At 45.1% G+C, this 225,980-nt stretch carries 250 protein-coding genes, 2 other RNA genes, 10 pseudogenes and 2 riboswitches (1 of these 264 running past the window's edge); of the genes and pseudogenes, 63 read left to right on the plus strand and 199 right to left on the minus strand.

Going from position 1 to position 225,980, the window contains the following annotated elements; all coding sequences use genetic code 11:
• Nucleotides 1-307: 307 nt before the first annotated feature.
• Nucleotides 308-1,174, minus strand: coding sequence for a LysR family transcriptional regulator (locus AC1DN5_RS10465; protein WP_366969299.1), 867 nt, complete (start codon nt 1,172-1,174; stop codon nt 308-310).
• A 118-nt stretch (nt 1,175-1,292) separates the two neighbouring features.
• Here AC1DN5_RS10465 and AC1DN5_RS10470 point away from each other — a divergent pair, with 118 nt between their 5' ends.
• The gene (locus AC1DN5_RS10470; protein ID WP_366969298.1) at nt 1,293-2,273 is read left to right on the plus strand and encodes a zinc-binding dehydrogenase; all 981 of its coding nucleotides are present in this window, start codon (nt 1,293-1,295) and stop codon (nt 2,271-2,273) included.
• Nucleotides 2,274-2,658: 385 nt separating this feature from the next.
• Here AC1DN5_RS10470 and gltD read toward each other — a convergent pair whose 3' ends face one another.
• Together gltD and gltB are read right to left on the minus strand one after the other, a co-directional pair.
• A complete protein-coding gene (gene gltD, locus AC1DN5_RS10475) occupies nt 2,659-4,140 on the minus strand; it encodes a glutamate synthase small subunit (protein ID WP_045926200.1) in 1,482 nt (493 codons plus the stop codon).
• Between the two features lie 16 nt (nt 4,141-4,156).
• On the minus strand, nt 4,157-8,716 hold the full coding sequence (gene gltB, locus AC1DN5_RS10480; RefSeq protein WP_366969297.1) for a glutamate synthase large subunit: 4,560 nt from the start codon (nt 8,714-8,716) through the stop codon (nt 4,157-4,159).
• Between the two features lie 145 nt (nt 8,717-8,861).
• On the opposite strand from gltB, the gene gltC reads away from it, so the two are divergent.
• Nucleotides 8,862-9,764 (plus strand): glutamate biosynthesis transcriptional regulator GltC, encoded by a 903-nt coding sequence (gltC, locus tag AC1DN5_RS10485; protein WP_016936565.1) that lies wholly within the window; start codon nt 8,862-8,864, stop codon nt 9,762-9,764.
• Between the two features lie 58 nt (nt 9,765-9,822).
• Here gltC and proB read toward each other — a convergent pair whose 3' ends face one another.
• The 4 genes from proB to AC1DN5_RS10505 all read right to left on the minus strand — a co-directional run bounded on the left by proB (nt 9,823) and on the right by AC1DN5_RS10505 (nt 13,353).
• A complete protein-coding gene (proB, locus tag AC1DN5_RS10490) occupies nt 9,823-10,941 on the minus strand; it encodes a glutamate 5-kinase (RefSeq protein WP_366969296.1) in 1,119 nt (372 codons plus the stop codon).
• A 21-nt stretch (nt 10,942-10,962) separates the two neighbouring features.
• Entirely contained in the window at nt 10,963-11,811 is an 849-nt protein-coding gene (gene proC / locus AC1DN5_RS10495; RefSeq protein ID WP_366969295.1) for a pyrroline-5-carboxylate reductase, read from the minus strand.
• A gap of 176 nt (nt 11,812-11,987) precedes the next feature.
• On the minus strand, nt 11,988-12,356 hold the full coding sequence (gene rtp / locus AC1DN5_RS10500) for a replication termination protein (protein WP_016936568.1): 369 nt from the start codon (nt 12,354-12,356) through the stop codon (nt 11,988-11,990).
• Between the two features lie 280 nt (nt 12,357-12,636).
• Entirely contained in the window at nt 12,637-13,353 is a 717-nt protein-coding gene (locus tag AC1DN5_RS10505) for a 3-ketoacyl-ACP reductase (RefSeq protein ID WP_016936569.1), read from the minus strand.
• Nucleotides 13,354-13,482: 129 nt separating this feature from the next.
• Between AC1DN5_RS10505 and AC1DN5_RS10510 the strand changes: the two genes are divergently transcribed.
• Nucleotides 13,483-13,788, plus strand: coding sequence for a DUF948 domain-containing protein (locus AC1DN5_RS10510; protein WP_366969294.1), 306 nt, complete (start codon nt 13,483-13,485; stop codon nt 13,786-13,788).
• Nucleotides 13,789-13,852: 64 nt separating this feature from the next.
• Nucleotides 13,853-14,614, plus strand: a complete 762-nt coding sequence (locus AC1DN5_RS10515) for a hypothetical protein (RefSeq protein WP_366969293.1) — start codon at nt 13,853-13,855, stop codon at nt 14,612-14,614.
• Nucleotides 14,615-14,644: 30 nt separating this feature from the next.
• Here AC1DN5_RS10515 and AC1DN5_RS10520 read toward each other — a convergent pair whose 3' ends face one another.
• From AC1DN5_RS10520 to AC1DN5_RS10530, 3 genes are read right to left on the minus strand one after another with little or no spacing between them, the layout of a single operon-like run.
• Nucleotides 14,645-15,892, minus strand: a complete 1,248-nt coding sequence (locus AC1DN5_RS10520; protein WP_049628599.1) for an RbtT/DalT/CsbX family MFS transporter — start codon at nt 15,890-15,892, stop codon at nt 14,645-14,647.
• A 36-nt stretch (nt 15,893-15,928) separates the two neighbouring features.
• Nucleotides 15,929-17,407 (minus strand): FGGY-family carbohydrate kinase, encoded by a 1,479-nt coding sequence (locus AC1DN5_RS10525; protein WP_366969291.1) that lies wholly within the window; start codon nt 17,405-17,407, stop codon nt 15,929-15,931.
• A gap of 18 nt (nt 17,408-17,425) precedes the next feature.
• A complete protein-coding gene (locus AC1DN5_RS10530) occupies nt 17,426-18,427 on the minus strand; it encodes a 2-hydroxyacid dehydrogenase (RefSeq protein ID WP_414831143.1) in 1,002 nt (333 codons plus the stop codon).
• A gap of 121 nt (nt 18,428-18,548) precedes the next feature.
• Nucleotides 18,549-18,641, minus strand: a riboswitch (SAM riboswitch).
• Nucleotides 18,642-18,787: 146 nt separating this feature from the next.
• On the opposite strand from AC1DN5_RS10530, the gene AC1DN5_RS10535 reads away from it, so the two are divergent.
• Together AC1DN5_RS10535 and AC1DN5_RS10540 are read left to right on the plus strand one after the other, a co-directional pair.
• Nucleotides 18,788-20,842, plus strand: a complete 2,055-nt coding sequence (locus tag AC1DN5_RS10535) for a molybdopterin oxidoreductase family protein (RefSeq protein WP_366969289.1) — start codon at nt 18,788-18,790, stop codon at nt 20,840-20,842.
• Nucleotides 20,843-20,926: 84 nt separating this feature from the next.
• Nucleotides 20,927-21,211 (plus strand): hypothetical protein, encoded by a 285-nt coding sequence (locus AC1DN5_RS10540; protein WP_047474665.1) that lies wholly within the window; start codon nt 20,927-20,929, stop codon nt 21,209-21,211.
• Nucleotides 21,212-21,256: 45 nt separating this feature from the next.
• Here AC1DN5_RS10540 and AC1DN5_RS10545 read toward each other — a convergent pair whose 3' ends face one another.
• Entirely contained in the window at nt 21,257-21,481 is a 225-nt protein-coding gene (locus AC1DN5_RS10545; protein ID WP_045926188.1) for a hypothetical protein, read from the minus strand.
• 198 nt (nt 21,482-21,679) lie between these two features.
• Between AC1DN5_RS10545 and AC1DN5_RS10550 the strand changes: the two genes are divergently transcribed.
• Both AC1DN5_RS10550 and AC1DN5_RS10555 read left to right on the plus strand, forming a co-directional pair.
• A complete protein-coding gene (locus tag AC1DN5_RS10550) occupies nt 21,680-22,258 on the plus strand; it encodes a MarR family winged helix-turn-helix transcriptional regulator (protein WP_366969288.1) in 579 nt (192 codons plus the stop codon).
• Nucleotides 22,251-22,541: a hypothetical protein gene (locus AC1DN5_RS10555; protein ID WP_016936579.1), complete on the plus strand. Its 291-nt coding sequence runs from the start codon at nt 22,251-22,253 to the stop codon at nt 22,539-22,541. Before AC1DN5_RS10550 ends, AC1DN5_RS10555 begins: the two co-directional genes overlap by 8 nt.
• 31 nt (nt 22,542-22,572) lie before the next feature.
• Here AC1DN5_RS10555 and yobK read toward each other — a convergent pair whose 3' ends face one another.
• From yobK to AC1DN5_RS10585, 6 genes are all read right to left on the minus strand, one after another.
• Complete coding sequence (yobK, locus tag AC1DN5_RS10560) at nt 22,573-23,031, minus strand: type VII secretion system immunity protein YobK (protein WP_366969286.1); 459 nt, start codon at nt 23,029-23,031, stop codon at nt 22,573-22,575.
• A 14-nt stretch (nt 23,032-23,045) separates the two neighbouring features.
• The gene (locus AC1DN5_RS10565) at nt 23,046-24,848 is read right to left on the minus strand and encodes a T7SS effector LXG polymorphic toxin (protein WP_366969285.1); all 1,803 of its coding nucleotides are present in this window, start codon (nt 24,846-24,848) and stop codon (nt 23,046-23,048) included.
• 331 nt (nt 24,849-25,179) lie between these two features.
• Nucleotides 25,180-25,512: a chaperone CsaA gene (gene csaA / locus AC1DN5_RS10570; protein ID WP_095241658.1), complete on the minus strand. Its 333-nt coding sequence runs from the start codon at nt 25,510-25,512 to the stop codon at nt 25,180-25,182.
• A gap of 68 nt (nt 25,513-25,580) precedes the next feature.
• Nucleotides 25,581-26,291, minus strand: coding sequence for an AraC family transcriptional regulator (locus AC1DN5_RS10575; RefSeq protein WP_366969284.1), 711 nt, complete (start codon nt 26,289-26,291; stop codon nt 25,581-25,583).
• Between the two features lie 50 nt (nt 26,292-26,341).
• On the minus strand, nt 26,342-26,908 hold the full coding sequence (locus AC1DN5_RS10580) for a TetR/AcrR family transcriptional regulator (RefSeq protein WP_366969283.1): 567 nt from the start codon (nt 26,906-26,908) through the stop codon (nt 26,342-26,344).
• Nucleotides 26,908-27,627, minus strand: coding sequence for an MBL fold metallo-hydrolase (locus tag AC1DN5_RS10585; RefSeq protein WP_366969282.1), 720 nt, complete (start codon nt 27,625-27,627; stop codon nt 26,908-26,910). Before AC1DN5_RS10585 ends, AC1DN5_RS10580 begins: the two co-directional genes overlap by 1 nt.
• 224 nt (nt 27,628-27,851) lie before the next feature.
• Here AC1DN5_RS10585 and AC1DN5_RS10590 point away from each other — a divergent pair, with 224 nt between their 5' ends.
• On the plus strand, nt 27,852-28,373 hold the full coding sequence (locus AC1DN5_RS10590) for a CcdC protein domain-containing protein (RefSeq protein WP_094246852.1): 522 nt from the start codon (nt 27,852-27,854) through the stop codon (nt 28,371-28,373).
• 29 nt (nt 28,374-28,402) lie between these two features.
• On the opposite strand, the gene czrA is transcribed toward AC1DN5_RS10590, so the two are convergent.
• On the minus strand, nt 28,403-28,708 hold the full coding sequence (gene czrA / locus AC1DN5_RS10595) for a Zn(II)-responsive metalloregulatory transcriptional repressor CzrA (RefSeq protein ID WP_173363131.1): 306 nt from the start codon (nt 28,706-28,708) through the stop codon (nt 28,403-28,405).
• Nucleotides 28,709-28,926: 218 nt separating this feature from the next.
• Here czrA and AC1DN5_RS10600 point away from each other — a divergent pair, with 218 nt between their 5' ends.
• Entirely contained in the window at nt 28,927-29,592 is a 666-nt protein-coding gene (locus AC1DN5_RS10600; protein WP_045926180.1) for a lysozyme family protein, read from the plus strand.
• Nucleotides 29,593-29,654: 62 nt separating this feature from the next.
• Here AC1DN5_RS10600 and AC1DN5_RS10605 read toward each other — a convergent pair whose 3' ends face one another.
• Nucleotides 29,655-30,191, minus strand: a complete 537-nt coding sequence (locus AC1DN5_RS10605) for a DUF420 domain-containing protein (RefSeq protein WP_327815754.1) — start codon at nt 30,189-30,191, stop codon at nt 29,655-29,657.
• A gap of 144 nt (nt 30,192-30,335) precedes the next feature.
• Nucleotides 30,336-31,118 (minus strand): VLRF1 family aeRF1-type release factor, encoded by a 783-nt coding sequence (locus tag AC1DN5_RS10610; protein WP_327815752.1) that lies wholly within the window; start codon nt 31,116-31,118, stop codon nt 30,336-30,338.
• 189 nt (nt 31,119-31,307) lie between these two features.
• Between AC1DN5_RS10610 and AC1DN5_RS10615 the strand changes: the two genes are divergently transcribed.
• Both AC1DN5_RS10615 and AC1DN5_RS10620 read left to right on the plus strand, forming a co-directional pair.
• On the plus strand, nt 31,308-31,811 hold the full coding sequence (locus AC1DN5_RS10615; protein ID WP_412676569.1) for a hypothetical protein: 504 nt from the start codon (nt 31,308-31,310) through the stop codon (nt 31,809-31,811).
• Between the two features lie 66 nt (nt 31,812-31,877).
• Complete coding sequence (locus AC1DN5_RS10620) at nt 31,878-32,855, plus strand: S66 family peptidase (RefSeq protein ID WP_327815748.1); 978 nt, start codon at nt 31,878-31,880, stop codon at nt 32,853-32,855.
• A gap of 31 nt (nt 32,856-32,886) precedes the next feature.
• On the opposite strand, the pseudogene AC1DN5_RS10625 reads toward AC1DN5_RS10620, so the two are convergent.
• From AC1DN5_RS10625 to AC1DN5_RS10655, 7 genes and pseudogenes are all read right to left on the minus strand, one after another.
• Nucleotides 32,887-33,279 (minus strand): annotated as a pseudogene (locus AC1DN5_RS10625) (hypothetical protein).
• Nucleotides 33,280-33,441: 162 nt separating this feature from the next.
• Entirely contained in the window at nt 33,442-34,308 is an 867-nt protein-coding gene (locus AC1DN5_RS10630) for a 3D domain-containing protein (protein WP_016936592.1), read from the minus strand.
• Nucleotides 34,309-34,543: 235 nt separating this feature from the next.
• A complete protein-coding gene (gene recQ / locus AC1DN5_RS10635) occupies nt 34,544-36,322 on the minus strand; it encodes a DNA helicase RecQ (RefSeq protein ID WP_366969280.1) in 1,779 nt (592 codons plus the stop codon).
• A gap of 107 nt (nt 36,323-36,429) precedes the next feature.
• Nucleotides 36,430-36,615, minus strand: a non-coding RNA gene (gene ssrS / locus AC1DN5_RS10640) — 6S RNA.
• Nucleotides 36,616-36,839: 224 nt separating this feature from the next.
• On the minus strand, nt 36,840-37,466 hold the full coding sequence (locus AC1DN5_RS10645) for an FMN-dependent NADH-azoreductase (RefSeq protein ID WP_003153791.1): 627 nt from the start codon (nt 37,464-37,466) through the stop codon (nt 36,840-36,842).
• Nucleotides 37,467-37,611: 145 nt separating this feature from the next.
• Nucleotides 37,612-38,103, minus strand: coding sequence for a TraR/DksA family transcriptional regulator (locus AC1DN5_RS10650; RefSeq protein ID WP_366969279.1), 492 nt, complete (start codon nt 38,101-38,103; stop codon nt 37,612-37,614).
• Between the two features lie 83 nt (nt 38,104-38,186).
• The gene (locus AC1DN5_RS10655; protein ID WP_366969277.1) at nt 38,187-38,567 is read right to left on the minus strand and encodes a hypothetical protein; all 381 of its coding nucleotides are present in this window, start codon (nt 38,565-38,567) and stop codon (nt 38,187-38,189) included.
• A gap of 92 nt (nt 38,568-38,659) precedes the next feature.
• On the opposite strand from AC1DN5_RS10655, the gene AC1DN5_RS10660 reads away from it, so the two are divergent.
• On the plus strand, nt 38,660-38,893 hold the full coding sequence (locus tag AC1DN5_RS10660; RefSeq protein WP_016936597.1) for a hypothetical protein: 234 nt from the start codon (nt 38,660-38,662) through the stop codon (nt 38,891-38,893).
• On the opposite strand, the gene AC1DN5_RS10665 is transcribed toward AC1DN5_RS10660, so the two are convergent.
• Nucleotides 38,880-39,362 (minus strand): Hsp20/alpha crystallin family protein, encoded by a 483-nt coding sequence (locus AC1DN5_RS10665; protein ID WP_016936598.1) that lies wholly within the window; start codon nt 39,360-39,362, stop codon nt 38,880-38,882. The two genes, AC1DN5_RS10660 and AC1DN5_RS10665, sit on opposite strands and share 14 nt — an antisense overlap.
• 73 nt (nt 39,363-39,435) lie before the next feature.
• On the opposite strand from AC1DN5_RS10665, the gene AC1DN5_RS10670 reads away from it, so the two are divergent.
• Nucleotides 39,436-39,708: a hypothetical protein gene (locus tag AC1DN5_RS10670; protein ID WP_016936599.1), complete on the plus strand. Its 273-nt coding sequence runs from the start codon at nt 39,436-39,438 to the stop codon at nt 39,706-39,708.
• Nucleotides 39,705-39,938: a hypothetical protein gene (locus tag AC1DN5_RS10675; RefSeq protein ID WP_003153785.1), complete on the plus strand. Its 234-nt coding sequence runs from the start codon at nt 39,705-39,707 to the stop codon at nt 39,936-39,938. The genes AC1DN5_RS10670 and AC1DN5_RS10675 overlap by 4 nt, the downstream gene beginning before the upstream one ends.
• A 44-nt stretch (nt 39,939-39,982) precedes the next feature.
• Here the strand turns inward: AC1DN5_RS10675 and AC1DN5_RS10680 are convergent, their stop codons facing one another.
• Complete coding sequence (locus tag AC1DN5_RS10680) at nt 39,983-40,327, minus strand: PH domain-containing protein (RefSeq protein WP_003153783.1); 345 nt, start codon at nt 40,325-40,327, stop codon at nt 39,983-39,985.
• A 372-nt stretch (nt 40,328-40,699) separates the two neighbouring features.
• Nucleotides 40,700-40,903, minus strand: coding sequence for a DUF6501 family protein (locus tag AC1DN5_RS10685; RefSeq protein WP_007407979.1), 204 nt, complete (start codon nt 40,901-40,903; stop codon nt 40,700-40,702).
• 182 nt (nt 40,904-41,085) lie between these two features.
• Here AC1DN5_RS10685 and AC1DN5_RS10690 point away from each other — a divergent pair, with 182 nt between their 5' ends.
• The 3 genes from AC1DN5_RS10690 (at nt 41,086) to AC1DN5_RS10700 (ending at nt 45,394) form a co-directional block, all read left to right on the plus strand.
• A complete protein-coding gene (locus AC1DN5_RS10690; RefSeq protein ID WP_045926171.1) occupies nt 41,086-42,573 on the plus strand; it encodes an aldehyde dehydrogenase family protein in 1,488 nt (495 codons plus the stop codon).
• 95 nt (nt 42,574-42,668) lie between these two features.
• Nucleotides 42,669-44,552 carry a terpene cyclase/mutase family protein gene (locus AC1DN5_RS10695; RefSeq protein WP_366969275.1) on the plus strand — a complete coding sequence of 628 codons (1,884 nt, stop codon included), beginning with the start codon at nt 42,669-42,671 and terminating at the stop codon, nt 44,550-44,552.
• Nucleotides 44,549-45,394 (plus strand): superoxide dismutase, encoded by an 846-nt coding sequence (locus AC1DN5_RS10700; RefSeq protein ID WP_047474633.1) that lies wholly within the window; start codon nt 44,549-44,551, stop codon nt 45,392-45,394. Before AC1DN5_RS10695 ends, AC1DN5_RS10700 begins: the two co-directional genes overlap by 4 nt.
• Nucleotides 45,395-45,433: 39 nt before the next feature.
• On the opposite strand, the gene AC1DN5_RS10705 is transcribed toward AC1DN5_RS10700, so the two are convergent.
• Entirely contained in the window at nt 45,434-46,771 is a 1,338-nt protein-coding gene (locus AC1DN5_RS10705) for a sodium-dependent transporter (protein ID WP_047474630.1), read from the minus strand.
• A 204-nt stretch (nt 46,772-46,975) separates the two neighbouring features.
• On the opposite strand from AC1DN5_RS10705, the gene AC1DN5_RS10710 reads away from it, so the two are divergent.
• Entirely contained in the window at nt 46,976-47,947 is a 972-nt protein-coding gene (locus AC1DN5_RS10710) for a bile acid:sodium symporter family protein (RefSeq protein ID WP_366969274.1), read from the plus strand.
• Between the two features lie 27 nt (nt 47,948-47,974).
• Here AC1DN5_RS10710 and AC1DN5_RS10715 read toward each other — a convergent pair whose 3' ends face one another.
• The 9 genes from AC1DN5_RS10715 to cdaS all read right to left on the minus strand — a co-directional run bounded on the left by AC1DN5_RS10715 (nt 47,975) and on the right by cdaS (nt 60,206).
• Complete coding sequence (locus AC1DN5_RS10715) at nt 47,975-48,721, minus strand: MBL fold metallo-hydrolase (RefSeq protein ID WP_064778114.1); 747 nt, start codon at nt 48,719-48,721, stop codon at nt 47,975-47,977.
• Nucleotides 48,722-48,794: 73 nt separating this feature from the next.
• Nucleotides 48,795-50,042, minus strand: coding sequence for a 2-oxoglutarate dehydrogenase complex dihydrolipoyllysine-residue succinyltransferase (gene odhB / locus AC1DN5_RS10720; RefSeq protein ID WP_366969273.1), 1,248 nt, complete (start codon nt 50,040-50,042; stop codon nt 48,795-48,797).
• A 15-nt stretch (nt 50,043-50,057) separates the two neighbouring features.
• On the minus strand, nt 50,058-52,892 hold the full coding sequence (gene sucA, locus AC1DN5_RS10725; RefSeq protein ID WP_047474624.1) for a 2-oxoglutarate dehydrogenase E1 component: 2,835 nt from the start codon (nt 52,890-52,892) through the stop codon (nt 50,058-50,060).
• Between the two features lie 227 nt (nt 52,893-53,119).
• On the minus strand, nt 53,120-55,036 hold the full coding sequence (locus AC1DN5_RS10730; RefSeq protein WP_366969272.1) for a vWA domain-containing protein: 1,917 nt from the start codon (nt 55,034-55,036) through the stop codon (nt 53,120-53,122).
• A 10-nt stretch (nt 55,037-55,046) separates the two neighbouring features.
• Complete coding sequence (locus tag AC1DN5_RS10735) at nt 55,047-55,937, minus strand: MoxR family ATPase (protein WP_366969271.1); 891 nt, start codon at nt 55,935-55,937, stop codon at nt 55,047-55,049.
• Between the two features lie 77 nt (nt 55,938-56,014).
• A complete protein-coding gene (locus AC1DN5_RS10740) occupies nt 56,015-56,605 on the minus strand; it encodes a superoxide dismutase family protein (RefSeq protein ID WP_366969269.1) in 591 nt (196 codons plus the stop codon).
• 80 nt (nt 56,606-56,685) lie between these two features.
• Nucleotides 56,686-57,927, minus strand: a complete 1,242-nt coding sequence (locus tag AC1DN5_RS10745) for a C40 family peptidase (protein ID WP_366969268.1) — start codon at nt 57,925-57,927, stop codon at nt 56,686-56,688.
• A gap of 322 nt (nt 57,928-58,249) precedes the next feature.
• Entirely contained in the window at nt 58,250-59,461 is a 1,212-nt protein-coding gene (locus tag AC1DN5_RS10750; RefSeq protein WP_366969267.1) for a macrolide family glycosyltransferase, read from the minus strand.
• A gap of 118 nt (nt 59,462-59,579) precedes the next feature.
• Complete coding sequence (gene cdaS, locus AC1DN5_RS10755) at nt 59,580-60,206, minus strand: sporulation-specific diadenylate cyclase CdaS (protein WP_016936614.1); 627 nt, start codon at nt 60,204-60,206, stop codon at nt 59,580-59,582.
• Between the two features lie 277 nt (nt 60,207-60,483).
• On the opposite strand from cdaS, the gene AC1DN5_RS10760 reads away from it, so the two are divergent.
• Both AC1DN5_RS10760 and AC1DN5_RS10765 read left to right on the plus strand, forming a co-directional pair.
• Nucleotides 60,484-61,845 carry an MATE family efflux transporter gene (locus AC1DN5_RS10760; RefSeq protein WP_366969266.1) on the plus strand — a complete coding sequence of 454 codons (1,362 nt, stop codon included), beginning with the start codon at nt 60,484-60,486 and terminating at the stop codon, nt 61,843-61,845.
• Between the two features lie 13 nt (nt 61,846-61,858).
• Nucleotides 61,859-62,707 (plus strand): STAS domain-containing protein, encoded by an 849-nt coding sequence (locus AC1DN5_RS10765; RefSeq protein ID WP_366969265.1) that lies wholly within the window; start codon nt 61,859-61,861, stop codon nt 62,705-62,707.
• 27 nt (nt 62,708-62,734) lie between these two features.
• On the opposite strand, the gene bshB2 is transcribed toward AC1DN5_RS10765, so the two are convergent.
• From bshB2 to rarD, 4 genes are all read right to left on the minus strand, one after another.
• A complete protein-coding gene (bshB2, locus tag AC1DN5_RS10770) occupies nt 62,735-63,400 on the minus strand; it encodes a bacillithiol biosynthesis deacetylase BshB2 (RefSeq protein ID WP_015417637.1) in 666 nt (221 codons plus the stop codon).
• Nucleotides 63,401-63,417: 17 nt separating this feature from the next.
• The gene (locus AC1DN5_RS10775; protein WP_016936618.1) at nt 63,418-63,768 is read right to left on the minus strand and encodes a YojF family protein; all 351 of its coding nucleotides are present in this window, start codon (nt 63,766-63,768) and stop codon (nt 63,418-63,420) included.
• The gene (locus tag AC1DN5_RS10780) at nt 63,765-64,043 is read right to left on the minus strand and encodes a hypothetical protein (protein WP_045926162.1); all 279 of its coding nucleotides are present in this window, start codon (nt 64,041-64,043) and stop codon (nt 63,765-63,767) included. The genes AC1DN5_RS10775 and AC1DN5_RS10780 overlap by 4 nt, the downstream gene beginning before the upstream one ends.
• 67 nt (nt 64,044-64,110) lie before the next feature.
• Entirely contained in the window at nt 64,111-65,007 is an 897-nt protein-coding gene (rarD, locus tag AC1DN5_RS10785) for an EamA family transporter RarD (RefSeq protein WP_047474612.1), read from the minus strand.
• 97 nt (nt 65,008-65,104) lie between these two features.
• Between rarD and AC1DN5_RS10790 the strand changes: the two genes are divergently transcribed.
• A complete protein-coding gene (locus AC1DN5_RS10790) occupies nt 65,105-65,569 on the plus strand; it encodes a hypothetical protein (RefSeq protein ID WP_016936621.1) in 465 nt (154 codons plus the stop codon).
• A 34-nt stretch (nt 65,570-65,603) separates the two neighbouring features.
• Here AC1DN5_RS10790 and AC1DN5_RS10795 read toward each other — a convergent pair whose 3' ends face one another.
• On the minus strand, nt 65,604-65,840 hold the full coding sequence (locus tag AC1DN5_RS10795) for a hypothetical protein (RefSeq protein ID WP_049628635.1): 237 nt from the start codon (nt 65,838-65,840) through the stop codon (nt 65,604-65,606).
• 102 nt (nt 65,841-65,942) lie between these two features.
• Between AC1DN5_RS10795 and AC1DN5_RS10800 the strand changes: the two are divergent.
• Nucleotides 65,943-66,278 (plus strand): annotated as a pseudogene (locus AC1DN5_RS10800) (hypothetical protein); the annotation flags it as partial.
• Nucleotides 66,279-66,316: 38 nt separating this feature from the next.
• On the opposite strand, the gene yodB reads toward AC1DN5_RS10800, so the two are convergent.
• Nucleotides 66,317-66,661 carry a transcriptional regulator YodB gene (gene yodB / locus AC1DN5_RS10805; protein ID WP_016936623.1) on the minus strand — a complete coding sequence of 115 codons (345 nt, stop codon included), beginning with the start codon at nt 66,659-66,661 and terminating at the stop codon, nt 66,317-66,319.
• 129 nt (nt 66,662-66,790) lie between these two features.
• Between yodB and AC1DN5_RS10810 the strand changes: the two genes are divergently transcribed.
• A complete protein-coding gene (locus tag AC1DN5_RS10810; RefSeq protein WP_045926160.1) occupies nt 66,791-67,399 on the plus strand; it encodes a nitroreductase family protein in 609 nt (202 codons plus the stop codon).
• A 44-nt stretch (nt 67,400-67,443) separates the two neighbouring features.
• On the opposite strand, the gene AC1DN5_RS10815 is transcribed toward AC1DN5_RS10810, so the two are convergent.
• Together AC1DN5_RS10815 and AC1DN5_RS10820 are read right to left on the minus strand one after the other, a co-directional pair.
• Nucleotides 67,444-68,046, minus strand: a complete 603-nt coding sequence (locus tag AC1DN5_RS10815; protein WP_049628636.1) for an alpha/beta hydrolase — start codon at nt 68,044-68,046, stop codon at nt 67,444-67,446.
• Nucleotides 68,047-68,048: 2 nt separating this feature from the next.
• Nucleotides 68,049-68,972, minus strand: a complete 924-nt coding sequence (locus AC1DN5_RS10820) for a ring-cleaving dioxygenase (protein WP_366969263.1) — start codon at nt 68,970-68,972, stop codon at nt 68,049-68,051.
• A gap of 185 nt (nt 68,973-69,157) precedes the next feature.
• Here AC1DN5_RS10820 and AC1DN5_RS10825 point away from each other — a divergent pair, with 185 nt between their 5' ends.
• Complete coding sequence (locus tag AC1DN5_RS10825; RefSeq protein ID WP_016936627.1) at nt 69,158-69,358, plus strand: DUF3311 domain-containing protein; 201 nt, start codon at nt 69,158-69,160, stop codon at nt 69,356-69,358.
• A complete protein-coding gene (locus AC1DN5_RS10830) occupies nt 69,358-70,848 on the plus strand; it encodes a sodium:solute symporter family protein (RefSeq protein ID WP_047474603.1) in 1,491 nt (496 codons plus the stop codon). The genes AC1DN5_RS10825 and AC1DN5_RS10830 overlap by 1 nt, the downstream gene beginning before the upstream one ends.
• 34 nt (nt 70,849-70,882) lie before the next feature.
• On the opposite strand, the gene AC1DN5_RS10835 is transcribed toward AC1DN5_RS10830, so the two are convergent.
• Together AC1DN5_RS10835 and bglA are read right to left on the minus strand one after the other, a co-directional pair.
• A complete protein-coding gene (locus AC1DN5_RS10835) occupies nt 70,883-72,361 on the minus strand; it encodes a glycoside hydrolase family 30 protein (protein WP_366969262.1) in 1,479 nt (492 codons plus the stop codon).
• Nucleotides 72,362-72,461: 100 nt separating this feature from the next.
• Nucleotides 72,462-73,904, minus strand: coding sequence for a 6-phospho-beta-glucosidase BglA (gene bglA / locus AC1DN5_RS10840; protein ID WP_366969667.1), 1,443 nt, complete (start codon nt 73,902-73,904; stop codon nt 72,462-72,464).
• A gap of 241 nt (nt 73,905-74,145) precedes the next feature.
• Between bglA and AC1DN5_RS10845 the strand changes: the two genes are divergently transcribed.
• On the plus strand, nt 74,146-74,871 hold the full coding sequence (locus tag AC1DN5_RS10845; RefSeq protein WP_016936631.1) for a GntR family transcriptional regulator: 726 nt from the start codon (nt 74,146-74,148) through the stop codon (nt 74,869-74,871).
• Between the two features lie 54 nt (nt 74,872-74,925).
• Here AC1DN5_RS10845 and ctpA read toward each other — a convergent pair whose 3' ends face one another.
• The gene (gene ctpA, locus AC1DN5_RS10850) at nt 74,926-76,332 is read right to left on the minus strand and encodes a carboxy-terminal processing protease CtpA (RefSeq protein ID WP_045926156.1); all 1,407 of its coding nucleotides are present in this window, start codon (nt 76,330-76,332) and stop codon (nt 74,926-74,928) included.
• A 146-nt stretch (nt 76,333-76,478) separates the two neighbouring features.
• Between ctpA and AC1DN5_RS10855 the strand changes: the two genes are divergently transcribed.
• Both AC1DN5_RS10855 and AC1DN5_RS10860 read left to right on the plus strand, forming a co-directional pair.
• Nucleotides 76,479-77,180 carry a class I SAM-dependent methyltransferase gene (locus tag AC1DN5_RS10855; RefSeq protein WP_016936633.1) on the plus strand — a complete coding sequence of 234 codons (702 nt, stop codon included), beginning with the start codon at nt 76,479-76,481 and terminating at the stop codon, nt 77,178-77,180.
• Between the two features lie 92 nt (nt 77,181-77,272).
• The gene (locus AC1DN5_RS10860) at nt 77,273-77,527 is read left to right on the plus strand and encodes a hypothetical protein (protein ID WP_016936634.1); all 255 of its coding nucleotides are present in this window, start codon (nt 77,273-77,275) and stop codon (nt 77,525-77,527) included.
• A gap of 47 nt (nt 77,528-77,574) precedes the next feature.
• Here the strand turns inward: AC1DN5_RS10860 and AC1DN5_RS10865 are convergent, their stop codons facing one another.
• Nucleotides 77,575-78,393, minus strand: a complete 819-nt coding sequence (locus AC1DN5_RS10865; RefSeq protein WP_045926154.1) for a M15 family metallopeptidase — start codon at nt 78,391-78,393, stop codon at nt 77,575-77,577.
• A gap of 83 nt (nt 78,394-78,476) precedes the next feature.
• Entirely contained in the window at nt 78,477-79,175 is a 699-nt protein-coding gene (deoD, locus tag AC1DN5_RS10870; RefSeq protein ID WP_047474591.1) for a purine-nucleoside phosphorylase, read from the minus strand.
• 136 nt (nt 79,176-79,311) lie between these two features.
• Between deoD and AC1DN5_RS10875 the strand changes: the two genes are divergently transcribed.
• Complete coding sequence (locus AC1DN5_RS10875; RefSeq protein WP_003153701.1) at nt 79,312-79,437, plus strand: hypothetical protein; 126 nt, start codon at nt 79,312-79,314, stop codon at nt 79,435-79,437.
• 40 nt (nt 79,438-79,477) lie between these two features.
• Here the strand turns inward: AC1DN5_RS10875 and AC1DN5_RS10880 are convergent, their stop codons facing one another.
• The 3 genes from AC1DN5_RS10880 to AC1DN5_RS10890 all read right to left on the minus strand — a co-directional run bounded on the left by AC1DN5_RS10880 (nt 79,478) and on the right by AC1DN5_RS10890 (nt 80,717).
• Complete coding sequence (locus AC1DN5_RS10880; protein ID WP_003153700.1) at nt 79,478-79,798, minus strand: YodL domain-containing protein; 321 nt, start codon at nt 79,796-79,798, stop codon at nt 79,478-79,480.
• 59 nt (nt 79,799-79,857) lie between these two features.
• On the minus strand, nt 79,858-80,469 hold the full coding sequence (locus AC1DN5_RS10885) for a phosphatase PAP2 family protein (RefSeq protein ID WP_016936637.1): 612 nt from the start codon (nt 80,467-80,469) through the stop codon (nt 79,858-79,860).
• Between the two features lie 74 nt (nt 80,470-80,543).
• Nucleotides 80,544-80,717: a YozD family protein gene (locus AC1DN5_RS10890; protein WP_013352563.1), complete on the minus strand. Its 174-nt coding sequence runs from the start codon at nt 80,715-80,717 to the stop codon at nt 80,544-80,546.
• Between the two features lie 119 nt (nt 80,718-80,836).
• Between AC1DN5_RS10890 and AC1DN5_RS10895 the strand changes: the two genes are divergently transcribed.
• A complete protein-coding gene (locus tag AC1DN5_RS10895; protein ID WP_014418137.1) occupies nt 80,837-80,980 on the plus strand; it encodes a hypothetical protein in 144 nt (47 codons plus the stop codon).
• Here AC1DN5_RS10895 and AC1DN5_RS10900 read toward each other — a convergent pair.
• The 14 genes from AC1DN5_RS10900 to cgeC form a co-directional block, all read right to left on the minus strand.
• Complete coding sequence (locus AC1DN5_RS10900; protein ID WP_016936639.1) at nt 80,977-81,657, minus strand: hypothetical protein; 681 nt, start codon at nt 81,655-81,657, stop codon at nt 80,977-80,979. The genes AC1DN5_RS10895 and AC1DN5_RS10900 overlap by 4 nt on opposite strands.
• Nucleotides 81,658-81,804: 147 nt before the next feature.
• On the minus strand, nt 81,805-82,029 hold the full coding sequence (locus tag AC1DN5_RS10905; RefSeq protein WP_016936640.1) for a YozE family protein: 225 nt from the start codon (nt 82,027-82,029) through the stop codon (nt 81,805-81,807).
• 74 nt (nt 82,030-82,103) lie between these two features.
• Nucleotides 82,104-82,382, minus strand: coding sequence for a YokU family protein (locus AC1DN5_RS10910; RefSeq protein WP_016936641.1), 279 nt, complete (start codon nt 82,380-82,382; stop codon nt 82,104-82,106).
• Nucleotides 82,379-83,800 (minus strand): lysine 2,3-aminomutase, encoded by a 1,422-nt coding sequence (gene kamA / locus AC1DN5_RS10915; RefSeq protein WP_045926152.1) that lies wholly within the window; start codon nt 83,798-83,800, stop codon nt 82,379-82,381. Before kamA ends, AC1DN5_RS10910 begins: the two co-directional genes overlap by 4 nt.
• A 12-nt stretch (nt 83,801-83,812) precedes the next feature.
• Entirely contained in the window at nt 83,813-84,670 is an 858-nt protein-coding gene (gene ablB, locus AC1DN5_RS10920; RefSeq protein ID WP_415273114.1) for a putative beta-lysine N-acetyltransferase, read from the minus strand.
• Entirely contained in the window at nt 84,633-85,934 is a 1,302-nt protein-coding gene (locus AC1DN5_RS10925) for a peptidase (RefSeq protein WP_436627793.1), read from the minus strand. The genes ablB and AC1DN5_RS10925 overlap by 38 nt, the downstream gene beginning before the upstream one ends.
• A complete protein-coding gene (locus tag AC1DN5_RS10930) occupies nt 85,906-86,601 on the minus strand; it encodes a 3-oxoacid CoA-transferase subunit B (protein ID WP_366969258.1) in 696 nt (231 codons plus the stop codon). Before AC1DN5_RS10930 ends, AC1DN5_RS10925 begins: the two co-directional genes overlap by 29 nt.
• Nucleotides 86,586-87,275 carry a CoA transferase subunit A gene (locus AC1DN5_RS10935; protein ID WP_016936646.1) on the minus strand — a complete coding sequence of 230 codons (690 nt, stop codon included), beginning with the start codon at nt 87,273-87,275 and terminating at the stop codon, nt 86,586-86,588. Before AC1DN5_RS10935 ends, AC1DN5_RS10930 begins: the two co-directional genes overlap by 16 nt.
• Before the next feature lie 6 nt (nt 87,276-87,281).
• The gene (locus AC1DN5_RS10940; RefSeq protein WP_366969257.1) at nt 87,282-88,613 is read right to left on the minus strand and encodes an aspartate aminotransferase family protein; all 1,332 of its coding nucleotides are present in this window, start codon (nt 88,611-88,613) and stop codon (nt 87,282-87,284) included.
• Nucleotides 88,614-88,844: 231 nt separating this feature from the next.
• The gene (locus tag AC1DN5_RS10945) at nt 88,845-89,255 is read right to left on the minus strand and encodes an AraC family transcriptional regulator (RefSeq protein WP_366969664.1); all 411 of its coding nucleotides are present in this window, start codon (nt 89,253-89,255) and stop codon (nt 88,845-88,847) included.
• Nucleotides 89,256-89,425: 170 nt separating this feature from the next.
• Nucleotides 89,426-89,563, minus strand: coding sequence for a YjcZ family sporulation protein (locus tag AC1DN5_RS10950; RefSeq protein ID WP_016936649.1), 138 nt, complete (start codon nt 89,561-89,563; stop codon nt 89,426-89,428).
• 76 nt (nt 89,564-89,639) lie between these two features.
• On the minus strand, nt 89,640-90,419 hold the full coding sequence (locus tag AC1DN5_RS10955) for a GNAT family N-acetyltransferase (protein WP_366969255.1): 780 nt from the start codon (nt 90,417-90,419) through the stop codon (nt 89,640-89,642).
• Between the two features lie 38 nt (nt 90,420-90,457).
• Nucleotides 90,458-91,729, minus strand: a complete 1,272-nt coding sequence (locus AC1DN5_RS10960) for a glycosyltransferase family A protein (protein ID WP_049628645.1) — start codon at nt 91,727-91,729, stop codon at nt 90,458-90,460.
• A gap of 63 nt (nt 91,730-91,792) precedes the next feature.
• Nucleotides 91,793-92,092 (minus strand): spore maturation protein CgeC, encoded by a 300-nt coding sequence (cgeC, locus tag AC1DN5_RS10965; protein WP_366969253.1) that lies wholly within the window; start codon nt 92,090-92,092, stop codon nt 91,793-91,795.
• Between the two features lie 206 nt (nt 92,093-92,298).
• On the opposite strand from cgeC, the gene AC1DN5_RS10970 reads away from it, so the two are divergent.
• Together AC1DN5_RS10970 and AC1DN5_RS10975 are read left to right on the plus strand one after the other, a co-directional pair.
• Nucleotides 92,299-92,730 carry a hypothetical protein gene (locus AC1DN5_RS10970; protein ID WP_016936653.1) on the plus strand — a complete coding sequence of 144 codons (432 nt, stop codon included), beginning with the start codon at nt 92,299-92,301 and terminating at the stop codon, nt 92,728-92,730.
• Between the two features lie 6 nt (nt 92,731-92,736).
• A complete protein-coding gene (locus AC1DN5_RS10975; protein WP_049628646.1) occupies nt 92,737-93,693 on the plus strand; it encodes a CgeB family protein in 957 nt (318 codons plus the stop codon).
• A gap of 49 nt (nt 93,694-93,742) precedes the next feature.
• Here the strand turns inward: AC1DN5_RS10975 and phyC are convergent, their stop codons facing one another.
• Nucleotides 93,743-94,894 carry a 3-phytase gene (gene phyC / locus AC1DN5_RS10980; protein WP_366969252.1) on the minus strand — a complete coding sequence of 384 codons (1,152 nt, stop codon included), beginning with the start codon at nt 94,892-94,894 and terminating at the stop codon, nt 93,743-93,745.
• A gap of 318 nt (nt 94,895-95,212) precedes the next feature.
• Here phyC and AC1DN5_RS10985 point away from each other — a divergent pair, with 318 nt between their 5' ends.
• Nucleotides 95,213-95,638: an SDR family NAD(P)-dependent oxidoreductase gene (locus AC1DN5_RS10985; protein ID WP_016936656.1), complete on the plus strand. Its 426-nt coding sequence runs from the start codon at nt 95,213-95,215 to the stop codon at nt 95,636-95,638.
• Between the two features lie 33 nt (nt 95,639-95,671).
• On the opposite strand, the gene sprB is transcribed toward AC1DN5_RS10985, so the two are convergent.
• The 3 genes and pseudogenes from sprB to AC1DN5_RS11000 form a co-directional block, all read right to left on the minus strand.
• On the minus strand, nt 95,672-95,848 hold the full coding sequence (gene sprB, locus AC1DN5_RS10990) for a recombination directionality factor SprB (RefSeq protein ID WP_016936657.1): 177 nt from the start codon (nt 95,846-95,848) through the stop codon (nt 95,672-95,674).
• 2 nt (nt 95,849-95,850) lie between these two features.
• A pseudogene (locus tag AC1DN5_RS10995) lies at nt 95,851-96,033 on the minus strand (hypothetical protein); the annotation flags it as partial.
• Nucleotides 96,034-96,336: 303 nt separating this feature from the next.
• Nucleotides 96,337-96,441: pseudogene (locus tag AC1DN5_RS11000) on the minus strand (hypothetical protein); the annotation flags it as partial.
• 72 nt (nt 96,442-96,513) lie between these two features.
• On the opposite strand from AC1DN5_RS11000, the gene AC1DN5_RS11005 reads away from it, so the two are divergent.
• Nucleotides 96,514-96,750, plus strand: coding sequence for a hypothetical protein (locus tag AC1DN5_RS11005; protein WP_064778494.1), 237 nt, complete (start codon nt 96,514-96,516; stop codon nt 96,748-96,750).
• 37 nt (nt 96,751-96,787) lie between these two features.
• Here the strand turns inward: AC1DN5_RS11005 and AC1DN5_RS11010 are convergent, their stop codons facing one another.
• The 6 genes from AC1DN5_RS11010 to AC1DN5_RS11035 form a co-directional block, all read right to left on the minus strand.
• The gene (locus AC1DN5_RS11010) at nt 96,788-97,309 is read right to left on the minus strand and encodes a hypothetical protein (protein ID WP_366969251.1); all 522 of its coding nucleotides are present in this window, start codon (nt 97,307-97,309) and stop codon (nt 96,788-96,790) included.
• 166 nt (nt 97,310-97,475) lie between these two features.
• Complete coding sequence (locus AC1DN5_RS11015; RefSeq protein ID WP_366969250.1) at nt 97,476-97,871, minus strand: hypothetical protein; 396 nt, start codon at nt 97,869-97,871, stop codon at nt 97,476-97,478.
• Between the two features lie 243 nt (nt 97,872-98,114).
• Nucleotides 98,115-98,483 (minus strand): right-handed parallel beta-helix repeat-containing protein, encoded by a 369-nt coding sequence (locus AC1DN5_RS11020; RefSeq protein WP_366969249.1) that lies wholly within the window; start codon nt 98,481-98,483, stop codon nt 98,115-98,117.
• Nucleotides 98,473-98,691 (minus strand): hypothetical protein, encoded by a 219-nt coding sequence (locus AC1DN5_RS11025; RefSeq protein ID WP_366969248.1) that lies wholly within the window; start codon nt 98,689-98,691, stop codon nt 98,473-98,475. Before AC1DN5_RS11025 ends, AC1DN5_RS11020 begins: the two co-directional genes overlap by 11 nt.
• A 339-nt stretch (nt 98,692-99,030) precedes the next feature.
• Nucleotides 99,031-100,431, minus strand: coding sequence for an MFS transporter (locus tag AC1DN5_RS11030; protein ID WP_366969247.1), 1,401 nt, complete (start codon nt 100,429-100,431; stop codon nt 99,031-99,033).
• A 132-nt stretch (nt 100,432-100,563) separates the two neighbouring features.
• Nucleotides 100,564-101,136, minus strand: coding sequence for a cysteine hydrolase family protein (locus AC1DN5_RS11035; protein ID WP_049628849.1), 573 nt, complete (start codon nt 101,134-101,136; stop codon nt 100,564-100,566).
• 114 nt (nt 101,137-101,250) lie between these two features.
• Here AC1DN5_RS11035 and AC1DN5_RS11040 point away from each other — a divergent pair, with 114 nt between their 5' ends.
• Nucleotides 101,251-101,859: a TetR/AcrR family transcriptional regulator gene (locus AC1DN5_RS11040; protein ID WP_327815683.1), complete on the plus strand. Its 609-nt coding sequence runs from the start codon at nt 101,251-101,253 to the stop codon at nt 101,857-101,859.
• Between the two features lie 138 nt (nt 101,860-101,997).
• On the opposite strand, the gene AC1DN5_RS11045 is transcribed toward AC1DN5_RS11040, so the two are convergent.
• Nucleotides 101,998-102,828 (minus strand): SDR family oxidoreductase, encoded by an 831-nt coding sequence (locus tag AC1DN5_RS11045; protein ID WP_366969246.1) that lies wholly within the window; start codon nt 102,826-102,828, stop codon nt 101,998-102,000.
• A 95-nt stretch (nt 102,829-102,923) separates the two neighbouring features.
• Between AC1DN5_RS11045 and AC1DN5_RS11050 the strand changes: the two genes are divergently transcribed.
• Nucleotides 102,924-103,304 carry a MerR family transcriptional regulator gene (locus AC1DN5_RS11050; RefSeq protein ID WP_366969244.1) on the plus strand — a complete coding sequence of 127 codons (381 nt, stop codon included), beginning with the start codon at nt 102,924-102,926 and terminating at the stop codon, nt 103,302-103,304.
• 265 nt (nt 103,305-103,569) lie between these two features.
• Here AC1DN5_RS11050 and AC1DN5_RS11055 read toward each other — a convergent pair whose 3' ends face one another.
• Nucleotides 103,570-103,887, minus strand: coding sequence for a hypothetical protein (locus AC1DN5_RS11055; RefSeq protein WP_366969243.1), 318 nt, complete (start codon nt 103,885-103,887; stop codon nt 103,570-103,572).
• A 232-nt stretch (nt 103,888-104,119) separates the two neighbouring features.
• Here AC1DN5_RS11055 and AC1DN5_RS11060 point away from each other — a divergent pair, with 232 nt between their 5' ends.
• The 3 genes and pseudogenes from AC1DN5_RS11060 to AC1DN5_RS11070 form a co-directional block, all read left to right on the plus strand.
• Nucleotides 104,120-104,494 carry a YoqO family protein gene (locus AC1DN5_RS11060; protein WP_016936662.1) on the plus strand — a complete coding sequence of 125 codons (375 nt, stop codon included), beginning with the start codon at nt 104,120-104,122 and terminating at the stop codon, nt 104,492-104,494.
• Nucleotides 104,495-105,004: 510 nt separating this feature from the next.
• Nucleotides 105,005-106,689: pseudogene (locus AC1DN5_RS11065) on the plus strand (recombinase family protein).
• A pseudogene (locus AC1DN5_RS11070) lies at nt 106,665-107,285 on the plus strand (polysaccharide biosynthesis protein); the annotation flags it as partial. The pseudogenes AC1DN5_RS11065 and AC1DN5_RS11070, both read left to right, overlap by 25 nt.
• Nucleotides 107,286-107,326: 41 nt before the next feature.
• Here the strand turns inward: AC1DN5_RS11070 and msrB are convergent.
• Both msrB and msrA read right to left on the minus strand, forming a co-directional pair.
• Nucleotides 107,327-107,761, minus strand: coding sequence for a peptide-methionine (R)-S-oxide reductase MsrB (gene msrB, locus AC1DN5_RS11075; protein ID WP_366969241.1), 435 nt, complete (start codon nt 107,759-107,761; stop codon nt 107,327-107,329).
• Between the two features lies 1 nt (nt 107,762).
• Nucleotides 107,763-108,296 (minus strand): peptide-methionine (S)-S-oxide reductase MsrA, encoded by a 534-nt coding sequence (msrA, locus tag AC1DN5_RS11080; protein WP_016936675.1) that lies wholly within the window; start codon nt 108,294-108,296, stop codon nt 107,763-107,765.
• A gap of 133 nt (nt 108,297-108,429) precedes the next feature.
• On the opposite strand from msrA, the gene AC1DN5_RS11085 reads away from it, so the two are divergent.
• The gene (locus tag AC1DN5_RS11085; protein WP_013352592.1) at nt 108,430-108,855 is read left to right on the plus strand and encodes a MarR family transcriptional regulator; all 426 of its coding nucleotides are present in this window, start codon (nt 108,430-108,432) and stop codon (nt 108,853-108,855) included.
• A 50-nt stretch (nt 108,856-108,905) separates the two neighbouring features.
• Here the strand turns inward: AC1DN5_RS11085 and AC1DN5_RS11090 are convergent, their stop codons facing one another.
• The 5 genes from AC1DN5_RS11090 to ilvA all read right to left on the minus strand — a co-directional run bounded on the left by AC1DN5_RS11090 (nt 108,906) and on the right by ilvA (nt 112,604).
• Entirely contained in the window at nt 108,906-109,469 is a 564-nt protein-coding gene (locus AC1DN5_RS11090) for a YpmS family protein (RefSeq protein ID WP_016936676.1), read from the minus strand.
• Nucleotides 109,470-109,478: 9 nt separating this feature from the next.
• Nucleotides 109,479-110,234: an SGNH/GDSL hydrolase family protein gene (locus tag AC1DN5_RS11095; RefSeq protein ID WP_366969239.1), complete on the minus strand. Its 756-nt coding sequence runs from the start codon at nt 110,232-110,234 to the stop codon at nt 109,479-109,481.
• A 77-nt stretch (nt 110,235-110,311) separates the two neighbouring features.
• A complete protein-coding gene (locus AC1DN5_RS11100) occupies nt 110,312-110,893 on the minus strand; it encodes an SCO family protein (protein ID WP_029575231.1) in 582 nt (193 codons plus the stop codon).
• 98 nt (nt 110,894-110,991) lie between these two features.
• A complete protein-coding gene (locus AC1DN5_RS11105) occupies nt 110,992-111,243 on the minus strand; it encodes a DUF2535 family protein (RefSeq protein WP_047474519.1) in 252 nt (83 codons plus the stop codon).
• Nucleotides 111,244-111,335: 92 nt separating this feature from the next.
• Nucleotides 111,336-112,604 (minus strand): threonine ammonia-lyase IlvA, encoded by a 1,269-nt coding sequence (gene ilvA / locus AC1DN5_RS11110; RefSeq protein ID WP_016936680.1) that lies wholly within the window; start codon nt 112,602-112,604, stop codon nt 111,336-111,338.
• Nucleotides 112,605-112,788: 184 nt separating this feature from the next.
• Here ilvA and AC1DN5_RS11115 point away from each other — a divergent pair, with 184 nt between their 5' ends.
• Nucleotides 112,789-113,775, plus strand: a complete 987-nt coding sequence (locus tag AC1DN5_RS11115) for a sigma 54-interacting transcriptional regulator (protein WP_099745040.1) — start codon at nt 112,789-112,791, stop codon at nt 113,773-113,775.
• A gap of 15 nt (nt 113,776-113,790) precedes the next feature.
• Entirely contained in the window at nt 113,791-114,429 is a 639-nt protein-coding gene (gene trhA, locus AC1DN5_RS11120) for a PAQR family membrane homeostasis protein TrhA (RefSeq protein WP_016936682.1), read from the plus strand.
• A gap of 41 nt (nt 114,430-114,470) precedes the next feature.
• Here trhA and AC1DN5_RS11125 read toward each other — a convergent pair whose 3' ends face one another.
• From AC1DN5_RS11125 to AC1DN5_RS11170, 10 genes and pseudogenes are all read right to left on the minus strand, one after another.
• Nucleotides 114,471-115,091, minus strand: coding sequence for a lysophospholipid acyltransferase family protein (locus tag AC1DN5_RS11125; RefSeq protein ID WP_188154162.1), 621 nt, complete (start codon nt 115,089-115,091; stop codon nt 114,471-114,473).
• A 21-nt stretch (nt 115,092-115,112) separates the two neighbouring features.
• On the minus strand, nt 115,113-115,598 hold the full coding sequence (locus AC1DN5_RS11130) for a dihydrofolate reductase (RefSeq protein WP_366969238.1): 486 nt from the start codon (nt 115,596-115,598) through the stop codon (nt 115,113-115,115).
• Nucleotides 115,595-116,389 carry a thymidylate synthase gene (locus AC1DN5_RS11135; RefSeq protein WP_016936685.1) on the minus strand — a complete coding sequence of 265 codons (795 nt, stop codon included), beginning with the start codon at nt 116,387-116,389 and terminating at the stop codon, nt 115,595-115,597. Before AC1DN5_RS11135 ends, AC1DN5_RS11130 begins: the two co-directional genes overlap by 4 nt.
• A 99-nt stretch (nt 116,390-116,488) precedes the next feature.
• Complete coding sequence (locus AC1DN5_RS11140) at nt 116,489-117,097, minus strand: YpjP family protein (protein ID WP_366969236.1); 609 nt, start codon at nt 117,095-117,097, stop codon at nt 116,489-116,491.
• Nucleotides 117,098-117,361: 264 nt separating this feature from the next.
• Nucleotides 117,362-118,132: a class I SAM-dependent methyltransferase gene (locus tag AC1DN5_RS11145; protein WP_366969235.1), complete on the minus strand. Its 771-nt coding sequence runs from the start codon at nt 118,130-118,132 to the stop codon at nt 117,362-117,364.
• 39 nt (nt 118,133-118,171) lie between these two features.
• Complete coding sequence (locus tag AC1DN5_RS11150) at nt 118,172-118,606, minus strand: BrxA/BrxB family bacilliredoxin (RefSeq protein WP_003153619.1); 435 nt, start codon at nt 118,604-118,606, stop codon at nt 118,172-118,174.
• Between the two features lie 82 nt (nt 118,607-118,688).
• Nucleotides 118,689-120,365, minus strand: a complete 1,677-nt coding sequence (gene ilvD, locus AC1DN5_RS11155; RefSeq protein WP_016936688.1) for a dihydroxy-acid dehydratase — start codon at nt 120,363-120,365, stop codon at nt 118,689-118,691.
• Between the two features lie 258 nt (nt 120,366-120,623).
• Nucleotides 120,624-121,757 (minus strand): conserved virulence factor C family protein, encoded by a 1,134-nt coding sequence (locus AC1DN5_RS11160; protein WP_016936689.1) that lies wholly within the window; start codon nt 121,755-121,757, stop codon nt 120,624-120,626.
• Between the two features lie 68 nt (nt 121,758-121,825).
• Nucleotides 121,826-122,258, minus strand: a pseudogene (locus AC1DN5_RS11165) (HD domain-containing protein).
• Nucleotides 122,259-122,295: 37 nt separating this feature from the next.
• Nucleotides 122,296-122,778: a glutathione peroxidase gene (locus AC1DN5_RS11170; protein ID WP_016936690.1), complete on the minus strand. Its 483-nt coding sequence runs from the start codon at nt 122,776-122,778 to the stop codon at nt 122,296-122,298.
• A gap of 282 nt (nt 122,779-123,060) precedes the next feature.
• Here AC1DN5_RS11170 and metA point away from each other — a divergent pair, with 282 nt between their 5' ends.
• The 4 genes and pseudogenes from metA to cspD all read left to right on the plus strand — a co-directional run bounded on the left by metA (nt 123,061) and on the right by cspD (nt 125,748).
• The gene (gene metA / locus AC1DN5_RS11175) at nt 123,061-123,966 is read left to right on the plus strand and encodes a homoserine O-acetyltransferase MetA (RefSeq protein ID WP_327815643.1); all 906 of its coding nucleotides are present in this window, start codon (nt 123,061-123,063) and stop codon (nt 123,964-123,966) included.
• 224 nt (nt 123,967-124,190) lie between these two features.
• Nucleotides 124,191-125,333 (plus strand): diglucosyl diacylglycerol synthase, encoded by a 1,143-nt coding sequence (locus tag AC1DN5_RS11180; RefSeq protein ID WP_016936692.1) that lies wholly within the window; start codon nt 124,191-124,193, stop codon nt 125,331-125,333.
• An 87-nt stretch (nt 125,334-125,420) separates the two neighbouring features.
• Nucleotides 125,421-125,532, plus strand: a pseudogene (locus tag AC1DN5_RS11185) (hypothetical protein); the annotation flags it as partial.
• 15 nt (nt 125,533-125,547) lie between these two features.
• Complete coding sequence (cspD, locus tag AC1DN5_RS11190) at nt 125,548-125,748, plus strand: cold-shock protein CspD (RefSeq protein WP_003153604.1); 201 nt, start codon at nt 125,548-125,550, stop codon at nt 125,746-125,748.
• A gap of 51 nt (nt 125,749-125,799) precedes the next feature.
• On the opposite strand, the gene AC1DN5_RS11195 is transcribed toward cspD, so the two are convergent.
• Entirely contained in the window at nt 125,800-125,982 is a 183-nt protein-coding gene (locus AC1DN5_RS11195; RefSeq protein ID WP_012117812.1) for a hypothetical protein, read from the minus strand.
• Nucleotides 125,983-126,141: 159 nt separating this feature from the next.
• On the opposite strand from AC1DN5_RS11195, the gene AC1DN5_RS11200 reads away from it, so the two are divergent.
• Nucleotides 126,142-126,399, plus strand: coding sequence for a DUF2564 family protein (locus tag AC1DN5_RS11200; protein ID WP_099745045.1), 258 nt, complete (start codon nt 126,142-126,144; stop codon nt 126,397-126,399).
• 26 nt (nt 126,400-126,425) lie between these two features.
• On the opposite strand, the gene AC1DN5_RS11205 is transcribed toward AC1DN5_RS11200, so the two are convergent.
• Together AC1DN5_RS11205 and AC1DN5_RS11210 are read right to left on the minus strand one after the other, a co-directional pair.
• The gene (locus tag AC1DN5_RS11205; RefSeq protein ID WP_099745046.1) at nt 126,426-126,608 is read right to left on the minus strand and encodes a zinc-finger domain-containing protein; all 183 of its coding nucleotides are present in this window, start codon (nt 126,606-126,608) and stop codon (nt 126,426-126,428) included.
• A 2-nt stretch (nt 126,609-126,610) separates the two neighbouring features.
• A complete protein-coding gene (locus tag AC1DN5_RS11210; RefSeq protein WP_099745047.1) occupies nt 126,611-127,285 on the minus strand; it encodes a ribonuclease H family protein in 675 nt (224 codons plus the stop codon).
• 81 nt (nt 127,286-127,366) lie between these two features.
• On the opposite strand from AC1DN5_RS11210, the gene AC1DN5_RS11215 reads away from it, so the two are divergent.
• Genes AC1DN5_RS11215 through sspL form a run of 3 tightly spaced genes read left to right on the plus strand, consistent with a single transcriptional unit; the run spans nt 127,367 to nt 128,626 of the window.
• Complete coding sequence (locus AC1DN5_RS11215; protein ID WP_013352616.1) at nt 127,367-128,047, plus strand: queuosine precursor transporter; 681 nt, start codon at nt 127,367-127,369, stop codon at nt 128,045-128,047.
• Between the two features lie 6 nt (nt 128,048-128,053).
• The gene (locus tag AC1DN5_RS11220; RefSeq protein ID WP_029575232.1) at nt 128,054-128,446 is read left to right on the plus strand and encodes a reverse transcriptase-like protein; all 393 of its coding nucleotides are present in this window, start codon (nt 128,054-128,056) and stop codon (nt 128,444-128,446) included.
• Between the two features lie 51 nt (nt 128,447-128,497).
• The gene (gene sspL / locus AC1DN5_RS11225; RefSeq protein ID WP_003153575.1) at nt 128,498-128,626 is read left to right on the plus strand and encodes a small, acid-soluble spore protein L; all 129 of its coding nucleotides are present in this window, start codon (nt 128,498-128,500) and stop codon (nt 128,624-128,626) included.
• A 5-nt stretch (nt 128,627-128,631) separates the two neighbouring features.
• Here sspL and AC1DN5_RS11230 read toward each other — a convergent pair whose 3' ends face one another.
• The 7 genes from AC1DN5_RS11230 to AC1DN5_RS11260 form a co-directional block, all read right to left on the minus strand.
• A complete protein-coding gene (locus tag AC1DN5_RS11230; RefSeq protein WP_016936697.1) occupies nt 128,632-129,519 on the minus strand; it encodes a 5'-3' exonuclease in 888 nt (295 codons plus the stop codon).
• Between the two features lie 95 nt (nt 129,520-129,614).
• Complete coding sequence (locus AC1DN5_RS11235; RefSeq protein ID WP_003153570.1) at nt 129,615-129,758, minus strand: hypothetical protein; 144 nt, start codon at nt 129,756-129,758, stop codon at nt 129,615-129,617.
• 76 nt (nt 129,759-129,834) lie between these two features.
• Nucleotides 129,835-130,092, minus strand: a complete 258-nt coding sequence (locus AC1DN5_RS11240) for a YpbS family protein (RefSeq protein ID WP_016936698.1) — start codon at nt 130,090-130,092, stop codon at nt 129,835-129,837.
• 67 nt (nt 130,093-130,159) lie between these two features.
• Nucleotides 130,160-133,741, minus strand: a complete 3,582-nt coding sequence (gene dynA / locus AC1DN5_RS11245; RefSeq protein WP_099745048.1) for a dynamin GTPase — start codon at nt 133,739-133,741, stop codon at nt 130,160-130,162.
• A 182-nt stretch (nt 133,742-133,923) separates the two neighbouring features.
• Nucleotides 133,924-134,019, minus strand: coding sequence for a Fur-regulated basic protein FbpC (gene fbpC / locus AC1DN5_RS11250; protein ID WP_095241696.1), 96 nt, complete (start codon nt 134,017-134,019; stop codon nt 133,924-133,926).
• Between the two features lie 71 nt (nt 134,020-134,090).
• A complete protein-coding gene (locus AC1DN5_RS11255) occupies nt 134,091-134,597 on the minus strand; it encodes an isoprenylcysteine carboxyl methyltransferase family protein (protein ID WP_099745049.1) in 507 nt (168 codons plus the stop codon).
• Nucleotides 134,597-135,697 carry a type III polyketide synthase gene (locus tag AC1DN5_RS11260; RefSeq protein ID WP_099745050.1) on the minus strand — a complete coding sequence of 367 codons (1,101 nt, stop codon included), beginning with the start codon at nt 135,695-135,697 and terminating at the stop codon, nt 134,597-134,599. The genes AC1DN5_RS11255 and AC1DN5_RS11260 overlap by 1 nt, the downstream gene beginning before the upstream one ends.
• 165 nt (nt 135,698-135,862) lie before the next feature.
• On the opposite strand from AC1DN5_RS11260, the gene AC1DN5_RS11265 reads away from it, so the two are divergent.
• Nucleotides 135,863-136,471 carry a GNAT family N-acetyltransferase gene (locus AC1DN5_RS11265; RefSeq protein WP_099745051.1) on the plus strand — a complete coding sequence of 203 codons (609 nt, stop codon included), beginning with the start codon at nt 135,863-135,865 and terminating at the stop codon, nt 136,469-136,471.
• 27 nt (nt 136,472-136,498) lie between these two features.
• On the opposite strand, the gene AC1DN5_RS11270 is transcribed toward AC1DN5_RS11265, so the two are convergent.
• Nucleotides 136,499-136,807 (minus strand): MGMT family protein, encoded by a 309-nt coding sequence (locus AC1DN5_RS11270; protein WP_016939045.1) that lies wholly within the window; start codon nt 136,805-136,807, stop codon nt 136,499-136,501.
• Nucleotides 136,808-137,037: 230 nt separating this feature from the next.
• Here AC1DN5_RS11270 and AC1DN5_RS11275 point away from each other — a divergent pair, with 230 nt between their 5' ends.
• Nucleotides 137,038-137,307, plus strand: coding sequence for a hypothetical protein (locus AC1DN5_RS11275; RefSeq protein WP_060962487.1), 270 nt, complete (start codon nt 137,038-137,040; stop codon nt 137,305-137,307).
• Nucleotides 137,308-137,822: 515 nt separating this feature from the next.
• Nucleotides 137,823-138,406, plus strand: a pseudogene (locus AC1DN5_RS11280) (DUF421 domain-containing protein).
• 121 nt (nt 138,407-138,527) lie between these two features.
• Here AC1DN5_RS11280 and AC1DN5_RS11285 read toward each other — a convergent pair.
• Entirely contained in the window at nt 138,528-139,094 is a 567-nt protein-coding gene (locus AC1DN5_RS11285) for a cysteine hydrolase family protein (RefSeq protein WP_095241700.1), read from the minus strand.
• 352 nt (nt 139,095-139,446) lie between these two features.
• Between AC1DN5_RS11285 and AC1DN5_RS11290 the strand changes: the two genes are divergently transcribed.
• Nucleotides 139,447-139,722, plus strand: coding sequence for a hypothetical protein (locus AC1DN5_RS11290; protein ID WP_099744523.1), 276 nt, complete (start codon nt 139,447-139,449; stop codon nt 139,720-139,722).
• Nucleotides 139,723-140,116: 394 nt separating this feature from the next.
• Here the strand turns inward: AC1DN5_RS11290 and pbuX are convergent, their stop codons facing one another.
• The 5 genes from pbuX to AC1DN5_RS11315 all read right to left on the minus strand — a co-directional run bounded on the left by pbuX (nt 140,117) and on the right by AC1DN5_RS11315 (nt 146,159).
• The gene (pbuX, locus tag AC1DN5_RS11295; RefSeq protein WP_441397052.1) at nt 140,117-141,421 is read right to left on the minus strand and encodes a xanthine permease PbuX; all 1,305 of its coding nucleotides are present in this window, start codon (nt 141,419-141,421) and stop codon (nt 140,117-140,119) included.
• Nucleotides 141,418-142,002: a xanthine phosphoribosyltransferase gene (gene xpt, locus AC1DN5_RS11300; protein WP_016939048.1), complete on the minus strand. Its 585-nt coding sequence runs from the start codon at nt 142,000-142,002 to the stop codon at nt 141,418-141,420. The genes pbuX and xpt overlap by 4 nt, the downstream gene beginning before the upstream one ends.
• Nucleotides 142,003-142,100: 98 nt before the next feature.
• A riboswitch (purine riboswitch) is annotated at nt 142,101-142,200 on the minus strand.
• 123 nt (nt 142,201-142,323) lie between these two features.
• Complete coding sequence (locus AC1DN5_RS11305; protein WP_045927222.1) at nt 142,324-143,826, minus strand: carboxypeptidase M32; 1,503 nt, start codon at nt 143,824-143,826, stop codon at nt 142,324-142,326.
• A gap of 119 nt (nt 143,827-143,945) precedes the next feature.
• Entirely contained in the window at nt 143,946-145,865 is a 1,920-nt protein-coding gene (locus AC1DN5_RS11310) for an ATP-dependent DNA helicase (protein WP_047475750.1), read from the minus strand.
• Nucleotides 145,866-145,967: 102 nt separating this feature from the next.
• Nucleotides 145,968-146,159: a hypothetical protein gene (locus AC1DN5_RS11315; RefSeq protein ID WP_016939051.1), complete on the minus strand. Its 192-nt coding sequence runs from the start codon at nt 146,157-146,159 to the stop codon at nt 145,968-145,970.
• Between the two features lie 164 nt (nt 146,160-146,323).
• On the opposite strand from AC1DN5_RS11315, the gene AC1DN5_RS11320 reads away from it, so the two are divergent.
• A complete protein-coding gene (locus AC1DN5_RS11320) occupies nt 146,324-146,476 on the plus strand; it encodes a YpzG family protein (RefSeq protein WP_003153548.1) in 153 nt (50 codons plus the stop codon).
• Between the two features lie 39 nt (nt 146,477-146,515).
• Here the strand turns inward: AC1DN5_RS11320 and AC1DN5_RS11325 are convergent, their stop codons facing one another.
• The 9 genes and pseudogenes from AC1DN5_RS11325 to AC1DN5_RS11365 form a co-directional block, all read right to left on the minus strand.
• Entirely contained in the window at nt 146,516-147,682 is a 1,167-nt protein-coding gene (locus AC1DN5_RS11325) for a THUMP domain-containing class I SAM-dependent RNA methyltransferase (RefSeq protein ID WP_264820320.1), read from the minus strand.
• A gap of 97 nt (nt 147,683-147,779) precedes the next feature.
• Nucleotides 147,780-148,161, minus strand: an RNA gene (gene rnpB / locus AC1DN5_RS11330) — RNase P RNA component class B.
• 55 nt (nt 148,162-148,216) lie between these two features.
• Nucleotides 148,217-148,516 (minus strand): cell division regulator GpsB, encoded by a 300-nt coding sequence (gpsB, locus tag AC1DN5_RS11335; RefSeq protein WP_003153541.1) that lies wholly within the window; start codon nt 148,514-148,516, stop codon nt 148,217-148,219.
• A gap of 79 nt (nt 148,517-148,595) precedes the next feature.
• Nucleotides 148,596-149,144 carry an SLOG family protein gene (locus AC1DN5_RS11340; protein ID WP_029575374.1) on the minus strand — a complete coding sequence of 183 codons (549 nt, stop codon included), beginning with the start codon at nt 149,142-149,144 and terminating at the stop codon, nt 148,596-148,598.
• An 88-nt stretch (nt 149,145-149,232) separates the two neighbouring features.
• On the minus strand, nt 149,233-149,475 hold the full coding sequence (cotD, locus tag AC1DN5_RS11345) for a spore coat protein CotD (protein ID WP_076982573.1): 243 nt from the start codon (nt 149,473-149,475) through the stop codon (nt 149,233-149,235).
• A gap of 83 nt (nt 149,476-149,558) precedes the next feature.
• Nucleotides 149,559-149,666: pseudogene (locus AC1DN5_RS11350) on the minus strand (hypothetical protein); the annotation flags it as partial.
• A gap of 121 nt (nt 149,667-149,787) precedes the next feature.
• On the minus strand, nt 149,788-151,026 hold the full coding sequence (locus AC1DN5_RS11355; RefSeq protein WP_016939056.1) for a ribonuclease H-like domain-containing protein: 1,239 nt from the start codon (nt 151,024-151,026) through the stop codon (nt 149,788-149,790).
• Between the two features lie 19 nt (nt 151,027-151,045).
• Nucleotides 151,046-153,292: a DEAD/DEAH box helicase gene (locus AC1DN5_RS11360; RefSeq protein ID WP_099744189.1), complete on the minus strand. Its 2,247-nt coding sequence runs from the start codon at nt 153,290-153,292 to the stop codon at nt 151,046-151,048.
• Between the two features lie 98 nt (nt 153,293-153,390).
• Nucleotides 153,391-153,897 carry a PTS sugar transporter subunit IIA gene (locus tag AC1DN5_RS11365; RefSeq protein ID WP_016939058.1) on the minus strand — a complete coding sequence of 169 codons (507 nt, stop codon included), beginning with the start codon at nt 153,895-153,897 and terminating at the stop codon, nt 153,391-153,393.
• A 137-nt stretch (nt 153,898-154,034) separates the two neighbouring features.
• On the opposite strand from AC1DN5_RS11365, the gene AC1DN5_RS11370 reads away from it, so the two are divergent.
• On the plus strand, nt 154,035-154,448 hold the full coding sequence (locus AC1DN5_RS11370) for an Hsp20/alpha crystallin family protein (RefSeq protein ID WP_047475747.1): 414 nt from the start codon (nt 154,035-154,037) through the stop codon (nt 154,446-154,448).
• 29 nt (nt 154,449-154,477) lie between these two features.
• On the opposite strand, the gene AC1DN5_RS11375 is transcribed toward AC1DN5_RS11370, so the two are convergent.
• The gene (locus AC1DN5_RS11375; RefSeq protein ID WP_016939060.1) at nt 154,478-154,951 is read right to left on the minus strand and encodes a YppG family protein; all 474 of its coding nucleotides are present in this window, start codon (nt 154,949-154,951) and stop codon (nt 154,478-154,480) included.
• Nucleotides 154,952-155,138: 187 nt separating this feature from the next.
• On the opposite strand from AC1DN5_RS11375, the gene AC1DN5_RS11380 reads away from it, so the two are divergent.
• Nucleotides 155,139-155,321, plus strand: a complete 183-nt coding sequence (locus AC1DN5_RS11380) for a YppF family protein (protein ID WP_003153532.1) — start codon at nt 155,139-155,141, stop codon at nt 155,319-155,321.
• A gap of 37 nt (nt 155,322-155,358) precedes the next feature.
• Here AC1DN5_RS11380 and AC1DN5_RS11385 read toward each other — a convergent pair whose 3' ends face one another.
• Nucleotides 155,359-155,727: a YppE family protein gene (locus AC1DN5_RS11385; RefSeq protein WP_264818748.1), complete on the minus strand. Its 369-nt coding sequence runs from the start codon at nt 155,725-155,727 to the stop codon at nt 155,359-155,361.
• A gap of 45 nt (nt 155,728-155,772) precedes the next feature.
• Nucleotides 155,773-156,018, minus strand: coding sequence for a DUF5446 family protein (locus tag AC1DN5_RS11390; RefSeq protein WP_064779090.1), 246 nt, complete (start codon nt 156,016-156,018; stop codon nt 155,773-155,775).
• Between the two features lie 204 nt (nt 156,019-156,222).
• Between AC1DN5_RS11390 and sspM the strand changes: the two genes are divergently transcribed.
• Entirely contained in the window at nt 156,223-156,327 is a 105-nt protein-coding gene (gene sspM / locus AC1DN5_RS11395; protein ID WP_016939063.1) for an acid-soluble spore protein SspM, read from the plus strand.
• Nucleotides 156,328-156,365: 38 nt separating this feature from the next.
• Here the strand turns inward: sspM and AC1DN5_RS11400 are convergent, their stop codons facing one another.
• Nucleotides 156,366-157,328 (minus strand): DUF2515 domain-containing protein, encoded by a 963-nt coding sequence (locus AC1DN5_RS11400; RefSeq protein WP_366969230.1) that lies wholly within the window; start codon nt 157,326-157,328, stop codon nt 156,366-156,368.
• Between the two features lie 41 nt (nt 157,329-157,369).
• Here AC1DN5_RS11400 and recU point away from each other — a divergent pair, with 41 nt between their 5' ends.
• Both recU and AC1DN5_RS11410 read left to right on the plus strand, forming a co-directional pair.
• Nucleotides 157,370-157,978, plus strand: a complete 609-nt coding sequence (recU, locus tag AC1DN5_RS11405; protein ID WP_029575375.1) for a Holliday junction resolvase RecU — start codon at nt 157,370-157,372, stop codon at nt 157,976-157,978.
• Between the two features lie 38 nt (nt 157,979-158,016).
• Complete coding sequence (locus tag AC1DN5_RS11410; RefSeq protein ID WP_366969229.1) at nt 158,017-160,797, plus strand: PBP1A family penicillin-binding protein; 2,781 nt, start codon at nt 158,017-158,019, stop codon at nt 160,795-160,797.
• A gap of 77 nt (nt 160,798-160,874) precedes the next feature.
• Here AC1DN5_RS11410 and AC1DN5_RS11415 read toward each other — a convergent pair whose 3' ends face one another.
• The 18 genes from AC1DN5_RS11415 to AC1DN5_RS11500 all read right to left on the minus strand — a co-directional run bounded on the left by AC1DN5_RS11415 (nt 160,875) and on the right by AC1DN5_RS11500 (nt 177,090).
• The gene (locus tag AC1DN5_RS11415) at nt 160,875-161,366 is read right to left on the minus strand and encodes a YpoC family protein (RefSeq protein ID WP_366969228.1); all 492 of its coding nucleotides are present in this window, start codon (nt 161,364-161,366) and stop codon (nt 160,875-160,877) included.
• A complete protein-coding gene (nth, locus tag AC1DN5_RS11420) occupies nt 161,363-162,022 on the minus strand; it encodes an endonuclease III (protein WP_016939068.1) in 660 nt (219 codons plus the stop codon). The genes AC1DN5_RS11415 and nth overlap by 4 nt, the downstream gene beginning before the upstream one ends.
• Nucleotides 162,023-162,040: 18 nt before the next feature.
• The gene (gene dnaD, locus AC1DN5_RS11425; RefSeq protein WP_016939069.1) at nt 162,041-162,739 is read right to left on the minus strand and encodes a DNA replication protein DnaD; all 699 of its coding nucleotides are present in this window, start codon (nt 162,737-162,739) and stop codon (nt 162,041-162,043) included.
• Nucleotides 162,740-162,833: 94 nt separating this feature from the next.
• Nucleotides 162,834-164,126, minus strand: coding sequence for an asparagine--tRNA ligase (gene asnS, locus AC1DN5_RS11430; RefSeq protein WP_016939070.1), 1,293 nt, complete (start codon nt 164,124-164,126; stop codon nt 162,834-162,836).
• 134 nt (nt 164,127-164,260) lie between these two features.
• Complete coding sequence (locus tag AC1DN5_RS11435) at nt 164,261-165,442, minus strand: pyridoxal phosphate-dependent aminotransferase (protein ID WP_047475738.1); 1,182 nt, start codon at nt 165,440-165,442, stop codon at nt 164,261-164,263.
• Nucleotides 165,443-165,464: 22 nt separating this feature from the next.
• Nucleotides 165,465-165,950 (minus strand): cell wall elongation/penicillin-binding protein regulator TseB, encoded by a 486-nt coding sequence (tseB, locus tag AC1DN5_RS11440; RefSeq protein ID WP_016939072.1) that lies wholly within the window; start codon nt 165,948-165,950, stop codon nt 165,465-165,467.
• Between the two features lie 9 nt (nt 165,951-165,959).
• Nucleotides 165,960-166,130, minus strand: coding sequence for a YpmA family protein (locus tag AC1DN5_RS11445; RefSeq protein ID WP_003153512.1), 171 nt, complete (start codon nt 166,128-166,130; stop codon nt 165,960-165,962).
• Between the two features lie 147 nt (nt 166,131-166,277).
• The gene (gene dinG, locus AC1DN5_RS11450; protein ID WP_099744194.1) at nt 166,278-169,064 is read right to left on the minus strand and encodes an ATP-dependent DNA helicase DinG; all 2,787 of its coding nucleotides are present in this window, start codon (nt 169,062-169,064) and stop codon (nt 166,278-166,280) included.
• 121 nt (nt 169,065-169,185) lie between these two features.
• Nucleotides 169,186-169,569, minus strand: a complete 384-nt coding sequence (gene panD, locus AC1DN5_RS11455; RefSeq protein WP_045927211.1) for an aspartate 1-decarboxylase — start codon at nt 169,567-169,569, stop codon at nt 169,186-169,188.
• 1 nt (nt 169,570) lies between these two features.
• Nucleotides 169,571-170,431, minus strand: a complete 861-nt coding sequence (gene panC, locus AC1DN5_RS11460; RefSeq protein WP_099744195.1) for a pantoate--beta-alanine ligase — start codon at nt 170,429-170,431, stop codon at nt 169,571-169,573.
• Between the two features lie 3 nt (nt 170,432-170,434).
• Nucleotides 170,435-171,268 carry a 3-methyl-2-oxobutanoate hydroxymethyltransferase gene (gene panB, locus AC1DN5_RS11465; RefSeq protein ID WP_016939076.1) on the minus strand — a complete coding sequence of 278 codons (834 nt, stop codon included), beginning with the start codon at nt 171,266-171,268 and terminating at the stop codon, nt 170,435-170,437.
• Between the two features lie 244 nt (nt 171,269-171,512).
• Nucleotides 171,513-172,490, minus strand: coding sequence for a biotin--[acetyl-CoA-carboxylase] ligase (locus AC1DN5_RS11470; RefSeq protein ID WP_099744196.1), 978 nt, complete (start codon nt 172,488-172,490; stop codon nt 171,513-171,515).
• The gene (locus AC1DN5_RS11475) at nt 172,475-173,665 is read right to left on the minus strand and encodes a CCA tRNA nucleotidyltransferase (protein WP_099744197.1); all 1,191 of its coding nucleotides are present in this window, start codon (nt 173,663-173,665) and stop codon (nt 172,475-172,477) included. Before AC1DN5_RS11475 ends, AC1DN5_RS11470 begins: the two co-directional genes overlap by 16 nt.
• 4 nt (nt 173,666-173,669) lie before the next feature.
• A complete protein-coding gene (bshA, locus tag AC1DN5_RS11480) occupies nt 173,670-174,803 on the minus strand; it encodes an N-acetyl-alpha-D-glucosaminyl L-malate synthase BshA (RefSeq protein WP_016939079.1) in 1,134 nt (377 codons plus the stop codon).
• On the minus strand, nt 174,800-175,513 hold the full coding sequence (bshB1, locus tag AC1DN5_RS11485) for a bacillithiol biosynthesis deacetylase BshB1 (protein WP_366969224.1): 714 nt from the start codon (nt 175,511-175,513) through the stop codon (nt 174,800-174,802). The genes bshA and bshB1 overlap by 4 nt, the downstream gene beginning before the upstream one ends.
• A complete protein-coding gene (gene mgsA / locus AC1DN5_RS11490) occupies nt 175,506-175,919 on the minus strand; it encodes a methylglyoxal synthase (RefSeq protein ID WP_016939081.1) in 414 nt (137 codons plus the stop codon). Before mgsA ends, bshB1 begins: the two co-directional genes overlap by 8 nt.
• A gap of 23 nt (nt 175,920-175,942) precedes the next feature.
• Nucleotides 175,943-176,746: a 4-hydroxy-tetrahydrodipicolinate reductase gene (gene dapB / locus AC1DN5_RS11495; RefSeq protein ID WP_099744074.1), complete on the minus strand. Its 804-nt coding sequence runs from the start codon at nt 176,744-176,746 to the stop codon at nt 175,943-175,945.
• An 8-nt stretch (nt 176,747-176,754) separates the two neighbouring features.
• Entirely contained in the window at nt 176,755-177,090 is a 336-nt protein-coding gene (locus AC1DN5_RS11500) for a nucleotide pyrophosphohydrolase (RefSeq protein ID WP_003153495.1), read from the minus strand.
• Nucleotides 177,091-177,232: 142 nt separating this feature from the next.
• Here AC1DN5_RS11500 and AC1DN5_RS11505 point away from each other — a divergent pair, with 142 nt between their 5' ends.
• Nucleotides 177,233-178,105 (plus strand): YitT family protein, encoded by an 873-nt coding sequence (locus AC1DN5_RS11505; RefSeq protein ID WP_016939082.1) that lies wholly within the window; start codon nt 177,233-177,235, stop codon nt 178,103-178,105.
• A gap of 23 nt (nt 178,106-178,128) precedes the next feature.
• On the opposite strand, the gene AC1DN5_RS11510 is transcribed toward AC1DN5_RS11505, so the two are convergent.
• The 35 genes from AC1DN5_RS11510 to AC1DN5_RS11680 all read right to left on the minus strand — a co-directional run bounded on the left by AC1DN5_RS11510 (nt 178,129) and on the right by AC1DN5_RS11680 (nt 210,004).
• On the minus strand, nt 178,129-179,304 hold the full coding sequence (locus tag AC1DN5_RS11510) for an oxalate decarboxylase family bicupin (protein WP_099744075.1): 1,176 nt from the start codon (nt 179,302-179,304) through the stop codon (nt 178,129-178,131).
• Nucleotides 179,305-179,334: 30 nt separating this feature from the next.
• A complete protein-coding gene (gene ypjB / locus AC1DN5_RS11515) occupies nt 179,335-180,117 on the minus strand; it encodes a sporulation protein YpjB (protein WP_016939084.1) in 783 nt (260 codons plus the stop codon).
• A 67-nt stretch (nt 180,118-180,184) separates the two neighbouring features.
• The gene (gene lhaT / locus AC1DN5_RS11520) at nt 180,185-180,784 is read right to left on the minus strand and encodes a lipoprotein heptaprenylglyceryl N-acetyltransferase LhaT (protein ID WP_016939085.1); all 600 of its coding nucleotides are present in this window, start codon (nt 180,782-180,784) and stop codon (nt 180,185-180,187) included.
• Between the two features lie 102 nt (nt 180,785-180,886).
• A complete protein-coding gene (locus tag AC1DN5_RS11525; RefSeq protein WP_045927203.1) occupies nt 180,887-181,654 on the minus strand; it encodes a menaquinol-cytochrome c reductase cytochrome b/c subunit in 768 nt (255 codons plus the stop codon).
• A gap of 31 nt (nt 181,655-181,685) precedes the next feature.
• Nucleotides 181,686-182,360: a menaquinol-cytochrome c reductase cytochrome b subunit gene (gene qcrB, locus AC1DN5_RS11530; protein WP_003153485.1), complete on the minus strand. Its 675-nt coding sequence runs from the start codon at nt 182,358-182,360 to the stop codon at nt 181,686-181,688.
• 1 nt (nt 182,361) lies between these two features.
• A complete protein-coding gene (locus AC1DN5_RS11535; protein ID WP_003153484.1) occupies nt 182,362-182,865 on the minus strand; it encodes a Rieske (2Fe-2S) protein in 504 nt (167 codons plus the stop codon).
• Between the two features lie 138 nt (nt 182,866-183,003).
• On the minus strand, nt 183,004-183,450 hold the full coding sequence (locus AC1DN5_RS11540) for a YpiF family protein (protein ID WP_016939087.1): 447 nt from the start codon (nt 183,448-183,450) through the stop codon (nt 183,004-183,006).
• Nucleotides 183,451-183,504: 54 nt separating this feature from the next.
• Nucleotides 183,505-184,044 carry a ReoY family proteolytic degradation factor gene (locus AC1DN5_RS11545; RefSeq protein WP_045927201.1) on the minus strand — a complete coding sequence of 180 codons (540 nt, stop codon included), beginning with the start codon at nt 184,042-184,044 and terminating at the stop codon, nt 183,505-183,507.
• Nucleotides 184,045-184,117: 73 nt separating this feature from the next.
• The gene (locus AC1DN5_RS11550; protein WP_045927200.1) at nt 184,118-185,389 is read right to left on the minus strand and encodes a tetratricopeptide repeat protein; all 1,272 of its coding nucleotides are present in this window, start codon (nt 185,387-185,389) and stop codon (nt 184,118-184,120) included.
• 316 nt (nt 185,390-185,705) lie between these two features.
• Entirely contained in the window at nt 185,706-186,992 is a 1,287-nt protein-coding gene (gene aroA, locus AC1DN5_RS11555) for a 3-phosphoshikimate 1-carboxyvinyltransferase (protein ID WP_016939090.1), read from the minus strand.
• 11 nt (nt 186,993-187,003) lie between these two features.
• Entirely contained in the window at nt 187,004-188,119 is a 1,116-nt protein-coding gene (locus AC1DN5_RS11560; RefSeq protein ID WP_029575377.1) for a prephenate dehydrogenase, read from the minus strand.
• A gap of 51 nt (nt 188,120-188,170) precedes the next feature.
• Nucleotides 188,171-189,253 (minus strand): histidinol-phosphate transaminase, encoded by a 1,083-nt coding sequence (hisC, locus tag AC1DN5_RS11565; RefSeq protein ID WP_064779074.1) that lies wholly within the window; start codon nt 189,251-189,253, stop codon nt 188,171-188,173.
• A gap of 11 nt (nt 189,254-189,264) precedes the next feature.
• Complete coding sequence (trpA, locus tag AC1DN5_RS11570) at nt 189,265-190,062, minus strand: tryptophan synthase subunit alpha (protein WP_366969222.1); 798 nt, start codon at nt 190,060-190,062, stop codon at nt 189,265-189,267.
• Complete coding sequence (gene trpB, locus AC1DN5_RS11575; protein ID WP_016939094.1) at nt 190,055-191,257, minus strand: tryptophan synthase subunit beta; 1,203 nt, start codon at nt 191,255-191,257, stop codon at nt 190,055-190,057. Before trpB ends, trpA begins: the two co-directional genes overlap by 8 nt.
• Entirely contained in the window at nt 191,238-191,891 is a 654-nt protein-coding gene (locus AC1DN5_RS11580) for a phosphoribosylanthranilate isomerase (RefSeq protein ID WP_366969221.1), read from the minus strand. Before AC1DN5_RS11580 ends, trpB begins: the two co-directional genes overlap by 20 nt.
• 4 nt (nt 191,892-191,895) lie before the next feature.
• Entirely contained in the window at nt 191,896-192,648 is a 753-nt protein-coding gene (gene trpC / locus AC1DN5_RS11585; RefSeq protein WP_366969220.1) for an indole-3-glycerol phosphate synthase TrpC, read from the minus strand.
• Nucleotides 192,641-193,657 (minus strand): anthranilate phosphoribosyltransferase, encoded by a 1,017-nt coding sequence (gene trpD / locus AC1DN5_RS11590; protein WP_366969219.1) that lies wholly within the window; start codon nt 193,655-193,657, stop codon nt 192,641-192,643. Before trpD ends, trpC begins: the two co-directional genes overlap by 8 nt.
• Nucleotides 193,629-195,176 (minus strand): anthranilate synthase component I, encoded by a 1,548-nt coding sequence (trpE, locus tag AC1DN5_RS11595; RefSeq protein WP_366969217.1) that lies wholly within the window; start codon nt 195,174-195,176, stop codon nt 193,629-193,631. Before trpE ends, trpD begins: the two co-directional genes overlap by 29 nt.
• Before the next feature lie 224 nt (nt 195,177-195,400).
• A complete protein-coding gene (gene aroH, locus AC1DN5_RS11600; protein ID WP_045510999.1) occupies nt 195,401-195,784 on the minus strand; it encodes a chorismate mutase in 384 nt (127 codons plus the stop codon).
• Nucleotides 195,781-196,869 (minus strand): 3-dehydroquinate synthase, encoded by a 1,089-nt coding sequence (gene aroB, locus AC1DN5_RS11605; protein ID WP_047475721.1) that lies wholly within the window; start codon nt 196,867-196,869, stop codon nt 195,781-195,783. Before aroB ends, aroH begins: the two co-directional genes overlap by 4 nt.
• Complete coding sequence (aroC, locus tag AC1DN5_RS11610; protein ID WP_327815376.1) at nt 196,869-198,041, minus strand: chorismate synthase; 1,173 nt, start codon at nt 198,039-198,041, stop codon at nt 196,869-196,871. The genes aroB and aroC overlap by 1 nt, the downstream gene beginning before the upstream one ends.
• A 71-nt stretch (nt 198,042-198,112) precedes the next feature.
• On the minus strand, nt 198,113-198,883 hold the full coding sequence (locus AC1DN5_RS11615) for a CheR family methyltransferase (RefSeq protein ID WP_047475719.1): 771 nt from the start codon (nt 198,881-198,883) through the stop codon (nt 198,113-198,115).
• 189 nt (nt 198,884-199,072) lie between these two features.
• A complete protein-coding gene (gene ndk / locus AC1DN5_RS11620) occupies nt 199,073-199,519 on the minus strand; it encodes a nucleoside-diphosphate kinase (RefSeq protein ID WP_003153455.1) in 447 nt (148 codons plus the stop codon).
• A 119-nt stretch (nt 199,520-199,638) separates the two neighbouring features.
• Nucleotides 199,639-200,601 (minus strand): heptaprenyl diphosphate synthase component II, encoded by a 963-nt coding sequence (gene hepT / locus AC1DN5_RS11625; protein ID WP_016939103.1) that lies wholly within the window; start codon nt 200,599-200,601, stop codon nt 199,639-199,641.
• Nucleotides 200,602-200,629: 28 nt separating this feature from the next.
• Complete coding sequence (menG, locus tag AC1DN5_RS11630; RefSeq protein WP_095241728.1) at nt 200,630-201,331, minus strand: demethylmenaquinone methyltransferase; 702 nt, start codon at nt 201,329-201,331, stop codon at nt 200,630-200,632.
• Nucleotides 201,332-201,336: 5 nt separating this feature from the next.
• A complete protein-coding gene (gene hepS, locus AC1DN5_RS11635) occupies nt 201,337-202,092 on the minus strand; it encodes a heptaprenyl diphosphate synthase component 1 (protein ID WP_016939105.1) in 756 nt (251 codons plus the stop codon).
• 156 nt (nt 202,093-202,248) lie between these two features.
• A complete protein-coding gene (gene mtrB / locus AC1DN5_RS11640; protein WP_003153449.1) occupies nt 202,249-202,476 on the minus strand; it encodes a trp RNA-binding attenuation protein MtrB in 228 nt (75 codons plus the stop codon).
• 20 nt (nt 202,477-202,496) lie between these two features.
• Nucleotides 202,497-203,069: a GTP cyclohydrolase I FolE gene (gene folE / locus AC1DN5_RS11645; protein WP_095241729.1), complete on the minus strand. Its 573-nt coding sequence runs from the start codon at nt 203,067-203,069 to the stop codon at nt 202,497-202,499.
• Between the two features lie 186 nt (nt 203,070-203,255).
• On the minus strand, nt 203,256-203,534 hold the full coding sequence (gene hbs, locus AC1DN5_RS11650; RefSeq protein WP_003153447.1) for a non-specific DNA-binding protein Hbs: 279 nt from the start codon (nt 203,532-203,534) through the stop codon (nt 203,256-203,258).
• A gap of 372 nt (nt 203,535-203,906) precedes the next feature.
• Nucleotides 203,907-205,385, minus strand: a complete 1,479-nt coding sequence (gene spoIVA, locus AC1DN5_RS11655; protein WP_003153438.1) for a stage IV sporulation protein A — start codon at nt 205,383-205,385, stop codon at nt 203,907-203,909.
• 185 nt (nt 205,386-205,570) lie between these two features.
• On the minus strand, nt 205,571-206,305 hold the full coding sequence (locus tag AC1DN5_RS11660; protein WP_099744085.1) for a hypothetical protein: 735 nt from the start codon (nt 206,303-206,305) through the stop codon (nt 205,571-205,573).
• 19 nt (nt 206,306-206,324) lie between these two features.
• Nucleotides 206,325-206,528, minus strand: coding sequence for a DUF2768 domain-containing protein (locus tag AC1DN5_RS11665; RefSeq protein WP_003153435.1), 204 nt, complete (start codon nt 206,526-206,528; stop codon nt 206,325-206,327).
• Nucleotides 206,529-206,846: 318 nt separating this feature from the next.
• Nucleotides 206,847-207,884, minus strand: coding sequence for an NAD(P)H-dependent glycerol-3-phosphate dehydrogenase (locus AC1DN5_RS11670; RefSeq protein WP_049628700.1), 1,038 nt, complete (start codon nt 207,882-207,884; stop codon nt 206,847-206,849).
• A gap of 17 nt (nt 207,885-207,901) precedes the next feature.
• Entirely contained in the window at nt 207,902-209,212 is a 1,311-nt protein-coding gene (gene der / locus AC1DN5_RS11675) for a ribosome biogenesis GTPase Der (RefSeq protein ID WP_016939109.1), read from the minus strand.
• A 189-nt stretch (nt 209,213-209,401) separates the two neighbouring features.
• Nucleotides 209,402-210,004 (minus strand): YphA family membrane protein, encoded by a 603-nt coding sequence (locus AC1DN5_RS11680; RefSeq protein ID WP_188154174.1) that lies wholly within the window; start codon nt 210,002-210,004, stop codon nt 209,402-209,404.
• 76 nt (nt 210,005-210,080) lie between these two features.
• Here AC1DN5_RS11680 and AC1DN5_RS11685 point away from each other — a divergent pair, with 76 nt between their 5' ends.
• Nucleotides 210,081-210,212, plus strand: a complete 132-nt coding sequence (locus AC1DN5_RS11685) for a YpzI family protein (protein WP_003153429.1) — start codon at nt 210,081-210,083, stop codon at nt 210,210-210,212.
• 31 nt (nt 210,213-210,243) lie between these two features.
• On the opposite strand, the gene fni is transcribed toward AC1DN5_RS11685, so the two are convergent.
• The 17 genes from fni to AC1DN5_RS11770 all read right to left on the minus strand — a co-directional run.
• On the minus strand, nt 210,244-211,293 hold the full coding sequence (fni, locus tag AC1DN5_RS11690) for a type 2 isopentenyl-diphosphate Delta-isomerase (protein WP_095241733.1): 1,050 nt from the start codon (nt 211,291-211,293) through the stop codon (nt 210,244-210,246).
• 14 nt (nt 211,294-211,307) lie between these two features.
• The gene (rpsA, locus tag AC1DN5_RS11695) at nt 211,308-212,456 is read right to left on the minus strand and encodes a 30S ribosomal protein S1 (RefSeq protein ID WP_045925476.1); all 1,149 of its coding nucleotides are present in this window, start codon (nt 212,454-212,456) and stop codon (nt 211,308-211,310) included.
• A 227-nt stretch (nt 212,457-212,683) separates the two neighbouring features.
• Nucleotides 212,684-213,358: a (d)CMP kinase gene (cmk, locus tag AC1DN5_RS11700; protein WP_016939114.1), complete on the minus strand. Its 675-nt coding sequence runs from the start codon at nt 213,356-213,358 to the stop codon at nt 212,684-212,686.
• A 78-nt stretch (nt 213,359-213,436) separates the two neighbouring features.
• Nucleotides 213,437-213,613 carry a YpfB family protein gene (locus AC1DN5_RS11705; RefSeq protein WP_016939115.1) on the minus strand — a complete coding sequence of 59 codons (177 nt, stop codon included), beginning with the start codon at nt 213,611-213,613 and terminating at the stop codon, nt 213,437-213,439.
• A gap of 46 nt (nt 213,614-213,659) precedes the next feature.
• On the minus strand, nt 213,660-214,316 hold the full coding sequence (locus AC1DN5_RS11710; RefSeq protein WP_049628703.1) for a flagellar brake protein: 657 nt from the start codon (nt 214,314-214,316) through the stop codon (nt 213,660-213,662).
• 87 nt (nt 214,317-214,403) lie between these two features.
• Nucleotides 214,404-215,753 (minus strand): germination protein YpeB, encoded by a 1,350-nt coding sequence (ypeB, locus tag AC1DN5_RS11715; protein WP_016939117.1) that lies wholly within the window; start codon nt 215,751-215,753, stop codon nt 214,404-214,406.
• Between the two features lie 24 nt (nt 215,754-215,777).
• Entirely contained in the window at nt 215,778-216,644 is an 867-nt protein-coding gene (sleB, locus tag AC1DN5_RS11720; RefSeq protein ID WP_366969213.1) for a spore cortex-lytic enzyme, read from the minus strand.
• A 129-nt stretch (nt 216,645-216,773) separates the two neighbouring features.
• Entirely contained in the window at nt 216,774-217,430 is a 657-nt protein-coding gene (prsW, locus tag AC1DN5_RS11725) for a glutamic-type intramembrane protease PrsW (RefSeq protein WP_049628705.1), read from the minus strand.
• A 94-nt stretch (nt 217,431-217,524) separates the two neighbouring features.
• Nucleotides 217,525-218,508 carry a YpdA family putative bacillithiol disulfide reductase gene (locus AC1DN5_RS11730; RefSeq protein ID WP_016939120.1) on the minus strand — a complete coding sequence of 328 codons (984 nt, stop codon included), beginning with the start codon at nt 218,506-218,508 and terminating at the stop codon, nt 217,525-217,527.
• Between the two features lie 106 nt (nt 218,509-218,614).
• The gene (gene gudB / locus AC1DN5_RS11735) at nt 218,615-219,889 is read right to left on the minus strand and encodes an NAD-specific glutamate dehydrogenase (protein ID WP_016939121.1); all 1,275 of its coding nucleotides are present in this window, start codon (nt 219,887-219,889) and stop codon (nt 218,615-218,617) included.
• Between the two features lie 159 nt (nt 219,890-220,048).
• The gene (locus AC1DN5_RS11740; protein ID WP_003153412.1) at nt 220,049-220,633 is read right to left on the minus strand and encodes a genetic competence negative regulator; all 585 of its coding nucleotides are present in this window, start codon (nt 220,631-220,633) and stop codon (nt 220,049-220,051) included.
• Between the two features lie 151 nt (nt 220,634-220,784).
• Nucleotides 220,785-221,573 (minus strand): metallophosphoesterase, encoded by a 789-nt coding sequence (locus AC1DN5_RS11745; RefSeq protein ID WP_049628706.1) that lies wholly within the window; start codon nt 221,571-221,573, stop codon nt 220,785-220,787.
• A gap of 86 nt (nt 221,574-221,659) precedes the next feature.
• On the minus strand, nt 221,660-222,118 hold the full coding sequence (locus AC1DN5_RS11750) for a YpbF family protein (protein ID WP_016939124.1): 459 nt from the start codon (nt 222,116-222,118) through the stop codon (nt 221,660-221,662).
• Nucleotides 222,119-222,181: 63 nt separating this feature from the next.
• Nucleotides 222,182-222,958, minus strand: coding sequence for a LysM peptidoglycan-binding domain-containing protein (locus tag AC1DN5_RS11755; protein ID WP_016939125.1), 777 nt, complete (start codon nt 222,956-222,958; stop codon nt 222,182-222,184).
• Nucleotides 222,936-223,523, minus strand: a complete 588-nt coding sequence (locus tag AC1DN5_RS11760; RefSeq protein ID WP_047475711.1) for a CPBP family intramembrane glutamic endopeptidase — start codon at nt 223,521-223,523, stop codon at nt 222,936-222,938. Before AC1DN5_RS11760 ends, AC1DN5_RS11755 begins: the two co-directional genes overlap by 23 nt.
• 14 nt (nt 223,524-223,537) lie before the next feature.
• Nucleotides 223,538-225,028, minus strand: a complete 1,491-nt coding sequence (locus AC1DN5_RS11765) for a RecQ family ATP-dependent DNA helicase (RefSeq protein ID WP_327815355.1) — start codon at nt 225,026-225,028, stop codon at nt 223,538-223,540.
• Nucleotides 225,021-225,980, minus strand: partial view of a YpbB family protein gene (locus AC1DN5_RS11770; protein WP_366969212.1) — the 3' portion only. Its footprint extends 99 nt past the window's final position; 960 of the gene's 1,059 nt are visible here — the last part of the coding sequence; the start codon falls outside the window, past its right edge; its stop codon occupies nt 225,021-225,023. Before AC1DN5_RS11770 ends, AC1DN5_RS11765 begins: the two co-directional genes overlap by 8 nt.

The raw sequence follows: 225,980 nt of genomic DNA on the forward strand, positions 1-225,980 counted from the left end.
CCCGCGGTTCCACCCAAATTCCCGCCACTTCAAGCGGCGGCTCATTGTTGCCGTAACGCGGCTATACGGTATCGGCTGCTTTCGTTCACCGATACAGCTCAAAAGGCGGTAAGCCCATTCTTCGTGCCGGGAAGGTCTCAGCCTTGCCTCCCCTCTCTGTATGGCCGGTTAAAATGACTCATGTCCTTATCATTGCAGATTCATTATCCGAAAAAACTTTCTTTTATTATACATAAATTTCCGCGAAAAGAAAGTTTTTTTTAAAAAAATCGGTAAAAAATTCGGCATATTCAGCTGTCCTGTTACGTCATCTTCCATTCGGTAACGCTTTTAATCCATTCAATAGTTCTTCAAACGCCGATGTCAAAAATAAATCACGCCGGTAGATGAATGATATATTCATATCCCGAAAACGTTCAGGGAGCTGATGATGAAAAAGATTTTCCCGGTTTTTAAAATAACGGGCGGCTGACGCAGGCAAAAAGGAAACACCCAACCCTGCCTGCACCGCTCCAATAATGGCTTCCAGCGTTCCGAATTCAATGATTTTATGTTCAGGCACTGCTTCCTCTTTCAATATGTTTTTTATTTTACGGCGGTGCGAACAGCCGGCGGCAAAAAACAGAATCGGCTCTCGCAGCAGGTTTTGCAAGCTGCCTTCCCGCACATTTGAGACCACGATCAATTCTTCTTGGAATACGGCGGATTGCTTAAGGTCTTCGTGTTCGACCGGCCCATAAACAAAAGCCCCGTCCAGCTCATACTGCAGGACGCGCTGCACTAAGGTATGTGTATCACCGGTTGACAGTGACAGCTGTACTTTCGGGTATCGTCTGCAATACTCCGTGAAAAATTGAGGGAGATGGACGGCTGCCGCCGTTTCTAAAGAACCGATGCGGAGCGGGCCGTTCGGATGTCCTGCCTCTTGCGCATTTTTTTGCGCCTCATATAGCAGCTGCAGAATTCTGTCTGCATCTTTCAATAAGCTTTCACCTGCTGGCGTCAGCGTCATTCCCCGATTCGTCCGGTAAAACAGCTGTGTTTGCAATTGCCGTTCCAGCTGCTGAATCCGGTTTGTCACATTTGATTGAACATAATGCAGACATTCCGCCGCCTTTGAAATACTGCCTTTTCGGGCGACAGCCTGAAAAATCTTTAAGTCTCCGCTTTCCATGTAAGGACACCTTCTTGCTATGATTTTTATTGATAGCCGGCTATCAATTTTCCTTCATTTACTGCAGCTGTTACAGCCTGTAAAATTTTTCTCATCAACCATAAAGGAGAGAAAAATAATGGATGCCATTATCATACACGAAAATAGCTTTCATTTCAGGCAGATACCTGACAAACATCCGGGGAACGGAGAAGTCAAAATAAAGCTGAAAACAGCCGGATTAAACCATCGCGATTTATTTTTGATGAAAAACCACGAAACCGGAAACCGTGAATTTATTCTCGGTTCAGACGGCGCGGGAATCGTAACTGAAATAGGACACGGCGTCCGTTCTCATTTACTGCATGCGGAAGTCATCATCAACCCGGTGCTGAATTGGAAGACTGTTGAGGATGTACCAGCCGTCCCTGATATTTTAGGCGGTCCAAGCGACGGAACTTTTTCACCTTATGTCATCGTTCCTGCAGAAAATGCCATTGTAAAACCCGATCATCTGACATGGGAGGAAGCGGGCGTGCTGCCGTTATCAGCATTAACCGCTTATCGCGCCTTATTTACAAAAGGACAATTGAAAAAGGGCGAACACCTTATCCTTCCGGGCATCGGGAGCGGCGTGGCAACATACGCCTTACGAATGGCAAAAGCAATCGGAGCGACAGTCAGCGTCACCTCCCGCAGCGAAAACAAAAAACAAACCGCACTGTCATACGGTGCAGACCGGGCAATTGACAGTTACGGCGACTGGAATGAAGCGCTGAATGGCCAAAAAGCAGATATCATACTTGACGGTGTCGGTCCCGCTTTATATCAACACTACCTTGGCATTATGAAACCGAATGGCCGGATCGTAACATTCGGTGCCAGTTCAGGTGATCAGCTCGGATTTCCTATTCGCTCGCTGTTTTTTCCGCAGATTCATATTCTCGGTACATCAATGGGAAGCAATGAGGAATTCGCGCAAATGCTGGAATTGATAAAACGCTGCGGAATCCGCCCCATTATCGACCATATGTACCCTCTTAGAGAAGCAGCCGATGCCATTAAGAGAATGCAGGAAGGACGGCAGTTCGGCAATATCGGCTTTCATATAGATGTCTAAAAAAAGGAGCGGACCCCTCCGCTCTGACATACTCTTGATATATTTCTATCAAAAATATAAAAAAGTGTTTTCCCGGTTTTTAAAACTTTTCGATGATACAGCCACACGACGGGTAAAGTGCCCGTCAATAAAATGCACAGCAAAAGTGTCTTTAAATGGCGCCGCCCGAGCTTGCACAGCGCTTCCAGATAACTTGTGTCAGCACAAGCCTTTAAGTAACGTTATCAAAACAGGCCTTCTTCCGTTCACCGATTTGAAACTGCTGAACGGAAGAACAAATCATACGTCGCTCTGTTTCAGAAAGCAGATCATGTTAACAGTTCAGTTCCATGACATATGAAAAAACCGGCTGAGCCCAGCCGGTTCTATAATTAATCCCCTTTATTTACGGTAAAACAGTGCTCCCCATTAAATAACTGTCGACTTCGCGCGCTGCTTCCCGGCCTTCATTAATCGCCCATACAATCAGGCTTTGGCCTCTTCTCGCATCCCCTGCGGCGAAAACACCGTCAACATTCGTTTTATAATCCCCATATGCCGCCTGAATTTTATGATTTGCCGAATCGACACCAAACTGCTTCAATAATGGCTGTTCAGTTCCTTCAAAACCGATGGCGATAAACACCAGCTGAGCAGGCCATACTTTCTCCGTTCCGGGCAGTTCATGAAATTCATACTTACCGAATTCATTTCTGACTTTTTCCATTTGGATGGTGTGGATCTCTTTTAAGCGGCCTTGTTTATCGGCCACCATTTTTGTCGTCTGAATTGAATATTCTCTCGGATCTTTGCCGAACTTTGCCTGCGCTTCTTCATAGGCGTATTCAAGGGTGAAGACGTGCGGCTGTTCAGGCCACATATTGTCATTCGTGCGCGTCTGAGGAAGTTTAGGATGTTTCCCGAACTGATGCACGCTGCGCGCTTTTTGGCGCAGCGCGGTTGCCACGCAGTCAGCTCCTGTGTCTCCCCCGCCGATCACGATGACGTCTTTTCCTTTAGCGTCTATGAATTGTTTATCTTTGAAGTTGGAATCTAAATAGCTTTTCGTCGCCAGTGTTAAATAATCCATTGCGTAATGGACGCCTTTTGCTTCCCGGCCTTCAATCAGCAGATTGCGCTGCTTTTGGGCGCCTGTGCACAAAATGACGGCATCAAATTGTTCTTTGAGCTCATCAGCCGTTATGTCAACGCCGATTTCGGTATTTGTCACAAAATCTATACCTTCCTGCGTCAAAAGCTTAATACGGCGTTCGACGACATTTTTCTCAAGCTTCATGCTCGGAATGCCGTACATCAGCAGGCCGCCGGCTCTGTCAGCACGCTCATAGACCGTTACGGAATGACCGGCTTGGTTCAGCTGATCAGCGCTTGCCAGACCTGCCGGGCCTGAACCGACGACAGCGACTTTCTTACCTGTGCGTTTCGCTGGAATTCTCGGCTGAATCCATCCGTTCTCAAAACCTTTGTCAATGATCGTCCGCTCGATGTTTTTAATTGAAACAGCCGGATCTGAAATGGCCAGTGTACAAGATCCTTCACAAGGAGCGGGACAGACCCGCCCTGTGAATTCAGGAAAGTTATTCGTTTTCAGAAGGCGCTCCAGTGCTTCTTTCCAGCGCCCCCGATAGACGAGGTCATTCCATTCCGGTATTAAATTATAAATCGGACATCCGGATGTAAAACCGTTAATATCAGCGCCGATTTGGCAAAACGGTGTGCCGCAATCCATACACCGCGCCCCCTGCCGCTTTGACGCTTCATCTGAAAATGGAGCCGAATACTCTTTCCAATCTTTTAAGCGAGTGAGAGGGTCCCGCTCAGCCGGTTTTTCTCGTTTTTCTTCCATGAATCCAGTTGGTTTCCCCATGTTCCTCTCCCCTTTCTTACTGCACTACCGCTTGTTTTTGATCTTTGGCCGGCGTTTTGTGAGCCTTTGTGTTAGCTTCAAAAGCATACATAATGGCGTCTTCTTCTGATAACCCCGCCGCTTTTTGTTCTTCGATGCTGAGGAGCATTTGTTTATAGTTTTTCGGAATGACTTTGATAAAGGTCTCTGCGGCGTCTTCCCAATGATCCAGGAGGTCTGCGGCTTTTTTGCTGTTTGTCAGCGCCGCATGCCGTTTGACCATTTCTTTCACTTCTTTGATCTCCGTTTCATCCGTCAGTTTTTCAAATGAAATCATTTCCATGTTGCATTTGCGTTTAAATGCTTTGGCATCATCGCTCAGGACGTATGCGATACCGCCTGACATCCCCGCTCCGAAGTTTTTGCCGACTTCACCGAGGACGACAACCCGGCCGCCTGTCATGTATTCACAGCCGTGATCTCCGATACCTTCTACAACGACATTGACTCCGCTGTTGCGGACCGCAAAACGTTCACCGGCACGCCCGTTAATGTACGCTTCCCCGCTTGTTGCTCCGTAAAAGGCGACGTTCCCGATAATAACGTTCTCATGCGTTTCGCAATTGAAGGCATCAGGTGCTTTCACGATGATTTTTCCGCCTGACAGCCCTTTTCCTACGTAGTCATTTGAATCCCCGGTCAAATGAAGCGTCATCCCTTTAGGGACAAATGCGCCGAAACTCTGTCCGGCTGATCCGGTGAAATGGAGCCTGATCGTATCATCCGGCAGTCCTTCCGCTCCGTAGCGTTTGGAAATTTCACTTCCCGTCACGGTTCCGGCTACGCGATTTGTATTATTGATCTTGATTTCCGCTTCCGCTTCCTGACCGGCTTCAATTGCAGCCTGCACCGCCGGAAGAATTTCCGTCATATCAAGTGACTGACCGATTTTATGATTTTGCGCAGTCCGGAAAGTGCGCACGCCTTCAGGCTGATACAGCAGCGTAGACAAATCAAGCTGTCCCGCTTTCCAATGCGCTTTTGCACGTTCGCTTACATGAAGAACGTCTGTGCGGCCGATCATTTCATCCAGCGTTTTAAAACCTAACTGCGCCATATATTCACGCACTTCTTCCGCGACAAACAGCATGTAGTTTACGATATGATCAGGATCGCCCATAAACTTTTTGCGAAGCTCCGGATTTTGCGTCGCGACACCTACAGGACATGTATCTAAGTGGCAGGCGCGCATCATGACGCAGCCTAGAACGACGAGCGGCGCTGTGGCAAAGCCGAATTCTTCCGCGCCTAGCAAGGCGGCCATCACGACGTCGCGCCCTGTCATCAGCTTACCGTCCGTTTCCAATACCACGCGATCCCGTAAACCGTTCAGCATCAGCGTTTGGTGAGCTTCTGCAAGACCAAGCTCCCACGGAAGACCTGTATGTTTAATACTCGTTTTCGGTGAAGCACCCGTTCCGCCGTCGTACCCGCTGATGACGATGACATCCGCCGTACCTTTTGCCACACCGGCCGCAATCGTGCCGACGCCGGCTTTTGACACGAGCTTGACGCTGATTCGAGCGTTTCGATTTGCATTTTTCAAATCATGGATCAGCTGAGCCAGATCTTCAATTGAATAAATGTCATGATGAGGAGGCGGTGAAATCAGCCCGACACCTGGTGTAGAACCGCGGACATCCGCGACCCAAGGATATACTTTGTTGCCCGGAAGCTGGCCGCCTTCTCCCGGCTTCGCCCCTTGCGCCATTTTGATCTGCAATTCATCCGCATTGACGAGATAATGGCTTTTTACGCCGAAACGGCCGGATGCGATCTGTTTAATTGCACTTCTTCTGTCGTCGCCATTTTCATCCGGAATAAAACGTTTCGGGTCTTCGCCGCCTTCTCCGCTGTTGCTTTTTCCGCCGAGCCGGTTCATCGCTATTGCCAAAGCTTCATGCGCTTCCTTGCTTAATGAACCGAAAGACATCGCCCCTGTTTTAAAACGTTTCACGATCGACGCAGCTGATTCGACTTCTTCTAATTTTAAAGGTTTGCGGTCTTCTTTGAAGGCGAACAGATTACGTAAAAATCCGATTCTTTCTTCATCCGCTGCATGAGAATATTGCTTAAACAGGCTGTAATCATTCTTGCGGCATGCCCATTGCAGAGTATGGATGGTTTTCGGATTGAAAGCGTGGTGCTCTCCCCCGTTTCGCCATTGGAATTCACTACCCGGCTCAAGAGTTTGGCTGTAATCATCCTTGTACGCCGCTTGATGACGCTGTTTTGCTTCTTGCGCGATCGTTTCGATATCAATTCCGCCAAGCTGGGATGCAGTTCCCGTAAAGTATTTGGAAATGACGTCTTCACCGATGCCGACCGCTTCAAAAATTTGGGCGCCTCTGTAACTTTGCACAGTTGAAATCCCCATTTTTGACATCACTTTCACGACGCCTTCTGTCACGCTCTTACCGTATTTGCTGACAGCTTCTTCATACGGAATATCAAGCCGTCCTTCATCGATTTCCTGCTTATACGTAGCATAAGTCAAATACGGATTGACAGCATCGGCCCCATATCCGATGAGAGCCGAAAAGTGATGAACTTCACGCGCTTCGCCTGATTCAACGATAATGCTTGCTTTAGTACGCAGACCTTGACGGATCAAATGCTGATGCAGCGCACTGACGGCCAAAAGCGGCGGAATCGGCGTCAATTCTTTGCTCATTGCCCTGTCAGATAAAATTAACAGAGATACGCCTTCCTTGATTGCTTTTTCCGCCTGCTGAAACAAATCCTTCAGGCCTTTTTCCAGGTCATCGGAAAACAGCGTGCGGATGTTCTGGCTCTTAATGTCAGGATGCACAAGTGTTTTCAGCGCATAAAACTGTTCGTTAGATAATACAGGAGTATACAGTTTAATGCGGCGGGCATTTCTTTCACTCGGATGCAGCAGATCGCCTTCAGCTCCGAGCCATGTCACCGTGGAGGTCACCAGCTGCTCGCGGATCGCGTCAATCGGCGGGTTTGTGACTTGCGCAAACAGCTGTTTAAAATAATGAAACAGTGATTGGGCACGATCGGATAAAACGGCGAGCGGCGAGTCATTTCCCATGGAGCCGAGCGGGTCTTTGCCTTCTTTAATAACAGGAATTAAATATTTCTGAATATCTTCATACGTATAGCCAAATGCTTTTTGCCGGACGAGAAGATCATCGAATTGTTCCTCTTCCCGGATTTCCGGATCAGGATTCACTTGAACCAATTCCTCTTCAAGCCATTTTTGATACGGGAATTCATTGGCGATTTCCGTTTTTACTTCTTCATCTGAAATAATCCGGCCTTCCTCTAAGTCAATGAGCAGCATTTTTCCGGGTTCCAGGCGTTTTTTTTGAAGAATGTTTTCCTGTTCCACTTCAATAACGCCCACCTCAGATGAGAAAATAATATGGTCATCTTTTGTCACATAGTAACGTGCCGGACGCAGACCGTTACGGTCAAGGATGGCGCCGATTTGTTTACCGTCCGTAAACGAAATGGCGGTCGGTCCGTCCCACGGCTCCATTAAAGAGCTGTGATATTCGTAAAAAGCCCGTTTCGCTTTAGACATGTGAGTGTTTTCGGTCCATGGTTCCGGGATCAGCATCATTGCCGTATGTGCCGGCTTCCGTCCCGCCATCACGAAAAATTCAAACGCATTATCAAGAATGGATGAGTCACTGCCCTCAGCATTTAAAATCGGCAGCACTTTATGAAGATCGTCTCCGAAGCTTTCTGAAACGAACTGCTGCTCTCTCGCCCGCATCCAATTGATATTGCCCCGGAGCGTATTGATTTCTCCGTTATGGATCAGATAGCGGTTCGGATGGGCACGTTCCCAAGTAGGAAAGGTATTTGTGCTGAACCGTGAATGTACGAGTGAAAATGCAGATACGAAGGTTTCATCCTGCAAATCCAAATAAAAAGCGTCAACCTGCTCAGGCGTTAACAAACCTTTATAAACGATAGTCTGGCTTGACAGGCTTGCGAAGTAAAAATCAAGCTGTTTCTGAACGCCCCAATTTTCCGCCTGCTTCCGGATGACATACAGTTTGCGTTCAAAAGCAAGGCTGTCTTTCAAATCGTTTGCGGCACCGATAAATACTTGGCGCACGTACGGGCAAGTACTTTGTGCCACTGTTCCGATTTTTCCGACATTAACGGGGACGGTTCTCCAGCCGAGAACGGTCTGCCCTTCCTGCTCAATGAATGCATTCACCTGTTTTTCGATCTTTTTTCTTTCCTCTTCATTTTGCGAGAAAAAGACCATTCCTACCCCGTAACGGCCTTTTTCAGGCAGCTTCATTTCTCCGCACTCTTTCTTAAAAAAAGCATCAGGGATCTGAACCATCAGGCCGGCGCCGTCTCCCGTATTCGGGTCACTGCCCTGTCCTCCTCTGTGATCCAGCTGGCAAAGCATCTGCAGTCCTTTTTTGACAATGTCATGTGAAGGTTTCCCTTTTAAATGGGCATACAAGCCGATTCCGCATGCATCATGCTCAAATTCCGGACGGTAGAGACCTTGTGCTTTCGGCATTTGATTGTAAGTCATAATTCCTCTCCCCCGATCAGTTTCCGTTAATTATCGGTCATAAAATCTGACAACTTTAAATTAATTGTAAGTTTTCAAAACAATATAAACAATATATAATTTAGATCAAATACATCTCAAAATGAGATAGATAGGTGTGAACGCAATGGAATTACGCCAGCTTCGGTATTTTATGGAGGTAGCAGAACGGGAACATGTGTCAGAAGCGGCTGATCATCTTCATGTCGCTCAATCCGCCATCAGCAGGCAGATTGCAAATCTTGAAGAAGAGTTGAAGGTCACTTTATTTGAACGGGAAGGCAGAAATATTAAGTTAACGCCGATCGGCAAACAATTTTTAGAACATGTTAAAACAGCGATGAAAGCAATTGATTACGCGAAGGAACAAATCGATGAATATCTTGATCCTAATCGCGGAACCGTCAAAATAGGATTCCCGACGAGCCTTGCAAGTCAGCTTTTGCCGACAGTGATTTCAGCATTTAAAGAGGAGCACCCGAACGTTGAGTTTTTGCTCCGCCAAGGATCTTATAAGTTTTTAATTGAAGCCGTAAGAAACAGGGACATAGATGCGGCGCTTCTCGGCCCCGTTCCGACGGAATTTCCCGACATAACAGGCAATATCTTATTCACAGAAAAGATTTACGCGCTTGTTCCGCTGCATCATCCGCTTGCCAAACAAAAAAATATTCATTTAATTGATCTGCGCGGCGACCAATTTGTTTTATTTCCTGAAGGATTTATTCTCCGCAATATGGCGATTGACGCTTGCAGACAGGCTGGCTTTGCGCCGCTTGTATCAACGGAGGGCGAGGATTTAGATGCCATTAAAGGATTAGTCTCCGCAGGCATGGGCGTTACTTTATTACCTGAAAGCACCTTTGCGGAAACCACACCTCGGTTCACGGTCAAAATTCCGATTGAATTCCCTCAAGTGAAGCGCACCGTAGGCATTATTAAGCCAAAAGGCAGAGAACTGGCTCCGTCTGCGAATGATTTCTATCATTTTGTCATTCAATTTTTCTCCAAACTTGAACAATATCAATAAAAACAAACCCGAGCTTCAAAACGAAGCCTCGGGCTTTGCCATGTTTTATTGACTTTTCTCAGCCGATCGGGATGGACAGTTCAACGTGGCAGACAAACGCTTCCGGATCAATGACTGATTGGCCGGTCTGTTTATGCGGCGTTTCTTTATATGTCTTCAGCTGAGCTGAGGAATAATTGACGATGCCGAGCCCAAGCTCTTCTCCCTGCTGATCAAGCAGTCTGACAACCGCCCCGCTGCTGAATCTGCCGTTAATCTGTTCGATATCCTGCGGTGACAGCGCTACATTTCCGTTCGCTATATCGCGGCTGCTTTTCTTCTCCATCACAATCTCGCCTTCGGGGCCGGAATTAAATGCAAGCCATTGTTCTTTGTGGTTTAACGGGAGGGTTCCTTCCGCTTCAAAATAAGTTCCTTCAGCCGCCTCATCTACCGCTTGAAGCAGAATGTCCGGAATGTTAGCCTGCCCGAGAAAGCCCTTAATACCAGAGGCCATCACAATTTTAAAAGCATCCAGTTTCGAACGCATTCCGCCGGTTCCCATTTCACTCCCGGCATCTCCCGCGCTTGCTTCTATTTCCGGAGTGATGTCACTTACATGTCTGATTCGTGCCGCTTCCGGGTTGCTGCGCGGATTATCATCATATAATCCGTCGATATCTGATAAAATCACAAGCATGTCGGCATCAATTAAGCCTGCGACCTTTGCCGCGAGTGTATCATTATCACCGAATTTCAGCCGATTGACTGTGACGGTGTCATTTTCATTAATAATCGGAATAATGCCTCGTTCTAAAAGGACATTCATCGTATTGCGGACATTATGATAGCGGTATTCATCAGAAAAGTCGCTTCTTGTAATTAAAATTTGTGACGCGACATAACCGTGCGCTAAAAACAGCTTTGAATAAGCTTCCATTAATAATCCCTGCCCGATGGAAGCAGAAGCCTGTTTTTCGGGGAGGCTTTCCGGTTTCTGAATAAAGCCGAGCTTCCGATAACCTGCCGCCACTGCGCCGGAAGATACTAAAATCACTTCATAACCGCTGTCTTTCAGCTGTGCGATTTGATCCACCAATGTCTCCAGTTTTCTTCTGCTGATTTCTCCGTGCAGGCTCGTCAGTGAGCTGCTGCCGATTTTCACCACGACTCTTTTGATCTCCGTCCGAGACGTCACTGTATCACTCCTGTTTTTATTTTATAGTGCTGCTGTTTTTTCAATTGTTTTGCTGATCTCAATAGAACGTTCAGTCGCATGTTTAATGGCTTTGGCAATGGCTTCCCCGCCGCCTTCAGACCTGAGCGCATCAAGGCCGGCTGCAGTCGTGCCGTTTGGAGAGGTGATGTTTTCTCGCAGCACCTCCGGTTTTTCCCCCGTCTCCATCAGCATTTTTGCTGCGCCTAATAATGTTTGCGCGCCGATTTTGCGGGACAGTTGTTTATCTAAGCCGGCTTCTTCACCTGCTTTTTCGATAAACTCCATTAAATAATAAAAGTACGCCGGTCCGCTGCCTGCGATGCCGGTGAAAATGTCCATCTGATCTTCCTTGATCACATATACTTCACCGAGACATTCCAGAAGGGATACCGCAGTCTGTGCTGAACTTTGAGAGACATGGTCTCCGAAAGCCGCAGCTGTTGCCGATTCGCCGATCATGCTGGATGTGTTCGGCATGACTCTTACAACCGGCTGATTCTCATGTAATGATTGTTGTATAAATGAGGTTGTTATGCCTGCCAAGACAGACAGGATGATTTGATGAGGTTGAATACGCCGTTTCAGCGTCTCCAGAGCGATTTCAGCATCCTTCGGTTTCATAGCTAAAATAAAGACATCAATGTCTTCGGTTTTCATGCTGTCAAAAGCTGTGCCTTGAATTCCGTATTGATGTTCCAATTCAGCGAGTCGCTCTGTATTTCGGCGGTTTGTCACGCAGATGTTTTGATTGGGAATTTTTTTTGCGCGGACCATGCCTGATATCATTCCTTCAGCCATTGATCCTGCTCCTATAAAAGCAACTTTCTTTTGATCTAAGATCGGTAACATCTCCCTTGTTCGTATTTTGTTCGCATTTTTCACACGTTTTTTATGTTATCATGTCAGGAGTCAATGTCAAGTTTGAAGGTTTTATTGATATGTATTGTTCCCTGTCTGCTATTATGTATAATGAATCACAGAACATCCCGCCTGAGCCCGGGCGGCGGGGTGTGTTCCGGACAGATTTAAAAATTATCGGAAAGGGCTTTTTCTATCAGCTTTTTGCAGCGGTCAAGCTCTGTCTTAAGCTGTTTTTTGTAAAGTTTCGCAGCTTCATAGTCTTTAAATTGATAGAGAACGACTTCCTGGAGTTTGGCTCCTTCTTTTTTGACCTTTACCTGTTTTAAGATCCCGTCATCCAAGAGTTCGTGGAGTGAACGGTATACCTCAGTATGATTCGGCTTAAAACCGATGGGTTTAAATTCGGAGCGCAGCACCTCGAGAAGCTTCAGTCCGTAAAGCCGTTCCTGCTCTGTCATTGTAATCATGTAAAGCTTTAAAAAAGCCCTTTGTTTCACTAAAAAACCGGTTGAACTTCTTTTTTCTTCTTTCATTATGTGCACACCCTTCCATCTAACAAATTATTCCATGTACTAAATATTCTTTTTATATTCCGTTTCCCCTTTTATTGTGCGAACAGTTTAATTTGTATTTATTTGTTTTTTAGAGCGGCGGGAAAAAACATAATTGAACATTTGGTACATAGTTTATTTGGTTTAATTATAACTGATATCGGTTTCTGTTTCATTCCTTTTTTCGCATAAATCCTTTATATCTGCTCATTCAGTTTTAGGAAACAAAAAAAGACCTGTCTAAAAAGACAGATCTCGTTTTTTATGGATTGGTTGACCATAAACCGGCAGTTTTGATGAAAATGCGCGGATGTAATTTCAATTGAGCAACCATATATTCTGCAAGATCCTCAGGCTGCATGACTTTTTCCGGATTGCCGTCTGTCAGATTTAATTCAATTGACATATCGCTGGCAACCGTGCTAGGAGTCATTGCGCTGACACGGATATTGTGTTTTCTCACTTCCTGCATGAGAGATTCAGTCAGACCGAGAACGGCAAATTTCGAAGCGCTGTACGCACTTGTCGCCGCGGCGCCTCTTTGGCCGGCCGTAGAGGAAATATTAATGATATCTCCTGATTTTCTCTCAATCATTTCAGGAAGAACGGCGCGTGTCACATGGTATACACCCATTACATTAACTTGAATGATGTCTTCCCACTCTTCTGGCGTAAGATCTAAAAATCCGCCGAATTTGCTGATTCCGGCATTGTTAATCAGGATGTCAATCTCACCGAGATCTTCTTTAATAGAAGCGACGGCTTGTTCGACCTCTTTTTGGCTTTTCACATCGGCAGCAGCGAATGATGCCTTTACACCAAGGGCTTCCACTTCTTCTGCAACCTTTTTCACATTTGCTTCAGTGCGGCCGATTAAACCGATATTGACTCCTTCTTTCGCTAAAGCAATAGCGGCGGCGCGGCCGATTCCTCTGCCCGCACCCGTGATAAGAGCCGTTTTGTTCTGTATATTTTCCACGTCTTTCACCCTTTCTGAATGTCCTTATGTACGATTTCACATTATAAGCAGAAAAAAAACAATTAGCAAATAAAATGATTCATCAATCTCTATAAAGGGTATCAACTGAAAAAAAGGAGTGAAAAGCAGATGATTATCATTTTGTATATCAGTGCTGCCGTTGCGGCTGCCGCCTTGGTTTATTTAGCCGTATCAGCCGTGCGTTTTAAAAGAAACACAGCGCCTGATATAAAGAAGATTAACGTCACGGCAGCGTCCATGCAGACATCCGTTGAAGAAATCAAAACAGAAACCCGTCGGTTATCACAAAAGCAGAAAGAACTGCAGGAAGACTTTCTCACTAAAAAAACAGCCGTGCAAACGACGGCTGCTGAAGCAAAAGGAACGCCTCATGTCCTGAAGATGCTCTGGGACGCCGGTAAAAGTGATTTATGAGCCTGCATGTCATCCGCCGTTTTTGCTGACACTAAGAGAATGAGCGGGTTCAAGGAGGCATAATATGATTTGCAATCGTGAGCGGCTTGCACATTTTTTACGCCAACTTAAAGCATTATCATCTTCGGGAGGATTTACAAAATCGGATTTGCTGAATCCGGAGTTCCATTTAGCAAAGGACGGAGATCTGGATATGTATTATTCGCCTCATAATGAGTATATCAACCCACATGCTGCAGTTGTCATTTCCGGAATTACACCCGGTTTTTTTCAGATGCAGCAGGCTTACAAAGCAGCAGCACAGCTTTTAAAAAACGGCGAATCTCTTGAGGTGGTAGCATATGAGACAAAAAAAGCGGCCGGGCTTTCCGGTTCCATGAGGCAGCACATGATCGAAATGCTTAATGAATGCGGTCTGCCGGCCGCGCTCCGAGTTGAGAATTCATCCTGTTTATTTGGTTCAAAACGGGAGCTGCTTCATACGACATCCGTTATCAAACACCCTGTTTTTTATAAACAGAAAAACTATACGGGACATCAGCCGCTAATCAGCAGGTCAGCTCTTCTCAGCCGTTATGCGCTGAAATATTTTCCGGACGAAATAGAAATGATGAAAAAGGACATTCTGCTTATCCCTCTCGGTAAAGCAGCAGAATCCGCCTGCCGCATGCTGAAGAAGAACGGGAGGATGAATCATGCGGTCATTTTGGAAGGCTTCCCGCATCCGTCCGGCGCAAACGGACATCGTTTCAAACAATTTCACGAAAACAAACAATCGTTACGTGAACAAATTCAGCGATTTGCCGGGTTTCTTCAGAAGCTGTAAAAAACGCCCCGAGCCTTCGGGGCGTTTCTGTTAAGAAGCATATTCAGGCAATGATTTATCGTGTTTTGCCGTTTTTTCTTCAGGTATTTTGATTTGATTTGTCAGGATTGCACTTGCGAAATAGAGCGCCGCGAAAATCCATACTACGCCTTGTGCGCCGACAAGCCCGATAAACGCCCAGGCAAGCGCGGGGCCGACAAATGCCGACAGGCCCGCGGCCAGATTTAACACAGACATGGCAGCACCTTTATCGCTGCCGGCCGCCGTTGGCACGATAGCTCCGATCGGAACGAATCCGGCCAGAAGCCCTCCCCAAATAAAGCCGACAATGCTGACGAAAAGCAAGTTCCCATGTGATACAACAGGAGCATAATATAATAAAAGGGTAAAAATGCCGCAGCCCGCTCCTCCGAACCACATGACAGTCTTTTTCCAGCCGAACGCATCGCCGACTGCACCGAAGATTAAGTTAAAGACGATATTGCCGAGAAAGATCGTGCCCCAAATCTGCAGCCATACATTTGTAGAAATGCCGTGCTGCGCCATATGCATTGGGAGAAATACCGGAAATCCGTATGTTCCGATACTGTTGATGATCCGAACAATCCCCCCTGAAAGCACACGCGGATTTTCAGCAAGGATGGTGATTCCTTTCATTAATTCCTGCACCTTTTCCTGTTTACTTGCTTTTTTCTTTTCAAAGCGGTCCCTATTTAAAATCAAAGCAAAAAACGCGCCGAGGCATACCCAGAAAATTGAACTCCACAGCGTATTCAAATAGCCGAAGGATTTGATGGCCCAGCTAGAATACCAGGCTCCGAATACAAACATGCCGCAGCAATATGCAATCCAGAACCAGCCGACCGCCGTACTGAGCTTGTTTTTCGGCGACCGGTAAATCACCCATGTCAAAAAAGAATAGGCAAACAGCGGATAGCCCAGCCCTTTAATAAAATACGTGACATACATTACCGGCAAATTAAGATTTTCAAATCCGTATGCGATAAACGCGGCTGTTCCGATAACGTAAAATAACAGCCCCATAAACATCGTCCGCTTTGCGCCGAAGGCTTCGAGGCAGACGCCTGAAAACCAAGACGCTATTGCGAGAGAAATACCGTAAACCGTAAACAAGGATGCTGATTGCTGTACCGTCAAGCCGTTTTCAACTAAAAACGGGCTGAGCCAGCCTTGTTCAAGGCCGTCCCCCATCATAAACAGCACGACCCCTAAAAATCCCCAGGCAAGCTGTTTCGGAATTCCTATTTTATTAAGCATTTTTGTTCCTCCTCAGCAATCTTTCATGTTGTCATCTCATCCCCAAGTCAGGCTTTCACCGCTGGGCTGAAAATGCGCAAATAATTTTTGCGTATGTTTCCATTCTTCATATAGGAAGAGATCCGTCTGATCCGATTCGGGTTCAATTAGCTTTGTGCGGTTCGAAAGTTCTTCTTTCACACCGAGAGCTTCGTTGCAGATCATCGCCGCCCCCATTACGGATGCCTGGCTGAAGCCTTCTCTCTTATAAATCTTCTTTTGCAGAAGGTTAGCAAGAAACTGTGTCAACGCATCACTTTGGAAACCGCCGCCGCACACCTTCACATCATTTTTTGAAAAGGAAGTCACCTCTGTTAACGCCTCATAGTTCCATTTGATTGAAAAAGCGATTTCCATCAGAGCGGCTTTGACAAAATGCGCTCGGCTTAAACTTTGGGACAGCGGGGCATCAAAAATAAATCCGCCTTTTGCGAGTGCGTTTTTCTCAGACGATAAATAGGAGCCTAACGCAGAAACACAAGCTTGATCATGTTTCGGCAGACTGGCGATTTCCCGTTCCATGACGCTGTAGGATTCATTCGGATAAAAAATGGATTTTAATTTTTGATAATTGAGTCCTGTTACACCCGGATTAGTTTCAAGAAGCCATTGACCTTCTTCTGTATGGCAATTCAGCCATGCATTCTCTAAACTTTCGGTTCCGGTCTCCGCTGTTATCTTTGTAATCGGCGTCGTCGTGCCGGATACGATGACGATATCTCCCGGCTTTGCATCTGCACTTTTGATGGCAAGCTGTGTGTCTCCCCCGCCTGCAATCACAGGCACTCTTTCAGAAAGACCGAGAACCGCTGCTTTTTTAAACGTTAACATTCCGACAACCGTCCCGGATCGGACGAGTGAAGGAAGAATGGCAGAAGGCACCCCGAAGATGCTGCATAATTTCTCTGACCACGCTTTTTCCCTTACGTCAAACAGCAGTGTTTCAGCCGCCTGTGACGGTTCATAGCTTAAAATTCCGCTCAGCTCAAATGTCACCCAGTCACTGATGCTTGTGATGTACTTCACTTCTTTCCATAATGACGGCTGTCTTTTTTTTAACCCGACAAGTTTCATGGCGGAAAATAAAGCGCTCGGAAGGCGTCCGGCGCGCTGATGCACTTCTTCTTTTAACTCGATCTCTCCCTCCCATTCGCGCCCTCTATTATCAATGTTGGGCAGACCGAGAAACGCCTTTTTATCTTTATTAATCAGAACAATTCCCTGCCTCTGGCTTGTTGAGGTGATTCCGATTAATGTAATATGAGGGCTTTTAGCAATAGCCTTTTTTGCCATAGCGCTGATTTGCATCCATAATCTTTCCGGCGAGAAATAACGGCCGTCCGGATAAAGCGGATCCGTCACATATTCAATGTCTTCCCTTTCCAGTGCGGTCACGTCGCCGCCGGCAGTCACAACCGCGACTCGCGCATTCCCCGTCCCGATGTCAAATACAAGGTAGCCTTTTTGTTCAGCCATTACAGCCTCCTCCTTCTTCTATCCTTCCATCTCAAGTTCTCTTTTGTTATAAAGTTCACGTATTGAGCAGAGCTGATCTTTTTTCCATTTAAAAAGCGCCTCATTTAAAATCCTCACATGATGATCCTCCACCTCAAATGTTGCGCCCGCTAAATGGGGAGTCGCGAACACATTCGGCAGTGAGATCAATTCATAATCAGAAGATTCAGGTGGTTCCTGATAAAACACGTCAAGGATCGCTCCTTTAATCCTCCGTTCTTTCAGCACCCGCAGCAGCTCTTTTCCGTCTGTAACCGCCGCTCTTGATGTATTGACAAAAACAGCTTCTTGCTTCATCAATTGAAAATGCCGGGCGCCGATTAGGCCGATGGTTTCTTCGGTGCGCGGCAAATGAACGGAGACAATATCACTTTCAGAAAATACCCGTTCAATCGTCGTTTTTTCATACTCCCGGTTCTCATGATTGACAAAGGGGTCATAGTACAGCACCTTGCAGTCAAAAGCCGACAACAGCCGGGCGATTCTCTGTCCTACAGCTCCGAAACCGATAAGGCCGACTGTTTTCCCCGTCAGCTCATTTCCCCTGAATTTGACGTAAGCCTGCAAATAATCACCATTCCACTTCCCGGCCTTCAGCCATTGATGAGAAGAATACGTGTGGCGCAAAAACGAAATGACATTTCCGATAAACATTTCAGCAACAGCCTGGGCATTGCGGGCCGGTGTAAAGAAGACAGGAATTTTTCTTTTAGTCGCCGCCGTGATATCCACATTAGACGGCATCCCTCTGCAGACGCCGATAAAAGCGGAATCCGGCAATATATCAATCACTCGCTCTGATACCTCATCAAGTTCGGTAATAAGCCCCGACGCGTTTGTCTCTTGAATCATCCGGATTAATTCATCTTCCCGATAGGCCCGGCCGTGCTTCTTCCACGGCAGGTGCACAGTCCGCCCGAACAGATCTGTCAGCTCCTTCAGCCCCTCGTCGTGATATGGTGCGGTAATTAAAACCGTCATGGTGCAAAACATCCTTTTCACATAAATTTTTTCACAAAAAAATCTCTTTCCCCGAAGAAGGAAAGAGATTCATATACCGTCTTTATCCGCTTGAAGCGCACAAATATGTATAGACCATTCTTTCCTATCTTTCAAGCATACGCTTGCTGGAATTGGCACAATAAATGTTGCCGAGGTTTCATAGGGCCAGTCCCTCCACCTCTCTTGATAGAAAATAAAATGATGAAATTGTCAGGCTTTTAAAAAGAATAAACTCATCATAGATAAGTCCTTCCGTGATGTCAATACTTTTTTTCTGAATTGACGATCTATTTCGAAATGTTATAATGCTTACAATATAAAAAAAGAGGAGAAATGGCTATGAATTCTGCTGCAAAACAGCCAAACGGCGTCTTTAAATCGGTGTGCTCACTGGACTGTCCCGATCAATGCGGCTTACTTGTGACAAAAAAAGACGGAAAAATCGTTAACATTCAGGGAGACCCGGATCACCCGGTCACATCAGGGAATATTTGCAACAAAGTCAGACACATGGCTGAGCGCATTTATGATGAAAAACGTTTAACCGTCCCGTTAAAACGGATCGGCGAAAAAGGCAAAGCTGTGTTTGCGCCTATTTCATGGGATGAAGCAATCAATACGATCAGTGCGCGCTGGAAAGAGCTTATTGCCGAAGAAGGAGCGGAAAGCATTCTCCCGTACAGCTTTTACGGCAATATGGGAAAACTGGCGGCAGAGGGAATGGACCGCCGTTTTTTCCACCGACTCGGGGCGAGCCAGCTCGAACGGACGATCTGCAGCAAAGCCGGATCTGAGGGCTACAACTATACAATGGGAGAAGGCGCAGGTACTGATCCGGAAGAGACCATACATGCAAAGCTCTTTATTTTTTGGGGAATCAATGCCGTCAGCACGAATATGCATCAGGTCATGATTGCTCAAAAAGCCCGGAAAAAAGGAGCTAAAATTGTCGTTATCGATGTACATAAGAACCAAACAGGCCGGCTTGCCGATTGGTTTATTCCCATTCGCCCCGGCACAGATGCCGCACTCGCTCTCGGTATCATGCATGTTTTATTTGCCGAGGACCTTCACGATGAAGCATTTCTCACAGAGTACACCGAAGGCAGTGAAGAATTAAAAGCGCATGTCAAACAGTATGATCCTGAAACGGTTTCTGTTATAACAGGCGTTAAAGCAGATGATATCAGACGCCTTGCGAGAATGTACGGGGAAACCTCCCCTTCCCTTATCAGGATCGGAAACGGCATTCAGCACCATGACAATGGCGGAATGATCGTCCGCACCGTCGCCTGCCTTCCGGCTGTGACAGGACAGTGGCTCCGCACCGGGGGAGGCGCAATCAAGCACAACAGCGCGATATTAAACTATAACAGACAAGCGCTCCAGCGGCCTGATCTGCTTTATGGCAGGAAGCCAAGATCATTTAATATGAACAGACTCGGAAGCGTTCTTTTAGAAACAACACCGCCCGTACGCTCCTTGTTTATTTACGGAACCAATCCCGCGGTAGTTGCCCCGGAAGCGAATAAAGTCAGAAAAGGTCTGCAGCGGGAAGATTTATTTACAGTCGTTCACGATCTGTTTTTAACAGAAACCGCCAAATATGCGGATATCGTGCTCCCTGCTTCATCCGCCTTTGAAAACACGGATTTTTACACGTCTTACTGGCATCATTTTATTCAGCTGCAAAAACCGGTGATCGAACCATATGGGGACAGCAAATCGAATACGGAAGTGTTCCGTTTGCTTGCCGGGGCGATGGGCTTTACCGAGCAGGAGCTTCAGGATTCCGATGAAGAATTAATCAGACAGGCGCTGGACTTTCCCGCCAATCCGTATATCGAGGATATTGATTACGATTCGCTTTCATCCCATTCTTTCATGAGAGCCAATCGGAAAAAACCGCTTTTTCCGGGCAAGCTCAAGACACCGAGTGGAAAAATTGAGTTATATTCTGAAAAGATGAAACAGGACGGTTATCCGGCGCTGCCCACACACATCCCTCTTGAGAGCGATGATGATTTCCCGCTGTTATTTGTCCCGGGACCGAATCATAACTTTTTAAATTCGACATTTTCGAATAATGAAAAACACGTAAAACTGGAAAAAGCGCCAAAGCTTTTTATTCATACAAAAGATGCTGAGCGCCGGAACATCGAAGACGGGGAAACCGTGAGAATATGGAACAACCGCGGCGAATGTGAATTGACAGCTTCAGTCGGCGAACAAGTGCTTCCCGGCGTTGCAGTCAGCCAAGGTCTTTGGGCTGACGCGGATGATAAAAAACAGCTGGTCAATTCACTCACTCCCGATCGGCTTGCAGATATGGGCGGAGGCGCTGTTTTCTTCTCCGGAAAGGTGCAGGTGGAAAAGATCGGAAAGCAAAAATAAGCTCCCCCCGGTCTTACTGAAGGTGAATCCTTTCGGCAGATTTGACCGTATAAAACATAATGACTTTTATTGGAGGTTTGCTGTATGGATATTATTACCGGCATTGGCATCGCTTTAGCCGGATATTTCATAGGAGACGGATTAAAAAACTTTAAATCACCTGATCCTCATGAACACACTGACCAAATTCTCATCAAAGAAAAAGATCTTCACTTCTACATTGGCTATTATTTAGGAGTGACTAAGGAAGAAGCAAAACAAATCGTGCCTGACACTTCCGACATTCCGCATATCACCCGAAACGGAAAGCGGTATGTACAGAAAACTGCATTACGAGAATGGCTGACTTCCATGCTGGAAAAAGAATAACAGCTGCCGTGAATAGCGGGAAGAGAGTTCTTCTCTTCCCGTTCATTAAGATTTGCCGCCCTGCCTCTCTTCAACCCCAAACATACGACAGATATCGTTCTTACTTAACGAAACATCCCCTTCTTTGGATTTCAAATAAAACCCTTTCGTATATAACCGTATGACTTCCTCATATGCAAGCTCATGACGAAGGAGCGCCATTAAACGCCCGTCTTTTTCATCCTGTTTATTGAACCATTCATACTGTTCTGACCAGTTCACTTTCTGCATACCAAACACCTTCTCGCTTTGGATTAATGCCCTTTTCGCATTTATTATACTTATTTCACCTTTTGAAAACACTCCGACTGCCTGTGACATTTGTAAAACAGCCGTACCCCCCTCTTTTAGTCACCATGTTGACTTATTTCCCATTTCAATGTATATTGTAATTGTCAACATGGTGACAATTTAGATTGGAGATCACTTATGGATATTAATTTATTAATGAAAGAACTGCATTTTATGCAACAAAGTTACGCATCACTGTTTTCGGTCGTCAATAAGGTACAAACTCGCGGAGACGAATACTTAGAAATGTTGACTTCCCGACAGCACATGACTCTTATTGCCATTGCCCATTTACCGACGGAAGATACCACACTTATGAATATCGCTAAAAAGCTGGGCACAACAAAACAAACCGCTAACAAATTAATTTCAAGCCTCACAAAAAAAGGATATGTTCGCACTGTATCAAGTAAACAGGATAAACGTGCAATCAATATTGAGATTACCGCTGAAGGAACAAAAGCGATAATTTCCTGTTCAGAAAAATCCACCTATTTTTTAGCGGATATGTTTCATGAGTTCACAACTGAAGAAGTTGAAACATTCTGGAGGCTATTGCAAAAACTTTATCGTTTTGATGGTGAAGAACAGGATGGTTTTGAAGAAAAAGCACATTTGAAAGTTGAAGACCAGGCTCAATTCATCTCAGATAACTATGAGGAAAAAATCATGGCTGAATTTTCAAAACGGCGATACGGGAGTGGAGACGATGAATAATATGCTTTATCGAAAAGTAAAAGAGGCAGAGAATAAGATAAAGGAAAAAAGCTATGAGCTGAAAGATAAAATTGATCAATTTATTTCTCATGCCAAATATAAAATTCATCGCAAACGCAAACTGGACCGAGCCGGCAATTATATATCAATTGCCATTGGACTCTTTATCCTAACTGCCTCGTGGCTGACCGAAACACAATGGCTGCTTTGGATAGGTGCGGCGAGTATTTTGAGCAATGCCTGTTTGCTCATTATAAATCCTGTTAAAAAATTAAAAACCTGAAAAAAGCTCTCTAAAAGAGAGCTTTCTTTTATTAATCGTCCCAGTCTTCATCTTCTTCCCAGTCATCTTTCGCTTCCTGAATCTTATTATAAAAAAATTCAATAAAGCTTTCTGCAACAGTATCTTGATAACCAATTACCCTATCCCATTCAACTACAGGACATTCTCCGTCTTTCATTTTATTCGTATCTAGACAGTAAGCAAAGTAATCAACATCTTCAATAACCACAAGTCCATCAGTAAGGCTATAGTGTTCTTTATATTCATTAGTTCTATTTACAACTGATGCATGATCAAAGTTGTAGCCTAAAACTAAAACACCGAATAAACCGCCAGCACCGTATTTTTCTAAAAACCATTTATAACTAATAGGAAGTTGGCATTGAAGTTTTTCTTCAATGCGAGTTATGTTTTCATGGCTTGCACCCTCTGTGAATATACCATTTTGTTTGTTTTCATTAATAAAGTTTTCAACCTTCGAATAAATCATTTAATTTAAACACCTCAATTCTCATTCTCAAATTGTTTCGCTCTCCACTTCCAATATCTCTTTCGAAAGCTTTCATACTGTGCTTTTAAAATCTTATCATTTCTAAAACTTTCACCATCAGTCTTAAGCTTATGAATCACATCACTATATTTTGTATGTAAACTGTTTGGGATTTCAAGCATTGGGCCAGGTTCTTCTTGAATCAAGTGATGTAAATTAATCTGTGTGCCATCTTTTGCATAAGGAGCATTGCCGTTTTTCATAAGCTGAAGATTTGTTGCGCCAAATTCTGTTTTTTGGTTAATATCAATATCTTTCATAGTATACACTCTGCGGCTTATGTCTTTAACTTTTCCTTTTGCTTTTACCTTGCCCTTAACCTCAAAGGCACCATACTTTTCTTTATTTAACCAAGGAAGGTTTATTTCTTGACCGGTAAACGGCTTTCTCGTTCCATCCGGGATTTTCTTTGCATTGGTCAAAAGTTCATTTTTAAGGTTTTGGCTGTCAACCACATTGTATGGTACGTTATCAGCTAGAGCAAATTTGTACTTTGGATGATAGGGAAGCAGATCTGGAAGGTTTACATCCTTAAGTTTCTTCCCTGCCTGTCCTGCCTTGTTTATGACCTTCCCCGCCGCATCAGCTTTGTTAACGGCTCCTGCGCCTTTGGTTCCGACGACGGCCACAGCCACTGAACCGACCGCATATGTCACCCATCTTGATCGGGAATACGCATCTCCATTTACCATATCTTTTTGATACGACTCTTCAATTGCCTCTGCAACAGCCTCATATGTTTTAACTGGATGAAGTACTGCATTCCCCAGTGCTGACAGGGTTTCTCCCGGATCGGTTATAAAGTCCCATAGACCAGTTACCGTTTCTTTCCCGACATCATATAACCCAACGCCAACTCCTTTTAAAATATCCCAAGTCACTTCTCCGGCTTCTTCCATCTGTTTTGCTTGTTCAAGCTGAATGACATATTGCTGCTGGGCAGGTTCAAGATTCTCGTAACCGATCTTCTTCGCAATCTCTAAGTATTCATCCGGATCAGTTACTCCATCGGCGAGTTTTTTCTTCAGATCCTTGATTTCCCGCTCTTTCACTTCTTCCTTTTTAATCGTCAAATAAGCATCCGAATGTCTTGCAATCTCGTCTTTTTTCTTATGTATGCCACTTTCTCTGTACGCCTTGGCGTTATAGTGAAGTGGTGTTGCGTTTTTCCCTTTACCCGTGGCATTTTGGAGCTGTTGAAAGTCGGCTTGAATGAACTGTTCATTCGCTTCGGTTTCTGCGTATTCTTTCGTTAGATCATAATCAAGCTTTCCGAGCTTGTGTATGGTATTGTCCCGTTTCTTATCTGCTGACTCAAGCTTTTGATCGACACCTTCTGTAGAGAAAACATCAAGATGAATGATATCGCTGATTTCATCAAGGATACCTTTCATTTCATTGCGCTGCTCCTGCATGATGGCTTGTGATTTATTCTTCGCATGAATCAGCTCGTGTTCTAAAAATGACTCTTCCACAAACGAATCGGCCAATCCGGCATCAGCTACTTTTCCTGAAAGACTGTTAAGAAAAGCAATCTTCATATCGATCAGATCAAGCCAGCTGTCTGTGACACCAGCGTGATCTTGGAAAAAGGCTTTAATGTTGTCAGCGCCTTTACCTGAAAACTCATTGTCATCTAAGTCAGCCATTCCCTGAAAAGCTTTCCTGAGATTGATAAATTGTTCTCTAATCTGATCATATTCTTTTGCTCGTTTCTCCGCTGCTGAGATTAACGAGGATGCTTCAAATACCTTCATTTACGTCTCCTTTCCGCTTCTTTCCGTCTAAATTTTACCATAGGATATAAGATAAGCTGAACCTCTTTCATTTGCCGCACTGTTTTATGCAAGATCATAGAATTTGAACAAAACCTTACACCAAGTAGTCATGATGATTAGCAAAACAAAGCCAGATATAACATATATATATAAATCTCTTGCATTTCTACAGCCGCCATGCTATATTCATATAGCGATGAGCTAAATTGTGTAAGCCGATGCACATGCCCTTGCGGCGCACACGAATGTGGCGTGTGGTGTATCGCCTCAATACGCAAAAGACGTTTGCTTCTGCAAACGTCTTTTTTTATTATCCGATTTTCGTTCCGTTCGGTACGGTCTGCTCGGGCGTAAGCAGGACGACGTCTCCTTTTTCCGGGATGCCGCCGAGAACGAGCACTTCTGACTTGAATCCGGCGATCCGCCGCGGCGGAAAGTTGACAATAGCGGTAACCTGCCTGCCTGTTAAATCACCTGGTTCATACCGTTTTGTAATTTGGGCGCTTGATTGCTTCATGCCGATTTCTCCGCCGAAATCTATTGTCATCTTAATGGCCGGGACCTTTGCTTCCGGAAACTCTTCTGCTTTTACGACCGTTCCTATTCTGAGATCAAGCTTCATAAAATCTTCGATGACTGCCATGTCAAAAACTCCTTTTTTACAATCATGGTACCAAAAAAAGACACAATTTATTTAACCGATCTTTGGACTTATTTATCTGTTTGAAAGGTGTTTCGATAGACGCGCGGTGTTATTCCCTTATGTCTGACAAACCACCTGGTAAAAGAAGACAAATTTTGAAAGCCGACCTCATGACTGATGTCTGTCAGCCGGCATTTTGTTTCAATAAGCAATTGTTCCGCTTTCTTCAGACGGAGCTCGGAAATATAAGCTTGCGGGCTTTTCCCCGTCTTCCTTTTAAACCAGTCTGAATAATAAGCCGGATGGTAATGTTCGATTGCGGCAAGCTCTTTAATAGTAAAAGTCTTTGAGAGATTTCGGCGGATATACGTGATTGAATCATTTGTACGGCTTTCTTGTATCTTTCCAGCAATATATTCTGCGAGCAGACTCAATGAATGAGACGACTGCTGCTTTGCCTCTTCTGTCAGCAGAAACCGAATCGAAGTCCAAAAGGAATCAAGCTTATTGATCACACCGGGGTCAAATGAGCCTTCTAAAAAATATGCCGGCATGTCAAGAACGAGACATTCATTTCGCTCCAAAGAACGGAACCGGTGTTCATGTCCTGGCGGAATATACAGCATTTGATCCGGTTTTAATCTCACCTCACGTCTTTCTGTCTCCAGGTCCAGCTGTCCTTCGAGAGGAAAGAGTATTTGACAGTATGTGTGAACATGGGAATCAAAAATATGTGAATAAGTGCGCCGCTCACAAACGATGTTCTGTAATGAATCCATTTGCCCCTCCTTTTGGATGATCTGTTTCGTTTTTAGTTTACATAATAATATTATTGTTTATCTAGTTGTAAACCCCTTAAAAAAGCAACAACGGCAAACTTTCGGCTTTCCTTAATTGATTCAGTCAATTCAAATGCACTCTGTTTCCTCAGCGCAGCAAAACCGTGAAGCAGGCTTCTCAGTCCTCTTGCGGCATGGATTGCGTTTTCGGGACGTGCATAACCGTTTGCTGTCAGCAGCCTGACAACAAGATTCACAAGCTGGCTGGACAGATTCTCCATTCGGCTGTCTTTTATTTTTTGAAATGTTGCTTCATATAATCCGGGATTGGCTTCAGCGAAATTGATATAGGCATCAGCAAGTGAAAGCATGACCCTTTCACCTGTCAGTCCTTCTGAGGATGCCGCCATGTTTTCATATAACATGGTTAAACCGGAGACGGCCAGCTCTGTCTTAATTCCTTGAAGACCATTGACAAAGTTATAAAGGGAAGGCGGTTTTACGTTTAAGGACTTTGCAACAGCCGCAAGCGTCACTTCATTCAGCCCTTTTTCGTCAGCGATGCCTGCTGCGGCTCTCAATATCATGTCCAGGCTCATTCCGACTCTCGGTGACATTATAATCGGCCTCCCCGCAGGCTTCGTTCGGCTTCATCAGCCGCCTCAGCCATCATTTCAGCAGGATGATAGAGAACATTTCCATGACCGGCGGCCAGACAGCTTGGTTGATGAGCGATAAGCGTTCTTGCTGTTTTTACAGCTTCTTCTTTATTCCAGGTGGCAAAGGCGGGAAACGGAAATTTCCATTTCAGCTTTCCTGAAACCGCAAGGCCTCCCCGTACTTGAAAGGCATCTCCGACGATCAGCATATCATCTCTCAAATCTTTAAAAGCAAGACTCCCCGGCGTATGACCGGGAGCGGGAATGACAAGCAAAGATCCGATCCGCTCGCCGCCTTTCAGCAGGCGATCAGGTTCAGTCTGAATATTTTTCGGCACTCCTCCCTTTATCGGCGTTTGTGCTTCATGCTCAAATAATGAAGTGTCACCTTTCAGCAAGAAAGAATCACGTTCAGAAATACAGACATCAGCATCTGGAAATTCCGCAGATAATGAGTCAAGCGAACCGATGTGATCTCCATGCGCGTGGGTGAGCAATATGGTATTCAGCGGTTTCCCAAGCTGCTGCAAAGCTTGTTTGATTCCTTTATGGCTGTTGGGCAGGCCGGCGTCAATCAGGGTTACTCCTTCTTCCTCCTCAACCAAATAACAATTCACCGGGAAAAGCACCGGAAAAAAGGTCAGCTGCCAAACGTTTCCGTATTGTAAGATTCTCATCAATATCCCCCTAAAACTAATGTTGTTAGTTTTATTATAACTAATACCGTTAGTTTATCAAGCGTTTTCTGTTTAAATCTTAAAAAAGGCGCGGGCGCTTCTCTCATGCCAAAAAAAGAAACACGCATACTGTGATAAAAGATGCTTTCAGCCTGCGAATAAATCAGACTACTAAAACCAGCCGGATAAGCATACACTACTCAACGGAGGGGGAGTTCCACATCATGCATATCACACTTCAAAGCATCTGCCCTGTCTTAATGATTGCCTTTTTTCTATATAAAAAGGTGAAACGGTCCGTCGGCTTTCAGCCTTTGAAACCCCGCTGGCTTTATACAAGAATGATTTTGTTTTCATTGCTGGCCGCCGCTCTGGCTTTTTTCAGCATCACACACCCGGCTTTATACGGGTATCTTATATTCGGCACTTTTTGCGGCTGGCTTCTGGTTCTGTTTGCCAAACGAAACATTTCTTTTGAAGAGCGCCGCGGAAAAATGTATTTTCGGACTCATCTGTGGATTGAACTTATTCTATTAACGTTATTCCTATCGAGATTTGTTTATCGGGTTATTGAAATTTACCGGGTCACAGCGGATTTTACCCATCCGGAGGCATACAGCCAAACGGTCGGGGCCGATCCGCTGACCATCAGTATCTTTTATTTCATCGCTGTTTATTACAGCGGCTTCTCTTTTTATGTTTTAAAAACGAGCAGAGACCAGACAAATAACAGTCAATATGGCTGACATCCCTGCCTAAAAAGCAGGGATGTTTTTTAATCGTGCCGCGTATGGTGAATCATTTGCTGAAGCACATCTAACACATGTTCATCCTCAGGAGAATAATAGATGGATGTTCCTTCTCTGCGTGATTTGACGAGGCGCAGATTTTTAAGAAAACGCAGCTGATGAGAAACGGTAGACTGCAGTAAATTCAGCTTTTCTGCGATATCGTTTACCGCGTGCTCACCCTGTGACAGCAAATGGAGAATTCGGATTCTGGTCGGATCAGACAGCGCCTTAAAAGTCTGGGCAACCAAAAATAATGTTTCCTCATCTAAATCGACAGCGGGGTCATTCATGTTTCCGGATTCGTGAAATTCAGTCATATACCTCACCCTTCTTTTCTCAAGTAGCCCAATTATACCAAATGTCAATTGATGCAGATACATCCTGTGCCTGACAAAAGAACCGTTATTTTAAATTTATGTTTCAAATACAGGTTTCTGCTTGGTTTCGCGCATTCATCTGTGTCATAATGAAAAAGTCATAATGCTCCTGAAATTGAGGGTGAAACACAGTGGAGAAAAAGAAAAAAGGCTGTTTCGCTGCTGCGGGTCTTATGATGATATGTGTTTTTGTCATGGTGTCCTTCTTTCTCATCCTGTTATTTTCAAATAATGAATTGCTCAAAAGTCTTCCGTTTGATGTCAAACCGATCGTGCTTGAACGGCTGACGGATTACAAACCGCTTGTGGAGGACGAGCTGGATGAAAAAGGGCTCACTAGATATACATCGCTGGTACTCGGCATGATATATCAGGAGTCAAAAGGAAGAGGAAATGATCCCATGCAGTCTTCAGAATCTCTGGGTTTAAAGCGAAATCAAATCAAAAACCCTCAAACCAGTATCAAACAGGGAATCAAACAATTCACTCTCATGTACCAAACAGGCAAGAAAAAAGGCGTAGACTTGGATACGATTATACAAAGCTACAACATGGGAGCCGGCTATATTGATTTTGTGGCTGAACATGGAGGATCGCATACTGAGGAACTGGCAAAACAATACTCCGAGCAGCAGGTCAAAAAGAATCCGAAACTTTACACTTGCGGAGGGAACAAAGGCAATTTCCGTTATCCCTACTGCTATGGTGATTACACGTACGCAGAAAAAGTAAAAGCAAAAACAAAAACCGTTGAACAATCCTTAAATGTAACAACACTTGAAACGCTTGAAGAGTAAAAGGCGCCTTGTCTGAGGCGCCTTTTTTCAATAGAAAAAAACCGCGCGAAGCACGGTTTTTTTTAATAATACGGTGAGATCATTAAGTATACAATGACACCCGTCAGACTGACATACAGCCAGAGCGGCATCGTCCATCTCGCGATTTTTTTGTGGCGCTCCACCTGCATGCTGAATCCTCTGATCAGCGTAAACAGCGCAAGCGGCACGATGATGAAGGAAAGGCAAATATGCGTAATTAAAATAAAGAAATAAATCCCCCGAATGATGCCGTGGCCGCCGAATAGTGTATTCTCAGCTATCGAGTGGTACACGAGATAGCTGATCAAAAACAGCAGAGTCGTCGTAAACGCCGCCAAAATAAAGCGTTTATGCGCTTGAATATTTTTTTGCTTAATCATAAAGAGCGCTGCCAGCAAAAAGATAAAAGTAAAGCTGTTAAAAATAGCATTTAACATCGGCAGAATATGAATATTGGCAATGCTGACCTGTCCCGATTTCGGCATAAAAAACAGCACCGCAATTAACCCGTTGATCAAAACGGTCAATGTCAGCACGATACCGGTATAACTTTTAGGTTTGTTTTCTGTCTGATTCATCTTATGACCTCTCTCAATTTTACTGACTATCCAAATGGTATGAGAATTCAGCTTTGATGTCAACGGTTTCGTCCGCTTCGTCAGAAATTAGACAAACTTAAGCCCTAAAAAGACCGGGTGTTTGAGACCCGGCCTTTTGTCATATTATGCTTCCTTCAACAGTTCTTCTATCACTTTATGTTCGTTTTCATTCAACAGATTTTTTGGAATGATCCGATCAATCGGTTTGTTCATATGCTGATCGAGAATGTCGGCTGTTTCCTTATCCCCCGCGATTACGAGGCGCTCCCATTTATGTGATGCGGCCTTTTGATCAAGGTTTGAAGCCAATCGTTTATACAGCCTGTTTTGGTTTTCTTCGACATGGGCTTTGGCGGCGTCTTCGTCCATCGATGCGGAGCTTCCGCTTACATCCTGCGGTTTCCACGATTCATTGATGACGTCGTATTGATAATGCTCCACCCCTTCAATTTTTCCGAGTACGGTTTCTATGATCTTCACTTCATTCTGCTGGGTGAGAATAAAAGCCGTGCTCGGATATTGTTCACGGAGAAGTTCTAATTGATCAAGGACAGCCGTTTCTTCCCAATAAAATCGTGTTTCGACAGGCACCTGCAATTCAATCGTCTCCCAGACATCGCCTTCCCCCGATGCAAAAAATACGAGACTTCGCGGCATTTCTTTACCGAGCCCATCGATATATTGATAGACACGTTCCATGATGCGGACGAGGGATTTTTCTTCTTTTGGATCACTGACAGACAGATACTCCTTTAATCTCCGAAAACCGGTTTTTAAAGCGATTTTCCACTCTCCCCCCTGCTGATCCGGATTTCTCATATCCGTATTTACATATAAGGAAAGCATTTTATCAGGAGATTCCGTCATTACATACTTCAATTTGCCGATGAGTGAGTCAATTGCCATCATAGATTCCTCCTTTTTCCGCTTCTCCCTGTTCCTTTCCCTATCCCGGCCTCCTTAAAAACGTCAATCTGCATATATACGGCAGACTTTTCTAAAAAAGTTTTTGCAAAACCCATTTACAAACCAAGACATCATTTACTACAATGGATACTTGTGTTTGACTAAGACGTTTTACGCTGTGAAAGGAGTATGATTTTGTTTACTGCAGAAGAAAGAGATCAGAAAGAGCTGGAAAAAGAGCTTCATAAGCTTGAATTTCAGATTTTCAGAATGCGGGAGAATCTGATAGATGTATCAAAAGACGCGCGAGTGCTTGGTATTGATCAATCGAACAATGACGATTGGATCATTGTTTCCTCGATTGATGATGGCCAAACATGTAAGATTATGCTGACTGACTGTGAATCAGCCTACCGGGGAAGAGGATGTTTTTCACTAATGGCTTCCTATTATGAAAATGGCATTCATATCGGGGATATTAAAGGCCCTCCGAACCACGGCTACGGTTCGATCTGCATGAAATTTTTAAAACATATCGCCAGGGAGCAGAATATCCCGAAAGTGACGGGCGACATCGCTAAGCGTGATTGGGATCATGTCGACAGACTCGTTCATTTTTATGAAAAGCATCAATTTGATGTCTGGATTGACAAGGATACACAATCAGGCGGCATTAAATGGGTCGACCTGTAAAAAAGTGATAGAAAAACCCCCTTTTCTATGGTGTAATAGATAAAACCATATAAGGAGGGTTTTTTTTTGTATCCGGAAAAATTGAAAAAAGGTGACGGCGTTCGTATTGTTTCTCCGGCAACGAGCATGTCCGTTATGACAGATGAAAATATAAATGCCGCGAAGACAAAATTGGAGGAGCTGGGTTTTTGTGTGTCTTTTTCAGAGCATGCGAAAGAAATAAATGAATTTGATTCATCATCCATTGAATCGCGTGTCCGGGATCTGCACGAAGCTTTCGCTGATCCTGACATCAAAGCGATTTTGACGACACTCGGCGGGTTCCAATCAAATCAGCTGCTCCGTTATCTTGATTATGAAAACATCAAGCGGCACCCGAAAATCCTTTGCGGCTATTCAGATATTACCGCCCTTGGCCATGCCATTTATCAAAAAACCGGGCTTGTCACATATTCCGGCCCCCATTTTTCTTCATTCGCCATGAAAAAAGGATTGGACTATACGATTGACTCTTTCTTAGCCTGCTGCGCTTCTGATAAGCCGTATGAAGTAAAGCCTTCGGCCGAGTGGAGTGATGATAAATGGTATATGAACCAGGAGGACAGACGTTTTTATCCGAATCCAGGTCCGCTCGTTATTCAACCCGGTTATGCGGAAGGAACACTGATCGGAGGAAACCTCTGCACCCTGAATCTTCTGCAAGGCACGGAATATTTTCCGGAGATGGAACAAGTGATTCTGTTTATAGAAGATGATCATATGTCTGACATTCATATGTTTGATCGGGATTTGCAGTCACTCATTCATCTTCCCGCTTTTTCAGCCGTGAAAGGAATTGTCATCGGACGGTTCCAGCAGGCTTCAAATGTGTCTGAAGAGGCTCTCTGCGCCGTCATCCGTACAAAAAAAGAACTGTCGTCTATGCCTGTTATCGCAAACGCTGATTTCGGCCATACTTCTCCTATGATGACTTTCCCGATCGGGGGAACATGCAAAATAGAAGCCGGCTCAAAAGGCGGACGAATATGGATCGACCGGCATTAACACAAAAAGACGGGAAAACCGCCCCTTCTTTTTATTTTGACGCCTTATGCCGCGGTGTGCGCGGAGCGATCATAATTCGTCCGCCAGCCGCTGACGTCACCCATACGGAAGCTCCTTCATAAAAACGGCTGATTTCTTCATGACACGCGGCACGTGCCAGTTCACGTTTATCATGCGTTCCGTCTTGGTTTTTTACGTTTAAAATAAGTACAAGCTCGTGTCTGCCATTAATCATTACGCCGGTATGTCTCACCTTTTCAATAACGGCTGGCCTTCCGCTCCCTCTGTCAAGCGCCTGAAACAGCCTGACAGCCGGCATAGACAGTCCGATGACCAGCACAATGGCACAAGCGGTTTACATCCCTGCTTGAAATATCGGTGATTCTGTGAAGGTATTCCACAACAATATAAGTTCCGGCTCCATTCGATTCATCCCTTCAGATGCCGCTTTCAAACTCATTCTCTCTATATCATATTCGGGGAACGCTTTTTCTTTTTCAGCATATAACGATTATACACAGACAAAAAAGGGAAGAAAAAAAGAACACAAAGCATTTCGCCTTGTGTTCTTCATCTCTATATGAAACTAGTCTAACACTTTAACATTTACTGTTCTGACGCCCCAGTTGTTAGCGTCACTTTTCTTTGCAACAAATACGTCAATTTTATTTCCTTTAATTGCGCCGCCTGTATCTGCTGCTGTTGCCACTCCGTAACCTTCAACATAAACCTTGGAGCCAAGCGGAATGACACTAGGGTCTACCGCGATGACTTTTGCATCAGGGTTTTTGTTTAGGTCAACACCGGTTGCCGTTACACCGGAAATGCCGCCGTCGTTAGCGGAGTAAGCAGTTGCAGTCATTGTCAGCTGCTTTTTAGGCTCTTGTTGGTTTGTATTTGATTGAACAGGCTGCTGTTTTGCTTCGACAGCCTTCACTTCTTGTTTAGGTTGTTGTTCTTGAACAGGTTCTTGTTTAGGCTGCTCTTTTTGGACAGCTTCTTGTTTCGGCTGTTCTGTCTCGGCAGCTGGTTTTTGTTCAGGTTGCGGCTGGCTGGCTTGAGCCGGCTGTGCAGCCTGCGCCTGACCTTTCACCTTTAATGTTGTGCCTGCGTAAATGATATCTGATTGCAAGTTATTCAAGCTTTTCAGATTACCGACTGATGTTCCGAATTTCTGAGCAATTTTCCAGAGGCTGTCGCCCTGCTTCACTGTGTACTGCCCAGATGTGGTTGTTTCTACTGAAGAAATAGTCAGTTTCTCTCCTTCAATGATTAAATCAGAAGATAACTGATTCCATTCTTTTAAGTCCTTTAGGTTCACTCCGTTTTTTTGCGAGATCCCCCAGAGCGTGTCACCCTTTTGCACCGTGATTTCTTTAGCAGAAGCGTGAGCTCCGAATGCAGTTGTTGAAATTGCTGCAACTGCGACAAAGGACATAATCGTCTTCTTCATAAGTAAATCCTCCCTTGTTAGCTTTTTATTGGCGGCTAACAGGTGATATCGTAACATATGAAAATGTCAGTTCAATAACAAAACGATTTGAATTAGATTACAGTTCCTTTACATGAAACATTTCTCTCACTTGGTAAGTCTTGCTGAAACCTTGATACAGCAAGGGTTTTCAAGCTTCTGATTTTTCCGGCGCAGATGAAAAACACAATGTGCAAATTTCTAAAAAAACTTTTTTTCACTCTGTTTCTCTTACATAATTTCGGATTTCTTCTAAAAAAAGCGCTCCGTATTTCAATCGTTTTTGTTCCCCGACCCCTTTTACGGAAAGAAGATCATGATCCGTTTTCGGGAGTTTCGCAGACATTTCTTTTAACGTCTGATCCGAGAACACGACAAATGGAGGCACGCCCTGTTCCGCTGCGATCTCTTTGCGGAGACGCCGGAGAAGCTCAAATAATTCATCATTTTCGGTGACGGCGGCGGCCTGTAAGGCTTCTTTTCTCGCGACTGCGCTCTTTCCAAGCAGAACGTCTCTTCCTTTTTGGGTGACCATAAGCGTCGGAAAAGTCCCGTCTGCCATTCTGATGTATTCATCTGAAATAAGGAATTCGATAAAATCACTGATTTCCGCTGCGGTTTGATGCTTCATAATGCCGTAAGTGGACAGGCTGCTGAAGCCGTTTTCCAGCACTTTTTTATTTTTCGACCCGCTAAGCACTTGCGCCACCATCGTTTTTCCGAAACGCTCATTCATTCTGATGATGCATGACAATACCATCTGCGCTTCTTTAGTGACGTCATGCGCGCTTCTTGTATCAGTGCAATTGCCGCATGCTCCGCAAGCTTCCGCCTCATTCTCGCCGAAATATTTCAGAATAAACCGCTGCAGGCAATCTTCGGTATGACAGTAATCCACCATCTGCCTCAGTTTTTTGAGATCCTGCTTTTGTTTTTCTTCTCCGGCAGCCGATTGATCTATCAAAAAACGCTGCACCATAATATCCTGCGGCGAAAACAAGAGCACGCACTCGCTATTGAGGCCGTCGCGCCCTGCCCGTCCGGCTTCCTGGTAATAGCTCTCCATATCTTTCGGAATCTGGGCGTGCAGAACGAATCTGATGTTGCTCTTATCGATTCCCATTCCGAAAGCGGACGTAGCAACCATCACTTGTATCTGATCGTTAAGAAACCGCTCCTGCTGATTTTTTCTGTCATCATCCGCCAATCCGCCGTGATAACGGCCGGCATTGATGCCGCTGCGTTTTAATTTCTCATATAAACGGTCCGTTTCTTTTCTTGTTGCTGTATAAATAATGCCGGCTTCGTGTTTATTTCTTTCCAGGTACTGCTCGATAAAACGGTCTTTGTTTTCGCCCTTTACGACTTTGAATGTTAAATTCTCTCTGGCAAAACCGGTATACACAGTTTGTTCTTTATTGATGTGAAGCTGCTTGCAGATATCATCATGAACCTCAGGCGTAGCCGTCGCCGTTAACGCGATGATGACGGGCGGCTCTTTTAATTCTTTAAAAAGGATTTCGATATTCCGGTAACTCGGCCTGAAATCATGCCCCCATTGCGATATACAGTGAGCTTCGTCAATGGCGACAAGAGGAACCGTAATATTCTGCAGGATGTGAATGAATTCAGGAGAAGTCAAACGCTCCGGCGTGATGTAAAAGAGCCGGTAAGCCCCTTCCTTCAAACCGGTCAGGCGCTCATGAATGTCACGGCTTGTCTGAGTGCTGTTAATATAAGCTGCCGCGATACCCGCTTCTTCAAGCGCGTCGACTTGGTCTTTCATTAAGGAAATAAGAGGGGAAATAACGATTGTGGTTCCTTCAAACAGCAGTGCGGGAATCTGATAGCAGATTGATTTCCCGCCCCCCGTCGGCATAATGCAGACCGTGTTTGTTCTCTCCTCTGCAACTGATTGTATCGCCTGTTTTTGCCCCGCGCGAAGGCTGTCGTAGCCAAAATAATGCGCCAGAAGGGATTCGGCTTTATCCAGCATATGTCGTAAAACCTCACTTTGTCTTTGATTCTTTTATTTTATCATACTGATAAAGTACGCTGCTCAAGGTCAATTCAAAATAAAAAGCCATCTCCGCAAGGGAAATGGCTTTCGCTACGTATGCCGTACGCAAGTAAGAAAGTTTTAAACCACCACTCCTCAAAGTGGGTGTTTGCAGAAGCGTTCCTGTCGTCCTCTGCAATGGAGGCATGACATTCCGGCTTCGATATAAAACTCCCTATTACAGCTTAAAGGTTAAAACTTAATTAACAATACGAACAATGTAGCTTCTCTTATATCCTACACCATCAGTCGTATTTTGGCAAGGGGGTTAATTCTTTTACAGAAAACCTTTTTTCTGTGCAAAAAATGCTTTCTTCTCCATAAAAGTTGTTTTTTCGACAAAATATCAATATATCAATATAAGATTGCTGCGAAAGCTGTCACCAGTTTCTTCTATATATAATAGAAAAAACTCTCACACCCTATTTGGGTGCAAGAGTTTTCGGCAATTAGATTAGAATTTTGCAGCCAGATCTTTCGCTTCTTGCAGTCCTTTTTCAATGATCGCTTGAGCGTTATCAGGCGCAGCATTGTGGCCTTCAACGACAACTGTGTGAAGATCTTGAACTCCCCAGAAGCCGAGAACGGTTTTCATGAAGTTTAATGACATTTCAAGAGATGCCATCGGTCCTTCAGAATATACACCGCCGCGTGCGTTTAAGAGCGCTACTTTTTTATCTCCCATCAGACCTTTAGGGCCTTCAGGCGTGTATGTGAAAGTAACCCCTGCGCGAGACAGGTAATCAACATAAGTATGAAGCACAGCAGGCACTGTGAAGTTCCAAAGCGGGAATGCAAACACGACTTTGTCAGCTTTGACAAATTGGTTTAAGTAAATGTCAGCTGTTGACGCTTGTTTTTTCTCTTCGTCTGTCATTTCAATTCCTTTTGAAGCTTTGAATGTTCCGTTAATCATATCTCTTCCGAGGTAAGGAAGGTTTTCTTTATGAAGATCAAGTTCAATTACTTCATCATTCGGATTGTTTTCTTTATAAGCAGCGAGAAACGCTTCATATAATTTTACTGATACGCCTTCTTCAGCCGTACGGTCACTTGATTTTACAAATAATACTTGAGACATTCTAAATTCCTCCCGGTAATCTTTTAATATTCACTTACAAATAGTATGTTACTTTCTTTTTTATATAAAGTCAACATTTTTATTTCGATTCTGAGATTTTTTTATGGAATAAAAAAACAGGTACATGTGAATGTACCTGCTGATATTATTGTGAATCCTGCTCGCGATCCAGAATTTCGTAAGTTTGTGAGTTTTTTTGATCAACGGTTTCTTTATTTGAGAGGTCTTTCACCTGCTCGTGAAATTCTCTTTCATATGAAGGGGCGTCTGTTTTCACATCCCCCTCTGCTTCCCGCTGCGCTTCAACGGTCATTCTGGCGTACGGAACGGCTTCAAGCCTTTCATAAGGGATTTCTTTTCCCGTTTTTTCGCATATTCCGTATGTTCCTTTATCCATCCGCTCAAGCGCGGCATTCACCTCATCTAAAAGATTCTGATCGACTTCATCCAAAGTTTGGTTCGTAACCCTGTCCAAATAAATGCTTCCGTGATCAGCTAAGTGATTATCTACTCCGTTTGACAGTTCTCCCGTGTCTTCCCTCATTGAATGTTTTACTTTTGATTCTCCTTGAAGACCGTCCTTTAAATCGATTAATTTATGATAAAGGCTGTCCCGCTGTTCTTTTGATAATGACATATTCAGCATCTCCTTTTTCGTCTGTATTCCTGCTGCTCTCATTTATTACATACCCTCGAAAAAGGCGGCTGAAACAATGGGTCTCAATGTGTTCTCCCCCTGATGTTGACACTCGGTGTCTGCTGTTTTGTCTGTCTTTTTTCTTTCACCGGATTATTATCCTGGTTGTCCCGAAATTCTTCAGGGCAGGCTTTTTTGAGTTGGTGCTCCGGCGTATGGTATGTGGCGCCGATATTCAGCATTCCGCTCAGCTCTCCTATATTCAGCTTTTCAAAGTCAATGTTGTATTCCACTTTGTCCACTTTTACGCTCTCGATATGGACATACGTTTTTTCCCCTTCAACCGTTTGCGGTTCAGAATGACATTTATTCTGAAGCTCATCAAGCTGCTGTTCCACTTTCTGAAGCCTGTCTAATTCTTCTTCACATACTTTTTTGAAAAGCTCTTTCATTATTTTTTTCAAAGAAAATCACTTCTTTCCCCGTCACTCTTGGAAAGTTCTAGGCGTCCCGTATTGCGAATATATAAACATGGTATACAAAAAGGAGGTGAATGATGATGTTTTTTCCATCCGTTATTAACTTTGAGCATATAAAAATAAACGGAATCAGCAGCGGAGCGGCTTTTAACACCGGTTCTTCCGTTATACTGAGGCGCACTGCCGCTAATAAAAGAAATGAAGGATATGGTGAACAAAGCGGAGATTGCACTGTTGTCGCTATCCCCATCATGAGTATTGATGATTCAGATCTGATAGACGGCACCGCAAATAAGGTCAGCCTTCGATAATAATATGGCTTGCATCCCCCAAATGTTTAGCAATTGAGATATATAAAATTCCGTCTTTGAATACCGCCTGCATCCCCTTCGTTCCCTGAGCAGAATGAGGAAGATCGAGTTTTTTTTCGAAATCGCCGTATTTTCCGGTCTTCTGTTTAAAATCCTGTTCATTGAAGAAGGATTTTCTCGTGCCTTTTACGACAATATATTCTCCGTAAGACAAAAGCTGAACATCTTGTTTCCGATAGCCGGGCAGATACAGCAAAAATTGAAGTTCATCATGGGTTTCCACTATATCTATAAGAGGAAAAGCATCCTCATTTCTTCTCATTTGCCCATCTCCCTGCTGAAAGGGAAAATGAGAATGACCGTTTTGAAATGATTTCAATTGTTCATCATCAAAAATGTTTTTCCAAAAATCACCGCCGGACATGTTTTGCGCCATTTCCATCCATTGCTTCATCTTGTCGAAATCCATTTTTTTATCGTCCTCCTGTCTAAGCATACGGTCATAACAGCCGGCATACACCTGTATTAAAGGAGGTTTGCCTGTGGTTCAACCAACTCCATATATCAATATTAATATTTTCATGTTGAAAATTAATTCCTTTGAAAATGCTTCAGCGGTGAATGTCGGACAGAATTTACTGGCGGAATGGCAGAATTCCGATAAAAAGAATCAGGGGTACGGACAGAATTTCGGGGATGCTAGCGGCTTTTTCGGCACGAATGGGAAAGTGGATGACAGAGATCAAATTGATGCTCCGTCTACCTTCGAGTCAGCATGCGGCAAAATCCCCGCCGGGAAAGGAGACCCATTATGATGTTTTCGCCGGTTTTGGTAAATGTAGGAGGCTTTAAAGTGAATGCGGTCGACCGGGGCTCTTCCATTACGATCGGCCCGTATCAGCAAATCGATTATTTTTTATCCAATAAGATTAACTATGGCTTCGGTGAAGAAAACGGTGATTTGGCGCCGATTTATATCCCCATCAGTTCTATTGCTGATCCGGATCTCATTGATTCGAACTCCGGAAAAACAAGCATTATCTAATAAAAAAGCCATCCGCCTGCATTCGGATGGCTTTTATGTCATATTTAGCTGCATAAGTATTTTGTTAAAATGGCTTGAACCTCGGTCAAGTCCGTTTCTTTTGCAAACTCCAATTCGAATGTTTTTCCCCTTGTCATTAATACGAGGCCCGTATCAGGATCAAACATCCCTGCTTCTTGAATGGCGAAGCTTTCAATTGTTTTATATGGAAGGAAGACGCGCACTTTCTTTTTGGAGAACATTTTATTATCAAAGAAAATCACTCGTTTATTTGTAAAGCATATTTGGTCAACCCGCAGTTTATAAATCGTTTCGATCCGTTCTCCCTCAACGAGCAAAGCCTCCAGCTTTTTTGTGTCGGTTGATCTGCTGACAGAAAAAATTCCCAATGAAGAACCCCACTTTCTGCTTCTATACTATATTTTATCAAATACATAAAAAAATAAGTTCTTTATCCCTATATAAGAATACGACATAGACAGCATTTAAACCATTACGAACAGATTACATTTTCAGAACGTTCATCGGATAGGCCTTTTCGCGAAAGGTGCTCTGTTATGAAGTAATACGGTTTTGCAGAAGAAAAGGTTTCAAGAAAACCATACTTTTTTCGAAAAGTCAGTTTTTTCATATCGCCGTAAAAAACCGCGGCCTCTGAATGCCGCGGTTTCAACAAAACATCAACGATCTGTATCTTCAATTGTTCCTTATTTGTCCGTGCTTTTTCCGAACATGCTGAAGCAAAATAAATTCATTCAGCTTTAGACTTCTTCAAAATACTCTTTGTAGAAGCCGCCGACTTTATTTGTGTTGTCCACGACAAAAATAAATTCTTCTGTTTCATTTTTGACCTCATACTCTTTGCCGGGCGTCAGTACGTTTTTGACAATGTATTTTTTCGCATCTGTATGTACGCATTTTACCTTTTTAACGCTTTCTTTTGTCTGCCAATTATTATGAATCATCTGTAAAACTCCTTTTCTTCATCGATAAGCTTATTGTAGCCGTTTTTTCTTGTGAATTGCAATAACGGTTATCAATTGATTTTACCTGGCTCTGTATTATAGAATGACTGTATGCGCTTACTTTGCGCGGACATCAAGATGCTCAAAACAGACCATAAAAAATTTCGGGAGGTTTGTTACGAATGAGTTCTTTAACGATGCAGATCACAAAAAGGCTGGAAACATTTTTGCAAGGCACGAAGAAGCTTTATATTGACGGAAAATTTGTTCCGAGCGCTTCAGGATCAACCTTTGTCACACCGAATCCGGCAACCGGAGAAACTTTGATGACGCTTTACGAGGCACAGGCAGAAGACATTGACAGTGCAGTGAAAGCGGCACGCAAAGCCTTTGATCACGGCGAATGGCGCACAATGCCGGCCGCTTCCAGAAGCAGGCTGATGTATAAGCTTGCCGATTTAATGGAAGAGCACAAGACTGAACTCGCGCAGCTTGAAACACTTGATAACGGAAAACCGATTAATGAAACGACGAATGGAGATATTCCGCTGGCAATTGAGCATATGCGTTATTATGCCGGGTGGTCCACAAAGATAACCGGACAAACGATTCCGGTCGCCGGCTCATATTTTAATTACACCCGCCATGAGCCTGTCGGCGTCGTAGGGCAAATCATCCCTTGGAACTTCCCGCTCCTTATGGCGATGTGGAAAATGGGCGCCGCCCTTGCCACAGGATGTACAATCGTTTTGAAACCGGCGGAGCAGACACCGCTGACCGCCCTCTATTTAGCTGAATTAATTGATCAGGCGGGCTTTCCTGACGGCGTCATCAATATTGTTCCCGGGTTCGGCGAGACGGCCGGGGAAGCGCTGACCAACCATGACGATGTCGATAAACTCGCTTTTACCGGTTCTACAGAAATCGGCAAAAAGATTATGGAGAAAGCCGCGAAAAGTATCAAGCGCGTAACGCTGGAGCTTGGCGGTAAGTCACCTAACATCATTTTGCCTGATGCCAACTTGAAAAAAGCCATTCCCGGCGCTTTAAACGGGGTCATGTTTAATCAGGGGCAGGTATGCTGTGCCGGCTCCCGTGTCTTCATTCACAAAGATAAATATGATGAGGTCGTAAGCGAAATGGTTTCATATGCGAAATCGCTTCGGCAGGGAGCCGGTCTTCACCAAGATACGCAAATCGGTCCGCTCGTCAGTAAGGAACAGCATGAACGCGTGCTTTCTTATATTGAAAAAGGAAAAGCAGAAGGAGCCAAAGCTGTTACAGGCGGAAGCTGTCCGTTTGAAGAAGGGTATTTTGTCTCCCCGACAGTATTTGCGGACGTGGATGACAGCATGGCCATCGCAAAAGAAGAAATTTTCGGCCCGGTTTTAGCCGCTATTCCGTATGATACGGTAGATGAAGTCATTGAGCGTGCGAACCGCTCGGAATACGGCCTTGCAGCCGGACTTTGGACTGAGAATGTAAAAAACGCCCATTACATTGCTGACCGTCTCCAGGCCGGCACCATTTGGGTCAACTGCTACAATGTATTCGACGCGGCCTCTCCTTTCGGCGGCTATAAGCAATCCGGCCTCGGACGGGAAATGGGTTCTTACGCGCTGGATAATTATACAGAAGTGAAAAGCGTCTGGATCAGTCTGGAAGATTAATAAAACGAGAAACTGCTGCCTGCCAGCAGTTTCTTTTTTGTGTCATGCCGCCTTTTGCATATGAATATATATGCTTCTGAAGGAGTTGAGCGAGTGTGAGCACAATTCGTGAAAAAGTCAGAAGCCGTCAAAAGAAAACCATCTCGCTATTAAGAGAAAGGCAAAATGCTGACGGCTCATGGTCATTTTGTTTTGAAGGCCCGATTTTGACAAACGCCTTTCTGATCCTCCTTCTCACTTCTCTCGGAGACAATGATAAAGAACTGATCGCTGAGCTTGCAAAAGGCATCCGCGCAAAGCAGCGTCCGGACGGAACATTTGCCAATTATCCCGATGAACGGAAGGGAAATGTGACCGCCACTGTACAAGGCTATGTCGGCTTGCTGGCTTCCGGCTTATATAATCGTTCTGAGGCGCATATGATTCAGGCCGAACGTTTTATCATCTCTAACGGCGGCTTGCGGAACGTACATTTCATGACAAAGTGGATGCTTGCGGCAAACGGCCTTTATCCGTGGCCCGCACTGCACCTGCCATTATCTTTCTTAGTGATTCCCCCCTCTTTCCCGCTGCATTTTTATCAGTTCAGTACATACGCGCGGATCCATTTTGTGCCGATGGCTGTGACGCTTAATAAAAGATTTTCACTGAAAAATCCCAACGTTCCGTCTCTCGCACACTTAGATCCGCATATGACCAAAAATCCGTTTACATGGCTTCGTTCCGATCAGGAAGAGGACAGAGATCTCTCTTCTCTATTTGCGCATTGGAAACGGCTTTTGCAGATTCCCGCCGCCTTTCACCAGCTTGGTCTCCGTACGGCCAAAACATATATGCTTGACCGGATTGAAGAAGACGGCACATTGTACAGCTATGCGAGCGCCACTATTTTTATGGTGTACAGCCTGCTCGCTCTCGGTGTATCACGCCACTCCCCTGTTATCAGAAAAGCGCTTGCCGGCACGAAAGCTTTACTCACGTCTTGCGGCAATATACCGTATCTGGAAAATTCAACATCGACCGTTTGGGATACGGCGCTTCTCAACTATGCGCTCATAAAAAGCGGCATTTCAGATAACGATCAGATGATAACAAGCGCCGCCCGCTTTCTGCGTGAACGGCAGCAGACGAAAGTGGCGGATTGGGCCGTCCACAACCCGCATGCAGAACCGGGAGGATGGGGTTTTTCAAACATCAATACGAATAATCCTGATTGTGATGACACAGCGGCAGTGCTCAAAGCCATCCCGCGAAAACTTTATCCCGGCTCATGGGAACGCGGACTGAGCTGGCTTTTGTCCATGCAAAATAGTGACGGGGGCTTCTCTGCTTTTGAGAAAAATGTCAATCATCCGCTGATCCGCCTGCTCCCGCTTGAATCGGCTGAGGAAGCGGCCATTGACCCTTCAACAAGCGACTTAACCGGACGGGTGCTTCACTGTTTAGGGGAAGCGGGGCTTTCTTCTGATCATCCCCAGATTGAAAAAGCCGTCCAATGGCTGTTCCGCCATCAAGAACAGGACGGTTCATGGTACGGCAGATGGGGTGTCTGTTATATTTACGGAACATGGGCTGCGCTGACGGGCATGAAAGCTTGCGGTGTCAGCCATAACCACCCGGCCGTAAAAAAAGCGATCCGCTGGCTGAAGTCTATTCAAAATGAGGACGGAAGCTGGGGAGAATCCTGTAAAAGCGCAGAAATCAAAACTTATGTCCCCCTTTCTTACGGAACGGTTATACAGACTGCATGGGCTGCGGAAGCTTTGCTGCAATACGAAAAACCACATCACCAGGCCATCACAAAAGGGATATCTTTTCTTATTGAAAACCGGCATTACGAGGGAGCTCCTTTCAGCTATCCGACTGGAATCGGCCTTCCGAAACAATTTTACATCAAGTATCACAGCTACCCGTATGTATTTTCTTTGCTTGCGCTCAGCACTTTTATGAAAGTGAGTGAAAAGGAGGAAGAAAAATGAAACGGCACGCTTATCAAACCGAGATGCTGAATTGGTGTGAAACCTTGAAGGAACAAGTCATTCAGCAAGGCCGGTTCGATCGCTTCGCGGCACAAATCGACCGGATTTTTCACACTCTTCAGGATGACGGATTAACGGAGGCGGAATGGTACGAACAGGCATCAGGACTTTACCGGGACATTACCCAATCGGAAGAGCCGGATGAGCCCAGAGCTTTTGTGCCGATCGGCAAGCATGTACTGCCTAAGCTGCCTTACAGTTATTCCGCACTGGAACCGTATATTTCAAGGGAAATCATGAAACTTCACCATACAAAACACCATCAGAGCTATGTTGACGGCCTGAATCATGCTGAACTGGAGCTGAAAAAAGCGCGGCAGATGAAACAGTACGACTTAGTTGCGCATTGGGAGCGGCAATTGGCGTTTCACGGCGCCGGCCATTATTTGCACAGTATTTTCTGGTTTTCCATGAACCCAAACGGAAAACGACGGCCGACGGGCGCTCTCTTTCAAATGATTGACTCATCATTCGGGAGCTATTCTGCTTTTAAAGAACAATTTTCTCAGGCAGCTAAAAAAGTCGAAGGCGTCGGCTGGGCTATCCTTGTCTGGGCGCCGCGCTCGGGGCGGCTGGAGATTTTGGCAGCTGAGAAGCATCAGCTTTACAGCCAATGGGACGTCATTCCTTTGCTCCCTTTAGATGTATGGGAACACGCCTATTATTTACAATATAAAAATGACCGCGCGGCTTACGTGGATCAATGGTGGAATGTCGTTGACTGGCGGGAGGCGGAGAAACGGTTCGAGCAAGCGCACCGTGTAATGTGGCCGCTTTATTAAAAAAGCCCCCGTTTTGAACGGGGGCTTGCTTCTTTTCATTTAAAAAATACCGAGCACGTGCAGAAAAACAATAATAATGGCTACAGGAGACACATAACGGATTAACAGGAGCCAGACTGCAAACCATTTCCGTTTAATTCCTGAACCGCTTTTCAGTTCATCAAACAGCGCCTGTTTCGGAATTTTCAGCGGGACGAACACGGCAATTAAAAGCGCGCCAAGCGGCATTAAGACATTGCTGACCAGAAAGTCCGCGGCGTCAAAAATACTGCGGTGAAAAATTGAAACATCACTCAACATTCCGTACGACAGCCCAGAAGGCACGCCGACAATAAAGATGGCAAGTCCCCCAATCCATGCATACCGCTTTCGTTTTGCCGAATCGCCTTTTGACAAAACGGCAACCAAAATCTCAAGCATTGAAAAAGCCGATGTCAGTGTCGCAAATAAAAACAGCAGCAAAAAGGCGAGTAAAAACACGATACCGAACGGCATATGGTTAAAGACGGTCGGAAGCACGTTAAACAAAAGCTGCGGGCCCTGATCCGGCTTGAGGCCGAATGAAAACACCGCCGGAAAAATCGCCACGCCCGCCATCACGGCAACAAGGACATTTAATACCGTCACTGATACAGCGGATTGAACAATATTTTCTTCTTTTTCTAAATACGCACTGTATGTAACCATTACGGATACTCCGACGCTTAACGAGAAAAATGACTGTCCCATCGCATATAAAATGGTATTGGCGTCCATCGCGCCGAAATCGGGCATGAAGAAGAATTTTAACCCCTTCGCTGCATCATGAAGCGTAACGGAGCGGATCATTAAAAGAATAAAGAGAATAAACAGAGCCGGCATCAGCACCTGACTTACTTTTTCGATGCCGCTGCTTACCCCCTTTGCAACAACTAAAATCGTCAGCACGATAAACAGCAGCTGGCCGAAAACCGCTGCATAAGGGTTTGAAATGGTATCGATAAATAACGTATCAAATCCGGATGTGAGCGATAAACCGCCTGTAAAGCCCTTTATAATATAGATTAATATCCATCCCCCCACTACGCTGTAGAAGGATAATAGAATAAAACACGTAATGATTCCGAGATATCCGATCCAATGCCACTTTTTCCCCGGCGCAAGCGCCTTATAAGATTCAACGGCGTTTTTTTGCGTTTTTCTGCCGATAATAAATTCAGCAAGCAGAAGCGGCAGTCCGATTAAAATCGTAAATAAAATAAAAACGAGCAGAAAAGCGCCGCCTCCGCTGGTTCCCGCTACGTAAGGGAACTTCCATATTGCGCCGAGCCCGATTGCAGAGCCGGCCGTAGCTAAAATAAATCCCAGCTTAGATGACCATTGATTAGCTTCTTTCACTTCAGCACTCCCAATTCATTTCAGTATAAAAATCAATTGTAAGAATATATGTCTGAATAGTCAAGAAGATATTAGTTGACATAATATAATTATAAAAAACTTATATTTAATATTGAATTATTCAGAATATTATTTATAATGGAATACAGAAAAGTCAGTCAGATTTTCTGACTTGATTGATTGGATGAAAAAGGAGCTGTGTTTATGGAATGGTTGAAAAAAATAAGCGGGTTTGCGGGACAAACTTTCGGCTTATGGGTGATCGTCTTTGCTGGTTTAGGATTTGCCTATCCTGATTTGTTTTCTTGGATCAGTTCTTATATGACGGTTTTTCTAGGTATTATTATGTTTGGAATGGGGCTTACTCTTCAAACAGACGATTTTAAGGAATTAATCAGGAAACCTTGGCATGTCATCATCGGGGTCGTTGCTCAGTTTACGATTATGCCGCTTACGGCTTTCTGTTTATCAGCCGGGCTCCGCCTCCCCGCAGAAATTGCAGCGGGCGTCATTTTGGTCGGGTGCTGTCCGGGCGGCACCGCCTCAAATGTTATGACCTTTTTGGCAAAAGGCAATACGGCGCTTTCAGTTGCGGTCACTACAATCTCAACATTGCTTGCTCCTATTGTAACGCCGGCACTTATTATGCTGTTTGCAAAAGAATGGCTCCCTGTTTCTTTCGGCTCACTTTTTGTTTCCATTATGCAAGCCGTGCTTTTACCGATCATCCTCGGTGTAATTGTGAAGCTGCTCTTCAAAAAACAAGTCGGCCAAGCCGTTCACGTGCTTCCTCTCGTGTCGGTAATCGGCATCGTAGCAATTGTATCCTCTGTTGTAAGCGTAAATCGTGAACATCTGCTTCAATCAGGACTGCTGATTGTGACAGTCGTCATCTTACATAACGGAATCGGATATTTGTTAGGATTCCTGACCGCAAAGCTGTTCAAAATGGATTATGCTTCGCAAAAAGCGATTGCGATCGAAGTCGGGATGCAAAACTCCGGACTGGGCGCGGCGCTTGCGACAGCACACTTCTCCCCTCTGTCAGCCGTACCGAGTGCGATTTTCAGCATATGGCACAATCTGTCAGGATCTGCTCTTGCCACCTACTGGTCTAAGAAAAAAGGGAAAAACAGCGCAGAAGAGGATGAAACAGCAAAGATTCCGCTTTCATAACTGAACAAGGATAGGGCGGCAGCCGCCCTATCCTTGTTTTTTCTGCAGATCACGAAACAGGCGCAAAAGCGCTTTTTTTACATTCCCCTGAAATAAACCTCCATGATAACAAATCAATTGGCTGATATCATAATCGAGCAGCCGCTCTACGGAACGGACCGCATCTCCCATATGTAACGTATAGCCGGGATGAGCAAGGTTCAGCTTTCCGTCTTCAATAACGACCGCATCGCCTGTGATCATTATTTTTTCGGCAGGCAGATAAAGGCTGATATGGCCGGGTGTATGACCCGGCGTGGCCACAATGCGAATGCCTCCGCACCAAGGAAGCAGCTCGCCGTCAGTAACTGTCCGGTGAACCGGAGCCGATTCGGCTGATTGAAGCGAGCGGATGAACTGTTTTGCATGAGGTTTTGCTTCCTCTGGCAATGAACAAAACGTAGATTCAGCCTGCTCAAGCCGTAAAGATTTTTTGGAGCCGTCAATATACGGCGCTTCATGTTCGTGTGCTGTCACGCTGATATCCGGATACAATCGGAGCAATGCAGCGAGTGAGCCGATATGGTCTATGTCGTGATGCGTTACAATGATTTTTGTCAATGAATGAAGCGGCATACCGTGCCGGGCAGCAGCATGTTGAAGACGGTTTGTAAAGCCGGGATATCCGCAGTCTATTAAAATCGTGTCATGTTCGTCTTGCAGAAGAACCGGCGTGATAGAATGCCATTCTCCATTATGTTCAAATTCAATCTCAAGCGGATAACAGTTTTTCATCTGCATTTCTCCCCTTCCTCAATAAAAAAAGTACACCGCTTGTAAAAGCAGTGTACTTTTTATCTGACACAAATTACCCTTCCAGCAACAGCTGTTCCGGATCTTCAAGCAGGTTTTTAATGGTGACAAGGAATCCGACCGCTTCTTTGCCATCTACAATTCTGTGATCATATGATAAAGCGATGTACATCATCGGACGGTTTTCAGAGCGCTCGGCATCAATCGCTACTGGGCGCAGCTGAATTTTATGCATACCTAAGATTCCGACTTGAGGGCTGTTTAGGATTGGTGTTGACATAAGCGAGCCGAATGTACCTCCGTTTGTGATCGTGAAGGAGCCTCCTTGCAGCTCACCTAATGTTAATTTATTGTTTCGCGCTTTCTTCGCAAGCTCGCCGATTTCTCTTTCAATGCCGGCGAATGTCAGACGATCAGCGTCACGCACGACTGGGACGACAAGCCCTTCTTCAGCCGCGACAGCGATACCGATATCATAAAACTTTTTCACGATCAGCTCATCGCCTTGAATTTCAGCGTTAAGGAGCGGATATTTTTTCAATGCTGCCACGACGGCTTTTGTGAAGAAAGACATGAAACCAAGTTTTACTTCATTTTGCTCAAGGAATTGGTCTTTACGGCGTTTTCTTAAATTCATAACGGCCGTCATATCCACTTCATTAAACGTCGTCAGCATTGCAGAAGTCTGCTGCACTTCAACCAATCGTTTCGCGATCGTTTGTCGGCGGCGGGACATTTTTTGCACTTCTACAGGTTTGTCAAAGCTTTGCTGTGTTTTTTGAGCCTGCTGTTTCGGCTGTGCCGCAGGTTTTGGAGCCGGCTTTTCATAAACTTCCACATCATGTTTGCGTACGCGGCCGAGCGGGTCCCCCGTCGGAATTTGTGAAAGGTCAATTCCTTTTTCCCTTGCCAGCTTGCGTGCAGCCGGAGACGCAACCGTTTTTGATTTTGTTTCTGATTGTGCTTCCTGGCTGACTTCTTGAGCAGCCGGTTCAGCTTTTGCTTCCTCTTTCGTTTGTTCATTGGCTGGAGCACTTTCTGAAGGGGCAGGTGCAGAACTTTCGCCAGCGCCTTCTGTAATGGTGCCGATAATTTCTCCTACTTGGACGGTATCACCCGAATCTTTCAATACCTCTTTTAGAACACCCGATTCTTCTGCTGTCAATTCAACATTTACTTTGTCCGTCTCCAGTTCAAGCAAATACTCACCCTGTTCTACATAGTCACCGGGCTGCTTTAACCATTGGGCTATCGTTCCTTCTGAGATTGATTCTGCTAATTCAGGTACCTTAATTTCCGCCATTTTTACATTTCCCCCTTAGTTTTTGCGAGTCAAGCTATCAGATACAATGCGTTCCTGTTCTTTTTTGTGGACTGTCGGATCTCCTTCTGCGGGACTGGATCGTCTTCTTCGGCCGATGTATTGAACATTTACTCCTTTCGGCGCGATTTCCGTCAGATACGGGCTGATATAACTCCAAGCCCCCATGTTCTGCGGCTCTTCCTGAACCCAAACGATCTCTTGCAGGTTCGGCAGTTTGGCGAAAAGTTCTTTCGTGTCTTTTGCCGGGAACGGATACAGCTGTTCGATTCTGGCAATATGAAGCCAATCTTTATCGCCTTCCATTTTGTTAAAGTGATCGCTGATGTCAATTGACACTTTTCCGCTTGATAACACGACGCGAGTCACTTTTTCGTAAGCGTGGGAAAGACCGGACTGCTCATAGACCGGCTTGAATCTGCTTTCGCTCAGTTCCTGCACTTCAGATACCGTATTCGGATTGCGCAGCAGGCTCTTCGGCGTCATGATCACAAGCGGGCGGATTTCCTCACGAAGCAGCATTTTCGCTTGTCTTCTTAAAATATGGAAATATTGAGCCGCACTTGTCAGGTTGGCCACCGTCCAGTTGTTTTCTGCCGCCAGCTGCAGGAACCGCTCGACGCGGCCGCTGGAGTGTTCAGGCCCCTGTCCTTCGTAACCGTGAGGGAGCAGCATGACTAATCCTGATTTTTGTCCCCATTTTGCCCGTCCTGCAGAGATGAATTGATCAAAATAGACTTGAGCCGCATTGGCAAAGTCCCCGTACTGCGCCTCCCACATCACGAGCGTTTCAGGCGAATACACGTTGTACCCATATTCAAAGCCGAGAACCGACCCTTCAGAAAGCGGGCTGTTATGCACCGTAAATGAAGAAGCACAGTCGTCTAAATGATGGAGTGCAACAAATTCTTCTCCTGTTTCGCTGTCATGCAGCACAAGGTTTCGCTGAGCGAACGTTCCGCGCTCTGAATCCTGTCCGGTCAGCCGGATCGGCGTGCCGTCTTTCAAAATGGAAGCAAACGCAAGCGATTCAGCCAATGACCATTCCACTTTACGATCATCATCAAACGCTTTGGCGCGTCTTTCCAAAATTCTTTTCAGCTTGCCGAACACGTTAAAGGATTCCGGCCAGTTGATAAGTTCGCCGTTCAGCTTGCGGAGAACATCAAAATCAATTGCTGTGTCAACGTCAGGAAAACCGTTGGACACCGGTTCCGGCAATTCGATTTCCCGTACGGCGTCTTCTTTTTTGGCGGGCACCTTTTTATAGGCGTCTTCAATACGTTTTGTCACTGCCGTTTCAATGTTTTGCGCTTTTTCCTCGCTGATCAGGCCTTCACTTACGAGTTTTTCCGCAAAGATCCGCTTGACAGTCGGGTGTTTTCTGACGGCGTCATACAGCATCGGCTGTGTCGTGGACGGCTCATCCATTTCATTGTGGCCGTACCGTCTGTACCCGATTAAATCGATTAAGAAATCTTTATTGAAACGCTTCCGGTATTCGACCGCAAACTTAACGGCTGACAGGCATGCTTCAGGATCATCCGCGTTGACGTGAACGATCGGGATTTCATAGCCCTTCGCCAAATCACTGGCATATTTTGTAGAACGGGATTCATCGCTTTCAGTTGTAAAGCCGATCATATTATTGGCGATGATATGAATGGCCCCGCCGACCTGATAGCCTTTCAGAGAGCTTAAGTTCAGCGTCTCAGCGACAATTCCTTCTCCCGGGAACGCTGCGTCACCGTGTATTAAAATGGCGAGCGATTTTGTTTCGTCTTGAACCGGGTACCCCTTTTGCGTTCTTGTTTCCTGTGCCGCCCGCGTGCTTCCTTCAACAATCGGATTGATGAATTCCAGGTGGCTCGGGTTATTCGCGAGCGTAATCCGCGCGCTTTTGGTTTCGGCATCCTGAAGCTGTCTGTCTGCACCGAGGTGGTATTTTACGTCTCCCGTCCAGCCGTAGCTGATTCCGGTCGAGCCTTCAGACGGTACAAGATCTTTATTCGGCGCGTGCTGGAATTCTGAGAAAATAATCTCATATGGTTTTCCGAGCACATGCGCGAGGACATTTAAACGGCCTCTGTGCGCCATTCCGATATTGACATTGGTTGTGCCTGCTTTCACAGACTGGGCGATAATGTCGTCAAGAACCGGCACAAGCGCGTCTAATCCCTCAATTGAGAAACGTTTCTGACCGACGAATGTCCGGTGTAAAAATTGTTCAAATCCTTCTACTTCCGTCAATCTTTCTAAAACGGCTGACAGTTTTTCCGGTGAATTTTTCCGGAAGAGTTCTCCGGATTCGACCATTTTTGTAATCCATGCGCGCTCTTCAAAATCATGCACATGGTCAAATTCAAAGGAGATGGTTCTTTTATACGTATTGCGTAAATGCTGGATGGCTTCTAAGCCGTTCGTTATATTGGCAGGTGCGTCTTTACAGATGACAGACGCGGGTATTGCTTTCAGTTCTTCTTCTGTAAGCCCGTACTCGGATAACGGAAAGAGCTCGCTCTTTATTTGATCCTTTCTGAGCGGATTGACGGAAGCGTTCAGATGGCCATAGGTTCGAATATCTTCTGCAAGTTTAACTGCTGCTGCGATCTTTTGAATCAGATCTGCGGTGACGCGTCCCTGTTCCTTTGTTCCCGATGCCTCTTTTATCTGGCTTGGCGGAGCGCCGAGTTCGTCAAACATGTCTTTCAGATCCGGATCAATGCTGTCTGGATCTTCAGCATATTGGTCGTACAGCTCCAGTGCGTAGCCGAGGTTCGGTCCGTAAAAATCTTCCCAATTCATTCTTTGTTTCATATTATTTTGAAACATTTGAATATTACCCCCAACCTAGATAATCAAGTGATCATTTCACTATCTTGAAATAACTTTTGAACACTGTGCCCAAAATTATGTAATAAAAACGCTTCCAAGGATATTTTACCACTGATTGCGTTTGGATTCTACCTTGATTGTTCACAAAATAGTAAAAAAAACAGATCCATAACGAAAAAATTAAATCATTTTAAAATAAAAAGCGAAAAAGCATAGGAAAAAGCTTATCCTATGCTTTTATGAAGCAGTTTTTTCAAGAGCGGATACAGCACATCGGGGAGCTGATCGACATCCGGAACAAAAATACTGTACTTTCCGTACATATCCTGAATGGTTTTCATCTGGGATTCTTCTATCGCGGTATTGGACAGAAAAACATTTATGACTTCGATCCCTCTTTTTCTCGCTTCGATGACAGCCTCGCTCGTATCGACGATGCCGTTTTGTTCGTAGCCGAACGCTGCGGGCTCCCCGTCTGAAAACACGATTAAAAACTTTTGTGCCTCACTCCGCCTCATCAGCTGTTTTGTCATTTGTCTGATGGCATATCCGTCTCTGTTATCTTCCTCCGGCGCAAGCTGCATGATCAAAGGACCCGCCGCCTGCAGCAGCGACTCTTCAAACGGAATCACCGTATTAAAGAAGTTCGGCTGGCTCGTTTCGGTCGCTTCGTTTGTATCCTCCCAAAAACCGACGATCTGGTGCGGAACGGACACTGATTTCAATGCTTCATGAAAAAGGACGATCCCTCTCTTTGTTTCATCCATTTTGTCGAACATGCTGGCCGAACAGTCGACAAGCAATGTAAACACAGCGTCAATTTCTGAAGACGGATCCTGCTTTTTATAGAAAAGGCGCGGATTCCGTTCCGTAAAGTATCGGAGCAGCTTGCGATTCAGCCTGCCTGCATGAAGATCGGTCCGCGGGAGCGTTTTTTTGTGCTCAAGTGTTTTTTGTATCATCTGCTTCAGGCGTTTTTGGTATGATTCTATCGTTTTCGCCTGCTCTTTATAAGACTGTTCATCTTCCAGAGAGGCTTTGTGCGGTGTTTGGTAAACCGGGAAGGCAAATTTGTTTTCTTTTCCGTCAGCCAGTCCGGCTCCCCCGTGTTCATCCTGTCTGGATTCAAGCGCTTCCAGCTGGGAGTAATCCTCTCTTTTCGTCTGGCGTGATGAGCCTTGAACGGAGCCGAGCGCCTGATCACCGTCATCGCCTTCTCTGGCGGCGTCATTCCCAAGGTCTGATTTCGCGCCGTGTTCAATATCAAATTGAAGGAAACTTTTTGACGGCGCTTCAGTTTCCCGGTGCCACGTATTCATTTTCTCTTCATGGATATCTTCATCTCCGTCGGAAGACTCAGGAAGCGTGATATCGTCGCTTAATGACGGCGCTCTTTTGATGCTTTCGAATAAAGGCTCTTCAGCCGCTTTCTCGTAATCAAGTTCCGGCAGAAAGAAATAGGTGTTCAGCATATCTTTCTCCAGCACTTCATCAAGGCCTTCCATGAGGTCTTCTGTTATTTTTGCGATCTGTTGCGTAGATTCGGCCTCATACACCCGGATAAGCTGTCGTTCAATATACGGTATCATCATATCAATATCTTCCTGCATGGAGGGAATGCCTTCAAGCGGAGACTCAGCCGTCAGTTTGACAAACATCGCGCAATACAAAGCGTCGGTGAAAATACTCCGTTCCAAGTTCAATGTCAGCTGTGTTGTGAAGTATTTCCTGTACATTTCTCTCCGCTTCTGAAATACACGTTTCGTTCCCGGCCGTTCTTTTTTGATCAGCTCTTCAATTCTGATATCTTCAAGCAGCATGAACAGCTGCTTCGCAAAGCTTTGGCGGGTGAAGTGCCGGCGGACATCATTTAAAAACCCGGCAAATTCACGGAATGAGCTGCTGCGTGTTCCGACAGCGCGCAAATACACATCGCTTTTCAAGCCGGCTTCCATATCCCCGGCTGATCTGTCTTTCCAAAAGTGGCTCATGTAAATTTTCTTTTCAAAGGGATTGTAGTAAGACTGCACACCGTATTCTACTTCCACTTCACTGCTTCTGGTCAGTGTTTTGGCCAGATCAGTCAGCATCATGAACAAAAATGAATCGATCGTGCTGTCGTTAAATTTGATAAACTTCATTGTATATCCCTCATTCGAACAGCGTTTCTGCAATATTTCTGACAGCGGCTTTCTCTCTGTCGTCATCAAGCTTTTCCACGATGCCTCTTTCAATCGCCCGTTTCGGCGGAATATACGCAGCCAAGTCGCACGTATCAATGAGAGCCCTGATTGACGCCGCTTCCTCTGACACTTGTCCGTTATGCGCTTGTGCGATTAAATCAGAAGACAATGTCATGAAACGCTCAATTAATTTCTCATCTTTTAAGACAGACTGAGAAGTCAGAACCTGCTTCAGAAGGCTTCCTTTAATATACGGAACATCAATAATGACAAAGCGGTTTTTAAGGGCTTCGTTCAGCGGCACGGTGCCGACGTAGCCTTCATTAATGGCGGCGATGACACCGAATCCTTCGCTCGCCTTAATCACTTCTCCTGTAAACGGATTCGTCATCATTTTTCTGTAATCAAGCACGCCGTTTAAAATCGGAAGGGTTTCAGGCTTTGCCATATTGATTTCGTCAATGTATAAAAAATGCCCCTCGTTCATTGCCGTTGTTACCGGTCCGGGAACGAATTCAATTGTCGCCTGTCCGTGTTCATTTTCAATCGTTTTATAACCGACAAGCGCTTCTGCATCAAGGTCTACGGAGCAGTTGACGCTGTGCATCGGTTTATGAAAATAGTTCGAAAGCGTTTCCGCCAATTTTGTTTTCCCTGAACCCGTAGGTCCTTTTAATAAGATATTTTTTCCCATTGTCAAAGCGATGATCGCATCGAATATAATCGCTTTATCTTCGGCCTCATAGCCCGAGGATCCGATTAAATCCTCAAATTCTTGGGAAACGGGGTGATTCTGATAAACTTGCAGTTTGTTTTGTATATCTTGGGGCAGTGATAAGTGCTGTAATTCTGAAGTCATAGGTGATGTTTCCTTTCCATTCATATTCCATAACCGAGTATACTAAAAAAGCCCTTGTATACTCAATACAAAAGGGCTTATTCCCTGCGGGCGCTTTTTGTCAGAGGAGCGCAGGCGATTCTGGCTCCGGAATTTCCGCTCGGGTTTGTTAAATAATCATCCGTATGTTCATGAATGACAAACGCGCTCCCGTCCCGGTCAAGCAGGCTGAGTCTGCTTCCTTCTTTTAAAGAAGTCTGCGGCGCGTTCATAATGACATCCACTTTACCGTCCGCCCCCACTTCAAGATTGGGGAGATCCCCGGCGTGATGCCCCATCGGATTGTTGAAGCCGTGCTCTTTGTTCAAAGGGTTGAACGGGGCGCCGGCTGATTCGAAATCAGGTGTCTGGCACACCCCTTTATCATAAATATGAAACCCGAGAGAAGCGCCCGGCGGCAGATGTCCTGCTGATATATGGATGTCTGACCCTTCCTCATCAGAATCTTTCACTTCAATATATCCGATGTTTTTACCTTTTTGATTGATGAGTCCGGCATGCTCGCGGTATGCTGACGCCTCCAATGCGCGGCTTTCTTCATGTTTTTTGGGCGGAACTGGATTGGGCCTGCCTCCGCAGCCGCCAAGCGTGATTGATGCGAGCATGAGAAAAAGCAAGAGACGGTTCATGCTTTCTCCCCCTTATTTTTACCCATCAGTCTTGTCAAAACATAAATTTGGTAAACAAAAAAAGCCCCGAAAGGCTTTTTTTAAAAATAACTGCGCGCTCCTAAATAAGCTTTTTTCCAATATGGATTGCTCAAGTTTGAAATTTCAACCCCGGAGGAACTTGCGTGAATGAAATCTCCTCCGCCCAAATATATTCCCATATGAGAAGGGCCCGCTTTATATGTCGTAAAGAAGACGAAGTCGCCTGCTGACGGCTGGCTGATTTGTTTCATTGTATTCCAGTATCCGGCGGTGCTCAGACGGGAAACAGAGCTTACCTTATTTAAAAGGTAATAGATATAGCCGCTGCAATCGAATCCCGCAGGCGTATTGCCTCCCCATCGGTAAGGCACGCCGACATATTTTTTTGCTTCGCCTATCATTCTGTCAATCTTTGAGCCTGTCACCGGAGGTTCGGGAGTATGAGGTTTGTTTGGCTTTGCCGGCTTGTTTTCCGGCTGGCGCACAGGGTCTTCTGTTTTTTCCGTCCCGTTTATCACGAGAACTTGTCCGATTTGCAGCACATCAGTTGTCAGTTTATTTTTTTCTCTGATGAGCTGGGCGGTGATGCCGAACCGATTGGCAATTTTCCAGAGGGAATCGCCTGCTTTTACTTTGTATGTGGACGGCTTCTCAGAAGGGTTTGGATGAGATGGCGGTGTTGTGCCGCTGTTTCCGTTATGTGGAGAGCCTTTGGTTTTTAACACTTGGTTCAGATACAGCAAGTCTGACGTTAATTGATTCAGCTTTTTCAGTTCAGCGATGGTGATGCCGATTTGATTGGCGATTTTCCACAGCGAATCACCCGGTTTTACAGTGTAAGTCCCTGATGCGGCTTTATCAGGTTTTGTCTGTTTGCCGCCTCTGTCCGTGCCGGGGGCAGAACCTTTAATTTTCAGTTTTTGGCCCGGATAGATGACATCTGAGCTCAAACGGTTCAGGCTTCTCAGCTCGGAAACACTCATACGGTATTTTTTTGCGATCACCCATAAGGAATCTCCGTATGTAACCGTGTAAGCGCCCGTGCTTCGTTTTTTCTTTTGATTTGTTTTATGTGTGCTGCTGCCGTCAGGAATGTTCAGCCGCTGTCCGGGGTAAAGTATCGTTGATTTCAATTTGTTTTCCGCCTGGAGGGCTGAAATGCTTGTATGATATTGCCGGGAAAGCTTCCAAAGAGAATCGCCGTTTTTTACTTGAATGGTTTTTGCTTCAGCGGGATGCACGGCGAAGGTTGAAGTCATTACTGCAGATACAGCCAGACCGGCTGCGATTTTTTTCTTCATATAACGAAAAACCTCCTATTTATCATTACTGAAAGGGGCATTCCTTTTCTTCAAACGCCGCCTGTTATACAGGATTCATGCAGAAGTCGACATCATTTCCGTTTCATTTACACCTTAAATCATCACTAATGCCACACATTTTACATAAATAGAGACCATTTCACAAAAGACTTTGGAATCATTTTCATAACATGGCTTATTTCCGCGACATTCCACCTTTCTTGTCTGTTTTTCATACAATTCTCTTTACGGCAAGAAAAATCCTCCCGAAAAACAGGCAAAAAAAAGCCCGCTTCCTTTAAAGGAAGCAGGTAATGAGCAATTACAGCACCCGGGTCACGGCAGTTTTCACGTCTTCTAATATCAATTCCGCTGCACGCTGTGCTCCGCCGGCCGCTTTCAGGGATTCTCCGATTTCATCAGCTTTTTTCTGATATTCGGGATTTTCACTCAATTCTTTTATTGCTTCAGTAAGCAATTCCACTGTCACATTTTCTTTTTTAAACATCTTGCCCGCTCCCGTTTTTTCCACTTGGCTTCCGACGGCGAACTGATCTGCGCCCATCGGAATGACGATCATCGGGGTTTTGTAATAAAGCCCTTCGCTCGTACTGTTCATTCCGCCGTGCGTGATAAATAAGTCCGCTCTCTTTAAAATCTCAAGCTGCGGAACATAAGGCTTTACAATGACATTCTCCGGAATTTCATCCAGTTCAGCCGGGTCAAGATGTTTGCCGATTGACATGACGGCTTTCCCGTTAAAGCTTCTGGCTGCTTTTAAGCATTTATTAAACAATTCTTTCTGGTTGTTAAAAATCGTTCCCATTGAAATAAACAGGACGTTTTCCCCTTCAAGCTGTTCAAACGGGAAATCATGGGACGCCTCCCTGTCGGTTATGGACGGACCGACAAAGAGATAAGAATCTCCGAACTCTTCTTCTTTCGGCTGAAACGCTCTTGAAGTAAACACGATGGTTTTTCTGCCGTCATTTGAGAAAATATCATACGGCGTATTAATGTCTGTGCTGAATTCTTCGTTGAGCTGGCTGACCGCTTCGGTATAAGCCGGATAATGGGATGATTCCTCTGATACGAGGTTTATATTTGAGAAGACTTCTTTAATAAATGCTTCATTCATCGCAAATGTCGTACAAAGTGAATATGCCGGCAGTTTCAGCATGTTTCTCACAAGCCTGCCTGCCAGAAAATGATGATCGTATATGATGTAGTCATAGGATTCATCTTTTACATCCTCAAGAATGCGGAGTGCGGCTTTTTTGGAAGTCTCAATCATTAATAGTAAAAACTCTGTAGCGTCCCGCTGTTCATCACCCGTTGCGTTTTTTCCGAATTCATCTTTTCGGAAATCCTCATATTCACGGAATTCCGCTCCGCTTGACACGATTTTATTCTCATATTCCTTCACGCCGTAATATACGACATGTTCCCCTCTTGCCTTCAATTCCTTTACGACGCCTAAAGACGGATTGATATGGCCTTCTCCCGGAAAGCCGATCATCAATACATGTGCCATCTTCCCACTCCCTATTCTTTTAAATTTTATGTATATTTAAACGATAACACCAATACAGAAAAAGGTAAAGATGTTCACCTTATTAATATTAAATGGGTACAATATTCCCATTTTCTTATTATTTCGTATGAAGCGCCCGCGGCGAAACAAGCGGATACAGCCCGCCGTCTTTAGCAAAGGACATTTTCCCCGTTTCTTCTGAAACAACGAGCACGAGCGCATCAGTCACGGCCGAAAGACCCATCGCGGCCCTGTGGCGTGTCCCGTATTTGACGCCGACATTTTTTGTTGTGAGCGGAAGCACATTGGCCGCCGATATAACCCGGTTTTCTCTGACCAATACGGCCCCGTCGTGAAGCGGATTACCGGGGTAAAAAATACTCTCAATTAAAGCTGAACTGATTTCAGCATGCAGACTTGTCCCTTTTTGTATCATTCCGTCCAGCGGATCTGCCCGTTCAATCACAATCAGCGCTCCGTGCTTCTCTTCTGCCAGGTGCTGCACGGCTCTCGCCAGCTCTGTATAAGAAGGCGTGAAATGTTCGATATATGTCTGCAGGTAAAATGACGAAGCGACAGCCTGCATTTCCTGAAACGTATGTCCAAGTTCATCTAGTTCGCAAAGCAGGCATTGATCTTTTTCATCCAATGTCCGCAGTATCATTGCGGCATCCTCCGTAATTTGTTTCAGATACGTTTGGACGGCAGCGGTAAACGCACTTTCCGTCATTTGAGTGTGGCGCATGTCACATCAGCTCCTTTTCCTTATTTTCTGCATCCCGCGCATGGATATGCGCCTCAATGCGCACGATAATCAAGAAAGGAGGCGGGATTTGTATGGAACTCACAAAGCTGCTGCAGTATATCTGCACCTTTTTAGGTGTCATTTCACTTTCATTCATTTATGCCAAAATGTTTAAAAAGCCGAAACCGGATAAAAAAGAGTAGGCCGGGTTTCATTGCTTTTTATACATAAAATGTTATAATTTCTCTCGTTAAAATAAAGAAACGGGGAACCTAACTTGAGAGAAACGAACACGATCGGCCAAAAGGTCAGACAGCTGTTACATATCTTCATTCCGATTTTGATTACACAGGTCGGTCTTTCTTTGATTACCTTTTTGGACACGGTGATGTCAGGGAAAGTGAGCGCCGCGGATTTAGCCGGCGTTGCAATCGGTTCAAGCCTGTGGACACCGGTTTATACGGGACTGGCAGGAATTTTGATGGCCGTTACGCCCGTTGTGTCGCAGCTGTTAGGCGCAGGCAGACAAAAGGAAGCGCCGTTTTCCGTCATTCAGGCCGTTTACGTAGCGGCCATTCTCAGTGCGGCGGTCATCCTTATCGGCTTTTTCACTGTTGATGTGATTTTGGGACATTTGGGCCTGGAACCTCGTGTCCGGACGATCGCCAAACACTTTTTAGGGTTTTTATCTCTTGGCATTTTTCCTTTGTTTGTGTACGCCGTTTTGCGCTCGTTTATCGATGCACTGGGCAAAACGAGAGTCACTATGCTTATTACGCTCTGCTCACTGCCCATCAATTTTGTCTTGAATTATGTGTTTGTTTTCGGGAAATTCAACATGCCGGCATTGGGCGGAGTCGGTGCGGGGCTTGCTTCCGCCCTGACTTACTGGTGTATTTGCGCTATCAGCTTTTTTATCGTCTCAAGATTTGAGCCGTTTGCCGGATACTCTGTATTCCGGAAACTGTACCGATTTTCTCCGTCTGAATGCAGAAAGCTTTTGAAAATCGGTTTGCCTATCGGTTTTGCCGTATTTTTTGAAACGAGCATTTTTGCGGCTGTCACACTGCTTATGAGCCATTTCCAGACGGTGACGATTGCAGCCCACCAAGCGGCAATGAATTTTGCTTCCCTCTTGTATATGCTGCCGCTCAGCGTATCCATGGCGCTGACCATATTAGTCGGCTTTGAAGCAGGGGCAAAACGCTACAGGGATGCCCGGTCATACAGCTATATCGGCATTGTGATGGCCCTTTGTTTTGCTTTATGCACGGCTGCTTTCATTTTGCTGTTCAGACCGCAAATCGCCGGAATGTATACATCAGAACCGGACGTGCTTATGTTGACGCAGCACTTTTTAATCTATGCTTTGTTTTTCCAGCTTTCTGATGCCGTGGCAGCTCCGATCCAAGGCGCTCTGAGAGGATATAAGGATGTCAATTATACACTCGGTGCGGCTTTTGTTTCGTATTGGATCATCGGGCTTCCTCTCGGTTATGCAGTCGGCACTTATACGAGCCTCGGGGCATACGGCTACTGGATCGGTTTAATTGCGGGACTCGCCGCAGGAGCTGTCGGATTATTCTTCAGACTGCTCAAGCTGCAAAAGCGTGATGTGAAAAAAATGATGATTTCATAGAGGAGGAACAGAATTGCCAACACATAAACTGCTGTACGATTATTTAACCGAACGGGCGGAGGAAATCAGTCAGACATGGTTTGATACCCTTCATGATACGGATCCTGATTCTGTTTATGCTTCTTCTGACCCGGCGGTAATCACGAATCTGAAAAAACAAAATCTGACGTTTAATTATCAAATCAATCGGATTTTTTCTGAGAAGAAGGAAGTTTATACAGCGGCATTGGAGAAGTGGGCGTTCGAAGCCGCACAGGATAAAGAACATTTAAAAACTCCTATCCATTACATCATTCGCGAGTTTATCAGAGTTCGTGATTTGTATGTCGGCCATGTAAAGCAGTTTACCAAACTGCATTCAGACACCGTCACAGAAGAAGATGCTGAAGATATATTCCATACGCTGATTAAATCATTTGATGTGGTCATTCATATTTTCATAGAAGAGATGTATAAAAACACACACATTCAGCTTGAAGCGCAAAAGGAGTTGATCACCGAGCTGAGTTCGCCTGTCATAGTGCTTTTTGACAATGTCGGACTGCTGCCGCTGATCGGGGATATTGACACGGCAAGAGCCAAAATGATCTTAGAAAATACGCTGCACCAATGTTCAGAGAAACGGATCACGCAGCTGTACATTGATTTATCAGGCGTGGCCATGATTGATACGATGGTTGCCCAACAGCTTTTCACTTTAATTGAATCACTCGGAATGCTCGGCGTGAAAGCGACATTATCCGGAATCCGGCCTGAAATCGCCCAAACCGCGGTGCAGCTCGGCCTGAGTTTTTCAAATTTATCAATACGGTCTTCGCTTGCGGAAGCGATCGCTTCCGATCTGACATTAAAAAAAGGATAAGGCTGAAACGCCTTATCCCTTTTTTTATCAGTCTTTCCACGGATATGTCCAATACACTTCTTCTTCAAACCAGGTTTGGAGAACCGGCTCGTTATTTTTTATTTTTTCTTCCAGCTCTCTCAGCATACCTTCTGTTTGAGTGCGATGCGCTTTTAAGGCATTCATTTTAATATCGGCGACCTCTTTAATATCAAGAATGACATCAGGCTTGCCGACGGCTTCCTCCCTGTTGCGGGTGATGGCCATGCAAAGCGTGCGCGGGCGGTCCTCTTTTTTCTTTCTGTAAAGCGCTCTGATGACCGCTTCGCCGCATGCATCATGATCCGGATGGACACCGTGTCCCGGATAGAATGTGACAATCAGACTCGGTTTTACATCGTCGATAATCTCTTCCATCATATCCGCGAGCCACTCGTCATCTTCAAATTCAAGTGTTTTATCACGAAGCCCGAGCATTCTCAGGTCAGTGATGTCCATTGCTTTACATGCGTCTATCAGCTCTTGCTTTCTTAACAGCGGCAATGTTTCACGGTTTGCGAAAAAGGGATCCCCCATGTTTCTGCCCATTTCTCCAAGCGTTGCGCATGCATACGTAACGGGAATATCTTTTTGTCTGTGTAAAGCAATCAGCCCTGCCACTCCGTATGATTCATCATCAGGGTGAGGCAGGATGACGAGTACGTGTTCTTTCATGATTTTCACCCTTTTCTTTAAACTGTAAACGGCTTTTCGCTGATTTGAAGCGAAATCGCCAATTTTCCGCCAGGCAGATGCCCTGCCATTAACAGACGGTCTTCGTCATCTACTGTATATTCAGTCAGGCCTTCTGCATAAATCCAGCCCTCTTCAGTTTTCAAACCGACGCGGTACGGGCCGTTCCCTTTGATTTTCGCCTGATGGTACGTCACTTTTGCATTGCGTATATAGGCTACAACCGTCATGTTTTTCTCATTCAGATGCGCTGAATAAGAACCGGTCGTTGTTTCCAAATGGATATATACAGGACGATCGGCAAATCGTTCTAAAGAAGTTTGCACATCTTCTTTTATGATCGCTTTCATAGCTGCTCCCCTCTTTCTTCTTTTAAAAATTGCAATCGCTTCGTATGTAGTTCAACCAATTCATATTTCTCAATCGGCTGCAGCCGGGAATCTACAATTCGCTGCACCGCCAGAGCAAATTTTTCCTCGGGCGTCTTTCGGAGCCTCGGATGTGTTCTTTGATCAAGCAGTTCCAGATCAATTGCCTTCTCCGCTTCTTCAAGGGTTGAAGCCGGGAGTGTGCGATTATTCCACAGCGCCTGATAGGCTTTTACGATGTCTTTATCAGTGCCCATTGTACAGCTCCTTTACATACTCGTAATGATTATACATAATTTAAGCTATCACTGGAAAGCGAAAGGCTTAGCGGCTTTTTAACGGCCGTTTCCATTTTATCTGTGAAAAGGTAAACAAGAGCAATGCTGCCCATATACAAATGAAGGTAAACGCTTTTTGCCCGGAAAACGGCTCATGATATACAAATACGCCGAGCATAAGGGTAATGGTGGGTGATATATATTGCAAAATGCCGACTTGATACAGCGGCAGTCGTTTTGCCCCTTCTGCAAACAGTAACAGCGGCAGGGCTGTAAATACGCCTGCGAAAAAAAGGAGCGCCCATGTTTCTGCGCCCAAGGACCCGGAAGTGCTCCCGTCAGCCGCATAACCTAAATAAATAAGAGCAGCCGGAGTAATCAGAAGCGTTTCCAAAGTCAGTCCGATTGTGCTGGACATGCGGGTTCTTTTTTTGCATAAGCCGTACAGGCCGAAACTGAACGCAAGCAGCAACGCGATATAAGGAACTGCGCCATACTGAAACGCCGATATGATCACGGCCGCTCCGGCAATCGAAACAGCTGCTATTTGCAGTCTGTTCAGCTTTTCTTTAAAAAATAGGATGCCCAAAAGAACGGAAACGAGCGGATTAATATAGTAACCGAGACTTGCTTCAAGCAAAAACCCGTGGTTAACTGCCCATATGTACACAAACCAATTAATGGATATTAAAACAGAAGCGAAAAAAAGCGCCAGCAGGCCCCCTTCAGATTTTAAAAGACACAGTTCACGCCATCCGGTTTTCCATTTTTTAAGCACAGTTAAAAGCACACACATGAAAACAAACGACCATATAATTCTGTGAGCTAAAATGTCCAATGCGGGTATATGTTCAAGCAGCTTCCAATAGACCGGAAACAGCCCCCACATGGCAAATGAACAAGCGGTATAAATGATCCCTTTTCTTGCGGTATTCCCTTGCACGGCCTTCCCCTTCCTTTCTGTAAACAGATTATATTATATCACGGGAAGGTTACGGCGGGCATATACTATGTTGTCCGTTAAGAAAGGGTGAGATGCCGTGTTTGATTGGAACAGATATTTTCCCTTCCAAAATCAGTTCTCTAAAGAAACGTTTAAAAATGCAGATCCGAAAGATGTGGAGACATATGTCAACCGAGTAATGGAAAGTGTATTCGGCGCCGGTTATGCCGGGCAGTTCCCTTTTCGCGACCCGATGTCCCAAAAGGCCGAGCCGGTCGAAGCAGAACCGCCCAAGCCGGAAATTGACCTGTTTGAAACATCCGATCATGTTTTTGCGAAAATTCCCGCTGAGCAGGATGAACTCGACCGGATCAGGATTAAGCATACGTCACACAGCCTCGTGGTAGAGAACAGCAGTCTGGCGGAAGGAAAAAAAGAAATTGTTCTTCCGAGCCTCGTCAAACGGAAAGGAACAAAGGCAGTCTATAAAGACGGGATGATTGAAGTCATGTTTTCAAAACTGGAAGACTACAATTTATCGGAAGTGGAGATTTTAAGATAAAAAAACGGCCCGCGTGATGCAGGCCGTTTTTTCTTTAATAAAATGGCGGGTAACCGCCGACTCCCGGCCCGAAACCGCCATATGGGCCTCCGTATCCGTAACCGGCGAAACCGTACGGATACCGGGGTCTCGTAAAACCTGTGGCAATCACGCCTCCTAGAAGACCGCCTAAAAATCCGCCGAATAAAGGAGCGCCGAACAAAAAAGGACTTCTCACCGGAAATCCGGCAGGCCCGAAATTCCCGCGATACAACGCATGACGAGGGTACATGTTTTTCCTCCTTTATGTCTGCTTATTCTTAAAGGTATTCATAAAGTGCGGAAATTGATTGGGCGATAGTAAAAGTGATGGATGTTGGTTAGTGAGTTGTAATGCGGATTTAAAGGATTAGAGAAAAATCCTGTTTGCAATGGCGTATATCATAAAACATTTGATATTTGCTCCTGCTGCGGGTTTGAGTTCGGCTACAGTGAAGACCATGATGTAAGATTAGGGTTTATTGTAACGCCTGATCATTTACTTGAAGCGGCATTTCAATTGTACCGGAAACAGTAGATTGAGAGAGGGATGAGATTATTTTCTCCAGATGATGTTCCGGCGGAATGTAAAAATGGTCATTCCCTTACATTCGATGCTTTATTGAGGCAATTAAAAGGCTTAAATCTCGATCTGAGCAATTTTGACATCAATGGTTTTGACAAAGATTGACCATTTCATTAAGAAAAGGCTGCCTTGGGCAGCCTTTGTTATTCATGACACGATTCGTCTTTGACAGGCCCCCCGGGCTCGCAAAAACTGTCTGCCCATTTTTGCATTTCCTGAAAAACGGCTTGCAGGGCCATGCCTTTATCAGTCAGCTTATAAATGACTTTGACAGGCGTTTCAGGCAGCACCTGGCGCTCGACGATCTCATTTTGTTCCAGCTCTTTGAGCCGCTCCGCGAGCATTTTTTGGCTGATCGTCGGTATGGTTTCGGTCATATCTTTAAAACGTTTCGGCCCGTCTATCAGTACATGGATAATGAGGCCGTTCCAGCGCTTTCCCAAAAGAGAAAAAGCGGATTCCATTTTAGGACACATTGTATATCCCATGTGAGTTCATCCCTTCATCTATGAATTGACAAGTTTTCTGTAATCCATTAAAATTAGTTCTCAAGTTACATTTAGTAAGCTTCTAACTTTTCTATTATAATAACACGTTTATCCGAAGGAGGAAACAAGATGACATCCGTATTAGACGTTTTGAAAGAACGCGCATCCGTTAAAGAATACGATAAAGATGCGGTCATTACAAAAGAGGAATTAACAGAACTTCTGGACATTACAACGCAAGCCCCTTCCGCCTGGAACCTTCAGCATTGGCATTTCCAAGTATTCCACAGTGATGAGGCAAAAGCTGCCCTGCTTCCGGTTGCCTTTAATCAAAAACAGATTATTGAATCTTCAGCTGTCATTGCCGTATTAGGCGACTTAAAAGCAAACGAAAATGGTGAAGACGTTTATGCTGAACTGGCTGAGCAAGGCAATATTACAGAAGAAATCAAACAGACGCTGTTAAGCCAGATTAACGGTGCATACCAAAATGAACAGTTTGCCCGTGATTCAGCATTTTTAAACGCTTCTTTAGCGGCGATGCAGCTGATGATTGCTGCAAAAGCTAAAGGCTATGATACTTGCGCGATCGGCGGATTTAATAAAGAGCAATTCGTGAAGGAATTCGACGTGAGCGAACGTTTTGTTCCCGTCATGCTGATTTCAATCGGTAAAGCCGTTAAGCCTGCGCACAAAAGCAACCGGATCCCTGTATCACAAGTGTCAACTTGGCTGTAAGATGAAAAAAACCCTTAGTCCGCTTAAACGGACTAAGGGTTTTTTTATAGGAATCGCTCACTGTACCAGGTTCGTGCCTGCTCGGCTTCCTGCTGTGTGAGCTGATGGCCGCCCTCCTGCCAAACAAGAGAAACGGATGCACCAGCAGCAGTCAGATATTGATAAAGCTCCTCCGATTCTTCTTTTGTACAAAGCGGATCCCGCTTCCCTGCACCGATAAAAACAGGCAGCCCTGCCATATCAGGGAGCTTCACTCCGCGAATCGGCACCATCGGATGATGAAGAACCGCCCCTTTCAGTACGTCTTTATAATGAAACAAAAGACTTGCCGCAATGTTGGCGCCGTTTGAATAGCCGGCAGCAATCACGTTTTCTCTGCTGAATCCGTACATTTGCGCCGCTTCATCAATAAAATTCTTTAATTCTTCCGTCCGTTCAATTAAATCTTCCTCGTCAAATACGCCTTCTTTCAGCCGCTTAAAAAAACGGGGCATGCCGTTTTCAAGCACCGATCCTCTGACGCCGAGCAAGCTTGCTTTCGGATCTATAAAACGTCCGAGCGACAGAAGATCGTGTTCATTTCCCCCCGTTCCGTGCAAAAGCAGCAAAACATTTTCTGACGTTCCTTGTTCAAATACATGTTTCATCATCATTCTCCTTTCTCCATTTTGGGAAGAATAGCGGTTATTTGATCGCGGTGCTCTTCCAGCCATTCCGGAAGTTTCAGCTCTGTACCGAGATTTTCAAAGGATTCATCCGTCGTAAATCCCGGTTCATCGGTTGCCATTTCAAATAAAATGCCGCCGCTTTCTCTGAAATAAATTGATGTAAAGTAAGATCTGTCAAGAATGTCAGATGAAGCAAGATGAGAATCAGCCAGAATCTTCTTCCATTCCGCCTGCTCTTTTTTAGTGGTGCGGAAAGCGACATGATGAACTGTCCCGTAACCGCCGACACCTGCTTCTTTCGGCGCAAGGTCAACATCAATGATATGTCCGATCCGTGCCTCCGATTGCAGTCTGACAATCTGATTTTCTTCCCCTGTCTTTGAATAGCCGAAGCGTTCCATTAGAAATTGAATGGTTGCTTCAGGACGGTACGAGTACAGTAGAACACCCCTCATGCCTGTAATCGCTTCTTTTTCAGTAATGCCCGCAGGAGTCCATTCACTCTGTCCGCTTCTTTCATCTTCCATTATGGCAAGCGGCAGGTCTTCTGTATCATCAAAGAGAAGCACTTGTTCAGAAAGCATAGTCTGCTCTTTTACAGGTATGCCGTTTTCTTCAAGCCGGCGCTGCCAAAACGCGAGTGCCCCTTTCGGCACAGAGAAATAAATTCTTCCGGCCTGCCCTTTTCCCACGGTTCCCGGGCGGCTGCCCTGAAAAGGGAAAAATGTAATAATCGTGCCGGGTTCTCCGTCTTGGTTGCCGAAATAAAAATGATATGTGGCCGGGTCATCAAAATTAACGGTTTTTTTAACGAGCCGCAAGCCCAATATTTCAGTATAAAACCGCAGATTTTCAGCAGGATCTTTCGCAAATGCGGTAACATGGTGCAATCCTTGAGTATTCATTGTATTCACTCCTAAATATCTTGACTTCGAGATATTAACTATTCTAATTTACTATGAATGAAGTTGCAACTAAAGTGTTTCGGTTAAAAAAGTAATAGAATTCTTTTTTTTCTGAAAAATTTCTTGTGATCTTATCTGACAACTGCTATGATAAGGAGCATTATCAGGTTTCAGGAGGAAAGTAAATGGTCAGAAAAGCACTAATTTTCATTCTTATTTTAATCCCTTTCAGCCAGCTGGCTCTTTTGTCAGTCGCTAATCGGGTTCATCCGATCATCATCGGTCTGCCGTTTTTTCATTTCTGGCTGCTTTTATGGATCGCAGTCACTCCATTATGTTCGTTTCTTATTTATAGACTGCAGAAGAAACAAGGAGGACTGGACTGATGCCCGCAAATATAACAGCATTGATCATTACAGCCGTCATCGTTTTAACCGTTGTCTGCATCGGCTTTATAGCCGGGAGAGACAAATCATCACGCACTTCTGTTGAAGAATGGTCTGTGGGGGGCAGACGGTTCGGCGGGCTGCTCGTCTGGTTTTTAGTCGGCGCGGACCTCTATACGGCTTATACGTTTTTAGGCTTGACAAGCACCGCCTACACAGGGGGAAGCGTAGCTTTTTTTGCAATTCCGTATTCTGTTTTGGCGTATTTTATTGCTTATTTCTTTCTGCCGAAGCTGTGGAAAGTGGCAAAAATCCATAAATTAACGACGCTTGCCGATTACGCCCGTGAGCGCTTTGACAGTAAGCTTTTGGCCAGTCTTGTCGCCATTGTCGGCGTTCTTATGCTCATTCCTTATATCTGTCTCCAGCTGAGCGGCATTCAGGATACGCTTCAGGTGGCCGGAACGGGTGTCATTAATGTTAATATGGTCGTTATCATCTCCTTTATTCTTGTAGCGCTGTATACCTTTTTCAGCGGAATTAAAGGACCGACGTTTACGGCAATTATTAAAGACATTCTGGTGTGGGTGATTATGCTGTTTATGGTCGTGTCGCTCCCGGTGATCCATTTTCACGGGTGGACACCGATGATTCACACCTTGGCGGAAAAAGCGCCGCAAATGCTGACGATCCCAGACTCGGGGCCGAAAGGAATTCCTTGGTTTATCACCGCTTCCATCGTATCTGCCTTGGCGCTCTTTATGTGGGCGCATGCGGCAACTGGTGTATTCACGGCAAAAAGCGCGGATGCCGTCCGCAAAAACAGCATGTTTCTTCCGCTTTATAATATTGTTTTAATTCTTGTTATTTTTCTCGGCTTTATCGCATTTCTTGTCCTGCCGGAAGATACTAATCCGCGGCTCGCTTTATTGAAGCTGATTCAAACGTCATACGGCGGGGTCGCCCAAGGCTTTGCTTATTCCACGATCGCTCTTGCTTCTTTGATTCCCTGCTCTATTATGGCGATCGGAGCATCAAACTTATTTGCGAATAACTTATATCGGGATTTGATTCACCCGAATGTGTCACCAAACAAGCTGACGATGATCACCCGTTCAATGGTATTTGTCGTCATCGGGCTCGCGCTTTTATTCGGCATGCTGTTCCCGACTGCGCTCGTTACGCTTCAGCTTCTCGGCGTTTCCGGCATGGTGCAGATCTTTCCGGCGATCGCCGTCAGTCTGTTTTGGAAGAATCAAACGAAAGAAGCGACAATTATCGGCCTTCTCGTCGGTCTTATCGTGACATTCACCGTAAATATCACCCAATCCGCCCACGGTATATATGAAGGCTTTTGGGGTTTGACCGCTAACATGGCAGCCGTTATTATCCTTAACCCGTTTTTTGTAAAAAAAGCGGCTTCAAACGCCGTCAAAGACGGTTTATTCAAAAAAACGCCCTCTGATAAACTGAATCAAAAAGGCGCTTAACAAAAAAAGCCGGCACATTGATGTGCCGGCTTTTTTACTTTTTGTGCTGCCATTTGTAGGTGGCGACGGTTTTTGCCGGGATGACGGCTTCAAACTGCCGATTCCCTGAAACAACGTGGAATTTTTGGTCGGCGGATGTCTGGTTGATGACGACTGTTACAATAGATTGATCAGGATTAAGGAACGAGACATTCGTGACGCTATTTTTGGAGCCGTAATTACTTTCTATCCGTTTGGCTCCGCGCTCGACAAATTTTGAAAAATTGCCTGTCATATGATAGATCGGGATATTCCAATAGCGGTCAGGGTTTTTAGCATCCTGAATAAACAGCGTCGGGTCCGGGGTGCCTATCCAATGGTGCGTCTTGATTTGACTGTCGAGCATCGTCACCCACGCATTGTAGCTGGACGCGCCATTGCGGAAATACTGCGCGATCCGGTCCGCCCCTGCCGTCCCCCAGACGGACCGCTCCGTTAAGTGAATGGATTTATCGGGGTACCTTCTTCCGATTTCCGACATAACGGAAAGGTCTCCGTCATAATCATGGAAAGCAATGCCGTCTGCCGCCTGATTTCCTTTTTTATCATCTAAAATCGGCGGAATATAGTTCCACGCCCCGCTTGCATTGTGATCATAAATCCAAATTTTCGTGTCAATTACGTGTTTTTTCAATTCTTTTTTCACGGCTATCGCCAGTTTGCGCTGCTGAGACGGCGGCATGTACATGCTCGGATAGTCGATTTCCAGCAAAGGTTCATTTTGAAGGGTCATCGCATAAATCGGGATTCCCTGCTTTTCGTATGCTTCAATAAATTTGCGGAAATAAACGGCCAGCTCACCGATATATTGATTTTTCAGCTTTCCCCTCTTGAGGTTTTCATTCGTTTTCATCCATGCCGGCGGGCTCCACGGTGAGGCAATGATTTTCAGCTTCGGATTGATCGCCAGCGCTTCTTTGATTGTTGATGTAATGTGTAAATCAATATCCTTTTGAATCGAGAAATTTTTGAGTTGTGGATCTTTTTGGCCCTCAGGCATATCATCATATGTGTAAAATTCCTGTGCCGTAAAATCTGATGTCCCTATCGTTATGCGGATGACGTCCATGCCGATGCCTTCATTGGGATCAACCAGTTTTTTTAACACTTCTTTTCTTTTTCCGGGAGACATTTTCGATAAATTATGGATGGTCGATTCTTCCAAAGATGATCCTATGCCTAACACACTTTGATAACGGTGCGATGGATCAATATACACGGCAGCGGAGTCAGAAGGCTTCTTTTTTGTCAATGTCAGGGGTGTTTGTTCGTCTAAGGCATAATTCACTTCTTTTGGCCCGTCATACCACGTACGGGAAGCCGGATCTTTTTCCGAGCTGTACCACACCCTGACTTTATTTTTGTCCGGAGCATTCCGATCAGCCGCATGTGCTTCGGTTTCCAAGCTGCTTGAAAATAGAAAGGAAAGCAAAAGAAAAGCAACCGTAATGAACAGACCTTTTTTAATAAACATTATCATCATTCCCTTCCTGGTTTATGAATGCGCTTTCAAATATACTGATAAAGAGAAGGCTTCACACAGTTTGAGAAGCCTTCTCTTTTAACATACACCTTTAGGATACAAATGAGCCGTTTGTTTCAATCACTTTTTTATACCATTCAAATGAGTCTTTCTTGAATCGCTTCATTGACCCATTGCCTTCATTATCCCGATCAACATAAATCATACCGTAGCGTTTTTTCATTTCACCGGTTGTAAATGATACGATATCGATAATTCCCCATGGTGTATACCCCATTACATCCACACCATCATATGTGACCGCTTTTTCCAAAGCTTTTATATGTGACGCTAAATATTCAATTCTCGCTGTGTCATGGATTGAACCGTCCTCTTCTAACGTGTCAATAGCGCCGAATCCGTTTTCCACGATAAATAAAGGTATCTGGTAGCGGTCGTATAAGCGGTTTAATGTGTACCGTAAACCGGTCGGATCAATTGCCCATCCCCAATCACTCGCTGTAATATAGGGATTTTCCACACCGTTTGGCAATCCTCCGTTTACGACATCCCCGGTATTATCGTTTATCACGTCACTTTTTACGGTAGTAGACATGTAATAACTGAATCCGAGATAGTCCACCCTGCCGTTTTTCAAAATCTCTTCATCACCGTCTTCAAAGCGGATCCGGTAGCCCTCTCTTTCAAACTCTTTTAACGCATAACTCGGATAATATCCGCGAACCTGCACATCCGGGAAGAAAAAGCGCTGCCTCATCGTTTCCTCAGCCAGCATTACATCTTCCGGATTGGATGAGTAAGGATAAATCGGGACATGTGATACCATCGCTCCGATCCTGAAATCAGGATTGATTTCCTTTCCCTTTGAAACAGCCAATGCACTCGCCAGCAATTCGTAGTGGCCGGCCTGGTACATGACTTCTTTTGCGTTTTCGTTTTCTTTGACGGCGACACCTGAGTTCGTCCATAAAAAGATCGGATTATTCACATCCATCTTGTTGTTGATTTCGTTAAACGTCATCCAATACTTCACTTTATGTTTATAGCGTTCAAAACACACTTCAGCGAACTTTACAAAAAAGCCGATTGTTTTTCTGCTTCTGAAACCCCCGTATTCCCTCGCCAAATGCAGCGGCATCTCAAAATGCGACAACGTAATCACCGGTTCAATCCCATACTTCAGCAATTCATCAAACACCCGGTCGTAAAAAGCCAATCCTTCCTCGTTAGGCTCCGTTTCATCACCTTTAGGAAAAATTCTGCTCCAGCCGATAGAGGTTCTTAAACATTTCAGTCCCAGCTCGCTGAATAATGCGATGTCCTCTTTATAACGATGATAAAAATCTATGGCTTCATGATTCGGGTAAAATTCCCGCTCTTCAATTGTATCTGTTATTTTCCGGGGCACACCATGCGCGCCCGCCGTCATAACGTCCACTACACTCGGCCCTTTACCGCCTTTGTTCCAGCCCCCTTCAAATTGATGGGCGGCTAGAGCGCCTCCCCATAAAAAGTCTTTTGGCAATGTTCCCATCATTCATGTCCTCCTTTTTTGACCGCCGCTTGTTACGCCGAATAGATCCGCTTTGCAAGATTGGAAGAATGCTTTGCATTTACATGAAAAGTCAGTTTTCTCATTATACATTAACATTATAATTGTACCGGTACAATTTATCAATGCATAAACAATCATATTTATTTCACAAAATGGCTTTTCAAAACGATTATGCTATAATTCTGAAAGAAGCGGGACAATAAATGAATGAGGAATGTATATGTTAAAATACCAGCAAATCGCGATGGATATTGAAAAATACATAGAAGAGCATCAGCTTCAGCAAGGGGATAAACTACCTGTGCTGCAAACCTTAATGACCCAGTTTAACGTGAGCAAAAGCACGATCACAAAGTCCTTGGATCTATTAGAAAAAAAGGGAATTGTGTTTCAAGTCAGAGGAAGCGGCATTTTTGTCAGGCGGAATAAAAGAAAAGGGTATATCAGCCTGCTTTCCAATCAGGGATTTAAAGAATCTCTTGAAGATTTTAATGTCACCTCCAAATTATTGGCGCTGGAAGTGAGAAAGCCCACACCTGAGGCTGCACAAAATCTGAATATGCCGTCTGACGGCGAGGTGTATTATGTCAAACGTATCCGGTATATTGACGGGAAGACATTATGTATCGAGGAGTCATTTTACAACAAATCGATTATTCCGTATTTGAATAAAGAGATCGTATCAGAATCAATATTTGATTATATTAGGGAAGGTCTCGGATTGAAGCGCGGTTTTTCAGATCTATATTTGTATGCGGGAATGTTAAATGAAGAAGAAGCGGAGTACTTAGGACTGTTTACAGGAGCGCCTAAACTTTGCGTTGAAACGATTTTTCATTTAACCAACGGCCAGCCGTTCGACTTTTCAAAAGTCACCTATCACTATGAACAATCGCAGTTTTTCATTCAGGCGAACAGCTACCTTTTTGAACAGGAAACGACGTAAGCAGGATTACAAACAGAAAACACCCAATGCGTGACAGACGCACTGGGTGTTTTTTTACTTCTTCATGTTCTGATTTAATGTTTCAACGGCTTTTTTCATTTGTGTATCGTTGTCTGCAAGCTGTTTTTGCAGATCTGTCATCAATTTTGCCGTTGTGTCTCCTGTTAAAATGCCTGTTTCTTTCAGTTTCTCTTTTGCCTGAAATTGTTTGACGGCTTGTTCAAATGCTTTGTCATATGTGCCGTTTACATTCACGCTGTATCCCAGCGCTTTCAGCATTTTTTGCGCATTGGTGACGTCCGTTCCGGAATCCCCGTATTTGTACGTTTTTTTCGCATCTAAAAACGGCAGGTTCGCATAATCAGGCAGCTTAACCTGATATTGCGGTTTGATGCCTTTTTTATGAATCCATTCTCCGTCCGCTGTCAGCCATTTTGCGATTGTCAGTTTAACGGTTGAACCGTCGCTGTAATCCTTTGCCGTCTGAACGGTCCCTTTTCCGAACGTTTTCTCTCCGACCAGCGGAATGCCCGATGATTCATGCAGCGCAGCTGACATGATTTCCGCGGCGCTCGCGGTGCCGTCATTGACGAGGACGACTGTCGGTTTTGTCACTTTGCGCTCTTTCGTTGCTTTCATGACCTCTTTCGTGCCGTCTTTGTATTCGACCTGCATAATATTTTTCCCTTTATCGATAAACATGTTGCTCATTTTGATGGCTTCATCCATCAGGCCGCCCGGGTTGCCTCTTAAATCCAGAATGTATCCTTTCGCTCCTTGTTTTTCGAGTTTGTCAATGGCTGAATTCAGCTCTTTTGCCGTCGATTCGGAGAAAGATGTGATTTGGATTTCGCCGATGTCCCCTTTTTTCATTTCAGAGTACACCGTTTCAACCGGAATGGTGTCACGTTTGATCGACAGGTTCAGATCGCCGACACCCGCTCTGTGCAGCACAAGCTTGACGCTTGTCCCTTTTTTTCCGCGGATTAACGCGACGGCTTCGTTTACATTCAGGCCTTTGACGCTTTTGCCGTCAACCTTCAAGATCTGATCATTCGGTTTAATCCCCGCTTTTTCCGCAGGAGACCCTTTGATCGGCGATACGATCAGAATGCTTCCGTCCTTTTCTTCCACTTGTGCGCCAATACCTTCAAACGAAGCGGAAATTGTTTCTTCAAATGACTTTCCTTCCTGAGGGTCCATATAAGAAGAATACGGATCATCCAGGGAACTGATCATGCCTTTTATCGCTCCGTCTACTAATTTGCTGTCATCTGTTTTTTGATAGTAATCACTTTTAATCTGCTCATAGGCTTTATTGAATTTCTCAAATTTGCTGTTCGTCAAAGCAGCCGAGCCTTGTCCGAAAATGGTCGTATTGCCCGTAATAAACAGCGTAAGCGCCGAGGCTGCGACCGCAGTGATCAATATGATAAAAAACAGTTTAAATTGCCGCTTCAAGAAAACACCACCTTTTTATTCTTACATTATTATCATAGACGAACGCTCATTCGTCAACTTCAAACGTGAGGCGCCCTTCTTTCCCGTTTACCCAAACCTATGCTTTTCTCCCAACATATGCTGAGGAAGAAAGGAGGATTCGGACTTTGAGCAAATATTTAGAAATGCTGTCCTTATTCGGAGTCGGAGGGGCTCACCCCGGCGGACTCGCTTTTTCTAAAGCTGTTCTCGCAAAAGCGGCTCCTCCTCCTGGCGAGCCGATCCTTGACGCCGGCTGCGGAACGGGACAGACGGCCGCTTATCTCAGCCACCTGCTGTATCCCGTCACCTGTGTTGATAAGGATCCCCTTATGCTTGAAAAGGCAGCAAAGCGATTTGCCGCTGAAGGCTTAACCATTCAAAGCTATTTGGCGGAGCTTGAGCGGCTTCCGTTTACTGAAAATCAGTTTTCTGCCGTTCTCTCTGAATCAGTTCTCACCTTTTCAAAGCTTGATTCATCGCTGTCTGAAATACTGCGGGTCCTTAAACCAGGGGGCATGCTGATCGGCATTGAGGCAGCTTTGAAAAAACCCCTGCCGGAAAACGCTGTCACGCAGTTAAAAGACTTCTACGGTTTTACCGTATTGCAGGATGAAGCGGCATGGAAGCAGATACTGCTTCAGCAAGGCTTTCAAAAAGCGGATTTCATTCCCGCTTTCTATGAAAACAATGCGCAGGAACCGACTACAGAAATGGATTTATCGCCCGTTATCCAGCCGGTTCACTACGATACGCTGACGGCTCATTACGATCTTATGCAGAAGTACGGTGAATATATGGGACACTGCGCTTTTGTCGCTTACAAGTAAAACGGCGATTGTCCTCCTGTTTTCGTCCAACCTTTTTTACGCACTCTATCATAAGCTGACATAGAAAGATAGGTTGGATAGGAGGAGAAAAGATGCAAAACTATTATCATCTTTGCCGGCAGCACCATGGAAAAGTAGCAAGAATTACAGAACGAAACGGCAGAGTCCACGTCGGAAGAATCGTACGGGTGACAAAAAGTAAAGTGTATATCGCCCCTGTCGGCGGCCGTCACAGAGGGTACGGATTCGGTTATTGGGGAGGAGGCTGGGGAGGCTGGGGAGCAGCCTACGGTATCGGCCTTGGTTTAATTACCGGATTTGCGCTTGGAGGTTTGCTCTTCTGGTAATAAAGAAAGCCCGCTACATTTATTTTTTAAAAGCGGGCTTTTTCTTATTATACTTTCTTTACTTCATTAAAATATTCTTCAAGAGTTAACTGATGGTCATGGATGGCTTTTGCCGCTTTTTTGCCTACATAACGCAAATGCCATGGTTCATACTCATACTTTGTTACATTTTCTTTGCCTTTTGGATAGCGGATGATAAAGCCGTATTCATACGCATGGTCTTTCACCCATTTGCCGTCAGCCGTGTTTCCGAACGCTTCATTCAGCTCATATCCGTTGCTTTTGCTGGAAATATCCATGGCAAGCCCCGTCTGGTGTTCGCTTTGCCCGGGGTATGCGACGGCTTCTTTCGCTTTCTTTTCACCTTTCAGACTGACTTCATTATCGAAAATCACTTTTTGTCTGTCATAAGAGCGGTATCCTGAAACCGCAACCAGGTCATAGCCTTCTTTTTTCCCCGCGTTGAACAATTCCGCCAAAGCATCGGCGGCAGGTTTGCGGATATATCGTTTCTCAATTTTCTCAGTGAAAGAAAATTCAACTTTCGGGATGACGAGATCCTCCGGTTTATAATCTCCCGGCAGCGTGTATGTCTTATTCACGAGCGCAAGTGTATTTGTCGGGTTTTGAATGGTTTCAAGCCCGTTCACTTCTTTAATGTCATTAAAATATTTGCTCTCCAATACAAAATCGCTGTCTTCTGTCTTCGTTGTTTTTTTGCTTGATGTGTCATCTGATTGTTTTGTTTGAGCCGTTGTTTTTGTGTCCTTATGGCTGTCGCCGCCTGAAATGCTGCAGCCGGTGCCCACGATTGCGGTTACGCTGAGAGCAGCAGCAAGCGAGAACCATTTAGTGGATTTCTTCATTTTACCCTTACCTTTCTTTTTTCGAATCAGAGCGGTGCATAAAGAAGAGGGCTGCTTTTATCAGCATGACCCTCATCTCAAGTTTACGATACAGTATGCAGCGCCAGTTTTATCATATCATGAAAAGTCGTTTGACGCTCTTCTGCGGTTGTCTCTTCTCCCGTTAACACGTGATCGCTTACAGTCAGGATAGACAGCGCTTTTTTGCCGTATTTTGCGGCAAGCGTATATAAAGCAGTCGTTTCCATTTCTACGCCGAGGACGCCGTATCTCGCAAGCTTTTCGATTTGCGAGTCTTCATTGTAAAACTGATCGGCGGTGAATACGCTTCCGACGGCTACAGGAAGGTTATTTTTTTGCGCTTCCTGGTACGCTTTATGAAGAAGGTCGAAATCTGCGCAAGGCGCATAATCCACACTTCCGAAAGCGACTCGGTTCATCTGTGAATCGGTTGAAGACGTCATAGCCAAAATCACGTCGCGCACCTTCACGTCATTACGGATGGCTCCGCATGAACCGACTCTGATCAGGTTTTGAACATCATAGCTTTGAATCAGTTCATTCACATATATAGAGATAGACGGAACACCCATGCCGGTGCCTTGCACTGATATTTTTTTACCGTTATATGTACCCGTAAATCCGTACATTCCTCTGACTTCATTATAGCATTCCACATTTTCAAGGTAAGTTTCCGCAATAAATTTCGCTCTCAGCGGATCTCCCGGCAAAAGCACTGTATCCGCAATCTGACCTTTTTCTGCGTTTATATGTACACTCATTTCCATTTCCTCCTGCCTATTCAAACTCCCACCCATTGTACACTGAATAACGGTAAGAGACAATCATCAGCATTGATCAGAGCGATCTTGGGCAGAATATGCGGGATGACAGCCTAAGGAAAAGGAGTGAGCATAAATGGGCAAAAAACAGCGCAACCGGGTGACCGGCCAGAAAAAGAACAATCACGTACCCGTTTCAGACGTGATTGCAGCTGATGAAGCGCATGGAAAAGAGCATTCCGCCGCTAAACGGAAGCCTTAAAACAAAACGGAAGCCGGCTGAAAATTCAGCCGGCCCCGCCTTACCTCGGCTGGACGAGCAAACGGTTGATTTTGCTCCATCCCGCAGGGTTAAGCCTGTAGTAGGTCTTTCCTTTTCTTCCTTCGTCTATGAGTATGACATCTCCGGTCGCTATGAATCTGGCTTGATAGTCATTTGGAACCGTATCAGGCACATTAAAAACAGAAAATGCCCTTTCCAGTGCGTCTTGATGATTGTCAGCGGCCAGCTCTGTCCGATAGACGACCCTGTATCCCTTTTTCTCGCCGTAGCGAGGTGTTTGAAAAATCGTCACATCATAGGCACAAGTCTTTTTTTTAAACACGGGCAGCGATAACAGCATCAAGATCCCTCCCTCTTATTTCTTAATAGTATTAGCGTTTTTTCTCAATTTTCCTGTCTCTATTTTTGTCGAAAAGGGTGATACTTTTCGTCAAAGAGCGCAAATAGAGAGACGAGGCAAAGTCCGAGACTGAATCCGGCAAGAACATCCGTCGGAAAATGCGCGCCTAAATAAATTCTGCTGAGCCCGATCAGGATGACGAGAACTCCGGTAAAGACGGAGACGGCCCGCTTTCTTTTCGTGAAGAAAGGAACGTGCTTGATTAAAAAGTAGGCGATGACGGGATACATCACTGCCGAATTCATGGAGTGGCCGCTCGGAAAGCTGTATGAGGTTTCATGGACGAGCGGCTCAAAAGCGGGTCTGGCTCTTTCGATCAATTCTTTTATTTTTATGTTTATTATTCGTTCAATGAGGAAGAGAAGCGGCAAAAACACAACATCAGGCGTTTTTTTGTACATATACAGGGCCGCTCCCGTCAAAAGAAGAAGCGGTAAAAGCACCGCAGTCGTGCCGAGCTCTGTTATCCATAACATCAATTCATTCAGCCAGGCAGCCCTGATCCTGACCGCCGCTTCTATCACCCTCTCGTCAAAAACCCGGACAGCATCGATCCGGATGGCTGCTGCGAGCAGAATAAACAATGCGAAAAGACCTGCTGGCTTGTACAACGTTTTCCCCCCATTTTTCATTCTCCCGAGCCGATTGAAAAAACCGAAGCTTTTTTCACTTCGGTTCCGCAGTTTCAGTCTTCATCAAGCTCTTCGTCTATCATACATTTTTCTAATAAATAATCAAAGGTGATGTCGGCTATTTCAAAGATCTCCTCTTCACTCGGTATGTACCCGCGCATAGCAAGCTGACTGTAAAAAAAATCGGCTATCTCTTCTGTGTCAATCACAAGATCTATTTCTTTCATGCAAACACCGCCTCCTTTTTTATGTTTTATGAAAAAACCCTTCAAATTATACCCGAAAGTTCTAATCGCTTTGTCCGCTCATATACTTTTAAAAAAACAAGCCCCCGGAGGGAGAAAAGATGATGACGAAAATGATGGCTTTTTTGGACGGAGATGGATTTGATATCGTATTGGAAAAAGTGCTGAAAGGAATGTCGTTTGTAATCTTTGCCGGCTGTCTGCCCTGGTTTTTATATGTCACCGTCCGTTTTTTTGCCGGCTAGCTGAAATGCTCCCGCAGGCTTTCCAGCACAAAATTCATCATATCTTTATATTCTTCGTCACCGAACATATCATAAAGAATCTTATAATCGTTATAAATATCAAGGAGCTCATCTACAATCGATACCGCCAGCACATGCAGGGTATCAAGATCATCAGCATCGCCTTCAAACTGAAGAAGAGCGGACGCGGCGGTATCCTCGCCGATCTCATGAGATGCTTCCCCAACATAGTGGACAAACAGCAGCTGATGCACAAACTGATCCATTTCATATTTTCTCAGAACCAGCGTGAGATCCTCTTCCTCCGTTTCAAGCCACTCTCCGTCTTTCAGCCGAGTCAGCTCATAAATAATATCCTCCCAGCCATCCTCTAAATATCTCCATATTTCAGTTCTGTGACCGATGATACGGAATAATTCTTTTCCGTAGTCCTTTACATATACGACGTCGCCGATCAGAAACTCATATTCAATATCCAATTTTTCCATATCAACAATTACGCCCTCATAATCTTTATAAAGCTGGATAGACGATTCAAAATAAAGCACTTCATTATGGTTGACTTCGTAAAGATAATGTTTATCAATTTGATGAACCTTCGTAATGGTGCCGACGGTTCCGTACATCACGACGACCACGATATCTCCCACTTGAAATTTCGGTTTATTTGGCTTCATGCTGTCTCCCCCTTGCCGCGGACTGTCATACGCTATCGTATGCCGGCCGTCATTATTTCGCATGGGCATGAAAACCACAGGAAATATCCATTTCTGCACCTGTTCAACATGTCAAAAAAACCGCACAATGTCATGTGCGGTTTTTCGTCAGGCGTGATGCACCTCGGTCTCATATTTTTCCCAAGCCTCATCAAATGTCGACATCGTTTCTAAATAATCGGCGCTCAGTTCTAAATATGAACTGAGCTCATGATAATCGCTTGACGTTTTCGGAAAGCCATGGTCTTCATATGCCTGATTCGCAAATCGGCTGATTGCGTCCTGCGGCTTAGGATGCCTGTATTTCATTAAATAGTGGTAAAAGGATTTCATGGGTTTCCCCTCCTGATGACTGTCTTTTGTTGTACTATTATACATTTCAAAAGTGAAATTACAACAAAAGAAGACTAGGAGAAGTCAAAATAATTCCGTTTCAATATCCGTTCTGTCTGCATCAGCTCTTGATATGTGAGTGTTTCCGGTAATTTTTTGGCGTCGACTAAAAAAAGCTGATTTTCGATTTCGCCTATGACCGCTTCCTCCTGATACGTCATCCCGCAGGAAGAACAAGCGAACGCGGGTGTGTCTGTAATTTCTATGGCCCTCGTACCGTCAGGAAGCTCCCAGTATACAGCCGACTGACAAGCTGACGCCTTCTGATTGCCGCACCACTCGCATGGCTTCACGGCGATTCACCCCCGACTTCCGAGCCTTCTTTTTGCTCTTTCTTCTGCTGTGCTATAAATTTCTTTTCTTTTAATTCATCTCTCTTTTCCCTCCGGTCTTTCAGCGTTTCATGATCAGGGTTAGAAGTAAACTCTTTCCTCCTGCTGATTCGCGATACATTTTCCGGTGTGAAAGAGACCTCTTTATCCGCGAAAATAGCGCTTAGTCCGACCGGCTCGCGTTTGGCCATCGTCCCCGGAAAAACAGATTCAAAATAGTCGTCGGCTTGATTCGGGATATAGTTTTCCGGTTCGGGATAAGATGTAATCACCCCTTCAAAGTTTCTGATCACAACTTTCTCCGGACTTTGGGAGAGCAAATAGTTCGGCTGCAGGGCAATTTTTCCGCCTCCGCCCGGGGCATCGACGACAAAAGTCGGCACGGCAAAACCCGTCGTATGCCCCCTCAGCCCTTCAATGATTTCCAGACCTTTTGACACGGGCGCTCTGAAATGACCGATTCCCTCTGACAAATCACATTGATAAATATAGTACGGGCGGACGCGGATTTTCACTAAATCATGCATGAGCTTTTTCATAATCGGCACCGAATCGTTAATGCCCGCCAAAATAACGGCCTGGTTTCCGACCGGAACACCTGCGTTGACAAGCTTTTCACACGCCTCAACCGATTCTTCCGTCAGTTCGATGCTCGTATTAAAATGAGTGTTCAGCCAGACCGGATGATATTTTTTCAGAATCTGACAAAGGTTATCCGTTATCCGCTGCGGAAAAACGACAGGCGCTCTCGTTCCGATCCGGATAATTTCGAGGTGAGGAATGTCGCGAAGGTTTTTCAAAATATATTCGAGAATCTGATCGTTAATTAAAAGCCCGTCACCGCCGGAAATGAGACAGTCACGTATTTCAGGCGTTTCCCGAATATAAGCGATCGCCGCATCAAGCTGTTTTTTCGGCACGCCCATCCCGATCTGCCCGGAAAAGCGCCTTCTGGTGCAGTACCGGCAGTACATCGAGCATTGGTTTGTCACGAGAAAAAGAACGCGGTCGGGATAGCGGTGCGTAAGGCCGGGCACCGGCGAATCTTCATCTTCAAACAGCGGATCTTCGAGGTCATATTTCGTTTTGTGCATTTCTTCTGACAGCGGCACGGACTGCATGCGGATCGGACATCTCGGGTTATCGGGATCCATTAAGGAAGCATAATAAGGCGTAATGTTCAGAGGAATCGTTTTTACAGACATTCTGACGCCTTCTTCTTCCTCTTCGGTCAAATGAATGACTTTTTTCAGGTCATCGACGGTTCTTACGGTATGAGTGAGCTGCCACAGCCAATCATTCCACTTTTCTTCCGGCACATCCTTCCATAATTCAATCTCCTTCCAATGACGCTTCGGCTGAAACCACTTATTTGTCAAACGAATTCCTCCTTATGAATGGCTGAAACGTAATGTCTTGCACCATATATTCATATTTTCGAGCCCTTCTGAAATCCGGCAGTTGTTCACAAGCCTGCCTCTGTAGCCGTATCCCGCATGATACAAAACGGCATTCATCCCGTAAGAGGCTGCACGGGCCAAGGAAAAAAGATGAATGATTCCCCGGCCCGAAAGTTCCTGCTCCAAGGCTTTAAACAGGTGTGCCGTTACGGAATTTCCTCTGTAATCTGACAGAACTGCACAATCGGTCATTTCAGCGTGCCCCAATACGGGATTGAGATCCGCGCTTGCCGCGCCGATAAGACGTTCCTGATCGAAGGCGGCATAATAGATGGTGTTTTCTCTCATTGTTTTTTTTATATAAAGGGGGTTAAAGACAGGAGTCGGATAGGTGAGAAAAACATGTTTATATAAGTGCGATAAGCGGTCTGCATCATTTTCATCCGCTTTTCTGAATATGAGCTTACTTTCTGTCTGGATCAGTTTCCGCCGCTGTGTCTCATATAAACGGTCAACAGTCGAATCTTCCGATACATATGAATCAGACTGTCTCCGTTTCTCTGATAAATAACGCACCATCACAGCAGCCTCATTCCCATTGTAATATCCGTCTATGACCCCCTCCTGAATAAAGAGATGCTTGACAAGTTCCGGCTCATCGCCGCGCTTGGCAAAGAAAATCACCTTTTTGGCCCCTTCTTGCTTCGCTTCTGCCAAAACTGCCGGGATAAGCGCCTCGGGCTGCCCGTCATAACGAATGACCCTGATCCGCTCGTTGAAACGGTCTGCATCAATCTCGGCCGATCCGCTTTCAGCCCTCAGTTCCTTTATCAGCTCTGCCACCCCCATCTGCCACCCCGCACCATTCCATCATAAAAAGAGAAATGATTTTGACGGCATCAATTAACGCCCGGACTTCAATATATTCATTTGCCTGGTGCGCCGCTTTGACTTCTCCCGGCCCGAAAACAATGACCGGCGTCTGCCCCGCATGATGCAAAAGTCCCCCGTCCGTTCCCCACGGAGACGCTTCACGTATCGGTTTTGCCCCTTTCATTTTCTCAAAAGATGATTCCAAAGCGGAAATCAGCGGATGGTCATCCGGGAGATCGTTCGGAAGCCACTGAGCTCCAAACCATTCAACTTCCGCCGGATGATGTTTAAACCACTCATCCCGGTACTCCAAATCTTTGAGCCAGCTTGCGAGCTCTTCTTTTACGGCTTCAGGCGTTTCATCCGGAGCTATCCCGCACCTGCCTTCTATCACGACACGGTCAGCGACCGAAGATGGCCACGTTCCGCCTTGGACGGTGCCGATATTAATGGGAACCGGAATCGGAACATCCCGGTAAAGCGGGTCAGTGATGCGGGCGTTGCGGACGTGTTCCAGCTCTTTAAGCGCTGTGATGACATGCAGGCTTTTTTCAATCGCGCTCACCCCTTCATAGCGAGTGCCGCCGTGTGCGGACAAACCTCTTACCGTAATGCGGAACCATATAGACCCTTGCTGCTTCACAAACAGCTTTAAATTAGTCGGTTCCGGAATAAGCGCCCCGTCAGCCTTATAGCCTCTCATAACCGCCGAAAGCGTTCCTGCGCCGCCGCACTCTTCATCTACGACACTTTGAAACAGAACATCTCCTTTTAATGTAACCCCGCAGGCTTCAAGCGCTTCTAATGCAAACAAGAGAGCTGTATTGCCGCCTTTCATATCCGTTGAACCGCGGCCGTAAATTTTGCCGTCCTTTTCAACAGCGGTAAACGGTTCATACGTCCATGCGGCGGGATTTCCTTCCGGGACAACATCAATATGTCCGTTCAGTATCAGTGATCTTCCGCCGCCGGCTCCTTTCTTTATGGCGGTGATATTCGGGCTTTCATGAAAGTCTTTGCGTTCCGATACAAAATAAGGATGCTCTTTTAATTGTTTGACATTCGGTTCCCACACATCAATATCCATGTCAAACTGTCTCAGTTTTTCTAAAACGACTGCCTGTGCGTTAAATTCATGTCCGAACGTGCTTTTTTCCCCGATCAGCCGTTTCAGCAGACTTACCGCTTTTGCCGCGTTTTCTTCCGCCCACTCAGTAATTTTCTTTTCTAATTGCTCCATGGACAGGCCCCCTTTTAAGAAAACATTCTCCCAATCTGATTTCGGCATCCGTTGTTTGGATGACATCGTCTATCGTCGAGCCATTCAGCAGTTCCTCAAGAACAAAAGTCCCATCCTCTATGCTGATGACGGCTTTCTCTGTAATAATGAGGTCTGCACAGCGCGAAGCCGTAAGCGGCAATGAACAGCTTTCGACTAATTTCGGCCTGCCCTTCTGATCGGTGTGGCTCATGACGACAACCACTTTTTTCGCACCTTGGGCAAGCTCCATTGCCCCGCCCATTCCCGGCACTTTTTTCCCCGGGACGAGCCAGTTGGCGAGATCACCTGTCCGGCTGACCTGTAATGCGCCTAAAATGGTAATATCAATCAGCCCTTTTCTGATCATGGCAAAAGACAGAGCTGAATCAAAATATGAGGCTCCCTTTACCGTGCTGACGGGAAATCCGGCGGCATTGCATAAGAGTTCATCCTCCGCTCCGGGCTCGGGACTTCCTCCTATCCCAAGAACGCCGTTTTCCGCCTGCAGCATCACCTCCATGCCGGCCGGCAGAAAGTTCGGCACTAAAGAAGGAATGCCGATCCCCAGGTTGACAATCATACCTGAGGTAATTTCACTGGCGGCCCGCCTTGCGATACTCTCTCTTTCCGCTATTCCCAAGCCCATTTCCATTTCACTCCTTCACTTTGCACGACACCCTCCACAAAAACGCCCGGTGTTACAATATGCTCGCTGTCAAGTTCGCCGGCCTGCACAATCTCTGCCGCCTCAGCAAAGGTTCTTTCGGCCGCAGCCGCCATCAGAGGGTTCATGTTGCGCGCCGTTTTGTCATACGTCAAATTCCCGAATTCATCAGCAGTATGTGCCGACACAAAAGCAAAATCAGCCGTCAGCGCTTTTTCAACTAAATAGGGCTTTCCGTCAATCGTTACGGTTTCTTTGTTCTCGCAAACGGTTGCGTTATCAATCCCGATATCCGTTAAAATACCGCCAAGCCCCGCTCCGCCTGCGCGAATCCGTTCGGCAAGCGTCCCTTGAGGCGAAAATTCCACCTCGAGCGTTCCGTCAGTCATTTGTCTGCCCGCTACAGGGTTTGAACCGATATGGGAAGCGATCAGCCGTTTCACCCGTTTATGAACGATAAGCGGACCGATACCGATTTCCGGAAATCCGGCATCATTGCAGATGACGGTCAATTCTTTAACGCCGCTTTCTAAAATCGCTTCGATTAATGACGGAGGAGAACCCACTCCCCCGAAACCGCCGAACATGATGACAGATTCGTCCTTGACATCGGCAATTGCTTCATGAATATCGATTTTTTTATGAAAAATAGACATGTCAGTTCAATCCCTCTTCATCATTTTTTCTGCTTCTTCTGCAGCTAGTGAAAATAGATCTGACAGTTCATCCAGCTCAGCATGGGAAGCCGTCAACGGCGGCGCGATGATGACGGCATCTCCTTCGCCGCTGTCAATGCCGGGCTTTGCAGGGTAAATCAGCAGCCCCCGTTTTTTTGCTTCTGTTATCATTTTTTCTGTAAACGCCTGTTTTTTCGGAAAAACTTCCTTTGTCGTTTTATCTTTGACGAACTCCACCCCGATCAGAAGGCCTTTACCGCGGACATCCCCGATCACCCCGCTGCGCTCTTTGATATGTTCTAATTTCCGCCTCAGTATTGCGCCTTTTTCCTCTGCCTGCTGAAGCAGCCCATGTTTCTTGACATAGCGAAGCACCTCAAGCGCCGCTCTTGCACAGTATGGGTTGGCGCTGTACGTATGCCCGCTCATAATGACCCCGGAGCCCCGCTTGATTGTTTCAATGATGTCATCAGAGGCAACGGCTGCCGCAATCGGAGCGTAACCGGCGCCTAACCCTTTTCCAAGCACAGCGATATCAGGCACGATTCCCCAATGCTCAGAAGCAAGCATCCGTCCTGTTCTTCCGAGCCCCGTCATGACTTCATCCGCGATAAACAAAATACGGTGCCTGCGGCAGACATCCTCAAGTGCTTCATAGTAGCCTGCCGGCGGAGTGATGGCAGCCCCGGCTGCTCCGACAATCGGTTCTGCGACAAAACCGGCGATAAATGAGGCGCCGATCCGTTTAACAGCCGTTTCCAGCTCCTCTGCCGCAGCTTTTACAAATTCCTCTCCCTGCAGCTCAGAACGGTACATATTAGGCGCTGAAACGGCAGGAAACCGTTCAAGCAGCTGGGTAAAACGGTATCTCCGTTCATAAAACCCTGATAATGAAAGCGCTCCCAAAGTAATTCCGTGGTAACTGCCCCATCTTGATAAAAAGACGGATTTTTGGTATTGGCCTTTTTCCTGCCAATATTGAACGGCCAATTTCATCGCTGTTTCAACTGCCTCTGAGCCGCTGTTTACAAAAAATGACCAATTCAGCCCGCCCGGCAAATGATCAGCCAGAAATAAAGCCAGCTCCTCTGCCGGCGCACTGGTGAATTGCGAGCGATACACAAACGAAACGGAGTCAAGCTGCTCTTTTAAAGCTTGTATAATATCCTCCGTCCCGTGGCCGATATTGCAAGTGACCGCTCCCGATGCCCCGTCAAGATACTTGTTCCCCTCCAGATCATACACATATGATCCTTTTCCATGGCTGACTGTCGGATAGATCCCGTCAAGCTCCGGTTTGATTAAATAACTCCCCATATCTTTCCACCTCGAAAACCCATTTGCTTCATTGTATGAACAGATGAATAACGGCATTCTTATCCTTCAGAAAGTTTTTTTGCAGTAATTACCTTTCTGTAAAACAGGCTGCCGGAGATGTCCCGACAGCCTGAAGAGCGTTCTCAGTTCTGATATTTATCTGCTCAGCTCATCACCACAGCAATTTTGATCGGAATCGGCATAATCAGAAGGCGGAAATTCCCGTCTTCTTTACTGTATGGGAACCAATATTTCACACAAATGATCATTCACTTTTTGTAAGGTGTACCTTTCGATAATAGGCTGTTCTCTTACGATTAGATTATTTTTTTCAATCTCTGAAAAAACAGTTTTCCAAAATCCACTGACTGCCTCTTTCGTATGATCAAGCAAGAAAACAGCGTACCTGCCTCCGAAAAATGTACCGACCCGAGCCGGTTCAGGCACATGATCTTGATGAATAACAGCGCAAACATCATAGCGGCATTTCTCTTTAGGCGTACGATTCGGATGATCTTGCGGAATTCCTAAAATGACAGAATGATCAAGCAGTCCATTCAATTGCGCCCAATTTTTAAAAGACTCCATAAGTTCTTTATTTTGCTTTCCGCCATACTCCCCGACGTTTCGGAAATAAGCAATTCTTGATTCAGGTCATTCTTCAATCGTTATTTTCACATTTTCGCCCCCTTCTTCAGAAAAGTAATATGTATTAAAATGTTTTTCAAGCTGACTTTCAACATGAACATAACAAAAAGCCTGCAGGAGTGTTGTTCTCTGCAGGCTGATGTTCATTATAGGATTTTTTCAGTCTAACAAATAAAAGCCGCACCGACGATGATTAATAAAATAAACAATACCACGATCAGCACAAATGTACTGGTTCCGCCTCCGCAGCCGCCGTATCCAAAGCCATAACTGCCGCATCCCCCATATCCGTATCCGTACATACGAATCACCCTTTCTTCTTACGATATACGGCATTGTATGCGGGCCAACTCCCAATTGTTTTATGCGAATGCCCATCTATGTAAGAAAATAATGAAAAATTGTATGCACACGCCGAAATCTTTTGAAGCCGAGTTTCTCATAAAAGCGGTTTACACCGTCCATCCCGGACGCCACAAGGTATACGGTTTCCATGCCGTTCCGCTTCGCCGCAGCCATCAGTTCGTTCATCAATATCGTCCCGTAGCCTTTTCGCTGGAATTGATCCAGAATGGCTACTTCTTCAATTTTGGCGGTTTTATCCGCTTTGTTGATGAAAAGCTCTCCGCAGCCGATCGGAATCGTTCTGGAGGCATCGCTGTAGCACACGACAAGCAAAACCGTCCCGTCCTTATACAAAGGATATTTCCGCTGAAGCTTTTGTTCGGCCGCCGCCTCGCCAATGTAAAGGGCATCATAAATGTTCATAATAGATGACCCGTCAGCAAGACTTTTGTCCGTTCCCCAAGCGGTGAGAGGATGTCCGGCCTGCCGGTCCCCATTTTCCAGCTTCCTTGCAAAAAACAGTTCATCCTCCACTACGTATCCCTGCTTTACCAATGTTTGTTTCAGAAGAAGCGGAAATGTGTGCTCCGGTGACGCTTTCACATGAATATAATTGGTTTGAAGCATGTTCGGAACCGACGCAAAAAACGGAAGCAGTCCGTCTAACGGAAATGTACGGTGCAGCTGAACAAAGTTATGTGAAAAAATCTGCGGCAGCAAAGGGTCTCTATACACAGTGTAATGCTCGAACCTCTGCATGCCGGAAGTAAGCTCAATATATTGTTTCTCGGTTTTAGCAAATTGATCGGTCATAAAAGCTCTCCTTTTCCTTACACATCCAACTGCATCTCTCATCCTTTTGTGATATTGAGATTTCTTATAATTTCATCGTACATCGGATAGAACGGCTTTCCAATTGGTAATTGTTTAATTTGCTGAAAGGAAATGGGTACCGCCTTCTGATTCGCAAAAAAGCGTTTCACTACATCCTGACTGATCGGATGGAGAACCCCTCTCAAATAAACATAAAATTCACGTTCAATGCGAAACAGCATTCTTCCGGGAAGATGCTGAACACAGCCCGATCTCTCCCATCTGATCGGCGGACCGTCCGGCAGCGCTTGGATTTCATCCCGTTCTAAAGCCAGGATGCCGGGTCGTTTAAATTGGTAAAAGCGAAAGGCGTTAAGATCAATCAGCCTTTTCGTCCCGTCTTCTACAAAATAGATATGACACTGATCCGTGACGAGCTGAAAATTCGGAATACCGGCAGCGTTCTCTTCCTCGTATTGAAATAAAAAAGGATCCGGAATGACGACGGCTCTTCCTTCATATAACGGTCGCCAGCGCTCATTGACAAGCTTTCTTTTATTCCGGTCAAGCTGATATACTTTCTGATCCGTCCCCTTTACAAAAGACCCGTCAACCAGCTCTGACGGAAGCGATTGATACGTATTCTGGAATGAGTGGGGTGTTTTATAGGTCGTATCCAACACTTCTTTTATCGGCAGAAATGATGTAAATGTGTTGAGCCTGCTCCAAAAAACAGAGTCTCCGTGATTCCAATGCATGACATCTTCGTCCCAAAAACTGCCGTACTTCTCCTTCACACACCGAAGCAATGATTTCCTGTGCATCACTGAACAGTGATCAACGAGAAAAGCAGCCTGGTCAAGCACGTCATCAGCAAAACGATAAAAGTGGAATTGCTCTGTTCCGCGCTCGTTTACATGCACCACCTTCTGACTGGAATAGACGGCATCAAATTCGGTGCATTGATTAAGCGTTTCCGCCATGCGGCTGAGTCTATCCGGATGATATACGGTGTCATCCGTCAGATAAGTGACGTATTCACCTTTAATCCGTGTAAGCGCATCATTAATCAAAACGGCATACCGGGTCGATTTCAGCCGTTCAGCCGGATTGATAAAACTGTTGTAATAGTATATGCGGTGATCTTTTATATACGTACTGATGGCCGCCGAGGTTTCTTCATTTGAATGATCATCCATTATAAACAGCTCCCAATTGCTGTAGGTCTGCTGCAACACACTTTCAATTGCCTGTTTCACGAGATACGGTTTGTTGTAACTCGTTAAGATAATCGAGATCTTCTTTTCCATCCCATCACCCCTTCTGAACACATAAAAAACGGCTCCGAAAATGACAGAGCCTGATATCTGGTATTAAAAAGCACCCCAGCTGACGATGCTTGAAATCGCGACATTTGATCTCGTATTATTGAGAGGATTTTGAAAAACGGCCAAATCTGACAGCACTTCTTTGACAATCACGTTCTGCAATGTGCTGCCGTTAACCAGATTGACACGTGAAACAGGAACTCCAAGCTCTTTTGCCATCACAAGCTGACGCCGCAAATCTGATTGATCTCCGGACGGCTGACGCGATACTAAAAGAAGAAGCAGCAGTAAAAGATGAAATTCCTCATCAAAACCCCCGTGTTTTACAGTTTCTTCTGAATCCAAAATAATTCCTCTCCTTCTTTTTTTCATCTATACAACGTATGTCGCACTCTTGCAATCCGCATAGGCAGATAGCCTGATTCTAAATTCAGCGGTTTTATTAAATATGAAAAAAATACGGCAAAACGGCATTCGACTTATACCAATCACACCAATCAGGAATATGAATAAACGTGAGGTTGAAATAGTTAAAGGAGGTGTATGATCCCATGAGTGAGGATCGTTTAGAGCTCAAAAAGAAGCTATTGAAAACTCTTTTGAACCCTATATTTGACAACAGCGCTTTATCTAGCGGCACAGATGGAGGAGATAACGTGGAAAACAATATAAAAGATTTATTAGAATCGGCAATTGATGCAAAAGTGGATGAAGCAGCTGCGCAAGACAGTCTCAGCGCTCAATCTGTTTTAGGAAGCGGCATTTCATTAGCGGCGAGATGGATTTTTGCGAGAGTTCAGCCCGGCACTGTTATCAGCATTGTGATGGATTCAGGAGACATGATCGGTCCGGTTCAATTTGTTTTCTTTGACGAAGTTCACGGAATTGTTTATGTTACGCAGGAAAATTCCGTTACACCGGCAGGCTCTGCTACAACATTGCTTGACGTTGACAAAGTCGAAAGTGTCACCTTCACTTCGTAACAGCAGATGAACGTTCTATATATCCGTTCAGGATATAAAGGCATTTACACGTATTTTGACCGCTGGATCGAGGAAGGTTTTTTACAGTCTTCCGTCCGCTTTTTTTCTGTTTCTGAGCTTCAGGAAGATACAATCAGCAGCATACGGGCATTCAAACCTGACATCAGTCTGATGATGGCGGGCGACCGTATTCCGTCAGAATGGCTTCAATGGCTGAGAACAGAGCAGATTCCCGTCTATCTATGGCTGACGGAGGACCCTTTTTATTTTGATGTGAGCGCGAAAATCGCCCCGCTCGCCGATGCCGTTTTGACCATAGAACAAAACGCTCTTGATGCTTATCGGCAAATGGGCTTACAGCACGTATATTATGTCCCGATTCCCGTTAATCAGCGGATTTTTACGAAACAAGCGCCTGACGCTTCTCTTCACACCAATCTGCTTCTGATCGGATATCCGTATCCGAATCGTGTTGAACTCGTGAAAGCAGCGGCGAAGCTTCCGTATACGCTTCGTATCATCGGGAAGGGATGGCGCAGACATCTGCCTAAAACAATCGCCAGACAGAAAAATGTGCTCATAATGGATGAATGGATTGAACCTGAACATGCCGCATTGTATTACAACAGCGCAGACGTGGTCTTAAACCCGCACCGTTCTTACCGGTTTGCGCTCAATCAGAATGGACGCGGCATCCAAAATATCAGTTTAAATACGAGAAGCTTTGACATTGCGGCCTGTCAGACATTTCAGCTGACAGATCTATCTCCCGCGCCCCCTTTTTCATCCTTTGTTTCTTACAGCGGGCTTGCGGATTTTGCGGATAAGATCCAATTTTATATGACAAACCCAACTGAACGTGAACGAATTGCGGCGCTTAATTATCAAGAGACAGTGCCGGCTTACACGTATGACCAGCTTCCGGCCGTGCTTACGGCTATTCGCTCCGATACTTTCTCATGAAACGCTCTTCACATGAAAAAGCAGCTTATCCAAGCTGCTTTTTGTATGTTTATTTTCCGCTTCTGTCGGTCAGTTTTCGCGGGTCAACCTGCTTATTGACCTGTGGGCGGAAGCCGATTTTATCAGCAATTCTTTCCCATGGCACTATTTTAAAATTTTGATTTGCCTTTTGGCTGTGATCTATATTTTCCCCATCCTGTGCGACAAAAAGACCGAACGGATATTTTGGCCCCAGCCCGAAGCCCAGAACGTCAATTCCGTCCGTATCGCTTGTGCCGTCTGTTTCAGGCCCGTCTGTAATGCGAAAATCCGCCACATATTTGTTCTGTCCTTGTCTGTCATAAATGGCATAGCTGCTGTTTCCCTGACTTGATGCCAGCAGATAGCCTTTACCGTCAGCAGCGTAGTAAATCGTCAATCCTTCAATGTCAGGCGTTAAATGCCTGCCGTCGGCTCGGTCGATAACCGTTCCGTCACTGCCGCCGTCCGGTTCGGCGCTGAACTTCCAAATGGCTTCATCCTCTTCCGCGATATAAAGACTGCCGTATTCATCGTCTGCTGCCATTCCTTCCGTCTGAGAATTCATTTTAAATGCCCTTACCTTCTTGCCGGATATGTATCCATTTTTGTCCGCCTTTAATTCATATTGCTCAAATTCGCCCTCTTTCCCTGTCACCATCGCGTAATATTTTCCCGTTTTTTGACTGTGGTACAAGCTGAAACCGTATACTTCATCAATTGCTGATGCAATTGGATTTTTTGGATCTGTAATGCTTTGCAATGTGCCGTTCTTTCCGTCAATGGCGTAGATCTCAACTGTATTTTTCCCTTCAGACCGGTTGGATGCTGCCGCAATATCGACTTTTTTTCCGTTCAACGGAAAATCATAGCGGATATCGACATTGTTCAGTTTCCCGGTATTATAGGAATGAAGCATCTTACCATCGAGACTGTAAACGACTAAGCCTGATTTTTTATTGGTCGTAATCAATTTGCTGTTCTGAGGAGTTTTGGGGTCCAGCCAAATCGCAGGATCGTCCGCCGCATCACCGGCTGTATCAACAGGTTCCGTTTCCGCCGCCGCATTGACGGTAAAATGATAAGGATCAGACAGCTTATGCTTGGCCTCAGAAGAAACGGCACCGCATGTGAGCATCAGTCCGGCTGCCGCGGTTAACAAAAGTGTTTTTGAATGATTCATTTTACTTCCTCCTTTTTTAAACCTGCACTTCAATTGTAAAATACATACAGAATCATCAGTGTTAAGTTTTTGTGAAAATTGTAAGAAAGTGAAAATTCGTGTTGAGAGAAGAAAAAAAGACGGGAGCAGAATTACAAGTGAATATTTAGTACAATGATTTGTTAGTAATTCTTTTTCTATTAATTGGCTCAAGCGAAATGAAAGCGCATCAGATTAATGATTTTCTCTAATTTTTGAATTATTGGTTGCTTTCATTAACTCGCTGAAATTGTTCAACATATGATGCATGGTAGAGAAACGAGAGTTGGAGGATAAGCCATGCCTAAACAGCAAGCAGTAGAGCTAAAACCATTTTTTCACGATAAAACTGTTCTCGTCACCGGCGGGACAGGGTCAATCGGAAGCCAAATTGTTAAACGCCTTTTGCTCTTAACGCCTAAAGAAGTCATTGTATTCAGCAAAGATGACAGCAAACAATATGTGATGAAACAAAAATACGCGGATGAACAAAGACTGTCATTTGTGCTCGGCGATGTACGTGACTACAGAAGAGTAAACCAAGTGATGAAAGGTGTTGATATTGTCTTTCACGCCGCTGCGCTGAAGCAGGTTCCGACTTGTGAGGATCATCCGTTTGAAGCCATTCAAACCAACCTTATCGGCGGACAAAATGTCGCAGAAGCCGCTTTGCTGCAAGAGGTGGCGCATGTGATTAATATCAGTACCGATAAAGCCGTTTATTAGGATACTGACTACAAACAAATCAAAAAAAGAAGCTTACTCTGCACTCCTTTCCAAAGCAGCCTCCAATAAATGCTGAGCAAATTGTTTATAAAATTCATCTAAGTCATTACTTGCTTCATCCTGATTTATATAGCGGATACCGTAATTATCTTTATGGACAACCTTTATTGTTTTCTTCTTTAATTCCTCATAACGTTGGTAAGGTTCCAAAGCTACACCCCCGCTTTCACAGGAGTATTATATGTATATAATGGTTCGTCTCTTGACTGTTCTTTCTTTATCAAAGCCTCGCAAAGCTTGTTCAAATAATATGTATGGTTTACTTTTTTCTTTATCCAGCGTTCAGAAACGATCTCTTCGCATATGAATATGGGAAAGCAGCTTTGTTCGTTCACGGTACTCCGTAATTCAAAAATGTGTTCTTGGCATCCGCTTTCCTATAGTCTTTTTCAATTACTCTCCAATTATCATTCAGCCTTGGAAAATATAAATGTGCCTTCTCATCATCTGAGCCAACAATCCACAAATAAACGTTGTGGCAGGAATGCTTCATATATAGAACCAACGTCAATGAACATTACTTCTTCACTAGTATCCAATTGAACTCTCACCAGCTTTAACACATCCTCAACAAAAGATAAGCAAATGAAGAATGAGGTCAGATTTGAAGACATTATTTCTGTTCAATATGATATTCCTTCGTGTTTATCTCTAAGCAGTTCAAAATTTATTAAGGATATGTTCAGCTTGTTCTTGAAATAACAGATTGCTTCATCTTGCTCTTCACTTAAAATGTTAATCATTTAATCAAGCTCCCTTAAGTATAATGTTTAAGTGTTTTTATATGGGGGAATACATGTAAGGAGGTGGTTCATTTGGAAAACAATCAGAAAATAACGCTAAACTCTTCTTTCGCGTTATCCACTCTTATTGTCTTACTTATTGCATTGTTCCCGTCCTATTCCTCTTGGTTTGTCACGATATTCTTTTTAGGATTTGCACTCATATACACATTTGAAAAAAATAAGAGTAAATCCTCAAAATTAATTGCCATTATTTCATATCCATTGTTTGTTGTAGCATTAGTTTACAGCATAATAAACAGCATATAATAATCCTCCCACCTAAGGGAGGACTATTTTTTATCCTTTACATTTCAGCAACTTTTGGGCCGCCTTTGTCTGTGATGATAAAGCTGTCACTTCCGATTTTTTTCTTTCGATCCTTATCTTCATAAATCGTTACATGGTGCTTTGTCATTAGAGTTGCTCCTGCCATCTTAAATTCCTGCTTATCCTTAAAGTAAACAATTTTATATTCACCTAGAATAATCATGTTAGCTAGTCCAGCTAAATAAGAAGACCATCCCCCTGTTGGCAAATTTAATGCAAATCCTAATGTTTGAACGACTGCAGCAGTCGAATACTTGTCAAACTTGGTATCGCCGTATGTAGTTCCGGCATCTTGCCAATCATCTGCAGTTGTTGAAAAACTTGGATTCTTAATATTTGAGGCGGTCTTAAGTACATTGATTGGTTGGTGGTAGTTGCTTTCAGTATCAGTCCTACTATGATTGAGCTCTTTTGCATTTACCCCTGCTCCAAAATCACAAAGCAAACCACTTACGAGTAAAGTTCCAACAACTCCAATTTTACCAATGTTGTTTTTCAAACCTAATTCCTCCTCTGAGTGTTTTGATTATATTACACTCAGATGTTACCCTAAAAATATCCATATAAACCACTTTCTATTAAATTTATTTTCTATTAAAACTACAGTTTTATTTAATCTAATAAAGTTGACAAAGCTGGTTACGCCCTGTCAACTTTTTGTTTATCTAAATCGTTTCATACCCTTTAAATTTAAAAAATGTTATTTCTGTATGTCTTGTTGAAACTTTCAAATAGTCTTTGAAAAAGCTCTCTACTAGAAGCTTGGTATAAAATTCAAAGATGGCTCGTCCAAGCTCTGCATTATTTTTTGTTGATGTCCTTTCACGGAATTTGTCATCACTAAATTGATGTTTATAATGGAAAATTACATTTGTGAACTCATATTCTACCCTGATTTCATTATCCCGTTCTTCAAATTCTAATTTTTCAATTTCAATCGGAGTAGTTTCAATGTACGTTTTAAATAGTTCTTTTAAAGCTGATTTCAATTCACCTAATAAACCATCTTTTTTCTTAACAATTTCAAAACTTAACAACCCTTGTATTTTTCTTTTTTCCATTTGAACCAATCCCCTTCTTTGTATTTGCTTCTTTATTATATCTCAAATTTCTCAATATTAAGATATTGAATATTTACGTAGCCTTAAATGACTACGTCCCCTTCTGCAGTCTTCAGCGTTCCAGTATCATATGTGTTATGAATTAAGGTTGTATTCTTTGCTTTATCTATACAATACGGGTGAGATAATAACTTACCTCCAATTCCACGCGCATCGTTTCTTACGAGACGTGCCTTGTTTGTATTATCCAAAATAAACGCCATATCCTTGATCTGCTGAACGATTGAACATGATTTCATTATCCTTTAATATCTGTTCTGAACCGCCAGTCAGTTGAATGGCGATTAATGATTTACAGAAATAAATCTGATTCTCATTAATCTGGCAACTGTATTTCTCAGGAGTACCTTTAATTGCAACATTCCTAGGCTCATGAATTTCATTTCGATGTAGTGAGACAAAAGAGTCTTTGTCCCAATAGATGCCGTATCCACTCCCACTTAACAACAAGTCCTTTCCCTTTAAACGAACTGACTGAGACCTTTCGCAATAAATTCCACCGTATACATTAGCAAACTCATTATTAACGAGACTGATTCGGCTAGAATCCATTATCTTTGCAGCATATGATGAGCTCGTTCCTGTTCCTTACCTTAATATCATTTGAGTTTCTAACCTGGACTTGGACACAATCACTGTTCTCTATCCTGTTGTCCGTAATTAAGAAGTCCTCTGCTTGATGTGTTGCAATAGAACTTGCTTTTATTTTTTCAAAACTATTATTTGATACTGTGCCGCCCTTTCCTCTATAAATGCCCACTTCAAAGCCACTGATCGTATTACCATCAATTTGAACTCTGTTTCCTGACTCTGTGCTTGAAACACTACTGCCATATCGCTTTATATATCACCTTCGCTTAGCTATTATGTTCTAAGGAGGTGATATTTTGTTTGTATCGCCAATGTTACTGCGTTCAATCAAAGAGCCATTCGAGGGATAGTTATATTACCGAATTTCAGTTATTAATATCTAAATCGTAAAAAGCCACAAAAAATAACGGGTGAAACATATTATACATGTCTAATATGTTTCACCCGTTTAATTCTTGTTCAACAAATTGACTGATTGCTGACTATAGAAAAATATAAAAATTCCTTTTCACAAATTCATGTGTTTTTTTCCAACTTTGCTCAATGATCGATCGAATAGGGTAATAATTAGAATCAAACAAATGACTAAACTGAATATTGCTGCATTGTGGAGACCATTTGTAATAGCTTCGGATTTTAAAAACAATCCATTGGCAGCAGAAGCCAGCATAGCTCCCATGTACATAAAGGTTCTTAACAAACCTGCTGAAGCGCCCATTTGTTTGGAAGCAGCCTGAAAATAGACCGCATTTTGATTAGCCAAATTCAATATGCCTTGAGGTATTCCGAAAAGTATAGCAATGACAACAAGATAAATAAGACTGCTTGAATGATTTGTAAATAACAGCAGTGACATAGCAATAAACTGAACGATACTCCCTACAATCAATTTCATATGGATTGCAGGATTTTTTCCGGTTGTTTTAGAAATGATGATCGACGTTAAAAACATCGGCAATAACAACAGACCAGAATGTGAAGGGGACAGCCCCGTGCCTGTTTCTAACCATTGGGTATATCCATAAAGAAAACTGTATGATACGGTAGCTGAAAGCAAACCTCTGGTATACGTTAATAACAAGGGAGTATTCCCGCCTAATAATCGTAAATCCATAAAAGGATTTTTGATTCTCAACTCGAAGCCAGTAAAAATGACACCGGAGATGATTGCAATTATTAATAAATATACATTATGCCAATTCGGACTCATTAAGAAAAGGAGAGCAGAAATTAAGGTGATTCCAAAGAAAATGATACCAATAAAATCAATGGAAGTATTTTTCTCCTCTTTGCTAAGGGAATCTCCTAACCCCCTTGGAAACCGGTAGTAACCTAAGAACACACAGGCTAATGATAAAGGAATATTTACGATAAATATACTTTGCCAACCGCCAAATTCAATAAGCAGCCCCCCTAAGGTTGGTCCAACAACAGCAATCGTTTGGCTAGAAATCGTTAATAATGTAAGAATACTCGTTGAACTTTCCTCACCTGTTCGCTCTGCTTCACTACGGATAAGATACATAGAGGCCGGATAACCAGCGCAGGTTCCAAAACCAAGTAGAACTCTTGAGCAAACAAGCCACCAAATATTAGGGGCAAAGATTGCGATTAAACTAGAGATACCTACTAATGATGATGCAATTAAAAAAAGAAGTCTTGGACCAAAAATATCAATTAACTTTCCTACAACTGGCTGTCCAATTGCCGTAGCAAGATATAAAGCAGAAACAAGCCATGCTGTTTGAGAAGGCGGTACTCCAAACGCCTGACCAATTGGAATTAAAGCAACTGAAATGATCGAAGAGTTAATAGGATTGAGAATGGAACCTAAAACCATTGGAGCAACCAGTTTTTGATTAAAATGATTTTTATTTACAGCCTTCCTGCTGATACCAAATATAGACAAATTTATTCCTTCCTTCCTTCATTTCATCTCGAAAGGTTTCGGGAACCATAAAAAACGACTGTGTAAATCATAGAAAAACTGAAGGCAAATTAGTCGGGTCTATTTCCCATAACGGAAACAGACCCTCTTTGTTTAATTCAATGCAGCAATCCAAGATTGGACCGTTAACACATCGGCTTGACGTGGAAATACCTTTTCCATTAGAACTCGGTGAACCTCTGGATCTGGATCAAAACAAGCGTCATTTAACACTTTAATTTCAAAGTCTTTGTCCGCTGCTTCTCTTAAAGTGGATAAAACGACCCCACTTGTAGATATTCCACTGAGAACAAGTGACTCAATTTGTTGCGCCCGTAAGATCATTTCCAGATTACTTCCACTAAAAGCACTAACTCTATATTTCGTAATAACAGGTTCATTTGCTTCGGGTTGGACGGATTCATAAATTTGTGTTGCATGATCATTGACCGTCATAGCACCATACTTACTTATAGCTGAAAAAGCCTTGTTTTTCGTGCTGACCTCCGGATAACCCTCACTAAATCCGACCCTGACAAAAATAACTGGAATAGAATGTTTACGGGCGGCTTTTATTGCCTTTTGAAATGGCATTAAAGCTTGTTCTAGATTTTCTCCTAAATGTGGTACGATTCCATTTTGCAGATCCATTACTAATAGTGCAGTTTTACCATTTTGATTTAACATATGTTGTAATCTCCTTTTCAATAGGATACAATAAGTGGAGAGCTCTCCTTTTAATAATAAACGGAGATATCTCCACTTGTCAATTATATAATCATTTTTTGGAGTGATATTTGCATGGTTAATGATAAAAAAATATTACATAAGCACACTGAACGTCGTGACGCAGCTGAGAACCGCCAACGTATTTTAGATGCTGCTTTTAAATTATTTGAACAAAATGGTGTTGAAGAGGTTAGCATGAATCAGATCGCAACAGAAGCAAAAATCGGTCCCGGAACTCTTTATCGACGTTATAAAAATAAGGGAGAATTGTGCCTTGATTTAATTAGGGACAACGTAGTTCTACTATTTGAGGATATAGATGCGTATTTAGAGGAGCATAGAGAAGAGTCACCCCGGTTACGATTTAAAGGCGTACTAAGTTTATTTATCCAATTCAGAGAAAATAAAGCTCAATTGCTTAAAGGTGTTGAAGATGCTGCTCCAAGCAAAAGCCGCAATCCCCTATCAAAAGGTCCGATTTATAGTGAATTACACCAAATATTCGTCAATCTTTTTGAAGAAATATACGAAACCAGATTCCCGAAAGTTAACAATGTATTTAGATCGGATACGTTACTTCAAGCTTTAAGGAGTGATTTTTATTTATTTCAAAGAGAAGTTCGCGGTTATTCTCCTGAAATTATTTTGGAGCAACTCTACTCAACGTTTATATCTGATTAAGCAGTAATTGTGTTCGCTTTAGTTTCGGTCATTTACTCCGCCTCTATATTTTTTATGTTTTTTTCAATGTAGCATATAATCCTTCGTAAGCCTCAATTTTAACAAAACAGCCCTTTTCGTAATGAAAAGGGCTAAAGATTAACTTTTGAAATAGTGACCCTGCTCTAGGTCCGAGATAAGTGTTGGGTGCACAGGCCGCCATCCCAAGAGTTTTTGGGCCAGTGTGCTTGACTTCGGTAAATCAAGAGCGGCAATTAAGCCAAGAAAGCCAAAGTGTGCATCTGCCTCTTCATGTGAAATGCTGACTGCGCGCAAGTTCAGATGCTTACCGATGACGCTTGCTATGTCTCGAAATGCTATACCTTCATCTCCGACCCCTTGAAGCCGTGTTCCTGCTGGGGCCGATTCCAAGGCCAAACGGAATAGGCGTGCCGCATCAAGCCGATGTACGGCTGACCAACGGTTGGATCCATCGCCAATGTAAGCAGAGACACCCTTTTCACGGGAAATGTTGATGAGCCTCGGTACGAAGCCCTTATCGCCCACGCCGTGGACGGACGGCGGAAGCTCCACAATCGATGTCCGCGCCCCACGCTCAGCCAGTGCGATCACCGCATTATCCGATGCCTTTCCGTTTGCATGAGCAGTGGTCACAAACGGCTTGTTGGAGTCTTCGAGCACCTCCCCAATCGCCTCAATTGCACGCAGGTCCGTTGCGAGCGAACCAGCGAAGTCCGAGAAGTCGTTCTTAAACGCCAGGTGAATGACACCATCCGCAGATGCGGCTCCGCTGCGAAGACTGTCGAGGTTATCAAGGGCTCCATGGTGCACCTCAGCCCCAGCTTCCTTCAGCGCCATGGCACCATTGTCAGAACGTGTAAGGCCGACAACTTTATGACCAGCATCGATGAGTTCTCGGACGACAGCAGACCCGATGTAACCTGTTGCTCCTGTCACAAAAATACGCATAAAAATGCCCTCCTTGAGTTGTACTATTTATTGAACAAGTTGATTCTATACTATAGAGTTAACTCTAAGGCAAATTAAATCGAGGAGAGATTTTTATGAAGATTGGAGAATTATCAGAAAAGACAGGTTTATCAGTCCACACCATTCGTTTTTATGAAAAGGAAGGTTTATTAGACAGTCGGCATATACGGAGAGAGGAAAATAACTATCGTAACTATACAGAAAAAGCGATTGAACGTCTGAATCTGGTAAAGAAGTTTCAAGGGGTGGGTTGTTCACTAACGGAAGTGAAGGAAATTTTGCAAGATCGTGATTCAAATACACGTACCAATCAACAAGTAATTGAATGGATTCGCCAAAAGATAATAGAAATCGAACGTAAGAAGGACGAAATGGAACAGATGCTTGGAACTCTTAACATGATGTTGGAATACAGAATCACAATGATGAATGACCCAGAAAAGACCAATTCCTAGTTAAAGTTTCGATATTCTGACTAAGTTGTGCATTGGTTTGACTTGTACATGTATTTAAAATCGTTTTTCACATAAATTTGCAAGGCTTCAATGGAAATTTCAGTATTGAAAGTTGATTTGCAAATTGGTATATAGTTTCAATGCAAGTAACGCAATAAAACTTGATATAACAAAAAAATGCATGCCGAATTTGCATGCATTTTCATATGTTTTTTATTTTTCCAAAACTGAACTAAGTTATTAAATACCAAGCTATGATGTTAATTTAAAAATCAACACGATTCTTTAACAGAGCCAAATTCTTATAGATCTTTTCACGAATTGGACTTTTGATAATGACCGGCTTGATTAATGCTTGTGCGATACGATCACCTTTGCGAATTTTGTACGTGCTATTCGGAACAAATATACTTCCATAACGATAATCATCAATATTGAAATCGTAAAAAAACTCGTCCTTTTCGGTTTTTTCCCAACCACCATTAACGAAATGGTATATTGTATCTTCCTCCCCAATTTTCTGTGCAATATTATGTACAACCACCGTCTTACGCGTGATCCCAGTCAGCGGCCGAATCTGCATTTCGTATCCACTGGGATTTCACCAGGTTCAATAATTGTGTCCTCGGCTGCGATTAGAACCAATCCTGTGTTCATAAGTAGGAATCTTTGCAATGTTAATGTTCATTTTGTCTCCTCTTAATAAATAGTTAAAATCACGATTTTAATTTAACTTTAATGTGTATCATCTTGAGAAAATCCCCTTTAATTGGTAAGCTGACACCAGATCATACTTATTCAAAGCAGGTGAAATCATGAACAAAATAATCGGAATGACTGGGTTAATTATCTCCTTACTTGTGCATGAGTTTTCAGCAAGTGATTCATTGACTCAAAAGATCGCCATGGCTTGTCTATTTTTGTTCTTATTGGTTTATAATTTTGAACATACTAAGGAGTTCTCTAAAAAGTCTCTGGCTATTATAGGCGCTTCCTTTATTGTACTAATGCTTGGAATTTATCAATTGCTCTTTTTTACTGGTGATTACTTTGAAAGTCGCGGTTTAAATTTTGGATTTATCCTTTTACTTGAAATTGTTTTAGTTATTGGATTAGTGACTGCTGCGCTTAGTTTAATTAAGCATATGGCAGACCGCTTAAGGAAAACACCTGATGGTAAAGAGCATTGACTCTTTGCCTTTTTTTAGCTAACCATTTCTTTTTATGCCGTCTTCTATGTACATAATCAAACGCAATATCGACTTTTGCAGACTCTCTTCTGTCAATGATGAATTGATTCAGAACGATTCTTAATTCCTCATCATTTATACCGCTGTGTTTTGCACTCCATCTTAATGAACTCTTCTTCATTTTTTACCAAAATTTATCATTAAATTACCTTTGGATAGTCTTATGGATAAAGTTAGTCAATAAAATCACCCCATTTTAAACTGATTTGAAGAATTGTCACCCATTCTTATCTGCCACTAATGAAATGCATTGACTTTTCAAGGTATGAGCAAAAAAACCCTGTTAATGACAGTCGGCGTTTAATTAAAAAATGAATACGATTAGAATGGATCTTAAAGAATACAGCCCTTACAATTTATTAGGCTATTTTCGTATTCAATGTCAGACAGAATATTGTACGAATACTTCTGTTTTTACAGTAAATACAATAAAGAGGAGGTGCTGATTTTTTGGAGTTAAAAAACATCGTTAATTCTTACAACATTACAAATATTTTGGGTTATCTTAGACGCTCCCGTCAGGATATGGAGCGAGAAAAAAGAACAGGCGAAGATACGCTAACTGAACAAAAAGAACTCATGAATAAAATACTGAAGTCGATTGAAATCCCCTATGAATTAAAAATGGAAATCGGGTCAGGAGAAAGCATTGAGGGTCGCCCCGTTTTTAAAGAATGTCTTAAAGACCTCGAGGAAGGCAAGTACCAGGCAATTGCTGTTAAAGAATTAACAAGACTCAGCCGCGGGAGCTACAGTGATGCCGGACAAATAGTTAACCTTCTTCAAAGCAAGCGATTAATTATCATTACACCATATAAAGTTTATGACCCTCGAAATCCTGCAGACATGCGTCAGATTCGTTTTGAATTATTTATGGCCAGAGAAGAATTTGAAATGACCAGAGAGCGTATGACAGGCGCTAAATACACATATGCGGCGCAAGGGAAGTGGATTTCCGGACTAGCGCCTTTTGGATACAGGTTGAACAAAAAAACATCCAAACTAGTCCCCGTCGAGGAAGAAGCAAAAGTCGTTCAATTCATCTTTAACATCTTTTTAAATGGGTTGAATGGAAAAGATTATAGTTATACAGCGATTGCTTCTCACTTAACAAAATTACAAATACCTACTCCATCAGGAAAAAAGCGCTGGAATCAATACACAATTAAAGCAATTCTGCAAAACGAAGCGTATATCGGAACTGTTAAATATAAGGTTAGAGAAAAAACAAAAGACGGTAAACGAACAATTAGACCTGAAAAGGAACAAATTGTAGTACCGGATGCACATGCCCCCATAATAGATCAAGAGCAATTTCAACAATCACAAGAGAAAATTGCAAACAAAGTCCCCTTGCTGCCTAATAAAAATACATTGGAATTAAGTGAATTGGCAGGCGTATGCACTTGTTCCAAGTGCGGTGAACCATTATCTAAATATGAAACTAAGCGAACGCGAGAAAACAAAAACGGCACCAAAAGTGTGTATCACGTTAAATCACTCACTTGCAAAAAGAATAAATGCACTTATGTGAGGTATAACGATGTTGAAAATGCCATTATGGATTACCTCTCTTCTTTAAACAACTTAGATAATAAGACTTTAACAAAACATATCATTTCAATGATTTCTAAATACGAAGACGGAAATAATAATGTGAAAACAAAGAAGCAAATATGTGAATATCTTTCACAAAAAGAACAAGAATTAAAAAACAAAGAGAATTTTATCTTCGAGAAATATGAAAGCGGCATTTACACTGATGAACTTTTTTTGAAAAGAAAAGCTGTTTTAGATGAAGAATTTGAAGCACTCCAAATTGCCAAGAATGAGGTCAATGAAACTCAGGAAGCGCAAACAGAAATAGACAGTAATACAGTCAGAAACAACATAAATAAGATAATTGATCAATATCACATTGAATCAAACACAGAGAAAAAGAACGCGCTATTAAGAATGGTCTTCAAAGAAGTTATCGTTAATATGACACAAAAAAGAAAAGGGCCAATTCCAGCTCAGTTTGAAATCACCCCTATCCTAAGGTTTAATTTTTCGTTTTCGATCTCACCGTCACTGATAGTCCCTCAAAATGCAGTAAATATCTTAAAAAACCGATAAAGCCGTTTCTCCGGTAAACACAATGGGAGCTACGAAGCTGTTGTCCGAGAAGCTGTTTCATCAGGCTAATCATCATGTTCAAAACCGCGGTACGGTGTTTTGTTCGGTCCGCTTCGGCAATGTCCTCGGTTCACGCGGTTCTGTTATTCCTATATTATTTGAACAGCTGATGGATGGCGGCCCGCTCACCATTACGGATAAAAATATGACGAGGTTTTTTATGTCGATTGATGACGCAGCAATGCTTACCCTGCAATCTGCGGCGATTACAAAGGGCGGAGAAACGTTTATTTTTAAAATGGAGTCCCTGAGGCTTGAAGAACTGCTTCACGGGTTTGAGGAATATGCGATCCGGCACGGACTGCCCCGCCCCGCCGCTGTTGAAGTAGGAAAACGCCCCGGGGAGAAACTTCACGAAGAACTGACCTCTCCTCATGAAACGGAATCTTTATATGAATGGGGCAATCTTTACGCGATATTGCCGGACCCCGCCAAACACCCTGAATTCCGGAAGGTCAATCTCCCCAGATATCAATCCGATCAAGCGCCGCTCATCACAACAGACACAGTCGTAAAGATAATTGAACGATTACATGAAGAAAAAAAAGCATAGAAAAAAGGCCTGTCTAAATCGGCAGGCCTCATTGCTGAGCTCTATTTCTCAAATAAATGCTGATAGGTTTCATAGCCTTCTTCCTTCAGCTTGTCTTTCGGAATAAAACGGAGTGCCGCAGAGTTAATGCAATAACGGAGACCGGTCGGCCCAGGGCCGTCATTAAAAACGTGGCCCAAGTGGGAGTCCGCTGTTTTGCTTCTCACTTCCGTCCGGAACATCCCGTGGCTCGTGTCCAGTTTTTCGTCAACCTCTTCTTCCTCAATCGGTTTGGTAAAACTCGGCCATCCGCAATGAGAATCGAATTTATCCAGAGAAGTAAACAAGGGTTTTCCTGAAATGATATCAACATAAAGCCCCTCTTCTTTGTGATCCCAAAATTCATTTTGAAATGGCGGCTCTGTTCCGTTGTTTTGCGTGACTTCGTATTGCATGCGGTTTAATGATTTGATTTTTTCGTCTTTATTTAGAGCCATCCTATCTGTCCCTCCAATGTTCATCCAGAAATCCTTGACGTCCGGAGCCTACACGGTAGCGCCCGTAGTGATCAGGATTTTTCTTATAAAAATGCTGATGATAGCCTTCCGCTTCATAAAAAGGCTCAGCCTTTAAAATGTCTGTCACGATCGGCTTTTTAAAGATGCCGCTGTCTTCAAGCCGTTTTTTTGAGGCTTCAGCTATCTCTTTTTGTTCATCATTATGGTAATAAATCGCCGCCCGATATGAACTGCCGCGGTCCGCAAACTGGCCGCCTGCGTCAGTCGGGTCGATCTGCTGCCAAAACAGCTCGACAAGCTTTTCATACGGGAAAATGTCTGGTTGAAATGTGATTTGAACGGCTTCCCTGTGGCCGGTCGTTTCACTGCACACTTCTTCGTAAGTCGGATTCTCAGTATGGCCTCCTGTATAGCCGGACACCACTCTTTCAATTCCGGGCTGTTCGTCAAACGGCTTCACCATGCACCAAAAACAGCCGCCTGCAAATGTGGCGATTTCTTTTTTTTCTGACATACGGGTGCCCTCCTTTGTTCATACGTGGTATTATTATATTATAGCATGTATAAACAGAATAAAAATAATTCTGCTTTCTTCAGGGGAAGCATAAGCCGAATACCGCGCTGACTACATATTGGAGGTTCATGATTTGAAAGTAAGAACACAAATGATGTATGATATGGAAGCTTTGCTTCGAAAAGTGTTTAAACAAATCAGAAATGAAGTTAATGAAATTCTAGATAAAGAGCTGTCCAGGAACGAATTCACCATTTTACGGATTCTCAGTGAACAAGGCCCTAAAAAAGTTACGGAATTCGCTCCCATTCTTGAGGTCTCCGCAAGCCACATTACCGCAGTGACCGACGCTTTAGTAGAAAAGGAATGGATCACCCGCATCCGTTCTAAAGAGGACAGACGAATTATCAGAATCCATATTACGGAAGACGGGGAGAAAATTGTCGATCATTTCAACCAGAAAAAAACAGAATACTTTTTTAAACGGTTTGACTGTTACTCTGATGAAGAGCTCGCAACGTTAATCAAACTGTTCAGCAAGCTGGATAAAAAACGCTGAAACGTAAAAAACACAAATCCCAGAAAGGATCTGTGTTTTTTTATGAAAACTTATTGCTTCGGATGATAATAGGAAAATTCAATTTCATCCGTGTCGAGATTGATTTTATCAGCCTTAACATACATACCGTTGTCTAATGGCATTTCTGACAGACGGACCTCAATGCTTTTATCACTTGGATGAACGTGCACAAATGACGGCAGTTCGTAAAAGCTGTCCATATAATTCAGCACAAAGCTGATCGGAAGGCTTAATTCACCTAATGAAAACTTCGTCACTTTCAGAACCACATCTCCGTTCTTTTGTACGGACGGTTCAAATGTGACAACCGCATTAATGGATGTTGAGAACGCCTTGATTTTACCGGCTACGTGCACGTCGTTATTGATGTCCACTTTGTAGTCAAGCTGATTCGATGCCTTCTCTTTTAAGTACGAATTCACAAACCTGGCAAGTGATTCTTTGGAGCTGGTGATATGAAAGCCGTACTCGCTTTTTGTCTCATCTTGTATTTTCGCCTGTTCTCCCGGCATAACCATCAATGTCACAATTACCGCGGCGGCAATCACATTGAGTGCAAGAAGAATAAAAAACAGCGATTTCCATTTCTTCATCATTTCACCCTATTCTGCTGGTAACCCTTGTTTTTCAATAGTGCCGTACAATCGATCGGCGATGAGTGCATACCCTTTTGCATTCGGATGAAAATCATCATCCTTTGAAATCCGGCTGCTGCCGCTTTTTTGACTGAACAAGTCTTCAACATTCACCGCGGCGGCGTGAGGATCTTTTTTCAGCTCTTTTGCGGCGATCTGGTTCCAATCAGTCACAACCCCGTTAATCTCTTTTAACTCAGGCAGCGTAAATGTGAACGGATTGTACATGCTGACATACACCAGCTCAGCGTTTTGATTGTATTTGCGTATTTTTGAAATGATCGCCTTGAACTGTTTTTCAAAAGGTTTCTCTTCCTTTTGGAACGGCTGAACCGTCAGCTGCATAACGTTCTGGCGGAGCACCTTCATTAAATCATTACCGCCGATGGTAAAAAAGATATAGTCGGCGCCCTTCAATGATTTCTGCACTTTTTTATCATCAAGCTTTTTAAGCAGGTCAGACGTCTTGTCGCCCTGCACCGCATAATTTTTAATATCTACCGTTTTCACATGTCCCTTTTTCTTAAGGGAATCCGCCACCTTGCCGACGTATCCTGAACCGTCAGAATCTCCTACTCCTTCAGTCAATGAATCTCCGACCGCAGCTATGACAATATGATCTTTCGTTTTCGGTTCTTCAGCATCAGAACCGGTGCGCTGGACAGAACAAGCTGATAAAAGCAAGGCCAGTCCGGCGATCAATGAGAACATTCGCAGCTTCAATCTGGTTGCTCCTTCCCCGTCTACTAGTGGAAAGTGTAACATGTTTTTTCAGATTTGAAAATGTCTAATCTGCCAGTTTACTTGAGCTTCTCAGCCGCTTTGACATCTGAGAGGATGTCATCATACGGAACTTTCTGCACGCCGTCATAATCTTTAAGCACCTTGCCGTCAGGTCCGACTAAATAAAAAGAAGTTTTATGTATGACCTGATCTTCCCCCTTCGGCTTGTTGACGATTGCTTTAAAGCTGTTCAGCGCAAAATCTTCAATGTCCTTTTGGCTGTAACCGGTCAGAAAATCCCAGTTGCGAAGTGAGAGCGGATATTTGGAAGCAAATGCTTTCAGCTGTTTAGGCGTATCATTTTCAGGATCTACACTGAACGACACAATCCGCACATCCGGGTTCTCAGCCTTCAGTCTTTTTTGCAGTTCAGTCATATGGGCTGTCATCGGCGGACAGACCGAATTACAATTTGTAAACATAAAATCCGCAATCCAGACATGCCCCTTCAGGCTTTTCAGTGACACTGTTTTTCCGTCTTGGTTCTGATATGAAAACGGCTCAATCTGATAGTTCAGCGGGTCTTTTATCGTCTTCCCCCCGCAGGCGCACAAGAGCAGCAAACAGATGACGGCAGCGAAGCTTTTCATTTTTTTCATTTCCATTCCCCCCATGGATAAAACGCTTACAGCATTCATCATAAAAAAATCCCCGCACCCTCCCTTATCAAAAGGAGGGCGCTAAGGAATGCGCGCCGTCATGCGTTATGTTTTAATACCTCTTGGTTGAAAACGGCCTCGTAATCTTTCCACTTCATACGGCGCTTAACATATTGTCGGAATGAATACACTGTTCTCACACTTCGTGAAGCAAAAACTTCTCTCAAATAAAGCTCAAGGTGCCGATGAATTTGAAAAAAATAATGTTCACCTTTCGTGACAACCGGTATTTCTGTCACTTTCACCTGAATCCCGTCCTGTCGTTTGAACTCTAGGCTTTTGAGTAACAAGATATCAATCCTTCTTTTTCGATTGTTTTCTTTTTATTATATACAATCTGAGAAAGCGTGTCTGTCATTTTGCGCGGCCGTTCTAAAAAAAGTCAGATTAACAGGTGGAACAGGTCCTGATCTTTATTCACTTCTACGTAATGAAATCCTTTTTGGTCCATCCGGGCAATGAGCGCGCCGTAATCTTCCCGATGTTTCAGCTCAATACCGACCAATGCAGGTCCGCTGCTTTTATTATTTTTTTTCGTATATTCAAATCGGGTGATGTCATCATCAGGCCCGAGCACTTCATCAAGGTATTCGCGAAGCGCTCCCGCCCTTTGCGGGAAATTAACGATAAAATAGTGCTGCAGCCCCTCATAAATCATGGAGCGTTCCTTCATCTCCTGCATTCTGCCGATGTCGTTATTCCCTCCGCTGACCACACAGATGACGTTTTTTCCTTTAATCTCTTCCTTGTACAGATCAAGTGCCGACACGGACAATGCTCCCGCCGGCTCAGCTACGATGGCGCATTGATTGTATAATTCGAGAATTGTGCTGCACACTTTTCCTTCCGGGACAAGAAGAATGTCATCAACTACGGTTTCAAGCGTCTGAAAAGTTTCCGCGCCGATTTTTTTTACAGCCGCCCCGTCAACAAATTTATCGATTTTCTCAAGTTCAATGACTTGTCCGGCTTTTTTCGATTCAAAATATGTAGCTGCGCCCTTCGGCTCCACCGCTATGATTTTTGTTTCCGGCGAAATGTTTTTCATGTACGTGCCGAGACCGGAAAGGAGTCCTCCTCCCCCTACACTCGCAAAGAGGAAATGCGGCTCAACGTCAATGTCATTTAAAATTTCAATGGCAGCCGTTCCCTGCCCCGCCATGACGTCCGGATCGTCAAACGGATGAATAAACGTGCGGTTTTCCTTTTCACAGCATTCCGCAGAACTCTTATATGCATCATCGAAAGTGTCACCCGTCAATATGATTTCAACAAATTCTTTTCCGAACAGCTCCACTTGAGATACCTTTTGTCTCGGTGTGGTTGACGGCATAAAAATCTTGCCGTGAATGCCGAGATGTTTGCATGAGAACGCAACCCCCTGCGCGTGGTTTCCCGCACTGGCGCAGACAATTCCGTTTTCAGTCTGCTCTTTTGAGAGCTGTCTCATTTTATTATAAGCCCCTCTGAGCTTAAATGATCTGACCACCTGAAGGTCTTCTCTTTTCAAATAGATATTGCAGTCATATCTCTCAGAAAGTCTGTCATTCCTCTGCAAAGGCGTATGTATCACAACGTCCTTTACGTTTTGGTGCGCTTTTAAAATGTCTTTTACCTGGATGAGAGAGTCTTCTTTAAGTAACGGTTTCATTTACAGAGTCCTTTCTTATTTAAATCCCTATTTAATATGCCATTATAACATGAATATTCAAATAATAAGATAATTATTTGAATTTCGTAAATAAAATTAAATAAACCGATTCGCGAGAAAAAGATATTTTCAAAGGTGAAAACATGTTATACTTAAACCAATTAGAACCAAAAGGAGCCAATTCATGACTGTAATTGAACAATCTGATCCCTTTCATCAGCTAGCCGGCGAACATAAATCCTTTTTAGAAACGAAACGATTGGCCGCCAAATTCGCCTTATCGGATCTGCCGGTCTTCATCACGGGTGAAGTCGGAACCGGAAAAAAACAAATGGCCGCAGCGATCCACCATAAATCCCGCAGAAACAGCGAACTATTTATTACCGTTCACTGCAGCCAAAGCGAAGAGCGGCTCAATCATGAACTGTTCTGTGCTGAAGGTGCATTAAATAGGGCCCGCCGCGGAACATTATTCTTATATGAAATCGGAGACATGCCGCTGTCGGTACAGGCCCGCCTTCTTTCGGAGCTTGATGCCGGGCTTTCCGCCCGCATCATTGCAAGCAGCACGGCGGATCTTGCCGATGCGGAAAACACGTTCAGCAAAGATTTATTTTACAGGCTTCACGTGTTATGCCTTCCGCTCCCTGCTTTATCTGAACGAAAAGGCGATATACCGCTCCTTCTTCAGCATATGCTGGCAGCCTCTGGGCAGCAATTGCATCTCGATCCGTCCGTTTATCCGCTGTTTGAGCGGCACACCTTTAACGGCAACATCAGAGAGCTTCAAAACGCGGCGCATTATATGGCTGCGGCAGCCTCCGGCGGTACGATTTATCCCGAGGATGTCCCGCCGTATATCAAAAACAGCCAGAAAGCGAAAACCGCCAAGAAAAAAGAAAAGCGCCTGACATTGATGGAGAAAGAAGAATTTTTGTTTATTTTGGAATCAATCAAAGGCTTAAATGCCAAAGGCGAACCCGCCAGCAGACGGAGCATATCCGAATTAAGTGAGAACGGCACAATGACATTGACGCCTCAGCAGGTCAGAAACAGGCTTGATTACTTAGAAAAGATGAACTATGTCACAAAAGGCCGGGGACGCGCAGGAACAAAAATCACAATAGAAGGGTTAGGCTTTTTGCAGTCACTGCAAAAACAAATCCTTTAAAAGGAGGACATTTGATTGTTCACGATTAAAGAAGAAATCGCAAATGCCATCACACACGGAATCGGTGTATTGCTGTCGATTCCGGCGCTGATTTTTCTCATTATCTTCGCGGTAAAATACGGATCGCCGACAGACATCGCCAGCTTCTCGATTTTCGGCGCCTCAATGCTGCTTCTGTATCTCAGCTCGACTCTTCTGCACAGCATTCAGCATAAAAAAACGAAAGACATTCTTGAGATTGTGGATCATTCCGCGATTTACGTCTTGATAGCGGGGACATATACGCCATTTTTATTAGGGCCGCTTAAAGGCGCACTCGGCCTGACTCTTTTAATTATCGTTTGGTCGCTTGCCCTCGGAGGCATCGTGTTTAAAATCTTTTTCGTGAAGCGGTTTATCATTTTTTCAACGCTTGTCTATTTAATGATGGGCTGGCTGATTATCGTCGCCATTAAACCGCTGTACGCTTCGCTGTCAGGCCCGGGATTCGGCCTTCTTCTTCTCGGCGGCTTATTATATTCCGCCGGCACCGTTTTTTATATTTGGAGAAAGATCCCGTTTCATCACGCCATTTGGCACAGCTTTGTTTTAGGCGGCAGCGCCTCAATGTTTTTCTGTATTTTATTTTATTGTGTCAAAGTTCCCTTTATCTGAAATAAAAAAGCACAGCCTCTCGTAAAGAGACTGTGCTTTTTTTATGCACGGAGCCGTTTTTGAACGGCCGGATAATAAGCGGGCTTGACATGCAATTCAATGTCAGCCGGTTTCAGCCGTTTCAAGAATCTGCCCCGAAGCAGCCGGTCTGTTCCCGTTGTGCTGACCGGAACAATCGGAAGATCAAAACGCAGGGCCAGTTCCTCCGGATTGATTTTGCCGTCTTCAGAAAGAATCAGGCTTTGTCCTTTTTGCAGGCTGACTTCCGCCTCCTGACGCACGTCCCGGCTTTCTCCGTCACAAATGACACCCATCAGTCTCAGCCAATTCCCCAGAAACGGCATCCGAAAAGCTTTCTTGCCGGCGATAAAACCAGCCGGATCTTCAAGATGTCCCGCAAGCAGCACAAGATCACCCACACCTAATCTCGGATGCACATACAATACAGGTCCGTCCGGTATCGGCCGATCATGATGAATGCTGATTACCGATCCCGACAAGTCAATGCAGCCTCTCATAAACGCTTTGGGCTGTTCGTACACCCGTTTCATCTGTTTTTGAAAAGAAAGCCGCGGGTCAAGCTCTTTTAGATTGATATATTCCTGAATATTTTTCATGAACATAAATACAACGTACATGACAAGGCAGCCGTAACGAATCAATTCTTGTCCCCCTGCTCGATCTCAATTCTTTTTCTCGTATACAAGGTACTCATAATCGTAAGGGTTTTTTTCATCTTTTACTCCCTGTCTGCGGGATGTCAATTCCCATTCAGCTTCATTAAACTCCGGAAAAAAACGGTCACCTTCAAAGACATGATGAATTTTAGTCATGTAGAGTCTGTCCGCATATGGAAAGAGCGCACTGTACAGCTGGGCGCCGCCGATTACAAAGCATTCTTCATTCTCCGGGATCAGTTTGAGCACTTCCTCAGCCGAGGAAGCGACAGTACAGCCTTGAAATAAGGATTCGTCCCGTGAAGTTACAACGATGTTACGCCGATTCGGAAGCGGACGTCCGATTGATTCAAACGTTTTCCGCCCCATCACAATGGTATGCCCCGTCGTCACTTTTTTGAAATATGCGAGATCGTCCGGAAGGTGCCAAGGCAGATCGTTATCTTTTCCGATCAGCCGGTTTTCATCCATCGCAAAAATAAACGAAATCATACGCTTACAGCTCCTTTTATATGCGGATGCGGGTCATAATCCTCAATGATAAAGTCTTCAAACGTAAAATCAAAAATAGAATCAACGTTGCGCGCAAACCGCAGTTTCGGCAGCGGGCGGACATCTCTTGTCAGCTGCAAATTCACCTGTTCCACATGGTTTTGATAAATGTGGACGTCTCCGAACGTATGAACAAACTCACCCGGTTCAAGACCCGTCACATGCGCGATCATCATTGTTAAAAGCGCATAAGACGCGATATTAAACGGCACGCCGAGAAAGACATCCGCCGACCGCTGGTAAAGCTGGCACGACAGTTTTCCGTCAGCGACATAAAACTGAAACAGGCAGTGGCAAGGAGGAAGCGCCATATGATCAATTTCGCCGACATTCCACGCACTGACGATTAAACGCCGGGAATTCGGATTGGTCTTGATGTCATGAACCAGCCGGGAGATTTGATCAATCGTCTCGCCGTCCGCTCCGCGCCATGAGCGCCATTGAGAGCCGTAAACCGGTCCAAGCTCTCCGTTTTCATCGGCCCATTCGTTCCAGATGCGTACTCCGTTTTCCTGAAGATAGCGGACATTCGTGTCTCCTTTTAAAAACCAAAGCAGCTCGTGCGCGATTGATTTAAAATGGAGCTTTTTCGTCGTAAGCATCGGGAAACCTTCCTGAAGGTTAAACCGCATTTGGTAGCCGAACGTGCTGATCGTGCCCGTTCCCGTACGGTCTCCTTTTTTTTCTCCGTTTTCTAACACATGACGGCACAAATCTTTATATTGTTTCATCTTTTTCATCCTTTTAACGTAGTCTTTTAGTAGTGTAACACAATAAAAAATCATTTCTGCAAAATTTCTCAGAAATGATTTTTTTATTTCTTCACGTTATTACACGCTCATCCAGTCAGGCGGCGTATTCCGGTCCCAATAAATGCTGCCGAGCTCATGGTGTGATTGGAATCCGTCTTCAGCGGTATGGTAATGAAAATTAAACCAGTAGCCGTCTTGCGGAGGGTGATCCCGGCGGACGTGGAATCTTAAAAGATCTTCACCCGTCAGCCTGTTATACACATGAAAAATTTTTTCGGTTTTTCCGGCCGACGGCTTGCTGGAAATGACCACATCCTGATACGCTTCATCATCTTGAAAATTGGCTAAATGCCCTGTGATCACATCTTCGATTTTCGGCAGAATTTCACTTCTGTAATCATCTTCAATGACCGGAGAGATTTTGCTCCCGAATTTTAAAAATGATTGATTTTCAGCATCACCGAGAAGCTGCTGCTGATACGATTGAAACTGTAATTCAGGCTCCCGCCCTGCCTTCTCTTCCCCCGGCAGGGAGTGTTCATCATAAAAAGCGGTGTAATCATTCTGCTCAAGACTGCTCGACTGTCCTGAAGGCTTGTCTGTCATCAGAGCAGCCGGAGGAGACACGAGCCCGAACGTTACAATGGTAAACAGAACCACTAGGGTCTTTTTCATCCACAATTTCATGATAGATAGTTCCCCTCTGTTTTATTGTCCTCTTGTCCCTATATTCTAGCATAGATCAAAGCGCGGCGTCATGTCCTGAAGCGCATGATCATACAATATGGGAAATTGGTAACTGTGACCGAGCGGCTAAACCGCTTACAATAAGATAGAGAAAAAAGGAGGGGATGAGATGATTAACGCTTTATTTGCGACTGTATCACTTCTCACGCTGCTTTATTTTGTCGTCATGGAAATTACTGATTAACGAAAGAAAAGCTCATGATATCATGAGCTTACATGAATGACACCGAAGTGGAAAAGCGCCGTTTTTCTTTTCAGCACCTTGAAGCCGTATCGTTCAAATCGCGGGCTTTTCCAATGGTCTTTAAGCACTACGCATTTTTTCGCCGCCCGAACGGCTTGCGTGATGCACTCTTCGTTAAAACCTTCTTCTGCCAGCGCACGGAGCGGCGCAATGCCGTCTGACGTTTCAACAGGTTCGTGAAACATCGGGTCAAAATAGATGACATCTACCGATGAATCAGGAAGCTCCCGCAAATAATCGGCGCAGTCGGCATGCTTGACTTGAATGCGTTTCATGGCGGCTTGCAGCGGTTCAATACCGGTTTCCCACGTTTGAAGGCCTGTTTTAACAAGCAATGAGACAAGCTCATTTTTCTCCAGGCCGATTACTTGTCCGCTTTTTCCGACAGCCATACTTGCCAAAATCGCATCGGATGCCAAGCCGAGCGTGCAATCTAAAAAGGAGTCCCCTTCGCGTAAACCGGCTGCTTTTAACATCGGCTCGGCTTCCCCTCTCAAAAACCGCTTTGCCCGGAACATCGCTGTATTCGGGTGAAAAAAGAACTTTTCCCCTTGCTTCGTGTAAAGTTCGAACCGTTCCTTTCCAATGACCAAAAGATCGTTTGCCGCTCGTTCCAGCATTTTTTCAATGGGCTGTTTATTGCGGCTGCAATAGGTGTCACCCAGCCTGTCACTGAGAGACTGTGCTGTGTGTATCGTATATTCGCTAGGTCTGTAACTGGTTGTGATCATTTATTTCTCCAAAAAGAAAATGCCCGGAATTCGGGCATTTCAGCAGTGTGCATCGAAGGCATCCGTCAGATTTTTCATAATTTCCTCCATGTCATGCCCTTCGATTTCGTGGCGGGGAATAAAGTGAACGACCTCTTTCCCTTTTAACAGCGCCATTGATGGCGAGGAAGGTTCCTGCCCCGTAAAATATTCACGCATTTTTGCAGTCGCATCTTTATCTTGACCGGCAAATACGGTAACCGTATGATCAGGCGCTTTTTCATGCTGTAAAACAGCCTGAGTCGCAGCCGGACGGGCAAGACCCGCGGCACAGCCGCACACGGAGTTGACAACGACCAATGTCGTGCCCTCAGCTTGTTCCATAAAGCTTTCCACTTCTTCCGCCGTCGTTAATTCCTGAAAACCCGCGCCCGTCAGCTCGCGGCGCATCGGCACGACCAGCTGGCGCATATATTCTTCATAAGCCATTGACATAAAAACAGCCCCCTCTAAAATCCTTATATGATGTCAAGGATACTATAGAGGGAGCCGGAATTCAATTGTTCAGGCCGCTGATTTAAATTTTCATGATTCCGCCCGTATTGGCGCTTGTCACGAGTTTGGAATACCGGGCAAGATATCCTGTTTTGACTTTCGGCTCAAAGCCTTTCCAATTCGCCTTACGTTTTTCCCATTCTTCTTCAGGCACTTGCACATCCAAAATCCGTTTTTCTATGTCAACGATGACATGGTCTCCGTTTTCGACGAACGCGAGCGGGCCGCCCTCAGCCGCTTCAGGGGATACGTGGCCGATTGAAAGGCCGCGGGACGCCCCTGAAAAACGTCCGTCTGTAATAAGCGCCACTTTCGGGCCGAGCCCCATTCCGACAATCTGAGAAGTCGGAGCGAGCATCTCCGGCATGCCGGGGCCTCCTTTTGGACCTTCATAACGGATAATGACAACGTCTCCTTCTTTTACTTTGCGGTTTATAATGCCTTCAAGCGCGGCATCCTGTGAATCAAAGACGACAGCGGGGCCTTCGTGTCTTGTAATCCCGTCCTGTACGCCGCCTGTTTTGATAATGGCGCCGTCCGGAGCCAGATTCCCAAACAGCACGGCCAAACCGCCTTTTTCGGTAAACGGATTGTCAAGCGGATGAATCACGTCATAATCTTTTACTTCATGACCTGCTATTGTTTCTCCGAGTGTCCGGCCTGTCACAGTCAGCGCGTCAAGATGAAGTGCGCCTTCTTTTTTCGCCAATTCATTAAGGGCCGCAGAGACTCCGCCCGCTTCATGCAGATCTTCAATGAAGACATCCGATGCCGGCGCCAATTTCGATAAGTGAGGTACTCGTTCAGCCACTTCGTTAATGCGTTCTAATGAGTACTCGACTCCCGCTTCATTGGCAAGCGCAAGCGTATGAAGCACTGTGTTGGTTGAGCCGCCGAGAGCCATATCTAACGCAAACGCGTTGTCAATCGCTTTTTCTGTGACGATATCGCGCGGCTTAATGTCCTTTTTAATGGTTTCCATCAATTGGGCCGCTGATTTTCTCACAAACTCTCTTCTTTCCGGAGAAGCCGCAAGAATTGTTCCGTTGCCCGGAAGCGCCAGACCGAGCGCTTCAGACAGACAGTTCATCGAGTTTGCCGTAAACATGCCTGAACAAGATCCGCACGTCGGACAGCCGAACTGTTCCAGCTCCTGCAGTTCGCCTTCACCGATTTTCCCGGCTTGATAGGCGCCGACGCCTTCAAATACTGAAGAAAGCGAGATCTTGCGGCCGTCGCTTGTGCGGCCGGCTGCCATCGGCCCGCCGCTTACGAAAATGGTCGGGATATTAATCCGCATAGCCGCCATCAGCATTCCCGGCGTAATTTTGTCACAGTTCGGAATGCAGACCATTCCGTCAAACCAGTGCGCCGAGACGACCGTTTCAACTGAATCGGCAATGATTTCACGGCTCGGCAGCGAATATCTCATGCCGATATGCCCCATTGCGATTCCGTCATCTACTCCGATGGTGTTAAATTCAAAAGGCACTCCGCCCGCTTCCCTGATTGCTTCTTTTACGATTTTTCCAAATTCCTGCAGATGAACATGTCCGGGAACGATATCGATGTATGAATTGCAGACCGCGATAAACGGCTTGCCGAAGTCTTCTTCTTTTACGCCGGCAGCGCGAAGCAGGCTGCGGTGCGGCGCTCTGTCAATTCCCTGTGTGATCATGTTGCTGCGTAATTCTGCCATGATGATCCCCCTACTGTTTTTAGACTGTGCGATATTTTTAAAATTTTCAGTTTATTTAAGGGCGCATTCTGTATATATCTCCAGTTACAGCGTTTCCACCCTGTCCGCTTTCGTATTCTTTTTGTATCTCGATAAAAACCCTCCAACAATTAATATTGTACTTACTATATAGAGTTTTGAATCATTTTTCAACAATATTCTAAATAATTTTTATAAAAAGTGAATTCAAATAAAAAAGGTGCATGGCGCACCTTTTTATTACTGCTGTTCTTTTTTTCTGCTTTCAGTCATTTGTTTCCAGACTGAACCTTTCGCCTCTTCTCCGTGCTCAATCCGTTCAATCGCCATTTTGACTTGCAGGCTGACTTCGAATTCCGGATCGTCTTCCGCCGCTTTTAATGCTTCCAGCGCTGTTTCATCGCCAACTTCATATAAAAACATGGCCGCGCGCCAGCGCACGAGCTTGCTTGAGTCACTGAGCGATTTTATCATTGCCGGGATGGCGCTCGCATCTCCGATATCTGACAGGCAGTCACCCGCCGTCCTTCTGACCGTCACCGTTTTGTCTTCAAGCGCTTTGTATAGCAGCGGAAGCACAGACGGCTTTTCGATCATTCCTAAATAGACGACGGCTTGTCTTCTGATCGAGGTCTTCGGATCATGAAGCGCTTTTTCCAATACAGGTAAATCGTCTTCATCCGGGTCCATTTGCTCAAGATGCGCATAGCGCTGTTTCCAGTCTTCATCATCGAGCATATCCGGTGTCACTTTATAAGCTTTCCGCTGCACTGCCGGCTTGGCCTCACCTTTTTGCTGTGCGGCCGCTTCGGTCAGGCGTTTGAGCCGCTCATCACTGTAGGCAGCCTGAAGCTCTTCTGTGACATCGTGTCCGATTTCGGTAAAATCCCCGAAGCGGACGCCTTGTTCTTTCCAGGAGCGCTCAAATACGACATTTGAGGCTTCTGAACGCAGCTTTAATATGGCTTCTTGAAAACGTTCCGGAAGGCCGAACCGTTCTTCACGTTCGCCGTCCGTCAATTTGACCTGCATCGGGATTCCGCTGAACATTTGGACGAAAACCTTCACTTCTCCGAATGATTCCTGTTCAGAACGGCTCTCAGACTGCTCCGTTTGTTCCATTCCGAAGGCTGATCGGACTTGCGGCAAAATTTCCTTCCAGTCAAAACGGGCGTTTCTCTCCACAGCCAAAAAATCAGCAACATGATAAACGCCTTTTACTCCCTCAATCTTTAAAATATCACGTACGACGGCCGGAGCATCTTCTGCCTGATCCGGCTTATAATTGTTGCTTTTGCCGGCCGGAAGCTCTTCAGTCAAGATCACTTTCATCGTGTTCGGACTCGGCGTCGGTTCTATTGATTTAATCTTCATATTGGTCCTCCTATGCACAATCTGACACTTATTCTAACACAGCCTGCACAAGCGTTCTATTGCCCCGCTTAGCTTTTTGCCATGCCGGCCTCTTTTGGAATGCGGGCGGCAAACTGCAATAGAAATTGATGCCGCTCCTCTGCCAATCCGGCTCCTGTTTTTGTATTCATTAAGCCGATACCCGCAGCGCCGATCGCATCAAGCATGTCTGCATCCTGAATAACTTTTCCTTCCAATGAAAGCGGCCGTTTTTTCAGCGGTTCCCTGTGCAAAAATGACATCCCCGTGATCATATCCGCAATCTCCTGAATGGAGTCATGCACGATGTTGAAAGCAGCCAGCTGTTCTGTCACTCCGCCCGCCGTCAGGCTTTCTTTGGGTTATCATCAATTAGACCATGAACCAGCGCGGCCGCCTCGGTGCGCCTTCTTCTTTTGCAATACAAACAGGAAGTGTTGCGATCCGGGAATGAAGCCAGTCATGGCCCGTTCTTTCATTGATAAGCTGTTCTTTTTCTTTTCGTTCACCGTGTCACCTCTTATAGAGCCAAAAGCCTCTGTACTGTATCTTCAAGCTCCTTCGGGTTGACGTTTGGAGAAAAACGCCCGGTGACCTCGCCGTTTCGGTCCACAATAAACTTAGTGAAATTCCATTTAACCGCCTTTGTGCCAAGCATCCCCTTCGCCTTCTCCGTCAAATATGTGAAAAGAGGATGAGCGTCTGCTCCATTGACATCCACTTTCGCAAACATCGGGAATGTGACGCCGTAATTTTTCACACAGAATTCCTGAATTTCCGCCTCGTTTCCAGGCTCTTGGTTCATAAATTGATTGCAGGGAAATCCTAATATTTCAAGCCCTTCCTCCCGGTATGTATCATAGAGCTCCTGAAGCTGCTTGAGCTGGGACGTGAACCCGCATTTGCTCGCTGTATTCACAATGATCAACACCTTGCCCCTGTAAGCCGATAGCGTCATGTCTTCGCCAGTTATGGTCCGTACGTTTATGTCGTAGATTGTCATCTGCGCCCCTCCTACTTTCATTCTTCATTTATTTTAACTGTTTTACAATGCAAAACAAACGGAAACCGCTTTTCCCTTCCATTTACCGGTAAACATTTTTTTCGAGGAACCAAACGGCTCTTTGCCCGTCATAATAAAGAGCCGCCCCAAATTTATGCCCATTTGCCGCCTTCATCCTGTCTTTATGCGTTAATTGCGGCTTATTACGCCGGGATGGATTGAAAAATGGCTTAAAAATTTCTATAATGAAGAAAATTAACGGGGAATAACGGAGGTGGCATGTTGCCTATTAATATACCAAATCACCTGCCCGCTAAGCAGGTGCTTGAAAGTGAACACATCTTTGTAATGGATGAAAGCCGGGCTTTTTCTCAGGATATCCGGCCGCAGAAGATCGTGATTTTAAATCTGATGCCAAAAAAAATCCAAACGGAAACCCAGCTCCTCAGGCTGCTTGGGAATTCGCCTTTACAAGTTCACTTTACGTTCCTAATTCCGAGCACACATACTCCAAAAAATACAGCAAGGCAGCATTTGGATGAATTTTATACGGAATTTTCCAGCATCCGCCACAAACGGTTTGACGGAATGATTATTACCGGCGCTCCGATTGAGCACCTGCCGTTTGAAGATGTTTCTTACTGGGAAGAATTAAAGGAAATTATGGAGTGGAGCAAAACGAACGTCACTTCAACGCTCCATATCTGCTGGGGAGCTCAAGCCGGTTTATACCACCATTACGGCATTGAAAAAACGGAGCTGCCGAAAAAAATCTTCGGAGTGTTTGAGCATACCGTTCTTAAAAAACACGAGAGATTGGTAAGAGGCTTTGACGAGCTATACTATGTGCCCCACTCACGGCATACAGATATTAATACGGAGCAGCTGAAATCTGCTTCAGATCTGGATGTGCTGAGCGTTTCAGAAGAAGCCGGTGTCTGTTTAATCGTTTCTAAAGACGAAAAGCAGATTTTCTTAACGGGTCACCCGGAATACGATACTGATACGCTTCTTCAAGAGTATGAGAGGGATATAGAAAGAAATCTTTCAAACGTAGAAGCTCCTAAGCACTATTTTGCACCCGGCGGGAAAGAACCTGTAAACCGCTGGAAGGCTCATGCGACGTTATTGTTTATGAATTGGCTGAATTATTATGTATATCAGGAAACCCCGTATGAATGGGATTAATTTTTGTTTTGAGTGATACGGTGACAAAAATATGATAAAATACTCTTGATTCAGTATGGGTATAACAGAACTTTAAAATACTGGAACATATCAATTAAATTTAGTTTAAATATGTTGCCGCGCTTATTATAAAATGATGTACTTGTGTTATGTTTATCTATAGACAATAACTCCTTACGATGCATGAAGCTTGCTTGTTGTTGATTACATTGAGGTGAATTTACTTGAATACCAATAAAAAAGTATTAATTTTGACTGCAAATTACGGAAACGGACATGTTCAAGTGGCCAAAACGCTCTACGAACAATGTCTGCGTCTCGGCTTAGATGTGACGGTTTCCAATTTGTATCAAGAGTCAAATCCGATTGTTTCAGAGGTTACTCAATACCTTTATTTAAAAAGCTTCTCAATCGGGAAACAGTTTTATCGTTTGTTTTATTACGGAGTTGACAAAATCTATAATAAACGCAAATTCAATATTTATTTTAAAATGGGAAATAAACGTCTGGGCCAGCTCGTCGAAGAGCATAAGCCGGACATTATAATCAATACATTTCCGATGATTGTCGTGCCGGAATACAGACGGAGAACCGGAAAAGTGATCCCGACGTTCAACGTTATGACCGATTTCTGCCTTCACAAAATCTGGGTTCATGAAAATGTGGATAAATACTATGTCGCCACGGATTACGTGAAGGAAAAACTGATTGAAATCGGTACTCATCCGAACAACGTTAAGATCACAGGCATTCCCATCAGGCCTCAATTCGAGGAAACGATGCCGAAAGAACCGATTTATAAAAAATACAATCTCTCTCCCGACAAAAAAGTGCTTCTTATTATGGCGGGAGCGCATGGTGTGCTGAAAAACGTAAAAGAACTGTGTGAAAACCTCGTTCATGACGATCAGGTCCAGGTTGTAGTGGTATGCGGCAAAAACGGCTCGCTGAAAGAATCACTCAGCAGCTTGGAAAGCGGCAACACCGACCGGCTGAAAGTGCTCGGCTATGTAGAAAGAATCGACGAGCTGTTCCGGATTACGGACTGCATGATTACAAAACCGGGCGGCATCACGCTGACGGAAGCGACAGCGATCGGCGTACCGGTTATTTTGTACAAACCCGTGCCAGGACAGGAAAAGGAAAATGCCATTTTCTTTGAAGACCGCGGTGCGGCTGTCGTGGTCAACCGCCACGAAGAAATTTTAGAGTCTGTCACCTCCCTTCTTGCGGATGAGGAAAAGCTGAACCGGATGAAGGACAATATTAAAAGCCTTCACCTCCCCAACTCTTCTGAAGTCATTTTGCAGGACATTATAAAAGAATCTGAACTGATGGCCGGGAAGGCAGATATGGCAATGTCATAACAAAAAGCACACGAATCATTCGTGTGCTTTTTGTTCGGATAAGTTTTGCCGCTGGAAAAATAAAGATAAAAAATAGAGAGCGGCCGCTTGACGCCCGCTCCCATTTGGTGTATAGTTGAACCATCATTTAACAACGTTTACATACGTACGGTTGGATGATGACAAAATTTTTTTTAGCACGAAGGTGCTACAGTACTAGGAGGAATTAAGCAATATGCAAAACGGTAAAGTAAAATGGTTCAATAACGAAAAAGGATTCGGCTTCATCGAAGTTGAAGGCGGAGACGATGTATTTGTTCACTTCACTGCTATCGAAGGAGAAGGATACAAATCATTAGAAGAAGGACAAGAAGTTTCTTTTGAAATTGTCGAAGGTAATCGTGGACCTCAAGCTTCTAATGTTGTAAAACTCTAAACTCAATACATGTTGATCAGATGACAAATAGAGGAGAGGCGCATGCCTCTCCTATTTGATTGCTGTCTGAATCTCGATTGCTACAAGATTCTGCTTGCACCGCTGCTCGATTTCTTCAATTTGTTTCTCCATTGACGGCATTCCTTTTTTCGCCATTTCTGCTAAACTTCCCAAATCACCGTATATTTCTTTAAATGTCTGCTGAAGGATTGTTTTTAAATCTTTATCATTCACGGCTGGTTTTTCCCTTCTCTCCCAAGATACCCTGAATAATAGTAAATAAGCCCTAATTATCAGGTTCAATAGTTATATCGGCTTATTTTCTATATTTTTTTCTATTTTCCATACATATTTCTAAAAAAAATCTCCAAACTATTTGCGGAGGTGTTTTTTATGGACTCTGAATTTTTTCCAAACGGACTGACGGATAAACGCCAGCTTGAATTAGCGGTGGAAACGGCCCAGAAAACAACAGGCGCGGCTACTCGGGGTCAAAATTCAACTTTGGTTGAATCTGCTTACCAGGCGATTCAGGATGCGAGAACGATGTCACAATCCAGTGAACTGCAGGCACTCGATCAAGATTTCCTGCAAAAGCAGCAAATGCTTCTGGACGATTGCCAGCATCAGCTCGATGAATTCAAAAAATAAAACCGCAAAAGCTGCGGTTTTATTTTTTATTGATTTGTCAGCACCTTGCCGTAGGTTTTCAGTTTCTCCCCCACCGTGCATTGATTAATGCAGAAAGAATGGGCGTGCGTTTTTCCGAACTCCTTACGGAAATGCTTTTTAACAAAGCAGTCTTTGCAATATTCATCCTGAAGCTCTGTCAATTCTTTATAAATGTTTTTTTTATCCAATATCAGTCATCTCCGTTACCTTCTAGTATTATGCGGCTTTCAATCTGCCGGCCGTCCGAAAGAATTTTTCTGGCAAGGTCATCCGCTTCTTGATTTTCCTTTCGGTTTACGGCTTCATATGTCGGTGTCAGCTTTAAGGATTCGAGCATCGCTTCAATTTTATCGAGCCAATCGTTTTGCGTATCATCATAGCACGGCCAGCTGCCGTCAAGCTGATGCAAAACGACGAGGGAATCCCCTTTTATCGTGATTGAATTTCTGCTTGCGCCAAGTTCCTGCACTTCCTTAAGCGCTTCGTACAACGCGGCATATTCCGCCTCATTGTTCGTCCGAAGCGTTAAGCTTTTGTTTTTCCGTATCCGGTGGCGTTTGCCGCCGAGAGAATAATACACGACAATTCCGAGTCCGGCTAAGCTGCTTTTTTTGTCAAAGCCGCCATCGAAATACACCGTAATGTCGTCAGGTTCGTGCGCAAGCTCTTCCGTAAGTTTTTCCAGCTCTTTTAGCGTCCAGCTTGCGCCTTTTTCATCCTCAAAATACATGTCTTTTATATATGGAAAGCGGCTGACTTCTCTTGCAAGCATGCGCGCTTTCGGAACGGTCAGCCAATCTTCAGAAAAAAACGCGACTGGGCCTGTTCCTTTTGCTTCTATTTCGATATACGGCTTAAGATTCATTGAAATCACCTTACCATTCATTAGTTGACGGGCGTGTGCTATAATCAAACCATTCTCAAATTGAAAGGAAGTCAGCAGGTTTTGTTTAATGATGTGTTATGGATTTTATTTGCGATCATTCATTTTATCATTGTTCTTTTGTTTTATAAAGGATTTGGCAAAACGGGCCTATTTGTATGGATCGGTTTCGCCACGGTGTGCGCCAACTTGCAGGTCGTCAAAACAGTTGAGCTGTTCGGTCTTACGGCGACACTCGGAAATATCATGTACGGCACCGTTTTCTTCGCAACGGATGTGCTGAACGAAAAATACGGTCCCCGGGAAGCGCGCAAAGCCGTTTGGCTCGGCTTTTCCACTTTGCTCGCATTGACATGCGCCATGCAGGGGGCTCTTTTATATAAACCGGCTGCGTCAGATATCGCGCAGCCTGCCCTTGAGACAATTTTCGGTTTTCTGCCGCGTGTTGCGCTCGGGAGCCTCTTGGCTTTTATTTTCAGCCAAACGATAGATGTTTATGTATATTCCGCCATTCGGCGAATCTTTCCTTCAGATCGGCTTCTCTGGCTCAGAAACAGCGGAAGCACGGCGCTCAGCCAATTGCTGGATACATTTATCTTCACTGCCGTGGCCTTTATCGGTGTTTATTCTGCGGGAGTATGGTTCAGCATTTTTATTTCAACTTATCTGATTAAATTTGCGGTATCACTCATTTCTGTCCCATATGCATATGCGGCAAAACGAATGACACCGAACGGAGAGTGACGGATGATGCCCGCTGAAATTTATGTAGACGGTGCAAGCGCCGGAAACCCGGGTCCGTCCGGTATCGGTATTTTTATTAAGCATGACGGGAAATCAGAATCTTTCTCAATTCCGATCGGCGACCATTCAAATCAGGAAGCTGAATTTCTCGCTTTAATTGAAGGAATGAAGCTGTGTGCCGCCCGCGGATATGATTCCGTGTCATTCCGGACGGATTCAGATATCGTAGAGCGGGCCGCGGAACTTGAAGCGGTTAAAAACAAGGCTTTCCAGCCGTTTGTGGATGAAATCGTCCGATTAAAGGCCGGATTTCCATTGTTTTTTATTAAGTGGATTCCCGGCAGACAGAACCAAACAGCCGATCAGCTCGCAAAAAAAGCAGTTCGGCTGAATAAATAACCGGAATGAAATTGCGTCACACTGTTCATCCTACAAATGAGGTGAACAGCTATGAGAAAAGAAAATAAAGGCCGGCTGACCGGAGGCGTGAATCCTCAGGGAAATATGGAGGGAAATGCGCACAAAGACCCGAAATCAGCCCTTGAAAACAACGCAAAAAAAAGCAATACAAAACGCTAGAGGGATCAGCTGATCTCTCTGGCGTTCAGCTTTTCGAGCATCCTTTCAATTCCTTTTATCTGATGGCGTCTGAGCATTAAGGATGCTTCTTCCATCTTCAATGAAAAAATCGCTTCTTCAAGCGTACAGACTAACGGCACTTCGCAATGTATTTCAGCAAGCTGCCTTGACAGCTCCAATTCTTTTAAGCTTTGCTGAATTTTCGTTTGCTGGCCCTTCGGCAGTAAAGCGAGACTTTCTAATAACCGTTCTATGTTTTCGTATTCACGGATCAGCTTGTACGCCGTTTTTTCTCCGATTCCTTTAACGCCGGGATAGTTGTCGCTTGTATCTCCCATCAGCGCCTTTATGTCAATCAGCGCTTTTGGAGGAACTCCCGTTTCTTCTCTGAATATCTCATCTGTATATACTTTATAATTGCCGATTCCCTTTTGCAGCAGGGCCACCTGAACTTGTTCATTCAGCAGTTGAAGCAGATCCTTATCGCCCGTTACAATCGTAATTTCCGCTTCACCGGAAAATAAGGCAGAGAGCGTACCGATACAGTCATCGGCTTCATAGCCTTTTATACCGATGTTTAAAAATCCGAGCTCTCGCGCTGCTTCTTTCGCTAAATCAAATTGCGGAATGAGCTCAAGAGGCGGCTCGCTCCGGTTGGCCTTATAATCCTGAAACAAGTCATTGCGGTACGTTTTGCTTCCCATATCCCAGCAGCAGACGACATGTGTGGGTTGAAAAGTATCAACCGCCGTAATGAGATGCTTTAAAAATCCGTTGACTCCATTTGTCGGAATTCCGTTTTCATTTATCATAAAATTGCGATGCACGGCCGTGGCGAAAAACGAACGGAATAAAAGCGCCATGCCGTCAACGAGCAGTAATTTGTTATTCATATATCGAAACTCCTTTTTTATTCAATGCTCCTATTTTACCATAGGAAGGCCGTAAAAAAACAGCATCCTCCCGTTTGGAAGATGCTGCCGTCACGTTACTCGCCGTGTCTTTTATTGCTTGCCATCAGCTTTTCAGCTTCACGGCCGGCATAGGAATCAAATTTCTGTCCGAAGCCGTTTTTCTTTTTGGCGTTGTTATTCTGCTGTGCATTTCTGTTTCCCAGTTTTGTTCTGCCCATTGTCATATCCCCCCTTAGAGAAGATACGGATAGTATGCGCAGCAAGCGCTGCCGCCACACACGGCAGGTTCAACCATTACTGTCTGCTGACGAATTCTTTCACCATTTCTTCACTTACGAATCGCCTTTGCGGCACTATTCCCTTTTCAGCCAGCTGGTTCATTTTTGCGGTGATGCCGTTGATGGCATCTGTCGTGAACGGTTCATTCCGTCTGCATTTTACAATGGCTTCTTCAATCGCCTGTTCACGCTGATAGTCAAGCTGCACAAATGTTTTGACGTGCTGATGCTGTTTTGCGGAATGTGCTGAAATTGCTTTATGGACTTCTGACATAAAAGGTTTCATCTCGCTTTTTTCATTTTAGTCTACCACGACTGTTATATACCCGCCAACCCGATTTTTAAATTTTCAGGATTTCATCTTTCTTTTTCCATGCTTTTTCAGCCTCGTAAAGGCGTTCAATTTCTCCGGCACCGGTATTTTCCGCAAGCCCCCGTAAATAAGTGTCACGCTGCTCGCGGATCTGGGACAGGCTTTGAACCGCCATTTTTTCCTGAAGCCGGCGCACCTGCTCAGTATAGCGCGCTGAAAGGCTTTCTTTCTCCTGCTCAAGCCATCTTTCTGTCACTTTTTGCAGGCTGAGCCTGAGCCCCTCCACAAATGCCGCTTTTCCGTTCTGTTCAAAAAACTGTTTCGGCGATTTCACTTCTTTTACGTGATGTGTGAATGCTGAGACGTCAATGACCGGCGCCACCTCTTTCAGCTGAACGGCAAATTCGTTTTCAGCGCTGACATAAATGGAAAATTCCCCGTCTTCCATGAGCTTCTTCCGGCAGTTCTCCATCCACTCCTCAGTCATATGGCGTTCAATAAACCCGGTCATCCGGATATCGAGCGTCTTCAGCTCTTGAATGTATTCAAAACGGAATTCCTTAAGCGCCTCCTTCAGCGCCGCTGATATATTTCGTTTCCAATCGCCATTTTGAAGGCCCGGATGGAAGGCGGTTTTCAGCATATCATTCGCATAAAATGACAGACGATGTTTAATGTGATAGAGCTGTTCTTCCGTATCTTTCATCACTTTTCGAATGATGACCTCAGACGTACGGCGCTTTGAAACATCAGCGAGTGCTTTTTCATAAGAAGATTCCAGACGCTGTTTCTTTTTTTCTTTTTCTTCTGCCGACTGGTGAAGAGATTCATGAAGCTGTTCCACCATATCGCACAATTTGTCTGCCTCTGTTTGCAGCTGCGCGCAGCTGGCCCTCATTACATCTTCCTCAATAAAGTGCGCAAGTCCGGTTCTTACATCAGAGAACCCGTTATAGAAAGCTTTATTCTTCCCCGCAAGCTCTTCTTTACTTGAGACATGATATAATTTCGGCCGGTTAATTCCTTCTTTTGAGAGTTCAGAGCGGACATAGTCTTTGACGGTTTCCAACTCGCTTTCCGTTTTGGCCAGATCAGCGGCGTTAATGACAAAAAACATTTTATCCATGCCGAATGATTCTTTGACGAGGCCGAGTTTCTTCAGAAAAGACCTGTCTCCTTTTGAAAAAGAATGCTGATAGTACGTCATATAAAAGAACGCGTCAGCATCTTTTATATATTGAAAGGCAAGCTCTGTATGGCGCTTGTTTATACTGCTTGCTCCCGGCGTATCAACAATGGTAATGCCTTTTTGCGTGAGAGGCGAATCATAATATACGGTGACTTCCTTCACGCAGCAGGCCGTTTTTTCTTCAGCTGCGTACGGTTTTAAATCTTCAATCGGAACCGTCAGTGTCAGCCTCTGACGGATCTGTTCTTCGTACGTATTAAACGCCTGAAGCATCGTTTGAATCACCGGCGTAAGATCATCAGGCACTTTTCCCTTTTTAATGGCATAATTCCACCTCTCGTTCAGTGACCGCCCTTTTATGTCAGCATCTTTCAGCTCTGTCAGCTGAAGCATTTCAGCGTCCAGCTCCTCTTCCGTTTTAAAAACGATTTCCGCAGATTTATGCGGTTTGCCGTCTTGCGGTTTCGTTATTTTGTTGATCGTGGCCGTTGTCGGCGTCGGTGATGAAGGAAGCACGTATTCCCCGACCAGTGCATTGGCGAACGATGATTTTCCCGAGCTGAAACCTCCGAATAACGCCAATGTAAATTGACGGTTTTCAAGCCGATCAATCCTGCTTCGAAAGGCTTCTGCCTGTTTTCCTAATAGGCTTGATGAGTCAAGAATCCCCGCCAGTTCATAGAACCGATCCACTTGCTCTTTTATAGAAAGTTCCTTCACCGCAATTTTCTCGGGCTTGTTTACTTCATGCATTACAGTCTCTATTGGTTTCTCTTTTTGGACGGGTGCTTTCGCAAGGCGTTTTTTTCGCGTATACCAGTCGCTGCTTTCCGTATCATAGGCTGATTCTTCTTTCCACAAAGCTCGGACGCGGGCAGCTTTTTCTCCGGCATTGCGCTCTTCTTCTGCCGATTGCGCAAGTTCATCTCTTATTGCGCTTTCTTTCTCAAGCCGTTTTCTCAGGCTCTCTATAAGCGGTCCGTTTTTTGCCTGCACAAAAGCAGTCAATTCCTCAATGAGCTCTGCTGTCTGCCTTTTTGCTTCTCTTCGGATCATGTCGGCGAGATCTTTCGAATAGGTTAATACGTATTCAGCTGAAAAGGCCGCTCCCTGCTTTAGAGCCTGTGCAGTGATATCATCAGAAAGCGTTGTGCGGTACGCCTGTATTTTCTTGATCAGTTCATCAGATTCCGCTTCATAACGCTTGGCCGCTTTCGTAAATGTGTCGACAATATGCCAATCCGCTTCCCCTTCCGTTCTTTTTTTAATATCAGCAAAAAATTCAGCCTGCCTTCTCTCTTTTTCTGCTGCCGTTTTCGCTTTTGAAAAGAATAATCCTGTTTTGAACGAGGGTTGCTGTGATTCAATATAAGCAGATGCAAGCTCCCTCATCTCAAACGGTGTCAGATTTGCGTTTTGCAAGATGTTCTGCACGTCTTTTCTGATGTCTTTCTCTGCTGTTTCAGCCTGTTGAACGGCATTTTCAAGTTCAGCTTCGACAGAACGGACGAGTGTTTCCTGTTTCTCAAACCGCTCCCCGCTGCCGCTCTTCGCATCTTTTACGAGCATGTCTGTATGCTCCTTGACCAAATGTTCAACTTTTTTCTCCGTTAAGGGCCATAGGTTTGTTTTTGCCTGACGTTTCAGCTGCTGCAGATGTTTTTTCAGCTTTTCAATGCCGTTTAACGGATGATCAGGCTCGGTGACAGATGTAAAGAAAAGCGATTCCTTCGGTATTCCGAGGCCTTCGAGCATCTCTTCCACCTGTCTCTGGTACTCTTCAAACTTCGTTTCGGTTTCATTATGCCTGTCAATTTGGTTGACGATCAAAAACAGATTCGGAATACGGTCCTTGACGGAGCTGAGAAACAGCATATTTTCTTCTGAATGAACATGATTATAATGGACGACGTAAAATAAAGCATCAGCCTGGTGAAGAATTGATGCGGCTGATAAAAAATGCGCTTCGTCGGTTGAATCAATCCCCGGTGTGTCAATGTAGGCCGCATGGGGCTCTGACTCCTCAAAGCCGGCATAGACTTCCACCGTCTCAATCTGCTCACCGTCTTTACAAAATTGCTGCACTTGTTCTTTATCGTAACTTCCTTCTATTTCTGCATAAGCCCCGTCAGTCGTATGAAGCACGACTTTATCCGCACCATGCCGGATGACAACGAGGTTGGCGCTTGTAGGAATCGGACTTGTCGGCAGTATGTCCTCACCGAGCAATGTGTTTAATAAAGAGGATTTTCCGGCCGAATAATGCCCGGTAAATGCGATATAAACCTCTTCATCAGCCGCTTTTTTCATAATGGCCGCGAGCTGATCGGCCCGTTTTTCATCATGGTGATCCAAAAATTGTGCGTATAAAGCTCCCGTTCTGCTGAATATCTCCCTGTTACGGCGTTCTTCTTCTGTCATGTGTCTTTACCCCTTTGTGTCTGTCGCATCAAATGACGTTTTCGTTTTTAGAAAGCTCTGAAAAAAACCTCTCCCCCATTTTACACAAGAATGGCTTACTTTTCTTCTGGAAACGCAAAAAAGCCGCCGATATCGGCAGCTGATAAAGAAAAAACACCCGCGGCAGGAAAAACCGCAGATGCTTAAGAGGACATTGATTTATTCGAAACTTTTTTCAAAACAAAACCAATTAAAACACTGTATGTACAAACGGCTGCTAGTAAAAATAACATGGTCATTTTCCGCACCACCTTGAATGAGAATCATTTTCATATTTACATCTTATCACGAGTGAGAATGATTTTCAATCCTATTTTGCGGTGTTTTCTTCTAAAGCCTTCTCTTCGGCGCGAATTCTCACAGTGAGCATGCATGCATTCAAGATTGAAAAGAGAAACAATGTCCAGTACGCTCCGTATAACAGCGGCAGCAAGATAAATTCTAAAATGACGACCGCATAGTTCGGGTGTTTCATCCACCTGTACGGCCCTTTTTTGACAAGCTCCGCATCCGGCACGACAAGAATTTTCGTATTCCAATATTGCCCTAATGATAAAAGCGCCCAATACCTGATCCCCTGCACAAAGAAAATGATACATATAATGGCGGCCCACCTTGGAGAAGGCGCTTTATGAAATGCCGCCACCTCGGCTGTAAGAGAGACAAAAAAGAGCACGTGCATCAGGACGAGAAAGGGATAATGCCCTTCTCCGTATTCGACGGCGCCTTGCTTTTTCACTTTCCCCTCATTGCGCCGGGCTACGATCATCTCCGCAATCCGCTGGACGGCAAGCAGCATGATAAACAGCCAAAACATTAAGATGCCCCCTTTTCCCAGCTGAACAGCAAAAGCTCGGACGAAAATCCCGGCCCCAGAGCGCCGATCAGCCCTTTTTCGTTTTCTTTCTGCATCCCGTGCAGCAGCTGTTCTTTTATGACATGAAAAATAGTTGCAGAAGACATATTCCCGTGTTTTTGCAGCACCTTCTGAGATGCAGCAAGCTGTCCGGTGTCCATTGAAAGACTCGTTAAGTAGGCGTCAATGACCTTTTTCCCGCCGGGATGGGCAAGAAAGGTTTTAATGTCGCGAGACAGGATTCCCTGTTCTTGTAAAAATACATCAACATTGTCTTTCAGCCAATGCGAAACAAGGGTGGGAATGTCTCTTGAAAAAATGACTTGAAACCCGCTGTCGGTGAATTCCCAGCCCATCACATCTTCCGCATCGGGCATCATCACCGATTGAGTGGCGAATATCCGCGGAACGAGCGGCTGTTTGACGTCTTTTCGGTTCGCCTTCTCCCCTCCGATCAGCACGGCGGCAATTCCGTCCGCAAACAGGGAGGTTCCGATTAAGTTGCTTTTTGACTTGTCCTCCGGCTGAAATGTTAAGCTGCAAAGCTCAGCCGCGATGACAAGCACGTAAGCTTCGGGATAGGCGCGGCAGTATTCGTACGCCCTGGACAGGCCGGCCGCCCCGCCTGCGCATCCTAGTCCCCAGATCGGAATCCGTTTTGTTTTTGAAGAAAACGGAAGCTGATTCATCACTTTCACTTCAATGCTCGGTGTCGAAAGCCCGGTGCTGGAAATAAAAAAGATCGCATCCACTTTTTCATATGGAATCGGGTTTGTTAAACATCCCGGGTTTGTCAAACAATCAACCGCCGCATCCACACTGTGCTTAACGGTTTCTTCCGTATACAGCCGGTTTTTTTCTGAAAAACCCCGTGCCGTTTTATACCATTCAATCGGCCGGACAAACTGTCTTGATTCAATTTCGCCGTTTTGAAAAGCTTTTAACAGCCGGTCAATATCCTTAAATGAATTGGCAAACATCCCTCTCGCAAAATCCGCCGCCGTTTCTTGCGAGACATGATATTCCGGAATGCTGGTTCCGACCGATAACACATATGCCATGCCCATCACCTCTTCACATAAAGGTTTCCGCTTTTTTCCTGAATGTATGCATAAGTTTGAACCGAGGATTTCACTGACATGCCATTTTAATTTAAAATTGACCCTTTTGAATGATAAGCCGTTCGACTATACTTGACCCATTCATGAAAAAAGGTTGTGATTGGGATGCTGACACCTGTAATTCTTAAAGGGTCACTCGTTCAGTTAGAGCCGCTGGCGATTGATCACTCTCAGGCACTTTGCGAAGCAGCTTCAGAAAATAGGACGACTTATGGTTACACCCATGTTCCTGACGGCATCGAAGAAACAAAGCGTTATATTGAGCGTGCGCTTTCCGATTATGAAAAAGGAATTGCATTGCCTTTTGCAGTACGGAGCCTTGAAACAGACCGAATCGTCGGAAGCACGAGATTTATGGATGTGGAGGTGTTTACGCGGCCGGCGGAGGCAGCTCCGGAAGTGTGTGAGGTCGGCAGCACGTGGTATGCCTCTTCCGTACAGCGGACCGGTGTCAATACGGAGTGTAAACTTTTGATGCTGACCCATGCGTTTGACGTGTGGCAGGCTGTCAGAGTGACGCTGAAAACCGACGTTCGCAATCAGCGCTCACGGACTGCGATTTTGAGGATCGGTGCCCAATTTGAAGGAATCCGCCGCGCGCATATTCGGGCTGTCGACGGCGGCCTCAGAGATACCGCCTACTACTCCATCCTTCGGGAGGAATGGCCTTATATCCGGCAAAACCTTTCTGACCGGCTCGGAGCATATAACTGAAAAACCTGCCGTTATACGGCAGGTTTTTTACATATTCGGATCATAGACGTATAAATTGAGATCGATCCGTCCATCTGACGTGACCTCTACCCCCTCAGCCTCAAGGGACAGCTTCTGTACAGAAAACATCTCTTCATCTTTCAATCCGATTTCCCCCTTCGCATTGATGACCCTGTGCCAAGGGAGACGATGCTTTTTACTCATGGAGTGAAGAATCCTCACAACCTGCCTCGCTCCCCGCGGACTTCCCGCAAGACCGGCAATTTGCCCATACGTCATCACTTTTCCTTCAGGTATCTGTTTAATAATGGCTAACGCCCGCTCCGTAAATGTCATGCAACCCCTCATTTCGACTAAAAATGATTTCCCTAGTATCATACAACGTTTTGACGTCATATGATGATGCCTTACTTCGGAGACCTAAAATAAGATGGTACGAGTTAATGGAACTCAAAGGGGAAAATACTTCCTTATGTTCACAAAAAGTTAACATAAGTTTATATGGACAAATTTTACATGCAGTTATATAATACAGTTGTATCAAATAAAAAAAGGGAGTGTTTTAAATGAAATTTAAAAAAGTTTTAACCGGTTCAGCTCTATCACTTGCTTTACTTGTTTCTGCTGCTCCAGCTTTTGCAGCAAGCCCGACTGCAGATGGCGGGAGTCATAAAACTGCAGCTCCTCAGGCTGTGTTAAAAACGATATATATCAAAGCTAATACACGTGGAGAACTTCTTAATGTAACAGTATTTGCCGGAGTTAAATACTATTTAAAAGATGCCAAGCAGAACAGTGATGGCACATGGACTGGTGAATACCAAGGTTGGTTTTAAGATTATCTAAGGGATAAGAGATTTTTCTCTTATCCCTTTTTTCATAGTTGTTTTCCCTACTAACCTCTTAAAAACCATGATCAACGAAAAGCGTCATGCGGCGAGCCCAAGCAACCGTATTTCAAGCTCTGTCTCAGCAGCAGACCGTTGTTCCTCATTGCATTTTAGTAAGATGTCTCAGTATGCATCCTTTTTTGTTCCCAACCTTGCTGCTTTTCCTAGGACTTAATTGTGTTAATTGACAACTCGTATTTCTTGGCAAGGTTCTTCTATTTTATGCCTTACGCACTCCTTATACTCCTTGGTGTGCTTTTCAGCTATCAATATTCACCGCCGCCCCTTGTATTGGAGATTCCAAAATGAATTCACCCTAGCAGAATAGTTTCTCTAGGTTAGGAAAACACCTAAAATGAATAAAATTAAATGTAAGGGCAATAATTCTTCGTGAGCAAGTACCCCATAAAACCTCTTACTTGCTCTTTTATTTTTGATAAAACACAATCCAGGGTGATAACATGAGATTTGCTTGGGAAGAATTAATTATAATTGCATTCGGAAAGATTTTACTGAGAATTTCAGGGAGAAAATCCATTGCACAAATGACCATCGCACAGACAATGGTGATGATTTCAATCGGTACGATTATCGTTCATCCCATTTTAGAAACTAGTTTATTAAAAACATTAATTGATGCGTCTATCCTTTTTAGTGCTTTGATTTTGATGGAATGGATTCAAGTAAAAGTAAACTGGATTGAATTTTTTTAACCGGAAAATCTAAATTCGTTATAGAAGACGGCCAACTTAATATAGAAAACTTAAAGAAGTTGAGATTGACAGCAGATCAACTCGAAATGCGTTTAAGGCTTCTTGGCATTTCAAATATAAACACAATTAAATATGCCACTTTAGAAGCTAATGGACAATTAGGCTACGAATTAAAAGATGACTATAAGCCTTTAACCATCAAAGATCTTAAAAATGTGATCGATCCAAAATTCCTTAACAAAGAGCCTCAACCAGAAAAAGATGATCAAGCCAATATATTCGAGGAAATCAAAAGACACCAGACTCAGCACAAGCCGAAAAATCTTGAATGATTCGCATATACGAACAAAAAAGCATCTGCTTTAGATGCTTTTTTTTCAATCGCTATTGCTAATAAAAACAAAGTGATGAACAATTAAAAAATGCCCTCCTATTGGAGAAGCCGCCCGCCCATCAGTGAATTTTAATAAAATCATTGATTAATTGATCAGTCGTTAATATTGTGGCAAATTCATCATGCAATGTAGCCAGAGATATATTGTGAATAGCTGCCGCATCATAATATGTACCATGTTGGTCTCTCATACCGAAGGCTGCTGTTGCATCTGAAATGAGATATGTATCAAATCCTAGGTTCCCGCTCATTCTTGCAGTTGTTGATACACAGTGAGGCGTAGTCAAACCAGTTATTACGACAGTTGTTATACCATTTGATGTTAAGAACTCTTCCAGATTAGTACCAATAAAGCTGCTGTTTACTTTCTTCGTTATGATGACTTCTTCATCTATAGGCTTAACGATTTCCTTTATCGCAACTCCCTCACTTTTCGGATAAAATAAAGAACCCGGTTTATCAGAAATGTGTTGGATGTATATGACTGTCCATCCTTTTTCTCTCCATAATTTCAGTATTCTGCTGATATTTTCTTCTGCCTTTACGTTATTTCGTTCTCCCCATTTTTTATCATCGAAAGCTTTTTGTACATCCACAATGATTAAAGCTTTTTTCTTTTCTTTCACAAGATAACCCCCTGCATGAAAATTTGGTATTGATTATAATATTTTAAATAAAGTTTTTACTTTTGTACAATTGTTTCAGTGTTAAATTTCATATCTCACCTTCCCCGTTGGAAAAGCATTGAAATATCTAAAGCAAGCACTCACTCAAAAGCTGCAGATCACTAGAGGCCAGCAATATTCAACTCTTTTTCTCTATATACTTATCAATATCCTGAAATAAGCCGCAACAGTGAATGAAAGGATTGCCCCTAACTAAATTCACGCTCACAAAATATTAACAAAAAAATCCTTGGTTATTTTTGTATTGTATGTAATAATACAAGTGTACCAAAAAAACAAAGGAGTGTTAAAAATGAAATTAAAAAAAGTTTTAACTGGTTCTGCCTTGTCTCTCGCTTTACTCGTATTCGCTGCCCCTGCTTTTGCATCTAGCCCTGGCAATACAAATAGCGACTCAACTCAAACAAAAATTTCGACACAAGCGACCAAAGATTCTTTTACAATGGATTACCTTCATAGATGGGATATCCCAAATACAACTGTTAAGAATGGTGTTACATATTACCTTAAGAAAGTAGAGATAATCGAAGGGTTCTATCGCGCAACTTTTGAAGGATGGATTAATTAAAAGAAGGGGTTTTCCCTTCTTTTACTCTCTTTTGTAAGAATTCGTGCACAAACACTCCCCCTCAGCGCTCACTCTGCAGTTACACTTCGGGCATCAGGCATTTCATTGCATGTCTAAACCAAGTTTCGTGTCATCACAGTCCGAACAATGATATTCGTTTATGATATAATCCCTCCATTCTCCTTTTTTCCCTTACATTTGGTCATATGTTCATGTACATATAGTTCGGGACGGTTTTTCGGCGAAATAAGGCGTATGCCTCATCACTCAATTTGTTTCTTTTCAAACAATGAAACTAAGAAAAAAAGAGAATGCCTCGCAAAAAGTTCAGCAACTTTCGGAAGCATCCTCGATCTGGATAAAATAAGATGTTATTTTAAAGAAAAACGGATAACTAACCCTCTTGAACCCTTGTCACATCAAGGGTTTTTTTCGTTTTAGGAATCATATTATAAACAATATTCAAAAGGACAGCGGTAAAACTGCCGGCGACGATTCCGTTTGTGGTCAAAAGATTTAAGTAAGACGGCAGGTGCTTAAACATATCAGGAACGACGGTTACGCCGAGTCCCAATCCGACGGAACACGCGACGATCAGAAGATTTTCCTGCTTTTTGAAGTCAATTTGGCTGAGCATTTTAATGCCGTAGGAAATGACCATGCCGAACATGGCCACCATCGCTCCGCCCAGTACCGAAGATGGGATGATAGTCGTGAAAGCTGCGATTTTCGGAAAAAGGCCGAAAACCATTAAAAGTCCGCCCGTAACAACGATGACCGCGTTTTTCTTAATTCCCGTCAGCTGCACGAGGCCGACGTTTTGGGAATAGGCCGTGTACGGAAATGCGTTGAAAATGCCGCTGATGAATACCGCAAGGCCTTCCGCGCGGTAGCCTTTTGCTAAATCACGTTCAGACAGGCGCCGGTTTGTCAGATCACCTAAAGCGAAATAGACGCCGGTTGATTCCACAAGGCTGACAATGGCAACGATGGACATCGTAATAATCGGTGCCGCATGAAATGTCGGCGTCCCAAAGTAAAACGGTTTAATCATTTGAATTGCGTCAGCGTTCGCCACATTGTCAAATTGCACTTTGCCCATAAAATAAGCAATGGCCGTCCCGATGACAATGCCGATTAAAATCGAAATGGATTTCAAAAATCCTTTTGTAAACCGATAAAGCAGCACGATGATGACAAGCACCGTAAATCCGAGGGCAAGGTTAGCCGGATCACCGAAATCCTTGCTGCCTTCCCCGCCGGCAATATGATTCATTGCAACCGGCATCAAGGTCATCCCGATAATCGTTACGACAGATCCGGTTACAACGGGCGGAAAAAAAGCGACGAGCTTGCCGAAGAAAAAAGACAGCAGAATGACAAGCAGACCCGATGCCAAAATGCTTCCGTAAATGGCAGAAATCCCGTACTCCTTGCCGATGGAAATAATCGGAGCCACCGCGGTGAACGTACAGCCGAGCACAACGGGCAGGCCGATGCCGAAATATTTATTTCTCCACACTTGAAGCAGCGTTGCCGCCCCGCACATAAAAATGTCAATTGAAACGAGGTATGTCAGCTGTTCTGCATTCAGTCCCAGCGCCGCTCCTACAATTAAGGGAACGACAACGGCGCCGGCATACATGGCAAGGACATGCTGGATACCGAGGGAAAGAGTTTTGGCATAGCTGTTTTTCATGAACGGACCTCCTGTACAAATGTCACTTTTCCGTCTTTAAGCGATTGAATTCTCGCCAGTGATTCGACACGGCATCCTTTTTTCACCAGTCCGTCTCTTCCCGGCTGAAATGACTTTTCAATGACAATGCCGATCCCGCAAACTGCTGCGCCTGCTTGTTTTACGATGGATAAAAGCCCTTCTGCCGCCTGTCCGTTCGCTAAAAAGTCGTCAATGATTAACACGCGGTCATCTTTAGAAAGATGACTGCCTGAGACGGCAATCTGACTTTCTGTTTTTTTCGTAAAAGAATAAACGGACGCCGTCAGCAGATCATCCGTTAACGTGAGAGACTTCCTTTTTCTCGCAAAAATGACGGGAACGCCGAGTTCAAGGCCGGCCATCACCGCAGGCGCAATGCCCGAAGATTCAATTGTGACGATTTTTGTGATACCGTCTTTTTCAAAACGGCGCGCAAATTCCCGGCCGATCTTCTGCATAAGAACCGGATCAATTTGATGGTTTAAAAAAGAATCCACTTTCAGCACTTGGTCAGAAAGAACGATTCCGTCTTCTTCTATTTTTCGTTTTAATGCTTCCACAATGATTACCCCCGCTTATAGAAAATAAAAAAGCATTGCCCGCTCTCAATAAAAAGAGCAAGCAATGCCGAATGTCTACACGTAACGGCCGAATAAAAGCCGTTCCATTGCTCACTCATAGTCGGACATTTACGGTGACCGGTAGAAACTTGCGTGCCATATCCACGCGATTATATGAGTGTTCATATGATATTAATCAAATTATAACAAGACCCGCTTATTTTGCATAGAGAAATTTAAACAATTACGAACTTTTTCCAGAGAATCCGCCTTCATTATTCGTCTTTTAGAAAAACACCCGGTATACACCGGGTGTTTCGTTTATAGAAATAAATTCGAATATTTGCCGACAAGATACTCAATGAGGTATTGAACGTTCAGCTCTTCTCCCGTTGCATCTTTAATAATGTCAAGCGGCAGCTTGCGTCTTCCGTGCTGATGAACCTTTTCTGTCAGCCATTGTTTGATCGGCTCAAAATCGCCCCGTTCGATTAATTGATCAAATTCAGGCAGATCGTCAAGCATGGTATTCTTCAGCTGAGCCGCATACATATATCCGAGCGCATAGGAAGGGAAATAACCGAAATCTCCGCCAGCCCAATGAACGTCCTGCAAAATACCTTTTGCATCAGATGGCGGCGTAATGCCTAAATAATCATGATATTTTTGATTCCACAATGCAGGCAGTTCCTCCACTGACACTTCATTACTGAAAATCGCTTTTTCAATTTCATAACGGATAATAATGTGAAGCGGGTACGTCAGCTCATCCGCTTCAATTCGGATAAAGGAGGGTTTCGCCTCGTTGACGGCGCGTACAAAATCCTCTCTTTTTACATCTTGAAATTGATCAGGCGAAGCCTCAATCATTTTTTCATAATATGCGGTCCAGAAATGTTGATTTCTGCCGATAAAATTTTCATAAAATAACGATTGGGATTCATGAATTCCCATGGATGCACCGTCAGATAAATTTGTCCCGCTCAGCGCTTCGTCAATATTCTGCTCGTAGATTGCATGCCCGCATTCATGAATCGTTCCGAAAATCGCGGTGCGGAAATCGTTTTCGTCATATCTGGTCGTCACCCGCACATCGCCGCGGTTGATTGTCGTCATAAACGGATGCACCGTCTCATCCAGGCGGCCGCCGTCAAACTCATACCCGAGTTCTTTTAAGAAGTACAAGGAGAGATCTCTTTGTTTTTCTTTCGGAAACGTTTTTGTTATAAAGGCAGTGTCCGGTTTATTGCCGGATGCCGTCACTTTTTTGACTAAGGGAATGATCGCTTCCTTCAATTCAGAAAACAGCTGATCCAGCACCTTTACCGTAACACCCGGTTCGAAAATATCGAGCAATGCGTTGTACGGATGATCCTCATAGCCCCAATAAGAAATAAACCGCTTATTAAAATCAATCAGCTTCTCAAGGTAAGGAGCAAACATGGAGAAATCGGAGGCCGCCCTTGCTTCCTCCCAAGCCGTTTCAGCTTTTGATGTCAAAATGACGTATTCTTTATACTCTTCTTCAGGAATTTTTTTATTTTGGTCATAATCTTTTTTTGCCAGTTCCGCCGCTTTCACTGTATCTTCAGAGAGCTCTTTTGCATGCGCGAGAAGGATGTCAATCAGCTCTTTCATCCGGTCGGATGTCTGGATTTGAAAAACGTCAGCCGACAGCTGTCCGATGCTTTCCGCACGGTCATCGGAGCCTTTTTTCGGGGCTCCCGTCCTTGAATCCCAATGCATAAGCGCAATGGCTTCTTCATAATGGGATACTCTTTTTAACAGATCAAAAAACTCTTTTTCATATGTATGTATATCCATATCCGTTCCCTCCCTTTTCACTATCAATTACAGGCTAATGGAACGCTGTGATAAAGTCAACTTGTTGGTTTTCCAGAATTTAAAAAAGCCGCAGGATAAAAATCCTGCAGCATTTGTTTTTATACGATTTTCGGTGTAACAGGCAAGACCTTTTTGATCTCGGACAAGACCCGTTCACTTTCTCCGCCCGCATAAATAGATATGGTTCCGCTGTCCTGATTGGAGCGGATCAGGCGGCCGATTCCCTGCCGGACTCTCAGCAGCATGTACGGCAGATCAACCTCTTCAAATGGATCTTTTTTCGCCCCGTTCCGCTTTGCGGTAAACACGGGGTCATGAGGCGGATACGGCAATGCCCAAATGGTCACATTTCGAAGCGAGTCACCCGGAATGTCAAGACCTTCCCATAAGTGGACGGAACAAAGCACGGATTTTTCATCCCGCTGGAATTTTTCGACCAGATTACTGATCTCTTCGTCACCTTCGTAATATATCGGATACGGCAGCTCCCATGCGGCAGCCTGTTCTTTAAATTCCTTCATGTCTTCAAAGGAAGGGAAAAGAACGAGGGTGCGGCCTTCATTCTCCTTAATCGTATCAATCGTCCGGGCTGTTTTCTGCTCAGACGTCATATCACCGTGAAGAGAAACTGACATTTGCTCCTCGTAATCGTACGGTGACTCAACAGTAAATGATAAAGGATCGCGGATTCCGAGACTGTCTGCAATATAATCAAATGAACCGCCCTCAGAAAGAGTGGCTGATGAGAAAATATAAGGGATCTTTTTAGAGAAGACCTTTTCTCCAAGCACTTCGGCTACAGTTCTCGGCATAACGACAAATGTTGAGTCCGTATCCTGCGTTTCAAGCCAGCTGATGGCGTCCTTTTGATACAGTGAAAGGGAATATGCCATTTGTTCGACGTATTCTTCTACGACTGACAGCTCGTACTTATCGATCGTATACATTTCCGATTCAAATACGAGCGCTTCGCCGATTTTATCGAGCAGACGGCACAGTTCATCAGCTGCACGCTTCACGCGCTGGTCGTTTTGGATGTCCAATCGGTGAGAGCCGGCGATTTCCTTCGATTCCTCTGAAAGCACGTAGAAAAACTCATCGTTTGCAGCAAGGGAATCTTCAATCAGTTCGGCAAATTCTTCTCTGATGTCATTTTGAAGCAGGCGCTCTAAAAACAGCTCAAGCGTCGATTGCTTTACGCGATAGGTTAACGCTTTTTGCGCGGCGAATTCCAGAAGATGCCCTTCATCAAACACGACGGCGCTGTGATCCGGCAAAAGCGGCAGCTGCCCTTCCCTCTTGCGTGATTCTTCCGTCCATACATGTTCCATGTAAAAATCATGGGAGCAAACGATCAGGTCCGTTGATTTTCTGTAATGATCTCTTGAAAGGGTTAAACCGCATCTATGTCTCATATCACATGTTAAACAATCCTGGAAGGAATCATAGCTTACGCTTGACCACTCTTCATTCGTCAGATCAGCGTACTGCTTGCGGTCTCCGTACGGATAAAAGCGCTGCATCGCTTGTGACTCGTGCACGAATGAAGGCAGCGACTCATAAAGATCCAGCCACTTTTCATCATCAGAACGCTGCATCGTTTTTTCAAGCTTTTTCAGACACAGGTACTGCTCGTGGGATTTTGACAGCCGAGTATCAATCTGTAAATCCAAATGCTCTGTCAGCTTGGAAATGTCGCCTTCTTTTTTGACAAGCTGTTCAATTAACGTTTCATCGGCGCATGCAATAATCGCCGGTTTCCCCGTATATCTGGCATAGCTGATGGCAAACAGCAGATACACCAGCGTTTTCCCCGTACCGACTCCTGCCTCAGCGAACATGACCTTTTTTTCTTTAAATGCCCGTTCAAGCTGAAACGCCATAAATACCTGTTCATCCCGAAGGTCAAAGCCTTTTTCGGGAAGGATATCGTAAAACACGTCACCAATCCAATTGTTCAATTCTTCGTAAAAATTCTTTTCTTTTGTTAAAGCAAAAGGCAAACGTGATGTTGTCACCCAACTCCAACCCCTAACTATTCGGCATTCAGACCATCTATAATATCATTTAACCCTTTTCAATACAACAAAAAAACTTGGCCGCGCCAAGTTTTTTGATTTTTATTTCCGATTAAAGATATGCGAACATAAAAACGGATGGTCTGTTGAATGTGTATGTTTTACTGCATTTTCAAGATCTTCCTGTGCGTGAGTCATGGCGGAAGGATCGAACTCCGCTCCAACTTCCTGCAGCTGGGAAGAAGTTGCGGCCAGCGCCTTTTGTATCTTACTGAAGTGCTCGCTGTTCAGCATAAAATAGATCACCTCTCAAATAGAAATAATCATCATTCTATGCCGATGCTTCACTTTCTATACATGCTTCCTGAATGATTGGCACATGACCTGCACAAACTACAACAGATATTCGATCGAATATCCATCTTCACAAATTTATTCTATCCGGGAGTGATGGTTACATGAGTTATAAAGATCGATTAGATCAGCATTCTGAATTGTTTCATCACAATTGGACGCGGCCGAAACGCTCTAAATCGCAGGTGAACGGCCACACCGAAATGTCCCAGACCAACATTATTTTACGGAGCAATGCAAAAGCGCACCGCTGGTAATGGCAGAATAAATGTAAAGATGCCGGAGAAGACGCTGTTTCAGGCGTCTTCTCTTTGTTGCGGCTTTTTCCGCTGCGGCCTCACTTTAGCCCAGTACTGATAATAATCCGTTTTGATAAAACCGTTAAAGAGCTTGCGCTTTTTTGTCGCTTTTCTTCCGTAAACCTCTTCAAATTGTTCATTTGACGTTAACATGTAGATAGACCATGTATCAAGAGATTCAAATGCCCGGCCCATTTCTTTATACATCCGCTCGACTTCCTTTTTTTCGCCAAGCCGTTCGCCGTACGGAGGGTTTCCGACGATTACGCCGAATTCGAGTTTCGTCGTAAAATCCTGCACCCGCATTTGCTTGCATTCAATCAGGTCTCCAAGCCCCGCTTCTTCCGCGTTTTCTTTGGCGATGTTGACCATCCGGTGATCCACGTCACTGGCAAAAATCTGCAGCGGCTGATCATAATTCGCCTTTTCTTCCGCTTCAAGACGCGCTTTGTCCCACAGTTCTTTTCCGATCCATTCCCAGTCTTCCGAAACAAAATCACGATTAAATCCGGGAGCAATGTTTTGCCCGATTAAGGCGGCTTCAATCGCGATCGTGCCGGAACCGCAGAACGGATCGACGAACGGACGGTCAGGCGTCCAGTTGGTTAACAGAACTAAAGCGGCAGCGAGCGTTTCTTTTATCGGGGCTCCGCCCTGGTCAACCCTGTATCCCCGTTTATGAAGGCCTGTTCCCGATGAATCCAGCGTGATGACAGCTTTATCTTTTAAAAGCGAAATCTCCACCTTGTACTCGGGACCTGTTTCTTCAATCCATTCATTTTGTTTTCTTGATTGCAGTTTCAGCTTTTCCGCTATCGCCTTTTTGACGATCCTCTGGCAGTCAGGCACACTGGCAAGCACTGATTTCACGGACTTTCCGATAACGGGAAATTTTGCGTTTTCCGGAATGTATGCGCGCCAGTCAATCGCTTTTGTTTTTTCAAACAGCTCATCAAACGTTTTTGCCTGAAACTCGGCGACCTGTACTTTGATGCGGTCAGCCGTCCGCAGCCATAAGTTAGCGCGGCAGATCGCGAGCGCGTCCCCTTCAAATATGACTTTTCCGTTGTCTACTTTGCATTCATAGCCTAAATCACGCACTTCTTTGGCGACAATCGCTTCAATTCCCATCGGCGCCGTCGCGATTAGTGTGTACTTCTTCATCGTATCACCCTGTCTCTTTTCAGCTTTCATTTCATTCAAGATAAAAGCTCCCCTTTAAAGGAGAGCTCTAATTTGTCATATCAATAAATGTTTAACGTTCTGTAAGCCATGTTTTGTTCCATCGTACTGCAATCGGCTCATCACCTCGTACTCAGGCGGCAATCATCTATCTACAGAAAGCATTCTGTCCTTCTATCTGTTCAGTTCCTTCAAGAAGGTTCCCCTACCAAAATTTGGGTTTCTCGCTCGAGGGGTTTACCGCGTTCCACTCTCAACATTTCTGATGAGACTTCGTCACTGTGGCACTTTCAAGGATACTCAGCCATATCCGGAGACTTAGGCTTTTTTCCTGCCGTCAGCCTATCAAGACTGCCCTAGCTTATTTCTTCGCTAGGCACGAACACTACGGGCATCTCAGCACCGTGCGAGCATGGACTTTCCTCTACAGATTCAAAGATCTGCAGCGATTACCCGAACGTTAAGAACACTTGTTCATTATAAAGCAACTTGTCTCATTTGACAAGTGCATCTGTCTTATTCGTCGTAAAGCTTGCTGCCGAATACATGTTTCTCAAGGTTGGACAGCCTTTTCAGAATGTCAAAGTTGGTCGTATTCGACTGCACCGGCTGTTTTTTGCTTGCTTCTTCAAGCTGTTTTTTCAGCTGCAGATTTTCCTGCTGAAGTTCTTCAATTTCTTGATGGAAGGTTTCATAATCCTTAATAATCATATCTAAAAATTTGTCAACGTCTTCTTGTCTGTAACCTCTAACGCCTGTTTTAAATTCTTTTTCCAAAATGTCTTTCGCAGAAAGCTTTACTTTATCAGCAAGCATCTTTTTCACCTCGTATCGTGAATCATCATGTTATATTTTATTCAGAAACACGTCCCGTTGTCAAATGTTCTCTGACATGTTATGTAAAGAAGTCTTCTTCTTCAACGGCAGCCCGGAGATCGTCCATCGTAATCGAATAAATCGGATAACCGTCTTTTTCACGGCGTTTTTCCGCCTGCTGCAGCATATATTTCGGCGATCCTTCCATTTCAGGATCATATAAAAGCAAAAGCGCATCTGACTTTTCAATAAAAAACGCGTTTTTCTGCCGGAATTGAAGCGGGCTTTCATATGGCCGATGCGTCAGGCTCTCTTCATAATCTGCCTGTGCAAGCACAGATTCATACATTTCTTTATTCGGTTCCTTCCACTTTTCTTCCTGGCCGTAGAACGGCGTGATTACAGCAACCTTTAATTCCGGATACTCTTCCCTGAGATCGTACGCCGTTTCTGCCGCCCATAGTTCCGTCCCCAGCTGTCCCGATATGAGAATCCATTCTAAGCCTTCGTCAAGAAAGCTTCTGAGTCTGGCTTCTATCGCCTTTTTTATATAAACAAGCGCCCGGTCATCATGTTTAAAGATACCGAGTTCAAACGGCTTGTACCCCGTTACGGCTAATACTTTCAATTGATCACCTGCTTTAAAAAATGGGGCTCCCATCGGGCCCCATTTTGATTTGCTGATATCCTTACCGACCATGCTTAAACGTTCAATACTAATGATCGCAGCAAGGGCTTCCGCACTGAAAATGCTGGTGAGTTGTCGGGTCAACATTTGAAAAAGTGTGCGGAAAGTAATGAACGTGCTCAAAGTTGTGGTGATTTACGTTAGTTGTATGTTGCGGATGAATATGCGGCACAACCGTGTTAGTAAAACAATGGTGTTCACAGCAATTAGTCGGATGAACAATCGGCGGCATTACGTTTGGTCTGCAGCAATGATGATGATGATGGAACATGCTAAATCCCCTCTCCATTAACTTTTATTACACTGTTAGGTTATGAAGATAAGCGGGTGCATGTTCTAATTCAATCACCCAATTTAGAAGTGCATCAGCAGACTGTCTTTAAAATTCGAAAATACAAACGCAATCAAAAAAACCACGACAAAGAACAAGTAAAAAACACCTTTATACATACCAACTCTCCCCTATAAATAACTAACGCTATTTTACAGGATGCGGCACCATTCTACAACAAAATCGATGCTGATTCAGAAAAAAATATTTTTGGCGAAACAGCTCGGCTTTTGCGCTTTCCCGGGCAATATTTCAAGAGGAATATTTCCTCTTCAGCCGGGCAATTCTTACATGGAGTTTCTCAGCTTCTTTTTCCGATATTTCCCCGTCTTTTGCGGCCAGCTGCGCGGCCTGCAGAGCTTTTTTGAAATCTTTTGCATGATGCTCAAAATAGATCGCCAGCTCAACCGCTGATTGATGTCTGCATATGTGAAGATCTGAGCCCGTCAGTTTCTCCCAAAGGGGCACGGCGTCTTGCCTGCGGTTTTGTTTTTTATAAAGCATTGCTAAATCAAAAAGGGCCCGATCCGAATCTTCAAAGGCTTTGCCTTGCAGCGCTTCCAGCTGTGAAACAGCCCGATCGGTTTCTTTATGGGCGATAAACCACTTCGCCATGGCGTAGGCTTCCTGATGTTCCGACGTCTGATCAGCGGATGCAAAAATCTTTTTTGACATATGGATGTATAGAGCAATAAGGGAGAGCACGTCTTGTTCATTATGCAGGAGCACTCCCTTTAAAAGATCGGGATCCTCCGCCTTTAAAAATTGGAAATACAGCATCGGCGCCAAATACCCGGGCGTGTCTTCGTCCCTTTTAAAGGCAAGCTCTTCATTTTCAACCGCCGAAAGCGATACACGCTCCAGTTTATGTTTCCAAAGCCGTCTCGCCCCGTGCAGAAGATCAAAGTGGCCGAATTCAGGAAGTTTCGGAAGTCTGTCCCGCAGCAATGTGTGTCTTGTTTTGACCTGAGGCCAATCAAAGGCTTTGCCGTTATACGTAACAAGGGACGTAATGTCAACCTCACTTAAAAAGCTTTGGTAAAGAGCCGCCTCGTTCCCCGGCTTGGGAAGCAGATGCTGTTTGACTGTGACACGGTCTTCATATACCCTCGCATGACCGAGCAAAAAAATCATATTGCCGGCCCCGCCGCCAAGTCCGGTCGTTTCAGTATCAAAGAAAAACAGCTGGCTCTTTTCGTATCCTTCGGCTGATAAAGTATGCGTCAAACCGCCTTTATTCCATAACGCCATGACGTCATCAAGTTCACTGAAGCTGTACCGTCCGTGGCGGTGCGAAAGCGGATAAACGGTTTCGCGGATAAGACAGTATTCATCTTCAAAGAAGAAAGGTTTAACTCCGAATGCCTCCCATTCTTCTTTAAACGGGACTTCAATATCCGGGTCCGAAAGCGAAGAAGCAGCAGGCTTTATTTCAGCTTCCGGAATATTCAGGTGGTTTTTCATCCGCTTTAATTTATTTTTCAAGGACATCTTTCGTCCCCCTTTTCTTTTACACGTAATTCAAGAGCCGGAGAATCGCTTTTTTTGCATCTATTCCCTCTATTTCGGAGCCGATGCAGGAAGGACATCCGTCTTGACATGGACATTGTCTGATCAGACGCATAGCCCCTTCATTGATTTCATCAAATCGTTTATATACTTCATCAGCAAGTCCGATTCCGCCCGGATAATGATCATACAGAAAGATTGTCGGCAGTCCCGTATGAGCCGCTTTGATCTGCGGCACGACATGCACGTCATTTCGGTCGCACATGACGTATACAGGCACGATATGCTGCAGGACGTGAGCAATGCCTAAAAGCAGCTGCTCAAGCGTTTTTTCGCCGATCTCAGAATCCGTCTCTTTTAATTCAAGCCAGGCTGCACTTGTATGCAGCTCTTCTTCAGGAAGATGAATCGGTCCTGATCCTATATTTTCAAATGTCGTCATTTTTATTTTTTTAAATATCGTCGGAAGGGCATTCACGGTCACGTCCCCGAAATGGATGGCCGTTTTCCTTCTGCTGTCCGTTCTGTCGATTTCCAGCACTTTCAGCTGCACCGCTAAATTGGCATCCGTATAATATTCGACATCGACTTTTCGCACGTATGCTTTTTTGTGCTCCCAATCAAGCTTTTCAACCTGATACTGCACCCCTTCATGAAGATAAATCGCTTCATCGTGAAGAAGCGTCATCGCGCTGAAGCGGTCCATTTCTCCGATAATTTTCACATCGGCCGTCTCTGATTGGTCCACGATGACCACGTTTTCCTGCGAGGCCGAACGAAGACTGATGTTTGAAGCGGGAAATGAATCGCTCGCCCAGTGATATCGTTCACGATTTTCATGAAGCACCCCTTCTTCTTCTAAATACTCGAGAATGTCTTTTGCCTCATTTTCTCCGAATGTTTCCTCGGCTCTGAAAGGCAGCTCATACGCCGCGCATTTCAGATGATCGACCAGTATAATGAGGTTATCAGGATTAATCCGTGCAGATTCAGGCGAGCGTTTAAAGAAATAATCAGGGTGGCGCACAATATATTGGTCAATCGGATCAGAGTTCGCGACCATCACAATCAGCGCCTCCCCCTGCCGCCGTCCGGCCCGGCCCGCCTGCTGCCACGCGCTCGCAACACTGCCCGGGTATCCCGTCATCACGCAGACCTGAAGCTGGCCGATATCAACGCCGAGCTCCAGCGCATTTGTGCTGACAACACCGAGAATACTGCCGTCTCTTAATCCCCGCTCTATTTCTCTTCTTTCTTTCGGAAGATATCCGCCGCGATAGCCTCTGACAGACTTCGCGCCGATTTCTTTTTTTACGATTTCCTGAATGTGGCTTAAAATAATTTCAACCCTTACGCGGCTTCTTGCAAAAACAATCGTCTGGATCTTATTTTTCAGAAATGTTTTGGCTAGCTCGTTCACTTCCACGGTGGCGCTTTTCCGAATATGCAGCGGTTTATTCACAATCGGCGGATTGTAGAAAGCAAAGTGCTTTCTTCCGCTTGGAGCGCCGTTGTCGTCAATCAGCCTGACAGGATTTCCTGTCAGCTGCTCCGCCAATTCCCTCGGATTGGCGATTGTTGCGGATGTGCAGATAAATAACGGCGTGCTTCCGTAAAAGGCGCAGATTCTCATTAAGCGGCGGATGACGTTTGCCACATGGCTGCCGAATACGCCGCGATACGTATGTAATTCATCAATGACGATATATTTCAGGTTTTCAAACAGACTCACCCATTTTGTATGATGGGGAAGAATGGCTGAATGAAGCATATCGGGATTTGTAATCACAATGTGTCCGGCCTTTCTGACCTTCTGCCTGATGGCCGGAGAGGTATCGCCGTCGTAAGTAAAACTTTTGATGTCCATGCCCATCTCATCTATGATTTCGTTCAGTTCGCTTTTTTGATCCTGCGCAAGCGCCTTTGTCGGAAATAAATAAAGCGCGCGGCTTGTGGAATCTTCCGCAATAGACTGGAGAACCGGAAGATTATAGCACAAAGTTTTTCCGGAGGCCGTCGGTGTGACGGCCACGATGCTTTCTCCGTTTTGAACCGTCCGGAAAGCGGAGTATTGATGGGTAAAGAGCCGTTCGATTCCCCTCTTTTCGAGAGCCGCCCGGATCTTCGGGTCTACTTGATCGGGCATTGGCATGGTTTTGGCCTCCCGCGGTTCCTCTTCATGCCAATGCACAATATTTTCGTGATCTTTTAATTCCTGAATCAGTTCGCTCAGTGATTTTTTCTTCATCGTTCACACCTCTTTATGAGGTACAGTTTACCGAATATTTGTTTGCCTGGCTAGATGAAAATACTTTACAAGAAAAAAAGCAGGGAATCAGCCCCTGCCTACTTCATTTTTATTGTAAAAAGCTCTGTTTGTCCTTTTTTCGCTTCATTTGCGCCTGCAAATTGCAAAGGCTCCGCGGCATCGCCGTTCATAATGACCATAGGGATGACGGTGCTGCTTGCTTTTTCTTTTATTAAATCCAGATCGCAGGTTAAAAGCAGGTCGCCTGTCTTGATTTTGTCCCCTTCTTTTACGTGTGCTTCAAAGCCTTCTCCGTTCATGTTGACGGTATCCAAACCGACATGTATCAAAAGTTCCGCTCCGGAAAGGGTGCGGATGCCGACTGCGTGTTTTGTATGAAACAGCTGAATCACTTCTCCCTCAGCCGGTGAAACAATATCTCCGTTTGCAGGTTCGATGGCGATCCCGTCCCCCATCATTTTTTGTGAAAATACGGGATCCGGCACTGAAGCCAAATCCATCACCGCTCCGTCAGCCGGAGAAAAAATCACTTCCTCAGCCGGCTTTTTCCGGCTGTCTCCCAATCCGAATAATTTTTTCAGCAATGTGTTGTGCTCCCCTTCCTAAATGTGAGTCCGTTACCAGTTTATTCTCCACTATTTAACCATACTTTCTTTTTTCCTTCAATTCTTAACCATACGGGATAACAGCGCATAGTCTGTTGTAAAAAGGCGGTGATCCTATGGAACAAAATGAAGACGATAAACGTTATTTGGAAAGAAATGAAGACATCCTCAGCCATGCGATGGATCAATTTTTTCACTCAGGCCCCTTCTCAGAATTGATGCAGGGTTTTCAGCATCTTGTCAATTCTGCTTTTACTGAAGCACAAGTAACGATTGACGTCAGAGAAGAGCCCTCGGGCCTTGCGGTTGACATCAGCGTCCCTCCGACGTTCCGTGACGGGGATATGCTGGTGGAAACGAAAGGGTGCTACCTCCACGTAACAATCCGGCACGATCACAAGCAAGCCCATTCATCCCATGTGTCTTCAAGCATGACAAGAACCGTCGTCCTCCCTTATGAGGTGCGTGAAGAAGATATGGAAACATCCTGGAATGAGCAGACGCTTACCATCTTTTTACCTAAAAAATAAGCATGAATGATAGATATCATTCATGCTTTTTATTTAAAGATACTGGTAAATCCTTTCACCAGCGATCCGACCTGGTTTACGGCGCTTACCATCTGCCCCGTCGTATCTATCATTTTATTAAAGTCAAACTGTCCATTTGTCTTTTTAAACTGGGAGAGTATCCCTGAGAATTGGGAAGGCTGCTGCTGATTCGGTCTGGGAACGGGGTAAGGATTCACAAATCCCGGCGGCCCCCCGGGCATGCCTGCCTGAGGCGGGGCGGGAGTGTACGGCTGCTGCATATGACCGTATTCCTGATTCGGATAAAATTGCGGCGGAAACTGCCCTTGCTGATGATACGGCGGCTGCTGCAATGGCTGCTGTATTTGCTGCGGATACGGCTGCGGCTGTAATGGCTGCATCTGCTGCTGATTCGGCTGCTGCAGCGGCTGTATCTGCTGCGGATAGAAATATCCCGCCGGCTGCTGGTACATATTTTGATACGGCTGCGCTCTCCATTGCATATGACATTCCCCCTGTGCCTCTCGCTTAGTTTCTTCTATATATGTATGAATCCCGCCTTGGTTATGTGCTTTCGGAAAGCCTCATCTTTGTCAAATGCTGTCGAAAGTCTTAATTTTTTAAAAACAGAAAAAAGTCGAATCGTTATGTTAACATAATCTCAACATACATGAGAGGGGATGCACCATTATGAACGTATCATACTTAAGAAAACGTTTTGCAGAAGTGAAAAAATATGAAACAGATTGTGCAGATAAACTGATGGACTTTGCCAAGTTCCTCTATATTCAAGGCCATCTCACCGCAACCGAATTTCGTAACAGTATGAAGGTTCTCGAAGCAAGTGGAGCAGAAAACCCGGCGTATGAATAACATACCCGACCCCTTTATATAAAAGAAGGCAGCTGTTTCAGCTGCCTTCTTTTTCAATTTCATCTCTCAATATACGAAGCGTATATAAAACAGATTCAGTTAGATCCTTGTACCTTTTTTTATGAATATGATGAACATATGATTGGAGGATCAGCTCTCCGAAATTTTCTGAAACGGCCTGAATTTGGGCGTGATGAACGTATTTCGGACGGTTTTCCTGAATAAACGCAAGCGCTGCTTCAGTCCAAATCGCGCAAAGCCGGTCTTTTTTTTCAACATCGGGTTTAATCACATCAAAAAAATCATATGAACGGCCGGTTTCTTTTCCTTCCTGATATCTTCTGTCGGCTTCAAGAGCCGCCTCTATCATTTGTACTGTCAGTTCCAATAACGACTGTGTCTGCAAACGGACTCACCTCAGTACATATCGTACCAAAGTTTTCACATAAAATCAGCTGATCCGGCAGGCTCTCGGCAAATCCTTTTTACGACGGTCAGTCAAAAACAGATCATCAATACAAACATGAAGCTCGCGGACCTCTTCTTCAATGCGGGCAAGCCGGTCCTGCCTGATTTCTTCAGCTTCCGCCTGACAGGACTTAACTGCCTGTGTAAGCGTCTTTTCAGCGGCAGAAATCCGGACTTCGATATCAGAAAGCAGACGGAGAATATCAGCCTTACTCGTGTAAACAGACATTCATGTTCCTCCCTTTTGTCACTTGCGTCTCTCCTGATATAATTCTCGTTTTCATACCGCTCTCCTCCGCACCTGACAAAACTAGAAGCAGTTCGGCAAACAAACAGAGATTAACCTAAAAGACGGACTTTTCGACAAAAAAGTGCCGCAAACTTTGTATGAACCGGCACGTTAATGCAAACGATACAGTTGAGGAGGTGCCGTATGAAAACGAGACCGAAAAATGCAGGTAAACAGCAAAAAAACGAATCAAAAACGACTGATACGCTTGATAAAAAATTAGGCGGCCCAAACCGCCCTTCTACGTAAGACACCGCCCGAAACCGCAGCGAACGGTTTCGGGCTTTTTATTTTTTAAGCCACTCTTTAACCGCGAAAAGCGCGTGAAGCTCCCGCCTTTTCTGTAAATACCAGTCCGTCAGTTCAAGCTGTTTCGGCATTTTCTCCTGTAAAAAAGCCCCTTTCCTTAACCTTTTTTGAAACCAATCCGCCTTTTTGCCGTCTAATGAGTGGGCAACAATCGGATAAGTTGTCCTCAGCATCGGTGACGTTCTTTTTTTGATGCCGATCATTTTCTCCATATCAAAGCGCGAGCCGGTATGAGGAACGGTATCGAGAAAACGGTAAAAAGAAGCGTGAAGATCAGGACTGAACAAAAGACGGGCAAGCTGTTTTCCGAGCGTAATTCTTTCTTCTGTTTTTGAAAACCGTTTGACGGAAATTCCGTATAAACATCCGTCAAATGAGGGGAATATCACCGTGTTAAAGTGAAACCAATCACTTAAATAAAAAGGAATCGTACCAAAAACATTCTTTTTAAACGAAGGATTTTGTATAATAGGTGCTTGGATAGTGTTTTGTTCATTTATAATAAGAGCATACATGAGCCGTTCCGTATCTCCGTCACGCCAAAAGCGGAGCCATTCTTCCTGCATGAAAGCCGAGACGCGGAAATAAGGAAGATGACAGAAAAGAGGTTCGCCGATCTGTTTTGACCACTGGTAGATCAGAAGCTGAGGATAGGCATCAGAAAAAATCAGCCAATTCGCCCTTTCATACGAAAGGAAAAACCAGTTTTTCTGCCTGCTGTCAAGACCCTTCTGATAAAGGACGCCTCTTAAATCAGTCATCGACCAGCCCGCATTGCGGGACACAAAAGATGCCAAAAGCGGCCATTTGATTTCAGGATGGCGGTCATAATATGCTTTATAGGCATTTGTCCTAGAAATGTTATCGGCATTTTTTATTTTCGTCTCTTTTTCGATCTGATGAAGAATGGCGGTTACGGTCTGTCGTTTATGCACGTTCATTCACTTCCGTCACTATGAGTTTGATAAGGAGGATGGAAAAAGTGATTCGGTATCCGAATGGAAAAACTTTTCAGCCGAACAAAACGGTTTCATCCCAAAACAGCCAGAAACGGTCCCATTCATACAGTAATCGCGGCATGACCCTCGAAGACGACCTGAATGAAACGAATAAGTATTATCTGGCTAACCAAATTGCGGTCATTCACAAAAAGCCGACACCCGTCCAGATTGTAAACGTCCATTATCCGAAAAGAAGCGCCGCAGTCATTAAGGAGGCTTATTTTAAGCAGTCTTCGACAACCGATTACAATGGGATTTATAAAGGGCGCTACATTGATTTCGAAGCAAAAGAAACAAAAAACAAAACGGCATTTCCCCTGCAGAATTTTCATGACCATCAAATTGAGCACATGAAGCAGGTGGTCAGGCAAGACGGCATTTGTTTTGTTATTATATCCGCTTTCGAAAAGGTTTATTTCCTCGAGGCCGACAAGCTGTTTGTCTTTTGGGAGAGAAAGGAGAACAACGGCAGAAAGTCGATTCGCAAAGACGAATTAGAAGATGCTTCCTTTCCGATTTCCCTTGGATACTCACCGAGAATTGATTATATTAGTATTATTGAACAGCTTTATTTTTCGCAGGGACAGTAGACTGAGCGAAAGGTTGATTAACGAAAGGTTGAGATGTTATGTCAGATCAATTTAAGAGCCGTGAAGAACGCCGCAAGGCTAGGCAGACGAAAAGCCCCAAGTCTTCTTCACCGAAAAAAGGAAAGAAACAGCGTAAAGGCGGTTTATTCAAAAAGATTGTGCTGTCTTTGGTTATTCTGTTTGTCCTTGGCATAGTCGGCGGAGCCGCGGCATTTGCCGTTTTAGTTTCCGGTGCGCCGTCTTTGGACGAAGCCAAGCTGAAAACGCCTTACTCTTCAACAATTTACGATAAAAACGGCAAAGAAATCGCGGAAGTGGGCGGCGAAAAACGAACCTACGTCCCGATTAAAGATATACCCGATGTTGTGAAAGAAGCATTTATCGCAACAGAGGACGCCCGTTTTTATAAGCACCACGGAATAGACCCGATCCGGATCGGCGGCGCCTTGGTCGCCAACTTTACGGATGGTTTCGGTTCAGAGGGAGGAAGCACGATCACCCAGCAGGTTGTGAAAAACTCGCTTTTGACCCATCAGAAAACGATTAAACGGAAAGCACAGGAAGTGTGGCTTTCACTGCAGCTGGAGCGCCATTATTCTAAAGATGAAATCTTAGAAATGTATTTAAACAGAATTTATTTCTCACCGCGCGCCTATGGCGTCGGCAAAGCGTCTGAAGAATTCTTCGGCGTAAAAGATTTGAGCAAGCTTACGGTTGAACAGGCGGCAACGCTTGCCGGAATGCCGCAAAGCCCGACCGGATATAACCCGGTTAAAAACCCGAAGGCTTCCGAAAAACGCCGGAACATCGTTCTCAGCTTAATGGAAAAACAAGGATTCATTTCAAATTCTGAATACCAAAAAGCGAAGAAAGTGTCCATGAAAGATGAAGGCGTCGTCAGCCAAAAGGAATACGATAAAAAGGACACAAATAAATACAGCGCTTTTGTCGAAGAAGTCATGAAAGAAATTGAGACAAAAGAAAAGAAAGACGTCGATATTTCAACTGACGGATTAAAAATTTACACGACCCTTGATACAAAAGCACAAGATTATCTTGATCAATTGATGAACGGTGACACGGCCGGCTTTACCGAAGGCATGCAGGGCGGCGTCACCCTCCTTGATACGACAAACGGAGAAATCCGCGCCATCGGAGCAGGACGAAATAGAACTACCGGGGGATTTAACTACGCGACAGACACTCGACGCCAGCCAGGTTCAACGATAAAACCGATTCTTGATTACGGGCCGGTCATTGAAAATAAAAAATGGTCGACGTATGAGCAGATTAATGATTCTGCATATACGTACTCTAACGGCACACCGATCCATGATTGGGACAATGATTACAAAGGACAGATATCTATGCGTCAAGCTCTCGCAGACTCACGTAATATTCCGGCTCTGAAGGCATACCAAGCAGCCGGTAAAGATAATGCGGTCGACTTTGCGAACGACTTAGGACTAGGATTAAACAAAGACAGTGTTACGGAATCTTATTCGATCGGCGGTTTTGGAGCTGATAATCCGGGCGTTTCCCCTCTGACCATGGCAGGCGCCTACAGTGCGTTCGGAAATAACGGAACGTACAATGAACCGCACGCTGTCACATCGATTGAATTCAATGACGGCACTAAGCTTGATTTAACACCGAAACCGAAGAGTGCTATGAGTGATTACACAGCGTTCATGATTACCGATATGCTTAAAACAGTGGTGCAATCAGGAACGGGTAAACTGGCTCAGGTGCCGAACGTGGAAGTCGCCGGTAAAACGGGTACGACAAACTTTACTAAAGATGATATTCAAAAATATAACATTGCTCCAGGCGGAGTCCCAGACTCATGGTTTGTCGGCTACACCCCTCAATATACAGCGGCGGTTTGGACCGGTGTTGAGTCTGGCAACAAAGCAGGCAAGAAATCACTGTCTTCTGCAGACCAGCAAGTCGCAAAACGTATTTTCCAAAAGCTGATCTCATACGTTGATGACGGTAAAGGAAGCTTCAAGCAGCCTGACAGCGTCGTAAAAGAAACAGTTGAGAAAGGCTCGAATCCTGCCGCTTTAGCCGGACCGAATACGCCGGATGATAAAAAAGTGACGGAGTACTTCGTGAAAGGAACGGAACCTACTGCCGTTTCTAAAACGTACGCAAAAGAAAAAGCCGATAAACCGACTGGCTTGCAAGTGAAATACGACAAAGATAAAAAATCATTAACTTTAAGCTGGGATTATGACGGCGATGCAACATTCAATGTCAAACAATCCGTTGACGGAGGAAGCTACAGTGACATTCAAAACAGTTCGGCAAAAGAAGCCGTCGTTTCAAATGTCACCCCTGGGTCCACATACAGCTTCCAGGTGACAGCGGAAAATGATGACGGAAAAAGCGATACGGCATCAGCATCTTTCAAAGTTCCGAAAGATGAAGAAGACAATGCAGATAAAGATAAAGCGACTGACGATGAACAGAAACCTGATGATAAGGATAAAGACAAGACCCAAACCGATGATTCGAAAACAGACGATAATCAAACAGATACGTCAGACGGATCGGATCAATCACCAACCGATGACCCGAATAAAAATCCGGACCAATCCGATCAGGATCAAACGGATAATAACAATCCGAATCAGCCTGGTAACGGGACGGATAACAATGGACAGCAAGATAACGGCTCTGATAATGGTTCCGATACCGGTTCAGACGGTTCGAAAAAACCTGACAGCGGTCAGAAGGACAAAAACCAAGACTCATCTTCAAATGTCAACGGGCAGTCCAATTCGTCAACCATCCAGTCAAATCCCGCTCATTAGCGGACGAAATCCTTCACCTCAAACAGGTGAAGGATTTTTTTCATACAAAAAAACCTCCTTTTCTTATAAGGAGGTTTTTATGATTTGTTCATAGCTTCATATTTATGATATTGTTTTGTCATCTCCGTCATCAATTCGTCAAGCTGAATAAACGAGTGAAATTGAGTCGGTTTTGTTAAAATAAACGCCACTCTCTCCGCCCAATTAATCGGCTCCGCGGGAAAATGCTTGGTTTCAAGCACAGACCAATCGAGTGATGCGACCCGCTCCCCTGCCGTCCAATGAAACGCGGCAATCAGACAGGCAATCCCCTTCAGCATATCATTTTGATCACACCTCGATTTTCTTGTTTGAAAAACGGGAAGCAGCGCTTCTTTCGTTTCGTTCCAAATCTGAAAAAGAAACGGAACATATTCGCTCCTTTCCCTCCACGGCTGTACTTTCGGCTGACTGCTGAAATCCATATACAGCGGATGCCGGCGCAAAGCCGCTTTGACCTCTAAGCTATCCAGATCCGTAAGACTGCGCAAGTATGTTTCATAGCCTGCCAGAATATTAATCGCCGTCACCGTTTCACCAGCCCTTTTTTGTCACGCTTTTGCCCTTCCCTGCATAACGAAAGCAAAGGACATTCCGCACAGCGGGGAGATTGCGCTTTACAATGATACCGCCCGAAAAATATTAATCTGTGATGTGTGACAGACCAATCCTCTTTGGGCACTTTTTTCATTAATGTTTTCTCTACTTCCAATACAGAGTCCTTCCAGCGGCAGATGCCTAGCCTTTTCGAGACCCGTTCCACATGAGTGTCCACAGCGATTGCCGGTACGCCGAAAGCAACGGATACGACCACATTTGCCGTTTTCCGTCCGACACCCGGCAGCTTCACTAGCTCATCCCGGTCTTTTGGCACTTCTCCGCCGTACTCTTCGATGATCATTTTGCTCAGTTTTTGAATATTTTTGGCTTTATTTCGGTACAGTCCGATTGATTTAATATCCTGCTGAAGTTCTTCCAGCGGGACGGCAAGATAATCTTCAGGCCGTTTATATTTTTGAAATAGCGTTTTTGTCACTCTGTTAACGAGAGCATCCGTACATTGCGCAGATAAAGCGACTGCCACAACCAGTTCGAAAGGATTTGAATGGACAAGTTCACATTCTGCGTGCGGAAACATATCACCGATTTTATCAAGACAATATTCAATCTGCTTTAAATTTAACACGTTTCTCCCCTTCTCAAGTTACTGTTCCAGCCAATTGTAAAAAGGCACCTGTCTCGTATACTCTTTTTGCGGTTCATTTTGTTTCGTCTGAACACGCCGGAATTTTTGGCTGTGCGCCTTCGCCTGCTCAACCGTTTTGAAACCGTTCTTTTTCCATTCAAATAAAATCCGGTCAATATAGCGAAAACTGAGCTTTCCTGATAAGACAGCTTCTTTTAGTGCATGTTTAATCAGAATCGCGTCATGCTGATCCTGGTCCTGCCATATGGCCAGCGTCTCACATTCAAGCGGAGACAGCGGTCTTCCAAACTCTTCTTCAAAGATGGTGTACAGGCTTTTTTGTTCTCTTTCTGACGTTCTTTCCTGCGTTTCATTTTGTGAATGCTGCATGTAATCATACAGCTTCGCCCATAAAGGCTGCAGAGAATATTTTTCGAACTTTATGCCGTTATGGTCTTCACATTCTTCAATAAACAGAAAACCTTTTTGAATGAACATTCTCAGGCAGCTTGTACATTCTTCCGCAGAAATGGACATCCCTGACTGCAGTTCAAACGGCGTCGGAAAATAAGAACCCTTTTCCAAATGCATTTTAATCTTTAAAAGCAGAATCAATTCGGTTTCATTCAGACCGAGCTGCCGGTAATGTGTCAGCAGCAGGTTGGGAATGCTTGAAATACCGAGTTCCTGCATATCTATAAATTGCTGTTTTTTCATCCTTACACCTCTTACTGTAAAAGGTTATCTCCGGGAGCTTTCCCCTTTACTTAGAAAAAGTCTCCCTTGCAGGAGACTTCGTTTTTTAAAACTATTACGGATACAGACGGTTCAGAAGTCTCGGGAACGGAATTGTTTCACGCACGTGAGGCGCTCCGCTGATCCAAGCCACTGTCCGCTCAAGTCCGAGGCCGAAGCCTGAGTGCGGAACAGAACCGTATTGTCTGAGTTCAGCATACCATTTGTAAGCATCTGAATCCAGACCGTGTTCTTTTAATCTTTCTTCCAATAAATCCATATCATGAACGCGTTCAGATCCGCCGATGATTTCCCCGTAGCCTTCCGGAGCGATTAAATCGGCACATAGCACGACATCGTCACGATCTTTAGCAGGCTGCATATAAAACGGTTTTAATGAAGTCGGATAATGAGTGATAAACACCGGTTTGTCATAGCTTTCTGCAATCGCTGTTTCATGCGGCGCACCGAAGTCATCTCCCCATTCAATATCGTCGAATCCTTTTTCTTTCAGGAACTCGATCGCTTTATCGTACGTAATGCGCGGGAAAGGCGCTTTGATTTGTTCTAATTTAGACGTGTCTCTTCCCAGTGTGTTCAGCTCGATCTTACAATGTTCCAGCACGCTTTGTACGATGTAAGAAACATAATTCTCCTGAACTTCAAGGTTTTCTTCAAATTCAACAAATGCCATTTCAGGCTCAATCATCCAGAATTCGATGAGATGGCGTTTCGTTTTTGATTTTTCCGCTCTGAATGTCGGTCCGAATGAGAATACTTTTCCTAACGCCATTGCAGCAGCTTCCATATACAGCTGGCCGCTTTGAGACAAGAAGGCGTCTTCATCAAAATATTTTGTCGCGAACAGCTCAGTCGTGCCTTCAGGAGCGCTTCCCGTCAAAATAGGCGGATCAACTTTCACGAAACCTTCTTTGTTGAAAAATTCATAAGTCGCACGGATGATTTCGTTGCGGATTTTCATAATCGCGTGCTGGCGTTTCGAACGGAGCCACAAATGTCTGTGGTCCATTAAAAATTCCGTGCCGTGCTCTTTAGGTGTAATCGGATAATCGGTCGCTTCGTGAATGACTTCAATAGATGTGACTGCAAGCTCATAGCCAAGCGGTGAACGCTCGTCTTCTTTTACAATCCCTTTTACGTAAAGTGACGTTTCCTGCGTCACTGATTTCGCGATTTGGAAGATGTTTTCTTCAACTTCAGCTTTGACGACAACTCCCTGAATGAAGCCTGTACCATCTCTCAGCTGTAAAAATGCGATTTTACCGCTTGAGCGTTTATTTGCGACCCAAGCTCCAATCGTTACTTCCTCGCCTGTGTGTTTATACACTTGGTTGATTGTTGTTTTCAAAATCTTTCCCTCCAGAACAAGAAAGACATTCAGGAATCTGCCTGAATCTCTTTTTTCATCACTTTATTATACCCGTTCTACTCTTACGGGGTCAATGCAGATGAAAAGCGGCTTCAAAAGCCGCTTTTTCAGAATCAGCTATGTTTTTCCGTGAAGCGGCGGATTCTTTCGACCGCTTCTTCTAAAAGATCAAGTGACGTTGCGTAAGATAAACGGACGTTGTCCGGTGAGCCGAAGCCGGAGCCCGGTACGATGGCGACTTTTTCTTCTTCCAGAAGCGCCTTCACGTATTCATCAACATCTTTGAATCCGCAGTTTTCTGCTGCCGCTTTGGCGTTAGGGAACAAGTAAAATGCCCCTTCAGGCTTGACACAGGTATATCCGGGAATTTCGCTGAGCTGAGCATAGATGGTATTCAGTCTGTGCTCAAATGCCTGTCTCATCTCTTCCAGCGGTTCAGCAGGTCCGTTATATGCCGCAATGGCGCCGTATTGAGCGATAGACGTCGGATTTGACGTGCTGTGGCTCGCAAGGCTCGTCATCGCTTTAATAATCGTCTCAGATCCCGCCGCATAACCGATTCTCCAGCCCGTCATGCTGTGGGATTTCGACACGCCGTTGATGATGACCGTCTGCTCTTTCAATTCATCGGAAAGCTGTGCGATTGAGACGTGTTTTTTTCCTCCGTATGTAAGCTTCTCATAAATTTCGTCAGAAACGATCAGAATGTCATGCTCCAGACACACTTTTCCGAGTTCACTAAGCTCTTCTTTCGTATACATGACACCTGTCGGATTGCTCGGTGAGTTGATAATGATTGCTTTTGTTTTCTCAGTGAGTGCCTGCTTCAGCTGCTCCGGTGAAATTTTAAACTGATTGGACTCCAGTCCTTCCACATAGACGGGACGTCCTCCTGCCAATTTCACCTGCTCAGGATAGCTTACCCAGTAAGGAGTCGGTATAATCACTTCGTCTCCTTCATCGAGAATGACCTGAAATAATGTATATAGGGCGTGCTTCGCTCCGGTGCAGACAATGATTTCTGACGGTTTATATTCAATCCCCTGGTCGTTTTTGAATTTTTCAGCGATGCTGTCTTTCAAGGCCGGCAGACCGCCTGAAGGCGTATATTTTGTGTGGCCTTCATTCATGGAACGCACCGCGGCATCTATAATGTGCTGAGGCGTATTAAAATCAGGTTCTCCTGCTCCGAGGCCGATGACATCATGGCCTTCTGCTTTCAGCTCTTTCGCTTTTGCGGTAATTGCAAGTGTTGCAGACGGTGTTAATGCGGATACTCTTTTTGCCAATTTCAACTTGAACTCCCCCTAATACGTCTCACGGTGTGATGTTTTTGAGAATCTTGCCGCTTGTAAAGTCCACATAGCTAAAACTATACTGCCCGTTTTTGTTGATGTAGGTCACTTCCCATAATGGAACATCGTTTTCTCTCGCCGGGTGAACGTCATTCAGCTTTGAAACAAGCCCTGCGTCTTGAACGATTTTGGCAGCCTTGCTGCTTGAAATGCCGTCACTGGCTTTTTTCGAGAGAATTTTTGCTTTTTTGTCGGCCGGGACCCATACATACATGTCTTTTCCGTGTTTATCCGTTCCGGACACAACGTAATACTTCTGTTTACCGACAAAGGTTTCCACTTTCTCAGCATCTGTCAGATCCGTTTTTTCTTTAGCGGCTGCGGCTGCTGTGTCGTGGCCTTCCTCTTTTTGAGCCATTGCAGATTTAAAAATGCTGGCCGAAAATAAAAGAACCGCTAAAAAAATAATACCAAATACGGCTGTAAATATTAACGCTTTTTTTCTCATCTTTTTCACCTATGTGCGATAAATGGTGAAGACCGCTTCATTTTGATTTTCTTCGTCAAGCGCCAGTCCGAACATCAGATTATCTCTTTTCAAAGTCCGGTTTAATGTATCGACGATTTTATATAAATCATCTGAATGCTCCACATTAATTGTAGAAAGAATCTCAATTTTGCTTTCCATTTTTATACCCTCCATCGGTCGAACAAATTTTGTTAGTCATAACGGGATCCACGCGCGGCATAATAAAATCACAAGGCGGCATGAACCCGCTTTTACCATATAAACAATTCCTCATCCCACACCACGAAAGCCGCGTTTATGCGGCTTTTATTCCGTTTGGCTGACGTAATCCCCGAGTTCGGCATCCGTCAGTTCCAAAAGGGATGAAGTCGGGAGCGCATCAAGAAACAGCCGCCCGTACCCCGCCGTCTTTACACGCTGATCTAAAAGAACGATCGTTCCTTTGTCTCCCGCCGTACGGAGCAGGCGCCCGATTCCCTGCCTGAACGTTAACACGGCCTCAGGCAGAGAAATCGTCTGAAACGGGTTTTTCCCCTGCTTCTTGGCGAATTCACATTTTGCGGCATGAAGCGGATTATCAGGCGCCCGGAAAGGAAGCCTAGCAATCATGACGGTTGACAATTCATCCCCCGGAAAATCAACGCCTTCCCAGAAATGATTCGTCCCGAGCAAAATCGCCCGGCTTGCCGTTTTAAAGGTTTTCATTAATTTACCGGGACTTCCGCCCGAGATGCCCTGGCCGAGAAGCTGAATGCCTGAGATCTCCATACTGAGTTTCAATTCCTGATACACTTTTTTCAGCATATCATGAGACGTAAACAGGATAAGAATCTTCGGCTGTTTTCCCTTTGACATGATTTCAGCATACTTGGCAATATGCTCAATAACTTCCCGCTCTCCGTCATATTTGAGGGATTTCATCTCTTTCGGAATGATGACGTTCATCTGATCATCATAAGAAAAAGGAGACGGGATGCTTTTGGTGCGCGGATAAAAATCCGACAGTCCGAGCCTTTCAATCATAAATTGAAAAGACTGCTCCACCATTAAGGTCGCTGATGTGAGCACTACGCTTTTTTTACGGGCGAAAAACTGGTCTGCCAGCATTTCACCGGGCTCCAGCGGCTGTGCATAGATGCTGACGGCGTTTTTTGCGCCCTTGGCATCAATTTCAATCCAAACGGCTTCTTTCTCATCATTTTCAAACAGCAGTCTGCTGAACGTATCGCGATATTCTTTCAGCCCTCTGATGCATTTTACATACTCGGCCGCTAAAAAAGCCGCTCCGCTCTTCATCTCATCAAGCTTTTGATGCAACAGTTTCTCCTGTACTGAAAACACGTCGAGCAGCTGATCCAGCATCGCGCAAAGCCGCTCCGCTCCGTCCGTTATCATGTAAAGGCCTTTATCCTGGCTTTTATGATTCAGACTATAGACGAGACGGTTCAGATCGTCTTTAGGTTTTCTTCGTTTGACAAAAGAATGCACCGAACTGAAAAATGCGTCACTTTCAGATTGAATATGCTTCATCCACTCATCGGCGTCAAAAAAACTTTCGGCCGGCAATTCATACGTATAAAACAGTTTTCTCATCCGCTTTAACAGCCCGTGTTCTTTTAATATTCCGATTCGGCTGAGCTTTGTGTGCAGCCCGATGTACGAAGCTCTCCGCCCTAGATGCTCGCTGGCGGCTCGTTCGAAATGATGCGCTTCATCAATGATGACCGTTCCGCTTGCGGGCAGTTTTTTTGTTTCACTGCTTTGATCTGCAAACAGCAAAGCATGGTTGGTGATAATCAGATCTGCGGCCTGCGCTTTTTCTTTAGCCCGTTCATAAAATCCGGCAGCAGAGTCCTTCCCTTTTTTCAAAAAAGAATCCTCATCGTAAGACATGCGCTCCCACAGCAATCTGCCGCCTGAAGGAAGATTCAGCTCGGCGGCGTCGCCCGTTTCAGTCTCTGTCAGCCAGACGAGGAGCTGTGCTTTCGTCAGAACCGCATCATAGTTGTCATCTTCCTCATGCAGAATATGTTCAAACTTGCGCAAGCACAGATAATGCGATTTCCCTTTTAAAACAGCGGCATTAACCGGCCATGGAAACATACGCTCCAAAAGCGGAATATCTTTAGACATGATCTGCTGCTGCAAAAGAGTAGAGTACGTGCTGATAATGACGGGAGTTTGTTCCGCTTTAGCAAATAAGACAGCCGGAACGAGATAACCGATTGTTTTCCCGATGCCGGGCGCCGCTTCTATCAGCGCATGCTCCCGGTTGCAGAAGGCGCCAATCACTTCATCCATCATCGCAAGCTGCCCTTTCCGCTTTTCATAGCGGGGGATGATGTCAGATAAGAGCTGTTCTTTTTCATCGTTCCATTTTTCAAGATCAATGGCAGCACTCACCGGACGGGAAGCCGGAATTGGATCGGGCTCTTTAATTGAAAAAGACCCGTATGGAATGCAGCTTTCTCCTGCCGCCGGTCTGCTTTCATGTATAAAAGAATCCAAAAGCAGCGTCAAATCGCTGATAAAATGCTGTGAAAGCCTTCTAAGCTGCTTTAACGTCGGCAAAGGCAAATGTTTCAGTTTATGTAAAATGTCTAAAAAGATCAGCCCCGTAACCTCCGCATCACTGTCTGCGCGGTGAGGCCGGTCATGCACAATATTCAGCTCCGTGCACAATTCACCGAGCTTATACCCTTCAAGCCCCGGAAAAACAATACGCGAAAGCTCAACCGTATCAAGCACTTCACAATCCGGCAGCTCATAGCCCGCTTCGCTCAGTTCATGCCGGACAAATCCGAGGTCGAAATGAATATTGTGGGCAACAAAATACGCGCCGTCAAGCAGATGAAAAATCTCTTCTGCGACCGCTTCAAACGGCAGTTCATTTTCAACCATACCGGATGAAATGCCGGTCAGCTGTTCAATAAACGGCGGAATGGCCTGATTCGGATTGATATATTTTGAAAACCGCTCAGTTATTTGTCCATTTTCAATGACAACCGCTGCGATTTGAATGATTTTATCGCCCTTTTTCGGCGAATTTCCTGTTGTTTCGACATCTATGACAACGAACCGTTGCTTGTTCATTAAAATGGACACCTCAATTCTTGCATACGAGAAAAGTGTAACACGTTTTGCTGAGAAATGGAGCAGAAAAACAGCTTTTGCCCCTGAATCTTAAAAGAAAACCCCCATGAAGGGGGCTCTTTTACAAAATCGTGTGCGCCGGCTCCTGGCCCAGCATCTGCTCGATTTTATTCTGATCGTCCAAAACCGCCACCTTCGGCTGATGGCTTTTTGCTTCCTGATCAGACATCATTTGATAAGAAATAATAATGACTTTATCTCCTGGTTGGACGAGGCGGGCGGCAGCTCCGTTTAAACAGATCACGCCGCTCCCCCGCTTACCGGGAATAATATACGTTTCAAGTCTCGCTCCGTTGTTATTATTCACAATTTGAACTTTTTCATTAACGAGCATTCCGACGGCATCCAAAAGATCTTCATCAATCGTAATGCTGCCGACATAGTTCAAATTGGCTTCCGTCACGGTAGCGCGGTGCAGTTTTCCGGCCATCATAGTGCGGTACATATTATGATCTCTCCCATTCATCAATATCAATAATGATATTATCAATCAGCCTTGCTTTAGAAAATTGAACGGCACAGGCCAGAATGATCTTACCGTTTAACGTTTTAAGCGGAGTCAGTTCAGGATAAGCGTACAATTCGGCATAATCAATGACGCCGCTTGTGTTTTCGATGATATCGGTGACGGTTTTTATGACGGTTTCCGGATTTCTTTCACCGTCTCTGATCAGTTCGGCGCCTTTTTGCAATGCTTTATAGATCATCGGCGCTTCTTTTCGTTCCTGCTCAGTCAGATAGACGTTGCGAGAGCTTTTAGCAAGTCCGTCTTCTTCTCTGACCGTATCCACCGCAACCAATTCGATGTCCATAAAGAAATCCTCAATCAATCCGTCCACAACTGCTGCCTGCTGGGCATCTTTCAGCCCGAAATAGGCGCGGGTCGGTTTAACGAGATTGAAAAACTTCGTCAGCACAGTAGCCACTCCGTCAAAATGACCGATGCGGGAGGCGCCGCATAACACGTCAGTTCTTCTTTTTACATGCACGGCAACATTTTGCTCGCCTTTATACATGTCACTTGCAGACGGCGTAAACAATACATCTGCCCCCGCCTGTTCTGCGAGCTGGGCATCGCGGTTTAAATCACGCGGATATGCTTCGTAATCCTCGCCCGGTCCGAATTGAGTCGGATTGACAAAGATGCTCATCACGACAATATCGTTTTCTTTGGTTGCTTTTTCAACCAGCGTCAGATGTCCTTCATGAAGAAAACCCATTGTTGGGACGAATCCGATCGTACGGCCTTCTGAGCGGTATTGCGCAATCAGTTCTTTCAGCTGTTGAGTTTCTGTCAGTTGTTTCATCGCTTACTTTCCTCCGTACAAGCCTTGCAGCACAGTTTGGTTGATCTGAAAAGAATGCTTTTCTTCCGGGAAAACCCGTTCTTTCACATCACGCACATAACCGCTGAGCGCAGATTCAATCGCGCCGTCGATTTTGGCATATTGCTTCACGAACTTCGGTGTTCTGTCCACGCCGTGGCCGACGACGTCATGATAAACAAGAACTTGGCCGTCAGCTTTTGAGCCGGCTCCGATTCCGATGACGGGAATGGATACTTCTTCTATTATTTTTGCGGTCAGTTCAGCAGGCACACATTCAAGCACGAGCATCATCGCTCCCGCCTGTTCGCATTTCACGCTGTCTTCGATGAGCTTTTTCGCGCTTTGCTCATCTTTTCCCTGCACTTTATATCCGCCTAACACTCCGACAGACTGCGGTGTAAGGCCTAAATGGCTGACGACAGGGATTCCGCCGAGTGTCAGCGCGCGGATGGATTCGAAAACGCCGTCTCCGCCTTCAAGCTTTAACGCGTCCGCTCCGCTTTCCTGAATAATGGCCGCGGCATTTTTCAATGTATCTTCTTTTGAAAGGTGGTAAGACATAAACGGCATGTCGGTTACGATAAACGTATTTTTCGCCCCGCGTTTTACCGCTTTTGTATGGTGAATCATGTCACTGACCGTTACGCCGACGGTTGAATCGAGTCCGAGCACGACCATTCCGAGCGAATCCCCGACTAAAATCATGTCGACTCCAGCCTGTTCCGCCAGTTTTGCCTGCGGATAATCGTAAGCGGTCAGCATCACGATCGGCTCTCCGTTTTCCTTCATTTTCATGAAATCCAGTTTTGTTTTCATTCTGATTCTCCTCCTCTAAACGGTGAGGAGATGATCCGCCAATTCTTCGCAAGCAAAAAAGCCTTCTGTAAAATAAGAAGGATTCCCACTTGTTTAACGTTCAGCGAATGTCATCCCTCTGTCCCAGTCCTTTTTTGGATCAAGGCAGACTTTTCGTAATCTCTGTTCTGCTGATCAGGTGCAGTTCATTATGATACTGCCCATAGGAAGTATACCAAATTCACGAGGCTTGTACCAACTAAGATTAATTGAGCTCAATATCGGCAGAATAGATCTTCTTTATTCCGTCTTTCGTTTCCAAAAGAAGGACCCCCTCATCATCAATGCCGAGCGATTTCCCGTAAAACGTCCCTTGCAGCGTTCTCGCTCTGAGCTCACTCGCCAATCCGACCGCGTAGCTTTCCCATAACAGCTTAATCGGTGTAAAGCCGTGCTTCAGATAATCCTGATAGCGTTTTTCAAAAGTCAGCAGAATCTCTTGTATCAGACCCGCTCTGTCAATTTTTTCGCCGGCTTCCAGGCTGAGGCTTGTCGCAATGTCCTGAAGCTCGCCGGGAAAATCGGTTTCCCGCTGGTTCACGTTGATTCCGATGCCGAGAATGACCGAACGGACACGGTCTTCTTCCGCCTGCAGCTCAGTTAAGATTCCGACGGCCTTTTTGCCGTGAATCATTAAATCGTTCGGCCATTTAATAGCGGGCTGTACACCGGTAAAGGATTCGATAGCCTGAACGACCGCAACGGCAGATAACAGGGTGAGCTGCGGCGTTTTTTGCAAAGGAATTTCCGGTCTCAGGATGAGGCTCATCCAAATCCCGTTTCCTTCCTGAGAATGCCACACTCTGGACATTCTTCCTCTGCCTGCCGTTTGTTTATCGGCAACTACGAGTGTTCCTTCCTGCGCGCCGTCATTGGCCAGTTCATGGGCGGTTTTTTGGGTGGACGGCAGGACGTCCCGATAATACAGCTGTTTGCCCATAACCTCTGTTTTCAGCCCGAAGCGGATTTCAGATTCGCTAAGTTTCCCCGGTTTTTTGATGAGCCTGTACCCTTTTCGTCTGACCGCCTCAACCTCATAGCCCTCTTTACGGAGCTCTTCTATATGTTTCCAAACGGCGGTTCTCGAACAGCCGAGCGCGTCACTTATTTTCTGCCCGGAGATAAAGCCGTCACCCGCCTCAGAAAATAAATCAATTAATCGGGTTCTTAATGTTGATCCCATGATGCGAGCCACTCCTTTATGTCATGTTTTCGGTTGGAGAGCTTCCCTGCCAATACCGCTTCTTCAATCCGGCTAAGTTCTTCGGCAATCCATTTACCCGCACGGCGGTTTCTGAGCTCCATCAGATCAGCGCCTGAAATGTCGAGATCACGAAGGCTTTTGATCGGCAGCTGCTCATACAGGCTCCGAATCTCTTTCAGCTTTTGTTCATCAACCGTCTTATGCTTTTTCAGCATTTCGATTTTAACGGCTGAAAACAGCGCATCTCCAGCCCGGTACATCGCCTGGGCTTCAAGCTGCGCCGGATAAACGCTTACGATCTGCACCGCTTTTTTTATGACTTTTCCCGGCAGTTTCCATTGTTTTAAAAACGGTTCGGCGATTTTCGGACAAAGACCGAGAAATAATAACAGCGCTGCCCAGCGTTCTTCGCGCGCATCTAAGGAGGAAAATGGATATCCGCTCGCTTCAAGCATTTGCTTCTCATAACCGGAAAGGCCGGGCAGCTCTTGTATCAGACCTGTCTGCACCATTGTTTGAATCGCTTCTTTTGAAGATGCGCCAACAAGCAGCTTTTCAAACTCGACGGTCTTTCGTTCTACTGATACGTGCGCCAAAAGCTCCCTGTCTTTTATGACGGCCTCTTTTGTTTCTTTCTCTAACAGAAAGCCGAGCTGGCTCATAAACCGGACGGCTCTCATCATCCGCAGAGCGTCTTCCCGAAAACGGTCTTCAGGGTTCCCGACCGTACGGATCAGCTTTTGCGCGATATCCTGAACGCCTCCGAAATAATCAAGCAATTCTCCTTCGGCAGACATCGCCATTGCATTAATCGTTAAGTCTCTCCGCTTTAAGTCTTCTGCTAAAGATGTAATGAACCGGACGGCTTCAGGGCGCCGGTAGTCCTTATATTCTGATTCGGCGCGGAAGGTGGTGACTTCATATGTTTCATCTTCCCATAAGACGATTACGGTGCCGTGCTCTTTGCCGACATCGACGGTCCGCTCAAAGAGGCGCTCCACCTCATCCGGCGAAGCGCTTGTCGCGATGTCCACATCACCTATTTTTCGTTTCATATAGTTGTCTCTGACGGCTCCCCCGACAAAGTAGGCCTGGTGGCCCGCCTTTATCAGATGGTGAAGGATGGGGAGGGCTTTGACAAATTCCTGTTCCATAAGATCACTCCGGTCCTGCCAATTCATCATAAATCCGTTCGTACTGACTGACGATTCGTTGCGAAGAAAAGGCGGTCTCCACCATTTTCAGCGCATGGTCAGTCAAACGTTTGCTGAGCTGTTTGTCTTCTAAAACGGCAAGCGCTTTTTCAGAAGCCGCTTGAATATCGCCGACTTCCACCAGAAAACCGCTTACTTGATCTTTAATCACTTCCGGTATTCCGCCGATATTCGTTCCGATGCACGGCACGCCGCAGGCCATCGCCTCCAGAAGCACGAGCCCGAAACTTTCTTTTTCAGAAAGAAGGAGCTTAAGATCACTGATGGAATACAGCTCTTCCACCCTGTCCTGGTTTCCGAGGAGCAGCACTTGGTCCTGCAGGCCGTATTTCTCGACAAGCTGCCAAGCGACGCACTTTTCCGGTCCGTCGCCGACAAGCAGAAGCTTCGCCTTTGTTTTGGCTGCGATATTACGGAAAACACGGATCACATCCTTCACGCGTTTTACCTTTCTGAAGTTGGAAACATGGATGACGACTTTCTCATCCGGCGAAATACCGTGCTTCTCTTTTATACTCTCTGTATTTTTCTTAAGATAAACACGTTCATCAATAAAGTTGTAAATGGTCTCAATTTTTTTATCCGGCTTGATTAAATCATATGTTTCCCCGGCAAGCGCGGTTGATACAGCGGTCACTCTGTCGGACGCTTCAATGGCAAACCGGATTAAATCTTTTAATGACGGATCATACCCTAAAACGGTAATGTCCGTACCGTGAAGCGTCGTAACAATGCCGATGTCGCGCTTTAGCATCTGTTTGGCGAGATAAGCGCATACTGCATGCGGGAGCGCATAGTGCGCGTGGATGATATCAAGATTTTCCCTTGCAGCAACCTCAGCGATTTTGCTCGCCAGTGAAAGGTCGTAAGGCGGATGTTTAAATACCGCGTATTGGTTGACCTCCACCTCATGAAAATGAATATTCGGATGATATGTATTTAATCTGAACGGGATGCTTGATGTGATGAAATGAACCTGGTGCCCCTTTTCCGCAAGCAGCTTGCCGAGTTCCGTCGCAATAATACCCGAGCCTCCGACACTCGGGTAGCATGTAATCCCTATTTTTAATGGTCTCATTGTCCGCCCCCAAAAACATCATCATTCAAAACGGGAAGCTGTTTTGAAAAGAAACCTTCGGCATACCCCGTCCTGGCTTCTTTGCCATACAGTCTTTCCCGCGCTTCCACCATTTCGATATAACCGTTTGTCAGCGGTGTGTTCACTGACTGCGCCGTAGGAATAAACTGACTTTGATAGGCGTGCAGGCTTTCTTTTTTCAGATCGATGGTTTCCGTTATGTCGATTACAAAGTCCGGACGGTGAAATCCGTTAATCATATAATAGTAAACTTTTTGAGCCTTGTGAGCCGGCAGTTCCCGGTGATCTTTATATTTATGAATTCCCGCTGAGAATACCGCCTCTTCGACTAATACCGCCGCATTGCCGTGATCCGGATGGCGGTCTTTCGGATAAGGCATGAAAACGGCTTTCGGCCGGCATGCTCTGATGACACTGACAATCCGGCGGATGCTGTCCTCACTTTTCAAAAGCCCGCGGTCAGGAAGCGTAAGCTGGATTCTCTCTTTCACGCCGAGAATTCGGGCGGCCTCCGCCGCTTCTTCTTTTCTTATACTTACCGTTCCGTTAGATGACAGCTCGGCCTCGGTCAGATCGCATATTACAGCGGTTTTTCCTTGCCCCGTAAATTTTGCGATCGTGCCGCCCATACCGATCTCAACATCATCGCTATGGGCGCCGAACGCAAGAATATCAACGTGTTCAGACATTCGGCTCTCCTCCGCGCACGAGATTGCGGAAATCAAACGCCCCGCCGTCCAGCGTACGGACGAGAATCTCCGCTGTTCCCATATTTGTGGCCAGCGGGATCGCATATACGTCACACAGCCGGATCAGCGCCGATACATCCGGTTCGTGAGGCTGCGCAGTTAACGGATCCCGCAGAAAAATGACGAGATCAAGAGCATTTGCCGCAATTAATGCCCCGATTTGCTGATCTCCGCCGAGCGGGCCGGATTGAAAACGTTCAACGGACAATCCGGTCGCTTCCTGGATTTTCAAGCCTGTCGTGCCCGTCGCGTATAACTCATGGCGGCTCAATATATCTTTATATGCGGTCGTAAACTGAACCATATCCTGCTTTTTTTTATCGTGAGCAATCAAAGCGATTTTCATTTGATATTCTCCCCCTTGCCGATTCAGTCGATAATATTTTCGAGACCGTACACAAGCTGGTCGATTTTCATCACTTGCTCTACTGACAGCTTCACTCCTGACATAAAGGAAGCCCGGTTATAGGAATCATGACGCAATTTCAGCGTTTGGCCGTCCATGCCGAACATGACTTCCTGATGGGCGATAAGGCCCGGCAGACGCACGCTGTGAAGACGGATGCCGTTTAATTCAGCACCGCGGGCGCCCGGCAAGATTTCTTTTTCATCAGGATGACCCTGCTGCTTTTCTGTACGGACGCTTGAAATCATTTCCGCTGTTTTCAGCGCCGTTCCGCTCGGTGCGTCCAGTTTTTGATCATGATGAAGCTCAATGATTTCTACATCTTCAAAATAGTTGGCGGCCATTTGTGAGAATTTCATCATCAGCACCGCGCCTAATGCAAAGTTCGGAGCGATGATGGCGCCGATTCCTTTTTCTTCAGTCAAGGCTTGAAGCTCCTCTAAATCCGCTTCGGAAAATCCGGTCGTTCCCACAACAGGACGGACGCCGTGTTCAAGAGCGGTTTTCGTATGTTTTTTGCCGATTTCAGGCGTTGTTAAATCGATCAGCACATCCGGTTTTGTTTCTTGGAAACATGTGCGGATATCCGTATAAATAAGAGCGTCTGAATCAGCTGACATCACTTCCCGCAATGTTTGCTGATCGTATGTATGGTCAATGGCGCCGACAAGCTCAAAATGTGGCGTGCGGACGGCAAGTTTTACGGCCTCTTGGCCCATTCTGCCTCTCGGTCCGGCGATTACGACTTTAATGGTTTCATTTGACATGGTTTCTCCTACTTTCCTTCTTCTTTTCTCGTCCAGCGATCTTTATCCCGTGTATTAAATTTATGCATCACGCGGTTATGAGCTTCCTCCAATGAAATATCAAGGGAGTTGGCGAGGCAGATCAGGACGAACAGCACGTCGCCCATTTCCTCTTCCATGCTTTTCTCATTTTCCGTCGTTTTCTTCGGCTTTTCCCCATAGTAATGGTTGACTTCTCTTGCAAGTTCGCCCAGTTCTTCGGTGAGACGGGCCATCATGGCAAGCGGGCTGAAATAGCCTTCTTTGAATTGGCCGATATATTCATCGACCTCAGCTTGTAAGTCTTTCATCGTTTTGTCACTCACTGTGCGAATACCTCCTGTCATCTCTTCCATGTTAGCTAATTCAAGTACATTTGACAAATGTTAAAAACGGCAGTTTGCTGTTTTCTTTTGTATCCACTATAATATTTACGCAATCTAATGGAAGGAAAAGGGGTTTGATGCAATGCTTGGAGAAATCAGAATCAAAAACATTTGCTTTATTTTAATCGGCGCCGCTGTTTTTTCATTCGGACTGGTTCACTTTAATATGCAGAACAATTTGGCGGAAGGCGGATTTACCGGCATTACGCTGCTCTTATATGCGTTATTCCACATCAGCCCTTCTATTTCCAACCTGGTATTAAACATTCCTATCTTTTTCATCGGCTGGCGCATGCTCGGCCGGACGATGTTTGTCTATACCCTGATCGGCACCGTCTCTCTTTCCGTTTTTCTGAGTATTTTTCAGCGTTACGAAATTCATATGCCGCTGTCGCATGATTTAGCTCTGGCTGCCTTGTTCGCGGGTGTATTTATCGGCGCAGGTCTCGGCATTATTTTTAAATACGGAGGCACGACGGGCGGGGTCGATATCATCGCCAGGCTGATTAATAAATTTTTCGGAATCCCGATGGGCCGGACGATGTTTGCCTTTGATGCCTGCGTCATTCTGCTTTCTTTGTTTACGTATCTTTCTTACAAGGAAGCGATGTACACGCTTGTAGCCGTTTTTGTCGCTGCGCGATTGATTGATTTTATACAGGAAGGCGGCTATGCGGCAAAAGGGGCAACGATTATTTCTTCGAAAAACGATTTGATCCAGCAAAAGATCATAGATGAGATGGACCGCGGCGTCACCGTTTTAAAAGGGCAGGGATCATACACAAAAGAAGACAGAGACGTTCTTTACTGCGTCGTTCCGAAAAACGAAATTGTGCTTTTGAAAAGCGTCATCACTTCTGTTGACCCGCACGCCTTTGTTGCCGTAAGCGACGTCCATGATGTACTCGGAGAAGGATTTACGCTTGATGAAAATAAAAATCCGATCAGACGATAATAAAAAGGCGGCTTTTGCCGCCTTTACTGTTCGTGTTTCCATTTGACAACCGGTGATTTTTTCTTTTTCAATCGGCGGGCGAATGCAGGACTGACATTGAGCGTCTGCTCGACGAAGCGCTGCGGCGTCAGTGCCAGCCATTGGTTTAGGGAGACGTCTTCAAAACGGTCGCTTTTGAAAATTTCCAGAAAGCGAAGCGCGGTGTCACCGATATTCTGGACATAATGCCCCATCGCAAAAGGGACATATCCCACGTCACCCGCTTGATAGTTAAATGTCCGCGCTCTTCCCTCCGCCGCAAACACCGTCATTTTCGCTTCTCCTGAAAGATAATACTGCCACTCGTCCGTATTCGGATGCCAATGTAATTCTCTCATGCCTCCGGGTTCGACTTCCACAAGAGCGGCGGCAATCGTTTTTGACACCTTAAACGTTTTTGAATCGACGATCTTGACTCTTCCCCCGCTGGTAACAAGAGGCTCCTGCCGGGAGAGCTTGTAGCTGAACGGCTCCAAAACGGTGCCTTCCGGGGAAGAAACGGCTGCCTGTTCAATCGGGGGAGGCGGTTCCAGCTGGAACATGTAACGCTCTTTCTTGTGAATGTAGGCCAAGTCATATCCGGGAACACCGAAGTTCGCCTCCAGCACGCTGCGCGGGGTGTGGGCAAACCAGTCCGTTACTGAAAAGGTGCTGTTTTCTGAAAAAGAGCCGTCATCAAAGACAAGCAAAAACTCACTGCCCTGCTCCATCCCTTGAATGGAATGAGGGATGCCGGAAGGAAAATACCACAAATCCCCTTCACTGACGTTGTCAATAAAATTCCGCCCGTTTTGGTCGACTGCGGTTAAACGGACTTCTCCGTTTATCACGTATCCCCATTCGGCTTCTTTATGCCAATGAAGTTCCCGCACAGCTCCCGGTTTCAGTCTCATGTTCACCGCCGCGATGTTTTTGGACACCGGCAGTTCCCTGACCGTCACTTCTCTCGACCATCCGCCGTCTTCAAGCCTCATATGCGTATCAGAAAAAGAGAATTTCAAGTTTTGAACCGTTCCCGCATCCGTTGAAGGCGGAACGAGCATATCAGGATTCTGGAAGTCACGCGCGAGGTTCCGCGGCCCTTCATCAGTCGCCCCTTTTCTGCCTCTGATCGGCTGCGGGAGGTGTTTTGAAACCAATTGCTGGATGAGTTTTTTCACTGGCTTTAGCTCCTTTACAGCAATTTGTGTTTATTTAGACTTAGGATATTCACGCTTTTTCTCTTTCTTTTTTTCCGCTCTGTATTTTCGGTAGCCGACATATGTCAGCGCAGTAATAATGATACCGCCTGTTGTCAGAATGACCCAGAGCAGCGAAGGATCAGCATCATCCCGCTCCACCTTGTCAAATACACGTTTTAAATCCTGCTGCAGGAGCGTCAGACGCTCAAGCTTTGTTCCTTTTGTCATCTGCTGAAACCCTTCCTGCTCAATCACCTCGATATGTTTCGCCACCGTATCAAGCTGGCCGGCCGACACATCCATTGTCAGGCTGGGATAAATTAAATCATATAATGATATAAATTCATTCCACTTTTCATTGAAATTCTCACTTCCGTTCCCGCTGACATCTTCTTTTAAGGCGCTGAATGTCGCCATAATCGGTCTTTCAAGCGAACCCCACAGCGGATCGGAGTGGTCTTCCATCGCATCCATTACAAGCCTGAACTGAGCGGCTGCGCGAATTTTTTCGGAATCTGAGGCATCCGCCTGTTTCAAGGCGCGCTCTAAATCATTACAGCCCAGAGTCACCTGCCTGACTTCGGCGCCGGTCAGTGAGTTTACGTGTGTCATTTTTTTCTTAAAGTAGCCAAGCACTTGCAGGGCCTCATCATACTGCGAATGCCTCGTCATCTGGAAAACGGTATCCGAAAGGTCGTTCAGTTCCTTGAGACCGCCCTCACCTTCAGCTTTAGCAGTTGTGATGAAACACATAAGAGCAAGCAAAAGACAGATCGTCAGCTTTCGTTTCATAGAGGTCCCTCCCACTCCTTCTCTTTACAGAATATGAAGAGCGGGACAAGGTTAGACCAAGATTCTATCAGTGTAAGTCAAGCTTTATCCGCCTTTTGGAAATCACCAAAACGTATGCAAGACCGAGTGAAAACAGGCTCAGCCAGAATGTGGCATAGCCGATCTCTTGCATATAAGCACTGAGCATTGAATAGCGGGGCATCATGCCGAAAAGATAATCAATGACGTCATTATGAAGCGTCCAAACAGCGGCAACGGCAAGATGCCATAACCGGAACCGAAAATACGGGCTGTATAAAACACCTTGAACCGCCATGGCGAAATGTGAAGCAATCAGCATGTACCCTTCCCAAGGCATCTGCCCCATTTTAATCAGCACAAAGATATTCATTCCGACCGCCCACAGCCCGTATTTTACAAGGGTTACAAGCGCAAGCGCTTCAAACAGCGGCGCGTTTCTTCTCATAAGAAATGCCAAAAGCACGAACAGGAAGAAAAACGTCGCCGTCGGGCTGTCAGGCACAAATATCAGAAAACGGAACGGCGTGTCCGCAAGCTGCGGCAAATACCAATAATAGCCGTACGCGGTACCGATAAAATTAACGGCAAGAGCAAGCAGAAGCATGCCGCGCCGTCCTAAAAGATAAGAAATCCACCTCAATACCATCAACTCTCAGTCCTTAAAAAATATGTATCATGCAAAAAAAGCTGACATCCGGTCAGCTCTTTTCATAAAAGTATATCCTGCTATTGTCCGCTTCACAATACGTTATTTCGAGGTCGTTTCAGAAATGAACTTCGCCAGCTGATCAAGCTGTTTATCATTCCCTTTAAAAATACCGGCTGGCATCTGCCCTTTCCCTTTGACGGCGATCTTTTTAATTTCTTCCGGGCTCAGCCCGTTATCGACCAGGGACGGACCGGCGCCTCCGCCTTGAAGATTATCCCCGTGACAGGAAATACAGCCCTGTTCTTTAAATACTTTATAACCGTCTGATTCGGTATCAATGGCGGCTTCTTTTTTGATTTTTCCTTGCTCCTCCGCCTTCGCCCAGTCATGCGTCGCGACTGACTGCCACGTTAAAAAGACCGTAGCGCAAAGCGCCAAAAGCATCATGCCGACCGCAACCGGACGCTTCCACGGCCTTCTTTCAGAGCCCCTGTCGAGAAACGGAGCCAAAAGCAGCGACCCGAAGGCAAGACCCGGTATAATCATCGCGCCGATAACGGTGTAGCTCCCCGCGGCATATTCATATTTTAAAAGCTGGTATAAAAATAGAAAATACCAATCCGGCAGCGGTATATATCCCGTATCCGTCGGGTCCGCAACCCGTTCCAAAGGCGGCTCGTGCACTATCGTCAAAACGAGAAATCCGACGAGGAAAACGGCTCCGACCATCCATTCCTTCAGCAGGAAGTTCGGCCAGAACGCCTCTGTCTTTCCCGGATACTCTGAATAGTCTTTCGGTATATTCGGTTTTTTTTCAGCCGGAATCCTTGAATCTCCTACAAACTTCATTCCTTTCCCCCGGTGCATGTCATCCCCTCCCTTTTATATCAGATCTGTATTAAAGCGGTCCTGAAATTCCCTGCTTGCGAATCATGACAAAGTGGGCGCCCATGAGCGCAAACAAAGCGGCAGGGAGAAAAAACACGTGAATCGCAAAGAATCTCGTCAGCGTTTGGGCGCCGACAATATCGTGGTGGCCGGCAAGAAGGGTTTTCACCTGCGCTCCGATCAACGGCGTCGCCTCCGCAATCTGAAGACCTACCTTTGTCGCAAACAGCGCCTTCATGTCCCACGGAAGCAGATACCCCGTAAAACCGAGACCAAGCATCACAAAAAAGATCAGAACACCGACGATCCAGTTCAATTCCCGAGGCTTTTTATAAGCTCCCTGAAAGAAAACCCGCAGCGTATGTAAAAACATCATCACGATGACTAAACTTGCCCCCCAATGATGCATACCCCTTACAATCTGTCCGAAAGCGACTTCATTCTGCAAATAATACACAGATTCCCACGCGTTTTTAATATCCGGCACATAATACATCGTTAAAAACATCCCGGACAGCACTTGGATAACGGTTACAAAAAACGTCAATCCGCCGAAACAATAGACAAAAGCCGAGAAATGGTGAGCTGGATTCACATGTTCCGGCACTTCATGGTCGGCGATATCCCGCCACATCGGCGTAATATCGAGACGTTCGTCCACCCAGTCATAAATTTTGTTCAGCATGTCACCCTTCCCCCCTAGGCTTTGCTTTTCCAAGATACAAAAAGCCGTCCTTTACTTTTTGCTCATAACGGTCAAGAGGCGCGAGCGGCGGCGTGCCCGGAACGTTCGTGCCGTCTTTTTCATACAGCCCGTAATGGCAGGGACAAAAGAATTTGTTCGGATTTTTAGGATCATTGTTCCAGTTTACGGTGCAGCCTAAATGCTTGCAGATCGGCGAAAGCGCTATAATTTCATCGCCATGCTTGTAGACCCAGGCTGACCTGGATTCTTCCGATTCGTACCAGGCGTCGACCTGATGAATTTTAAAGTCAAACCGTTTCGGCTCCTTCGTCAGTTCATCGACGCTGACAACCTGCACCATTTTTTGATCTCCGGTCGGTTTTAATACCGGGTCCAGCGCAAAACGGACCATAGGCATAAGCGCACTGGCGGCCATAAATCCCCCCACGCCGGTAAGCGCATAGTTTAAAAATTGCCTTCTTGATATATCTTGTTTTCCGCCCATCTCTTCCCCCCCTAAAAGATTGACCAAAAATTAACTAAAATAGAAAATAATTCTGAGATTTGACACCCTCATAATATATGAATCTTTCAGCAAGGTCAACAGAGGTAAAATGGCTGTTTTGCGGGATGTCTGGAGTTTTTAGGAATTGTTCCACTTCTGTAACAAAACGTTCAAAATTTCCCCGCACTTATCATCCGCTATTTTTCTCTTTAAAGAGTCTTTCATATGTTCAAACGGGACTGCAGGTATGTAGATGACATCAGATCCTATTTCAGAGTCCTTCCATTTTTCGTCTGCCGTCAGAAACAAGGCATGCCGGAAGCTGGTCATCACCTCTTCTTTGAATTTTTGCAGCAGGGCGATCTGTGATTGATCTATATCAACATATGTATAAGAGGGGAATAAATATACCCGTCCCTTCAACTGGCGCTCAAGCTCTTCAGAAAGCAATTGGGTGCTCTCCCCCTGTTCAACGGCCTCTTTTAAGCCTCCTGCAGATGTTATGGAAATTAACGGAATGACAGCGGTATCAATGTAATCCGCAGATTGCAAATAGACATCGGCATCAGCGGCCCTCCATCTCATGTCTGGTTCCTCCTCCTTACGCAACAAGCCTTGCATATTCTGCAAGGCTGTCATTTATGTGAGCTGATTCAATTGGCGGGAAAGCTTTTCAAATGTTTCTTTGTCGTGGCGGTCCAGCGCCTCGTCGATATCTTTAAGCAGCTTTTCCCGCTGGAAAGTGGATATGGCATGTTCTAATATTTTTTCGGCCATCCCCTGATCCTGTTTATTTTCAAACAGGTCTTTCGGCAGATGCGGATTTAATTCAAGAACAGCAGCATATTCAGGCGAGCTGTAGGCCGAACGGAAATTCAGCTGGATAAATAAATCCTGCTGCTTATTCAGCCGGATGTCGTGAAAAGATTTTTCTGCGTCCGTGGTCATGACATTTTCTTTGTAAAACCTAAACGGCACCTCATCAACGCAATGCGTAGACATGATAATGCCTCTCGGGCAAAATTCAGCTTGTTCTACAAAATGGACCTTCTCCATTAATGTATCATGACTCATTAAATAATTTAAAATCCAGACGCACTCCCGGCGTTTAAGCTGATAATGATTTAAAAACCAACGGATAAAATCCTTTTTTTCATTGACAGAAACAGGGGTCTGCATGTAATTCCCTCCTCTATCGATCGTATAATCTGACATCACTTATACATTCAGCAAGCATGGTCCAAAATCCTGCTTATTTCAAAAATTCGTCCTCTATCCGTAAGATTGTTTCTTCAAGCTCTTCGTTTGTTCCATCCATTGAAAGCACTTGTTTTAAAAGCGGCAGCGCTTCTTTCTGGAGACCCTCTTCCAATAAGAAGTGAGCGTATTCATATAAGAAATCCCGATCCTCCCGGTAATGGAGGTACGCAGCTTCGAAGCTTTTTTTCGCTTCGTCATATTGCTCCAGACCCGTATAGGCGCCCGCCAAATACCAATTGTATTTCGGATCTTCTTCGCCGTAGCCGCGGACTTCCTGAATCAGATCAATAATCTCTTCATAGCTTTCTTCTTTATGATAGACGGCTAAAAGCGTATGGAGCGCTTCCACATAACCCGGATCGAGCGCCAGCGCTTCCTGAAGAAGCTTTTTGCCTTCGTCTTCGTTCCCGAGCTTTAACGCCATTTTCGCCGCATAGAGAAAAAGCTCTTTATTGTATTCATCGTAAGTAATACCTTCTTTAGCGGTTTTTAATGCATCTTCATACATGCCCTCTGCCTCGTAGCTTTTTGCAAGCGGCATATAAAGCGATGAATAAGAAGGATCAAGCCCTTTTAAATCAGAAAGCTGCTTAATGGCGGTTTTGACCATTCCCGCCTGATAGGCTGTGAAGCCGTACCCGAAAATCGTATTCGGTTCTGTATGTTCTGCTGCCGCTTTTTCATACCATGAAATCGCTTCTTCAAATTCACCCGCCGCGCTCAATGACTCGGCCAGCCTTTGATGAACATTTACACCGCCGATTTCGTTCCGCTCTTTTGCCGTCTCTTCGTAATAGGGAACGGCTTTTGCGTATGACCCTTGGGTAAAGTACAATTCTCCCAGAGCAAAATCAATAACAGGTTCATCTTTTAACATTGCTTTCGCCTGTAACAGCTTTTGCTCACTTACTTCAAATAAGCCCTGCATCTGATACAGATCAGCCATCAAAAGAAGGCTTTCCGCGTAAGACGGGTCTTCTGGTGATATCGTCTCCAGCACCTCAAGAGCTTTTTCTTCTTCATCAATATCTATTAACAATTCGGCGTAAAAATTCGTCAGCTCAGACTCATCCGGATAAAGGTCATGCAGATCACTGATCAGCGTTAACGCTTTCTCTGCGTTTCCCCATTCATAGTAGAGCTGGGCTGCAATGGCTTTGTCTTCGTCATGAAGCTGCGTTTCAGCTTTTGAAAGCGCTTCGAGTCCCTTTTCGGTTTCACCTGCTTCAACTAATTTTATGGCATCTTGAATCAATGTATTCAAATCAGACCGGTCCTTTCTTTTCCTATACCTCATCAACCAATGAAAAGGGTTTATTCGGGTTATTCTTATCATAATTCAGACAGGGTCTGCCCGCAAATAAGATGCTTCACCCGGCATTTTAGTTTATCAAAAAATGGCGAAGAGGAAAACGGCAAAAAAGGGGACGCCACCTTTATACGCAAACAGCGCGGTTTGATCCGGCTGTTTCTGTAACGAAAACGCATCCCCCCTTCCTGTTATTTTTCCTGTTTAAGACAAGCTATGTCAAAGCTCAAGACTTTATGATACACGAAGAAAAAAGCCCGAAGAATCGTCTTCAGGCTTTTTTGGCTAATTGATCTAAATGCTCAAAGAATGTCGGATATGAGACGTGGATCGCATCTGTATCACGGATGTCAATCGGCTCTTCCGTCAGACATGAGGCGATACCGAGCATCATGCCGATGCGGTGGTCGCCGTGGCTTGATACACTGACGCCGCCCGCGAGTGTCTTTTTGCCGCGGATTTTCATGCCGTCTTCAGTCGCTTCAATGTCTGCGCCGATTTTCCGGAGCTCTGATACAACGGTGTCGATCCGGTTCGTTTCCTTCACTTTCAGCTCCGCCGCGTCTTTAATGACCGTTGTGCCTTCAGCCTGCGTTGCCAAAAGGGCGATAATCGGTATCTCGTCAATTAAACGGGGAATGATTTCTCCGCCGATTTCTGCTGCTTTCAGAGCTGACGTTTCGATAACAAGATCTCCGTACGGCTCCGCGCTGTCCGCTTCTGATGGAATGACTTCGAGTGAAGCCCCCATCTGCTTTAAGACATCAATAATCCCTGTGCGCGTCGGGTTCAGGCCGACATTTTTCAGCACAATCCGGCTTCCGGGAACGGCAGCCCCGGCCGCGAGGAAAAAGGCCGCTGAAGAGATATCCCCAGGTACGAAAATATCAGCTGCCCGAAGCCGCTGACCGCCAGTTACGGAAGCGCTCGTCTCTGTTTCCGCAAGCTCAGCGCCAAATGCGTTCAGCATCCGTTCTGTATGATCTCTTGATTTATGAGGCTCGGTAACGGTCGTCGTTCCTTCTGCCTGTAATCCGGCAAGCAGCACGGCAGATTTGATCTGCGCGCTTGCAACGGGAGACACATAATCGATGCCTTTTAATTGTCCGCCTCTTACAGATAACGGCGTAAATTCTCCGTCCGCTCTTCCGTCAATCACGGCACCCATCTGTTTTAAAGGCTCCGTCACCCTCTTCATCGGGCGCTTTGCAATACTTTCATCGCCCGCTACCGTACTGTGAAATGGGCGTCCGGCTAAAATGCCGAGCATCAGGCGGATGGTCGTGCCGGAATTTCCGACATCAAGAAGGCTGTCAGGCTCATAAAGTGCGTCAATGCCGTTCCCGTGTATCGTTACATCACTTCCGTTCTGTTCAATGGAGACACCCATTTTTCTGAAGCAGGCAATCGTGCTCAGGCAATCGGCTCCCGGCAAAAAGTTTTTTACCGTTGTCGTTCCTTCTGCAAGCGCTCCGAACATAACAGAACGGTGGGAGATGGATTTATCCCCCGGAATATGAATTTCACCGTTTAAAGATGTCACTTTTTCTCTTTTCAATGTTTTCCACCTCAGTCAGCGTAAAATGTGTCATATTTGGCGCGGGATTGAATGCAGATTTCCGCCCGCTTGCGGTCATCATCCGTCTGGAAACTGATTCTCAGAATTCCGTTAATATCTTCTCTCGTTTCGATAATGCGGATGTTCGTGATGCTGATTTGTTCATCAGCCAATATCGCCGTAACCTCCGAAATGACCCCCGGATGATCGGGTACATCAACATAAAGGTCATAAAAGGACGGGATCGCCCCTTTTTGACGGATCGGCAGGCCGTCGCGGTAATCCTTCGCTTTTTTAAAGTAACCGAACAGGTTGTCCGCATCTTCATTTTCTACGTAAGATTCGATCGTGTCAATCTCCCGTTTCCACTCTTTGAAGCGGTCAAGCAGTTTATCTTTGTTGTGAAGGAGAATGTCTCTCCACATCGCCGGACTGCTGGAGGCTATTCTTGTAATATCCCGGAAACCGCCGGCCGCGAAACGCTTCAAAAGCGGGTAATCTTCTTCAGAACGGTGAGCCTGATGTACGAGACTGGCAGCAACGATATGAGGGAAATGACTGATGACGCTCGTCACGCCGTCATGCTCCTCAGGCGTCATCTCCACAAAGTGGGCGTTTGCCGCTTTCAGAAGCTCCTTCAGATGCGTTACTGACTGTTTAGAAGTTGATTTTCCCGGTGTTAAAATGTAAAACGCGTTTTCGAATAAGAATTCTTTTGCGGCAGCTGCCCCTGATTTATGAGACCCCGCCATCGGGTGGCCTCCGACAAATTGATAGTGAGCCGGAAGCACTTTGTCGGCGTAGCGGACGACTTTCTGTTTTGTGCTGCCCACATCCGTAATCAAGAGTTCATGGGTGATGCCCGAGGCGGCCAGCATATCAAGCATTTTCAGCGTTTGGGCGACGGGCGTGGCGATAATGATAACTGATGCTTGCTGCGCCCCTTCCGTAAATGAGCCGGCCCGCTCGTCAATAATCCCGAGCTTCAGCGCGGCAGTGAGCTGTTCTTCCGAAATATCCACGCCGATAATCCGTTTATGCGGATGCTCCTTTTTGATGGCCAATGCGATCGATCCGCCGATCAGCCCGATCCCCGCAAGCAATATAGTATCCTTCATTTCACTCATTTCCTTTTTCATCTAGTTTAATAGAGCAAAGAGGTGATGCTTGATCACCTCTTATAATATTTCAGCTAAAATTGTCAGAATTTCCTCATTCTGCTCTTTCGTACCGACCGTAATCCTTAACGCTGTCGGAAATCCGAGCGCCTGTCCCGAGCGGACGATATATCCTTTTTCCAGCAGGGCCTGGAACAGTTCATCCGCCGGGCGGTTAAAATCAATGAGCACAAAGTTGGTTTGTGAAGGATAACATGTTAAACCGTGGGTTTCGGCAAAATCATAATACTGCTTAAGACCGGCTTTATTTTTTTCGACACATTCCTTAATAAATGCCTGGTCATCAAGCGCAGCCAGTGCCGAAGCCTGACCGATTCTGCTCGTATTGAACGGCTCTCTCGCCGGCTCAATCTGGCGGATCAGCGCTTCGTCCGCAATGCCATATCCGACGCGCAGCGCGGCAAGTCCGTACGCTTTAGAAAATGTGCGGAGGATCATGACATTCTGATATTGCTTTAAAAGCGGAATGCTTTCAGGGTAATCTTCCGCCGTGACATACTCATAGTACGCTTCATCAAGTACAACGAGGATTTCCTCAGGAACTCTGTCTAAAAAGGAGATTAATTCCCGTTCCGAAGTATACGTCCCTGTCGGATTATTCGGATTGCACACCCATATGACTTTCGTCTTGCCGTCAATTGCTTCCAGCATCCGATCCAAATCATGAGCACCGTCGCTGCGGAGCGGCACTTCACGCACTTCAGCGCCCTCAATCACCGCATTGTGTCTGTATTGCGGAAAAGTCGGAGCGGCGGTAATCGTGTTTGTCTGATCATTTAATAAAGAACGGCAGATAATCTGCACAAGCTCATCTGAGCCGTTGCCGAAAATGATCGAAGATTCACTGACCTGCAGATGCTCACTGAGCCGCGTTCTCAAAGCGGCACTGTAACCGTCGGGATACAGCGCGAGCTGCTCAATCTCCTGATGCAGCGCATCTTTAGCGGCCTGTGAACAGCCGAACGGATTTTCATTAGAAGCGAGCTTCACTACTTTCTCAAGCCCGTATTCCATTTTCACTTCTTCTATTGGTTTGCCCGGCTGATACGGTTTCAGCTGCCGCAGCTGTTCTTTAATCTGCAAATCCAGTCACCTCATTTTACACTGTACAGTCGTCCGAACGTCTTTGCGTAGTCTTCAAATTCAAGAAGCGCATCGGCTCTTGTGCCGGGGTTCACAAGCTTTGTTTCAAGCTCTTCTACTTTTTTAACGAGCGCGCTTCCGACAACGACACCGTCTGATATTTCATTCATCTCCTCAACCTGTCTGCGGCTTGAAATGCCAAAACCGACCGCAACCGGAACGGAGCTGAATTCTTTCACTTTTCGGATAAAAGAGTATACAGACGGATCGAATTCTCTGCGTACGCCTGTCACTCCTAAAGAGGATACGCAGTACACAAAGCCGCCGGCCTGTTCAGTAATTATTTTCAGTCGGTTTTCACTTGTCGGCGCAACCAGCGAGATATAAGCGATGTTCTCCTTTTTGCATGCCGTTTGTAAAAGGGCGCTTTCCTCTAACGGAAGATCCGGAACAAGCAGACCGTCTATGTCGTTTTCCCGCAGTAAAGCGAAAAAGTGTTCTTTTTCTAATTGTAACACAGGATTATAATACGTAAAGAGGATAATTGGAATATGAACGCCGTTTTTTTTCATTTTGCCGCCAAGTTCAATGGCTTTTACGATATTCATTCCGTTTTCCAGAGCCCGTTTTGAAGCCCGCTGAATAACCGGGCCGTCGGCGAGCGGATCTGTGTAAGGGACGCCGATTTCAAGGGCTGAGGCGCCTGCGTTCTGCAATGACTTTGCCAGTTCAACTGAAATGTCAGGAAGCGGATCGCCAGCTATAATAAAAGGGATAAATAGTTTTTCAGAATCATGCAGATTAAACATGTGTCTCCACCTCGTTTTCCAAAACATTCATCAGCGTATGAACGTCTTTATCTCCTCTTCCCGACAAACTGACGAGAATGATTTTATCTTTATCCATGTCTTTTGCCATTTCAAACGCTTTTGCCAAAGCGTGTGCAGATTCAATAGCCGGAAGAATGCCTTCTGTTTCAGAAAGCAGACGTAACGCGGCGATCGCTTCATCATCTGTCACACTTTCGTACGTTACACGGCCGCTTTTATGCAGATAGGCATGCTCCGGCCCGATCCCCGGGTAATCAAGGCCTGCTGAAATGGAATACGGTTCGATAATCTGCCCGTATGCATCTTGTATTAAATAGGTCATCGAACCGTGAATCACCCCGAGCCTCCCTTTTGCAATCGTTGCCGCATGCAGCGGTGTATCAATTCCTTTTCCGGCAGCCTCGGCGCCGATCAGCTCAGTATCTTCGTCTAAAAAGGCCTGAAAAATGCCCATCGCATTGCTTCCGCCGCCGACACATGCAACAACCTTATCCGGGAGCGTTCCTTCGGCTTTACGGAGCTGTTCTTTCGCTTCCTCGCCGATGATTTTCTGAAACTCGCGAACGATGTAAGGATACGGATGCGGGCCTACAACAGAACCGATTAGGTAGAAATGATCTTCACAATGCTGGACCCAATATCTGATCGCCTCATTCGTCGCATCTTTCAGCGTGCCGTTTCCGCTTGAGACCGGCACCACTTTTGCGCCGAGCAGCTTCATTCGGAATACGTTCAGCGACTGGCGCGCAACGTCCTCTTCACCCATAAAAACCGTGCACTCAAAACCGAATTTTGCGGCGGCTGTCGCGGCGGCAACACCGTGCTGTCCCGCACCGGTTTCGGCAATGATTTTCGTTTTGCCCATCTTTTTGGCAAGCAGAATCTGGCCTAACGCGTTGTTTATTTTATGGGAACCGGTATGGTTTAAATCTTCCCTTTTCAGATAGATTTTTGCCCCGCCCAAATACTCCGACACCCTGTCTGCAAACGTTAATGCCGTCGGTCTGCCTGAGTAATCAAACAATAGTTTTTGATATTCGGCATGAAAAACGGGATCATTCTTTAATTCTTTGAAAGCCGTTTCGATTTCTTCGAGGGGCCGCATTAATGTTTCAGGGACAAACTTGCCGCCAAATTCGCCGTATCTTCCGATTTCATTTGGATATGGATACATAATGGTTCATCCTTTCTTCTAAAAGCCGGATCAGTGTTTGATCCTTTTGTCCGTTTTTTTCAATTCCGCTGGCAAGATCTATACCGCACGGGCGTGATTTCAGTAAGCCGGTAATCGTTTCAGGATTAACGCCGCCCGCAATAAAACAGCGCTTGTTTGCTTTTTGAGCCTGCTCCCGGTACAAAGGGACACGCTTCCACGAAAACGCGGTTCCCGTCCCGCCCCTCATGCCTTTGACTGAAGAATCAATGACATAGCCGTCGACGGCAGATGCAAATTGATCCATCTGACGAAGCGTGCTTTCTCCGTGATGGAGCGCTTTCCATATCTCTGAACGCACAAGAGGACGGAGACGGCGGGCATCCTCAGGCGATTCATCACCGTGAAGCTGGATAACGTCAAGGGACAGATCAGAAGCGATTTGCGCGATGTTTTCTATCGTTTCATTCACAAAAACTCCGACATGTTTCTTGTCTGTCCGGATCTCTTGTTTCCATTTCCGGACATCATCCGGGGTGACCTTCCGTTTGCTTGCGGCAAAAATAAATCCCAGGTAATCCGCTTCTGAGGCTGCCGCAAGTGCATAATCACGCTTCGATCGTATTCCGCAGTACTTTAATTCAGGCTTTTTCATACCCTCACTCCCCGAACAGCCCGCGGATCGCCTTTTGCTGTGAATCCTCTCTCATTAAGGATTCTCCGATCAATACAGCCTGCGCCCCGTGCTTGTTGACGAATTGCAGGTCAGCCAAAGAGCCGATCCCGCTTTCACTGACCAGCAGACAACCGTCCGGCACAAACTGCGCTATTTTTTCCGTTTGCGAAACCGAAGTACGGAACGTTTTTAAGTCCCGGTTGTTAATGCCGAGAATGTCCGGCTGAAACACCTGTAAAATCCGTTCAAGCACGGTTTCATCATGGACTTCCACAAGAACGTCCATGTCCTTCCCACGTGCTTCCAGGTAAAGCTCATGAAGCTTTGAAGGTTCCAGCGCTTCACCGATCAGCAAAATCGCATCAGCACCGAGCCGGTACGATTCCTCCACCTGCAGGGAGTCAATAATAAAATCCTTTCTTAATACGGGAAGAGAAACGTTTTTTTTAACATCTGTCAAAAAGTGATTTCTTCCCTGAAAAAAACGGGTATCCGTCAGAACAGAAAGGGCGTCGGCTTTGGCTGCTTCATAATCCGCCGCAATCTCTTCCGGAACAAAATGCTCTTTAATCAGTCCTTTAGACGGCGACGCTTTTTTCACTTCAGCGATCAGCCCGATAAAACGATTCGGATTCAGGAGCGCTTCCTTAAAAGATCTCCGTTCAATTTGACAGGTTTCCGGCAGCACAATGGATTTGATTTCTTCTTTTTTCTGCTGAATGATTTGATCAAGCATATAATTCTTCCTCTTTCTGTTTCAGACGTTCGAGCTGCCTTTTGGCATCTCCGTTTTGAATCGTTTCTAAAGCGATGTTTGCTCCTTCTTTCAGATCGTTTGCGAGACCTGCCGTATAAATGGCCGCTCCCGCATTTAAGGCTGTAATGTGCAGAGCGGACGACGGAGCTTCATTTGCAAAAATATTCTGAATGAGATGCGCGCTTTCTTCCGCTGAGCTCACTTGAATATCTTTCAGCGAACCTTCTTTAAAACCGAATTGCTCAGGTGATACCGCATATTCCAGACGTTCACCGTTTTTCAGCTCAATGACATCGGTCGGTGCTGTGACGGACAGTTCATCTAACCCGTCACGCGCCGACACAAGCATGACGTGCCTGACTTCAAATTGTTCCAAAGCGCTTGCCATCAGGCGCGCTTTTTCAGATGAATAGACGCCGATCACCTGCCGTTTCGCCTGCATCGGGTTGCTGAGCGGGCCAAGCAGGTTAAACACGGTTCGGAAGCCCAGCTCTTTTCTCACGGCGGCGACGTGCTTCATTGACGAATGAAACAGCGGGGCAAACAAAAAACCCATTTGCTTCGTCTCAATACTGTGTTTGACACTGTCAGGGGTGGCTTGAATGGAAACACCCAGTTTTTCCAGCACATCCGCGCTGCCGCTCTTAGACGACACAGAACGATTTCCGTGCTTGGCTACTTTGGCTCCGGCGGCAGAGGCTGTAATCGCTGCTGCCGTTGATATGTTAAACGTAGAAATCCCGTCTCCGCCTGTTCCGCACGTATCAACTACATCCTCCAGGCCATCTGCCGTCTGCGCACGGGCCCGCATCACTTTTACAAATCCGGCGAGCTCCTCCGCCGTTTCGCCGCGGTGGGCTAATACCGATAAGATTCCGCCGATTTCAGACTGCGACATGTCTCCGCTCATCATCATTTCCATCAGCTTTTCGGCTTCTCCGGTTTTCAGCGTGCCGCCATTAACGCACGATTGCAGAAATTTGTTCATCCGTCTTCTCCTCCCCGCCAGAAAAGATGTCTTCTGCGATTTGAATCGTTTTTAAAAGCGCCCCCGCTTTGTTGCAGCTCTCTTCATATTCGGCTTCCGGGACGGAATCAGCGACTATTCCCGCGCCCGCCTGCACCGACGCCGTACCGTTTTTGACACTCATGGTGCGGATGGTGATGCACGAATCAATCGAACCGTCAAATCCGATATAAGCGATACATCCGCCGTAAGTTTCTCTGGAAGTCGGTTCTAATTCATTTAAAATCTGCATGGCGCGGATTTTTGGAGCGCCCGAGAGTGTTCCTGCCGGGAATGCCGACATCAGTGCATCAACCGGATGGACCCCCTGTTTTAAACGGCCGGTTACAACGGAGATGATGTGCATCACATGTGAAAAAGAAACGATCTTCGTGAATTCCGGAACGGTTACGGAACCATACTCCGCGACTCTGCCGATATCATTGCGCGCCAGATCGACAAGCATGTAATGTTCAGCTTTTTCTTTTTCGTCATTCATCAGCTCTTTTTTCAGGCGTTCGTCCTCTTCTTTTCCGGCTCCCCTTTTTCTCGTTCCGGCGATCGGATGTATTTCCAGATGTCTGTCATGCACACGGATCAGGCGTTCAGGCGAACTCCCGACAATGTCTCTGTCCGGCAGTTTAATATAGTACATATAAGGTGAAGGGTTGACGATGCGGAGCACCCTGTACAGCTCAAAGGAATGTCTGGATACCGGGATCTCAAACTTTTGCGACAGCACTCCTTGAAAAATATCTCCCGCTTTTATATATTCTTTCAGTTTATTAACGCCGGCCATAAACTCTTCTTTCGTATTATTGGATGTCACATTGGCAAAGCTCGGTGTTTTAAATGTACCTTTTGAAAAAAACGGCTCTTTCATATCTTTCGGTTCTGTCAAAATACCGATAAGCTCGCGAAGCTCAGCGCAATTTTCTTTAAAAACGGCCCTTTTTTCTTCTTCCGTCTCCCGGCCGTTAAGCGCCGCATATTGAATGAAATGCACTTGTTTCGTTTCATGGTCGTAGGCGATGATTTTCCGGCAGACAAACAGCATGCATTTTTCTAAATCTGTTTCTTTTGCGTGGCTTGGCACGGAAGGCTCAATTAAAGGAATCATGTCATAGCTCAGATAACCGACCGCCCCTCCCGAAAACGGGATATCAAGCTCTGGCGTTTTAATGCGGAAGCTTTCATTCATCCAGTCAAGCACGGCTTTTAAATCTCCGGCTTCAAACAGCGTAAGCCCTTTCGGATCAACGGCAGTGAATGTGTGATGACTCTCTTTAATCGTGATAAAAGGATCGAGACCGATAAAAGAGTATCTTGACCAGCTTGACGACTCATCCTTGCTTTCCAGCAAATACGTAATGTTTCTGTCCAGTTTTTCAACCATCTGAATGGGTGTGATCGTATCGACCGTAAAAGTCTCTGCGATTGGAATGGTGCGGTGTGTCAGACTGTCCTTTAAAAATAAAGAAACATCCGATTGTAAATTCATGATTCTCCTCCTTACGGTAAGGAGAATGAGATGAGGAGTGAGAGGGGTCTTGCGTATAAGAAATAAACCCAAAAGAAAGGCTTCTTTTGGGCAGAATAAAAACGTGTTTATCTCAGCTCAGCTAAACTCATTCTCTGCTACCCTATTCTAAACTCAACTGTTTCATCAACTGACTTCTAAGCTTTATACACACTCTTGTGTATTTCTAAGCTTTTTTTATCGTATTACATGTCAGTATTTTTTGTCAATGATAAATCCGGTCTTAACACAACGGCTTTTTCTAAATAGACATGCTTGATTTCATCTTGAGGCGTATCGGTCTGAACCGTCATCAGGACACGGATACACTTTTTCAGAGCGCCTGCGACATCCATTTCCTGCATGCATGTTACCGGGACGTACTGCCACCCGGAAAGGCGGCGGACCGCTTTTGCCGGAAATACGGAATGGATGTCTGGCGTGGCGGATAACAGGATCTGCACGACGTCTTCCGGCTTGCATCCATTTTGTTCAATGATTTTTTCAAGCAGCTGCTGTGTTTTTTCTAAAATTTCTTGTTCGGTGTCTTGTTCCACCGTTGTTGCTCCGCGAATGCCGCGTATCATCATGCTGTTTCCTCCATTCGCCATTTGTTCAGCAAATTTTCAAGCTCATCTTTTGAAAGCATACAGTCCTGCGCTTCGCCTAATTCCTTCAATACGATGAACTGAGTCATGCCTCCGCGCGTTTTTTTGTCATTCATCATCCGGGCGGAGAGAACTGATGTTGCAATATCTTGTCTGATGCTTCCCGGGTAGCCGAGCCCAACCAGCCATTGCGTGAGTTCTTTTCTGTTCATCTTGCATCCCGCAACTTGTTCACTCACGTAAAGGGCAAACTGCATGCCGAGGGCGACCGCATCTCCATGTGTAATCCGGCCGTAGCCATATTCCGCCTCAACGGCGTGGCCGAGCGTATGTCCGAAATTCAGAAAAGCTCTTATCCCCTCTTCCTTTTCGTCCTCACGCACAACGGCCGATTTGATTGAGATTCCTTTATAAATCATTTCATTCAGCTCAGCGCTTGTCAGTTCGTTTAACGTATCAAGCGTGAGAAGCTTTTCTAAAAAAGCGTGATCGGCGATAAACGCATGTTTTATCACCTCAGCCATACCCGATCTCAGCTCTTGTTCCGGCAGGGTTTTCAGAAGCTCCGTATCATAAATCACCGCTTTCGGCTGATAGAACGCTCCGATTAAATTCTTTCCGAGTTTATGATTGACGGCCACCTTGCCGCCGACCGCGCTGTCATGGGCAAGCAGTGTCGTCGGCATTTGGATGAAATCAATTCCGCGCATAAAAGTCGCTGCGCAAAAGCCGGCCAAATCACCCGTCACACCGCCTCCGAAGGCGATCATACATGAAGAGCGGTCCATATGGAAGGCAATCGCTTCCGATTGAATCCGTTCATACTCTTTCAGAGACTTCGCTTCTTCTCCGCTCGGGACGATCACTTTTTTTACGGGCCATGTTTCGTTTAGAAGCCGGAACATCTCATCACCGTAAAGCCGGTCGACTTCAGCGTCGATGACGAGCAGGATTTTTGTCAGCGGCCTGTTCAGTGAAGTCAAAAGTGCAGCGGCCTGTTTCCTGATGCCTTCACCGATATACACGGGATATGCGGAGGAAGCCGTCCGAACCTCAAGCTCCTTCATTAGAATTCCCTCGATAGTTTCTTCATGTTTTCAACATTTTCTTTAATGCGGTCGATCTGGTCAAGGCCGAATTGTTCTACGACGGCATTTGCGATTTCCCAGGCCACTGCCGCTTCAGCCACGACGCTTGCCGCAGGAACCGCGCAGCTGTCTGAACGTTCAATGCTCGCTGAAAACGGCTCTTTCGTTTCAATATCAACGCTTTTCAGCGGCTTATATAAAGTCGGGATCGGTTTCATAACACCGCGGACGACAATCGGCATTCCTGTCGTCATACCGCCTTCTAATCCTCCGAGCCTATTCGTGGCGCGTGTGTAGCCTTTCTCTTCATCCCACACGATTTCATCATGAACATCACTGCCGTTTTTGCCGGCCGCTTCAAAACCGATGCCGAACTCGACCCCTTTAAAAGCATTGATCGACAGAACCGCAGCGGCGAGCTTGCTGTCCAGTTTACGGTCATAATGGACATAGCTTCCGACACCGACCGGCATGCCTTCAACAATCACTTCAACGATTCCGCCGATCGAGTCACCGTTTGCCTTCGCTTCATCAATGGCTGCCATCATTTGACGGCCTGCTTCTTCATCGTAGCATCTGACCGGTGATTCTTCCGTTACCCGTTTGAGATCCTCAATGGATGTGTAATCGGTTTTCTCTGCTTTTACGCTGCCGATTTGCAAAACATGTCCGGCCACTGTAATGCCAAGCTCCGCTAAAATCTTTTTAGCGACGGCTCCGGCAGCCACGCGAACCGTTGTCTCACGCGCGGAAGATCGTTCTAACACATTTCTCATATCGCGGTGATTGTACTTAATGGCGCCGTTTAAATCCGCGTGCCCCGGTCTCGGTCTTGAAATCTGGCGTTTCATTTCACTTTCTTCTTCTTCTGTAATCGGTGCGGCGCCCATAATTTTTGTCCAGTGGGTCCAGTCTTTATTTTCTACAACGAGCGCAATGGGTGAACCGAGTGTCCGGGCATGCCGCACGCCGCTCGTAATCTTCGCTCTGTCCGTTTCAATCTGCATGCGCCGTCCGCGCCCGTGCCCTTTTTGGCGTCTGGCAAGCTCAAAATTAATGTCTTCCTCAGTTATATAAAGCCCCGCAGGCACACCTTCTATAATGGTCGTCAGCTGCGGACCGTGTGATTCTCCGGCTGTTAAGTATCTCATTTCGTTCTTCTCCCTTCATCACATTAACGCTTTTAAGTAAAACTATAACACAAGTTTTCATAAAATGTCTTCTATCTTTTTTGATAAAAAAATGTATCGGTGCTTTCAAGGCCGAATTTTTCCGGGCTGAAAATTTGTTCTGTGCTTCCGACAAACAGAATTCCGTTCTTTTTCAGGCTGTCCGCCATTTTCACATACAGCTCTTCTTTCGCTTTTTCAGTAAAATAAATAAAAACATTGCGGCAGACGATCAGATCAAAATCCTGTTCATAGCTGTCGGCAAGCAGGTTGTGCCGCTTAAACCGGATGTTTTTCTGAATCTCTTGTTTTACTTGATAGCTGTTGTCAGCCTGCTTGGTGAAATAGCGGCTTTTTATGGAAGCCGGCACCTCTTGCAAGGACCGCTCCTGATAAATGCCCCGCTTGGCTTTGCCGAGCGCCTTTTCATCAATATCTGTCGCCAGTATATCAAAGCCGGCCAAACCCGCCTGCTGATTGAGAATCATGGCCAAGGTATAGGGTTCCTCCCCCGTTGAACAGGCCGCACTCCATATTTTTAACGGTTTGTTATGCTTTATTAACGGAAGAATTGAGGTTTCAAGAACTTCCCATCGTTTATAATTTCGGTAAAATTCAGAAACATTGATTGTCATCCTGTCCAATGTTTCATTTAATAAAAGCTTGTCTTTCTCCAAAGCGGCGGCAAATTCCTGAAAATCTTTGAATCCCTTTTTTTCATAAAGGGACGTCAGCCGCCTTTTCATTTGTGCTTCTTTGTATAAAGATAAATCAACACCGGTTATTTTCTTCCACTTGGTGATAAAAATGTCGTAAGGCTCCATTGCTTCTCTCCCAATCTCGCTGTCTTTTGTCCTAGTATAGCCTGTTTTCTTTCTAATTTGTATGATTTCAATAAAAAAATCAGCCCGCAGGCTGATTTGTGAGAAATGAAAAGACAGGGCAGAGAAGCCTCTGTCTTTCTTAAAATATGTAAACCTTTTCATAACAAGAGAAAAAGAAAGGCTGACGGCTTAGTACACCCAGTCGGCCATTAATTTTTGATACGGTACAAGCTCTTCCTGTTTAAAGAAAATGTCAATTTCCCGTTCAGCGCTTTCTAAGGAGTCTGAACCGTGAATGATATTTTTGCCGACAAACATGCCGTAGTCACCGCGAATCGTGCCTGGCAGTGCGTCTTTCGGGTTTGTTTTTCCGATCAGCTGTCTTGTGATCTCTACTACATTTTCCCCTTCCCATACCATTGCAAATACGGGTCCTGATGTAATAAATTCCACAAGCTCACCGAAAAACGGTTTCCCTTTATGTTCAGCATAATGGTTTTCAGCCATCTGTTCTGAAACTTGCATCAGCTTGGCTCCTGCCAATTGTAAGCCCTTACGCTCAAATCTCGATAAAATCTCTCCGATCAGCTGGCGCTGTACGCCGTCCGGTTTTACCATGATAAAAGTTTTTTCCATAAGATTCTCCACCCCATCATTATGTATAGGCTTTCAAGTTGCACACCGAAATCGTAACATCTTTCTGACAATTAATCAATCCAGGGCGGAGAATGTTCACATCTTGTTCGTAAAAGGATTTAAAATTTCCGTTTGCCGATATATTTGGCAATGGCGGCCAATGATGAACGCGCACGTCCTCTCGGCAGCGTATTCAGCTTTTCAAACGCTTTTTTTAAGTATCTGTCACTGACGGCCATTGATTTTTCAATCGCATCTGTGCGTTTAATATTTTCAATAATGGGGGCGAGCTGCTCCTGTGTTGTTTCGCTGTTAATTAATTTCAGCTGATTTTTCAATTCAGGCTGACGCAGCGCGTACAAAACGGGCAGAGTGACGTTTCCTTGCAGCAGATCTCCTCCGACCGGTTTTCCCAGCTCCTCTTCCGTTGAAGTGAAATCAAGGATATCATCAATAATCTGGTAGGACATGCCCACGTAATAGCCGAACCAATATAATGCTTTATGAATCTTTTCATCAGCTCCCGAAGCGATGGCGCCGAGCTGGCAGCTGACGGCGATAAGAAGCGCCGTTTTCCGTTTGATGCGGCGTAAATAGGTTCTGAGGTTTTGTTCCATATTATATTTATCTTTGATCTGTTCAATTTCTCCGAGGCATACTTCTACGATGGTTTTGGACAGGATCCGGTGGGCTTTCGGCTCATCCAGTCTCGTCATCATCTCAAGCGAGCCCGCAAGCATATAATCACCGGTATACATGGCAATGCGGTTGTCCCATTTGGCTTTAATGGTCGGCTTTCCTCTCCGCAGCTCGGCGTCATCAATGACGTCGTCATGGACGAGGGAGGCCATATGAATCATCTCCAGCGTCACCGCAACATATTTTATTTTATTAATGTCATAGTCGCCGAACATGCCGGAAAGCAATACGAAAACAGGACGGATCCGCTTGCCTCCTGCCTGAAGCAGATGGAGCCCGGCTTCACTCAGCAAGGGATAGTCAGACCGTACCGTCTGCTCAAGCTCCCTTTCGATCACATCAATATCATCATTTAAAAAAGAATAGGCCATTTTAAATTTCATATCATTCACCCAAACATCTGTATATTCATCATTTCCAGCCGATATGCGTAGCGGCCACTCCGCCGGTAAACGAATGGTATTTGACATTCGTCAGGCCCGCTTCTTCAAACAGACGCGCAAGCTCTTTCATACCGGGAAATTCTCTTGCTGATTCTTGAAGCCAAGAATATTCTTTATAGCTCTTCGCAAACATTTTTCCGAAGAAAGGCATGATGTATTTAAAATAAAGGAAATATGCCTGTCTGAAACCGATCATTTCCGGCTGGGATGTTTCCAGGCATACGACCTGTCCGCCCGGTTTGACGACGCGCCGCATTTCTTTCAGCACGGTCAGATAGTCGGGAACGTTCCGGAGTCCGAAGCCGATGGTGACAAAATCAAAAGAATCATCAGCGAAAGGAAGCTCCATTGCGTTTCCGTGCAAAAGCTCAATTTGGCTGTAACCGCCCTCTTTTACTTTTTTCTCGCCGATGCTCAGCATATTTTTGCTGAAATCCAGCCCTTTGATTTCACCGATTTTTCCGGCAGCTTCTGCGAGGGCAATCGTCCAGTCAGCCGTCCCGCAGCAGACGTCAAGCGCTTTTGCGCCTTCTTGCACATTCATGATCTGCATCGTTTTGTCGCGCCATTTTTTATGCTGCTGAAAACTGATGACAGAGTTCATTTGGTCATAATTTTTATAGATTTTTTCAAACACGCCGTGTACGCGCTGTTCTTTTGACTCCTGCATGTTGATTACCCTTCTTCCACTTTCTGATGATATGTTTTGTCTTGGCTGATCGCTTTAAGCCGGTTCAGCATTAGATTTTGGATTGGTGAATTGAGCGGCAGCAGCGTTTCAATGCTTTGCTTCGCCTTTCGGAAGCTTTCTTCCAGTATTTCAGCCTTTGATTTCCCTGACTTTACAATATTGCCGATGACATCGAGAAATATAGCATTGCCGTTCATCAGCCGCTTATACACAAAAAAATCACTCGCCAGCTCTTTCCAGCGCGGAAGATTAAAGTGGTCTGACACTCTGTGAAACAGGGCCGCTTCCACAATCGCCATGCTTTCGATCAATTGATTCAAGTCATTGACAGACCGATCGTACAGACGGATTTTATGCTCATTGATTTCTTTAATTGCCGTAGCGAGCGTCCGGATCATATAGATATCCTTCATTTCAGATAAAAGCGAATAATACAGTCCGCTGAAATAGTCGCCGGCAAGCACGGTGAGCTGCCGGTTTTTATTTTCGTCTCGCTTTAACGCTCTGGCTGTTGTCACTTCATCGTGGGTATCAAGGGCGCTTTGGACAAGCATCGCAGTTACTATGTAATTTTCTCTGTCGTTGTTCTTAATGTCCGCCTCTTCAAACAAAGCGTGAAAAAGAAGAAGCTTATCCTCATCGATTTTCGGCGCAGAAATATGTTTCGCTAAATAAGGATGAGACAGCTTTTGTTTTAATTTCGTATTTAAATTCGCTAAAGTTCCGTAGATGTCTTGCAAAAATATCACCCTTGTCCCCAAATTCACATTTATTCTAATATGTATGAGATTTACTCGTCATTATTATACGCAGGTATCATTATAGCATAAAAAAAAGAAATTGGCTGTATTCTCCCGCCGTTTGCGGGCATTTGGCAAAAGCGGGAAACAGCCGGCTTATTTTTTTTCGCTGTTCATTTCTCCGTAAGCGGTCTGGATGAGGGCATTGCCCCTCACTTTGATGGCTGAAGTATGCTCTGTAAACTGAGCGATAATCACTTCACCTTTGTCCAGCTTTTCAGAATGGTGGAATTTCGTATCCGTTCCTCTCGTTAAACCGATGACGTTCACACCGTCCTCGACCGCTTTAATGACGACAAAATCACTTGAATGCTTTGAATTCATATCTGCACCCTCTATCATAATTAATCCGCACGTTTAATATGTTCTAACACTTCGGAACGCGCCGCAGCGTCCTCTTTAAAAATACCTCTTACAGCGGAAGTTACCGTTTTTGCCCCCGGCTTTCTTACGCCTCTCATCGTCATGCACATATGCTCAGCTTCAACGACAACCATGACGCCGTGGGGATCTAAGGTGTCTACGATGCTTTCTGCAATCGTTGAAGTAATGCGCTCCTGCAGCTGCGGGCGTTTTGAAACGGCTTCCACAGCACGCGCCAATTTACTCAGACCTGTCACTTTACCGCCGCGCGGAATGTAGGCAATATGCGCTTTTCCGTAAAAAGGAACAAGATGATGTTCACACATAGAATGAAACGCGATATCTTTTACAAGAACAAGCTCCTCGTGGTCCTCGCCGAAAACGGTTTTGAAATGCTCTTTCGGGTCTTCATTTAACCCCGAGAATACTTCCGCATACATTTTCGCCACGCGTTTCGGTGTATCTAAAAGACCTTCCCGGTCCGGGTCTTCTCCAATCGCCTCTAAAATCTGGCGAACTGCCTGTTCAATCTGTTCTTTATTAACTTCTTTCATTGTCTGTGTCCTCCACCATTGAATACATTTAATTTCGATTCTAGCACATTTGACGCGCCAAAAGCAAAACGAAAGTCCTGCCCGGAGACCGAGGCTGCTTAAATATGAAAAGCCCCTTTATCAAGGGGCTTTTCTGTGAAGAAACAAAGTGTATGTATCAGATGCATACACGATCTATATTCACAATTATTTTCCTGCAACAGCGTCTTTAAGAGCTTTACCTGGTTTGAAAGCAGGTACCTTGCTTGCAGGGATTTCGATTTCTTCACCTGTTTGCGGGTTACGTCCTTTACGTGCAGAACGCTCGCGCACCTCAAAGTTACCGAAACCGATCAGTTGGATTTTATCACCATTTTTAAGTGCATCTAAAATCGTATCAAAAACAGAATCAACTGCTTTTGTAGCGTCTTTTTTAGACAATTCGCTTGCTTCTGCAACCGCATTGATTAGTTCTGTCTTGTTCATGCCTTTCACCTCCTCCCAAAAGGGTATCAATTCAGCAGTTTATTATCATTTCTTCACAGTTCAGCCTGATTCTAAACCTGTCTTATAAAAAATCAAAGCAGGGAAGAACAGACAAGTAAACGGCTTTTCAAAAGAAAACAGACACTTTGAGGAATGTTTGTCCAACAAAGTGAAGATTTTCTGTAAGTAGAGTAACACATATAAAAAGCCATATCAAGCATTTTAAAGCCCCAATCCCTTGCTCGTCAAGGTTTTCGCGTGTTTTACCGAACAAATATTCCTTTTTTTGCTTTTTTCCTCCTAATCCTTGATTGATTTCCAGTATCTAAAAGACAAAAAAAGACCCCCCGTTTCAGGAAGAGGTCCTTCAGCTTACAAAATAATGGCGATCAGGCCGCCTGAGCCTTCGTTTATAATTCTCTCAAGCGTTTCTTTCAGTTTATATCTCGCATTTTCCGGCATAAGCGACAGTTTCGCCGAGATTCCTTCTCTTACGATCGAGCTCAATGATCTTCCGAAAATATCGGAGTTCCAGATCGAAAGCGGATCATCCTCAAAGTCCTGCATTAAGTAGCGGACAAGCTCTTCGCTTTGCTTTTCCGTCCCGATGATCGGCGCGAATTCACTTTCCACATCCACTTTGATCATATGAATGGACGGGGCGACTGCTTTCAGCCTTACTCCGAATCTTGATCCCTGTCTGATGATTTCCGGTTCATCAAGGCTCATATCCGTTAAGGCCGGGGCTGCAATGCCGTAGCCGGTCTGTTTCACCATTTTCAGCGCGTCTGAAACCTGATCATATTCCTTTTTCGCGTGGGCGAAGTCCTGCATTAATTCAAGCAGGTGGTCTTTCCCGCGGATTTCGACGCCCACTACTTCTTTTAAAATCTGGTCGTATAAATGATCCGGCGCGTATAAATCAATTTCTGCGACACCCTGGCCAAGTTCAATTCCGGCCAATCCGGCGCTTTCAATAAACTCAAATTCACTGAAGTGGCCGACAACCCGGTCGACGTCGCGCAGTCGTTTGATATCTTTTACGGTTTCTTTCACTGACTCCTGGTAACTTTCTCTGAGCCAGTGATTTTCTTTCAGCACCATGACCCAGCTCGGAAGGTTGACATTCACTTCCAGCACAGGGAACTCGTAAAGCGCTTCTCTGAGAACGCTTAACACATCTGTTTCCCTCATGCTTTCAACACTCATGGCGAGAACGGGGATATCATATTTCGCGCTTAATTCAGCTCTGAGCGCTTCTGTTTCCGGGTGGTACGGCTTCACCGAGTTGATGACCATAATAAACGGTTTGCCGACTTCCTTCAGCTCGTCAATGACTCTTTCTTCCGCTTCTACGTAATCGCCCCGCGCAATATCACCGATTGAGCCATCCGTCGTAATGACGACCCCGATTGTGGAATGTTCCTGGATGACTTTTCTCGTACCGATCTCCGCCGCTTCATGAAAGGGAATCGGTTCTTCGTACCATGGTGTATTAATCATTCTCGGGCCGTTTTCATCTTCATACCCCTTCGCACCGGGAACCGTGTATCCCACACAATCCACAAGACGGATATTGACGTCAAGCCCTTCCGCCACATGTACGGACATGGCTTGATTCGGAACAAATTTTGGTTCTGTGGTCATTATCGTTTTTCCTGCTGCGCTTTGCGGAAGCTCATCCTGCGCCCGCGCTCGGTCGGCTTCATTGCTGATATTCGGGAGCACCACAAGCTCCATAAATTTTTTAATGAATGTAGATTTCCCTGTACGGACAGCGCCGACGACTCCTAAGTATATATCGCCTCCTGTTCGTTCAGCGATATCCTTGAAAATATCGACCTTTTCCAAGTGATCCCCTCCCGGACTTCCTATCCTTATCATTTTTCATTCACCATTCTTCAATCAAATACAGGACACTATATGTGTATGACGTTGTCCTATTTCAATATGACATCTTTAGAAAATTTTCAGGCAATCTTTTCTATCGGAATCAAAAAAACCTTTCTCCCTATTTGTATGCGAGGGAGAAAGGTTCATTCCTGTTTCGTTTTACTTTCTAAAAAAACGGGTTCCTGTTTTTCATTTACGGTGTATGTGACTGAAAAGGCCGGGACGAAAGGCGTCTCTTTCCATAAAATATCCTGAATTTCCGCGCCCGGTCTGATTTTCTTTTTGTTTTCTTTCAGGCAGCGGGCGAGATCGACGCGATAGTCGGCATAGATTTCTCCATCAGCGCCGATTAAAAGCGGCAGAGACGTGCCTGAAACCGGACTTTTGACTGAAGGAGTGTCTTTCATGCCGAGCTTCTTTTTATTTAAAGTGAACAGCCCTTTTGAAACAGCATCCTCATAGGGCGGATATGTATGTTTTTCCTGATACATTTTAACACGCAGCTTCATATCGCGGATTGCCTCCGCCATTTGGAGATCGATCAGCTTCACGGTCGGCTTATTTTCCACATCGACAAGCACGTATTGGTACATTCCTCCGCTTTCAAAAGCTGATGCCGGCGGCTCCTCTATATATCTGGGCGCGAGCCGCTTAAAATCTATCGGATATTTTTGATAGATCGGTGTTTTCATATCTTTGGTCTGAATCGGCAGAAGTCCGCCGTTCGCCTTTTTAAACTCATCCACTGCCGCTTGAACCTGCTGAAGCTGATGCTTGTAAGATACTTTAGTTTCAGTTTTTTCGGCTTCAGGATACAGACAGCCGGACAGCAAAAGCACCGCAAATGCCGTTATGACAGCCATTTTCATCTTATGCATTCCGCGCCCCCTTTTTTGCTTATTCATTGACAGGCCCGCTGAAAACGACCATTAACACGATCAATCCCGAGATGACCATACAGGCATAAGCGAGCGAAGAAACTGCTGCTTTGATCAGCTTGTTTTTCACTTTGTACCTGCTGACATAAATAGAGGCCACCGCAACAAACATTAATCCCATAGCACCAAGCGCAAACCACATTTTCATCAATGCCACACTCACGTCCGTGCCCCCCGTCCCATCATTGTAAGCGTTATATTTCATTTTAATATACAAATGTTGAAAAGATCAACAGGTTTTCCATCTATTGAAAAAACAAAAAAACTGAAGCAAAGAGGGGGACTTTGCTTCAGTCAAGTTGACTATATTCACCTATACGTCTGAGATACACTCTCTTGGACTTCGATGCTATAGTATGCGTAGATGCGTACGTCTGCATCCTCTTCTGCCTAAATCAGCAAATGTTTTAAGCGATTTCAGCCGGAGAGTTCCGCGTTTTGGACTTTCGTCATTTCAGAATATGCAGACGGTATGTTATTGTCACTTCACCCGGTTTTCGAATGTGTTGACCAAGTCTTCCATCTCATGGGTTTTCACTCTGGCCATTAAGGATTCTACAGCCGTTTCTACCTTCTGCCCGTTAAATAACACTTGGTGAAGCGCCTCTGTAATCGGCATTTTCACTTGGTATTTTTGAGAAAGCTGATACGCCGCTTTCGTCGTCCGCACGCCTTCAACAACCATTCCCATCTTGTCAAGGACAGCCTCCAGCTTGTACCCTTTGCCGAGCAGGTTGCCGGCGCGCCAATTGCGGGAATGAACGCTCGTACACGTCACGATTAAGTCGCCTACGCCAGTCAGGCCGGAAAAGGTGAGAGGATTTCCGCCCATCTTTGTGCCGAGTCTGGCGATTTCAGCAAGACCGCGGGTGATCAGGGCCGCTTTTGCGTTATCTCCGTATCCCAATCCGTCTGTAATTCCCGCTGCCAGAGCGATGATGTTCTTTAATGCTCCCCCTATTTCAACACCGATCATATCCGGATTGGTATAGACACGGAAATGCTGGTTCATAAATAGATCCTGAACCGCTTCTGCAGCCTCGATATTTTTTGAAGATGATGTAACAGTCGTCGGGTGTCTCAATCCGACTTCCTCAGCGTGGCTCGGCCCTGAAAGCACAACGATGTCTTTTCTGTACTCCTCAGGCAGCTCCTCTTCCATTAATTCTGAAATGCGGAGAAGCGAATCCGGCTCAATTCCTTTGCTGACATGAACAAAAATCGACTGTTTCGGGATGTAAGGCAGAGCCTTTTTCAGCACTTCCCGAATGGCTTTTGTCGGAACTGCCACAATGATGAAGTCAGCTCCTTTTAAAGCCTCGCTTAAATCAGCTGTGCCGATGATAGAGCTTGACAGCTCCACCCCCGGCAGATAATCTTTGTTTTCATGCAGCCCGTTGATTTGATCGATCAATTCGGCACGGTGTCCCCACATCATGACCTGATGTCCGTTATCAGCCAGCACTAAAGAAAGTGCAGTGCCCCAGCTTCCCGCTCCAAGCATTGCCACTTTTTTCATCTCTGTATCACACCTTTTTATTTTCTTGCTCTTGCAAATATTTTAATTGGCGTACCTTCAAATCCGAAAGCATCACGGATTCGGTTTTCTAAAAAGCGTTCATAAGAAAAATGCATCAATTCCGGATCGTTGACAAAAACAACGAAGCTCGGCGGTTTAACAGCGACTTGAGTCGCATAATAAATTTTCAGACGGGAGCCATTGTGCGTCGGAGTCGGATTCATGGCGACCGCATCCATGATGACGTCATTTAAGACATTTGTCTGCACGCGGAGAGAGTGGTTTTCACTCGCTTTAATAATCGCAGGCATGAGTGTATGAATCCGCTTTGTCGTCAGTGCCGACATGAACAGTACCGGCGCATAATCGAGAAATTGGAAATGCTCCCGTATATTCTGTTCAAATTCTTTCATCGTGCGTTCGTCTTTATCAACGGCATCCCATTTGTTTACGACGATGACGACGGCTTTTCCTGCTTCATGGGCATATCCGGCGATCCGCTTGTCCTGCTCAAGGATGCCTTCTTCAGCGTTCAGTACCACGCCGACGACGTCTGAGCGGTCAATGGCTTTTAATGCCCGAAGTACACTGTATTTTTCTGTTGTTTCATATACTTTTCCCTTTTTTCTCATGCCCGCCGTGTCAACAATCACAAATTCCTGCTGGTTATAAGTGAATGCCGTATCTACAGCGTCTCTCGTCGTTCCCGCCACGTTGCTCACGATAACCCGCTCTTCGCCGAGCATCGCATTGACAAGAGAGGATTTTCCGACATTCGGACGGCCGATCAGACAGAATTGAACGACATCATCATTATACTTCGTTTCGGGAATGTTTTTAAAATGCTCGGCACAAGCATCAAGCAAATCTCCCAATCCCAAACCGTGAGTACCGGAAATCGGATAAGGCTCTCCAAAACCGAGCGCGTAAAAGTCATAGATGTTCGCTCTCATTTCGGTATTATCTAATTTATTAACGGCCAATACGACCGGTTTTTTCGTCCGGTACAATATTTTTGCCACTTCTTCATCCGCAGACGTCACACCTTCGCGGCCGTTCACCATAAAGATGATCACATCAGCCTCGTCCATGGCGATTTCGGCCTGCTGGCGGATCTGTGTCAGAAACGGTTCGTCTCCGATGTCAATTCCGCCCGTGTCAATCAGGTTAAAATCATAATTCAGCCATTCCGCCGAACTGTATATCCGGTCCCGCGTCACTCCGGGGGTATCTTCTACTATTGAAATTCTTTCACCCGCAATCCGGTTAAAGATTGTGGATTTTCCCACATTCGGTCTTCCGACAATGGCTACGACAGGTTTACCCATAGTACCCTTCCTTTCAATCCAGCCGCTTACATTTTCACAAAAATTGTTCAACCGGTTATTAAAATCATCTTCGCTATGAAAAGAACCCTTCAACAGAAGGGCTTAACTCATTTATTATATCAGTTTTCACCGAGATCACAATGTATTCTTCGAAATGTTTCGCATTCATGCAACAGTCTCCGTCCGTTTTCAAGACATTTTGGTGGCCCCTTTGCCCTGCTTTTTGCTTTTTTGGCTGATGCGCGCCGCAAGCTGTTCATAGGTAGTCAGCCCGATAAGCAGAATCACTCCCGCCGAGCAGCCTGAAAGCCATTGATAGCCGCCGACGGCTGCAGCGCCTGCAATTTTGTGAATGACCGCCGAATACAATAACTCTCCCTGGCACATGCCGAGAACAAAAAGACAAAGCCTCTCAGGAAATCGCCCCTCAACAGAAACCGTAATAACGGTAAGCAGTATGACAGCCGCCCACTCAGGTTTTATGATGAACCAAACGGGATCATATAATGCAAAAAGAAAGATAAAGCTGTACGCTGCAGCAGCCGTCAGATGAATCAGGACATTACGGAGCCGCTTATGCATGCCGAGGCTCCCCGCGTAAACAAATGCGGCAGCAAAAAACATGACATATGCCGCGTTCAGTGTAAAATAAGCGGTCATCTGATGTATGCTTGCCATCATATTAGTCAAAATAAAGACTGATACGTAAAAACGGCTTTTCGTTTTGGCAAAAATAAAAGTCGCAAGTATCCATAAAAACCACATCGACCAGTAATAATAAAACGGTTCCATAAATCGCTCCTCCTTTGATCAGTATGGAGCGGGAACGCATTTTTTAAACCAATTATCCTGAAAGGAGCGGATGATGATGGGAAAAGACAGACAGGAGAAAAAACTGAAAGCCTCCCGCCGAGTGGAATCGGACCGCGACGATTCGATTCACCATAAAGGAGCGACAAGCCTCGAGCAAAACGGGGAATTCCGAAAAAGAAAATCGTAAAGCAAAAAAGGCATGCGGGTCCGCATGCCTTTTAACGTCTGCTGAAACGGGATGTGTCAATTCCCCGTTCAGAAAGCCAGTGATGTGTGTCACCTTTTATAACCAAAGGCGCCTTTTGCAATTGGGCGACTGTTTGACACCCAAGGACGGTCATAATCATTTTCAGCTCTTGTAAAAGCGCCGTCATCTCGTCAAAAAGACCCTCTTCTCCTTTTGAGGTGAGAGCTTTCAGGAATGTGCCCGCCATTCCCGCGCAGCATGCGCCGAGAGCAATCGATTTGGCGACATCCAGCGCACTTTGCAGCCCTCCTGAGGCGATAACGGATTGATCAGCAGAAAGCGAACGGATTTCCGCTAAACTTGCGGCTGTAGAAATTCCCCACGTGTTAAAAAATTGAAGCGCCTTCTCTCTGCGCAGATTTTCAATTTTAGAGAAATTTGTCCCGCCGTATCCGCCGGCATCAACGGCTGCCGCCCCGGCATCAAATAACCGCCGTGCGGATTCCCTGCTCATGCCGAAGCCGACTTCTTTGACAAAAACGGGCACTCCCGCTCCATCGGAAATCCGCTCAATGCGGCTGAGAGCGCCCGTAAAGCTTCTGTCCCCCTCAGGCATGACGATCTCCTGAATCACATTCAAATGAATCTGGAGGGCGTCTGCTTCAATCATATCAACTGCCCTTTTCGCCTGCTCGGCGTCCGCCTCGCTGCCTAAATTCGCAAATATTAAACCATCCGGATTCTCTTTTCTGACGATTTCGTAGGAATACCGTTCAGCGGGATCTTTCAGTGCCGACATTTGCGAACCGACAGCCAGCGGCATGCCGGCTTTGCGCGCAGCTCTTGCCAGTGACCTGTTAATTTCGTATGTAAGCTGTCCGCCGCCGCCTGTCATCGCATTGATAAAAATCGGCGAACTGCTTGTGAGTCCGCCGATTTTCGTTGAGATATCCACTTTTTCCAATGCAAGGTCTGGCAGGCTGACATGAACAAACGTAATATCATCAAACCCCGTTTCCCGGCTCTGACCGGTAGACAGCGCATGATTTATATGTTCTCTTTTGCGTTCTGCTCGTGTCACGTTTTATCACCAATTTATTTTAATTTATTAAGCTTGTCACCGATTAAATCGCCAAGCTGAAAGCCTGTGCTCGGCTCTTCTTTCGCCTGGTATTGACGGAAATCCTCCTGATCGGCTTTCGGCGCTTCTTCAAGCTCACGCATGCTTAAGGAGATGCGTTCTTCGCTTTCGTTAACGTCCAGGACTTTCACTTTAACAGTCTGTCCTTCTTCAAGCACTTCATGCGGCGTTCCGATATGTTTATTGGAAATTTGCGAAATGTGCACAAGTCCTTCCACGCCGGGAAGAATTTCCACAAAGGCGCCGAAGCTTACGAGGCGCTGCACTTTTCCTTCAAGCACATCTCCCTGCTTCACCTTTTCGCCGATCTGGCTCCAAGGTCCCGGCAGCGTCTCTTTAATAGATAAAGAAATTCGCTCGTTATCGCGGTCTACGGACAATACTTTCACTTTTACGTCCTGTCCCTCTTCCACGACGTCAGACGGTTTTTCGACGTGTGAATGAGACAGCTGCGAAATATGAACAAGTCCGTCGATTCCGCCGATGTCGACAAACGCGCCGAAATCAGTCAGGCGCTGCACTTTTCCTTCAAGCACGCTTCCAACTTCAAGCGTTTGGAGAAAATCATGCTTTTTGGCTGTCTGTTCTTTTTCCACCACAGCCCGGTGTGACAGAATCACCCGGTTTTTATCACGGTCAAGTTCAACGACGATAAGAGAGAGAGTTTTCCCTTTATAGTCAGTGAAATCCTCGACGAAATGAGCTTCGACAAGTGATGCAGGAATGAAGCCGCGAACGCCGATATCAACGACGAGACCGCCTTTCACCACATCTTTCACTTCAGCTTCAAACACTTCTTTTGTTTCGAATTTTTTTTCAAGGTCTTCCCAAGCGCGGTCAGCATCAACGGCACGTTTAGATAAAATCAAAGCATCGTCTTCCACTTTTGTTACTTTCAGGTCAAGCTCGTCGTCAACTTTTACGACATCCGATGCTTTCTCTACATGAAGACTTGATAATTCACTGATTGGAATGATCCCGGATTGTTTGACATTGATAATTTCGACATCTACATGCTTGTCCTCTACCTTTGTCACAATCCCTTTTACTACATCTCCAACCTCTGGCACTTGAACATCAATTTGATTCATTTCCTCTGTCATTTGAATAACCTCCTTGGTCCAAACCTACACAGCTTAATTAAAACGGTTTGAAAGCTGAACATGTGAATGTCCGCTTTCAGCCGAATATGTATTAAAGAATCATCCAAAAAAAGATTTTGAATGATCAATAAAAAGTTTTATTAGTATTAACTTCTAATAAAAGGACTGGTTTGTCAAGCAATAACATCTTGTCTTTTGAAAAAAATTAAAATGAGCTCCGCCCGATGTTAACGTGATTTCTGTTCAACAATCTCCAGAATTTTTCCTGCGACCTCGGGAATGCTCAGTGACGTCGTATCAATTTCAACCGCGTCATCCGCTTTGCGCAGCGGGGAAACTTCTCTCTCTGAATCGAGTTTATCGCGCCTTGCAATTTCTTCAATGAGCGTCTCGTAATTCACGTCATAGCCCTTTTTCTTATTCTCTTCATATCGGCGCTTCGCTCTTTCTTCTACGGACGCCAAAAGGAAAATTTTCACTTCCGCATCAGGCAGCACGTGAGTTCCGATATCACGGCCGTCCATGACGACGCCGCCTTTTTCTCCGAGCTGCTGCTGTCTTTTCACCATTTCTTCTCTGACGCCTTTATGCTTGGCGGCGATTGATACTTGGTTGCTGACTTCGTCTTTTCGGATTTCTTCTGTCACATCTTCTCCGTTTACCAGAACGATTTGTCCTTCCGGAGCGGATACAAGCTCAATTTCCGTACGCTTCAAAAGCTCTGTGAGCGCGGCTTCATCCGTTAAATCGGCATTTTGCTTGAGCGCCGTATATGTAATGGCACGATACATCGCTCCCGTGTCAATGTACACATATGATTTTTTCTCAGCCACTATTTTAGCAACGGTGCTTTTTCCGGCAGCCGCCGGACCGTCGATTGCAATTGATAATTTCTTGTCCATAATCTCTCTCCTTGCTCTTTACTCCTCTATGGATTGTATCATGAACTGTCCGAAAAGGGGCGAAAAAATTGAGACGATTTACCGCTTTACCGTTTCAATCCATTCTTTTTTCTCCATTTTATCCACTCCTTCATATTTCACAGCTTTCGAAATATAAGGTTCAATAGGCTGATAATGAAGCAAAAACTGTACCGCGCCCAAAATAACGAGCTGAATGCAGACCAATTTGACCAGCAGACGTTCAAATGTTTTCATACACGCGCACCTCCATTAGGATTAGTATGGAAAAGTGCGCTGCAGTTTATTCCGGCTGACGGTTTCTTCTCTGCTGCAGCTGCGCGCGCATACAGTATCGGAGTATATGCTGCTGAGACGCGGGGTCGATGTCTGTAAATTCAAGCGTCATTTTTCGTTTCGCCGCCTTTTCATCATAAAAAACCCGCTGGGTAACAGCCTCGGCCGTTATATCCGCTGTATTTTCCTTTTCGGAAAGAGAAAACGAAACATGCAGCTTTTCACCCGGTTCCGCGGAAATATGTTCAGGCAGCACAACTGCAATTCCGCCGGCGCTCATATTAGAAGAAACCGTTTGAAAGGCGGTTTTTTCCGCTTCCATTTTGACGGCTACATCCAATACAGCGTCTGCACGGACGTACCGGCGTCTTTGAATCCGCTTCATTTCTTCCTTAGGGGGAATATCCAGTCCGATCATCGGGATGGGATCTTTTTTCTTCCCTTTGATTATGGTTTTAAATTGATAAGGCACTTGGCCGTTCCCCATAAATTCAGCTGTTATCTCCAACCCTTTGTGCAAAAAGACCGTCCGTCCCGTATCCAGATCGACGGGATATGAGATGTACAGTTCACCGCTTTCAATACTGACTGCTTTACTCCTCGCTTTTTTGAACTCATTGTTCTCTATGTATTCAATCCAAATATAATCTCCGACAGCTATCATGGGCCTTCACTCTTTCATTATTTATGCTTTTATTAAAGCATGTAATGAAAAAAAGGAAAAGACTTTTAGTCCTTTCCTCCTTTATTTTTATAGGTCTTTATATATAGGTTCTGCACTTTTTAATTTTTCTATTTTTTCTTCTTTTCCATCGTCCGCATTGATGAACATTTGATATGTGTCTTTCCCGATCGTCCCGAGCATTTCATAGCAAAGCACTTCCTGGCCGAGTTCATTCGTGATCAATGCCTGCCGCGTCTCCCGGACTTCAACATTTTTATTCAGCTTCGCTTTCGCTTCATCAGCCGATAAAGCCGGAGCCGGAATTGTTCTCGTGCGGTGCGCCGCCAAATAATCACGCGCGGAGAAACCGACGACTTCACCGTCATCCAGTGCCACCTTCATTCGGATGGCTTCCGGATAAATACGGACGTTTTTCTCAACGGGAATAAAAGAAAAGACGCCGATGTTGTTATATTGCGCGCTTTCATCAATTTCGAGATTTTTTGTTTCATAACCGTTTTTCTTTAAAAACGCAACGGCCCGGTTAGATGCTTCATTGAGGCTGATCTTTTGTTTCTTCACGGCCCGCTTTTGAATTAAATAGACCGGATGTCCGCCTTTTTGGGTAATATCCATATAGATAAAAGACTTGCTGTCGGCGTCTTTCATGCGGATGCTGTATACGTCCCGATTCGTCTTCCGGCCGCTTTTTACCACTTTAATGGAATAATTATGATCAGGCGCAAACCGTTGCGCGATTTTGACTGCTTCTTTTTCTGTAATTTGTTTTCCTTTCAGATGCGTAAAACCTTTTCGTTCTGTGTTTGCGCTTGTAAACGTAGGGCTGGTGCTGTCTTCAGAAAAAGCGCCTACATTTTTTTCGACAGTTTTAAAGCTGTCGACGATCGTATTATCGCTTTGTTTTTTGTCAGAGGCGAGCGCCATCTCAACATCCATCCACCGCAGATTTTTGCTCATGACGAGATGCTGAACGCTGCGCAGCTGGTTTTGAATGTTCTCCGCCTGTTTGTACAGGCTGTTCAGTGTTGTATACTCTTTCTTATCAAGCGGTTTTTGATCTAAATCCCGGACGGATGTTTTATAGCTGAAATCTCCTATATTGGATAAAAACTCCTCCGTCTTATTAAAAGGCATGAGAGTCAGCGGCAGCTGGCTCACATTGTTATGAGCTTCAGATGTTATTCTCCATACATCAATGAGCGCCGGAGACAGAGATTTTTTACTGTTCATTGCAAGCGTCGTCCCGATTTTATCGTGAAGCTGATCTACATGGTACGTCAGTTCATGAAATGCCCTCTGATAATTATTTTCCGCATGCAGAAGGACCGCATCTTTTTCCTGATGCTCTTTATATCCCCAATACCCGGTTGCGGCGATCGCGACACCGAGAACAGCGATAATGATTCCTCTAATCATGTTAACACCTCATTTTTCGTACTTTTACTCACAGAAAATGTGTTTTCCGATCTGTTTAATCTGCGGACGTCCCCAAATCCATTTGCTTGTCGCCGTATCAGGATTGAAATAATAAAGCGCGTTTTCAGAAGGGTCCCAGCCGTTAATCGCATCAAGAACTGCTTCTTTTGCTCTTTCATTCGGCTGCATATATATTTGGCCGTCGGCAACAGCGGTAAACGCGAGCGGTTCGAAAATGACGCCGGCCACCGTATTCGGAAATAACGGGCTTTTAATACGGTTTAAAATAACAGCGGCGATGGCAACCTGTCCTTCAAACGGCTCACCGCGCGCTTCCCCGTACACAGCCTGCGCCAGAAGATTGATGTCGTTGTTTGAAAAACCGCCCGGCATATTGGCCGCTGTCGTATTTTGCTTTTGATTTGACTGACCGCCTGTATTGTTTTGCGGTTTTTGAGCGGGCTTATTCGTTCCAGCAGACTTCTGGGCGCCGGCTGACGGTTTCGTTTGGTTTTTTAAAGGAACGTTGCCATAATGGGTGAACGTATTCCCTTTTTGAATCTGCTCCATTACATATTCACGGTAGTATTTTGATTTTGAAATCAGCACCTGCTTGGTTTTCGCGCCGACGAGGCCGTCAACCGGCTTCATGCCGAATTTCTCCTGAAAATTCCGTACGGCCCAGTATGTCGTCCAGCCGTAAACACCATCGATTTTCCCGTTATAAAATCCGTTATATTGCAGACGGGCCTGCAATTCTATAACATCATCACCCGTTGCGCCTCTTTGAACCACTTGATTTGAAAACGCATGGGCCGTTTCATGATCGAAGATAGCGGCGGCGAATGAAAATAGAATAAGACAAGCCATAAACGCTCCTTTACACTTCATCTTTTCAAGCCTCCTCCAGCAAAATTTAAAGTGTATCCGTATTGTCTGTCACGAGGTTATTTTTATGCACGTTTCCTTCTTATCCCCTGTCAAGGCATAAAAAAGAAACCGCACGCGGCGCGCGGTTTCTCACACTTGGATTATATTGACGGAACGTGCTTTTTTTGCCTTTCTCAGCCCGAACCACCATAAAAACAGCATAAACGGCAGCATATAATATACCCAATGATTGAGGGCGGTAAGAATAAAATCGTAAGAACCGTGCAGACATGAAGGCACGACCAGTGAAATCACTAGCCACTTCACGCGGGCTTTTTTCCGCGAAAAGCGGGCTTTTCCGAGATAAAACCCCATGATCACCCCGATCAGCGCATGGCAGGAGACTGGCAGAATCGCCCTGATGAAAGCATGCTCAACACCGTGGCCGAATAAATAAAGGATATTTTCAAGCGTCGCAAAGCCTAATGACACACTGGCCCCGTAAACGATTCCGTCATAATGCTCATCAAAATGAGCATGCGGGTACACACTGATCATCAAAACAAACCATTTCACCGATTCTTCCAAGAAGCCCGAAGACAAAAACGAAACGAAAAAGCTTCCTCCCCCTACATGCTCTTTTTCAAGAACATACTGGATGAACATGGTCGGAAACACAAGTACAACTCCGAGAAAAAAAGACCTCAGCACCATATGTACGGGTTCATTGTCATATTGATCTTTTAAATAAAAATAGCTTAACAGCGCAATGCCGGGAGCAATTCCTGCAGAGATGATTGCAAACATCAGGCAACCTCTTTCCTTTATATTCCTATATCTATCGTACCATGTTGTTCATATTTTTACATCTTCCAATTTCTAAAAAAGAGCATATGAATGATCATATGCTCTCTGCACCCAGCCGTTTTGAAATTTCGTTTGCGATCAAGCCGCCGTGAAAACGGCCGTTCTCGATAAAAATTTCATTGGCGTTATTTCCCGCTGCAATAACCCCGGCAATAAAAACACCATCAACATTTGTTTCCATCGTTTCTTCCCGGAAAAACGGCCGGCCTGATTCTGCATCAATCTGCACACCGATTTTTTCAAGAAATCCGTGATCGGGATGATATCCTGTCATGGCAAATACGAAATCGTTTTTCAGCCTGACCGTCTCATTCCTGCCGGAGCGGAAAATGATCTCATCTTCCGTCACTTCTTCAAGACAAGCGCCGAATTCCATCCGGATTGTTCCGTTTCTGACGAGGGCCTCAAACTCAGGCAGAATCCACGGCTTGATGCTCGGGGAGTACTCATTTCCTCTGTAAAGCACCGTAACGCGCGCGCCGGACTTCACCAATTCCAAAGCCGCATCTACACTTGAGTTTTTCCCGCCGATCACCGCGACATCTTTATCAAAATAAGGATGGCCTTCTTTAAAGTAATGAAATACCTTAGGAAGCTCTTCACCCGGTATGTTCATATAATTCGGATGATCATAATATCCTGTCGCGATAATACAAAACGGAGTGAGATAGCGGTCTTTTGACGTTTCAACAAGAAAACGGCCGTCTTCCTGTTTCGTGACGCGCTCCACCGTTTCAAAGGCGTTTACACGAAGCTCTTTTCTTCTGACAACCTCTCTGTAGTACGAGAGAGCCTGTATTCGGACCGGTTTTCTGTTTTCCGTTATAAAGGCGACATCGCCGATCTCCAGTTTTTCACTTGAACTGAAAAAAGTTTGATGTGTCGGATAGTGATAAATGCTGTTTACGACATTTCCTTTTTCGATCACAAGGGCGTTTACGCCAATTTGCTTCAGATGTATAGCCGCCGATAATCCGCAAGGACCTCCGCCTATTATAATTGCTTTTTCTTCTGTCATGTCCTTCAACTCCTGCGATTTGGCATTTCCATCATAAGTTTCCACTCATATAAAAAATCTCCTATATTATCATAGGAGATTTTTTTTGTTTATGCAAACGATTGGTTTATATCCAGCCTCTGAAACGCGAAGCCTCCGCCATTTTCCGCACGCCGACCATGTAAGCCGCAAGCCTCATGTCAATCCGGCGGTTTTGGGACATTTCATAAATATTATTAAACGATTTTACCATCATATTTTCCAGTTTTTCTTCGACTTCTTCTTCACTCCAGTAGAAGCCCTGGTTATTTTGAACCCATTCGAAATAAGAAACCGTTACACCGCCGGCACTCGCCAGAACATCGGGAACCAGCAGCGTTCCTTTGTCTGTCAGGATTTTCGTTCCTTCCAGTGTCGTCGGTCCGTTTGCCGCTTCTACTACGATTTTCGCTTTGATGCGGTCAGCATTTTCTTCTGTAATTTGGTTTTCGATCGCTGCCGGGACCAGTATATCACAGTCAAGCTCAAGCAGCTCCTGATTCGTAATGGTATCATTGAAGAGCTTCGTCACTGTTCCGAAACTGTCTCTGCGGTCAAGCAAATAATCAATATCAAGACCGTCCGGATCGTAAAGACCTCCGTACGCGTCAGAAATTCCGACAACTTTCGCGCCGGCGTCATGCATAAATTTCGCCAGATAGCTGCCCGCGTTTCCGAAACCTTGTACGACGACGCGCGCGTTCTGAATATCGAGGCCTTTTTTCTTGGCCGCTTCTTTAATGCAGATCGTGACGCCTTTTGCCGTAGCTGATTCCCTGCCGTGGGATCCGCCGAGTACAAGCGGTTTTCCCGTAATAAAGCCGGGTGAGTTAAATTCATCAATTCTTGAATATTCATCCATCATCCAAGCCATAATCTGCGAGTTTGTAAATACGTCAGGTGCCGGGACGTCTTTAGTCGGTCCGACAATCTGACTGATTGCTCTGACGTATCCTCTGCTCAGTCTTTCAAGCTCTCTGAATGACATATTTCTCGGATCACAAACAATTCCGCCTTTACCACCGCCATAAGGAAGATCAATAATTCCGCATTTTAAACTCATCCAGATGGAAAGTGCTTTCACCTCTTTTTCAGTTACATTCGGGTGAAAACGAATACCGCCTTTTGTCGGACCTACGGAATCATTGTGCTGCGCACGATAGCCTGTAAATATCTTCACAGACCCGTCATCCATCCGAACCGGAATTTTAACCGTTAATAATCTGAGCGGCTCTTTCAGCAGTTCATACACTTCTTCTGGATACCCCAATTTTTCCAGAGCTTTATGTATTACGGTTTGGGTTGATTTTAATACATCATGTTTGTCTTCTTCATTATGACCGGTGAATCGATCGGCTGCCATTTGAGTTAACCTCCTAAAATCTTCTGTTTCTCTCATGCTCCCTTTCAGTGACTAGTATACACCTTCAATATCTCCGTGCATAGGAGAAAGACAATGATTTTTTCCATAATTTCGCTCAAAAAAAAACGGCTGCTGAAAACAGCAGCCGTTTCATCTTTTTTATGAAAAATGTTTCTGGATGGTCTCTACAGCATTGCCGTCCATGATGAGTTTTCCGTATTCATGGAGCCTGTAAATCGTGATCGTCGCCGGATGCCCGTATTCGGCCAGCACCGCGATAACGCCTTCGGCAGAACGGGAGCCGAGGTCTTCAAGACTTACATAGTATTGGTTCTCATAGTGGTAGACGGTTCCGCCGGTAATCCCGATGCGATGAAGGCTCCCGGCAAGCTGAATGATATCTTCAAACGAATGGAACTGATAAATAATATCCGGGCTTTCGTCAAGTTTGACCTGCATCTCGATATAATCATCGTCATATTCGTCATCTTCTGCGTCCGCGTCATGATTTTTCGTTACAATCACAACCATGCCTTGTGCCTGAAGAGAATATACTTCCACCGCGATCGGACCATTCGCTTCAAAGCCGAGCTCTGTATTTGCTTCATTCATCATATCTTTAAATAACTGGTGGACTTTAAACGAGTCCTTCCAGAGGTCTTCTTTTGTCAATCCCCGATCAGTGAGATCGTCGAGGGTTAAAAAGATTTTAATCTTATTGTAGTTCAGACGCTCAAGCCGCATAATGTTCCCTCCTGCCTCTTCTTGCACACAAATCATATAACACAGTATATGAATAAATGAGTCATAGGTTCTTAATTTGTTATCAGTTTACACCGTGTACAGCGGGAAGACAAGCAGAATGCCGTTTTTTATCGGAACGGCCGGGTTTGTTTCAGGAAAACGGCTCATCAGGTCCGCACAGTGTAATCATATGCGTCTCCGGTTTCGCTCCGAGCCTCAGCGGAACTTTTGTCGTGCCGTAGCCGTTGCTGATCAGGTAATGCGCTTTCTTTACCGTTCCCGTCCCTCCCAATTCATACGGCCCGAACCGGCCGAAACGGATTTGGCCGCCGTGCGTATGGCCGCTGAACACAGCATCAATTCCGTCAGACTCATTCATCTGCTCATGGATTTCCGGGTTATGGCAAAGCAGGAGATTTACTTCGTTTGCATCCGTATGTCTGACCGCAGATTCGTAATCATCCATCATCATCCGGATATCATCCACGCCGCAGATCGTAACGGTTTCCCCTTTATAAGCAAACTGAACCGATTCATTTCTCAGCGGAATCACTTTATATGCCCTTAAAAGAGAGAGCAATTTTTGCTGGCTGACCTCGTAATCATTATTTCCCCACACATAAATGACAGGCGCAAGAGCCGTCAGACGCTTGATGTTTTCTTCAATTCTGGCGTAAGGAACTCCGCCCTCCGCCAAATCACCGCCGAGCAAAACGGCATCCGGCTTATAAACCGATGCTTCCCAGAGAAGCTTTTCATCAATTAAACGGCGGTGCACGTCAGATATAAAGAAGATGGTGAGCGGCTTCATCCCTTTCATTTTATCAAGCGTAAATGTATGTGTTTTCAGATGGCTGCCGTTTGCCGTTTTGTACATGACGGCCGCCATAACTGCAGCCGCTCCCGCCAATGAGCCGAGAATTCCCGCTGTAAGCTTCATAAATGCACTCTCCATTCTGTCATTGTCTTACATTAGACGGACAAACAAAAAAAGACGTTTCTATCCTTTCCGGAAAACGCCTCTTTTTATTTGCTTTCAAAATAAAGATTGATATCATACCGATGTTTCATTAAGTGAAAAACGGATTCTCTCGCCCGCCATTTTTCCGGCTGAGGCCATAAATCCGTGCTTTTTTGGATAATTTCACATCTCAGTTTATGAAATTCACCCTCAGCTTTTTCTTCCTTTTTTTTAAAATAATAAGAAGTGCAATACGCAAAAGCGGAAGCCATAATCCAGCACAAATAAACCGTATGGCCTAATATTTCCTGCAGAATCAGCTGCGGAGAAGCTTGAGGGGCATTAAAGCTTTTAAAAATCAGCAGTACGCACATCAGGGAAAAGCAAACGAGGGACGCCCACTGCCATCTTCGGCATTGCGCGGCATAATTTTCGTATTTTAATTTCCTTTTCACCAGTGCCTGAAGCATTTGTTTCGTCGGTCCGTCAGCAAATCGGTCTAATTGCTTCCATAAAGAATCCATGCGCTTCACACCTTGTCCGTTTTCATTGGTACACTATATGAAAGCCGCGGTGAAAATATGTATTTATTCGGACAGCGGAATGTTCAGAACCTGGCCGGTATACACGTCGTTTCCGTTTAACCCGTTGTAGCTGCGGATTTTTTCTTCGCCCGCCCGGCTTTTATAATATTTCATTGAAATGCGGTAAAGCGTTTCTTTCGGCTGTACAGTATGCTGGACGGTTCGCACTTTTTGCCGGACGGTTCCGGCTTGATCACTGCCGGCAGCCGGAACCGCTTTTTCACGGACAGCCGGCGGAGACTGCTGTTTGGCCTCCGCATATTCGGTTTCTGTCGGCTTCACCACCTGTTTTTCTGAAGCCGTTTCCGTTTTTTTCGGTGTTTTTTCAATCGGTTTTTCTTTCGTTTTTTCAGATGCGGCCGTTTCTTTTTTTTCTTTGGCCTCAGACTTTTTTTCCGGCTCTTTTAAAAGAGCAGTTTCGGATGTTTCTTTCTGAACGTCCGCTTTCGGAGTAACGGCAGGCGCGCTTTCACTGTGATCTATGAAGACATCTTCATAATCCTTCGGGTCAAATCTGCTGCTGTTCGTCATATACAGAAGACCGAAAAAGACACCGATTGTCACAATAATAAACAGGACGGTCAGGAAGGTGAACAGCGGTGTTTTTGTTTTGGTTTTTTCCTTCACCTGCTCTTCCTTTTTTTTACGCTCCTCTTTTACAGATTGTCTTGTCGGGAGGCTGTCTTCAAGATATTCAATTTGTTCATCCGCGGCCGCGGCAACCTGCTGCTCGGCACGCAGCTGAGCTTTTCTTCTTTCAACTCTTGACATTTCCGTCATGCAAACCCCTCCTCACATATTGAAAACGGATTTGACAGGCAAATACCGCATCAATAATAAAATGCGCTGTAACCGGAACGAATAAATTGCCGGTCCATTCATAAATAAGTCCCAGCAAAAGACTGATGCCCGCAACCATAATAAACAGAAGCCACTTCGCCAAGTATCTGAAATGAAGCACGGTGAAAATCAAGCTGGCGGCCCATAAACCGATATGTGTCTGCAGGACGCCTCTGAATAAAATCTCTTCGCTGAACGAAATGAGAAGCGTCAAAAACAAAATGTGCAAAACCGGCCTGTTCTTAAAAAGCAGTGTATTAATACCGCCGTCATCATATAAATGTGAAGGACACCATTTCATCACCGCCAGATCGGCAAAAATGACAAGGACGGCGAGAGTTACACCGTACCATATGATTTTATCGTCACGTATATGCCAAAGCTTTAAAAAATCGTGAACATCGGTGAAAAAGAAAAAGCCAATAACCGCTGAAGCCGCCAATATGAGCAATTGGGTAACATAAAGCTGTATGACAATCTCCCGGTCTGAGAGCTGATGGATCAATTCGCTTTGCCGTCTCAGCTCAACTCACCCGCAGACTCTAAACCGAAAATCCGGCCTAATTCCATCTTCCAATCTTCAAACCGCTCCATGTTTTTTCGTTCTCCTTTTTGCTCGTACGGGGCCAGATCAACTCCGCAGCTGCTGCAGCATTGTCCTGTTTGATCTTCAGGCTCATACGATTCATCAAAGTATGCCAACAGCGCTTTTCTTATACATTCTTTCCGCTCCAATAACGCCGAAAAGCGGTTCATTTTATGCAGCTTCTTTTCCACGCGGTATGTCAGTTCTTCCTGCAGCTGCTCTTTTGTGGTCTTTCCCTGCAGATACAGGTGGATGGCCGTTCGCGCCTGCGTTTCCTGAACGCCCTTACTTATAAGAACGTCCCGAAGCTTTCGCTCATCGCTCGTACCGGCGTCCCGGATGATGGCCAGAATGCCTTCCAGATCATAATCAGACAAGCTTTCTGTCTGAATAATCTGCTGCTGAAGCTCTGTATCGCCAGGCGCTCTCAGCAAAATACTGACACTCGGGCTGCCGTCGCGTCCCGCTCTGCCGATTTCCTGCATAAAGGCCTCAGCCGTTTGGGGAGGATAAAAGTGAATGACAAAGCGGATATCAGACTTGTCCACACCCATGCCGAACGCATTGGTGCAGCAAATGCAATCAAGCTGGTTATGGATAAATTGCTGCTGGATTAAAATTCTGTCGCCTGTGTCCATCCCTCCATGATAATAATCCGTCCGCTTTCCCGTTTTTTCGTTCAGCTCAGCCGCAAGCTCTTCCGCCCACTTTCTGGTCGGACAATACACGATGCCCGGGCCTTCAAGCTTTTTGACGAGATCCGTGATCCTGCTTATTTTTTCGGCATTATCAGCCAAGTGTTCAACCGTCAAAAGAATATTCGGCCGGTTGACAGAATATAGATGGCGCACTGCATGCTCAAGTCCGAGCACGTCCGTCACATCACTGAGCGTTTCTTTTGTCGCTGTTGCGGTCAGCGCCAATACAGGCGGCTTGCCGAGTGCTTGCCTGAAGGGCCCGAGCTTTGAATAATCAGGCCTGAAATCATGCCCCCATTCTGATATGCAATGAGCCTCATCAATGACAAACAAACTGACCGGGACGTTTTTCAAACGGTTCAGCACATAAGGTGACGAGAGGGCTTCAGGGGACATATAAAGAAATTTGTACCTGCTGATGTTGCTGAGAATAAAATGCCGCTCAGCAGCATTCAGCATGCTGTTTAATGCCGCAACCCGTTTTTCTCCTTTCGCTTTCAGCTGCTGCACCTGATCTTCCATTAATGAAAGGAGCGGCGAAATAATCAGCACGAGCCCGTCCATTATGTAACCCGGAAGCTGATAGCATAATGATTTTCCGCCGCCGGTCGGAAGCATGGCGATCGTATCCTTTTTTTGGAGCACGCTAGTCATAATCTCTTCCTGCCCTTTTTTAAACGAACGCAAACCAAAGTGCCGGTACAAAGCTTTATGGAGCTCAGTCATGCTGTTTCACCGTCTTTGCCAGCGCCAGCCTGATCTGAAAATAGCTGAAGCGCATCTGCATTCCTTCGCGAATCCGTTTAATTTTATTCGTTTGATGCTGTTTTGCAAATGCCGTTATCATACGCTGGTCCTCTTCAGAAATGTACTGTTCTATAAAAAATGCAGGCTGATGCAGTGATATTTCTACAATATGATCTTCGATGGTGGCGGTTTTTAAATTTCTGACCGCGGCGATTCTTTCAATCGGAAACCCTTTTTCCAAAAGCTCCAAGGTTTTTCTGGCAGACTGTGTCAGCGCGCTTTCCGCCCGCAAATCGGACAACAACTCGCCTAGAGCCGGTTGTGCACATTGCGGAAGGGATTGAATAACATAATGTACCGCTCCCCAAAACTGGACGGACACATACCATTCGTCTTCGTTCAGCTGAGAAGCGAGCTGCTTATTCGTTTTGCCGATTCTGTCGAAAGATGTTAAAGAATAGACAAAAATAAGGGCCTGCCGTTCACTTACGCCTTGCAGAAGCTGAAACAGCGCGTCATGCATTTGAACGGAGAGCTCTTTGGCGTCTCTGTTTTTGCGCATGAACCGTTTGACCCATCTCAGCGCCTGCACATCGTTTGTAACCGGGATATATTGACTGCATTGGCGCTCTTTGTTTGACAGAACTTGAATGAGCAGGGAAAGCCGCTTCCACAAGGTAACGGCCGGCGTTTGATAATTCGCGCCGTGACAATGCTTCGGCCAAGGCCGCTCGGCAAATGCCCGTTCGAGCTTTTGAACGCCGCGTGCAGTCACTTTACACGTTCCCTCTTCTTTTCCGGCTGTAATGTATGAGTCCCCGGCGAGTTTATGCATAGAATCCGCAATGTCGCCGCGTTCACACTGAGAAGCCATGCCGAAATATTTAGCAATCTGAAACAAGCCGGCATCCTGAATGGTTTGAGACGACTT

The sequence above is a fragment of the Bacillus sp. 01N42_2 genome (genome assembly GCF_056399565.1).

Coding starts and splice junctions, on each gene's coding strand:
- AC1DN5_RS10835 (WP_366969262.1), bottom strand. CDS start 72,361: ATGTTTATTAAAAAAGGTCTGTTCATTACGGTTGCTTTTCTTTTGCTT.
- AC1DN5_RS10925 (WP_436627793.1), bottom strand. CDS start 85,934: ATGGAGCAATTAGAAAAGAAAATTACTGAGTGGGCGGAAGAAAACGCG.
- AC1DN5_RS10715 (WP_064778114.1), bottom strand. CDS start 48,721: ATGAAAAACTGTTATCCGCTTGAGATTGAATTTGAACATAATGGAGAA.
- AC1DN5_RS11235 (WP_003153570.1), bottom strand. CDS start 129,758: ATGGGCAGAACAAAACTGGGAAACAGAAATGCACAGCAGAATAACAAC.
- AC1DN5_RS10470 (WP_366969298.1), top strand. CDS start 1,293: ATGGATGCCATTATCATACACGAAAATAGCTTTCATTTCAGGCAGATA.
- AC1DN5_RS10685 (WP_007407979.1), bottom strand. CDS start 40,903: ATGATTCATAATAATTGGCAGACAAAAGAAAGCGTTAAAAAGGTAAAA.
- AC1DN5_RS11040 (WP_327815683.1), top strand. CDS start 101,251: ATGGTTAATGATAAAAAAATATTACATAAGCACACTGAACGTCGTGAC.
- AC1DN5_RS10860 (WP_016936634.1), top strand. CDS start 77,273: ATGCAAAACTATTATCATCTTTGCCGGCAGCACCATGGAAAAGTAGCA.
- AC1DN5_RS10950 (WP_016936649.1), bottom strand. CDS start 89,563: ATGTACGGATACGGATATGGGGGATGCGGCAGTTATGGCTTTGGATAC.
- AC1DN5_RS11290 (WP_099744523.1), top strand. CDS start 139,447: ATGAAATTAAAAAAAGTTTTAACTGGTTCTGCCTTGTCTCTCGCTTTA.
- ypjB (WP_016939084.1), bottom strand. CDS start 180,117: ATGAAACGAAAGCTGACGATCTGTCTTTTGCTTGCTCTTATGTGTTTC.
- gpsB (WP_003153541.1), bottom strand. CDS start 148,516: ATGCTTGCTGATAAAGTAAAGCTTTCTGCGAAAGACATTTTGGAAAAA.
- fbpC (WP_095241696.1), bottom strand. CDS start 134,019: ATGACCATGTTATTTTTACTAGCAGCCGTTTGTACATACAGTGTTTTA.
- mgsA (WP_016939081.1), bottom strand. CDS start 175,919: ATGAAAATCGCTTTGATTGCTCACGATAAAAAAAAGCAGGATATGGTT.
- trpA (WP_366969222.1), bottom strand. CDS start 190,062: ATGTTTAATCTGCATGATTCTGAAAAACTATTTATCCCTTTTATTATA.
- AC1DN5_RS11505 (WP_016939082.1), top strand. CDS start 177,233: ATGCTTGGAGAAATCAGAATCAAAAACATTTGCTTTATTTTAATCGGC.
- AC1DN5_RS11710 (WP_049628703.1), bottom strand. CDS start 214,316: ATGATAGCTGTCGGAGATTATATTTGGATTGAATACATAGAGAACAAT.
- AC1DN5_RS11200 (WP_099745045.1), top strand. CDS start 126,142: ATGGACTCTGAATTTTTTCCAAACGGACTGACGGATAAACGCCAGCTT.
- AC1DN5_RS11680 (WP_188154174.1), bottom strand. CDS start 210,004: ATGGAACCGTTTTATTATTACTGGTCGATGTGGTTTTTATGGATACTT.
- AC1DN5_RS10615 (WP_412676569.1), top strand. CDS start 31,308: ATGATTTTGTTTACTGCAGAAGAAAGAGATCAGAAAGAGCTGGAAAAA.
- AC1DN5_RS10960 (WP_049628645.1), bottom strand. CDS start 91,729: ATGGAAAAGAAGATCTCGATTATCTTAACGAGTTACAACAAACCGTAT.
- yodB (WP_016936623.1), bottom strand. CDS start 66,661: ATGGGATATACAATGTGTCCTAAAATGGAATCCGCTTTTTCTCTTTTG.
- AC1DN5_RS11660 (WP_099744085.1), bottom strand. CDS start 206,305: ATGCATAAGATGAAAATGGCTGTCATAACGGCATTTGCGGTGCTTTTG.
- sucA (WP_047474624.1), bottom strand. CDS start 52,892: ATGTTTCAAAATAATATGAAACAAAGAATGAATTGGGAAGATTTTTAC.
- AC1DN5_RS11545 (WP_045927201.1), bottom strand. CDS start 184,044: ATGCAGACCCCTGTTTCTGTCAATGAAAAAAAGGATTTTATCCGTTGG.
- AC1DN5_RS10895 (WP_014418137.1), top strand. CDS start 80,837: ATGATGACGAAAATGATGGCTTTTTTGGACGGAGATGGATTTGATATC.
- aroH (WP_045510999.1), bottom strand. CDS start 195,784: ATGATGATACGCGGCATTCGCGGAGCAACAACGGTGGAACAAGACACC.
- AC1DN5_RS10935 (WP_016936646.1), bottom strand. CDS start 87,275: ATGTCTATTTTTCATAAAAAAATCGATATTCATGAAGCAATTGCCGAT.
- AC1DN5_RS11745 (WP_049628706.1), bottom strand. CDS start 221,573: ATGAAGCTTACAGCGGGAATTCTCGGCTCATTGGCGGGAGCGGCTGCA.
- AC1DN5_RS10580 (WP_366969283.1), bottom strand. CDS start 26,908: ATGTCACCGAGAGTCGGAATGAGCCTGGACATGATATTGAGAGCCGCA.
- csaA (WP_095241658.1), bottom strand. CDS start 25,512: ATGGCAGTCATCGAAGATTTTATGAAGCTTGATCTCAGAATAGGAACG.
- AC1DN5_RS10900 (WP_016936639.1), bottom strand. CDS start 81,657: ATGAAGCCAAATAAACCGAAATTTCAAGTGGGAGATATCGTGGTCGTC.
- AC1DN5_RS11705 (WP_016939115.1), bottom strand. CDS start 213,613: ATGAAAACATTTGAACGTCTGCTGGTCAAATTGGTCTGCATTCAGCTC.
- AC1DN5_RS11150 (WP_003153619.1), bottom strand. CDS start 118,606: ATGTCAATGGCTTATGAAGAATATATGCGCCAGCTGGTCGTGCCGATG.
- AC1DN5_RS10780 (WP_045926162.1), bottom strand. CDS start 64,043: ATGGGCACTGATAAAGACATCGTAAAAGCCTATCAGGCGCTGTGGAAT.
- AC1DN5_RS11670 (WP_049628700.1), bottom strand. CDS start 207,884: ATGAAAAAAGTGGCAATGCTTGGAGCGGGAAGCTGGGGCACTGCACTT.
- AC1DN5_RS10795 (WP_049628635.1), bottom strand. CDS start 65,840: ATGTACCCTCGTCATGCGTTGTATCGCGGGAATTTCGGGCCTGCCGGA.
- AC1DN5_RS10730 (WP_366969272.1), bottom strand. CDS start 55,036: ATGAAGTTTATCAAATTTAACGACAGCACGATCGATTCATTTTTGTTC.
- sspM (WP_016939063.1), top strand. CDS start 156,223: ATGAAAACGAGACCGAAAAATGCAGGTAAACAGCAAAAAAACGAATCA.
- AC1DN5_RS10970 (WP_016936653.1), top strand. CDS start 92,299: ATGAGTGAGGATCGTTTAGAGCTCAAAAAGAAGCTATTGAAAACTCTT.
- AC1DN5_RS10740 (WP_366969269.1), bottom strand. CDS start 56,605: ATGAACCGTCTCTTGCTTTTTCTCATGCTCGCATCAATCACGCTTGGC.
- qcrB (WP_003153485.1), bottom strand. CDS start 182,360: ATGCTGAACAAAATTTATGACTGGGTGGACGAACGTCTCGATATTACG.
- AC1DN5_RS10650 (WP_366969279.1), bottom strand. CDS start 38,103: ATGTCATTATCAAAAGAACAGCGGGACAGCCTTTATCATAAATTAATC.
- AC1DN5_RS11765 (WP_327815355.1), bottom strand. CDS start 225,028: ATGACTGAGCTCCATAAAGCTTTGTACCGGCACTTTGGTTTGCGTTCG.
- AC1DN5_RS10660 (WP_016936597.1), top strand. CDS start 38,660: ATGATGTTTTTTCCATCCGTTATTAACTTTGAGCATATAAAAATAAAC.
- AC1DN5_RS11470 (WP_099744196.1), bottom strand. CDS start 172,490: ATGGGATCAACATTAAGAACCCGATTAATTGATTTATTTTCTGAGGCG.
- AC1DN5_RS10550 (WP_366969288.1), top strand. CDS start 21,680: ATGGATATTAATTTATTAATGAAAGAACTGCATTTTATGCAACAAAGT.
- AC1DN5_RS11255 (WP_099745049.1), bottom strand. CDS start 134,597: ATGTTTTGGCTGTTTATCATGCTGCTTGCCGTCCAGCGGATTGCGGAG.
- AC1DN5_RS10710 (WP_366969274.1), top strand. CDS start 46,976: ATGGAATGGTTGAAAAAAATAAGCGGGTTTGCGGGACAAACTTTCGGC.
- prsW (WP_049628705.1), bottom strand. CDS start 217,430: ATGTTTGCAATCATCTCTGCAGGAATTGCTCCCGGCATTGCGCTGTTA.
- AC1DN5_RS11445 (WP_003153512.1), bottom strand. CDS start 166,130: ATGGAAAGCAAAATTGAGATTCTTTCTACAATTAATGTGGAGCATTCA.
- AC1DN5_RS11730 (WP_016939120.1), bottom strand. CDS start 218,508: ATGACAGAAGAAAAAGCAATTATAATAGGCGGAGGTCCTTGCGGATTA.
- aroC (WP_327815376.1), bottom strand. CDS start 198,041: ATGAGATACTTAACAGCCGGAGAATCACACGGTCCGCAGCTGACGACC.
- AC1DN5_RS10865 (WP_045926154.1), bottom strand. CDS start 78,393: ATGAAGAAATCCACTAAATGGTTCTCGCTTGCTGCTGCTCTCAGCGTA.
- AC1DN5_RS10940 (WP_366969257.1), bottom strand. CDS start 88,613: ATGGGGAGTTATTTAATCAAACCGGAGCTTGACGGGATCTATCCGACA.
- AC1DN5_RS11270 (WP_016939045.1), bottom strand. CDS start 136,807: ATGACATTTACGGAGCGGGCGTTAGCCATTATTAAACAGATACCTGAA.
- odhB (WP_366969273.1), bottom strand. CDS start 50,042: ATGGCGGAAATTAAGGTACCTGAATTAGCAGAATCAATCTCAGAAGGA.
- AC1DN5_RS11060 (WP_016936662.1), top strand. CDS start 104,120: ATGAACAAAATAATCGGAATGACTGGGTTAATTATCTCCTTACTTGTG.
- AC1DN5_RS11020 (WP_366969249.1), bottom strand. CDS start 98,483: ATGGATTCTAGCCGAATCAGTCTCGTTAATAATGAGTTTGCTAATGTA.
- AC1DN5_RS11615 (WP_047475719.1), bottom strand. CDS start 198,883: ATGGAGCCTTACGACATTTTTATCACCAAGTGGAAGAAAATAACCGGT.
- AC1DN5_RS10905 (WP_016936640.1), bottom strand. CDS start 82,029: ATGAAATCCTTTTACCACTATTTAATGAAATACAGGCATCCTAAGCCG.
- AC1DN5_RS11560 (WP_029575377.1), bottom strand. CDS start 188,119: ATGAGTGAAATGAAGGATACTATATTGCTTGCGGGGATCGGGCTGATC.
- AC1DN5_RS11170 (WP_016936690.1), bottom strand. CDS start 122,778: ATGACAATCTACGACATAAACGTACGGACCATAACTGGCGAAGACATG.
- AC1DN5_RS10830 (WP_047474603.1), top strand. CDS start 69,358: ATGCCCGCAAATATAACAGCATTGATCATTACAGCCGTCATCGTTTTA.
- rtp (WP_016936568.1), bottom strand. CDS start 12,356: ATGAAAGAAGAAAAAAGAAGTTCAACCGGTTTTTTAGTGAAACAAAGG.
- trpB (WP_016939094.1), bottom strand. CDS start 191,257: ATGTATCCATATCCAAATGAAATCGGAAGATACGGCGAATTTGGCGGC.
- bglA (WP_366969667.1), bottom strand. CDS start 73,904: ATGGGAACATTGCCAAAAGACTTTTTATGGGGAGGCGCTCTAGCCGCC.
- AC1DN5_RS11145 (WP_366969235.1), bottom strand. CDS start 118,132: ATGATCACAACCAGTTACAGACCTAGCGAATATACGATACACACAGCA.
- aroB (WP_047475721.1), bottom strand. CDS start 196,869: ATGAAGGAGCTTGAGGTTCGGACGGCTTCCTCCGCATATCCCGTGTAT.
- AC1DN5_RS10540 (WP_047474665.1), top strand. CDS start 20,927: ATGGATATTATTACCGGCATTGGCATCGCTTTAGCCGGATATTTCATA.
- AC1DN5_RS11750 (WP_016939124.1), bottom strand. CDS start 222,118: ATGGATTCTTTATGGAAGCAATTAGACCGATTTGCTGACGGACCGACG.
- pbuX (WP_441397052.1), bottom strand. CDS start 141,421: ATGAAAAACAGCTATGCCAAAACTCTTTCCCTCGGTATCCAGCATGTC.
- AC1DN5_RS10645 (WP_003153791.1), bottom strand. CDS start 37,466: ATGTCTCAAGTATTATTTGTAAAATCAAGTGACCGTACGGCTGAAGAA.
- AC1DN5_RS11130 (WP_366969238.1), bottom strand. CDS start 115,598: ATGATTTCGTTTATTTTTGCGATGGATGAAAACCGGCTGATCGGAAAA.
- trpC (WP_366969220.1), bottom strand. CDS start 192,648: ATGCTTGATCAAATCATTCAGCAGAAAAAAGAAGAAATCAAATCCATT.
- AC1DN5_RS11140 (WP_366969236.1), bottom strand. CDS start 117,097: ATGAAATTGTGGATGAAAAAGACCCTAGTGGTTCTGTTTACCATTGTA.
- AC1DN5_RS11220 (WP_029575232.1), top strand. CDS start 128,054: ATGCCCGCTGAAATTTATGTAGACGGTGCAAGCGCCGGAAACCCGGGT.
- cmk (WP_016939114.1), bottom strand. CDS start 213,358: ATGGACAAGAAATTATCAATTGCAATCGACGGTCCGGCGGCTGCCGGA.
- AC1DN5_RS11525 (WP_045927203.1), bottom strand. CDS start 181,654: ATGCACCGGGGGAAAGGAATGAAGTTTGTAGGAGATTCAAGGATTCCG.
- ypeB (WP_016939117.1), bottom strand. CDS start 215,753: ATGATTAGAGGAATCATTATCGCTGTTCTCGGTGTCGCGATCGCCGCA.
- AC1DN5_RS10530 (WP_414831143.1), bottom strand. CDS start 18,427: ATGACGGTTTTAATTACCGCACCATATCACGACGAGGGGCTGAAGGAG.
- AC1DN5_RS11370 (WP_047475747.1), top strand. CDS start 154,035: ATGGAACAAAATGAAGACGATAAACGTTATTTGGAAAGAAATGAAGAC.
- cdaS (WP_016936614.1), bottom strand. CDS start 60,206: ATGCGCCACACTCAAATGACGGAAAGTGCGTTTACCGCTGCCGTCCAA.
- AC1DN5_RS11355 (WP_016939056.1), bottom strand. CDS start 151,026: ATGTCCTTGAAAAATAAATTAAAGCGGATGAAAAACCACCTGAATATT.
- cspD (WP_003153604.1), top strand. CDS start 125,548: ATGCAAAACGGTAAAGTAAAATGGTTCAATAACGAAAAAGGATTCGGC.
- AC1DN5_RS10610 (WP_327815752.1), bottom strand. CDS start 31,118: ATGGCAATTGACTCACTCATCGGCAAATTGAAGTATGTAATGACGGAA.
- AC1DN5_RS11580 (WP_366969221.1), bottom strand. CDS start 191,891: ATGAAAAAGCCTGAATTAAAGTACTGCGGAATACGATCGAAGCGTGAT.
- AC1DN5_RS11210 (WP_099745047.1), bottom strand. CDS start 127,285: ATGAATCTTAAGCCGTATATCGAAATAGAAGCAAAAGGAACAGGCCCA.
- AC1DN5_RS10535 (WP_366969289.1), top strand. CDS start 18,788: ATGAATTCTGCTGCAAAACAGCCAAACGGCGTCTTTAAATCGGTGTGC.
- sspL (WP_003153575.1), top strand. CDS start 128,498: ATGAGAAAAGAAAATAAAGGCCGGCTGACCGGAGGCGTGAATCCTCAG.
- der (WP_016939109.1), bottom strand. CDS start 209,212: ATGGGTAAACCTGTCGTAGCCATTGTCGGAAGACCGAATGTGGGAAAA.
- AC1DN5_RS10810 (WP_045926160.1), top strand. CDS start 66,791: ATGACATCCGTATTAGACGTTTTGAAAGAACGCGCATCCGTTAAAGAA.
- dnaD (WP_016939069.1), bottom strand. CDS start 162,739: ATGAAAAAACAGCAATTTATAGATATGCAGGAACTCGGTATTTCAAGC.
- panB (WP_016939076.1), bottom strand. CDS start 171,268: ATGAAAACAAAACTGGATTTCATGAAAATGAAGGAAAACGGAGAGCCG.
- AC1DN5_RS11400 (WP_366969230.1), bottom strand. CDS start 157,328: ATGAACGTGCATAAACGACAGACCGTAACCGCCATTCTTCATCAGATC.
- AC1DN5_RS10630 (WP_016936592.1), bottom strand. CDS start 34,308: ATGAAGAAGACGATTATGTCCTTTGTCGCAGTTGCAGCAATTTCAACA.
- AC1DN5_RS10825 (WP_016936627.1), top strand. CDS start 69,158: ATGGTCAGAAAAGCACTAATTTTCATTCTTATTTTAATCCCTTTCAGC.
- AC1DN5_RS10820 (WP_366969263.1), bottom strand. CDS start 68,972: ATGAATACTCAAGGATTGCACCATGTTACCGCATTTGCGAAAGATCCT.
- AC1DN5_RS11055 (WP_366969243.1), bottom strand. CDS start 103,887: ATGCAGATTCGGCCGCTGACTGGGATCACGCGTAAGACGGTGGTTGTA.
- AC1DN5_RS11315 (WP_016939051.1), bottom strand. CDS start 146,159: ATGCTGAACAGCGAGCACTTCAGTAAGATACAAAAGGCGCTGGCCGCA.
- AC1DN5_RS11380 (WP_003153532.1), top strand. CDS start 155,139: ATGAACGTATCATACTTAAGAAAACGTTTTGCAGAAGTGAAAAAATAT.
- proC (WP_366969295.1), bottom strand. CDS start 11,811: ATGTTACCGATCTTAGATCAAAAGAAAGTTGCTTTTATAGGAGCAGGA.
- phyC (WP_366969252.1), bottom strand. CDS start 94,894: ATGAATCATTCAAAAACACTTTTGTTAACCGCGGCAGCCGGACTGATG.
- hepT (WP_016939103.1), bottom strand. CDS start 200,601: ATGAAATTTAAAATGGCCTATTCTTTTTTAAATGATGATATTGATGTG.
- AC1DN5_RS10590 (WP_094246852.1), top strand. CDS start 27,852: ATGCATATCACACTTCAAAGCATCTGCCCTGTCTTAATGATTGCCTTT.
- menG (WP_095241728.1), bottom strand. CDS start 201,331: ATGCAGGAGTCAAAAGAACAGCGCGTACACGGCGTGTTTGAAAAAATC.
- ilvA (WP_016936680.1), bottom strand. CDS start 112,604: ATGAAACCGTTACTTAAAGAAGACTCTCTCATCCAGGTAAAAGACATT.
- AC1DN5_RS11230 (WP_016936697.1), bottom strand. CDS start 129,519: ATGAATAACAAATTACTGCTCGTTGACGGCATGGCGCTTTTATTCCGT.
- AC1DN5_RS11050 (WP_366969244.1), top strand. CDS start 102,924: ATGAAGATTGGAGAATTATCAGAAAAGACAGGTTTATCAGTCCACACC.
- AC1DN5_RS11755 (WP_016939125.1), bottom strand. CDS start 222,958: ATGACGGAAATGTCAAGAGTTGAAAGAAGAAAAGCTCAGCTGCGTGCC.
- panD (WP_045927211.1), bottom strand. CDS start 169,569: ATGTACCGCACTATGATGGCCGGAAAACTGCACCGCGCTACCGTGACG.
- AC1DN5_RS11685 (WP_003153429.1), top strand. CDS start 210,081: ATGGGAAAAGACAGACAGGAGAAAAAACTGAAAGCCTCCCGCCGAGTG.
- bshB2 (WP_015417637.1), bottom strand. CDS start 63,400: ATGAAAGAACACGTACTCGTCATCCTGCCTCACCCTGATGATGAATCA.
- panC (WP_099744195.1), bottom strand. CDS start 170,431: ATGAAACAACTGACAGAAACTCAACAGCTGAAAGAACTGATTGCGCAA.
- lhaT (WP_016939085.1), bottom strand. CDS start 180,784: ATGGTATTGAGGTGGATTTCTTATCTTTTAGGACGGCGCGGCATGCTT.
- cotD (WP_076982573.1), bottom strand. CDS start 149,475: ATGTTCCATCATCATCATCATTGCTGCAGACCAAACGTAATGCCGCCG.
- AC1DN5_RS11115 (WP_099745040.1), top strand. CDS start 112,789: ATGACTGTAATTGAACAATCTGATCCCTTTCATCAGCTAGCCGGCGAA.
- AC1DN5_RS11390 (WP_064779090.1), bottom strand. CDS start 156,018: ATGTCTGTTTACACGAGTAAGGCTGATATTCTCCGTCTGCTTTCTGAT.
- AC1DN5_RS10775 (WP_016936618.1), bottom strand. CDS start 63,768: ATGAAAGCGATCATAAAAGAAGATGTGCAAACTTCTTTAGAACGATTT.
- AC1DN5_RS11305 (WP_045927222.1), bottom strand. CDS start 143,826: ATGGATATACATACATATGAAAAAGAGTTTTTTGATCTGTTAAAAAGA.
- bshB1 (WP_366969224.1), bottom strand. CDS start 175,513: ATGTCTGAACACGTTGATATTCTTGCGTTCGGCGCCCATAGCGATGAT.
- AC1DN5_RS11375 (WP_016939060.1), bottom strand. CDS start 154,951: ATGCAATGGAGAGCGCAGCCGTATCAAAATATGTACCAGCAGCCGGCG.
- AC1DN5_RS11015 (WP_366969250.1), bottom strand. CDS start 97,871: ATGGAAAAAAGAAAAATACAAGGGTTGTTAAGTTTTGAAATTGTTAAG.
- trpD (WP_366969219.1), bottom strand. CDS start 193,657: ATGAACAAATTTCTGCAATCGTGCGTTAATGGCGGCACGCTGAAAACC.
- sleB (WP_366969213.1), bottom strand. CDS start 216,644: ATGAAGTGTAAAGGAGCGTTTATGGCTTGTCTTATTCTATTTTCATTC.
- AC1DN5_RS10975 (WP_049628646.1), top strand. CDS start 92,737: ATGAACGTTCTATATATCCGTTCAGGATATAAAGGCATTTACACGTAT.
- AC1DN5_RS10930 (WP_366969258.1), bottom strand. CDS start 86,601: ATGGGCTTGGGAATAGCGGAAAGAGAGAGTATCGCAAGGCGGGCCGCC.
- AC1DN5_RS10545 (WP_045926188.1), bottom strand. CDS start 21,481: ATGCAGAAAGTGAACTGGTCAGAACAGTATGAATGGTTCAATAAACAG.
- msrB (WP_366969241.1), bottom strand. CDS start 107,761: ATGGCTCTAAATAAAGACGAAAAAATCAAATCATTAAACCGCATGCAA.
- AC1DN5_RS11410 (WP_366969229.1), top strand. CDS start 158,017: ATGTCAGATCAATTTAAGAGCCGTGAAGAACGCCGCAAGGCTAGGCAG.
- AC1DN5_RS11100 (WP_029575231.1), bottom strand. CDS start 110,893: ATGAAAAAAATGAAAAGCTTCGCTGCCGTCATCTGTTTGCTGCTCTTG.
- gltC (WP_016936565.1), top strand. CDS start 8,862: ATGGAATTACGCCAGCTTCGGTATTTTATGGAGGTAGCAGAACGGGAA.
- tseB (WP_016939072.1), bottom strand. CDS start 165,950: ATGAGAAAAAAAGCGTTAATATTTACAGCCGTATTTGGTATTATTTTT.
- recQ (WP_366969280.1), bottom strand. CDS start 36,322: ATGCTGGATAAAGCCGAATCCCTTCTGGCGCATTATTTTGGCTACGAC.
- rpsA (WP_045925476.1), bottom strand. CDS start 212,456: ATGACAGAGGAAATGAATCAAATTGATGTTCAAGTGCCAGAGGTTGGA.
- AC1DN5_RS11045 (WP_366969246.1), bottom strand. CDS start 102,828: ATGCGTATTTTTGTGACAGGAGCAACAGGTTACATCGGGTCTGCTGTC.
- folE (WP_095241729.1), bottom strand. CDS start 203,069: ATGAAAGAAGTTAATAAAGAACAGATTGAACAGGCAGTTCGCCAGATT.
- AC1DN5_RS11260 (WP_099745050.1), bottom strand. CDS start 135,697: ATGGCATATGTGTTATCGGTCGGAACCAGCATTCCGGAATATCATGTC.
- AC1DN5_RS10585 (WP_366969282.1), bottom strand. CDS start 27,627: ATGAGAATCTTACAATACGGAAACGTTTGGCAGCTGACCTTTTTTCCG.
- gltB (WP_366969297.1), bottom strand. CDS start 8,716: ATGACTTACAATCAAATGCCGAAAGCACAAGGTCTCTACCGTCCGGAA.
- AC1DN5_RS10890 (WP_013352563.1), bottom strand. CDS start 80,717: ATGAAAGAAATAGATCTTGTGATTGACACAGAAGAGATAGCCGATTTT.
- AC1DN5_RS10985 (WP_016936656.1), top strand. CDS start 95,213: ATGCCTAAACAGCAAGCAGTAGAGCTAAAACCATTTTTTCACGATAAA.
- dinG (WP_099744194.1), bottom strand. CDS start 169,064: ATGAACAAGCAACGGTTCGTTGTCATAGATGTCGAAACAACAGGAAAT.
- AC1DN5_RS10690 (WP_045926171.1), top strand. CDS start 41,086: ATGAGTTCTTTAACGATGCAGATCACAAAAAGGCTGGAAACATTTTTG.
- AC1DN5_RS11090 (WP_016936676.1), bottom strand. CDS start 109,469: ATGAAGAAATGGAAATCGCTGTTTTTTATTCTTCTTGCACTCAATGTG.
- gudB (WP_016939121.1), bottom strand. CDS start 219,889: ATGGCAGCCGATCGATTCACCGGTCATAATGAAGAAGACAAACATGAT.
- AC1DN5_RS10845 (WP_016936631.1), top strand. CDS start 74,146: ATGTTAAAATACCAGCAAATCGCGATGGATATTGAAAAATACATAGAA.
- AC1DN5_RS11360 (WP_099744189.1), bottom strand. CDS start 153,292: ATGAAGAAAAAATCACTGAGCGAACTGATTCAGGAATTAAAAGATCAC.
- AC1DN5_RS11275 (WP_060962487.1), top strand. CDS start 137,038: ATGAAATTTAAAAAAGTTTTAACCGGTTCAGCTCTATCACTTGCTTTA.
- msrA (WP_016936675.1), bottom strand. CDS start 108,296: ATGTCAGAAAAAAAAGAAATCGCCACATTTGCAGGCGGCTGTTTTTGG.
- AC1DN5_RS11160 (WP_016936689.1), bottom strand. CDS start 121,757: ATGAAGATTAAATCAATAGAACCGACGCCGAGTCCGAACACGATGAAA.
- AC1DN5_RS10675 (WP_003153785.1), top strand. CDS start 39,705: ATGATGTTTTCGCCGGTTTTGGTAAATGTAGGAGGCTTTAAAGTGAAT.
- mtrB (WP_003153449.1), bottom strand. CDS start 202,476: ATGAATTCAAAGCATTCAAGTGATTTTGTCGTCATTAAAGCGGTCGAG.
- dapB (WP_099744074.1), bottom strand. CDS start 176,746: ATGTCAAATGAAACCATTAAAGTCGTAATCGCCGGACCGAGAGGCAGA.
- AC1DN5_RS11475 (WP_099744197.1), bottom strand. CDS start 173,665: ATGGAACAGGAATTTGTCAAAGCCCTCCCCATCCTTCACCATCTGATA.
- AC1DN5_RS11320 (WP_003153548.1), top strand. CDS start 146,324: ATGAGTTATAAAGATCGATTAGATCAGCATTCTGAATTGTTTCATCAC.
- AC1DN5_RS10605 (WP_327815754.1), bottom strand. CDS start 30,191: ATGAATCAGACAGAAAACAAACCTAAAAGTTATACCGGTATCGTGCTG.
- AC1DN5_RS10565 (WP_366969285.1), bottom strand. CDS start 24,848: ATGAAGGTATTTGAAGCATCCTCGTTAATCTCAGCAGCGGAGAAACGA.
- hbs (WP_003153447.1), bottom strand. CDS start 203,534: ATGAACAAGACAGAACTAATCAATGCGGTTGCAGAAGCAAGCGAATTG.
- AC1DN5_RS10665 (WP_016936598.1), bottom strand. CDS start 39,362: ATGGATTTCGACAAGATGAAGCAATGGATGGAAATGGCGCAAAACATG.
- AC1DN5_RS10510 (WP_366969294.1), top strand. CDS start 13,483: ATGATTATCATTTTGTATATCAGTGCTGCCGTTGCGGCTGCCGCCTTG.
- AC1DN5_RS11135 (WP_016936685.1), bottom strand. CDS start 116,389: ATGAAACAATATAAAGATTTGTGCCGTCATGTGTTAGAAAACGGAGAA.
- deoD (WP_047474591.1), bottom strand. CDS start 79,175: ATGAGTGTACATATAAACGCAGAAAAAGGTCAGATTGCGGATACAGTG.
- AC1DN5_RS10815 (WP_049628636.1), bottom strand. CDS start 68,046: ATGAAACATGTATTTGAACAAGGAACGTCAGAAAATGTTTTGCTGCTT.
- ndk (WP_003153455.1), bottom strand. CDS start 199,519: ATGGAAAAAACTTTTATCATGGTAAAACCGGACGGCGTACAGCGCCAG.
- czrA (WP_173363131.1), bottom strand. CDS start 28,708: ATGAATGACCCCGCTGTCGATTTAGATGAGGAAACATTATTTTTGGTT.
- AC1DN5_RS11535 (WP_003153484.1), bottom strand. CDS start 182,865: ATGGGCGGAAAACAAGATATATCAAGAAGGCAATTTTTAAACTATGCG.
- AC1DN5_RS10880 (WP_003153700.1), bottom strand. CDS start 79,798: ATGCTGTTATCGCTGCCCGTGTTTAAAAAAAAGACTTGTGCCTATGAT.
- gltD (WP_045926200.1), bottom strand. CDS start 4,140: ATGGGGAAACCAACTGGATTCATGGAAGAAAAACGAGAAAAACCGGCT.
- AC1DN5_RS10700 (WP_047474633.1), top strand. CDS start 44,549: ATGAAACGGCACGCTTATCAAACCGAGATGCTGAATTGGTGTGAAACC.
- trpE (WP_366969217.1), bottom strand. CDS start 195,176: ATGAATTTACAATCGGATGTTTCTTTATTTTTAAAGGACAGTCTGACA.
- ilvD (WP_016936688.1), bottom strand. CDS start 120,365: ATGGCAGAATTACGCAGCAACATGATCACACAGGGAATTGACAGAGCG.
- ablB (WP_415273114.1), bottom strand. CDS start 84,670: ATGGGGGTGGCAGAGCTGATAAAGGAACTGAGGGCTGAAAGCGGATCG.
- AC1DN5_RS10520 (WP_049628599.1), bottom strand. CDS start 15,892: ATGCTTAATAAAATAGGAATTCCGAAACAGCTTGCCTGGGGATTTTTA.
- AC1DN5_RS10525 (WP_366969291.1), bottom strand. CDS start 17,407: ATGGCTGAACAAAAAGGCTACCTTGTATTTGACATCGGGACGGGGAAT.
- AC1DN5_RS10745 (WP_366969268.1), bottom strand. CDS start 57,927: ATGAAGAAAAAAATCGCAGCCGGTCTGGCTGTATCTGCAGTAATGACT.
- AC1DN5_RS10875 (WP_003153701.1), top strand. CDS start 79,312: ATGGGCAAAAAACAGCGCAACCGGGTGACCGGCCAGAAAAAGAACAAT.
- AC1DN5_RS11265 (WP_099745051.1), top strand. CDS start 135,863: ATGCTGACACCTGTAATTCTTAAAGGGTCACTCGTTCAGTTAGAGCCG.
- yobK (WP_366969286.1), bottom strand. CDS start 23,031: ATGATTTATTCGAAGGTTGAAAACTTTATTAATGAAAACAAACAAAAT.
- AC1DN5_RS10465 (WP_366969299.1), bottom strand. CDS start 1,174: ATGGAAAGCGGAGACTTAAAGATTTTTCAGGCTGTCGCCCGAAAAGGC.
- AC1DN5_RS10735 (WP_366969271.1), bottom strand. CDS start 55,937: ATGACTTCAGAATTACAGCACTTATCACTGCCCCAAGATATACAAAAC.
- AC1DN5_RS10575 (WP_366969284.1), bottom strand. CDS start 26,291: ATGGATTCATTACAGAACATCGTTTGTGAGCGGCGCACTTATTCACAT.
- dynA (WP_099745048.1), bottom strand. CDS start 133,741: ATGACAGAAGAAGAACGCCGTAACAGGGAGATATTCAGCAGAACGGGA.
- bshA (WP_016939079.1), bottom strand. CDS start 174,803: ATGAGACCATTAAAAATAGGGATTACATGCTACCCGAGTGTCGGAGGC.
- AC1DN5_RS10955 (WP_366969255.1), bottom strand. CDS start 90,419: ATGACCGATCAATTTGCTAAAACCGAGAAACAATATATTGAGCTTACT.
- AC1DN5_RS11740 (WP_003153412.1), bottom strand. CDS start 220,633: ATGCGGCTTGAGCGTCTGAACTACAATAAGATTAAAATCTTTTTAACC.
- AC1DN5_RS11240 (WP_016936698.1), bottom strand. CDS start 130,092: ATGTCAGAAGTCCATAAAGCAATTTCAGCACATTCCGCAAAACAGCAT.
- AC1DN5_RS11540 (WP_016939087.1), bottom strand. CDS start 183,450: ATGAGATGGAGGGCCGCTGATGCCGATGTCTATTTGCAATCTGCGGAT.
- AC1DN5_RS10515 (WP_366969293.1), top strand. CDS start 13,853: ATGATTTGCAATCGTGAGCGGCTTGCACATTTTTTACGCCAACTTAAA.
- AC1DN5_RS10750 (WP_366969267.1), bottom strand. CDS start 59,461: ATGGCACATGTATTGATGATCGGCTTTCCGGGAGAAGGCCATATCAAT.
- AC1DN5_RS11325 (WP_264820320.1), bottom strand. CDS start 147,682: ATGAAGAAGTACACACTAATCGCGACGGCGCCGATGGGAATTGAAGCG.
- AC1DN5_RS11035 (WP_049628849.1), bottom strand. CDS start 101,136: ATGTTAAATCAAAATGGTAAAACTGCACTATTAGTAATGGATCTGCAA.
- AC1DN5_RS10555 (WP_016936579.1), top strand. CDS start 22,251: ATGAATAATATGCTTTATCGAAAAGTAAAAGAGGCAGAGAATAAGATA.